The sequence below is a fragment of the Pseudomonas sp. GT1P32 genome (assembly GCF_054897805.1).
In genome coordinates this window covers 745,002-973,785 of record NZ_CM142704.1, presented here as the reverse complement: position 1 = coordinate 973,785, position 228,784 = coordinate 745,002, and the positions used below count along the sequence as shown (strand labels likewise).

At 58.8% G+C, this 228,784-nt stretch carries 210 protein-coding genes and 11 pseudogenes (2 of these 221 only partly in view); 112 read left to right on the top strand and 109 right to left on the bottom strand.

Features of this window, described 5'->3' with window-relative positions; genetic code table 11:
* Together ACYZUC_RS04600 and ACYZUC_RS04595 are read left to right on the top strand one after the other, a co-directional pair.
* Positions 1-599: the 3' portion of an ABC-F family ATPase gene (locus ACYZUC_RS04600; protein ID WP_084321611.1), read on the top strand. Its footprint begins 991 nt before the window's first position; only the last 599 of its 1,590 coding nucleotides appear in the window; its start codon lies beyond the left edge, outside the window; its stop codon occupies positions 597-599.
* Between the two features lie 291 nt (positions 600-890).
* A complete protein-coding gene (locus ACYZUC_RS04595; protein WP_461993908.1) occupies positions 891-2,078 on the top strand; it encodes an MFS transporter in 1,188 nt (395 codons plus the stop codon).
* 296 nt (positions 2,079-2,374) lie between these two features.
* Here ACYZUC_RS04595 and ACYZUC_RS04590 read toward each other — a convergent pair whose 3' ends face one another.
* Entirely contained in the window at positions 2,375-3,412 is a 1,038-nt protein-coding gene (locus ACYZUC_RS04590; protein WP_008029875.1) for an alpha/beta hydrolase family protein, read from the bottom strand.
* 257 nt (positions 3,413-3,669) lie between these two features.
* Complete coding sequence (locus ACYZUC_RS04585; protein WP_461993906.1) at positions 3,670-4,281, bottom strand: FMN-dependent NADH-azoreductase; 612 nt, start codon at positions 4,279-4,281, stop codon at positions 3,670-3,672.
* A 129-nt stretch (positions 4,282-4,410) separates the two neighbouring features.
* On the opposite strand from ACYZUC_RS04585, the gene ACYZUC_RS04580 reads away from it, so the two are divergent.
* Together ACYZUC_RS04580 and ACYZUC_RS04575 are read left to right on the top strand one after the other, a co-directional pair.
* The gene (locus tag ACYZUC_RS04580) at positions 4,411-5,319 is read left to right on the top strand and encodes a LysR substrate-binding domain-containing protein (protein ID WP_461993904.1); all 909 of its coding nucleotides are present in this window, start codon (positions 4,411-4,413) and stop codon (positions 5,317-5,319) included.
* A complete protein-coding gene (locus ACYZUC_RS04575; RefSeq protein ID WP_461993903.1) occupies positions 5,316-5,675 on the top strand; it encodes an MmcQ/YjbR family DNA-binding protein in 360 nt (119 codons plus the stop codon). Before ACYZUC_RS04580 ends, ACYZUC_RS04575 begins: the two co-directional genes overlap by 4 nt.
* On the opposite strand, the gene ACYZUC_RS04570 is transcribed toward ACYZUC_RS04575, so the two are convergent.
* Entirely contained in the window at positions 5,672-6,097 is a 426-nt protein-coding gene (locus ACYZUC_RS04570) for a DUF1294 domain-containing protein (protein WP_461993901.1), read from the bottom strand. The genes ACYZUC_RS04575 and ACYZUC_RS04570 overlap by 4 nt on opposite strands.
* The gene (locus ACYZUC_RS04565; protein WP_008043777.1) at positions 6,094-6,924 is read right to left on the bottom strand and encodes an undecaprenyl-diphosphate phosphatase; all 831 of its coding nucleotides are present in this window, start codon (positions 6,922-6,924) and stop codon (positions 6,094-6,096) included. Before ACYZUC_RS04565 ends, ACYZUC_RS04570 begins: the two co-directional genes overlap by 4 nt.
* Before the next feature lie 293 nt (positions 6,925-7,217).
* Between ACYZUC_RS04565 and ACYZUC_RS04560 the strand changes: the two genes are divergently transcribed.
* The 9 genes from ACYZUC_RS04560 to ACYZUC_RS04520 all read left to right on the top strand — a co-directional run bounded on the left by ACYZUC_RS04560 (position 7,218) and on the right by ACYZUC_RS04520 (position 16,086).
* Positions 7,218-8,852: a methyl-accepting chemotaxis protein gene (locus ACYZUC_RS04560; RefSeq protein WP_461993899.1), complete on the top strand. Its 1,635-nt coding sequence runs from the start codon at positions 7,218-7,220 to the stop codon at positions 8,850-8,852.
* 586 nt (positions 8,853-9,438) lie between these two features.
* Positions 9,439-10,002 (top strand): nicotinamide riboside transporter PnuC, encoded by a 564-nt coding sequence (pnuC, locus tag ACYZUC_RS04555; protein WP_461993898.1) that lies wholly within the window; start codon positions 9,439-9,441, stop codon positions 10,000-10,002.
* Positions 9,999-10,523: an AAA family ATPase gene (locus ACYZUC_RS04550; RefSeq protein WP_461996819.1), complete on the top strand. Its 525-nt coding sequence runs from the start codon at positions 9,999-10,001 to the stop codon at positions 10,521-10,523. Before pnuC ends, ACYZUC_RS04550 begins: the two co-directional genes overlap by 4 nt.
* Positions 10,524-10,880: 357 nt before the next feature.
* Positions 10,881-11,306: a hypothetical protein gene (locus tag ACYZUC_RS04545; protein ID WP_461993896.1), complete on the top strand. Its 426-nt coding sequence runs from the start codon at positions 10,881-10,883 to the stop codon at positions 11,304-11,306.
* A 1-nt stretch (position 11,307) separates the two neighbouring features.
* A complete protein-coding gene (locus tag ACYZUC_RS04540; protein WP_461993894.1) occupies positions 11,308-11,880 on the top strand; it encodes an adhesin in 573 nt (190 codons plus the stop codon).
* Positions 11,881-11,931: 51 nt separating this feature from the next.
* Entirely contained in the window at positions 11,932-13,242 is a 1,311-nt protein-coding gene (locus tag ACYZUC_RS04535; protein ID WP_461993893.1) for a heme utilization protein, read from the top strand.
* Positions 13,243-13,304: 62 nt separating this feature from the next.
* Complete coding sequence (locus tag ACYZUC_RS04530) at positions 13,305-13,985, top strand: C39 family peptidase (protein ID WP_461993892.1); 681 nt, start codon at positions 13,305-13,307, stop codon at positions 13,983-13,985.
* Positions 13,986-14,018: 33 nt separating this feature from the next.
* Positions 14,019-14,759 carry a hypothetical protein gene (locus tag ACYZUC_RS04525; protein ID WP_461993890.1) on the top strand — a complete coding sequence of 247 codons (741 nt, stop codon included), beginning with the start codon at positions 14,019-14,021 and terminating at the stop codon, positions 14,757-14,759.
* Positions 14,760-14,805: 46 nt separating this feature from the next.
* Complete coding sequence (locus ACYZUC_RS04520; RefSeq protein ID WP_461993888.1) at positions 14,806-16,086, top strand: coiled-coil domain-containing protein; 1,281 nt, start codon at positions 14,806-14,808, stop codon at positions 16,084-16,086.
* A 69-nt stretch (positions 16,087-16,155) separates the two neighbouring features.
* Here ACYZUC_RS04520 and ACYZUC_RS04515 read toward each other — a convergent pair whose 3' ends face one another.
* Complete coding sequence (locus tag ACYZUC_RS04515; RefSeq protein WP_461993886.1) at positions 16,156-17,481, bottom strand: sigma-54 dependent transcriptional regulator; 1,326 nt, start codon at positions 17,479-17,481, stop codon at positions 16,156-16,158.
* A 343-nt stretch (positions 17,482-17,824) separates the two neighbouring features.
* Between ACYZUC_RS04515 and ACYZUC_RS04510 the strand changes: the two genes are divergently transcribed.
* The 3 genes from ACYZUC_RS04510 (at position 17,825) to nhaB (ending at position 21,243) form a co-directional block, all read left to right on the top strand.
* Positions 17,825-18,088 carry a hypothetical protein gene (locus tag ACYZUC_RS04510; protein ID WP_008040259.1) on the top strand — a complete coding sequence of 88 codons (264 nt, stop codon included), beginning with the start codon at positions 17,825-17,827 and terminating at the stop codon, positions 18,086-18,088.
* A 284-nt stretch (positions 18,089-18,372) separates the two neighbouring features.
* Entirely contained in the window at positions 18,373-19,662 is a 1,290-nt protein-coding gene (locus ACYZUC_RS04505) for a hypothetical protein (RefSeq protein ID WP_461993884.1), read from the top strand.
* A gap of 78 nt (positions 19,663-19,740) precedes the next feature.
* On the top strand, positions 19,741-21,243 hold the full coding sequence (gene nhaB / locus ACYZUC_RS04500) for a sodium/proton antiporter NhaB (RefSeq protein WP_461993882.1): 1,503 nt from the start codon (positions 19,741-19,743) through the stop codon (positions 21,241-21,243).
* 98 nt (positions 21,244-21,341) lie between these two features.
* On the opposite strand, the gene ACYZUC_RS04495 is transcribed toward nhaB, so the two are convergent.
* The 3 genes from ACYZUC_RS04495 to gnd are packed head-to-tail and all read right to left on the bottom strand — an operon-like array spanning position 21,342 to position 24,663.
* Entirely contained in the window at positions 21,342-22,166 is an 825-nt protein-coding gene (locus ACYZUC_RS04495) for an HAD family hydrolase (RefSeq protein WP_461993880.1), read from the bottom strand.
* Positions 22,163-23,686, bottom strand: coding sequence for a glucose-6-phosphate dehydrogenase (zwf, locus tag ACYZUC_RS04490; protein WP_461993878.1), 1,524 nt, complete (start codon positions 23,684-23,686; stop codon positions 22,163-22,165). Before zwf ends, ACYZUC_RS04495 begins: the two co-directional genes overlap by 4 nt.
* Positions 23,683-24,663 (bottom strand): phosphogluconate dehydrogenase (NAD(+)-dependent, decarboxylating), encoded by a 981-nt coding sequence (gene gnd / locus ACYZUC_RS04485; RefSeq protein WP_461993876.1) that lies wholly within the window; start codon positions 24,661-24,663, stop codon positions 23,683-23,685. The genes zwf and gnd overlap by 4 nt, the downstream gene beginning before the upstream one ends.
* A 272-nt stretch (positions 24,664-24,935) precedes the next feature.
* Between gnd and ACYZUC_RS04480 the strand changes: the two genes are divergently transcribed.
* From ACYZUC_RS04480 to ACYZUC_RS04465, 4 genes are all read left to right on the top strand, one after another.
* Positions 24,936-25,118: a DUF6026 family protein gene (locus tag ACYZUC_RS04480; protein WP_008029917.1), complete on the top strand. Its 183-nt coding sequence runs from the start codon at positions 24,936-24,938 to the stop codon at positions 25,116-25,118.
* A 200-nt stretch (positions 25,119-25,318) separates the two neighbouring features.
* Positions 25,319-27,061 (top strand): phosphoethanolamine transferase CptA, encoded by a 1,743-nt coding sequence (locus ACYZUC_RS04475; protein WP_461993874.1) that lies wholly within the window; start codon positions 25,319-25,321, stop codon positions 27,059-27,061.
* 203 nt (positions 27,062-27,264) lie between these two features.
* The gene (locus ACYZUC_RS04470; protein ID WP_461993872.1) at positions 27,265-29,499 is read left to right on the top strand and encodes a TonB-dependent siderophore receptor; all 2,235 of its coding nucleotides are present in this window, start codon (positions 27,265-27,267) and stop codon (positions 29,497-29,499) included.
* A gap of 98 nt (positions 29,500-29,597) precedes the next feature.
* The gene (locus ACYZUC_RS04465; protein ID WP_461993871.1) at positions 29,598-29,798 is read left to right on the top strand and encodes a hypothetical protein; all 201 of its coding nucleotides are present in this window, start codon (positions 29,598-29,600) and stop codon (positions 29,796-29,798) included.
* Positions 29,799-29,882: 84 nt separating this feature from the next.
* On the opposite strand, the gene ACYZUC_RS04460 is transcribed toward ACYZUC_RS04465, so the two are convergent.
* The 5 genes from ACYZUC_RS04460 to ACYZUC_RS04440 form a co-directional block, all read right to left on the bottom strand.
* A complete protein-coding gene (locus tag ACYZUC_RS04460) occupies positions 29,883-30,374 on the bottom strand; it encodes a GNAT family N-acetyltransferase (RefSeq protein WP_461993869.1) in 492 nt (163 codons plus the stop codon).
* A 93-nt stretch (positions 30,375-30,467) separates the two neighbouring features.
* Entirely contained in the window at positions 30,468-31,055 is a 588-nt protein-coding gene (locus tag ACYZUC_RS04455; protein ID WP_461993867.1) for a DinB family protein, read from the bottom strand.
* Positions 31,056-31,073: 18 nt separating this feature from the next.
* Entirely contained in the window at positions 31,074-32,192 is a 1,119-nt protein-coding gene (zapE, locus tag ACYZUC_RS04450) for a cell division protein ZapE (protein ID WP_461993865.1), read from the bottom strand.
* A gap of 30 nt (positions 32,193-32,222) precedes the next feature.
* A complete protein-coding gene (locus ACYZUC_RS04445) occupies positions 32,223-32,564 on the bottom strand; it encodes a nuclear transport factor 2 family protein (protein WP_461993863.1) in 342 nt (113 codons plus the stop codon).
* Between the two features lie 52 nt (positions 32,565-32,616).
* Positions 32,617-33,333: a helix-turn-helix transcriptional regulator gene (locus ACYZUC_RS04440; protein ID WP_461993861.1), complete on the bottom strand. Its 717-nt coding sequence runs from the start codon at positions 33,331-33,333 to the stop codon at positions 32,617-32,619.
* A 191-nt stretch (positions 33,334-33,524) separates the two neighbouring features.
* Between ACYZUC_RS04440 and ACYZUC_RS04435 the strand changes: the two genes are divergently transcribed.
* Entirely contained in the window at positions 33,525-34,577 is a 1,053-nt protein-coding gene (locus ACYZUC_RS04435) for an aldo/keto reductase (RefSeq protein ID WP_461993859.1), read from the top strand.
* Positions 34,578-34,696: 119 nt separating this feature from the next.
* Here ACYZUC_RS04435 and speB read toward each other — a convergent pair whose 3' ends face one another.
* Positions 34,697-35,644, bottom strand: coding sequence for an agmatinase (gene speB, locus ACYZUC_RS04430; protein WP_461993858.1), 948 nt, complete (start codon positions 35,642-35,644; stop codon positions 34,697-34,699).
* A 21-nt stretch (positions 35,645-35,665) separates the two neighbouring features.
* Complete coding sequence (locus ACYZUC_RS04425; protein WP_461993857.1) at positions 35,666-36,757, bottom strand: polyamine ABC transporter substrate-binding protein; 1,092 nt, start codon at positions 36,755-36,757, stop codon at positions 35,666-35,668.
* Positions 36,758-36,858: 101 nt separating this feature from the next.
* Here ACYZUC_RS04425 and ACYZUC_RS04420 point away from each other — a divergent pair, with 101 nt between their 5' ends.
* From ACYZUC_RS04420 to ACYZUC_RS04410, 3 genes are all read left to right on the top strand, one after another.
* On the top strand, positions 36,859-37,752 hold the full coding sequence (locus ACYZUC_RS04420) for a LysR family transcriptional regulator (protein WP_461993856.1): 894 nt from the start codon (positions 36,859-36,861) through the stop codon (positions 37,750-37,752).
* A 192-nt stretch (positions 37,753-37,944) separates the two neighbouring features.
* On the top strand, positions 37,945-39,378 hold the full coding sequence (locus ACYZUC_RS04415; protein WP_461993854.1) for a nucleobase:cation symporter-2 family protein: 1,434 nt from the start codon (positions 37,945-37,947) through the stop codon (positions 39,376-39,378).
* A gap of 70 nt (positions 39,379-39,448) precedes the next feature.
* The gene (locus ACYZUC_RS04410; RefSeq protein WP_461993852.1) at positions 39,449-39,994 is read left to right on the top strand and encodes a GNAT family N-acetyltransferase; all 546 of its coding nucleotides are present in this window, start codon (positions 39,449-39,451) and stop codon (positions 39,992-39,994) included.
* Between the two features lie 318 nt (positions 39,995-40,312).
* Here the strand turns inward: ACYZUC_RS04410 and ACYZUC_RS04405 are convergent, their stop codons facing one another.
* Together ACYZUC_RS04405 and ACYZUC_RS04400 are read right to left on the bottom strand one after the other, a co-directional pair.
* Entirely contained in the window at positions 40,313-40,798 is a 486-nt protein-coding gene (locus ACYZUC_RS04405) for a hypothetical protein (protein ID WP_461993850.1), read from the bottom strand.
* Between the two features lie 357 nt (positions 40,799-41,155).
* Positions 41,156-42,079: a carbon-nitrogen hydrolase family protein gene (locus tag ACYZUC_RS04400; protein WP_461993848.1), complete on the bottom strand. Its 924-nt coding sequence runs from the start codon at positions 42,077-42,079 to the stop codon at positions 41,156-41,158.
* An 84-nt stretch (positions 42,080-42,163) separates the two neighbouring features.
* On the opposite strand from ACYZUC_RS04400, the gene ACYZUC_RS04395 reads away from it, so the two are divergent.
* On the top strand, positions 42,164-43,072 hold the full coding sequence (locus ACYZUC_RS04395) for a LysR family transcriptional regulator (RefSeq protein WP_461993846.1): 909 nt from the start codon (positions 42,164-42,166) through the stop codon (positions 43,070-43,072).
* A gap of 8 nt (positions 43,073-43,080) precedes the next feature.
* On the opposite strand, the gene ACYZUC_RS04390 is transcribed toward ACYZUC_RS04395, so the two are convergent.
* A complete protein-coding gene (locus ACYZUC_RS04390) occupies positions 43,081-43,332 on the bottom strand; it encodes a hypothetical protein (RefSeq protein WP_007937833.1) in 252 nt (83 codons plus the stop codon).
* Positions 43,333-43,497: 165 nt separating this feature from the next.
* On the opposite strand from ACYZUC_RS04390, the gene ACYZUC_RS04385 reads away from it, so the two are divergent.
* Positions 43,498-43,815: an ElaB/YgaM/YqjD family protein gene (locus tag ACYZUC_RS04385; protein WP_008029950.1), complete on the top strand. Its 318-nt coding sequence runs from the start codon at positions 43,498-43,500 to the stop codon at positions 43,813-43,815.
* 139 nt (positions 43,816-43,954) lie between these two features.
* On the opposite strand, the gene ACYZUC_RS04380 is transcribed toward ACYZUC_RS04385, so the two are convergent.
* Complete coding sequence (locus ACYZUC_RS04380; RefSeq protein WP_461993843.1) at positions 43,955-44,995, bottom strand: Ldh family oxidoreductase; 1,041 nt, start codon at positions 44,993-44,995, stop codon at positions 43,955-43,957.
* Between the two features lie 183 nt (positions 44,996-45,178).
* On the opposite strand from ACYZUC_RS04380, the gene ACYZUC_RS04375 reads away from it, so the two are divergent.
* Positions 45,179-50,035, top strand: a complete 4,857-nt coding sequence (locus ACYZUC_RS04375; protein WP_461993841.1) for a dermonecrotic toxin domain-containing protein — start codon at positions 45,179-45,181, stop codon at positions 50,033-50,035.
* Between the two features lie 97 nt (positions 50,036-50,132).
* Positions 50,133-51,134: a FecR family protein gene (locus ACYZUC_RS04370; protein WP_461993840.1), complete on the top strand. Its 1,002-nt coding sequence runs from the start codon at positions 50,133-50,135 to the stop codon at positions 51,132-51,134.
* A 55-nt stretch (positions 51,135-51,189) separates the two neighbouring features.
* Here the strand turns inward: ACYZUC_RS04370 and pvdQ are convergent, their stop codons facing one another.
* Positions 51,190-53,538: a bifunctional acylase PvdQ gene (gene pvdQ / locus ACYZUC_RS04365; RefSeq protein ID WP_461993838.1), complete on the bottom strand. Its 2,349-nt coding sequence runs from the start codon at positions 53,536-53,538 to the stop codon at positions 51,190-51,192.
* A 312-nt stretch (positions 53,539-53,850) separates the two neighbouring features.
* Between pvdQ and ACYZUC_RS04360 the strand changes: the two genes are divergently transcribed.
* Positions 53,851-54,222, top strand: a complete 372-nt coding sequence (locus ACYZUC_RS04360; RefSeq protein WP_461993836.1) for a fe2+ zn2+ uptake regulation protein — start codon at positions 53,851-53,853, stop codon at positions 54,220-54,222.
* A gap of 19 nt (positions 54,223-54,241) precedes the next feature.
* On the opposite strand, the gene ACYZUC_RS04355 is transcribed toward ACYZUC_RS04360, so the two are convergent.
* Positions 54,242-54,430 carry a hypothetical protein gene (locus ACYZUC_RS04355; RefSeq protein ID WP_008024801.1) on the bottom strand — a complete coding sequence of 63 codons (189 nt, stop codon included), beginning with the start codon at positions 54,428-54,430 and terminating at the stop codon, positions 54,242-54,244.
* 183 nt (positions 54,431-54,613) lie between these two features.
* Between ACYZUC_RS04355 and ACYZUC_RS04350 the strand changes: the two genes are divergently transcribed.
* Positions 54,614-54,754 carry a hypothetical protein gene (locus ACYZUC_RS04350; RefSeq protein ID WP_461993834.1) on the top strand — a complete coding sequence of 47 codons (141 nt, stop codon included), beginning with the start codon at positions 54,614-54,616 and terminating at the stop codon, positions 54,752-54,754.
* Positions 54,755-54,760: 6 nt separating this feature from the next.
* Here the strand turns inward: ACYZUC_RS04350 and ACYZUC_RS04345 are convergent, their stop codons facing one another.
* A complete protein-coding gene (locus ACYZUC_RS04345; RefSeq protein WP_461993832.1) occupies positions 54,761-55,687 on the bottom strand; it encodes a LysR family transcriptional regulator in 927 nt (308 codons plus the stop codon).
* A 118-nt stretch (positions 55,688-55,805) separates the two neighbouring features.
* Here ACYZUC_RS04345 and ACYZUC_RS04340 point away from each other — a divergent pair, with 118 nt between their 5' ends.
* From ACYZUC_RS04340 to ACYZUC_RS04315, 6 genes are all read left to right on the top strand, one after another.
* Complete coding sequence (locus tag ACYZUC_RS04340; protein WP_192227079.1) at positions 55,806-56,801, top strand: aldo/keto reductase; 996 nt, start codon at positions 55,806-55,808, stop codon at positions 56,799-56,801.
* Between the two features lie 179 nt (positions 56,802-56,980).
* Complete coding sequence (locus ACYZUC_RS04335) at positions 56,981-58,972, top strand: methyl-accepting chemotaxis protein (RefSeq protein ID WP_192416251.1); 1,992 nt, start codon at positions 56,981-56,983, stop codon at positions 58,970-58,972.
* Positions 58,973-60,520: 1,548 nt separating this feature from the next.
* Positions 60,521-60,970 carry a DUF411 domain-containing protein gene (locus ACYZUC_RS04330; protein WP_461993830.1) on the top strand — a complete coding sequence of 150 codons (450 nt, stop codon included), beginning with the start codon at positions 60,521-60,523 and terminating at the stop codon, positions 60,968-60,970.
* Positions 60,970-61,404 carry a YqaA family protein gene (locus tag ACYZUC_RS04325; protein WP_192227077.1) on the top strand — a complete coding sequence of 145 codons (435 nt, stop codon included), beginning with the start codon at positions 60,970-60,972 and terminating at the stop codon, positions 61,402-61,404. Before ACYZUC_RS04330 ends, ACYZUC_RS04325 begins: the two co-directional genes overlap by 1 nt.
* A gap of 84 nt (positions 61,405-61,488) precedes the next feature.
* Entirely contained in the window at positions 61,489-62,511 is a 1,023-nt protein-coding gene (locus ACYZUC_RS04320; RefSeq protein WP_461993828.1) for an alpha/beta fold hydrolase, read from the top strand.
* Between the two features lie 13 nt (positions 62,512-62,524).
* On the top strand, positions 62,525-63,478 hold the full coding sequence (locus ACYZUC_RS04315; protein ID WP_461993826.1) for a D-2-hydroxyacid dehydrogenase family protein: 954 nt from the start codon (positions 62,525-62,527) through the stop codon (positions 63,476-63,478).
* A gap of 100 nt (positions 63,479-63,578) precedes the next feature.
* On the opposite strand, the pseudogene ACYZUC_RS04310 reads toward ACYZUC_RS04315, so the two are convergent.
* Positions 63,579-63,734 (bottom strand): annotated as a pseudogene (locus ACYZUC_RS04310) (class I SAM-dependent methyltransferase); the annotation flags it as partial.
* Positions 63,735-63,918: 184 nt separating this feature from the next.
* On the opposite strand from ACYZUC_RS04310, the gene ACYZUC_RS04305 reads away from it, so the two are divergent.
* Genes ACYZUC_RS04305 through ACYZUC_RS04295 form a run of 3 tightly spaced genes read left to right on the top strand, consistent with a single transcriptional unit; the run spans position 63,919 to position 65,757 of the window.
* Positions 63,919-64,449, top strand: coding sequence for a tetratricopeptide repeat protein (locus ACYZUC_RS04305; protein WP_461993825.1), 531 nt, complete (start codon positions 63,919-63,921; stop codon positions 64,447-64,449).
* A gap of 46 nt (positions 64,450-64,495) precedes the next feature.
* Positions 64,496-64,993 carry an RNA polymerase sigma factor gene (locus ACYZUC_RS04300; protein WP_461996818.1) on the top strand — a complete coding sequence of 166 codons (498 nt, stop codon included), beginning with the start codon at positions 64,496-64,498 and terminating at the stop codon, positions 64,991-64,993.
* Positions 64,990-65,757, top strand: coding sequence for an anti-sigma factor family protein (locus tag ACYZUC_RS04295; RefSeq protein WP_461993823.1), 768 nt, complete (start codon positions 64,990-64,992; stop codon positions 65,755-65,757). The genes ACYZUC_RS04300 and ACYZUC_RS04295 overlap by 4 nt, the downstream gene beginning before the upstream one ends.
* A 104-nt stretch (positions 65,758-65,861) precedes the next feature.
* On the opposite strand, the gene ACYZUC_RS04290 is transcribed toward ACYZUC_RS04295, so the two are convergent.
* Entirely contained in the window at positions 65,862-67,163 is a 1,302-nt protein-coding gene (locus ACYZUC_RS04290; RefSeq protein ID WP_461993821.1) for an ATP-binding protein, read from the bottom strand.
* Between the two features lie 4 nt (positions 67,164-67,167).
* Positions 67,168-67,869, bottom strand: coding sequence for a response regulator (locus tag ACYZUC_RS04285; RefSeq protein WP_008031130.1), 702 nt, complete (start codon positions 67,867-67,869; stop codon positions 67,168-67,170).
* Positions 67,870-68,164: 295 nt separating this feature from the next.
* Here ACYZUC_RS04285 and ACYZUC_RS04280 point away from each other — a divergent pair, with 295 nt between their 5' ends.
* From ACYZUC_RS04280 to ACYZUC_RS04235, 10 genes are all read left to right on the top strand, one after another.
* A complete protein-coding gene (locus ACYZUC_RS04280; protein WP_461993819.1) occupies positions 68,165-69,322 on the top strand; it encodes an efflux RND transporter periplasmic adaptor subunit in 1,158 nt (385 codons plus the stop codon).
* A gap of 15 nt (positions 69,323-69,337) precedes the next feature.
* Complete coding sequence (locus ACYZUC_RS04275; RefSeq protein ID WP_461993818.1) at positions 69,338-72,436, top strand: multidrug efflux RND transporter permease subunit; 3,099 nt, start codon at positions 69,338-69,340, stop codon at positions 72,434-72,436.
* 176 nt (positions 72,437-72,612) lie between these two features.
* Complete coding sequence (locus tag ACYZUC_RS04270; RefSeq protein ID WP_461993816.1) at positions 72,613-73,254, top strand: DUF1345 domain-containing protein; 642 nt, start codon at positions 72,613-72,615, stop codon at positions 73,252-73,254.
* Positions 73,255-73,330: 76 nt separating this feature from the next.
* Entirely contained in the window at positions 73,331-74,170 is an 840-nt protein-coding gene (locus tag ACYZUC_RS04265; RefSeq protein WP_461993815.1) for an AraC family ligand binding domain-containing protein, read from the top strand.
* Between the two features lie 52 nt (positions 74,171-74,222).
* The gene (locus ACYZUC_RS04260) at positions 74,223-74,831 is read left to right on the top strand and encodes a LysE family translocator (protein ID WP_461993813.1); all 609 of its coding nucleotides are present in this window, start codon (positions 74,223-74,225) and stop codon (positions 74,829-74,831) included.
* A 138-nt stretch (positions 74,832-74,969) separates the two neighbouring features.
* A complete protein-coding gene (locus tag ACYZUC_RS04255) occupies positions 74,970-75,995 on the top strand; it encodes a LacI family DNA-binding transcriptional regulator (protein WP_461993811.1) in 1,026 nt (341 codons plus the stop codon).
* A 160-nt stretch (positions 75,996-76,155) separates the two neighbouring features.
* Positions 76,156-76,938, top strand: coding sequence for a sugar phosphate isomerase/epimerase family protein (locus ACYZUC_RS04250; RefSeq protein ID WP_461993810.1), 783 nt, complete (start codon positions 76,156-76,158; stop codon positions 76,936-76,938).
* Positions 76,931-77,908 carry a sugar kinase gene (locus ACYZUC_RS04245; protein ID WP_461993808.1) on the top strand — a complete coding sequence of 326 codons (978 nt, stop codon included), beginning with the start codon at positions 76,931-76,933 and terminating at the stop codon, positions 77,906-77,908. Before ACYZUC_RS04250 ends, ACYZUC_RS04245 begins: the two co-directional genes overlap by 8 nt.
* 105 nt (positions 77,909-78,013) lie before the next feature.
* On the top strand, positions 78,014-79,312 hold the full coding sequence (locus ACYZUC_RS04240) for an MFS transporter (protein WP_461993806.1): 1,299 nt from the start codon (positions 78,014-78,016) through the stop codon (positions 79,310-79,312).
* A gap of 21 nt (positions 79,313-79,333) precedes the next feature.
* The gene (locus tag ACYZUC_RS04235; RefSeq protein WP_461996817.1) at positions 79,334-80,311 is read left to right on the top strand and encodes an NAD(P)-dependent oxidoreductase; all 978 of its coding nucleotides are present in this window, start codon (positions 79,334-79,336) and stop codon (positions 80,309-80,311) included.
* A gap of 112 nt (positions 80,312-80,423) precedes the next feature.
* On the opposite strand, the gene ACYZUC_RS04230 is transcribed toward ACYZUC_RS04235, so the two are convergent.
* The 4 genes from ACYZUC_RS04230 to ACYZUC_RS04215 form a co-directional block, all read right to left on the bottom strand.
* Complete coding sequence (locus ACYZUC_RS04230; RefSeq protein ID WP_192416235.1) at positions 80,424-81,611, bottom strand: pyridoxal phosphate-dependent aminotransferase; 1,188 nt, start codon at positions 81,609-81,611, stop codon at positions 80,424-80,426.
* 41 nt (positions 81,612-81,652) lie between these two features.
* Positions 81,653-83,278 carry a methyl-accepting chemotaxis protein gene (locus ACYZUC_RS04225; protein WP_461993804.1) on the bottom strand — a complete coding sequence of 542 codons (1,626 nt, stop codon included), beginning with the start codon at positions 83,276-83,278 and terminating at the stop codon, positions 81,653-81,655.
* A gap of 265 nt (positions 83,279-83,543) precedes the next feature.
* A complete protein-coding gene (locus tag ACYZUC_RS04220) occupies positions 83,544-84,686 on the bottom strand; it encodes a glycerate kinase (protein WP_461993802.1) in 1,143 nt (380 codons plus the stop codon).
* A 241-nt stretch (positions 84,687-84,927) separates the two neighbouring features.
* Positions 84,928-86,049 (bottom strand): sugar diacid recognition domain-containing protein, encoded by a 1,122-nt coding sequence (locus ACYZUC_RS04215; RefSeq protein ID WP_008036866.1) that lies wholly within the window; start codon positions 86,047-86,049, stop codon positions 84,928-84,930.
* A 161-nt stretch (positions 86,050-86,210) separates the two neighbouring features.
* Here ACYZUC_RS04215 and ACYZUC_RS04210 point away from each other — a divergent pair, with 161 nt between their 5' ends.
* The 3 genes from ACYZUC_RS04210 (at position 86,211) to rarD (ending at position 89,774) form a co-directional block, all read left to right on the top strand.
* Positions 86,211-87,521: an MFS transporter gene (locus tag ACYZUC_RS04210; RefSeq protein ID WP_008031098.1), complete on the top strand. Its 1,311-nt coding sequence runs from the start codon at positions 86,211-86,213 to the stop codon at positions 87,519-87,521.
* Positions 87,522-87,677: 156 nt separating this feature from the next.
* Complete coding sequence (locus ACYZUC_RS04205) at positions 87,678-88,691, top strand: aldo/keto reductase (protein WP_461993801.1); 1,014 nt, start codon at positions 87,678-87,680, stop codon at positions 88,689-88,691.
* 195 nt (positions 88,692-88,886) lie between these two features.
* The gene (gene rarD / locus ACYZUC_RS04200) at positions 88,887-89,774 is read left to right on the top strand and encodes an EamA family transporter RarD (protein ID WP_461993799.1); all 888 of its coding nucleotides are present in this window, start codon (positions 88,887-88,889) and stop codon (positions 89,772-89,774) included.
* An 83-nt stretch (positions 89,775-89,857) separates the two neighbouring features.
* On the opposite strand, the gene hppD is transcribed toward rarD, so the two are convergent.
* Together hppD and ACYZUC_RS04190 are read right to left on the bottom strand one after the other, a co-directional pair.
* The gene (gene hppD, locus ACYZUC_RS04195; protein ID WP_461993798.1) at positions 89,858-90,934 is read right to left on the bottom strand and encodes a 4-hydroxyphenylpyruvate dioxygenase; all 1,077 of its coding nucleotides are present in this window, start codon (positions 90,932-90,934) and stop codon (positions 89,858-89,860) included.
* A 252-nt stretch (positions 90,935-91,186) separates the two neighbouring features.
* Positions 91,187-92,131 carry a DMT family transporter gene (locus ACYZUC_RS04190; RefSeq protein ID WP_461993796.1) on the bottom strand — a complete coding sequence of 315 codons (945 nt, stop codon included), beginning with the start codon at positions 92,129-92,131 and terminating at the stop codon, positions 91,187-91,189.
* 78 nt (positions 92,132-92,209) lie between these two features.
* Here ACYZUC_RS04190 and ACYZUC_RS04185 point away from each other — a divergent pair, with 78 nt between their 5' ends.
* The 3 genes from ACYZUC_RS04185 (at position 92,210) to ACYZUC_RS04175 (ending at position 95,332) form a co-directional block, all read left to right on the top strand.
* Complete coding sequence (locus ACYZUC_RS04185; RefSeq protein WP_223552355.1) at positions 92,210-93,082, top strand: LysR family transcriptional regulator; 873 nt, start codon at positions 92,210-92,212, stop codon at positions 93,080-93,082.
* Between the two features lie 115 nt (positions 93,083-93,197).
* Positions 93,198-94,733 (top strand): EAL domain-containing protein, encoded by a 1,536-nt coding sequence (locus ACYZUC_RS04180; protein ID WP_461993794.1) that lies wholly within the window; start codon positions 93,198-93,200, stop codon positions 94,731-94,733.
* A gap of 233 nt (positions 94,734-94,966) precedes the next feature.
* A complete protein-coding gene (locus ACYZUC_RS04175; protein WP_008031084.1) occupies positions 94,967-95,332 on the top strand; it encodes a histone-like nucleoid-structuring protein, MvaT/MvaU family in 366 nt (121 codons plus the stop codon).
* Between the two features lie 165 nt (positions 95,333-95,497).
* On the opposite strand, the gene ACYZUC_RS04170 is transcribed toward ACYZUC_RS04175, so the two are convergent.
* On the bottom strand, positions 95,498-96,022 hold the full coding sequence (locus ACYZUC_RS04170; protein WP_461993791.1) for a DUF4946 domain-containing protein: 525 nt from the start codon (positions 96,020-96,022) through the stop codon (positions 95,498-95,500).
* A 145-nt stretch (positions 96,023-96,167) separates the two neighbouring features.
* Here ACYZUC_RS04170 and gloA point away from each other — a divergent pair, with 145 nt between their 5' ends.
* On the top strand, positions 96,168-96,689 hold the full coding sequence (gene gloA / locus ACYZUC_RS04165) for a lactoylglutathione lyase (RefSeq protein ID WP_461993789.1): 522 nt from the start codon (positions 96,168-96,170) through the stop codon (positions 96,687-96,689).
* 132 nt (positions 96,690-96,821) lie between these two features.
* Here gloA and ahpF read toward each other — a convergent pair whose 3' ends face one another.
* From ahpF to ACYZUC_RS04150, 3 genes are all read right to left on the bottom strand, one after another.
* Entirely contained in the window at positions 96,822-98,387 is a 1,566-nt protein-coding gene (gene ahpF / locus ACYZUC_RS04160) for an alkyl hydroperoxide reductase subunit F (protein ID WP_008036882.1), read from the bottom strand.
* Positions 98,388-98,529: 142 nt separating this feature from the next.
* Entirely contained in the window at positions 98,530-99,093 is a 564-nt protein-coding gene (gene ahpC / locus ACYZUC_RS04155) for an alkyl hydroperoxide reductase subunit C (protein ID WP_007975937.1), read from the bottom strand.
* A gap of 138 nt (positions 99,094-99,231) precedes the next feature.
* Positions 99,232-100,170 (bottom strand): site-specific integrase, encoded by a 939-nt coding sequence (locus ACYZUC_RS04150; RefSeq protein WP_461993786.1) that lies wholly within the window; start codon positions 100,168-100,170, stop codon positions 99,232-99,234.
* Positions 100,171-100,348: 178 nt separating this feature from the next.
* Between ACYZUC_RS04150 and ACYZUC_RS04145 the strand changes: the two genes are divergently transcribed.
* Positions 100,349-101,359: a DNA-binding protein gene (locus ACYZUC_RS04145; protein WP_226299464.1), complete on the top strand. Its 1,011-nt coding sequence runs from the start codon at positions 100,349-100,351 to the stop codon at positions 101,357-101,359.
* Here ACYZUC_RS04145 and gorA read toward each other — a convergent pair.
* The gene (gorA, locus tag ACYZUC_RS04140; protein ID WP_461993784.1) at positions 101,356-102,714 is read right to left on the bottom strand and encodes a glutathione-disulfide reductase; all 1,359 of its coding nucleotides are present in this window, start codon (positions 102,712-102,714) and stop codon (positions 101,356-101,358) included. The genes ACYZUC_RS04145 and gorA overlap by 4 nt on opposite strands.
* A gap of 131 nt (positions 102,715-102,845) precedes the next feature.
* Positions 102,846-103,685, bottom strand: coding sequence for a UTP--glucose-1-phosphate uridylyltransferase GalU (galU, locus tag ACYZUC_RS04135; protein ID WP_008036893.1), 840 nt, complete (start codon positions 103,683-103,685; stop codon positions 102,846-102,848).
* A gap of 279 nt (positions 103,686-103,964) precedes the next feature.
* On the opposite strand from galU, the gene ACYZUC_RS04130 reads away from it, so the two are divergent.
* Together ACYZUC_RS04130 and ACYZUC_RS04125 are read left to right on the top strand one after the other, a co-directional pair.
* Positions 103,965-104,153, top strand: a complete 189-nt coding sequence (locus tag ACYZUC_RS04130; RefSeq protein ID WP_008031068.1) for a hypothetical protein — start codon at positions 103,965-103,967, stop codon at positions 104,151-104,153.
* A gap of 142 nt (positions 104,154-104,295) precedes the next feature.
* The gene (locus ACYZUC_RS04125) at positions 104,296-104,577 is read left to right on the top strand and encodes a hypothetical protein (protein ID WP_461993781.1); all 282 of its coding nucleotides are present in this window, start codon (positions 104,296-104,298) and stop codon (positions 104,575-104,577) included.
* A gap of 11 nt (positions 104,578-104,588) precedes the next feature.
* Here the strand turns inward: ACYZUC_RS04125 and ACYZUC_RS04120 are convergent, their stop codons facing one another.
* Positions 104,589-104,819 (bottom strand): hypothetical protein, encoded by a 231-nt coding sequence (locus ACYZUC_RS04120; protein ID WP_008031064.1) that lies wholly within the window; start codon positions 104,817-104,819, stop codon positions 104,589-104,591.
* Between the two features lie 72 nt (positions 104,820-104,891).
* On the bottom strand, positions 104,892-105,251 hold the full coding sequence (locus ACYZUC_RS04115) for a hypothetical protein (RefSeq protein ID WP_461993779.1): 360 nt from the start codon (positions 105,249-105,251) through the stop codon (positions 104,892-104,894).
* Positions 105,252-105,463: 212 nt separating this feature from the next.
* Between ACYZUC_RS04115 and ACYZUC_RS04110 the strand changes: the two genes are divergently transcribed.
* From ACYZUC_RS04110 to ada, 5 genes are all read left to right on the top strand, one after another.
* A complete protein-coding gene (locus tag ACYZUC_RS04110; protein WP_461993777.1) occupies positions 105,464-105,766 on the top strand; it encodes a DUF1883 domain-containing protein in 303 nt (100 codons plus the stop codon).
* 34 nt (positions 105,767-105,800) lie between these two features.
* A complete protein-coding gene (locus ACYZUC_RS04105) occupies positions 105,801-105,971 on the top strand; it encodes a hypothetical protein (RefSeq protein ID WP_461996830.1) in 171 nt (56 codons plus the stop codon).
* Between the two features lie 125 nt (positions 105,972-106,096).
* The gene (locus ACYZUC_RS04100) at positions 106,097-106,804 is read left to right on the top strand and encodes a 2OG-Fe(II) oxygenase (RefSeq protein WP_280161302.1); all 708 of its coding nucleotides are present in this window, start codon (positions 106,097-106,099) and stop codon (positions 106,802-106,804) included.
* Positions 106,794-107,474, top strand: a complete 681-nt coding sequence (gene alkB, locus ACYZUC_RS04095) for a DNA oxidative demethylase AlkB (protein ID WP_461993774.1) — start codon at positions 106,794-106,796, stop codon at positions 107,472-107,474. Before ACYZUC_RS04100 ends, alkB begins: the two co-directional genes overlap by 11 nt.
* 85 nt (positions 107,475-107,559) lie before the next feature.
* A complete protein-coding gene (ada, locus tag ACYZUC_RS04090; protein ID WP_461993772.1) occupies positions 107,560-108,624 on the top strand; it encodes a bifunctional DNA-binding transcriptional regulator/O6-methylguanine-DNA methyltransferase Ada in 1,065 nt (354 codons plus the stop codon).
* 48 nt (positions 108,625-108,672) lie between these two features.
* Here the strand turns inward: ada and acuI are convergent, their stop codons facing one another.
* Positions 108,673-109,656 (bottom strand): acrylyl-CoA reductase (NADPH), encoded by a 984-nt coding sequence (gene acuI / locus ACYZUC_RS04085; RefSeq protein WP_461993770.1) that lies wholly within the window; start codon positions 109,654-109,656, stop codon positions 108,673-108,675.
* Between the two features lie 187 nt (positions 109,657-109,843).
* On the opposite strand from acuI, the gene ACYZUC_RS04080 reads away from it, so the two are divergent.
* From ACYZUC_RS04080 to ACYZUC_RS04045, 8 genes are all read left to right on the top strand, one after another.
* A complete protein-coding gene (locus tag ACYZUC_RS04080; protein WP_461993768.1) occupies positions 109,844-110,908 on the top strand; it encodes an NAD(P)H-dependent flavin oxidoreductase in 1,065 nt (354 codons plus the stop codon).
* Positions 110,909-111,042: 134 nt separating this feature from the next.
* Positions 111,043-111,810 carry a molybdate ABC transporter substrate-binding protein gene (modA, locus tag ACYZUC_RS04075; protein ID WP_461993766.1) on the top strand — a complete coding sequence of 256 codons (768 nt, stop codon included), beginning with the start codon at positions 111,043-111,045 and terminating at the stop codon, positions 111,808-111,810.
* Complete coding sequence (gene modB / locus ACYZUC_RS04070; RefSeq protein ID WP_192416215.1) at positions 111,811-112,491, top strand: molybdate ABC transporter permease subunit; 681 nt, start codon at positions 111,811-111,813, stop codon at positions 112,489-112,491.
* A gap of 3 nt (positions 112,492-112,494) precedes the next feature.
* A complete protein-coding gene (modC, locus tag ACYZUC_RS04065) occupies positions 112,495-113,574 on the top strand; it encodes a molybdenum ABC transporter ATP-binding protein (RefSeq protein WP_461993764.1) in 1,080 nt (359 codons plus the stop codon).
* Positions 113,575-113,649: 75 nt separating this feature from the next.
* Positions 113,650-114,690: a DNA topoisomerase IB gene (locus ACYZUC_RS04060; protein ID WP_461993762.1), complete on the top strand. Its 1,041-nt coding sequence runs from the start codon at positions 113,650-113,652 to the stop codon at positions 114,688-114,690.
* A gap of 72 nt (positions 114,691-114,762) precedes the next feature.
* Positions 114,763-114,984 carry a hypothetical protein gene (locus tag ACYZUC_RS04055; RefSeq protein WP_461993761.1) on the top strand — a complete coding sequence of 74 codons (222 nt, stop codon included), beginning with the start codon at positions 114,763-114,765 and terminating at the stop codon, positions 114,982-114,984.
* 114 nt (positions 114,985-115,098) lie between these two features.
* On the top strand, positions 115,099-115,329 hold the full coding sequence (locus ACYZUC_RS04050) for a hypothetical protein (protein WP_008031039.1): 231 nt from the start codon (positions 115,099-115,101) through the stop codon (positions 115,327-115,329).
* A gap of 301 nt (positions 115,330-115,630) precedes the next feature.
* The gene (locus ACYZUC_RS04045; protein ID WP_461993759.1) at positions 115,631-115,915 is read left to right on the top strand and encodes a hypothetical protein; all 285 of its coding nucleotides are present in this window, start codon (positions 115,631-115,633) and stop codon (positions 115,913-115,915) included.
* On the opposite strand, the pseudogene ACYZUC_RS04040 reads toward ACYZUC_RS04045, so the two are convergent.
* A pseudogene (locus ACYZUC_RS04040) lies at positions 115,912-116,082 on the bottom strand (TetR/AcrR family transcriptional regulator); the annotation flags it as partial. The gene ACYZUC_RS04045 and the pseudogene ACYZUC_RS04040 overlap by 4 nt on opposite strands.
* A gap of 204 nt (positions 116,083-116,286) precedes the next feature.
* Between ACYZUC_RS04040 and ACYZUC_RS04035 the strand changes: the two are divergent.
* Positions 116,287-116,496, top strand: a complete 210-nt coding sequence (locus ACYZUC_RS04035) for a hypothetical protein (protein ID WP_461993757.1) — start codon at positions 116,287-116,289, stop codon at positions 116,494-116,496.
* Between the two features lie 85 nt (positions 116,497-116,581).
* Here the strand turns inward: ACYZUC_RS04035 and ACYZUC_RS04030 are convergent, their stop codons facing one another.
* The 3 genes and pseudogenes from ACYZUC_RS04030 to salA form a co-directional block, all read right to left on the bottom strand.
* Positions 116,582-116,932: a hypothetical protein gene (locus ACYZUC_RS04030; protein WP_461993755.1), complete on the bottom strand. Its 351-nt coding sequence runs from the start codon at positions 116,930-116,932 to the stop codon at positions 116,582-116,584.
* Between the two features lie 500 nt (positions 116,933-117,432).
* Positions 117,433-117,582: pseudogene (locus tag ACYZUC_RS04025) on the bottom strand (integrase core domain-containing protein); the annotation flags it as partial.
* Positions 117,583-117,730: 148 nt separating this feature from the next.
* Positions 117,731-119,020 (bottom strand): salicylate 1-monooxygenase, encoded by a 1,290-nt coding sequence (gene salA, locus ACYZUC_RS04020; protein ID WP_461993753.1) that lies wholly within the window; start codon positions 119,018-119,020, stop codon positions 117,731-117,733.
* 154 nt (positions 119,021-119,174) lie between these two features.
* Here salA and nahR point away from each other — a divergent pair, with 154 nt between their 5' ends.
* Both nahR and ACYZUC_RS04010 read left to right on the top strand, forming a co-directional pair.
* Positions 119,175-120,077, top strand: a complete 903-nt coding sequence (gene nahR, locus ACYZUC_RS04015; protein WP_461993751.1) for an HTH-type transcriptional activator NahR — start codon at positions 119,175-119,177, stop codon at positions 120,075-120,077.
* Positions 120,078-120,433: 356 nt separating this feature from the next.
* Positions 120,434-120,952 (top strand): annotated as a pseudogene (locus tag ACYZUC_RS04010) (EAL domain-containing protein); the annotation flags it as partial.
* A 146-nt stretch (positions 120,953-121,098) separates the two neighbouring features.
* Here the strand turns inward: ACYZUC_RS04010 and ACYZUC_RS04005 are convergent.
* From ACYZUC_RS04005 to urtA, 9 genes are all read right to left on the bottom strand, one after another.
* The gene (locus tag ACYZUC_RS04005; protein WP_461993749.1) at positions 121,099-122,142 is read right to left on the bottom strand and encodes an AAA family ATPase; all 1,044 of its coding nucleotides are present in this window, start codon (positions 122,140-122,142) and stop codon (positions 121,099-121,101) included.
* Between the two features lie 3 nt (positions 122,143-122,145).
* Positions 122,146-123,189 (bottom strand): aliphatic amidase, encoded by a 1,044-nt coding sequence (locus ACYZUC_RS04000; RefSeq protein ID WP_461993747.1) that lies wholly within the window; start codon positions 123,187-123,189, stop codon positions 122,146-122,148.
* 14 nt (positions 123,190-123,203) lie between these two features.
* Positions 123,204-123,551: an FmdB family zinc ribbon protein gene (locus ACYZUC_RS03995; protein ID WP_461993745.1), complete on the bottom strand. Its 348-nt coding sequence runs from the start codon at positions 123,549-123,551 to the stop codon at positions 123,204-123,206.
* A 36-nt stretch (positions 123,552-123,587) separates the two neighbouring features.
* Positions 123,588-124,817: a formamidase gene (gene fmdA, locus ACYZUC_RS03990; RefSeq protein ID WP_461993743.1), complete on the bottom strand. Its 1,230-nt coding sequence runs from the start codon at positions 124,815-124,817 to the stop codon at positions 123,588-123,590.
* Between the two features lie 246 nt (positions 124,818-125,063).
* Entirely contained in the window at positions 125,064-125,753 is a 690-nt protein-coding gene (gene urtE / locus ACYZUC_RS03985; RefSeq protein WP_461993741.1) for an urea ABC transporter ATP-binding subunit UrtE, read from the bottom strand.
* 10 nt (positions 125,754-125,763) lie between these two features.
* Entirely contained in the window at positions 125,764-126,522 is a 759-nt protein-coding gene (gene urtD, locus ACYZUC_RS03980; protein WP_003203582.1) for an urea ABC transporter ATP-binding protein UrtD, read from the bottom strand.
* Positions 126,519-127,706 (bottom strand): urea ABC transporter permease subunit UrtC, encoded by a 1,188-nt coding sequence (urtC, locus tag ACYZUC_RS03975; protein ID WP_461993739.1) that lies wholly within the window; start codon positions 127,704-127,706, stop codon positions 126,519-126,521. Before urtC ends, urtD begins: the two co-directional genes overlap by 4 nt.
* A gap of 10 nt (positions 127,707-127,716) precedes the next feature.
* Positions 127,717-128,634 (bottom strand): urea ABC transporter permease subunit UrtB, encoded by a 918-nt coding sequence (urtB, locus tag ACYZUC_RS03970; RefSeq protein ID WP_461993737.1) that lies wholly within the window; start codon positions 128,632-128,634, stop codon positions 127,717-127,719.
* Positions 128,635-128,738: 104 nt separating this feature from the next.
* Entirely contained in the window at positions 128,739-129,983 is a 1,245-nt protein-coding gene (urtA, locus tag ACYZUC_RS03965) for an urea ABC transporter substrate-binding protein (RefSeq protein WP_461993736.1), read from the bottom strand.
* Between the two features lie 318 nt (positions 129,984-130,301).
* Here urtA and ACYZUC_RS03960 point away from each other — a divergent pair, with 318 nt between their 5' ends.
* Both ACYZUC_RS03960 and ACYZUC_RS03955 read left to right on the top strand, forming a co-directional pair.
* Positions 130,302-133,697: an ATP-binding protein gene (locus ACYZUC_RS03960; protein ID WP_461993734.1), complete on the top strand. Its 3,396-nt coding sequence runs from the start codon at positions 130,302-130,304 to the stop codon at positions 133,695-133,697.
* Positions 133,672-134,364, top strand: a complete 693-nt coding sequence (locus ACYZUC_RS03955) for a response regulator (protein ID WP_461993732.1) — start codon at positions 133,672-133,674, stop codon at positions 134,362-134,364. The genes ACYZUC_RS03960 and ACYZUC_RS03955 overlap by 26 nt, the downstream gene beginning before the upstream one ends.
* Positions 134,365-134,445: 81 nt before the next feature.
* On the opposite strand, the pseudogene ACYZUC_RS03950 reads toward ACYZUC_RS03955, so the two are convergent.
* Positions 134,446-135,090: pseudogene (locus tag ACYZUC_RS03950) on the bottom strand (carbohydrate porin).
* 258 nt (positions 135,091-135,348) lie between these two features.
* On the opposite strand from ACYZUC_RS03950, the gene ACYZUC_RS03945 reads away from it, so the two are divergent.
* On the top strand, positions 135,349-135,690 hold the full coding sequence (locus ACYZUC_RS03945) for a hypothetical protein (protein WP_461993730.1): 342 nt from the start codon (positions 135,349-135,351) through the stop codon (positions 135,688-135,690).
* 222 nt (positions 135,691-135,912) lie between these two features.
* Here the strand turns inward: ACYZUC_RS03945 and ACYZUC_RS03940 are convergent, their stop codons facing one another.
* Positions 135,913-136,929, bottom strand: a complete 1,017-nt coding sequence (locus tag ACYZUC_RS03940) for an AraC family transcriptional regulator (RefSeq protein ID WP_461993729.1) — start codon at positions 136,927-136,929, stop codon at positions 135,913-135,915.
* Between the two features lie 135 nt (positions 136,930-137,064).
* Between ACYZUC_RS03940 and ACYZUC_RS03935 the strand changes: the two genes are divergently transcribed.
* Together ACYZUC_RS03935 and ACYZUC_RS03930 are read left to right on the top strand one after the other, a co-directional pair.
* Positions 137,065-138,870, top strand: coding sequence for a carboxylesterase/lipase family protein (locus ACYZUC_RS03935; RefSeq protein ID WP_461993727.1), 1,806 nt, complete (start codon positions 137,065-137,067; stop codon positions 138,868-138,870).
* 54 nt (positions 138,871-138,924) lie between these two features.
* Positions 138,925-139,599: an OmpW/AlkL family protein gene (locus ACYZUC_RS03930; RefSeq protein WP_461993725.1), complete on the top strand. Its 675-nt coding sequence runs from the start codon at positions 138,925-138,927 to the stop codon at positions 139,597-139,599.
* Positions 139,600-139,660: 61 nt separating this feature from the next.
* Here ACYZUC_RS03930 and pqqA read toward each other — a convergent pair whose 3' ends face one another.
* From pqqA to paaY, 9 genes and pseudogenes are all read right to left on the bottom strand, one after another.
* The gene (pqqA, locus tag ACYZUC_RS03925) at positions 139,661-139,732 is read right to left on the bottom strand and encodes a pyrroloquinoline quinone precursor peptide PqqA (protein ID WP_461996816.1); all 72 of its coding nucleotides are present in this window, start codon (positions 139,730-139,732) and stop codon (positions 139,661-139,663) included.
* A 92-nt stretch (positions 139,733-139,824) separates the two neighbouring features.
* The gene (locus ACYZUC_RS03920; protein ID WP_461996815.1) at positions 139,825-140,580 is read right to left on the bottom strand and encodes a methyl-accepting chemotaxis protein; all 756 of its coding nucleotides are present in this window, start codon (positions 140,578-140,580) and stop codon (positions 139,825-139,827) included.
* A gap of 99 nt (positions 140,581-140,679) precedes the next feature.
* Positions 140,680-140,937: pseudogene (locus tag ACYZUC_RS03915) on the bottom strand (HAMP domain-containing protein); the annotation flags it as partial.
* 1,067 nt (positions 140,938-142,004) lie between these two features.
* Positions 142,005-142,874: a transporter gene (locus tag ACYZUC_RS03910; protein ID WP_461993723.1), complete on the bottom strand. Its 870-nt coding sequence runs from the start codon at positions 142,872-142,874 to the stop codon at positions 142,005-142,007.
* A gap of 88 nt (positions 142,875-142,962) precedes the next feature.
* Complete coding sequence (locus tag ACYZUC_RS03905; protein WP_461993721.1) at positions 142,963-145,068, bottom strand: PQQ-dependent dehydrogenase, methanol/ethanol family; 2,106 nt, start codon at positions 145,066-145,068, stop codon at positions 142,963-142,965.
* 64 nt (positions 145,069-145,132) lie between these two features.
* Positions 145,133-146,635, bottom strand: a complete 1,503-nt coding sequence (locus tag ACYZUC_RS03900; protein WP_461993718.1) for an aldehyde dehydrogenase family protein — start codon at positions 146,633-146,635, stop codon at positions 145,133-145,135.
* Between the two features lie 247 nt (positions 146,636-146,882).
* Positions 146,883-147,797 (bottom strand): transcriptional regulator FeaR, encoded by a 915-nt coding sequence (gene feaR / locus ACYZUC_RS03895; RefSeq protein ID WP_461993717.1) that lies wholly within the window; start codon positions 147,795-147,797, stop codon positions 146,883-146,885.
* A gap of 102 nt (positions 147,798-147,899) precedes the next feature.
* Positions 147,900-148,823: a phenylacetic acid degradation operon negative regulatory protein PaaX gene (gene paaX / locus ACYZUC_RS03890; protein ID WP_461993715.1), complete on the bottom strand. Its 924-nt coding sequence runs from the start codon at positions 148,821-148,823 to the stop codon at positions 147,900-147,902.
* 79 nt (positions 148,824-148,902) lie between these two features.
* Positions 148,903-149,502 carry a phenylacetic acid degradation protein PaaY gene (paaY, locus tag ACYZUC_RS03885; RefSeq protein ID WP_461993713.1) on the bottom strand — a complete coding sequence of 200 codons (600 nt, stop codon included), beginning with the start codon at positions 149,500-149,502 and terminating at the stop codon, positions 148,903-148,905.
* 350 nt (positions 149,503-149,852) lie between these two features.
* Between paaY and paaF the strand changes: the two genes are divergently transcribed.
* The 16 genes from paaF to ACYZUC_RS03805 all read left to right on the top strand — a co-directional run bounded on the left by paaF (position 149,853) and on the right by ACYZUC_RS03805 (position 165,954).
* Complete coding sequence (gene paaF / locus ACYZUC_RS03880; RefSeq protein WP_461993712.1) at positions 149,853-150,626, top strand: 2,3-dehydroadipyl-CoA hydratase PaaF; 774 nt, start codon at positions 149,853-149,855, stop codon at positions 150,624-150,626.
* Positions 150,627-150,676: 50 nt separating this feature from the next.
* A complete protein-coding gene (gene paaG, locus ACYZUC_RS03875; RefSeq protein WP_461996814.1) occupies positions 150,677-151,468 on the top strand; it encodes a 2-(1,2-epoxy-1,2-dihydrophenyl)acetyl-CoA isomerase PaaG in 792 nt (263 codons plus the stop codon).
* 3 nt (positions 151,469-151,471) lie between these two features.
* Entirely contained in the window at positions 151,472-152,989 is a 1,518-nt protein-coding gene (paaH, locus tag ACYZUC_RS03870; protein WP_461993710.1) for a 3-hydroxyacyl-CoA dehydrogenase PaaH, read from the top strand.
* Positions 152,982-153,431 carry a hydroxyphenylacetyl-CoA thioesterase PaaI gene (gene paaI / locus ACYZUC_RS03865; protein ID WP_461993707.1) on the top strand — a complete coding sequence of 150 codons (450 nt, stop codon included), beginning with the start codon at positions 152,982-152,984 and terminating at the stop codon, positions 153,429-153,431. The genes paaH and paaI overlap by 8 nt, the downstream gene beginning before the upstream one ends.
* Entirely contained in the window at positions 153,424-154,635 is a 1,212-nt protein-coding gene (pcaF, locus tag ACYZUC_RS03860; RefSeq protein WP_461993705.1) for a 3-oxoadipyl-CoA thiolase, read from the top strand. Before paaI ends, pcaF begins: the two co-directional genes overlap by 8 nt.
* A 100-nt stretch (positions 154,636-154,735) precedes the next feature.
* Positions 154,736-156,061, top strand: a complete 1,326-nt coding sequence (gene paaK, locus ACYZUC_RS03855; RefSeq protein WP_461993703.1) for a phenylacetate--CoA ligase PaaK — start codon at positions 154,736-154,738, stop codon at positions 156,059-156,061.
* Between the two features lie 176 nt (positions 156,062-156,237).
* On the top strand, positions 156,238-157,227 hold the full coding sequence (gene paaA, locus ACYZUC_RS03850) for a 1,2-phenylacetyl-CoA epoxidase subunit PaaA (RefSeq protein ID WP_461993701.1): 990 nt from the start codon (positions 156,238-156,240) through the stop codon (positions 157,225-157,227).
* A 27-nt stretch (positions 157,228-157,254) separates the two neighbouring features.
* Complete coding sequence (paaB, locus tag ACYZUC_RS03845; RefSeq protein ID WP_003208899.1) at positions 157,255-157,536, top strand: 1,2-phenylacetyl-CoA epoxidase subunit PaaB; 282 nt, start codon at positions 157,255-157,257, stop codon at positions 157,534-157,536.
* Between the two features lie 8 nt (positions 157,537-157,544).
* Positions 157,545-158,306 (top strand): 1,2-phenylacetyl-CoA epoxidase subunit PaaC, encoded by a 762-nt coding sequence (gene paaC / locus ACYZUC_RS03840; protein ID WP_461993700.1) that lies wholly within the window; start codon positions 157,545-157,547, stop codon positions 158,304-158,306.
* Entirely contained in the window at positions 158,293-158,826 is a 534-nt protein-coding gene (gene paaD / locus ACYZUC_RS03835; RefSeq protein WP_461993698.1) for a 1,2-phenylacetyl-CoA epoxidase subunit PaaD, read from the top strand. The genes paaC and paaD overlap by 14 nt, the downstream gene beginning before the upstream one ends.
* A gap of 33 nt (positions 158,827-158,859) precedes the next feature.
* On the top strand, positions 158,860-159,936 hold the full coding sequence (gene paaE / locus ACYZUC_RS03830; RefSeq protein ID WP_461993696.1) for a 1,2-phenylacetyl-CoA epoxidase subunit PaaE: 1,077 nt from the start codon (positions 158,860-158,862) through the stop codon (positions 159,934-159,936).
* Between the two features lie 173 nt (positions 159,937-160,109).
* Positions 160,110-160,418 (top strand): DUF485 domain-containing protein, encoded by a 309-nt coding sequence (locus tag ACYZUC_RS03825; RefSeq protein ID WP_033062037.1) that lies wholly within the window; start codon positions 160,110-160,112, stop codon positions 160,416-160,418.
* Positions 160,415-162,061 carry a cation acetate symporter gene (locus ACYZUC_RS03820; protein ID WP_461993693.1) on the top strand — a complete coding sequence of 549 codons (1,647 nt, stop codon included), beginning with the start codon at positions 160,415-160,417 and terminating at the stop codon, positions 162,059-162,061. The genes ACYZUC_RS03825 and ACYZUC_RS03820 overlap by 4 nt, the downstream gene beginning before the upstream one ends.
* Positions 162,062-162,095: 34 nt before the next feature.
* On the top strand, positions 162,096-163,349 hold the full coding sequence (locus tag ACYZUC_RS03815) for an OprD family porin (RefSeq protein ID WP_461993691.1): 1,254 nt from the start codon (positions 162,096-162,098) through the stop codon (positions 163,347-163,349).
* 58 nt (positions 163,350-163,407) lie between these two features.
* Positions 163,408-165,462, top strand: coding sequence for a phenylacetic acid degradation bifunctional protein PaaZ (gene paaZ / locus ACYZUC_RS03810; protein WP_461993689.1), 2,055 nt, complete (start codon positions 163,408-163,410; stop codon positions 165,460-165,462).
* 186 nt (positions 165,463-165,648) lie between these two features.
* A complete protein-coding gene (locus ACYZUC_RS03805) occupies positions 165,649-165,954 on the top strand; it encodes a PhzF family phenazine biosynthesis protein (protein WP_461993687.1) in 306 nt (101 codons plus the stop codon).
* Between the two features lie 112 nt (positions 165,955-166,066).
* On the opposite strand, the gene ACYZUC_RS03800 is transcribed toward ACYZUC_RS03805, so the two are convergent.
* The 3 genes from ACYZUC_RS03800 to ACYZUC_RS03790 all read right to left on the bottom strand — a co-directional run bounded on the left by ACYZUC_RS03800 (position 166,067) and on the right by ACYZUC_RS03790 (position 167,796).
* A complete protein-coding gene (locus ACYZUC_RS03800; protein WP_461996813.1) occupies positions 166,067-166,831 on the bottom strand; it encodes a methyl-accepting chemotaxis protein in 765 nt (254 codons plus the stop codon).
* A gap of 162 nt (positions 166,832-166,993) precedes the next feature.
* Positions 166,994-167,485, bottom strand: a complete 492-nt coding sequence (locus ACYZUC_RS03795) for a reverse transcriptase domain-containing protein (RefSeq protein ID WP_461993685.1) — start codon at positions 167,483-167,485, stop codon at positions 166,994-166,996.
* Complete coding sequence (locus ACYZUC_RS03790) at positions 167,380-167,796, bottom strand: hypothetical protein (RefSeq protein ID WP_461993683.1); 417 nt, start codon at positions 167,794-167,796, stop codon at positions 167,380-167,382. Before ACYZUC_RS03790 ends, ACYZUC_RS03795 begins: the two co-directional genes overlap by 106 nt.
* Positions 167,797-168,222: 426 nt before the next feature.
* Here ACYZUC_RS03790 and ACYZUC_RS03785 point away from each other — a divergent pair, with 426 nt between their 5' ends.
* On the top strand, positions 168,223-168,609 hold the full coding sequence (locus ACYZUC_RS03785; protein WP_461993681.1) for a VOC family protein: 387 nt from the start codon (positions 168,223-168,225) through the stop codon (positions 168,607-168,609).
* A gap of 240 nt (positions 168,610-168,849) precedes the next feature.
* Here the strand turns inward: ACYZUC_RS03785 and ACYZUC_RS03780 are convergent, their stop codons facing one another.
* From ACYZUC_RS03780 to ACYZUC_RS03730, 11 genes and pseudogenes are all read right to left on the bottom strand, one after another.
* On the bottom strand, positions 168,850-169,287 hold the full coding sequence (locus ACYZUC_RS03780) for a hypothetical protein (RefSeq protein WP_461993679.1): 438 nt from the start codon (positions 169,285-169,287) through the stop codon (positions 168,850-168,852).
* Positions 169,288-169,336: 49 nt separating this feature from the next.
* The gene (locus ACYZUC_RS03775) at positions 169,337-170,542 is read right to left on the bottom strand and encodes an EAL domain-containing response regulator (protein WP_461993677.1); all 1,206 of its coding nucleotides are present in this window, start codon (positions 170,540-170,542) and stop codon (positions 169,337-169,339) included.
* Between the two features lie 167 nt (positions 170,543-170,709).
* Positions 170,710-171,837 carry a fimbrial protein gene (locus tag ACYZUC_RS03770; protein ID WP_461993675.1) on the bottom strand — a complete coding sequence of 376 codons (1,128 nt, stop codon included), beginning with the start codon at positions 171,835-171,837 and terminating at the stop codon, positions 170,710-170,712.
* Positions 171,834-174,359 carry a fimbria/pilus outer membrane usher protein gene (locus tag ACYZUC_RS03765; RefSeq protein WP_461993673.1) on the bottom strand — a complete coding sequence of 842 codons (2,526 nt, stop codon included), beginning with the start codon at positions 174,357-174,359 and terminating at the stop codon, positions 171,834-171,836. The genes ACYZUC_RS03770 and ACYZUC_RS03765 overlap by 4 nt, the downstream gene beginning before the upstream one ends.
* Before the next feature lie 113 nt (positions 174,360-174,472).
* On the bottom strand, positions 174,473-175,216 hold the full coding sequence (locus tag ACYZUC_RS03760; protein ID WP_461993671.1) for a fimbrial biogenesis chaperone: 744 nt from the start codon (positions 175,214-175,216) through the stop codon (positions 174,473-174,475).
* A gap of 59 nt (positions 175,217-175,275) precedes the next feature.
* On the bottom strand, positions 175,276-175,863 hold the full coding sequence (locus tag ACYZUC_RS03755) for a fimbrial protein (protein WP_461993669.1): 588 nt from the start codon (positions 175,861-175,863) through the stop codon (positions 175,276-175,278).
* Between the two features lie 224 nt (positions 175,864-176,087).
* A complete protein-coding gene (locus tag ACYZUC_RS03750) occupies positions 176,088-179,225 on the bottom strand; it encodes an ATP-binding protein (protein WP_461993667.1) in 3,138 nt (1,045 codons plus the stop codon).
* Positions 179,226-179,319: 94 nt separating this feature from the next.
* Positions 179,320-179,727: pseudogene (locus ACYZUC_RS03745) on the bottom strand (transporter substrate-binding domain-containing protein); the annotation flags it as partial.
* A complete protein-coding gene (locus tag ACYZUC_RS03740; RefSeq protein ID WP_461993665.1) occupies positions 179,728-180,354 on the bottom strand; it encodes a response regulator in 627 nt (208 codons plus the stop codon).
* A 115-nt stretch (positions 180,355-180,469) separates the two neighbouring features.
* Positions 180,470-181,669: an EAL domain-containing response regulator gene (locus tag ACYZUC_RS03735; RefSeq protein ID WP_461993663.1), complete on the bottom strand. Its 1,200-nt coding sequence runs from the start codon at positions 181,667-181,669 to the stop codon at positions 180,470-180,472.
* Positions 181,670-181,827: 158 nt separating this feature from the next.
* Positions 181,828-182,859, bottom strand: a complete 1,032-nt coding sequence (locus tag ACYZUC_RS03730; RefSeq protein ID WP_461993661.1) for an Ldh family oxidoreductase — start codon at positions 182,857-182,859, stop codon at positions 181,828-181,830.
* Positions 182,860-183,004: 145 nt separating this feature from the next.
* Here ACYZUC_RS03730 and ACYZUC_RS03725 point away from each other — a divergent pair, with 145 nt between their 5' ends.
* From ACYZUC_RS03725 to ACYZUC_RS03695, 7 genes are all read left to right on the top strand, one after another.
* Positions 183,005-183,880 carry a MurR/RpiR family transcriptional regulator gene (locus tag ACYZUC_RS03725; protein ID WP_461993659.1) on the top strand — a complete coding sequence of 292 codons (876 nt, stop codon included), beginning with the start codon at positions 183,005-183,007 and terminating at the stop codon, positions 183,878-183,880.
* A 13-nt stretch (positions 183,881-183,893) separates the two neighbouring features.
* Positions 183,894-184,649 carry a transporter substrate-binding domain-containing protein gene (locus tag ACYZUC_RS03720; RefSeq protein WP_461993657.1) on the top strand — a complete coding sequence of 252 codons (756 nt, stop codon included), beginning with the start codon at positions 183,894-183,896 and terminating at the stop codon, positions 184,647-184,649.
* Between the two features lie 109 nt (positions 184,650-184,758).
* The gene (locus ACYZUC_RS03715) at positions 184,759-185,478 is read left to right on the top strand and encodes an ABC transporter permease (RefSeq protein ID WP_166591991.1); all 720 of its coding nucleotides are present in this window, start codon (positions 184,759-184,761) and stop codon (positions 185,476-185,478) included.
* A complete protein-coding gene (locus ACYZUC_RS03710; RefSeq protein WP_461993655.1) occupies positions 185,475-186,185 on the top strand; it encodes an ABC transporter permease in 711 nt (236 codons plus the stop codon). The genes ACYZUC_RS03715 and ACYZUC_RS03710 overlap by 4 nt, the downstream gene beginning before the upstream one ends.
* A gap of 50 nt (positions 186,186-186,235) precedes the next feature.
* Positions 186,236-187,477 (top strand): NAD(P)/FAD-dependent oxidoreductase, encoded by a 1,242-nt coding sequence (locus ACYZUC_RS03705; RefSeq protein ID WP_461993653.1) that lies wholly within the window; start codon positions 186,236-186,238, stop codon positions 187,475-187,477.
* A gap of 17 nt (positions 187,478-187,494) precedes the next feature.
* A complete protein-coding gene (locus tag ACYZUC_RS03700; RefSeq protein WP_461993651.1) occupies positions 187,495-188,283 on the top strand; it encodes an amino acid ABC transporter ATP-binding protein in 789 nt (262 codons plus the stop codon).
* Positions 188,284-188,413: 130 nt separating this feature from the next.
* Positions 188,414-188,701 (top strand): hypothetical protein, encoded by a 288-nt coding sequence (locus tag ACYZUC_RS03695; RefSeq protein WP_461993649.1) that lies wholly within the window; start codon positions 188,414-188,416, stop codon positions 188,699-188,701.
* Here the strand turns inward: ACYZUC_RS03695 and ACYZUC_RS03690 are convergent.
* Positions 188,698-190,263 carry a sensor domain-containing diguanylate cyclase gene (locus ACYZUC_RS03690; RefSeq protein WP_461993647.1) on the bottom strand — a complete coding sequence of 522 codons (1,566 nt, stop codon included), beginning with the start codon at positions 190,261-190,263 and terminating at the stop codon, positions 188,698-188,700. The two genes, ACYZUC_RS03695 and ACYZUC_RS03690, sit on opposite strands and share 4 nt — an antisense overlap.
* Before the next feature lie 219 nt (positions 190,264-190,482).
* Positions 190,483-190,662 carry an Arm DNA-binding domain-containing protein gene (locus tag ACYZUC_RS03685; protein ID WP_461993645.1) on the bottom strand — a complete coding sequence of 60 codons (180 nt, stop codon included), beginning with the start codon at positions 190,660-190,662 and terminating at the stop codon, positions 190,483-190,485.
* A 112-nt stretch (positions 190,663-190,774) separates the two neighbouring features.
* Between ACYZUC_RS03685 and ACYZUC_RS03680 the strand changes: the two are divergent.
* Both ACYZUC_RS03680 and ACYZUC_RS03675 read left to right on the top strand, forming a co-directional pair.
* Positions 190,775-191,070: pseudogene (locus ACYZUC_RS03680) on the top strand (aldehyde dehydrogenase family protein); the annotation flags it as partial.
* 223 nt (positions 191,071-191,293) lie between these two features.
* Positions 191,294-192,028 (top strand): EthD domain-containing protein, encoded by a 735-nt coding sequence (locus tag ACYZUC_RS03675; protein ID WP_461993643.1) that lies wholly within the window; start codon positions 191,294-191,296, stop codon positions 192,026-192,028.
* A 246-nt stretch (positions 192,029-192,274) separates the two neighbouring features.
* Here the strand turns inward: ACYZUC_RS03675 and ACYZUC_RS03670 are convergent, their stop codons facing one another.
* The 20 genes and pseudogenes from ACYZUC_RS03670 to ACYZUC_RS03575 all read right to left on the bottom strand — a co-directional run bounded on the left by ACYZUC_RS03670 (position 192,275) and on the right by ACYZUC_RS03575 (position 214,549).
* Positions 192,275-193,408, bottom strand: coding sequence for an FAD-dependent oxidoreductase (locus ACYZUC_RS03670; RefSeq protein ID WP_461993641.1), 1,134 nt, complete (start codon positions 193,406-193,408; stop codon positions 192,275-192,277).
* A 358-nt stretch (positions 193,409-193,766) separates the two neighbouring features.
* A complete protein-coding gene (locus ACYZUC_RS03665; RefSeq protein ID WP_461993639.1) occupies positions 193,767-195,236 on the bottom strand; it encodes an NAD-dependent succinate-semialdehyde dehydrogenase in 1,470 nt (489 codons plus the stop codon).
* A gap of 16 nt (positions 195,237-195,252) precedes the next feature.
* Positions 195,253-196,269 carry a dihydrodipicolinate synthase family protein gene (locus tag ACYZUC_RS03660; RefSeq protein ID WP_461993637.1) on the bottom strand — a complete coding sequence of 339 codons (1,017 nt, stop codon included), beginning with the start codon at positions 196,267-196,269 and terminating at the stop codon, positions 195,253-195,255.
* A gap of 27 nt (positions 196,270-196,296) precedes the next feature.
* A complete protein-coding gene (locus ACYZUC_RS03655) occupies positions 196,297-197,307 on the bottom strand; it encodes an ornithine cyclodeaminase family protein (protein WP_461993635.1) in 1,011 nt (336 codons plus the stop codon).
* A 99-nt stretch (positions 197,308-197,406) separates the two neighbouring features.
* Positions 197,407-198,366 (bottom strand): LysR family transcriptional regulator, encoded by a 960-nt coding sequence (locus ACYZUC_RS03650; RefSeq protein ID WP_461993633.1) that lies wholly within the window; start codon positions 198,364-198,366, stop codon positions 197,407-197,409.
* Positions 198,363-199,094, bottom strand: coding sequence for a FadR/GntR family transcriptional regulator (locus ACYZUC_RS03645; protein WP_461993631.1), 732 nt, complete (start codon positions 199,092-199,094; stop codon positions 198,363-198,365). Before ACYZUC_RS03645 ends, ACYZUC_RS03650 begins: the two co-directional genes overlap by 4 nt.
* Positions 199,091-199,876, bottom strand: a complete 786-nt coding sequence (locus ACYZUC_RS03640; RefSeq protein ID WP_461993629.1) for a cyclase family protein — start codon at positions 199,874-199,876, stop codon at positions 199,091-199,093. The genes ACYZUC_RS03645 and ACYZUC_RS03640 overlap by 4 nt, the downstream gene beginning before the upstream one ends.
* Entirely contained in the window at positions 199,863-200,870 is a 1,008-nt protein-coding gene (locus ACYZUC_RS03635; protein ID WP_461993627.1) for an NAD-dependent epimerase/dehydratase family protein, read from the bottom strand. Before ACYZUC_RS03635 ends, ACYZUC_RS03640 begins: the two co-directional genes overlap by 14 nt.
* Positions 200,861-201,853 (bottom strand): fumarylacetoacetate hydrolase family protein, encoded by a 993-nt coding sequence (locus ACYZUC_RS03630; RefSeq protein WP_461993625.1) that lies wholly within the window; start codon positions 201,851-201,853, stop codon positions 200,861-200,863. Before ACYZUC_RS03630 ends, ACYZUC_RS03635 begins: the two co-directional genes overlap by 10 nt.
* Positions 201,850-202,422 (bottom strand): cupin domain-containing protein, encoded by a 573-nt coding sequence (locus ACYZUC_RS03625; RefSeq protein ID WP_461993623.1) that lies wholly within the window; start codon positions 202,420-202,422, stop codon positions 201,850-201,852. Before ACYZUC_RS03625 ends, ACYZUC_RS03630 begins: the two co-directional genes overlap by 4 nt.
* A 63-nt stretch (positions 202,423-202,485) precedes the next feature.
* Positions 202,486-203,439: a PDR/VanB family oxidoreductase gene (locus tag ACYZUC_RS03620; protein ID WP_461993621.1), complete on the bottom strand. Its 954-nt coding sequence runs from the start codon at positions 203,437-203,439 to the stop codon at positions 202,486-202,488.
* Positions 203,439-204,476, bottom strand: a complete 1,038-nt coding sequence (locus tag ACYZUC_RS03615) for a Rieske 2Fe-2S domain-containing protein (protein ID WP_461993619.1) — start codon at positions 204,474-204,476, stop codon at positions 203,439-203,441. The genes ACYZUC_RS03620 and ACYZUC_RS03615 overlap by 1 nt, the downstream gene beginning before the upstream one ends.
* Before the next feature lie 62 nt (positions 204,477-204,538).
* Positions 204,539-205,720, bottom strand: a complete 1,182-nt coding sequence (locus ACYZUC_RS03610; RefSeq protein WP_461993617.1) for an MFS transporter — start codon at positions 205,718-205,720, stop codon at positions 204,539-204,541.
* Between the two features lie 126 nt (positions 205,721-205,846).
* Positions 205,847-208,378, bottom strand: a complete 2,532-nt coding sequence (locus ACYZUC_RS03605) for an efflux RND transporter permease subunit (RefSeq protein WP_461993615.1) — start codon at positions 208,376-208,378, stop codon at positions 205,847-205,849.
* Between the two features lie 4 nt (positions 208,379-208,382).
* On the bottom strand, positions 208,383-209,486 hold the full coding sequence (locus tag ACYZUC_RS03600) for a YCF48-related protein (RefSeq protein ID WP_461993613.1): 1,104 nt from the start codon (positions 209,484-209,486) through the stop codon (positions 208,383-208,385).
* A 71-nt stretch (positions 209,487-209,557) separates the two neighbouring features.
* Positions 209,558-210,922, bottom strand: a complete 1,365-nt coding sequence (locus ACYZUC_RS03595) for a DUF1329 domain-containing protein (RefSeq protein ID WP_461993611.1) — start codon at positions 210,920-210,922, stop codon at positions 209,558-209,560.
* Positions 210,923-210,934: 12 nt separating this feature from the next.
* A complete protein-coding gene (locus ACYZUC_RS03590; RefSeq protein ID WP_461993609.1) occupies positions 210,935-212,614 on the bottom strand; it encodes a DUF1302 domain-containing protein in 1,680 nt (559 codons plus the stop codon).
* A gap of 207 nt (positions 212,615-212,821) precedes the next feature.
* Positions 212,822-213,055, bottom strand: a pseudogene (locus tag ACYZUC_RS03585) (2-polyprenyl-6-methoxyphenol hydroxylase); the annotation flags it as partial.
* 177 nt (positions 213,056-213,232) lie between these two features.
* Positions 213,233-213,595, bottom strand: a complete 363-nt coding sequence (locus tag ACYZUC_RS03580) for a Rieske (2Fe-2S) protein (protein WP_461993607.1) — start codon at positions 213,593-213,595, stop codon at positions 213,233-213,235.
* 15 nt (positions 213,596-213,610) lie between these two features.
* Complete coding sequence (locus tag ACYZUC_RS03575) at positions 213,611-214,549, bottom strand: VOC family protein (RefSeq protein WP_461993605.1); 939 nt, start codon at positions 214,547-214,549, stop codon at positions 213,611-213,613.
* A gap of 326 nt (positions 214,550-214,875) precedes the next feature.
* Between ACYZUC_RS03575 and ACYZUC_RS03570 the strand changes: the two genes are divergently transcribed.
* Positions 214,876-215,877: a LysR family transcriptional regulator gene (locus ACYZUC_RS03570; RefSeq protein WP_461993603.1), complete on the top strand. Its 1,002-nt coding sequence runs from the start codon at positions 214,876-214,878 to the stop codon at positions 215,875-215,877.
* Here ACYZUC_RS03570 and ACYZUC_RS03565 read toward each other — a convergent pair.
* Positions 215,812-216,612, bottom strand: coding sequence for a methyl-accepting chemotaxis protein (locus tag ACYZUC_RS03565; protein ID WP_461996812.1), 801 nt, complete (start codon positions 216,610-216,612; stop codon positions 215,812-215,814). The genes ACYZUC_RS03570 and ACYZUC_RS03565 overlap by 66 nt on opposite strands.
* A 57-nt stretch (positions 216,613-216,669) precedes the next feature.
* Positions 216,670-216,831, bottom strand: a pseudogene (locus ACYZUC_RS03560) (HAMP domain-containing protein); the annotation flags it as partial.
* A 1,342-nt stretch (positions 216,832-218,173) separates the two neighbouring features.
* Here ACYZUC_RS03560 and ACYZUC_RS03555 point away from each other — a divergent pair.
* Both ACYZUC_RS03555 and alr read left to right on the top strand, forming a co-directional pair.
* Positions 218,174-219,331 carry an alpha/beta hydrolase family protein gene (locus ACYZUC_RS03555; protein ID WP_461993601.1) on the top strand — a complete coding sequence of 386 codons (1,158 nt, stop codon included), beginning with the start codon at positions 218,174-218,176 and terminating at the stop codon, positions 219,329-219,331.
* A 519-nt stretch (positions 219,332-219,850) separates the two neighbouring features.
* Positions 219,851-221,080 carry an alanine racemase gene (alr, locus tag ACYZUC_RS03550; RefSeq protein WP_461993599.1) on the top strand — a complete coding sequence of 410 codons (1,230 nt, stop codon included), beginning with the start codon at positions 219,851-219,853 and terminating at the stop codon, positions 221,078-221,080.
* Positions 221,081-221,147: 67 nt separating this feature from the next.
* On the opposite strand, the gene ACYZUC_RS03545 is transcribed toward alr, so the two are convergent.
* Positions 221,148-221,570, bottom strand: a complete 423-nt coding sequence (locus tag ACYZUC_RS03545; protein WP_461993597.1) for a DoxX family protein — start codon at positions 221,568-221,570, stop codon at positions 221,148-221,150.
* A 110-nt stretch (positions 221,571-221,680) separates the two neighbouring features.
* Here ACYZUC_RS03545 and ACYZUC_RS03540 point away from each other — a divergent pair, with 110 nt between their 5' ends.
* The 3 genes from ACYZUC_RS03540 to ACYZUC_RS03530 all read left to right on the top strand — a co-directional run bounded on the left by ACYZUC_RS03540 (position 221,681) and on the right by ACYZUC_RS03530 (position 224,282).
* A complete protein-coding gene (locus tag ACYZUC_RS03540; protein ID WP_461993595.1) occupies positions 221,681-222,592 on the top strand; it encodes a LysR family transcriptional regulator in 912 nt (303 codons plus the stop codon).
* A gap of 178 nt (positions 222,593-222,770) precedes the next feature.
* Positions 222,771-223,406: a LysE family translocator gene (locus tag ACYZUC_RS03535; protein WP_461993593.1), complete on the top strand. Its 636-nt coding sequence runs from the start codon at positions 222,771-222,773 to the stop codon at positions 223,404-223,406.
* Between the two features lie 87 nt (positions 223,407-223,493).
* Complete coding sequence (locus ACYZUC_RS03530; protein ID WP_461993591.1) at positions 223,494-224,282, top strand: PhzF family phenazine biosynthesis protein; 789 nt, start codon at positions 223,494-223,496, stop codon at positions 224,280-224,282.
* Between the two features lie 59 nt (positions 224,283-224,341).
* Here the strand turns inward: ACYZUC_RS03530 and ACYZUC_RS03525 are convergent, their stop codons facing one another.
* The 6 genes and pseudogenes from ACYZUC_RS03525 to ACYZUC_RS03500 all read right to left on the bottom strand — a co-directional run.
* The gene (locus ACYZUC_RS03525) at positions 224,342-225,106 is read right to left on the bottom strand and encodes a methyl-accepting chemotaxis protein (protein WP_461996811.1); all 765 of its coding nucleotides are present in this window, start codon (positions 225,104-225,106) and stop codon (positions 224,342-224,344) included.
* Positions 225,107-225,199: 93 nt separating this feature from the next.
* Positions 225,200-226,231, bottom strand: a pseudogene (locus ACYZUC_RS03520) (HAMP domain-containing protein); the annotation flags it as partial.
* Positions 226,232-226,266: 35 nt separating this feature from the next.
* Positions 226,267-226,770 (bottom strand): Lrp/AsnC family transcriptional regulator, encoded by a 504-nt coding sequence (locus tag ACYZUC_RS03515; protein WP_461993589.1) that lies wholly within the window; start codon positions 226,768-226,770, stop codon positions 226,267-226,269.
* Positions 226,771-226,782: 12 nt separating this feature from the next.
* Positions 226,783-227,544 (bottom strand): ABC transporter ATP-binding protein, encoded by a 762-nt coding sequence (locus ACYZUC_RS03510; RefSeq protein WP_461993587.1) that lies wholly within the window; start codon positions 227,542-227,544, stop codon positions 226,783-226,785.
* Positions 227,545-227,596: 52 nt separating this feature from the next.
* Positions 227,597-228,307 carry an ABC transporter permease gene (locus ACYZUC_RS03505; protein WP_429379194.1) on the bottom strand — a complete coding sequence of 237 codons (711 nt, stop codon included), beginning with the start codon at positions 228,305-228,307 and terminating at the stop codon, positions 227,597-227,599.
* A protein-coding gene (locus tag ACYZUC_RS03500; protein ID WP_461996810.1) for an ABC transporter permease crosses the window boundary here: on the bottom strand, positions 228,304-228,784 show its 3' portion. It continues 248 nt past the right edge of the window; 481 of the gene's 729 nt are visible here — the last part of the coding sequence; its start codon lies off the right edge, out of view — the gene reads right to left on this strand; it ends in the stop codon at positions 228,304-228,306. The genes ACYZUC_RS03505 and ACYZUC_RS03500 overlap by 4 nt, the downstream gene beginning before the upstream one ends.

Below are 228,784 nucleotides of genomic sequence, written 5' to 3'. Positions count from 1 at the left end.
GCAAGACACTGTTCAAGGACTTCAGCTTCCAGGTTGAAGCTGGCGAGCGCGTTGCGATCATCGGCCCGAACGGTATCGGTAAAACCACCCTGCTGCGCACTCTGGTCAATGAACTGACCCCGGACGCCGGTACCGTGAAGTGGACCGACGCCGCGGAATTGGGCTACTACGCCCAGGACCACGCGCACGACTTCGAAGACGACTGCAACCTGTTCGACTGGATGGGCCAGTGGACCCAGGGCGGCGAGCAACTGGTTCGCGGCACCCTCGGCCGCATGCTGTTCTCCAACGACGAGATTCTGAAGTCGGTCAAGGTCATCTCCGGTGGTGAGCAAGGTCGCATGCTGTTCGGCAAGCTGATCCTGCAAAAGCCGAACGTGCTGATCATGGACGAACCGACCAACCACTTGGACATGGAGTCCATCGAGGCGCTGAACCTGGCGCTGGAGAACTATCCGGGCACGCTGATCTTCGTCAGCCACGACCGTGAGTTCGTATCGTCGCTGGCCACCCGCATCATCGAGTTGAGCCCTAGCGGCGTGATCGACTTCAGCGGTACTTATGATGATTACCTGCGTAGTCAGGGCGTTGTGTTCTAAGCGTTCGCTATAAATGAAAAGCCCTGTCCTGGTGACGGGGCTTTTTGCATTTCATGGCCAATGAAATCGCTGGTGCACAAGACCTCTTCGCGGGCAAGCCTCGCTCCTACAGTATCGAGTCGTACGCGAATTTCGGGATCGACAAAAAACACTGTAGGAGCGAGCGGTGCGGCGATCCGACTTGCCCGCGAAGAGGCCCTCGGGCTCAACGAACATAGTTAGCCTGCTTTCTTTTATTCCGCACCCGCGCCATGATGGACCTCTCCCACCGCCGCCCGCGAACGAGCCCTCATGTCTGCGCAGCAACTGCCACCGCAAAGCTCCATGGCGATCACCCTGCAGATCGTCTCCATCGTTTTCTATACCTTTATTGCCTTCCTCTGCATCGGCCTGCCGATTGCGGTGTTGCCGGGTTATGTCCACGAGCAACTCGGGTTCAGTGCCGTCGTCGCAGGGCTGACCATCGGTTCGCAATACCTCGCAACCCTGCTCAGCCGCCCGATGGCCGGGCGCATGTCGGACAGCATCGGCACGAAACGCTCGATTGTTTACGGGTTGTCGGGGATTGTCTTGAGCGGCGCGCTGACGTTGCTGTCGACGCTGCTGCAAAGCTTTCCGCTGACGAGCCTGTTGATCCTGATCGCCGGCCGTTTGTTGCTGGGCATCGCGCAGGGCTTGATCGGCGTCGGCACCATCAGTTGGTGCATGGGCCAGGTCGGCGCGGAACACACCGCGCGCTCGATCTCGTGGAATGGCATCGCGTCCTACGGCGCCATCGCGATCGGTGCGCCATTGGGCGTTGTGATGGTGGCCGCGTATGGTTTTGCCAGCCTGGGCATCGCGCTGTCATTGTTGGCCGCGCTGGCGCTGCTGCTGATCCGCAATAAACCTTCGGTGCCAGTGGTTCGCGGTGAACGCCTGCCGTTCTGGGCGGTGTTCGGGCGTATTGCGCCGTTCGGCGCGAGTTTGAGCCTGGCGTCGATCGGCTACGGCACGTTGACCACCTTTATTACCCTGTATTACCTCAGCCGTGGCTGGACCGGCGCTGCGTACTGCCTGTCGGTGTTCGGCGTCTGCTTCATTCTGGCGCGACTGCTGTTCATTTCCAGCATCAGTCGTTTTGGTGGGTTCACCTCGGCGATTGTCTGCATGAGCATTGAAACGGTGGGACTGGTGCTGCTGTGGCTCGCGCCGTCGACCGGTTTCGCCCTGATTGGCGCGGGTCTGGCCGGGTTTGGCCTGTCGCTGGTGTACCCGGCGCTGGGGGTGGAAGCCATTAAACAGGTGCCCAACTCCAGTCGCGGTGCGGGTTTGAGTGCTTACGCGGTGTTTTTCGATCTGGCGCTGGCGATTGCCGGACCGCTGATGGGCGCTGTGGCGTTGAACCTGGGGTATTCGTGGATTTTCTTCAGTGCGGCCATGTTGTCGATCACCGGTCTGGCCCTGACCCTGCTACTGAAACGCCGCGCCATAGCCTGATCATTTCAAACCTTGCCGGCGATGGTGATTCCGAGGACGCCATCGCCGGCAAGCCGGCTCCTACGGATTCGGGGGATGCTGGGGTTTGTGGGTGCACCGCTTGACCTGTAGGAGCCCGGCTTGCTGGCGATGGCGATTTCATGGACGCCATCGCCGGCAAGCCGGCTCCTACGGATTCGGGGGATGTTGGGGGTTGTGGGTGCACCGCTTGACCTGTAGGAGCCCGGCTTGCTGGCGATGCGATTTCATGAGCGCCATCGCCGGCAAGCCGGGCTCCTACAGGTGTGGAGTGAGACCTATTGATCCGCGGTTTGCATGCCGGCGCGGGTCGGTTTGCCCAGTGCGTGGGAGAAGAAGCGCCCCGCTTCGGAGATCATGTTGCGGTGGATGTCCTCGCGGTCAACGCCGTCGGCATCGGTGCACAGCGCCGGCATCGCCCTGATCTGTTCTTCGTTGCACGGGGCCATGAACACGAAGTGCCCTGCCCCGGCCAGCAACTTGAAGTCCGGTGCGGTCGGCAGTTTGCGCGCCAGCGCAGCGGCGTTTTTGTCGAAGGCCACCAGTTTGTCGCCGTCACCGCTATACAGCAGCACCGGCACATGCACGTCGGCCAGGGTATGGCGGCCGAATTTCAGGCTCAATGGCGCCATCAGCAGCAACGCGTGCACCCGTGGATCCGCGACCGGTTGCAGATCATCACGGTCGACGATCAGTTCACCCTGGGTGTTGCAGGCATCGTGGTCGTCCGGACGTTCCTGGCAATAGCGACGCAGACGATCCAGATCCGGCGTCGCCCCCGACAGAATCAGCGCCGTCTCCCCGCCGGCCGAATAACCGATCACCCCTACCTGATCAGCATTGACGAACGGTGCGAGCATGCGGTCGCCCAAGGTCGCGGTAATGGCTTCGGAAATCTGGATCGGCCGCCCATACAGGTTGCTCAAGGTGCCAAGGCGACTGTGGTCTTTCGAGTTGTCGCCGGGATGGATCACCGCCACCACCACAAAACCCTTGCGCGCCAGCGATGTGGCGAGGTCGTGCAGGGCCAGCGGGGTTCCGGTGTTGCCGTGGGACAGCATCAGCATCGGGAAGCGGCCAATGGCGACGCGGGTGTCTTCGCCCGCTTCGACCGTGTAGCCCTCGAGTTTGCTGGTGTGTTCGCGGTCGCTGGAGGGGTAGAACGCGATGGCGCGCATCGGTTGCAGGTCCAGTGGGTCGAGAAAACTCATCTCATGGAAGCCGACGCTCCAGTGAGGATGCGGCGCAGGCGCGGCGTGCACTGAATTCAGGCTGCTGAGCAGGCAAATCAGTAACGTTGCCCAAAGACGCACCATGGGATGCCCCACCTTTGTTACTTGACCGGGAAGCCCGTTCTCCATCGATTACCGAGGAAGCGGCCTTGTACCAGCAATTGCGGCCACCAAGGTCGTTACAGAACGGGGACGTTAAACCCTCGACTGCATAACCTGGGCCACAACATGAAAAATTACGCAATGATCAGAAACAAAAAACTCCGTATCTGACCTTGCGGGATCAGAATACAGAGTTTTTTGGGGTGTTGCCCGAGCTGATTTACAACTTTACGCAAGCCTTACGCAGCGGCGAACAGTTGCTCGCTGATTTGCGTGCGAGCATCGCTCATGGCTTTGGTGCGCACTTCGTCACCGTACGCCAGGCCTTCGGCACGGACGAATTCAATGTCGGTGATGCCGAGGAAGCCGAACAGCAACTTCAAGTACTCTTCGTGCGCAACACCGGACGCCTGGCCGGCATGCAAACCGCCGGCAGTCGACACGATCACGACTTTCTTGCCACCGCACAGGCCTTCTGGGCCGGCTTCGGTGTAGCGGAAGGTCTGGCCGGCAACGGCGATGCGGTCGATCCAGGCCTTGAGTTGGGTCGGGATGGTGAAGTTGTACATCGGAGCTGCGATGACGACGGCATCGGCAGCGAGGAATTCGGCCAGTGTCGAGGCGCTCAGTTCGGCTTCGTGCTGCTGGGCGGCGTTGCGCAGTTCAGCGGAAGTGCCGGCGGCGACCAGGGTCGTGGCGGAGAAATGGCTGATGGCATCGCTGGCCAGGTCGCGGTAGGTCACGACGGCGGTCGGCTCGGCAGCTTGCCAGGCGCTGACGACTTCACGGCTCAGCTGACGGGAAGCCGAGTTGTCACCAAGAATGCTCGAATCGATATGCAGCAGTTTCATGTGGGATCTCCAGGTGAGGACCGCCACGAGGCGATCTGATGGAGACAATCCTACAGACGAAACCAATAGCTGATTAGACCGCAACAATGCGATAGTTCGTCTCACTGATAGAACAATCGAGCTAAAACCATGCAAGACCTCAATGACCTCTATTACTTCGCCAAGGTGGTCGAAGCCGGCGGGTTCGCGGCAGCCGGGCGTTTGCTGGGGATTCCCAAATCACGGTTGTCGCGCCGCATCGCCGAACTGGAAGAACGCCTGGGGGCGCGCCTGCTGCAACGCACTACCCGGCAACTTAAGCTAACCGCTGTGGGCGAGCGCTATTTGCGCCACTGTCAGGCCATGTTGCTGGAAGCCGAGATGGCCGATGAGGCCGTGGCCAGTATGTCCAGCGAACCTCGCGGACGCTTGCGGGTGTCCGCCCCCGTCGGGCTGGCTCACGAAATGCTGCCAACGGTGATCAGCAAATTCCTCGAGAAATACCCTCATGTCCAGCTGGAGGTCATGCTGGTAAACCGCCGGGTCGATCTGGTGACCGAGGGCGTCGACGTCGCGTTGCGAGTTCGCGAACCGGGTGATGAAGACCCGCTGCTGGTGACCCGGCGCCTACGTCAGGCGCAGATGCTGATGGTGGCCAGTCCGGGTTTTCTTCATGGACGAGCAATCAATCATCCCGAAGACCTCAAGGGCTTGCCGGTGCTCGGCGCTCTGGAAGCGGACCGCATGGTGCACATCCGCCTGCTCGACCAACAGGGTAAAAGCCATGAACTCGCGCTCGAAGCGCGACTGGGCATCGATGACTTTATCGTGCGCAGGGCCTGCACCCTCGCCGGCCAGGGTTTTACCATGCTGCCGATGATGTATTGCGAGCAGGAACTGGAAAGCGGCGCGCTGGTGCAGTTACTGCCCGACTGGTCTTTGCCTGGCGGCTGGCTGCAAGCGGTCTACCCTCATCGGCGCGGGGTGATGCCGGCCGTTCGCGCCTGGCTCGACCATTTGATCGAATCATTCAATGCCTGTGGGGACCGACTGATATGAAGGCTGGGCGTATGAGCGAAGAGGATGTCGCGCAATTCTGTCTCGCGCTGCCGGGGGCGCGGGAAGATTACAAGTGGGGCGGCGTGCGGGTGTTTTCGATTGCCGGCAACAAGATGTTCGCCCTGCAGAACCTGCGGGGCGACTCTTTGGCGTTCAAGGTCGACAAGGACCTGTTTCTGGGGCATTGCGACCGCCCGGGCATTAATCCGGCGCCGTATCTGGCGCGGGCCCAGTGGATCATCATGCAAGCACCCTACCCGTTGGGCCGCGAAGAACTGCAAGGGCTGCTGCAACGTTCCCATCAACTGGTGGTGAGCAAACTGCCCAAACGCACGCAGGTCGGGTTGTTGCTTTAAAGCAGCGCCAGATTGGCGCCCAGGAACAGTTGATCGATCCAGAACACTTGATGCAGCAGCACGATCACCCAGAACAGCAACTGAAACGCCACTTTGCGGGTCTTGTGCCGAAACACCTGCTGGGCCAGCAACGCGCCCGGCCAGCCGCCGGCGAGTTCCACCGCATGCAACACGTTTTCCGGCGTGCGCCAGCGATCGGTCCGGGCCTTGCGCTTGTCGCTCCAATAAAGGAAGAACGCCAGCACGCTGACGATGCCATAGGCCGCCAGGGGAATCAGCGAAATCCCTCGCAGCCAGAACGACATCGAGCCGAACAACGGCAGCGCACACACCATCGCGAACACCAGCAGTTTCAGCCGTGGGTTCTGGATTCCGCCCCCGGACTGGCGCCCGGGATTGTTGCGTGCGCTGGCGTCATTCATGGCTTGACCGCTGTCCAGTCAACCCAGCCAAACTGCCAGGTGGCGAGAATGACCAGGCCAAATGCAATACGGTACCAGGCGAACACCGCGTAGCTGTGGCTGGCGATGAACTTGAGCAAGCCCCGGACGGCAATCATTGCGAAAATGAACGCGGTGACAAAGCCGATGGCGAACACCGGGAAATCGGCCGGGACGAACAGGTCGCGGTATTTGTAGCCCGAATACACTGCCGCAGCGACCATCGTCGGCATTGCCAGGAAGAAGGAGAACTCGGTAGCGGTCTTGCGCGACAGACCAAACAGCAACCCGCCAATGATGGTCGAGCCGGAACGCGATGTACCGGGAATCATTGCCAGGCACTGGGCGAAACCGACTTTGAGCGCATCTTGCCAGGTGATTTCATCGACCGTTTCAGCATGCACTTCATGCTGACGCTTTTCAGCCCACAACATAATGATCCCGCCCACCACCAACGCCGACGCGACCGTAATCGGGTTGAACAGGTAATGGTGAATCAAGTCGGAAAAAATCACCCCCAACACCACGGCCGGCATGAAGGCAATCAGCAGGTTGGCGGTAAAACGTCGGGCGCCGGGCTGCGTCGGCAAACCGGTCACCACATCGAGAATCTTGCGACGAAACTCCCACACCACAGCCAGAATCGCACCCAGCTGAATAATGATGTTGAAGGCAATGGCCCGTTCACCACCGAAATTGAGCAAGTCGGCCACGATGATCTGGTGTCCGGTACTGGAAATGGGCAAAAACTCCGTCAGCCCTTCTATAACGCCAAGTATCAATGCCTGAAAGGCGGTCCAAAGATCCATCAATCCCCCAAGAAGCGATGCGCCACGGCATGCCCCGTTAATATTTTTCAAAACATTGACTGCGATCAGCGTAGCTGCAGCCAGACGCGCACAGAATCCAGACGAAACCGTAAAAATTCCGTGAAAAATCAACTTGGATTCAGGTTTTTCCGTGCGGGGCCGAAATCCTATCAGACAAGCCTGAATAACGCTGCCACGTTATTGGACTTGGGTCGGATATGCCCGATCGGCAAAATGTGGTTGGATGCTGGCGGTCGTTTATTACAAGAAAAAGAAACAGGAGTGACAGCGTTATGAACAGCTTGCGCAATATGTCGATCAGCCGGCGTCTGTGGCTGATTTTGATCGTGGCCGTCATGATGCTTTTGACGTTGGGCGTGTTGATGCTCAAGCAGATTCACGAGGACCTGTATCACGCCAAGGCGCAGAAAACCCAGCACGTCGTGCAGACCGCCAGCGGCATTCTGACCTATTACCACGGGCTCGAAACCGCCGGCACGCTGACCCGCGAAGCCGCGCAGAAACAGGCGCTGACCGCCGTTCGCGGCCTGCGTTATGACCAGAACGACTACTTCTGGATCAACGACCTGACGCCGGTGATGATCATGCACCCGGCCAACCCGAAACTCGATGGCCAGAACCTCTCGGCGATCCGCGACCCGGACGGGTTTGCGGTGTTCAATGAAATGGTCGCCCTCGCCAAGGCCAAGGGCGCCGGCGCGATTGATTATCGCTGGCCGAAACCGGGCGCCAGCGAGCCGGTCGCAAAAACCTCCTACGTCAAACTCTTCGAACCGTGGGGCTGGGTGATCGGCTCGGGCGTGTATATAGATGACATGCAAGCCGAGTTCATGGGCCAGGTCTGGAAAGCGACAGTGGTCGGGCTGGTGATCGCCGCCATCATGGCGCTGCTGGTGATCCTGATTGCCCGCAGCATCGTCCGTCCGCTGCAGGACACCGTGAACGCCATGGCCAACATTGCCAGCGGCGAGAGCGATCTGACTCGCAGCCTCGACACCCACGGCAAGGACGAAGTCACGCAGTTGGCACACCACTTCAATGCGTTCACCGCCAAGCTACGACTGGTGATCAGCGAATTGCAGGTGTCCGCCAGCGCCTTGGGCCAGTCGTCCAGCGAACTGGGCAACGACGCCGTCCAGGCCCAGCAACGCAGCCAGCAGCAATCGCAACAGATGGAACTGGTGGCCACGGCCATCAATGAAGTGACCTATGGCGTGCAGGACGTGGCGAAGAACGCCGAGCACGCCGCCAGCGAGATGCGCGATGCCGAGTCTCAGGCGCAGCAGGGCCAGGTCAACATCGACAGCAGCCTGCAACAAATCGACAAGCTGTCTTCGACGATTGATCAGGCCGTGGAAGTCATTCGTACCCTCGCCGCCGAAAGCACTCAGATCGGCAGCGTGCTGGAAGTGATCCGTTCCATCGCCGAGCAAACCAACCTGCTGGCCCTCAACGCAGCCATCGAAGCCGCCCGTGCCGGTGAGCAGGGTCGCGGGTTTGCCGTCGTGGCCGATGAAGTGCGCCTGCTGGCCCAGCGCACGCAGAAGTCCACCGCCGAGATCCAGGCAATGATCGAACGCCTGCAAAGCCATTCCGAAGCGGCGGTCAAGGTCATCGGCGACAGCAGCCGCGCCTCGCAACTGACCATCGAACAGGCCGGCCTCGCCGGTGCAAGCCTGAATGCCATTGGCCAGGCACTGCGCAACCTCAACGGGTTGAACGCCTCCATTGCCAGCGCCACCCTGCAACAGGCCCATGTGGTCGAAGACATCAACCAGAACGTGACCCAGGCGGCCGGCTTGTCCCACAGCACCGCGCTGGCGGCGGAACAGTCGAGCGTGGCCAGCGTCCACCTCAAGGAATTGAGTGAGCAATTGAACGGGTTGCTCAAACAATTCCGCGTGTAGGCGCCTGGCTTGTCGGCGATGGCGCCCACGACATCGCCATCGCCGGCAAGCCGGCTCCTACAGGTTTCGGGTGAACCCACAAATCCCAACACCCCCGCGATCCGTAGGAGCCAGCTTGCTGGCGATAGCGCCCATGAAATCGCCATCGCCAGCAAGCCGGGCTCCTACAGGTTTGGGGTGAACCCAAAATCCCCAACACCCCCGATCCGTAGGAGCCGGCTTGCCGGCGATGGCGCCCGTGAAATCGCCATCGCCGGCAAGCCAGGCTCCTACAGGTTTGGGGTGAACCCAAAATCCCCAACACCCACCCCGATCCGTAGGAGGCGGCTTGCTGGCGATAGCGCCCATGAAATCGCCATCGCCAGCAAGCCGGGCTCCTACAGGTTTGGGGTGAACCCAAAATCCCCAACACCCACCCCGCGATCCGTAGGAGCCGGCTTGCCGGCGATAGCGCCCGTGAAATCGCCATCGCCAGCAAGCCGGGCTCCTACAGGTCAACGGGTGCTTTCTCCCTCGCCACCACAGCCCCATCTGCCACAATCCGGGTACAATCCGCTCCCCTCTTCGTCTGCACCAAGGAACCTCCATGTCCGGGCTTGAACTGTTTGCCGCCGCCCTCGGTGTCATTGCCGTCTGGTTGACGGTCAAACAGAATCCCTGGTGCTGGCCGATCGGTCTGGTCATGGTGTCGCTGTACAGTTGGGTCTTTTTTGAAGTGAAGCTGTATTCGGACATGCTGTTGCAGGTGATCTATGCCGCGTTGCAGCTCTATGGCTGGTGGCAGTGGACCCGCGCGGGGGATGCGCGGCAAGGGCGGCAGGTTAGCCAACTCAAGGGCAAATCGATCGCGACAGGTCTGGCCATCGGCGCCATCGGCAGTCTGTTGCTCGGCGCGGCCATGGCACACTGGACCGATGCCGCGCAGCCCTGGCTCGATGCGGCGCTGACGGGGTTCAGCCTGGTGGCGCAGGTCTGGATGGCGCAAAAGCGCGTTCAATGCTGGCCACTGTGGATCACCCTGGATGTGATTTTCGTCGGGCTCTTCGTTTACAAGGGCATGTACTTGACCGCCGGGCTCTATGCGTTATTTACCCTGATCGCCGTTCAAGGCTGGCGGGAATGGCGCACCGACCCGGCATTGCGCACATGAAAGTCCTGGTACTCACCGGTCCCGAATCCAGCGGCAAGAGCTGGCTCGCGGCCGAGTTGCAAGCGCAATTCGGCGGGGTGCTGGTCGAGGAATATGTCCGCTGGTTCATCGAACAAAACCCGCGTGATACCTGCCTGGCCGACATTCCGAACATCGCCCGCGGGCAATTGCAATGGGAAGACGAGGCCCGCGCCCGGCAGCCATCGTTGCTGATTCTCGATACCCACCTGCTGAGTAACATCCTCTGGAGCCAGACCCTGTTTGGCGATTGCCCCGCGTGGATTGAACAGGCGCTGCTGGCTCGCCAGTACGACTTGCACTTGTTGCTTTCGCCCGATCAGGTCGACTGGAAGGATGATGGCCAACGCTGCCAACCCGATTTGAGTGAGCGCCGGGCATTTTTCGACGCAACCCTGACATGGCTTGAAACCCATCAACAGCCCTTTCAAATTTTGCAGGGAAACTGGGCGGAACGTCGTTTTCAGGCACTGCAAGCCGTCAGACTGCTACTGAAACCCTGACCCGTTTTTAGGGGTTTTCACCCAGTAATTCCCCTGTTTTGGGGGCAAAAGTGTCCATCCCTGTTACACCCACCCCGCCCCAAACAGGCCGTCTCAACGGTCTGCACCCACTTCACCCATCAGCTGTTAAGCGCGTAATACACCTCGGCGCAAACCCTTGATCTAGAGCGCCGCAACCGCTTTTGTTGGGCAAAAGCTCCAGCGCCTGTCTCAGACATGAAACAGCCCCGACATTGCCCTCCCGGACAAAATTTTTAACCCGTTGAATTAAAACAAAATTCAAAAAACGGCACAGCATTCGCTCTCTCCTTCACATCGCTGACTAGGGCCAGCCCACAAAAAGAAGGAATTGCCGCTGTGGGGACTATCAATAAAGGCGTTACCTGCCTCCTCCTGATCGGATGCGCGTTGGGCTCAAGTGTCGAGGCTGACGACGGCATCATCATTATCAAACGTGATGTCCAGACACGGAACGCAGTGCAAGCGCCGGTGGCTCCCGACCCTAACCCCACGACCGCCAATGCCAACCCGAGCCAACAAATCCTCAGGCAAACGAACGAGTTGAATGACGGCGACTTTGCCAACGTCGTCAGTGGTGCAGGTATCACCCGCCTGGTCACGTTAGGCAACACAAACCTGGGCGGCAACATCACCACCCAGAATCAGCTTTCCAACCTCCCCGCCGGACGTTCGGGAGGTTCGGGCAACGGTATTTCCAACCTGGTCAATTCAAGCGTCCAGCGAGGCCTGAGCGGTCTGAACGTCATTACGGGAGGCCGTTGAGATGAATCGTAAGCTGCTGATTATTGCCATGTTTTGCAGCGCATCGAGCTTTGCTCAACCCCCCGTCATCAATAATGCCGACATCAGTAATTCGGGCGCGCAGTACCAAGGTAACTTCGCGGTCAACCAGGCTGCCGGCGATCAGCAGCAACAGGCTAATGCCCGGGCCATCGCCATGGGCCATGGTGCCAGCGCAACCACGCAGATTCGCCAACGATTGCATACCGAAGTCGACCCCAGGATGGATGCTCGAGCCAGCATTCAGGGCGACTCCTTCAGCCGCGGCAACGGCGTACTGGGCGTCAACCAGAGCGCGGGGGCCAGCACTCAGCAAGCCAATGCCCTGCGGATAAGCATCAGTAAACAGCCGCAAAGTATCGACGACAGCGTCCTCATGCAACAGAACGTGGCGCTGATCAAAAACTCCGATCCGACTGACTCTGCACCAGGCTATCGCCAGGTCTCTACCAGTGACCAGGCTTTCACCGGTAGCCGTGGGGTGATTCAGTTGAATCAGAGCGCCGGGGTGGGAAACCGAATGGCCAACACCCTGAACGTACGGGTCGCGGATTGACCCAAACAGTTAGGAACAACACTTAACCTAAAATAAGTACGGAGAATCACCATGAAACCTTCGACGGCACTCAAGCCTCTGGTTTTCGCAATTGCTGCGGTCATGGCTGTTGCTGTACAAGCAGGGCAAAACGATCGGCGTGACAATGACCACCACAATGGCCATCACAACAACCATCAACACACCCCTCCTCCAACAAAGATCCTTGTTTACGCGACTGCCAATGCCTACGACAAACAAAGTAGCACCAACAATCGCATCCGTAACGAAGGGACTATTAACAAGGCAGAGATGAGCGACTCCGCCACAGGCGCCGACGGCAACGTCGGTATCAACGTGGCGGCAGGCGACGGCAACCAACAGGACAACGCTGCCGCCATCGCGAACGCTGGCGCCACTTCCGCTCTGGATAACTCCTTCGTGTTCGGGATTGCCACTGCCACTGCCAGCGTCAAGCAGTACAGCAACCACAACAAGGTCGACAACTACAACACCACAGCCTCTGCCGTGATGAGCGGATCGGGCAATGGTGGCAACGGCAATATGGGGATCAACATTGCCGGTGGCGACCTGAACCAACAGAAAAACACCATGGCGATTGCCAACTCCAATTCGCCGCTGGGTAACGCAACAGCCACCGCCTCCGCCGAACAGAATGGTCCTGGTCTGGTAGTGAATAACAACGCCGATCGGAACCTCGCCCTGACGACGGTGACGCTAACCACAACCAAAAGCGGTAGTTCCTCTTTCAGCCATAACTCCGAGTTGAACATTGATAAGAGCGCGTCCAGCAACTGGACCAAGAAAGGTGCTAGCAGTTTTGACGTCAGCGGCACCAAGCACTTTGATGCAAACGGATCAAAAAGCACCGACAAGAGCTCTACCAGCCATGCGGCTGTGGACGCTACTTTGACCGCAGATGCGAATGTTACCAAAACCGTTACTCATAATAACGGCTATGGCGATCGCACTCGCAGCAAATCTGTGGACCTATCGGTTGACGCATCGCTTAAAGCATCTATCGATACAGAGCACTCAAAATCGACCGACTCTTCGTTCGAGAAGAAGTTCGATTCCTCGTTCGCAAAATCGTTTGACTCTTCGTTCGAGAAATCAGGCGAGAAATCGTCCGCTTCTACCAAACACGAAGAGAAGGGCTACAGCGAAAGCAATGCATGGGAATTGAGCAACACTGTTTCCTATCAAATCCTGACCCCAAATGGCTGGGCTAACCCTGTGACCAACACTGCAACCCTTAGCGGTTCGGTGAATGGCGGCAGTGGCAACCTCGGCGTCAACGTGGCTGCCGGTGTGGGTAACCAACAAAGCAACTCGTTGGCCATTTCCAACCAATCGTTCTGATGGCTGTCTCTGGAGGCCCCCTTACGGGGGCCTTTTTCAACTCGACCAGAGGGCGTCTCATCATGCGCATTATCGTCCTGGTACTTTTGCTTTGCGTGGCCAGTGTGATCGAGGCTGCACAAATGCCGCTTTCCGTCCTGCCGGGCGGCGCGGTGGTGTACAAGCCGATCCAGAGCATACGCGAGCGTAAATTTGCCGACCTGGTGCAACAGAAAACCGACTTCAGTTGCGGCGCAGCTGCGCTGGCGACCATTTTGCGCCAGGCCTATTGGCTGGACGTGAATGAAGAACAGATCATCGAAGGCATGCTGGCACACGCCGATCAAGACCTTGTCCGCGTCCAGGGCTTCTCCATGCTCGACATGAAGCGTTACGTGGAAAGTATCGGCATGCGGGCCCGTGGCTACCGGGTAGCGCCAGAAACGTTGAACGACATCAGAATTCCGGTCGTGGTCCTCATGGATATCCGTGGCTACAAACATTTTGTGGTCATGCAAAAAGTCCACAAGGGCTGGGTCTATATCGGAGATCCGGTATTGGGTCATAAACGCTTCAAAATCGACGACTTTGTCAAAGGCTGGAACGGCATCATCTTTGCCGTCATTGGCCAGGGCTATGACAAAACCAATGCGCTGCTCGACCCTCCCGTGCCACTGACCGCCAAGAACCGCCTCGACACCTTCAGCCCGGTGCAAGACGCAGAGTTGTTGGACTTCGGATTTATCCGAAGCGACTTCTTCTAATAACAAGGGAGCATGACGCTCCGGGAGCATCTAATGAAGACTCCAATCTGGCTGGCCGTGGTTTGCCTGGCCGCCAGCCTGCCAACCCAGGCACAGACTTTCAAACCCATTGAACTGAACGATCAGGAATTGGCGAGCCTGCGAGGCCGCTATGTCATGCCGGGACGCGTCATCAGTTTCGGGATCGTCATGACCAGCACCTGGCAAAATGCCAACGGTCAGGTGATCGGGGCAACGTCCTCGATGCAAATTCAACAAACGACCATCAAGCCCCAGTTCTATGTGTCGATGATCGACCAGAATGGTGATGGTTCGGCGGTTTCGCAGGGCACCGGGACCGTCAGCGGCGGTAGCGGTTTGAACACTACCCAGGGCGTAACTCAGGTTGTGCGCGCTGCCGGCGACAACAACAGCGCTTACAACAACGTTGATCTCAACGTCCGCAGAAGCAACCAGGCACCCCAGATGGACAACCAGGGGCAAGCGTTGACCGACGGTGCAACCCTGACCCACGCCAATGGTGCCGGCGCGATGAGTATTTCCGCCAACGGCACGGGCGTGCAGCTCAACATCATTGCCAACAACAACCAGGGCAGCACCGTGCAGCGCCTCGCCCAGGGTGGGCTGATGCAAAACGCGACCCTGCTCGGCGGTGGCAACCAGGTTAGCAACATGATGTCGATCAACGTTGTGCTGCGCGACAACCTGCCATCAACCGGTTCACTGAACGGCAACCTGGACCAACTCAAAGGAATTCGCACTCTAGGATTCTGATCTACGCTCAGTCTCATCAGATGCAGTCAGAAGGGACGGCTAACCCATGCACCGATCTATAACGCTCAGAGCTATCGTTTGTTTGAGTAGCCTGGCTCCGGCCACATTGCTGTACGCAGCACCGGACCCCCAGGTCGAAGCACTAAAACAAGAACTCATGGAGTTGAAACAGCGTTACGAAGCACAACAGAACGCGCTGATGGTACTTGAACAGCGCGTTCGCCAAGTAGAAGAAACACCTGCAACACCGGCTCCCAAACGCCTGACCAAATCCCCTGCCGAGCCGGCCAGGGGTGGTCAGGCGGTGGCCACCGGTGCGCCGGGAACCACGGGCAGTTCATACGGCCAATCGCTCAAAGAAGATTCCGAGCCTGCGCAAAGCGTATCCAACCTGTATGACGAAGCCAGCGGGTTCTTCGGCGGCGGCAAGTTCAGTGTCGAAACCGGCCTCACCTACACGCACTTCGATACACGCGCGCTGACGCTCAATGGTTTTCTGGCACTGGACTCGATTTTCCTCGGCAACATCAACCTTGACCGGATCAAGGCCGACAACTGGACACTGGACCTGACCGCCCGTTACAACGTGGCGCAACGCTGGCAGTTCGACATTAACGTTCCCGTGGTTTATCGCGAATCGACGTATTCCTCCGGTGGCGCCGGTGGCGCAGGCCCGGTGACGTCGGACGCAACCGTCACCCGCGACCCGACCATCGGCGATGTGAACGTTGGCGTTGCTTACAAGTTTCTGGATGAGTCGGCCAGCCTGCCCGACGCGGTCTTTACACTGCGCGTCAAGGCACCGACCGGCAAGGACCCTTACGGCATCAAACTGGTCGAAGACCCGAACAACGACAACCTCGCGGTACCCGAAGACTTGCCTACCGGCAATGGTGTCTGGTCGATCACCCCGGGTGTATCGCTGGTCAAGACCTTCGACCCAGCCGTGCTGTTCGGCACCTTGGCCTACACCTACAACATCGAGGACTCTTTCAGCGACATCAGCCCTCAGGTCGGCTCCAAGGTGAAAGGGGACGTGAAACTGGGCGATTCCTGGCAAGTCGGCGCCGGCATTGCATTCGCCCTGAACGAGAAGATGAGTATGTCGTTCTCGTTCACCGACCAGTTCGCCCGCAAGAGCAAGATCAAACCCGACGGCGGCGATTGGCAATCAATTTCCAACAGCGATTACAACGCGGCCAACTTCAACATCGGCATGACCCTGGCAGCCACCGACAACTTGACGATCGTCCCCAACCTGGCCATCGGCCTGACCGACGACGCGCCAGACTTTTCCTTCAGCCTGAAATTCCCGTACTACTTCTAACCGCTACACCAGAATGGAAAAGGCCCGCTGCGACGTTCATCGCAGCGGGCCTTTTCGTTTCGCCCCGCCCTAACGTATCTGGTGCTTGTGCAGCAGTCGGTAGAAGGTTGGCCGCGACACGCCCAGCACTCGGGCGGCGACACTCAGGTTGTCGCTGTGGCGGTTCAATACATCGCACAACGCCTGGCGTTCGGCGCGGGTCTTGTAGTCTTCGAGGGTGCCCATCGGTGCGGCGATTGTGTGCTGACTGATCAGCCCGAGGTCTCGCGCCTCGATCTGCCGCCCTTCCGCCAGAACCAGCCCGCGACGTACACGGTTGGCCAGCTCCCGCACGTTGCCCGGCCAGTCATGCTTGCCCATGGCAATCAGCGCGTCCTCGCTGAAACTGCGCGGACGGCGGCCGGTTTCATGGCTGTAGAAATGGGAGAAGTGGTTGGCCAGCATCGACAGGTCGCCATGCCGTTCACGCAGCGGTGCGGTGACCACTTGCAGCACGTTGAGGCGGTAATACAAATCCTCGCGGAAGCGTTTCTTCTCGATGGCCGCTTCAAGGTCGACGTGGGTCGCCGCCAACACCCGCACATCGACCGGAATCGGCTGGCTGCCGCCCACGCGTTCGATGTGTTTTTCCTGGAGAAAACGCAGCAGGTTGGCTTGCAGCTCCAGCGGCAGGTCACCGATCTCGTCGAGAAACAGAGTGCCGCCATTGGCCGCTTCGATCCGTCCAACCTTGCGCTGATGGGCGCCGGTAAAGGCTCCTTTCTCGTGACCGAACAATTCGGACTGGATCAGGTGTTCGGGAATTGCGCCGCAATTGATCGCGACAAAGGGTTTGCTGTGGCGCTGGGATTGCCGATGGAGGGTGCGGGCCACCAGTTCTTTGCCGGTCCCGCTCTCACCGCGAATCAACACCGGGGATTCGGTAGGCGCCAGTTTGCTCAGCAGTTTGCGCAGTTCGCGAATCGGCTTGCTGTCACCAAGCAGCTCGTGTTCAGGCTGATCGATGTGAACCGTGCCTTGACCACGCAAGCGCGCCATACCGAACGCCCGACCCAGCGTCACCTGAACCCGGGATACATCGAACGGCAAGGTGTGGAAATCGAAAAACCATTCGCAGACGAAGTCCCCGACGTTTTGCAGCCGCAGGACTTCCTGGTTGAGCACGGCGATCCACTCGGTGCCGCTGCGGCTGATCAATTCCTTGACGGCATCGGGGTGTTCCAGATGAAAAGGCTGGAGCCGCAACAGGCCGACGTCGCAGGTTCGTTCACCGGCATTTTCCAGCGTACAGCTATCAACGTCCCAACCTACAGAACGCAGACCTGGCAGCAGGCGATGACAGTCGTCGCAAGGGTCTACTACTAACAGACGTCGTAACGCAGGCGCTTCGATCATGACTATTCCTTGACGCCAAATTTTATGAAATATTATTAAAAACAATCATTTGGCGGATCTGGCTGTAACATTAGCAAGAATTTGACGCTGTCTTGTATCGATTGACTATAGGGAGTGCGCGCAAGCAGTTATAAGAAGCAACTTTATTAGTTGCCTAACGAGTCGAACCTTTCATCCAGCTTTCAAAAGCCGTCAAAACCTTGAACCGATGAAAGAAAGTTGGAAATTCTTTTAATTGTATGTGACCCACCCACCGGTTGCGGGCATCAGTACAAGTAACCAGCCGAACGGTAAGCCCAACCGACGGCACATCACTTGATTGGGCATACAGAGAGAAGACCCCATGACCGCCCCGCTCCGTATCAACGAAGCTCTTTTGATTGCCGACCGCGCGTTCAAGCCATTTCAATGCGTGGCCTGGGCCCCACAAGACGGCAACGGCGAACTCAGCCTGACCGTCATCGACCGCACCAACACCTGCATTCGCAAGCAGATTCCAAGCAGTGCCTATACCGATCCGGCACAACTGGAACATGTTCTGGAAGAAGCCCGTAAAGAGCTGAGCCAGGAAGGTTACACGCTGCAATCGTGGTCGATGCCGCACTAATCTTTTTGCGGATTACTTATCGGTAATCCGCACCCTCCTCCATGATCGTTAGTTTGCCGGCCTCGCCAGCAGACAACACACGCGACATTTATTTATTTGTACCTGAACGCGGCCAAATACTTGGCAGGCTTGTCAGTGGGTCGAAAAGACACTGTTCTGGCACAAAGCGACCCTCCGTCTGTTAGTTATTACAGTTGTGCAACCAATCATTCAGGGATTGAATGTTTCTACTATAAGTCGCCCCCCAACTCCTGGACCAAGACGACTCGCAAGGAGATGCGTGCATGTCAACCCAGACCGCTGTGGCCCTACCTGCGACGCTGAGCGGCGCCGGGGAACTCGACAAAAACTTTGCCAGCGGCGGCAAAACCCAAGTGTATTTCGCCGGCAGCATGTCGAGCATGGCCACCGGCGTCGCGATTGATTCGCAAGGCAGGCTGCTCGTCGCGGCCAAGGTCGGAACCCCGGGCGGCAGCCGCTTCGGTCTAGCCCGCCTGCTTGAGGACGGCTCGGCGGATCTGGCGTTCGGCAAACAAGGCAGTGTCATCAGCCAGTTCGAACCCGGCTTCGAGGCCATGGGTGGCAAAGTGCTGATCCTGCCCGACGGGAACATTCTGTTGGCCGGCCTGCACTATGAAAATGCGCACCAGACGCTGCCCGCCCTCGCCTTGTTCGATCAGCAAGGCAAACCGGTCCCAGACTTTGGCGACAACGGACGCCGTGTCGTGCGCCTGCCGGGCAATCTTTCCCGGGGCGTGCGCGATACCTGGCTTCCTCCCGGCGTACCGGGCGCCGAAGCCTGCAATGTGTGCATGCAGGAAGACGGTCGGATGCTCCTGCTGGCCAATCATCATTTCGAACTGGCCGATCACGTCGGCCTGCTGGTGCGACTCAACCCCGACGGCACGCTGGACGACACCTTCAACGGTCGCGGTTTCGTCCTGGTCAGGCACCTGCTGATGAACACCTGGCTCAGCAGCCTGCTGGTGCAACGCGACGGCCGGATTCTGGTGGGCGGCTCGATCAACTTCCCTGAAGAAGGCCTGCTTGCGCGTTATCAAAGCGACGGCAGCCTCGACGACCGTTTCGCCGTGGATGGCTTCATGAGTTTCTTGGCACAAGGGCGTCACGCTCAGGTCAGCCAAGTCGTCCAGCAGGCCAACGGCGACCTGCACTGTTTTGGCAGCAGCCGCGACCCGATGCATTGCATGGCTCTGAAAGTACACAGCAACGGTCGCCCGGACATCCATTGCAACGGTGGCCAGCCGCATTTGCTGGGGATCGGCCACAGTGGCTGCCAGTGGACCGCCGCCCACGCCCTTGCAGACGGGCGTGTGCTGACCGTTGGCGCGACCATTGGTGGTGTCGAAGCCGACTTCATCCTGGCCCGGCATCGTCCTGACGGACAACTCGACGAGCTGTTCGGCAAAGGTATCGGCTGGGTCCGTACCCGCCTGGGTCGCAGCCTGGATACGGCAACATCGCTGGCCGTGCAGGACGATGGCAATATTGTCGTAGGCGGCTATTCGCTGGATGGCAACTACCGGGCAATCGTCGCACGCTACTTGGGATAGACCTGCCGAGATGTCCTGCGCTTGATCTTCCGTATCGCTTGCGGCAAGTTGCGCGCTTCTTAATACAAGGAGCAGCCGATGTCCGGCTCAATGGCCCAGGCGTTCGCGCATAATTTTCTCGGGCACTCACCTCGCTGGTACAAGGCCAGTATTGTCGGTTTCCTGATTCTCAATGCCCTGGTGCTGTGGACCGTGGGTCCGGTAGCGGCCGGTTGGCTGCTGGTGCTGGAATTCATCTTCACCCTGGCCATGGCGCTCAAGTGCTATCCGCTGATGCCGGGCGGCTTGCTGCTGGTCGAAGCGCTGTTGCTGAAGATGACCACGCCTCAGGCGCTGTATGACGAACTGCTGCACAACTTCCCGGTGATTCTGCTGCTGATGTTCATGGTCGCCGGCATCTACTTCATGAAAGACCTGCTGCTGTTTCTGTTTTCGCGCCTGCTGCTCGGCGTTCGCTCCAAAGCCATGCTGGCGTTGATGTTCTGCTTTCTTTCGGCGTTCCTCTCGGCGTTTCTCGATGCCTTGACCGTGACCGCCGTGATCATCAGTGCCGCCGTGGGGTTTTACTCGGTGTATCACCGTGTCGCTTCGGGCAACGATCCGCGCCAGGACAGCGAATTCAACGATGACCAGTATCTGCCAACGCTGCATCACGGGGACCTCGAACAGTTCCGCGCCTTCCTGCGCAGCTTGCTGATGCACGGCGCCGTGGGCACTGCACTGGGTGGCGTTTGCACGCTGGTCGGCGAACCGCAGAACCTGCTGATCGGCCACGAAATGGGTTGGCACTTCTCTGAGTTCTTCCTGAAAATCGCCCCGGTTTCCATGCCGGTGCTGGTGGCGGGCCTGGTGACCTGCGTGTTGCTGGAGAAACTGCGCTGGTTCGGTTACGGCACGCTCCTGCCGGACAACGTGCGCGCGGTGCTGGCCAATTACGCCGCCGAAGACAACGCCCAACGCACCTCACACCAACGCGCCGCGCTGATCGTTCAGGGGCTGGCGGCGCTGATACTGATTGCCGCCCTGGCGTTCCATATTGCCGAAGTCGGTTTGATCGGCTTGATGGTGATCGTGCTGATTACCGCATTCACGGGCATCACTGACGAGCACCGCATCGGCAACGCCTTCAAGGACGCCATGCCGTTCACAGCGCTGCTGGTGGTGTTTTTCGCGGTAGTGGCGGTGATTCACGACCAGCAGTTGTTCACGCCGCTGATCCAGTGGGTGCTGGCGCTGCCGGCGAATCAGCAACCGGGCATGCTGTTTATTGCCAACGGTTTGCTCTCGGCGATCAGCGACAACGTGTTCGTCGCGACCATTTACATCACCGAAGTGAAACAGGCGTTCATCTCCGGACACATGAGCCGTGAGCATTTCGAGACACTGGCGATTGCGATCAACACCGGCACCAACCTGCCGAGCGTGGCGACGCCGAATGGCCAGGCAGCGTTTCTGTTTCTGCTGACGTCGGCGATTGCCCCGCTGATTCGCCTGTCGTATGGGCGAATGGTGTGGATGGCGTTGCCGTATACGGTGGTGATGGGTGTGCTGGGCTGGTATGCCGTGAGTTTCTGGCTTTGAGTCGGCAGGTTTGACGCCTTCGCGGGCAAGCCTCGCTCCTACAGATTCACCGCTAACTTGTAGGAGCGAGGCTTGCCCGCGAAGAACGATAACGCGGTCTAACCTGCGTTGAGGATATAACGCTCGATCGCCTGCGCCGCGCCATCTTCGGTATTGGCCCCGGTCACGACGTCGGCCTGACGTTTCACCGCCTCCTCCGCCTGCCCCATGGCAATCGACAATCCGGCGCGATGAAACATCGCCGGGTCATTGCCGCCATCGCCCATGGCGGCGGTCTGCCCGAGCGGTACACCGAGGAACTCCGCCAGTGTCGCCAGCGCGTCCCCCTTGTTTGCCTGCATCGCGGTCACGTCGAGGTACACCGGCTGTGAGCGTGACACCTGCGCCTGGCCCTCGACCCTGGGCAGCAACTGCGCCTCCAGCTCAATCAACAACTGCGTGTTGTTGCTCGCCGCGACGATCTTGTCGATGTGTTCCAGATAGGGCTCGAAACTCTCCACCACCACGGGCGGATACCCCAGGCCGTGCTGTTCCCGTGGCACCATGGGGCCATTCGAGTCTTTCACCAGCCAGTCGCCGCCGCTGAACACCCACACCTCGATGTCCGGCAGATCGGCAAACTGCGTCAACGTGGTCAGCGCGGCCGTTGCCGGCAAATAATGCGCGACCAGCAAACTGCCGTCGGGGTTTACGATGGTGCCGCCATTGAACGCCGCCGTCGGCAGATCGACGCCCAAGGCTTCGATCTGCTGCAGCATGGCTTTCGGCGGCCGACCGGTGGCGAGGCTGAACAACACGCCCGACTCACGCAACGAACGGACCGCTTCGATGGTGCGCTGACTGAGGCTGTGATCGGGCAGCAACAATGTGCCGTCCATGTCACTGAGCAAAAAGCGGATGGATTGTTGCGTTTCGTCACTCATCCGAGGCTATGCCAGACGCGGCCATCGCGGGTCAGCAGGTCTTCTGCCGCCGCCGGCCCGTCTTCACCCGCCGCGTAAGTCTGCACGCTCGCATCCTGCTGCCAGGCATCGAGGAACGGTTGCACGGCACGCCAGCCGTTCTCGATGTTGTCGGCGCGCTGGAACAGCGTCTGATCGCCGGTCAGGCAATCGTAGATCAGGGTTTCGTAGCCGGTGGACGGCTGCATTTCGAAGAAATCCTTGTAGGCAAAACCCAGCTCGATATTGGCCATTTTCAACGCCGGGCCGGGGCGCTTGGCCAACAGGTCGAACCACATGCCTTCGTTGGGTTGAATCTGGATCCGCAGGTAGGTCGGTTGCAGCTCATCAACCTCGGTATCGCGGAACTGCGCGTAAGGCGCCGGTTTGAAGCAAATGACAATCTCGGTGTCGCGCACGCTCATGCGTTTGCCGGTGCGCAGGTAGAACGGCACGCCGACCCAGCGCCAGTTGTCGATCATGACTTTGAGCGCGACATAGGTTTCGGTCGTGCTGTCGGGCGCTACGTTGTTTTCCTGGCGATAACCCGCCAACGGCTTGCCGTCGATTTCGCCGGCGGCGTATTGGCCGCGCACCGAGTTGGCCCGCGCCTCTTCGGTGGACCATGGACGGATCGCCCCCACCACTTTGGCCTTCTCGCCGCGAACCGCATCGGCGCCAAAGGCAGCCGGCGGTTCCATCGCCACCATCGCCAATAGCTGGAACAGGTGATTGGGCACCATGTCCCGCAGGGTGCCGGTGTGTTCATAAAAACTGCCACGGGTTTCCACGCCGACGGTTTCCGCGGCGGTGATCTGTACGTGGTCGATGTAATGGTTGTTCCAGAACGCTTCGAACAGGCTGTTGGAGAACCGGCTGATCAGAATGTTCTGCACGGTTTCCTTGCCCAGATAGTGATCGATCCGGTAGATCTGGTTTTCCGTCATAACCTTGAGCAGACAGGCGTTCAAGGCTTCGGCGGTATGCAGGTCAGAGCCGAACGGCTTTTCGATGACTACCCTTCTGAATGCTTCCGGCGTCTCTTGCAGCAAACCGGCAGCGCCGAGACGACGCACCACTTCGCTGAAGAAACGTGGCGCGGTGGCCAGATAGAACACCGCGTTGCCGGTGCCGCTGGCGGCGATTTTCGCCGCCAGCGCCTGATAGGTGCTGTCGTCCAGGAAGTCGCCCTGGACGTAGCTGATGCCTTTGGCCAGTTTGGCCCACAACGCCGGGTCAAGGGCTTGATCGCCCTTGCCGACCTTGCTTGCCACTTCAGCCCGAATGAAGTCTTCGAGCTTCTGGGCAAACGCTTCGTCGGTGATGGCGTTGTGGTCGACACCGATGATCCGCAGTCCATCGCCAAGCAGACCGTCGCGACTCAGGTTGTACAGCGCCGGCATCAGCAAGCGCTTGACCAGGTCACCGTGGGCACCGAACAGGAACAGCGTGGTCGGTGGTGCGGGTTCTGCCTTGGATTTATTGCGGATCAAACGGGTCATTTTTTCGCAGTCTCCACGTGGCCGCCGAAGCCAAAGCGCTGGGCTGAGAGAATCTTGTCGCCGAAGGTGCCCTGCCCACGCGAGCGATAGCGGGCGAACAGCGAGTTCGACAGCACCGGCACCGGTACCGCTTGTTCCATGGCCGCTTCAATGGTCCATTGACCTTCCCCGCTGTCCGCTACGGAACCGGAGAAATTATCGAGCTGCGGATCGGCAGCCAGGGCATCGGCGGTCAGGTCGAGCAGCCACGACGAGACCACGCTGCCACGACGCCAGACTTCGGCGATGTCGCCGACGTTCAGGTTGAAGCGCTGGTCTTCCGGCAGGTTGGTGCTGGCCTTGGTCTTGAGGATGTCGAAGCCTTCGGCGAAGGCCTGCATCATTCCGTACTCGATGCCGTTGTGGATCATCTTCACGAAATGGCCGGAGCCTGCAGGACCGGCGTGGATGTAACCGCGTTCGGCGCGATCGTCGTCCGACTTGCGGTCCTTGGTGCGCGGGATGTCACCCATGCCAGGCGCCAGGCTGTCGAACAGCGGATCGAGGCGTTTAACCACTTCGGCTTCGCCACCGATCATCATGCAGTAACCGCGCTCCAGGCCCCAGACGCCGCCGGAGGTACCGACGTCGATGTAGTGCAGGCCTTTTTCCGAGAGGGTTTTTGCCCGGCGAATGTCGTCCTTATAGAAGGTGTTGCCGCCGTCGATGATGGTGTCGCCGGCTTCGAGCAAGTTGCTCAGGGTGTCGATGGTGTCTTCGGTCGGTGCGCCCGCCGGCAGCATGACCCAGACCGCTCGTGGTTTGGCCAGGCCGGCGACCAGGGCCGGCAGGTCGATGGCACCCTTGGCGCCTTCGGCGGCCAAGGTGTCGACGAAGGCGGTATTGCGGTCGTAAACAACGGTGGTATGCCCGTTGAGCATCAGGCGCCGCGCAATATTGCCGCCCATGCGGCCCAGTCCAATAATCCCGAGTTGCATGTGCTGATGCTCCCTACTACAAATAAATGTGTGTCAAATGTTATAGCCCAACGCGACTAATGAGGGTTAGTCCAGAGCGTTGGCGTGAAGTTTCCGGGCATTGTGCCCGATCCTGATTGATAACGTCGGGAATCGTGCCGAAGACACAACGACCACGAAAAATAAAAAAGTTCCCTTCCGGGACAAAAGAAATCAAAATCAGCGCCGATAGTAAATCAGCACCGATGTCGGGGCGGATTTACAGTTGAGGCAAGCCATTTGCGAGGTGAGCAATGGGCACAGTACAAGCAGCACGGCCAGCACAAACCCTTTACGTCACGATCCGTCGTGATGAATTGCGCCAGTTGAAAGACGAACGCGACCAGCTCAAACAGGAAGTCGAGCAATTGCGCCTGCTGACGCAAGGTATCCAGGCTCAGCCGATGCCTGTCACTCTGCGTGCTCCCCACGCCTGATCCCCTCGCCTGAATCGGAAGCAGCCAGTCGCTGTTTCCGATACGCCATCACGATTTACCCGCCCTGCGCAGCTCACAAAACTTTCACATACCCTTGTTGATACTCCGCCGCTTTATGGCCGCCCGGTATCTGCGCGGCGCCTGTTCGTCGGCGACTTTCCCGTCCCGGCGGTGGAAGTGATTTCTGGCTGGAGCAAGCAATGGCTTTGTATGAACGCAGCAATTCGACTGCGGGCAGGTTTGATTGGGCAGGGTTTCTCTGGCTGTTTCTGTTCTTCTGGTATTTTTCCGGCATTACCCAACTGTTGATCCAATTGACAGGCACCTCCGGGTTCACCGGCTTCCGCCAGGCCTTCATCATGAGCGCCATCTGGCTGGCGCCGATGCTGCTGTTTCCCCGCAAGACGCGTGTATTGGCGGCGCTGATCGGCGTGGTGCTGTGGGCCTGTTCCATGGCCAGTCTCGGTTACTTCTTCATCTATCAGCAGGAATTTTCCCAAAGCGTCATCTTCATCATGTTCGAGTCGAACATTTCTGAAGCCGGCGAGTACATGACCCAGTATTTTGCCTGGTGGATGGTGGCGGCGTTCGTCGCTCACACGCTGTTCGCCTATTTCCTGTGGACCCGCTTGCGCCCGGTGCACATGCCCCGTGGTCGCGCATTGATCGCCGCGACCGCCATTCTGGTGGCCGTGGTGGGTTATCCGCTGGCCAAGCAGACCGCTCACACCGGCAGTTTCGCCAGTGGTTTCGAGAAGTTCGAAACCCGCATCGAACCGGCAGTGCCGTGGCAGATGGCCGTGGCCTATCACCGCTACCTCGACACCCTGGCCGACATGCAGGGCATGCTCGACAGCGCGAGCAAGATTCCACCGCTGCACAATTTCAAGGACTCGATGGCCAATCAGCCCGCCACCCTGGTGCTGGTGATCGGCGAATCCACCAACCGTCAGCGCATGAGTCTCTACGGTTACCCGCGTGAAACCACGCCGGAACTGGACAAGCTCAAGGACCAACTGGCGGTCTTCGACAACGTCATCACCCCGCGCCCTTACACCATCGAGGCATTGCAGCAGGTCCTGACGTTCGCCGACGAAGAAAACCCGGACCTGTACCTGTCGACGCCGTCGCTGGTCAGCATGATGAAACAGGCGGGCTACAAGACCTTCTGGATCACCAACCAGCAAACCATGACCAAGCGCAACACCATGCTCACGACCTTCTCCGAGCAGGCCGACGAGCAGGTGTACCTGAACAACAACCGCAACCAGAACGCCGCCCAGTACGATGGCGACGTGATCGAGCCGTTCAACAAGGCCCTGGCCGACGCGGCGCCACGCAAGTTAATCGTCGTGCATTTGCTCGGCACACACATGAGCTATCAGTACCGCTACCCATCGACCTTCGACAAGTTCAAGGACCGCAACGGCGTTCCGGCTGGCGTGCGGGACGATCAGTTGCCGACCTACAACAGCTATGACAACGCGGTGCTGTACAACGACTTCGTGGTTTCGAGCCTGATCAAGGACTACGCCAAGACCGATCCTAACGGCTTCCTGCTGTACCTCTCCGACCACGGCGAAGACGTTTTCGACTCTGCCGGTCACAACACGCTGGGTCGCAACGAGGCCAAGCCGACGGCGCCGATGTACACCATTCCATTCATGGCCTGGGCCTCGCCGAAATGGCGCGAAAGCCATGACTGGAGCTTTGCCGGTGATCTGGGGCGGCCTTACAGCAGTTCGCACCTGATCCATACCTGGGCCGATCTGGCGGGCCTGAGCTTCGATGAACTGGATCGCAGCAAGAGCGTGGTCAGCGACAGTTACAAGCCGCGCCCACTGCTGATCGGCAATCCTTATGAGCGCGAGCAGAAAGCGCTGATCGACTTCAGCCTGATCAAACCCAAGGTGAAGCCGACCCCGGCAGTCGCTCAGCAATAAACCTGTAGGAGCGATGCTTGCTCGCGAAGAGGTCGGCAGATTCAACATCTATGCTGGCTGGGCCAATGTCTTCGCGAGCAAGCTTCGCTCCTACAATTGCACTGCAAGATAATAATAATTCTCGTTTAGTGCTAAATACCCCCGCCCTCCTTCGTCTTTGAACAAACGGATTTTTTTCCATCGACGACAAGGAGTCGGCCGCGATGTTCGCGCCTATCACCCGTTCCATGACCTTTACCCTTGGCCTTTGCAGTGCCGCGCTGAGCCCGGACCTTCTGGCTGAAACCGACCCGGACAAACAACCCTCCGCCCTGGAACTCGGTGCCACCAGCGTCACGGCCCAAGGCTTGGGCAGCACCACCGAAAACACCGGGTCGTACACCACCGGCGCCATGAGCACCGCCACCCGCCTGAACCTGTCGATCAAGGAGACGCCACAATCGGTGTCCGTGATCACGCGCCAGCAAATGGACGACTTCAAACTCGATACCCTCTCCGACGCCATGCGCCAGACCACGGGCGTGGTGGTTCAACACAACGACTCGGACCGGGTCGTCTATTCCTCCCGCGGCTACACGATCAACAACTTCCAGATCGACGGGATGCTCAACACCTTCAACTACATGAAGTCCGATTCCGACACCATCATCTATGACCGTATCGAAGTCGTCCGCGGGGCAACCGGCCTGACCACGGGCGCAGGCGACCCTTCGGCCACCATCAACATGGTGCGCAAGCGTCCGACGGCGCAGTGGGAAGCCAAAACCGGTGTCAGCGGCGGCAGTTATGACGATTACTACAGTTACGTCGATGTCGGCGGGCCGCTGGCGTTCGACGGACGCTTGCGCGGGCGCAGCGTGCTGGCCTATCGCGACAGTCATTCGGTACGCGACAAGTATCAGCTGCAACGGGAAGTCGGCTACGGGATTCTCGAAGCCGATCTGACCGACGATACGCTGCTGGCCGTGGGTTATGACTATCAGGACAAACAGGTGCAGGGCACCTCATGGGGGACCGTGCCCTACTGGAACGCGGATGGCAGCAAAGCCAACCTCGGCCGCTCCACCAACATGGCCACACCCTGGAGTTCCTGGCCGCTGAAAGACAAGACCGCGTTCGCCACGCTGGACCAGCAATTGGGGATGGGCTGGCACCTCAAGGCGGCGTACACCCATCGAGAAAGCGACACCGACGGCAAGATTTACTACGGCGGAGGCGGCTTCCCCGAGGCGGATCGCAGCGGCATGATCGCCAACGTCAGCCACATGATCGGCACGCAAAAAATGAAGGCTTACGACTTCAACGTGTCCGGACCCTATTCATTGTTCGGGCGTGAGCACGAAATGATGCTCGGGTATGGCGAAGCCGAACGCAGCGACGAAAGCCCACACACCGTCGATGGCGCTCGCGCGAAGGACTACGAAAACGTACCCGACTGGAAGTACATGGGTGGCATCCCCAAATTCCCCGACACCGTCACCAGCCTGCCTGGCTCCAGCGACAACACCCGCCAAAAGGCCGGTTACCTGGCCACTCGCCTGACGTTGACCGACGATCTGCACGCCGTCCTCGGCAGCCGCTATGGCAGCTGGAAAGCGTCGAAAACGGCTAACAGTTACACCGACAATCTGCAGTTGAGCGAGTCCGAAGTTACCCGCCAGCAACACAACGACCAATGGACGCCATACGCCGGACTGCTGTACGACCTGACGCCCGAATACACGGCTTACATCAGCTACACCGATATCTTCAAGCCACAAACCAACCGCGACAGCAGCCGCAAGTACCTCGAACCGGTGGTGGGCAGCAACTATGAACTGGGCCTCAAGGGCAGCCTGCTGGAGGAGCGACTGAACCTCGCCACCGCCGTGTTCTGGAGCAAACAGGACAATGTCGCCGAACGCGACGATTCGGTGCCGCCGGACCCGGTTACCGGCGAGGAGTTCTACACCTCCAGCGGTAAGGGCAACAAGGTTCAGGGTTTCGAAGCCGAGCTCTCCGGCGAGGTCATGCCGCACTGGAACATGACCGCCGGTTACACCTACACCCACTCGGTCAATGGCGAAGAAAAACGCACCAATACCAGTCAGCCACTGAACCTGCTTCGGGTGTCCACTTCGTATCGCCTGCCTGGCGACTGGCAGGCCCTGACTGTGGGCGGTGCAGTGAACTGGCAAAGTGACGTTTACCGCGCCGCCAATCGCCCGGTCGGACGCAACGCCGCTGGCCGTGTGATAACTGAACGCACAAACATCCGGCAAGGGGCGTACACCGTGGTCAACCTGATGTCACGTTACGAGTTCGACCCACACCTGTCCGCCTCGCTCAACGTCGAGAACCTGTTCGACAAGAAGTATTACGACAACGTCGGTTTCTACAACGGCGTGTATTGGGGTGATCCGCGTACGGTGACACTGAGCCTGGACTGGAAGCTCTAGGCACAGTTAATTCCCAATCGACGAAATCGGCAGATAATGTTCTCGCGACATTGCTTCATGGATGAAAAGCACCCGATATCCGTTTTGGGAGGCGAACCATGAAACGTACACCCTTGATCGTTGCCGGCCTGATGACGTTCGTTTCGGTCAGCGCATTTGCCGAAGGTGGCGCAGAACGCATGCGCTATTACTACGAAAGCCTGCGGCTCAGCCAACAGGAGAATCAAAGTCAGCAAACCGCTGAGGTCCGGGTTCCGGACGATCAAACGGCGCAAGTGACCGAGCATTACAAACTCTGACTGTAGGAGCCAGCTTGCTGGCGATGGCGTCTTTGAAATCGCCATCGCCAGCAAGCTGGCTCCTACAAAAAGCAGAGCGCGTTGTTAAAGGGGTTTGGTCCAGAACAGCATCCGGCCGTGCTCCGGATCGAACATGCCGGCGCTGAAGCCGAATTTAGCGTAGGACGACTGCGCCACGGCATTGCCTTCCAGCACCTCCAGCGTGATTTTGCAGCAGCCGCGCTGACGGGCGATTTCCTCGACCTTTTGCAGCATTTTCTGGCTCAGGCCCAATCCGCGAAACTGTTTCACCACAATCACGTCATGCACGTTGACCAATGGCCGACAGGCAAACGTCGAAAAACCTTCAAAGCAATTGACCAGCCCTGCCGGTTCGCCCCCGACGAAAGCCAGCACGCTGAACGCATGGGGACGTTTGGCCAGTTCCCCCGGAAGGTGCTCCAGCACCTCGGCCGGCAAAGAATGACCGATACCCATCGGGTCCTCGGCGTAATGATTCAACACCTGACCTACCGCTTCGGCATGCACCGGATTGGTGTAACTGGCCTGAAGCACAAGTATTTCTGCGGATTCCATTTCCACCTCGATTACACATGAAATTGCCCCGGCGCGTAGATCGCGCCGCAGGGCACAGCGACCCTATCGCGAGTCCCGTTCATCGCGCAATCTTTAAACCGAGGTGCCCCAGATCAATGCTTCGGTCCACCCCAGTTCGGCGAAATCCGCCGCCCTCAGGCCCGACTCCCCGGCGCAGAAAAACTCGTCCAGTTGTGGTGGCGCGACCGACGTGCCGCTGAGCATGGCGTGTACCTGCCCGCGATGATGGATCTGATGCTCAAGCAGATGAGACAGCAGGCGCAATCGACTGTCGTATTGCGGCGTGTCTCGGGCGATTGTCACGATTTTGCCGAGGTCGGCGTCGCGCATCTGCTCGCAGTAGGCGATCAAGCGGCGGTCAACCTGGGCCTGTTCGCGCTGCAGGTCTGCGGCAGCGGTGAACGGTTCGTCTTTGTTGAAGAACACCGTGCATTCAGGATGCGGAACATCACCACGCAACTCCCGCTCCAGCGCATCCATGTAAAACCAGTCGCAGGTCAGGATGTGGTTGAGGGTCGCACGCAGGCTGGGGAAGTAACTGACGCGCGGCGCCGCCAGTTCCTCTGCGCTCAACTGGCTCCAGGCCTTGGCCAGTCGATGATTGGCCCAGGCGTTCTGATAAGCCATGCTCAGCAAATGGTGGGACAAGGGCTGATTCATGTTCGCGGCTCCTTGGGTTCAAGCGTCGGCGAAACGTTGCAGCTGCATTTCCTGTAGGCGACTGAGTGTGCGGCGGAACGGGAATTCCAGATAGCCTTCGGTGTAGAGCGACTCCATCGGCACCTGGGCTTCGAGGTACAACGGCACTTTGCGGTCATAGCATTCGTCCACCAACGCGATGAAGCGCCGCACACCGTCGTCGTGCACCGACAATTGCGGCAACTCGCGATCACCCGCCACCACCCGCTCGACTCCGTCTTCGGTGCCACGGGCGATGCGGCCGGCGCGTTTTTGCGCGCTGAGGTTGGGCACGTCACTCAACAGAATAGCCCTGAAGGTGTCGCACAGGGCCATGAAATCCATGGCGGCAAAGGGTTGCTCACAGAGGTCGGCGTAACGGCTCCAGAGCACGGTTTCACTGGCCCGCACCACATTCAGCGAACGGTAACCGACCTTGATCGGTTCACTGGAGACTGACTGGCCGACGGTCAGCGCCTTGAACACCTCCCCCAACGCGCCGGGTTGCCCTGGCGCGGCGACCCAATAGCGTTGCAAACCAGCGCCGGGATGCAGGCGATGATCTTCGCCGCCATCCACCGCGATCACCTGCATGTGCTGCTTGATCGCCTCGATAGCGGGCACGAAGCGGTCGCGGTTGAAGCCATCGGCGTACAGCATGTCCGGCGGCTGATTGGACGTGCAGACCACCACCACGCCTTCCTCGAACATCACCTGAAACAAGCGCCCGAGAATGATTGCGTCGCCAATGTCGTTGACGAACAGCTCATCGAAACACAGCACGCGGACTTCTTCGCTCAGCTCGCGGGCCAGGGCTTTGAGCGGATCGGCGGTGCCGGTCAGCTGAAACGAGCGTTGATGCACCCACCCCATAAAATGGTGAAAGTGCTGGCGCCGGGCCGGGACCTGCAGGCTTTGGTAAAACTGATCCATCAGCCAGGTCTTGCCACGCCCGACGGGGCCCCACAGGTACACGCCCGTGACCGGCGTTTGACCTTCATGCAACGCTTCATAGCATTTTTGCAGCGCCCAGACGGCATGTTCCTGGGCTTCGTCCTGGACGAAGCCCTTCTGTTCGATGGCGTGTTGCCAGGCGCTTAACGGGGAGTCGGCATTCATGCGCGGCAGTATGCCATCGTGACGCGACGTCTACAGTGAAATGTCCAGCCGGGCGATCTTGCCCTGCTCGTTCAGGCGAAACATGTAGCGTAATTCCAAGGGGCTGCCGGGAAACGTCCCGGAGATCAGGTTGTGCACCAGCACCTTGCCGGTGCGCTGTTGCACGTCGAGCACTTCGACCTTTGGCTGGTAACGCCGGGCAGTGTCTTGCATCCATTGGGCGATGGCCTGGGTGCCAATCCGGTGTTGACCTTCATCGAACACATTGGCGTCCTCAGCGAAAAAACTGGCGACCCTCGAAGTGTCGCGGGCATTGGCGGCAGCAATGTAAGCGGCGATGGCGGGCGCCAGTACAGAGGCAGGATGGGACATGGTGACAGCTCCTTGTTGGTTGATTCTGACGCCATGCTAGAACACGCCTGTGTCAGTTCTTGTCAGGAGTGAAACGCCCGGCTTCATCCAGTTGCATCTGCTTGCGCCAGGTACGCAGCAGATCACTGCGCCGCCCCGGATAACGCTCGCCCTGCTCGCTCGCCGCCGAAATCCGGTCGGTACGGAAGGTCCGATAGGCGCCGCGCAACTCACACCAGGCCACGATGATCCGCACTTCATTGAGAAACCCCAGCGCCAGCGGCCAGATCAGCCGCTGACTTGGCACTTGCTGTGCGTCTGCATAGTCGATGTGCAGCTTGGCCTGATCGCGAATCGCCTGGCGAAACGCATTCAGCGGCACGGCATTTGGCGCGAAGCCATAACCGGGCGGGCCCGGCATTACCGTCGGGTTGCGCAGAGCGTCCAGCGCTTCGGGGGCGAGTACCGCAGCAATCTTGGCCAGCGCATCGGCCGCCGCTTTGCTCAACACCTCATCGCCACGCTGATCCACATAACGCAGCCCCAGCACGATGGCTTCGGTTTCATCGGCATTGAGCATCAACGGCGGCAGGAACAAACCGCTGCGCAACACGTAACCGATCCCCGCCTCGCCGTAGATCGGCGCGCCCAATGCGGTGAGTTCGGCGATGTCGCGGTAGAGCGTACGCTCGGAAATCTCAAGCTCGGTGGCGAGTGTCGCCGCCGTGACCGGACGACTTTTACCGCGCAGCACTTGCAACAAAGTCAGTAAACGCGTTGTACGAGACACAATCGGCAGGCTCTGTGCGGGAATGATGTCGCAGATTAGCAGAGCCCCCTGTCAGAAAGTGGCAGTAGCCACGGGCCCGTTTTGCCACACATGAAAAAGCGTCTTGACTGAATACATGACTGGCATCATCTTTAATACATGTCTTGCGACATCTATATTAATCCGCAGCGTCTTCCTCCAGGAGTCATCCCATGCATTACAAGGTGTTCGGCCGAAAAACCGGCTTGCGTGTCGCGGAACTGGCGCTGGGAGCCGGTAACTTTGGTACGGGTTGGGGTCATGGCGCCGAGCGCGATGAAGCCAAGCGCATCTTTGATGGCTACCTGGAGGCCGGTGGTAATTTCATCGACACCGCAAATGGCTATCAAGGTGGCCAGTCGGAAGCCATGCTCAGCGAGTTTATCGCCGCAGAGCGCGATCGCCTGGTCATCGCCACCAAATACACGTTGGGGACTACACCGGCCGCAGGCATTTCCCACACCGGCAACAACCGCAAGAACATGGTCCGCGCCGTGGAAGAAAGCCTGACACGGCTCAAGACCGACCACATCGACCTGTTCTGGGCGCACATGAGCGACGGTGTCACGCCCACGGAAGAAATCCTCCGTGGTTTTGATGATCTGGTGCGCGCGGGCAAGATTCATTATGCCGGGCTGTCGAACTTCCCAGCCTGGCGCATCGCCCGCGCCGATCTGCTGGCTGAAGTTCGCGGTTTTGCGCCGATTGCCGCCATTCAGGTCGAGTACAGCCTCGCCGAGCGCACAGCTGAACGTGAACAACTGCCGATGGCCGAAGCGTTGGGGCTGGCCGCAACCTTATGGTCGCCGCTGGGTGGCGGGTTCCTGACCGGCAAATACCGCTCCAACGACGAGAACAACCGTGCCGCCAAACTGGGCATGCTGGTACACGCCGAGAAAAGCTCCCGCGAAACCGCCCTGCTCGACACCTTGCTCGCGGTCGCGGCGGAGCTAGACGCCAGCCCGACGCACGTGGCCATTGCCTGGCTGCGGGAAAAAGCCAAACGCTCGACCACGGCGCTGATTCCGATTCTGGGTTCGCGTACGCGTGAGCAGCTGGATGCGACGTTGGGGGCTTTGGATGTGCAGTTGAGTGCCGATCAGTTGTCGCGGCTGGATGGGATCAGTGAAGTGGCGAAAGGTGTGCCGCATGAGTCCATTGCAGGATCTGTTGCGCGGTTTAGCGGAGGCGAAACCCTGGATCTGCCGATAATCCCGGTCGCCTGAAATAGCATCGCCGGCAAGCCGGCTCCTACAAGTTTTGCGGGGCGTACACCTGTTGTGTTCGGCGCAATCCTGTAGGAGCCGGCTTGCCGGCGATGGCGTCAGCACATTTATTGATCCACCTAATGCTTCGCCGCATACAGACACAGCATCTCCATCGCCAATGTCGCCGCCGCCAGTGAGGTAATGTCCGCACTGTCGTAGGCCGGCGCCACTTCCACCACGTCCATCCCCACCAGATTGATCCCGCGCAAGCCGCCGAGGATTTCCAGCGCCTGGACCGTGCTCAAACCGCCACACACCGGTGTGCCGGTGCCGGGTGCGAAGGCCGGGTCGAGGCAATCGATGTCGAACGTCAGGTACACCGGGTTGTCGCCGACCCGTGCGCGAATCGCTTCGACAATCGCATCCACCCCACGCCGATGCACTTGCCGCGCATCCAGCACCTGAAAGCCCTGAGGATCGTCATTGGTAGTGCGCAAACCGATTTGCACCGAGCGCGACGGGTCCACCAGACCTTCCTTGGCCGCGTGCCAGAACATCGTGCCGTGATCGACGCGCTTGCCCTCTTCATCCGGCCAGGTGTCGCTGTGCGCGTCGAAGTGAATCAACGACAGCGCCCCATGTTTACGGGCATGCGCCTTGAGCAGCGGGTAACTGATGAAGTGATCGCCGCCGAACGTCAACATGGCGCAACCGGCATTCAGAATGTGCTCGGCGTGGGCTTCAATGCTTTCCGGCACCGAATGCGGCGAGCCGTAATCGAAGTCGCAATCACCGTAGTCGATCACCGCCAGATGATCGAACGGGTCGAACGTCCAAGGCCAATGGCGCTCCCAGGCGATCCCGGTGGACGCCGCACGAATGCCGCGCGGTCCGAAACGTGCGCCGGGACGGTTACTGGTGGCGGTGTCGAACGGCACGCCGCTGACGGCCACGTCGACACCACGCAAGTCGCGGCTGTACCGACGACGCATGAAGCTGGTGATACCGGCGTAGGTACTTTCGGCGGCAGTCCCGTAGAGACTGTCGCGGGTCATGGCCTGATCGTTTTGCATTGGGACGTCCATCAGGTGCTCCTTCTTGTTTATTTATTGGCGGCTACGGAAAGTGGTCCACAAACGGGTGCGCTGACGCATGTCCTTGAGGCTCATGCTGCGGTCGGCGTACAGCCGTTCGCGCACATCGGCCAGTGGGTAAATGTCGGGATCGCTGCGTACCGCCTCATCCACCAGCGGTGTGGCGGCCTGGTTGGCGGTGGCAAAGAACAGCGTGTTGGTCAGCGCCGCGACGGATTCGGGACGCAACATGAACTCGATGAAGGCCCGCGCAGCTTCGGGGTGCGGCGCGTCCTTGGGGATGGCCAGGTTGTCCTGCCAGACCAGCGTGCCTTCCTTGGGAATCCGGTACGCCACTTCATACGGTTTGTTGGCCTTGCGCGCCTGATCAGCAGCCATGCTTGCGTCACCGTTGTAGGTCAAGGCCAGGCAGACGCTGCCGTTAGCCAGGTCGTTGATCTGCCGGCCACTGGCTACGTACAGCACATTCGGCTGCAACTGATGCAACAACGCCTCGGCGGCTGACAGATCAGCCTTGTCGGTTCTGTAGGGATCTTTACCGAGGTAGTGCAGCGCCAGGCCGATCACTTCCTGCGGCGAATCGATGATCGCCACGCCGCAGTCTTTCAGCTTGCTGGCGTATTCGGGTTTGAACAGCAAGTCGAGACTGTTGAGCGGCACATCCGGCAAGCGCTTTTTCACCGCCTCCACATTCATCCCGAGTCCGAGCGTGCCCCAGGTATATGGAACGCCATAGCGGTTGCCGGGATCGACCGCGGCGAGTTTTTCCAGCAAGTCCGGATCGAGGTTGGCGTAGCCCTTGAGGCCTTCATGGGGAATCGCCTTCAACGCTCCGGCTGCCAACCCCCGCGCCAGCACGCTGGACGACGGCACCACCACGTCATAGCCGCTGCCGCCGGTGAGCAACTTGGTTTCGAGGACTTCCGAGGAATCGAACGTGTCGTAGCGCACGTGAATGCCGGTTTCCTGCTCGAAACGTTGCAAGGTTTCCGGGGTCACGTAATCGGCCCAACTGTAAAGATTGACGACCTTCTCCTCGGCATGGGCCGACACGGAGGCGGCAAGGAACAGCGCGGGTAAACACAGCTTGAATAGAGGAGCCATGACGAACACCTGACCAGAGGAAGTGGCCCCAGCATGCGTCGTCGGATACATTGGAAAAATACCAAGTCAGTTACCCTGACTTTATTGCGGAGTAATGTTTGATGCTCGGCCAGCTTCACGATGTGGATCTGCAATTGCTGCGTCTGTTCGTCAGCGTGGTGGAGTGCGGCGGTTTCAGCGCGGCCCAGGGTGAACTGGGCCTGAGCCAGTCGAGCATCAGCCAGCAAATGGCCAGGCTTGAAACCCGGCTTGGCTATCGGCTGTGCAGTCGCGGCAAGGGCGGATTCAGGATCACCCCCAAAGGCGAACAACTGTTGACCGCGACACGCGGACTGTTTGAATCCATTGAAGCGTTCCGTCATCAATCCAATGGCGTGGCCGGTCGGCTGATCGGCGAGGTGCGCCTGGGGCTGTCCGAAGCCGTGGATCAATCGGTGCTGCAACGGGTAGCCGAGGCGATCCGGCGCTTTCGCGAACGCGATGAGTCGGTGCGCATCGAATTGATCAGCGCCATGCCCGGCGAAATGGAGCGCTTGCTGCTGCAACAACGGCTGGACCTGGCGATCGGCTATTTCTCACAGGTACAAAGCGCGTTTGACTACCGCGAACTGTTCAGCGAAACCCAGCACTTGTATTGCGCCGCCGGCCATCCGCTGTTCACCGACGAGGCGCCGGACGATCAAGCGTTGCAGGCGTGCGATCGGGTGGATCACCCTTACCGCTTTCTGCGCAGCGACGAGCCCTTTCAGGGTAAACGGTGCTCGGCGCGCTCGGAACAGGTCGAAGGCACCCTCGCCTTCATTCTGTCCGGCAAGCATGTCGGTTACCTGCCCAGCCACTTTGCCCGCAGTTGGGAGGACAAAGGATTGCTCAGGGCCGTGCGCCGCAGCGACATGAGTTTCGACGTGGCGTTCCACCTCGCCCGCCACCGTGCGCAGGTGCCGGGGGATGCGCAGAAAGCCTTTGAAGAAGATCTGCTGGCAGCGTTCGCCTGAACCACACCGCAAATCCCCTGTAGGAGTGAGCTTGCTCGCGAAGGCGGTGTGTCAGTCAACATTTGTATCGACTGACACACCGCCTTCGCGAGCGGGCTCACTCCTACAAGGGTTTTGTGTAAGTCGATGAATTTTCTGGCATCCTGCGCCTCCATTTTCTGACCCGGCCCGCCTTTCGGCACGCAAACCACCATGACCGCCTCTGAAAAAGCCCCTGCCCCGCGCCACAACGACCTGATCTACGGCCTCGACGACCGCCCTCATTTGACCGCCACCGTCTTCGCCGCCCTGCAACACGTACTCGCCAGTTTCGTCGGCATTATCACCCCGACCCTGATCATGGGCAGCGCCCTCGGCCTGCAAAGCGAAATCCCCTATCTGATCAGCATGGCGCTGTTTGTTTCGGGGCTGGGCACCTTCGTCCAGGCGCGGAAGTTCGGCCCGATCGGTTCCGGTTTGCTGTGTCTGCAAGGCACCAGTTTCTCGTTTATCAGCGTGATCCTCAGCGCCGGTTTCATGGTCAAGGCTCGCGGTGGTGGCACTGATGAGATCCTTTCGACAATCTTTGGCGTGTGCTTTTTCGCTGCGTTCATCGAAGTGGTGTTGAGCCAGTTCATCGGCAAACTGCGGATGCTGATCACGCCGGTGGTAACCGGCACGATCATCACGCTGATGGGGTTGTCGCTGATCAAAGTCGCCATGACCGACATCGCCGGCGGCTTCGGCGCGACGGATCTCGGCGCCGCCAGTCACCTCGCGTTGGCTGCGTTGGTGCTGGGCACCATCGTGGTGTTGAACCGTGTTGATGTGCCGTTCCTGCGCCTCGGCGCCATCGTGATCGGCCTGACCCTCGGTTATTTCGTGGCGTGGCTTATGGGCCAAGTGGATTTCGGCAGCATGCCCGACGTACCACTGATGAGCGTGCCGGTGCCGTTCAAGTACGGTTTCAACTTCGACTGGGTGGCGTTCGTGCCGGTGGCGGTGATTTTCCTCGTGTCGCCGCTGGAGGCCGCCGGTGACCTGACGGCCAACTCGATGATTTCCCGGCAGCCGGTCAAAGGCCCGATCTACATTCGCCGGATCAAATCCGGCCTGCTCGCCGACGGTCTCAACTCGGCCATGGCGGCGGTGTTCAACAGCATGCCGATGGTGACCTTCGCGCAGAACAACGGCGTGATTCAACTGACCGGCGTGGCCAGCCGTTACGTGGCGTTTTTCATTGCCGGCCTGCTGGTGGTGCTAGGGCTGTTCCCGATGATCGGCGCGGTGCTGCAACTGATGCCGAAACCGGTGCTCGGCGGCGCTGAGTTGGTAATGTTCGGCACCGTTGCGGTGGCCGGGATCAAGATCCTCGCCGAAGCCGGCCTGCATCGGCGCAACATGCTGATCGTCGCGATTTCCCTTGGCATGGGCCTGGGTGTGGCGGCCGTGCCGGAGGTGTTGCGAGAGCTGCCCAAGGCGCTGCATAACATCTTTGAATCGCCGATTACCGTCGGCGCGTTGTGCGCTATCGTGCTGAACATCTTCCTGCCCGAGGAATTCATCGAGCTGGAAGAAGACGATTTCGATCCGGAAGCCTCGATCCTCCAGGTCATGGAAAACCCGGATGTCCCGCTTCACCGATAGTGGCAAACTCAACCTGCCGGGCTCGATAGCCGAAACCTGGTAAATCCGCATCAAGGATGCCGAACAAAACATGGAAGTCACCCCTACGCTGTACACCGAACGCCTGATCCTGCGCCCGCTGGAATTGGCCGATGCCGACGATATTCAGCAACAGTTTCCACACTGGGAAGTGGTGCAGTATCTGAACGCGCTTGTGCCCTGGCCTTATCCCTCGGACGGTGCCCTGACCTACTTGCGTGATATTGCGTTGCCCGCGATGGCTGCGGGCAAAGAGTGGCACTGGTCGATACGGTTAAAGTCCGCGCCGGAACAGCTGATCGGCAATGTCAGCCTGATGGATGAACAGGACAACCACCGCGGATTCTGGCTAGGCCCGCAATGGCAAGGCCAGGGATTGATGAGTGAAGCCAGTGCGGCCGTGACCGAGTACTGGTTCGAAGCACTTGGCCGAACAGTTCTGCGCGTGCCGAAAGCGGCGCCGAATATCGGCTCGCGCAAACTGTCGGAGCGGACCGGCATGCGCTTGATCCGCACTGATGAGGGTGATTTTGTCGGTGGACGATTCCCCAGGGAATTCTGGGAGATCACGCGTGAAGAGTGGCACCAGCAACACTGAAGTTCCAATGCGGGTGCAAGTCTGCGTGGTAGGACTTGAAGGGGTCTCTTGCAAAACAACGCTACTTACAAAAAAGAACACTCAAGCTCACCCAGAAAACCAACCTGACTTTCTGGGTGATGCCCCCTGCTCCGCTATATCTTGTGGATTGGCTCAGAAAAAATTACCACCTCAGGCAGGCTTCTACTCAATACTAAAAAACGACAATCACAAACCAAGACTAACGCTTCACCAACACAAACTTCTTCATCAACACCTACACGGCTGGGATATTCCGTGATGGGCGACATAGAACTATTGACCAGCAAGGCGTGCCTCTCAAAGAATTATGGAACCAAAAGGCCCCCACTTTTCGTTCGATCCGACATCATTATTGGTTCCATCGTATTGAACTCCAAAAACAAATCCCGCCCCACCCGCCGCCCAATTATATTTTACTGCAGCGACCAGTTCTTCAGAGTGCCACTGATGGTCCATAATCAACGTATCCGGGCTTTCCACCTTCGTAGTATTATTTGAACCACTCGAAACATTAAGATATATATTTGCCCGACGCCAAACTTTATTAGTCGGCCGACTAGTCAACATGTACTTCGACATATGAACATACAAATACCCATTCTGATAAAAATATTGATATTCTATTTTGCCTTTCAATTCCGGCACACGAACATGTTGATGATCGTAAACATGAGCTGACACCGCCCCCCAGTCACCAGTGAACGCTGGAACCTCATTTTTGTTCTGCTTTTTGCGCTCACTCCCAGCCAGGTGAATTGTTGTTTCGGTATTTTTTTTGTTCATTCCAGTAACCCCTGCTAAAGAAGTAAAAAACACGCATGAAATTACCCGTTATATCAACGACACACCACTGTCAGAAATGACAGTCCTTTAGAATAAAATGGAGTAGTTCAAAACCATCTGATTTCGAAATCTGAAGAATTTTCAACGTTAAGGTGAATTAATTGGATGCGAGCCGAACTTCATCAGCAATCAGGCGCCCATGAAAAGTCCCAGTGCTGTGTGCGTGGCTTGAGAGAATTGGGCTCGAAAAACGTGACGCAGAACTTGAGTGGAAGCGTAATGGAAGTGTTTGATTTGGCCCATTGGAACCTATCGTCTGAAGCCATGCCTTCGCAAGCAGGCTCGCTCCATTGAGGGTTATGTGTTGAACCGGACACCGGGTTTGGCCCGTTCATCCACGGTCAACTCAAACACATCCGGGCGCGCGTAGTGGCCGACGACGTCGTAGTCGTAACGCGCACGGATCAGGTCGTCGGTGTCAATTTCGGCGGTGAGCAGTCCGCGCTCGCCGCGTAGCGGCCCGGCCAGAATGTCGCCCATCGGGCCAACGATTACGCTGCCACCGGCAATCAACGGCCGGTCCGCCGGCCAATTGGCGATCTCGACGCCCAGGGCTTGCGGCGAATCCTGAACCTGACAGGCACTGACCACAAAGCAGCGCCCTTCATGGGCGATGTGGCGCATGCTCACCTGCCACATCTCCCGCTCGTCCACCGTGGGTGCGCACCACACCTCCACACCTTTGGCGTACATCGCCGTGCGCAGCAGCGGCATCATATTTTCCCAGCACACCACCGCACCGATCCGCCCGACCTGGCTGTCGATCACTGGCAAAGTGGAGCCATCACCCTTGCCCCAGATCAGCCGTTCGGTGCCCGTGGGCATCAGTTTTCGGTGTTTGGCGACCAGTCCAGCCTGCGGGTCGAAATACAACGCGGTGCAATACAAGGTGCTGCCAGCGCGTTCGATGACGCCAATCACCAGATTGGCCCCGGTGCGCGCCGACAACCCGGCCAGCGCTTCGGTTTCTACACCTGGGACGTCGATGGCGTTGGCGAAATACCGGGCAAATGCTTCTCGACCTTCCGGCAGTCGATAACCCAGTTGCGTGCCGAACCCCTCGCCTTTCGGGTAACCACCGAGCAACGCTTCGGGCATGACCACCAGCGCCGCGCCGGTTTCAAGGATGGCGTTTTCGTACGAGAGGATTTGCTCCAGGGTCTCGGCCTTGCCGCCGGGCAGTGCGCCGATTTGCAGTGCAGCAACGATTGACTTGGGCATTGCAGTAACTCCATTCGAATCGGGTGTTGCTCATTCTCAGGCGCTACCGGATCATGAATAAAGCCCCGTTCGCTGCTGAATGATATGAACACCATGAATATCGCCTCCGTCGATCTCAACCTGCTCAAAGTCTTCGAAGCCTTGCATGAAGAATCCAGCGCCAGCCGCGCAGCGTTGCGTCTGGGCGTCACGCAGTCGGCGGTCAGCGCGGCGTTGCGCCGACTGCGCGAGGTATATGGCGATCAGTTGTTTGTGCGCACCGGCCGAGGCCTGGCGCCGACGCTCAAGGCCAATCAGCTGAAACCGGTGGTCAGCGACGCGCTGAACAAATGTCGACAAAGCCTGGCAATGGTCGATCCGGCCGCCCATCACTACGAAGGCCGTTCAGTCACGGTGGGCATGTCGGATGATTTCGAAATTGCCTACGGCCGCCGCTTGATCGAAGAGATCGCCCGTTGCGCGCCGAAGTTACGGCTGATCTTCCGCCAGACCCACAGCCAGATCGTCGCCCACGCGTTGATGGAGCGCAGCATCGACCTGGCGATCACGGCCGGCGGGTTTGCCGAACGGTTGCTGAGTCGTCAGGTATTGGGGGAAGGCGATTATCTGTGTCTGGTTGACCCGACGAGTCTGGCCGCGGGACAGCAAACCATCGACCTTGAGGAGTTCGTCACCCGTGAACATATTCTGGTGTCATCGGGTGGCTTTATCGGGATCACCGACGAAGGATTGGCCGCGTTGGGCCTGAGCCGGCGGGTATGCGCTTCGACCACGCATTTCGCAGCGTTACCGCATCTGCTCAAGGGCAGTCAGGCGGTGGCGACCATCCCGGCGCATGCCGCCCGAAGCATCGCCGCGCTCAGCGGTTTGACGCTGCTGCCCTGCCCGTTGGCATTGCCGCGTTACCCGATCGAGCTGGGCTGGCGTACCAGCACGCAGCTCGATCCGGTGGTGTTGAAAGTGCGTGAGGCGATTGTCGCGATTTTTGCGTGAAGCCGGCCTTATTTGGCCGCCATCAACCGATTGACTTCACTGCGCACCATGTTGGCGAATTCCGGAGGCGACATGCCGTCGAGTTCGGAACGCACCCACTCGGCCCATTTGCCTTTGCGCTTGGCGCGTTCGCCGAACAAGCGTGCGGCCTCGCCTTTGGCTTTGCCCAGGTTGTTCTGCCAGAGTTCGAACAGACGGGATTTCTCGTCTTCAAGCGCTGCGCGTTCGGCAAGGGGTTTGTCGGCCAGATTGAAGCTCATGGGGAGTTACCTGCTGCGTAAATAGGCGACATCTTACACTGTAGGAAGAAATGTCCTGCGCAGGATTTTTCTACGAGAGGGCCTGCGCAGGTAAAATCGCTGCAACTTTTTCAATCGCCGCAGACTCCATTGTTCACTGCCCACTCACCTGCAAGGAGTATCCCAATGGCTCGGAAAACCGCCGCACAAGCCGCCGAAGACCAAATCAAGGATCAAGCGTTCAGCGAGCTTCAGGCGCTGATCGAAGAGTCGGAAAAACTGCTGAAAAGCAGTGCCTCGCTGGTCGGTGAGGAAGCGGATACGCTCCGTGGGCAAATCGCCCAGAAACTCCAGCAGGCGCGGGACTCGGTTACCCGCGTTCGTGACCGGACATTGCCCGCGGTCGAAGCCACAGAAACCTATATCGGTGGTCATCCGTGGCAAACCGTGGCGATTTCCGCCGGTTTCGGTTTGGTTGTCGGGTTGTTACTGGGCCGACGCTAAGCCCGCGATAACACAAATTGAAATACGGTCACTGTAGGAGCCGGCTTGCTGGCGATAGCGGTCGATCAGCCAACATCTATATCGGCTGATCCGCCGCCATCGCCAGCAAGCCGGCTCCTACAGGGTCCGTGTTTTGACGCTAGATCCCGGCCAATTCCCGCAGATTAGCCAGCGTATCGGCATCCAGCTGAATACCATCAGCGCTGGACTTGGCGCGCTGATGATGGCGGCGATCACCCGGCAACCGTTTGAGCCCCACACCGTGCATCTGCCGCACCAGTTCCTGGCTGCGCTCGGCAAAACTCTGCCCGGAGGCCTTGCTCGGATCGATCACGATCAACAGTTGGCCGGTCCATGGCGTCTTGGCACCAGGGTGGTTTTTCCAGTCGAATTCGAAGGAGAAATTGCCGCCGGTCAACGCCGCCGCCAACAGCTCCACCATCATCGACAACGCCGAACCTTTGTGCCCGCCAAACGGCAGCAACGCCCCACCCTCCAGAATCGCTTTCGGGTCCTGGGTCGGCTGACCGAGGCCGTCCACGCCCATGCCCGCGGGCAAGCGCTCGCCCTTGCGTGCGGCGATCTGCACATCGCCATGGGCGATGGCGCTGGTGGCCAGGTCGAAGACAATCGGATCACCGTCCGCGCGCGGGGCGGCGAAGGCAATCGGGTTGGTGCCAAACAGCGGACGATCGGCACCGTGCGGCACCACGCAGGTCATGCTGTTGACCACGCTCAACGCCACCAGCCCTTCATAGGCGAACGGCTCGACGTCCGGCCACAACGCTGCGAAGTGATGGGAATTGCGAATCGCCAACACCGCGATCCCGGCGCTGCGGGCCTTTTCTACCAGCAAGGCGCGTGCGGCGGCGAGCGCCGGTTGGGCGAAGCCATTGCCGGCGTCGACCCGGACAAAACCCGAGGCCACGTCTTCAACCACCGGCACGGCCTGGCCATTGACCCAGCCGCTTTTCAGCGTCGACACGTAACCGGGAATGCGGAACACGCCATGGCTGTGGGCGCCATCACGTTCGGCACCGGCGCAGTTGAGGGCCAGTGTCCTGGCGACCTCGGCGGAGGTGCCGTGACGAACGAAAATGCGTTCGAGCAAAAGGACGAGAGAATCAAAATCCAGGGTCGAGTTGGCCGAACTGACTGCCATTTCAGGCGAAGCGGTCATCTGAAGCTCCAGTGTTATTTTTAGAGGCGGGCGACAGGTCGATTAAGCGCTTTTTTACCGGCTTCCTGTCAAGTCTCTCGCGCAAGCAATATGTACCGCACCCCGCCTTTTCCCGCCCCCTATTGTTGCCCCTCGACCCAACGAGCTGCGCTGAACACCGCCGCAGTCCATCGAGGAAACATCATGACGACACCTGCACTGCCGTATTTTTTTGACGAAGCCTTGTCTGCATCCACTGCCGGGCTACTCGGCGAACGGGAAACCGCGCTGGGCTTTACCCTGGACGATCTGAACTGGTTGAATACGGTTTACAAGCCGACCCAGGCAGCCCGCAAAACCCATGAAAAACCGATGCAGGCCTTCCAGTTGCTGCTGTCTTTGCCCGGCAAGGCCGGCATTCCTTTGGCCGGTGCCTTTGCCATGAGCCGGCCCAATAATGGCGCGGTCACGCTCTTCACACCGTGCAAAGGCTTGATCAAATTCGCGGGCATGGCCGACCTCAAAAGCAAACTCAAAGAATGGTTGGCACAGGCCACTGAAAAAAGTGAACTGTTGCGCTTCCACTCCATCGAACAACGCCTGCCCTTGGCCGCCGCCGCTGCACTCGATATCTCCACTCAAGAAATCGAAGGCGCGGTATTCGAAGATCAGGAACTCACGCTCAAGCAACAGCAGGAGCAAAACATCAAGGCGATGGCGGACGAGTTGGTCAAGATGCCCACCTTGCAGTCAATGCTGGACGACCTCCTCAAGCACACGTTGTCCAAGCCATTCCCCAAGCTGGACCAGCGTCTGACGCGGCTGAAAAGTTTTGTCAGTACGGATTCTGCGTTTGATCACCGTGGAACGCCCCATGGGATTGCAACGCTGCCACTGAGCGAGGCCCTCCTGCATTTTTACCTGACGAATCAGTGGCCGGCGGGCGCCTCCAGGGTGTTTACCCATCCCGAGCACGCCACCAGCAGTAATGCCGATAACCAGACCTGGGAAAGCGCCGTAAAAAAAATCGCGCAAGGTTTTACGCCTCACCTGCAGGGCCTGCTCGAGACGTTCTGGGACTCGCTCATGAGCAATGGCTTGTCGCGCCGGGCTTTTTTCACCGAGGGCCTGCAAGACACTTTTCACGCGAGGCTGTTAAACCAGCACCAGCAGGGCACTTTGACGACAGAGCAATACCTGCGACTGATGAGTGTCAGCCTCGCACCGGCCGCGAACGATCCCCTTCGCATCGAAAAAGTGCGGTTCACCGCCCCCTTCAAACAATTCGCAGAGCTTGCCTCGACCTTGATGATCGGCGGCGCGAACACACTGGGTTTCCTGTACAGCCCCTCCCGCGGCATCGAGGCCACAAGCAACCTGCCAGCAGTGAAAAAAATCGCCCTGCAAATGCTCAACAGCGAAGGGCATGAAGACACGCTGCTCAAGTTCATGTCATTGAACGAACGCAGCACGTTTCTTGGACTGACGCTGAACGATCGGGTGATCGTCGGTGACCCCATCGTCGGCCCGGTGTTTGCACGCGTGATGACTGACATCATTGATAAACAACGGCAAAACCTCAGCCATGCCTTGAGCCGTTACCGTGAAAGCGAAGGCACGCTGGACCCTCACGCCTTGCTCGACAATGCCCTGGACGTCCGGGCATTGATCGATCCCCGCTTGCTGCTGCCTGAAGCCGTGGGACGCTGGAGCACTCGACCGGACCATGGCGTGAATGCGCGGCCGGCCACCGTGCGCGCCGAGTCGGCCAAACAGGAGCTGTCGCTGCTGAGCTCGGTCGAACAGGCGCTTGATCAAGTCCTTGAAAAACACCCGGTCATTCCCGCAACAACCCGCACGTTCGCCGCGGCGCAAAGCCTCGTCAGTTCATCATTGGCAGGTTTGAAATCGAGTGTTACCCACACACTGTCAACGGCACTGCGAAGTGAATTGAAGCTTCGCTCCGTCTCACGCACCCTGGGTGCGGCGGAACAGGCGATCATCAAAACCGTTCTCGATACGCCTACACGCGCGGACCGAGCGGCATTGAACGGTTTTTTACCGGAGGTCTTTTCCTTGGCGTTGAAGGCCGGCACCGCCGCAACCCCACTGAAACTGGCCAGCTGTTTTGTCCTGACTGAGCGGGGCGGCCTGGATCCGCTGCACTCAGGCAAGGCCATTCTGTGGACGCCGGCACTGGGCTTTGAAGCCTTCAAGGCACTGATGCCGCTAAAGGAAGAGCTCGAGCGACGCCTTAAAGACGAAAATCATCGTTCCATGCTTCTGGAAAACCTCGGTCGTAGCGAGCGATCGCCAGGCAGGGCCTACACACTGGCGCCCCTGCAACAGGTCCATGGGCATTTTCTCGACAATGTGCAAAGGCCCTTTGTTGATCTGGACCAGACCTTCGTCACCCGCGCGCTGACCACCCCGCTCTCCCCCGTGCCGCTGGCCAGTCTGCTGAATCTGGTGGCCCTGCGTGAGCCGATGACCGGGCTGAATCGTGCGACCGACATTGCCCAGTCCCTGATCACCCAGCAAAAACTGCCGGCCTGGCTGGCCAAGGCGCCAATCAAAGAGCTGATCCTGCATGGCGAATTGCTTCAGCAATATCTGCACAACGTCAAAGACGACCGGGACTACCTCACCGGCATCCGCTCATTGCAGTGCACCGCCCACGATGAACTGGAAAAACAACTCAAGGCCGACGACTTCAACATTGATCCGGACAAGGTCCAGGTCGAGATCAGCGCCAGCCCCTGGTCTGCGTCCAGCAAACAAACCCTGACCGATTTTGCGTTGGTTCACCTCAAGGACCTGGACACTGTCTTGCTCAAACTGACGTCGCTGGACACCACGGTCATTCCAGAGGGCATGGACGAACGCTACATCAAAGACCTGATACGCAATCTGAAACCGGGTGAGCATCAGCAAAAAATACTCAGCGCGGCCCTTGCCGACACCGTGGCAAACGCGGATCGCAGGCAGCGTTTTTACACGCAACTGCCCTGGCAACTGATGCACCACGCTCACGTGGAAAAACTGCAGGAACGCCTGAGCGAAACCGGGTTCGATCTGATCCGCCAGGTCATGGACATGCCAGACGCCGTCGCCCGTGCAGCCGTCGACGGTGCCCACGCGATCATCCGGCCCCTGGAGTTTCTCGGTGTCAGGAGCGGACAAACCGTCAAAGTGCCGGGCGTCTATCTGATCGGTTCATCGGCCGACAGCACAGGGCCGCAGGTGCTTGTCGCCCCTCACAGTCCACGGCACGGGATCAAGGAATATCAAAGCGAAACCCAGCTGCTGACAGAACTGAAGACGCGCGGCGCACTGCTCGATTGGGTGCTCATGAACCTGCCGCAACCCGAGCGGATCTTGCTCGAAACCCGAATGGGAACGCGCAGCAACCGGGCTGCAAGAGCCGCACCTGTGGCCACGGGCAATACCGATGCCGACGTCACGCTGGCGTCCAACCCGATCAAGGGGCACCTGTTCGGGCACTTGTTCCATGACAATGCCGCGTTGCTGGGCCGGTTGCTCGGTTGCCAGTCCGATAACCAAAAGCAGAGTGCATGGGCAACCATCAAGCACGTTCTGGGCGAAGACCTGCACGAGGCATATTCGTTTTTCATGGGCAAACTCGCCTACCCCGTCACGGTGTACCACAGCTACCTTGACATCAAACAATCCGCCGAAGACCTGCAAACGCACAAATGGGGCGCGGCCCTCAGGGAATTCATCAGCGGCATTGCTCAACTCGCTACGTTGCGCCAATCGCTGGACACTCACGCGCCGCCGACTTCCACGCCAGCCGCACCGACACCGGAAAAACCCGAAGCCACCTGCAAATGGCAAGACATCAAGGTCACCTCCCCCGAGCGCACAGGCTTGAAGCGTCATGAAAGCCTCCACGTCGACCTGGGTTCACTGAAGCCTGATTCAACGCCCGGGCTCTACGCGCACCCGACGACCAAACAACTTTACGGGCCGGTGGAAGGCAAAGTGTTTCCGGTGACCAAACGCGGCACCCGCTGGCGCATCGCCGACACACAGACGCTCGGCCCTTATCTGCGGCAAAACGAATCGAAACAATGGGTGCTCGACCGGGAAACACCGAAGCCACAGTTCGGCCTTATCCGTCGGCTGGATGCTCTGGCAGCAGCTTGGGAAGGCATGAACATCGACGCCCATGGAATGCCGCAAATACGACGGGTTTTCCCGCAAAAGGCTCGTCAGATCGACGAAGCGCTGGACCAGGCAACGACCTATGCCTGGAACAGCTTTCGAAACCTGCAATTGCTGAAGACATCCGACGACAAAACCACCCCCGTGCATCAACTCATCAAGCGTTTCATTGATGTGCCTGAAGTGTTGCCCGCGCATGTCGAGAAGCTGGAAAAGGTCGTGGGCGACATGTTTGCCGCGCTGCTGGACCCTACACTAAGAAACACCAAGTCCGATCGTTTTGTCGTCGGCCGGGTAATTGAAGGCGTAAACAGTACATTCGGTTTTATCGTTCCCATCGACGCACAGAAGAAAATCTATCTGGCAGAAAGATTCTTCGATCCGGGTTTCGACATTTACCGCTCACATCTTTCCGACACTGCTTTCCCGATTAACACGCATGCCCGGGCGATAACGCTCCTGCATGAGCTTTCCCATATTGCCTGTAAAACCGAGGACATTTCCTACCTGGACCCTGGCAGGCCCTTCGCCGAGCTGATCGGCACAGCTAGCGTGACCGCTACTGATCTCAAGAATGCACTGACCACCCTTCAGGACACCGCACTGTCGCTCAAGACACCTTACACACAACTGTTCATGACCCAGGATCCCGACACCGGCGAGTGGGAAGACCCGGGAAGTTCAACTTTTGAAAATACCGATCGGGTAAAAACGCATATCCTTTCGTTGACCGGTGCAGACAACCTGAGTGGTGCTCGCGAGACCTTCAAAAGAGACTCACTGAGTCGGCTGGCGGTACAACTTGGAAATGCCGACAGCGTGGCCTGGTTAATCAGTCATCTCGGACGCGAACTGCACGTCAATACACCTTGACTCCAGAAAATAAACAGCCGTTTGATGGGTAAATGCCATGACGGCTGTTCTCGCAGACTGCCCTCAAGGTTAGAATGCAGGAAATCAGGATGAGTCAATGACCGACACCCCTCTCTCGCAAGCCCAATATGACGCCATCACCGATGCCGCTGCGCACTGGTGCATGCGTTTGCATGCCACCGACTGCACGGCCGAGGAACGGCAAGCATTCGAACAGTGGCATGACGCTGATCCACTGCATGCGTTCGAGTACGAGGCCATGCTGGAAATTTGGGATGTCGCGGGAGATTTGCCTCGTCCAGAAGCCGTCATGCCCGTCGCTCGCCTCCAACCCACAACGCCCTGGCGCACGTTCGGCATCGCTGCCGCCGTGTGTGCCCTGGCGCTGCCACTGGCGGCTTTTAGCGGGTGGAGCCTGGGCTGGATTCCCAACTCGTACCAGCATTTCGAAGCCAGCAATACGGTCCGTCAGGTCACATTGAGCGATGGTAGCCAGGTCGAATTGAACCTTGGCACCGAGCTGACCTACAGCAATTACAAGGATCAGCGTCGCGTCAGCCTGGAAAAAGGCGAAGCTTTCTTCAGAGTCAGCCACGACGCGAACCACCCTTTTATCGTTCGGGCAGCGGAAGGCAGAATCCGGGTCACCGGCACCCAGTTCAATGTCTGGATGTACGAGGATCAGGTACGCGTCAACCTGATCGAAGGTTCGGTTCTGGTCAGTAGCAACAATGACCTGCCGGGTGATGGCCTGCGGCTTGAGCCATCGATGCAGGCGCGCTACAAACACGGTGACTTCACGCCGCAAATCAGCCAGACCTACGCCAATGACAGCTCACTGGCCTGGCGTCGCGGCAAACTGGTGCTCGATAACCTGGCGCTGTCCGAAGCCCTGCCATTGATCAATCGCTACCTGAACACCCCGGTAATGGTCGCCGACAGCAGCACCGGCGCAATCCGCCTCGGTGGCATCTACAACATCAAGGAACTCAACAGCCTTGTGGCGACGCTGCCCAAGGTGTTGCCGGTCTACCTGACCCGCAACAAGGACGGTAATCCGGTCCTCAACTCCATGCCGCAGCAACCGCCTAAAAGCTGAAGGCCGCAACCCTTGCGGGGTGCGGCCTTCTTTCTGAACTCAAACTCTGTTCGATTTACTGTTTGGCCACCTTCGCGGCTTTTTCATCCTGCTCGCGAATTGTCTGTGCCTGGTACTGCGGGTCCGAAGTGATCTGCTGTTCGGTGAACGGCAACACACTCAACTGTTTCTTCGAGAAGGCCAGCGTCTGATCGTTGGCGTGTTTCGAGGCCGGGTCACTGGACAACGAGAACGCCAGCAGCCCTTTGGCCTGCGGTCCCTTGTCGTCGAACGTCACTACTTGCAAATAGCTGGTGCCACTGACCACTTCGCGTTTGCCGTCGGTTCTCGGCACGCTCTGAATTGCGTTATACACGCCCAGGGTGCCCGGTCCGCCGTGAATCGGCGTCTGCTGGCCACCGCTGCTGACCACCTGGATATCGCCCCAGCGGCTGTCCGTCTTGAGCCCCGACGTGTTGACGGATTCCACCGACGCCAGCATCGCCTCGCGCACAGCCTTGGCAACTTCCGGCCGATCGACCGCCAGGCCGCGAGGCGTGTGTTGCGGGTCTTTCGGATCAAACACCACACGCCAGACATCAGGCGCTTCCTGCAGCGCTTCCATGACGTTCTGGAAATGTACAAACCCCACGCCGCTGTCCAGATTCGCGCTGCGGTCCCAGGCCTTCAGACTGGCACACAGCGGTGTGAGCGTCGGCGCATCGGCGCCCAGGTCTTCAGCGCAGAATTTCAACAAATCCGGCATGACTTGAGTCGCCTGGAACACCTGATCGTCCATCACCATCTGTTGCAGATCGGCCGCAGCAATCGGGCCAGCCTTGTTCAGTGTGCCCAGGCGATCCAGGGCAAAACGTGAGCGCAGGCCCAACGGCTGGCTGTCCTGGCTGATCAGTGGCGAGAAACCGGTGAGCGGTTGTGCCGGGTTGGCCATCCACGCCGAATCGTTGGAGTGCTGCACAAAGTCCTTGCGCAACAGCTGCGGTAATTTGTCCGACGCATAAATGCCTTTTTGCGCCGCTGTCGGGTCGATGTCCCAGGCACAGGCGCTGTTCGAACCGTCGAGCACGATCATCTGCAACCCGACTCGTGGATCGCTGCACGCGGCCAGTTTGTCGGCACTGACGTTCGGTACCACCGACAGGTTCATGTACAGCGTCTGCCCCTGATCGTCCGCCGCCAGGGTGTTGACCCACGGGATGCCCTGGATCTTGTGAACCGATGCCTGCAATTCCTTGAGGCTGACCGCACGATTCATCGCGTACCACTGCTGCAACACCCGGTCGTTATCGAGGTTGGCATCGCGCAGGCTGTAGGCGAACTGGTTATCCCAGTCCAGTTTTCCCGGCCATTGCACGATCGGGCCGAATTGCGAGCTGTAGACCACGCGAGAGACCGACCGGGTCTGCCCGTCAGGCTGTTTCACCTTCACGGTCACGGTCTGCTGCTTCATCGGCAGCGACTTGCCGTCGAGCAGATAGCGGGTCGGGTCCTTCGGATCGAGTTGCAGGCGGTACAGGGTGAAATGCTTGGACGAGTCCACGGTGTGGGTCCAGGCCAGGTGTTGGTTGAAGCCGATGTTGATCATCGGCAAACCGGGCAGCGCGGCGCCCATCACATCGAGTTTACCGGGGATGGTCAGGTGCATCTGATAGAAGCGCATCCCGCCGACCCACGGAAAATGCGGGTTGGCCAACAACATGCCACGGCCGTTGAAGGAACGCTCACTGCCCACCGCGACTGCGTTGCTGCCGCGATCCAGCGCGAAGCGTTGAATGCGCGCAGCGGCTACCTGGAATTGCGCCGAGGCCTGCGTATTCTGCGCAACCACTTTGGGTGGCGTGGCACCGGCCAGCGCTTCGGCAAACTGGCCGACGCCGCCTTCGACCAGCAGGCGCCGCGTCAACTTGACCAGGTCCTGCGCGGCAATGTCCCGCACCCATTCGCCCTGGCATTGCTGCGGCAAACCTTGCGTGCGACGTTCCGCCAGCGAGCGGTTGTAACCCGCCACATACCCTTCAATGAGGTCGCGGACTTCCGGCGTTTGTGCCTTCCAGAACGCAGCGACAGCTTGCGGCGTATTCAACCAGTTGAAAAACACGTCGCTGACCTGGTTTTCGCGCTCTTCGACCGTGAACTGCTCCGGGCCGAAATAGCGTGAACGCTCGCCGTTCACCGTGGTGATCTCATTGGCCAGCAGGCACAGATTGTCCTGCGCGTACGCGTAGCCAATGCCGTAGCCGAGGCCACGCTCGTTGTCGGCACGAATATGCGGCACGCCGAAGCTGGTCCGGCGGATATCGGCCGTCGCCGAAGCATCCGGCTGGCTGCGCGCGTGTGCCGCAAGACTCAAGCCCACCAACACGGCGGCAAGGCTCAATCGGGTTAACTGCCTGGTAATAATCACACTCGCTCCTGATCCAAATGCACGCAAATAGCCCTTGTAGGAGCGAGGCTTGCCCGCGAAGAGGGGGTATCAGTCACACTTATGTTGGCCAAGACTCCTTCTTCGCGGGCAAGCCTCGCTCCTACAGGAACGAAATTCATGACAAAAATTTAGGCCGTTGGAGGGCGTTTCTGCGGGGGTTTACAAGCTTCTGACGTGATGGCGACAAAATTTCTACATCTGAGCCTTCATGATTTGAATGGCTCATACGTCTTATTGAGTAAGAGCACCCAACACATCTTTCCGGTTCAGGCTCTGAAAAGGAGATTTTGCATGTACAACTCGCAACTGCCAACGGACGGTAGCACTGCGCCAATGGGCACTTCCATGGGCTCAGGCCTGTTCACCCCGCGTACCGAACGTCACGGCAACGAACGGATCCGGGTGCTGCTCAAGAGCTTCGGCCTGCGCACCAGCCTGATCCGCCTGAAAGTCATCGATGCCTTGCTGACCGCCGCCGAAAGCGATCGCAGCCTGGGTGTGCGCGGCGTCCACAGTCACCTGCTGGACCTGGATATTCCGCTGTCCTTTCTCAGTGTGCGCGAAGTGTTGAAACGCTTGTGCAGCGAAGGCGTGATCACCCTGAACCCGGACAAAAGCTACAGCTTGCACCCGCAGGCGTTCGCCGCATTGCACGGCGAATAACCTGCCCGTGGTGCGTCGCTCAGGGCTTGACCTTGCGACGCATCACGCCATTGATCACCACCACGATCACCGCCACGCCAATGGCGATGTACTGGAACAGTTTTTCGCTGATGACCCCGGCATTCTGCAAATACGAAAGGCCAAACATGATCCCCAGCACCACCAGGGAGATCAGAATCGAGTATTTCAAACGTTGCGACTGGGTCATTGCCCTTTTCCTTAAACAAAAAGCTTAAACGTAAGGTGAACCTGAAAAATGTATCGGGTTTGTATCCGAATGCATGCCAAGCCACTACCGTTTTCCGGGGATGGGGCGCTGCAAACGGGGTCTCATGTTACAGCCGATGAAGCCTTTTGGCTTCATAGCGGCGATAACCATGAGGATTTTGAAATGTTCCGTCGAATCACACTGCTGATTCCCCTGCTGGCCATACTTTCCCTGAGCGGCTGCATTATTTTCCCCCACGGCGGATGGCACGGCGGCCACCATTACGACGACCGTGGCGGACCGGGCTACTACCAACACCGTTAGGGTTTTTCAGCGGCCTGAATGTTCTTTGACAAAGCCATTTCCTGGCTGCGCGCAAAGCTCAACCATCCAGTCGACAAACACCCGTACCCGCCGCGACAGCTGACGGTGAGGAGGATAGAGCGCCGCCAACGGCATCCCCGGTGGCGGCACTTCCCTCAGCACCTCGACCAGATTGCCCTCCTTCAATTGCCTGGCCACGTGATAGTACGGGGTCTGGACCAAACCATACCCCGCCTCACACGCTGCCAGATAACCGTCGGCGCTGTTGACCGCCACGTGCTTGGCCAGATTGATCGGTTGTATCTGGCCATCGACCACAAACTCCAGTCCAAAACGTTTGCCGCTGTGGCTGGAAACGTACTCCACCATTTCATGCCCCTCCAGATCGGCCAGGCACTGCGGCGTCCCGTGGCGTTGCAGATAACCGGGACTGGCGCAGGTGACCTGATCCAGCATGACCAGCGGCCGCGCCACCAGAGAATCGTCCAGTGACGATCCGCCCCGAAGCACGCAATCGACGCCCTCGCGAATCAGGTCCACCGGCCGGTCATTCAAACCGATTTCCAGCTCGATCAAGGGATAACGGGCCGTGAACTGCGGCAAGGCCGGGATCACGATCAGGCGCCCCACCCCCGCCGGCATGTCCACGCGCAACAAACCCTTGGGGTTGTGGCGCGCCGCGGAGAACACCGCTTCGGTTTCCTCCAGGTCCGCCAGCAAACGCACGCAACGCGGGTAATACGCAGCCCCATCGAGCGTCAGGCTGATCTGCCGAGTAGTGCGTTGCAGCAACTGCACGCCCAGATGTGCCTCCAGTTGTTTGATCAGAATGGTCACCGAGGCGCGAGGCAATTGCAGGCTGTCTGCCGCTTTGGCAAAGCCTCCCAGCTCGACGATCCGGGTGAATACGCGCATGGCGTTGAATCGATCCATTGTGCTGTCGTACCGGCTGATTGTTTAGAAATTACTAATAGTGATAGCAGTTTTAGCCGGTTTATCTGGATTCTGTCGAGGTTAACAATGGGCTTCACATTCACAGGGAGCTGATTTCATGCAAACACGTCAATTGGGAAAAAACGGTCCGCAGGTCAGCGCGATCGGTCTGGGCTGCATGGGCATGACCGATTTCTACACCACCGGCACGGACACCCGCGAAGCCACGGCCACCCTGCATCGCGCGCTGGAGCTGGGCATCAACCTGCTCGACACCGCCGACATGTACGGCCCGCACACCAACGAAGAACTGATCGGCAAAGCCATCGCCGGCAAGCGTGATCAAGTGTTTCTGGCGAGCAAGTTCGGCATCGTCCGCGATCCGGCGAACCCGACCGCCCGAGGGGTCGACGGACGCCCGGAATACATCCGCGCCTCTATCGACGGCACCCTCAAACGGCTCGGCGTCGAAACCCTCGACTTGTACTACCAGCACCGCATCGACCCGCAAGTGGCCATCGAGGAAACCGTCGGCGCCATGGCCGAACTGGTCAAGGCCGGCAAGGTGCGTTACCTGGGCCTGAGCGAAGCCTCGGCTGCGACGCTGGAGCGGGCGCACCAGGTTCATCCGATCAGCGCGCTGCAAAGCGAATATTCGTTGTGGAGCCGGGATCAGGAAGACAATGGCTGCCTGGCCGCGTGCCAGCGACTGGGCATTGCCTTTGTTCCTTACAGCCCGTTGGGTCGGGGCTTTCTGACGGGCGCACTGAAAAGCCCGGACGATTTTGCAGCGGACGACTACCGTCGGTTCAGCCCGCGTTTTCAGGGTGACAACTTCGCGAAAAACCTGTTGCTGGTGCGGCAAGTACAGGACCTGGCGGCGGAAAAAGGCGTGACGGCGGGTCAACTCGCGTTGGCGTGGGTGCTGGCCCAGGGTGATTACGTGATCCCGATCCCCGGGACCAAACAGCGTAAATACCTGGAAGAAAACGTGGCAGCGCTGGAAATCAAACTTGGCCGCGAAGAGTTGCACGCGCTGGAAGCGATCTTCCCGGCGAATGCCACCGCCGGCTTGCGTTACCCGGAAGAAATCCTGAAGTTGCTCGACCGTTAACCTGCGTCTGGCCCGTTCAATTGCCTGAACGGGCCAGGGCAATCCAGCCGTCCGTCACCTCCCTCCGTTCTAGCACGATCGTACCTAAAGCTCGACTTGAGCCAGCCGATAGCCCTTTGAAGCGTCCAGTTTCATACCGATACTCACAATAAGATCGCTGCTCAAAAGGACCCGGCCCCATGCCCGCATTCCGCACTATTCAGGCTCGCTACACGCTGTTTCTGGTCCTGTTCATTCTGCTGCTGTCCATTCTCACCGTGGTTGGCATCAGTCAACTGGTCGCGCCGAAGCTGCGCCACACCGAAGAACAAGTCGCGCTCAATCGCATCGCCGAAGTGGCCGAACAAATCCAGGGCGAACTGAACAAGGTTCAGGCGCAGCAGCGCAGCATCACCCAGACCATCCCCCTGCTCGACAGCGCCGCCATCGACACGGTCCTGCCGGGCCTGGTCGATCAGTACGGCGAACTGAAAGTCTTCGGTGGCGGCATCTGGCCCCTGCCCGGCCAGCGTGAAGCCGGGCGCAACAAGTTCAGCACGTTCTGGCATCGTGATGCCTCGGGCAAACTGGCGGTCAATACCTTCTGGAACAGCGACGCCGCGCCTAACTATTACGACCAGAGCTGGTACAAGGGCGGCATGCAAACCCCGCGCGGGCAATGCGCCTGGGCAGCGGCCTATAAAGATGACGCCAGCGCCGAGCCACGCACCAACTGCGCCATGGCGATCCAGAAAAACGGCGCAGCCTACGGCGTGTCGACCATCGACGTGACCCTGGGCTTCTTCAACGACCTGGTGGCGCGCAAGGAAAAAGACCTCGGTGCCGAAATGCTCATCGTCGAGGCCGACGGCAAGATCATCAGCAACAGCTCGCGCATCAGCGGACCGATCGTGCTGAAGAACATCAGCGAACTGGCCGGCAACTCACCTTTCGCCAGCCAAGTGAAGGCCGGCCTGCAAAACCGTGATCAGGCGCAGCGGGTCGAGTTCGACAACAAAGGCGAAGCCAGCACCTTCTTCATGCGCCCTATCGAAGGCACGCCTTGGTTCCTCGCCACTGCCCTGCCGACCAAGCTGATCACCGCCCAGCGCGACGATGTGCTCAGCACACTGAGCCTGCTGCAAATCCCGATGGTGATCCTGCTGGTGCTGTTGCAAATCTATGCGATCCGCCAACTGATCCAGCGCATGAAAGCCCTGAAGGCCAATATCGACGCGCTGTCCGCCGGTGACGCCGACCTGACCAAACGCATCACCATTCGTGCCGAAGACGAGCTGGGCGCCATTGGCCACTCGGTCAACGCGTTCATCGCTTACCTGCAAAACATGATCGGCGAAGTCACCCAGGCCACAGGCGCCATGGCGTCCAGCCTCGACAACCTGCAACGCACCTCTGCGCATACCAGCCAGATTCTGGTGCGCCACGCTTCGGAAACCGATCAGACCGTCACCGCCATTACCGAAATGAGTTCGACCGCCGAAAGCGTGGCGCAGAACGCAGCCGAAACCGCCGCTTTCACTCAACGCGCCAACGAAAACGCCGACCGTTCGCGGGTCGTGGTGGGTGAAGCGTCCAGCAGTGTGATTGCGTTGATCGACGAAGTGGCCAGCGCCACCCATAAAGTCGAAAGCATGCAGCAGGATGCCCAGCGCATCACCGAAATCCTCGGGGTGATCGGCGCCATCGCCGGCCAGACCAACTTGCTGGCCCTTAACGCGGCAATTGAAGCGGCGCGTGCCGGTGAGCAAGGTCGCGGCTTTGCGGTGGTGGCCGACGAAGTCCGCGCCCTCGCCGCCCGCACCCAGGCCAGCACCTCGGAAATCAACGAGATGCTCACGCGCCTGACCCAAGGTGTCAGTTCGTCGGTCAGCGCCATGGAAAACACCCAGGCCAGCTGCCAGTCAGCGGCCGATGCCACGGCGCGGGTCAACACCGGGCTGGACGAAATGGCCGGTTCCGTCAGCCACATCAATAGCCTCAGCACCCAGATCGCCACCGCCGCCGAACAGCAAAGCGCGGTGACGGAGGAGATCAACCGCAGCATGGTGCAGATCCGCCACATGGTGGATGAACTGGTGAAGAGCGGTCAGGCCAGTGAGCTCAATACCCGGCAGTTGCTGGAAGCCAATAGTCGCGTGAGTGCGATTATGGGGCGGTTCAAAGTCCGCTGATTAGCTGAAGGCTTTTGTGTACATATCCATTGTTTTGGTGATGGCTGATATGGGTTTCGCCCTTACGGCGAGTCACTTGGAAGAGCCCCAAGTAACCAAGGGCTCTTGCCCCTTTCGTTCGGTGCCTCGCTGTGGCTCGGCATGCCCTCGCTCCGGTCCTGCTCCGTGGGCCCGCCGCCATCGGCCATCCCTGGCCGGGGGCGGCTAACCCGGCATCCATGCCGGGTTGCCCACTGCGCAGAACCTCCACTCGGCCTCTCGAGGGGGCGCTCAGATCAAAAGCGGAAGGCGAGCTAACGCTCGGCCTGATGAGTGGTGAAAAGCGAAAGCGTATGGGATTCCCTGTAGGAGCGAGCCTGCTCGCGAAAAGCGTGTAGGCACCGCATTCATTCAGACAACCCGCGTTATCGTTGGCGTCCATCGCCAGCAAGCCGGCTCCTACAAGGGAAATGCACATGCGTTTGGATAAATACGATCAACTGTAGGAGCCGGCTTGCCGGCGATGGCATCCGTCCAGCCAATACATACGTTGACTGATCCACCGCCATCGCCAGCAAGCTGGCTCCTACAAGGGAAATGCATAGGTGTTTGGATAAATACGATCAACTGTAGGAGCCGGCTTGCTGGCGATGGCATCCGTTCAGCCAATAGATACGTTGACTGATCCACCGCCATCGCCAGCAAGCTGGCTCCTACAAGGGAAATGCATAGGTGTTTGGATAAATACGATCAACTGTAGGAGCCGGCTTACCGGCGATGGCATCCGTTCAGACAATAGATACGTTGACTGATCCACCGCCATCGCCAGCAAGCTGGCTCCTACAAGGGAAATGCATAGGTGTTTGGATAAATACGATCAACTGTAGGAGCCGGCTTACCGGCGATGGCATCCGTTCAGCCAATAGATACGTTGACTGATCCACCGCCATCGCCAGCAAGCTGGCTCCTACAAGGGAAATGCATAGGTGTTTGGATAAATACGATCAACTGTAGGAGCCGGCTTGCTGGCGATGGCATCCGTCCAGTCAACAAATATGTTGGATGACCCACCGCTATCGCCAGCAAGCCGGCTCCTACAGGGAATCCCATACGCTTTTGATTTTCACCACTCATCAGGCCGAGCGTTAGCTCGCCTTCAGCTTTTGATCTGGCTTTTGAGGTGCACGCCCCCTCGAGAGGCCGAGCGCAGGTTCTGCGCAGTGGGCAACCCGGCATGGATGCCGGGTTAGCCGCCCCCGGCCATGGATGGCCGATGGCGGCGGGCCCACGGAGCAGGACCGGAGCGAGGGCATGGCGAGCCTTAGCGAGCCACCGAACGAAAGGGGCAAAAGCGCTTGGTTACTTGGCGCTTCTCCAAGTGACTCGCCGTAAGGGCGAAACCAATAGCCGCCGTTACCGCAGAAACGGATATGTACACCAACCAAAGCCCGTGCAACCCAGAATCCCCCACAACCCCAGCATTAATTCGAAACAATCTCGCCGCTCTTTACCGGCTAAAGTAGTCAAAATGCCTCTTTTTTTGACCGCCATCCGAGTCGAGATCCCTCCATGCGAACCCATCTGCGTCTGGTCGCCCTGAGCGCCCTGTTCATTTCTTCCCTGGCCCAGGCCGCCGACCTCATCCCCATCGAAGTCCACCGCGACGCCAACTGCGGCTGCTGCAAAAAGTGGATCAGCCACCTGGAGGCCAATGGCTTCAAGGTCGAGGATCACGTCGAAGCCAACATGAGCGAATTCAAGCAACAGCACGACGTGCCGCCACGCCTGGCGTCCTGCCACACCGGTTTGATCAATGGCAAATTCGTCGAAGGCCATGTCCCGGCCGATCAGGTGCTGGCCTTGAGCAAGCGTGACGATCTATTGGGCGTGGCCGCGCCCGGCATGCCGATGGGTTCGCCCGGCATGGAAATGGACGGCATGAGCGACGCCTATCAGGTGATCGGCCTGAAAAAGGACGGCGCTGACGTGGTGGTGGCGGACTACCCTGCCGCCCATTGATGTCTGCGGCGTACATCGGGCTGTTTTTCGCCGCATTCGGTGCGGCGACCCTGCTGCCGTTGCAGTCCGAAGCGGTCCTGGTGGGGCTGTTGCTCAGCGAGCAGTACTGGCTCTGGTCGCTGCTGGCGGTCGCTACTTTGGGCAACGTGCTCGGCTCGCTGCTGAACTGGTGGCTGGGTCGCGGTATCGAGCGGTTTCGCGACCGGCGCTGGTTTCCGGTCAGCCCACGCCATCTGGACAAGGCCCGTATTCATTATCAGCGCTACGGTCATTGGTCGTTGCTGTTGAGTTGGGTGCCTGTCATCGGTGACCCACTGACGCTGGTGGCCGGCGTCATGCGCGAACCGCTGGGGCGCTTCCTGCTGATCGTGACGCTCGCCAAAGGCGCCCGTTACGGCGTGCTGGCCCTGGCGACTTTGGGCTGGATCGGTTGAACCATCACCCGCCGCGATTGCCTGTGCTTAATGCCACCCTAATCAGGCCGATCCAGCATCGCCGATTTCCTCTGGAGTCCATCCATGCCCCTCGCACGCTCCCGCTGGCTGCCCAGCCTGCTGCTGACCGCCGCACTGCCGGCCATCGCGGCCGAAGGTCCGGAATATGGCCCTGAACTGCAAGGCTTCGAGTACCCCTATACGGTCAAGCATTTCGCCTTTGAATCCCAGGGCCAGTCCCTGCAAATGGGCTACATGGACGTCGCCGCGCACGGCAAGGCCAATGGGCGCAGCATCGTGCTGATGCATGGCAAGAACTTCTGCGGCGCAACCTGGGACACGTCGATCAAGACCTTGAGCGACGCCGGTTACCGGGTCATCGCGCCGGACCAGATCGGTTTCTGTACCTCCAGCAAACCGGACAACTATCAGTACAGCTTCCAGCAACTGGCGGCCAACACCCAACAACTGCTCAAAGCCCTCGGCATCCAGAAAGCCAGCCTGCTCGGGCATTCCACGGGCGGCATGCTCGCCACCCGCTATGCGCTGCAATATCCCGAGCAGGTCGAACAACTGGCGCTGGTCAACCCAATCGGTCTTGAAGACTGGAAAGCCCTCGGCGTGCCATATCGCACGGTGGATCAATGGTACGAGCGTGAACTCAAGGTGACGGCGCAAGGCATTCACGACTATCAGCGCAGCACCTATTACGACGGCCGCTGGAAACCCGAATTTGACCGCTGGGTAGACATGTACGCGGGCATGGCCAAAGGCCCGGGCAAAACCCGGGTGGCGTGGAACTCGGCGCTGATTTACGACATGATCTTCACCCAGCCGGTGTACTACGAGTTCAAGGACCTGAAGGTGCCGACGCTGTTGCTGATCGGCACTGCCGACTCCACGGCGATCAACAAGGACATCGCCTCACCCGAGGTCAAAGCGAAAATCGGGCACTACGACGTACTCGGCAAACAGGTGGCGAAACTGATTCCTCACTCGACGCTGGTCGAATTCCCCGGCATGGGCCACGCGCCGCAAATGGAAGAACCGGCAAAATTCCACCAGGCCCTGCTCGCCTGGCTGAACAATTCCAACCCCGTTCATTGATGAGGTAAGGCGGATGGCTGTGCAGATTGCGGTACTCGATGACTGGCAGGATGTGGCGCGGCAGGTAGTGGACTGGTCGGCGCTGGACGCCATCGGCCAGGTGAGTTTCATCCATGACTACCCGGCGGATAACGAAACGCTGGCAGCACGACTGGCCGGGTTTGAAGTGATCTGCGTAATGCGCGAGCGCACCCGATTCGATGAAGACCTGCTGCGTCGACTACCGACCCTCAAACTGCTGGTCACCGGCGGCATGCGCAATGCTGCCCTCGACCTGAAAGCCGCTGCCGCGCTTGGCATTCAGGTCAGCGGCACCGACAGTTACAAACACGCCGCGCCGGAACTGACCTGGGCGCTGATCATGGCCGCCACCCGCAACCTGGTCGTGGAAGCCAACGCCCTGCGTGCAGGTAAATGGCAACAAGGGCTGGGTGGCGACCTGCACGGCAAGACCCTGGCGATTCTCGGTTTGGGCAGTATTGGCCAGCGAGTCGCCCAGTTTGGCCAGGTGTTCGGCATGCGGGTAATCGCCTGGAGCGAAAACCTCACGGCCGAACGCGCCGCCGAAGTCGGTGTGACCTACGTCAGCAAGCAAGAGTTGTTCGAACAGGCCGACGTGTTGTCGGTGCATCTGGTGCTCAGCGACCGCAGCCGCGGCTTGGTCGATGCACAGGCGCTGGACTGGATGAAACCCACCGCGCTGCTGGTCAACACGGCTCGCGGGCCGATTGTCGATGAGGCGGCGCTGATCAAGGCGTTGCAAAAACGTCGGCTGGCCGGTGCGGCGCTGGACGTGTTCGAGCAGGAACCCTTGCCGGCTCATCACCCGTTCAGGACGCTGGAGAATGTGCTGGCGACGCCGCATGTCGGGTACGTCAGCCAGCAGAATTACCATCAGTTCTTTTCGCAGATGATCGAAGACATTCAGGCCTGGTCAGCCGCAGAGCCGATCCGGTTGCTTAGCTGATACCGAGTCATCGTTCATCGCCGGCAAGCCGGTCTCGCTCCCACAGTTGATCCCATTCCCCTGTGGGAGCGAGCCCGCTCGCGATGGCCGCACTACAGATCTAACTGGCCTTCCCCGCGACAAACGCCGCCGTCACATAAGGCACCGTCACCACGTCTTTACCCGGCAGTTCGGGCTCGGTAGCGATCAGCGCGCGTATCTGCTCATCCACCTTCGCCCGTTCCACCGCCGATAAGGCCGCCACAAAACGATCGCTGACGAGCATAGCGCCTCCATTTGCGCGTTCCTTGAAAAGACCGCCATAAAGAAATGAATAATTGTTCACCCTGCGGTGTTCATGGCAGCGAAGACTCATCATTTCGGCCTGCGCGATAACACCTTGCGTTGCATGTTGCCGGGGCGTGGTTGAACTGAAACGAATAAACCAGTGGAGATCATCCATGAATACCCGTCTTGCTGTTTTTACCGTTCAGCTACTGCTCGCCTTTGCGTTGTCCGCTACCCTTGCATTGGCCCATGGTGAAGATGACGCACCGGCCAGGCCCAACTGCCCGAAAGGCCAGGTCTTAGACACCAGGTCGCAGAAATGCGTGAAGCAGACCAGCGGCGAGGTATCCGATGCCGACCGCACCGTTTACGCCTATCGGTTGGCAAAGGACGGACGCTACGAGGAAGCCCTGGCACTGCTCGACACGCTGAAAGAGCCCGACACCGCCAAGGCGCTCAACTATCGCGGCTACGCTACGCGTAAACTGGGGCGCACCGACGAGGGCATCGGTTACTACCTGCAATCGGTCAAACTCGATCCGCAGTACGCGCAAGTCCGCGAGTACCTCGGCGAGGCTTATGTGATCAAGGGACGGCTGGATCTCGCCCAGGAGCAGTTGCAGCAGATAAAATCGATCTGCGGCAGCACCTGCGAGGAGTACCAGGACCTGGCTGAAGCCATTAACGATTCATCGAAAACCTGACAGGACGGAGGTCGCCATCGCCAGCGATCAGGCAATACGGGCAGAGCTGGGCCAGCATCTGGCGCGTTTATGGCGCTATGGCCTGCTGCTGTCCCGGCAGCGGCATGTCGCTGAAGACCTGGTGCAGGCCACCTGCGTGCGGGCGCTGGAGCGTGCCGGGCAATTTGTCCCCGGTAGCCGCATGGACCGCTGGCTGCTGAGCATTCTGCATTCGATCTGGCTCAACGAAGTGCGCTCGCGCCGGGTGCGTCAGGGCCAGGGGCTGGTGGATGCCGACAATGCCTTGTCGTTCGACGGTGAACACGCCGCGCAAACTCACGTGCTCGCCACGCAGGTGATTCGGCGCGTCGATGCGCTACCTGAAGCACAACGCGAAACGGTATTTCTGGCCTACGTGGAGGGCCTGTCCTATCGCGAAGTCGCCGAAGTCCTGGACGTGCCCATCGGCACAGTCATGAGCCGCCTGGCCGCGGCGCGGGCGAAACTGGCCGAGTACCCGCCCTTGCACGCGGTGTCGAACCCTTCCACTGGAGAACGTCGATGAACGATCACACGATGCCTACGGACGAGCAACTGGTGGCCTACCTCGACGACCAACTCGATAGCGATCAGCGCTCCCGCATCGACGCAGTCATCGCCGAAGACTCGATGCTCAACCTGCGCCTTCAATGGCTGGCCCGCAGCAACCTGCCATTCAGGGCCGCCTACAACGAACTGGCGCAACAGGCGCCCGTGGACCGCCTGCAAGCGATGCTCGACACCTTGCCCTCGCCTGCCCGGCCCGCGATAAATCGGCGCAGGTTCCTCGCGGCGGCGGCCGGCCTGGTGGTGAGCGGCGTGCTCGCGGACCGGTTGTTCCTTGGCTGGCAGGCGAGCCAGCACAAATCCAGCTGGCGAGGGCTGGTGGCGGACTACATGTCGCTCTACGTGCCGCAAACCCTGGAACACTTGCCCAGCGACGAAGCCACTCAGCGCGCGCAACTGAGCACCATCGACGCACGCCTGGGGCTGCGCCTTTTGCCGGGGCAACTGAGCCTGCCACGCGTAGAGCTCAAACGCGCACAAATCCTCGAATACGACGGCATGCCCATCGCCCAGATTACGTATCTGGACCCCTCGCACGGCCCCATGGCGTTGTGCGTCACCCGCTCAAACAGCGGCAGTCGGCACTTCGCCCACGAGCGTAGGCACGGAATGAACGTGGTGTATTGGGCGGACATGGAACATGCGTGGATGCTGATCGGGCACAACCCGGCGTCGGAGCTGGAGGAAATGGCGAAGTTGGTTAAAAGCCGGCTCAGCGCGTGACCTGTAGGAGTCGGCTTGCTGGCGATGGGGCCATCAGACATTGCGTTGAATTCAAGAACGCCATCGCCGGCAAGCCGGCTCCTACACAGGTTTTGCGGCGGTCATCAGGTCGGGGTTGGCAGCCATAGACGGAACCGTGCGCCGCCCAGCGGAGACGGTTCGACGGTGAGCGTGCCGCCCTGTGCCTCCAGCGCCCGGCGGCTGATCGCCAATCCCAGACCAAAGCCGCCCGTCGCCCGATCGCGACTGCGATCCAGTCGATAAAACGGCTCGAAAATCCGCTCGCGCTCGTCATCTGGAATGCCGATTCCATCGTCATCGACCCAGATTTCACAGCCCTTGGCACAGACCTGAACCCCGATCTGAATACGCTTCTCGCAGTAGCGCATCGCGTTGCGCAGCAGGTTCTGAATCGCCCGTGCAGTCAGCCGGGGGTCGAGTGTGAAGCGATCGAGCTGACCGTGAAGCAGCACGTCGATCACGATTTCAGGGGATTCGAGCTCCTCGTCGACACTGCCCAGAATGCTGTCGATGAACTCATCCAGCGACACTTCTACCTGTTCCGGTAACCGGGCCGGGTTTTGCAGGCGGCTATAAGACAGCAGCTCCAGCACCAACTCATCCAGTTCACGAATGTGCGCGACCAGTCCTTGCAGGCGCTCCCGACTGGCAGCCGGCAAATCGTCGGACAGTGCCAGCGCGAGGCCAAAATCCAGGCGGGTCAGCGGTGTGCGCAGTTCGTGAGAAACGGCGTTGAGCAAATCCCGCTGCTGGTTCAGCAGGTTTTCGATATCGCCGGCCATGGTGTCGAAAACGTTGGCCAGGCTGCCGATGTTGGAGTGGGTGGGGATCTGTGTGCGCTCGCTCAAATGCCCCTTGCCGAAGCGTTCAGCCGTGCCTTTGAGCCGCTCCAGGTCGCGCCAGTGTGGGCGCAGCCACAGCAACAGGCACGCGAGCATGGTCGCGCCGATCAGCACGTTGATGCTCCAGTACAGCAAATTCACGTCCAGCGGGTCCGGCGGCACGACCATTTGCACGACGGTTTGCGAGTTCAACGGTGCCACCGCCAGCGTGCGCCAGCCCCAGTCGCCGATGCGCACGACGTTCTCGCCACGCTGCAAACGTTTCTGTTCCGACAGGGTCAGGCCGTCATCGTCATTGCGGCTCAGGACGATGTGCAGCGGGTTGAATTCCTTGTCCATCTCGGCCGCCAATGCCGGCCACTGCGCTTCGGGCACGGCGTGAAACTGCTTGACGATCAGCGACTGCAACCCGCGCGAGTAATCGAGGTTGTAGGTGACAAAGCGCTCCTGGAAGACCTTGATCACCACGTCCGGCACCAGATAGATCGCCGCGCTGTACGAAATGATCGTCACCAGGTACAGGCGAAAGAGGATTCTGAACATCGCCTCAGCATTCCCACTCGGAGCGGCTGAACAGGTAACCCTTGCCCCAAACAGTCTTGATCTTGCGCGCCTCGCCGGCGTGGTCGTCGAATTTGCGCCGCAGCTTGGAAATCGCCACGTCCACCGAGCGGTCGGTGCCGTTGAATTCGATGCCGCGCAGGCGTTGCAGAATCTGGTCGCGGCTCAACACTTCGCCGGCATGCCGGGCCAGCACCACCAGCAAGTTGTATTCGCCGCTGGACAGCTCGACCAGTTGCTCGCGCCAGGTCACGGTGCGCTCGGACAGGTCGATGCACAAATTGCCCATGAGGATGCGGTCGTTGGCAGTCTGCGGTTCGCTGAGGCTGCTGCGGCGCAACAGCGTACGTACGCGGGCCAGCAACACGCGGGGTTCGCAGGGTTTGGTGACGTAGTCATCGGCGCCCATTTCCAGCCCCAGCACCTGATCGTGGCTGTCGTCGCGGGCGGTGAGCATCAGGATCGGCAGCGTGGCCGAATCCGCGCGCAACAAGCGACAGACTTGCAGGCCGTCGAGCCCCGGCAACATCAGGTCGAGGATCACCAGGTCCGGCGGATTGACCCGCGCGCGCTCGCGCACGTGGTCACCGCGGCTGATCACGCTGACGGAGTAGCCGTTGCGTTCCAGGTAGCTGGAAATCAACTCGGAGAGCGCGGTGTCGTCTTCGACCAGGAGGATGTTGGGCATGGGTGTTTCCAGAAAGTGCAGTGGCGTCTGTTATGACGCCTTCGCGAGCAGGCTCGCTCCCACAAGGGATCTCATGTGGACACAAGTTTTGTGAACACCACCTAAACCCTGTGGGAGCGAGCCTGCTCGCGAAAGCGGTTTGCCAGGCGCAATAAATTTCAAGGGGTGAAGGATATACGCCCTCACCCACACCTGAGTAAAACCCTTACACAATTTCACACAGCACCAACAAAGCTTCACCGCTACCCTCGTCGCCTCCCCGTAGGATGCGGGAGTTCATTATTGGGGTATTTACATGTCAAAGAACCTGCTTGCCAAGCTCAGCCTGCTTGCCCTGGCGTTGACGCTGAGCGCGTGTGACAAATCCACGAACGCTGAAGAGCAGGCGCCGTTGGCCACCGTGCGCATCGAGACCATCAAACCCCGGCCCCTGTCGATCACCAGTGAATTGAGCGGGAGGATTGCCGCGCCACGTATTGCCGAAGTGCGCGCCCGTGTCGCCGGCGTGGTGTTGCAACGTGCCTTCCACGAAGGCAGCGACGTGAAAAAAGGCGACGTGCTGTTCCGCATCGACCCGGCACCGTTCAAGGCCGACCTGGACAGCGCCGAAGCCTCGCTGCGCAAGGCCGAGGCCAACGCCTTCCAGGCCAGGCTGCAAGAACAGCGCTACGCCCAGCTGATCGAAGGCAATGCCATCAGCGGCCAGGATTACGACAACGCCCGGGCCGCCGTACGGCAAACCGCCGCTGAAGTCGCGGCCAATAAAGCCGCCGTGGATCGAGCGAAATTGAATCTCGGGTACGCCACCGTCACCGCACCGATTTCCGGGCGCATCGGCCGTGCATTGGTCACCGAAGGCGCGTTGGTCGGGCAGAACGAAACCACGCCGCTGGCATTGATCCAGCAGTTGAACCCGATTCATGCCGACCTCACCCAGTCGACCCGCGAACTCAACGACCTGCGTCGCGCCTTCCGTTCCGGCCAGTTGCAGGAAGTGGGTCAGGGTCAGGCCAAAGCCACGCTGATTCAGGATGACGGCAGCCTCTACCCGCTGCCGGGCAAACTGTTGTTCACCGACATCACCGTCGACCCGGGCACCGGCCAGATCATCCTGCGCAGCGAGTTTCCCAACCCGGACCTCGACTTGCTGCCGGGCAGCTTCGTGCGGGTGCGCCTGGAACAAGCGGTGAACCAGCAAGGCATCAGCGTGCCGCAACGCGCCATTCAACGCGACAGCGCGGGTGTTGCGCAGGTGCTGGTGCTCGATGCGGACCTGCGTGTCGGCCAGCAAACGATAGAACTGGGCGCCGTGCAAAACGATCGCTGGATCGTCACTGCAGGCCTCAAGTCCGGCGACCGCATCGTCATCGAAGGCCTGCAACACGCCAAGCCCGGCGAGAAAGTGCAGATCGACGACTCCCCTCTTCCACTTGCCCAGGTTTCTGGTCAGTAAGCAGGACGCTTTTCTATGCCGCAGTTCTTTATCGACCGCCCGGTGTTCGCCTGGGTGGTTGCCCTGTTCATCCTGCTGGCCGGTGCCCTGTCCATTCCGCAATTGCCGGTGGCGCAGTACCCCGATGTCGCGCCACCGCAGGTCGAAATCTATGCCGTGTACCCGGGCGCCTCGGCGCAAACCGTGGACGAAAGCGTGGTCAGCCTGATCGAGGAAGAGCTCAACGGCGCCGATCATCTGTTGTATTTCGAATCGCAAAGCAGCCTCGGCAGCGCCACGATCAAGGCGACTTTCCAGCCGGGCACCAACCCGGAGATGGCCCAGGTGGATGTGCAAAACCGCCTGAAAGTCATCGAGTCGCGCCTGCCGCAAGCGGTCAACCAGCAAGGTTTGCAGGTGGAGAAAGTCTCTGCCGGTTTCCTGCTGCTGATCACCCTGACCTCCAATGACGGCAAACTCGACGACGTAGCGCTCAGCGATTACCTGGCGCGCAACGTGATGAACGAGATCAAGCGTCTGGACGGTGTCGGCAAGGCCCAGCTGTATGGCGCCGAGCGGGCGATGCGGATCTGGATCGACCCGCAGAAACTGATCGGTTTCAACCTGACGCCGGCCGACGTCAACGCGGCCATCGTTGCGCAGAACGCCCAGGTTTCGGCCGGCAGCATCGGCGACCTTCCGACCCGCACCACCCAGGAAATCACCGCAACCGTTCTGGTCAAAGGCCAGCTGTCGACCCCGGAAGAGTTTGCCGACATCGTGCTCAAGGCCAATCCGGACGGTTCCACCGTGCGCATCGGTGATGTGGCGCGGGTCGAGATTGGCAGTCAGGAATATCAGTTCGGCACGCGCCTGAACGGCAAGCCGTCCACCGCCGTCGGCGTGCAATTGTCCCCCGGCGCCAACGCCCTCAGCACCGCGACACTGGTGCGGGCGAAGATGGATGAACTGGCGCGCTACTTCCCGGCCAATGTGGAATACAAGATTCCCTACGACACCTCGCCCTTCGTCAAAGTCTCGATCACCAAAGTGGTTTACACCCTGATCGAAGCGATGGTGCTGGTGTTCGCGGTGATGTTCCTGTTCCTGCAAAACATCCGCTACACGCTGATTCCGACGTTGGTGGTGCCGGTGGCGCTGATGGGCACTTTTGCGACCATGCTTGCGCTGGGGTTCTCGATCAACGTGCTGACCATGTTCGGCATGGTGCTGGCCATCGGCATTCTGGTGGACGACGCCATCGTGGTGGTGGAAAACGTCGAACGGATCATGGTCACCGAAGGCCTGTCGCCCAAAGAGGCGACGCGCAAAGCGATGAAGCAGATCACCGGGGCGATCATCGGCATCACTCTGGTGCTGGTGGCCGTGTTTATTCCGATGGCGTTCATGCAGGGTTCGGTCGGGGTGATTTACCGGCAGTTCTCGCTGTCGATGGCCACCTCGATTCTGTTTTCAGCGTTCCTCGCCCTGACCTTGACCCCGGCGCTCTGCGCAACGCTGCTCAAGCCGATTGCCAAGGGTGAGCATCACGCCAAGGGCGGTTTCTTCGGCTGGTTCAACCGACGCTTCGAGCAACTGACCGAGCGCTATCAGGGCTGGGTCGCTTATGCGCTGAAGCGCAGCGGTCGTTACCTGCTGATCTACGGCGTGCTGCTGATCGGTCTGGGGCTGTGCTTCAGTCGTCTGCCCTCTTCGTTTCTGCCGGTCGAGGATCAGGGTTACACCATCACTGACATTCAACTGCCACCCGGCGCGAGCAAAAATCGCACGGTGCAAGTGGTCGAGCAGATCGAAGCGCACAACGCCACCGAACCGGGCGTCGGCGACAGCACGGTGATTCTTGGTTTCAGCTTCTCCGGCAGCGGGCAGAACGCGGCGTTGGCGTTTACCACGTTGAAAGACTGGTCGGATCGCGGCAGCGACGACTCGGCGAGTTCGATTGCCGACCGCGCCAACATCGCGCTGAGCCAGATCAAGGACGCCATGGCGTTCTCGGTCCTGCCGCCGCCGGTGGACGGCCTGGGCACCTCCAGCGGTTTCGAGTTCCGCTTGCAGGACCGTGGCGGCCTCGGCCATGCCACGCTGATGCAGGCACGTACCGCGTTGCTGGCAGCCGCCGAGAAAAGTCCGATCCTGATGAACGTGCGCGAAAGCGCGCTGGCCGAAGCGCCGCAGGTGCAACTGATCGTCGACCGTAAACAGGCGAATGCGCTGGGGGTTTCGTTTGCCGACATCGGCAGCGTGCTGTCCACCGCTGTCGGTTCGGCTTACATCAACGACTTCCCCAATCAGGGGCGGATGCAGCGGGTGGTGGTCCAGGCTGAAGGCGATCAACGCAGTCAGGTCGCCGATCTGCTGAAGATCCACGTGCGCAACAGCAGCGGGAAAATGGTGCCGCTGTCCGCCTTCGTCCAGGCCAAATGGACTCAGGGCCCGGCCCAATTGACCCGTTATAACGGCTATCCGGCGATCAGTATTTCCGGTGAGCCAACGCCAGGCCACAGCACCGGTGAAGCCATGGCGGAAATCGAGCGACTGGTCGCGCAAGGGCCTGCGGGCCTGGGCCAGGAATGGACCGGGTTATCGCTGCAGGAACGGTTGTCCGGCAGCCAGGCGCCGATCCTGCTCGGGTTGTCGCTGTTGATCGTGTTCCTGTGCCTGGCGGCGTTGTATGAAAGCTGGTCGATTCCGACTTCGGTGCTGCTGGTGGTGCCGCTCGGCGTGCTCGGCGCCGTGTTGGCCGTGACCTTGCGCGGGATGCCCAACGACGTGTTCTTCAAGGTCGGCCTGATCACCATCATCGGCCTGTCGGCGAAGAACGCGATCCTGATCATCGAGTTCGCCAAGAGCCTGTACGACGAAGGCCACGACCTGATCGACGCCACCCTGCAAGCCGCGCGCCTGCGCCTGCGGCCAATCGTCATGACGTCCCTGGCGTTCATCCTCGGCGTCGTGCCGCTGGCGATTGCCACTGGCGCGAGCTCGGCAAGCCAGCAAGCCATCGGCACCGGGGTGATTGGCGGGATGATCACCGCGACACTGGCGGTGGTGTTTGTGCCGGTGTTTTTTGTGGTGGTGATGAAACTGGTGCGCAAACGCCACAAAACCAACTGACCGCACACATCCCCCTGTAGGAGCGAGGCTTGCCCGCGAAGGCGTTGTAACAGTCAATAATTAACTCGACTGACACACCGCCTTCGCGGGCAAGCCTCGCTCCTACAGGGAATTGTGTGGGCCCGACGGGGCTCGCTGGGCTAAGGTGTTTGCATACCCCGGCCCATCGAGCTCATATGCCCTTCCTCGCCCGCACCCACCCTCGCCTGTCCGCTGCTGCGACCCTCGGTGTCGCGGTGGGCATTCTGGCTCCGGCCGATTCGATCATCAGCAAAATCCTCTTCGGCTGGAACGCCGGAGTCTGGTCGTATCTGGTGCTGATGCTCTGGCTCGCCGCCTGCGCCAAAGCGCCGGATGTGAAACGCATTGCCGAAGTCGAAGACGAGAACGCCGGGTTGGTGCTGTTCGTGGTGTGCATCGCCGCCATCGCCAGCCTGGCAACCATCACCTTCGAGCTGGCCGGCAGCAAGGACCTGGAAACCACCCGCAAACTGTTGCATTACGGGTTTACCGCGCTGACCGTTATCGGTTCATGGTTGTTGATCGGGGTGATTTTCAGCGTGCACTACGCCCGCCTGTTCTACACCTGGGCCGGCAAAGACCCGGCTTTGCGCTTCGCTGAAGGGCTGACCACCCCCAATTATTGGGACTTCCTGTATTTCTCGTTCACCATCAGCGCGGCCGTGCAGACCTCCGATGTCGGCGTGGCCACTCGGGATTTGCGCAAGATTGTGCTCGCGCAGTCGCTGATCGGTTTTCTGTTCAACACCGCGATTCTCGGGTTCTCGATCAACATCGCTGCGGGCCTGTTCAACTGAGCCGTGCACAAACGTTCTAGGCATCGCCCTCGCCACGGGCGTTAAATAAGCCGGCAATCCGTCTCACAGGTGCAGCATGACCACTCACAACTGGATCGACCTGGCCCAGGACGCCGACACCGGCATCGAGACGCTGCGCGCGCATTTCGAGGGCCACGCCTACGATCCGCACTGGCATGACAGCTATCTGGTAGGCGTCACCGAGCAAGGGGTGCAGCAATTCAACTGTCGGCGGGCCAGGCACCAGAGCACGCCGGGAAAGGTGTTTTTGCTCGAACCGGGTGACATCCATGATGGCGAAGCACCGACGGTCGACGGTTTCACCTACCGCATGCTGTACCTCGACCCGCAGTGGTTGAAGCGCGAGCTCAGTGCCGTGTTCGACAACGCGCCGGACAACAGTCAACTGAGCTTCGCCAATACCCTGGCCACCGACGCGCGCCTGGCCCACGCCACCAGCCTGGCGTTTCAGGCGCTGCACAACGGCGAGCTGAAAATCGTCCGCCAGACTGCCCTCGACGGTTTGCTCGAACGCCTCACCACTCACCTGCACTGGCGCGCCCGTTATGGCGAAGACCCGAAATTGCCGTTGGTGGCGCAAAAGGCCCGTGAGTTTCTGCACGCCCATGCCCACGAGGACATCGGCCTCGACCAACTCGCCGCCGCAACGGGCGTCGATCGCTTTCGCCTGACCCGCGCGTTCAAGGCTGCTTACGGCATCGCCCCTCACGCCTATCTGGTGCAATTGCGCCTGGCCACGGCCCGCAGAATGCTGGCCCGAGGCGAACAACCGGCCACGGTGGCCATGACGTTGGGGTTCGCCGACCAGAGCCATCTGGGCCGCTGGTTCGTGCGGACCTACGGCCTGACGCCCGCGCTGTATCGCAAGCGCTGCTCAAATCTTCCAGACAGTTGACCGTGGGATTGTGAAGATCGACTTCAAAGATCTTCACCGGAGTTTGCCCGCGATGCTGTCCACTTTCCCGACGTTACTGCCCTTCCTGTTGTTTGCGTTCGTGGCGTCGATCACGCCCGGCCCGACCAACATTCTGGTGTTGAGCAACAGTGCCCGATACGGCTTGGTGGCCGCCGTGCCGATCATCTTCGGCGCCTGTGCCAGCGCCGCGACAATTGTGTTGTTGGTCGGCAGCGGTGCCGGGGCGTCGTTGACCGCTTGGCCCTTCGTGCAAACCGCCATGCAGTGGATCGGCGTCGCCTGGCTGAGTTACCTCGCCTGGCAGATTTTCAACGCCCCGGCAGAGGCCGTCACCAACCAAAATGCCGACGCCCGACTCGGTCTTTTGGGCGCGGCCGGCCTGCAACTGATCAACCCGAAAACCTGGATGATGGCGCTGGCGGTTGTCAGTGTATTTGCCGGGGGCGGCGAACAGCGCCTGTCCCATGTGATGGTTTTGTCGCTGGCGTTCTTTCTGATTTCCCTGCCCTGCCTTGGGGTCTGGGCATTGCTCGGCGCGGGCTCCACGCGCTGGTTGCGCTCACCTCGCTCAATGCAACGCTTCAATCGCTGCATGGCCCTGTTGCTGTTGGGATCGGCCTGGTTGAGTCTTTGGGCCTGAATCCCATTCGTCGGCCATTGTCGGACAATCGACGATGCGGGGCTTGACGGCGTATTTGCTTTTGGTGTCTTCTGAAACCGGTTTCAGTGCGATCTCAAACGCACGGACCTTATAACTCCAATAAGAAGGTTTCAGACCGTGAACGATTTCTCCGCCGCCCAGCGCAGCCGCGTGACCATGCTTGATGTCGCCGAACATGCCAAAGTCTCCAAGGCCAGCGTGTCGCGGTTCATCGGCGAGGATCGCGCCTTGCTGTCCGATGCGATTGCGTTGCGCATCGAACAGTCGATTGCCGAACTGGGCTATCGCCCAAACCAGATGGCTCGCGGCCTGAAACGTGGACGAACCCGCCTGATCGGCATGCTGGTCGCCGACATCCGCAACCCTTATTCGATTGCCGTGATGCACGGGGTGGAAACCGCCTGCCGTCAACACGGCTACAGCCTGGTGGTGTGCAACACCGACCGCGATGACGAGCAGGAATGCCAGCACCTGGCCCTGCTGCGCTCGTACAACATCGAAGGGCTGATCGTGAACACCCTCGGCCACCACCGCGACGAATTGCAGGAACTGCATCGAGAAATGCCGCTGGTGCTGGTGGACCGCAAGGTCGAGCACCTCGAAAGTGACATGGTCGGGCTGGACAACCCGGCAGCGGTCGAGATCGCCATCGCCCACCTTGAAGAACTCGGTTACCGCGATGTGTTGCTGGTCACCGAACCCTTTGACGGCACCAGTTCGCGGATCGAACGGGTCAGCAGTTTCAAGGCGCAGATCGCCCGGCGTTTGGCGCTGCGCGGAACGATGATCGAAACCGGCAGTGACCTCACGGCAAACCTCAAAACCTTTCTCGATACACCCGGCCCCGGCCCGAAGGCGCTGTTCTGCGCGAACGGGATTGCGGCGCTGGCCGCGACCCATGCGTTGCGCGATTTGCAGTGCAAGCTGTTCGAGGATGTCGGCTTGATCGCCCTCGATGATCTGGATTGGTACCCGCTGGTGGGCAGCGGTATCACCGCCCTCGCTCAACCGACGACCGAGATGGGTGCAAGTGCGTTTGAATGCTTGCTCAAGCGCTTGCGCGGGGATGACGGGCCGGTGCGGACGATGGATTTTTCGGCGCGGTTGATTGTGCGCGGGTCGACCAGAGGGAATCTTCGGTGAATGTGAAGGCCTCATCGCTAGCAGGCTAGCTCCCACATTGGATTTGCGAACATAGCACCATTGTGGGAGTGAGCCTGCTCGCGATGAGGCCCGAAAGACCACCACAAAATTTCATCTTTTTTTTGAACAAAAATGAAACCGGTTTCAGAGGTCCATGACAATGCATAAACCACCCGTTTCCATCAGCCTCTCCAGCTACGGCGCCGACCTCGTCCGCCAGCGCGGCCAAGGCCATTTCATCGATATCCTCGCTGCTGCGGGCGCCACCCACATCGAATGGCGCGAAGAACTGCTGACCGTCGAAGACCCCGCCCAACTGGCCGATGCCACCCAGGCGCAAGGTCTCGAAAGCGTGTACTCCTCGCCGATGGAATTGTGGCTGGCCGGCCAGTCGAAACCCAATCCGCAACTGATCACCGCCCTGCAACGCGCCCAGGCCTTTGGCGCCAAATGGCTGAAGGTGTCCCTCGGTTACTTCACCGACACCAGCGACCTGCAAACCCTCACCCGGATCCTGAGCAAAAGCGCCGTGCAACTGCTGGTGGAAAACGATCAGACCCTGCACGGCGGTCGCATCGAACCGTTCCAGCGTTTTTTCGCCGCAGTCGAGCAACACAATCTGCCGATCAAAATGACCTTCGACATCGGCAACTGGCACTGGCAGGACCAGTCCGCCAGCAGCGCCGCGCGCCTGCTCGGGCGCCACGTCGGCTACGTGCACTGCAAAGCCGTGTCACGCCGGGCCGACGGCAAACTGGTCGCCGTGCCGCCTGCCGCCAACGACCTGCATTCATGGGAACAACTGCTGCGGCACATGGCCCAAGGCGTGATGCGGGCCGCGGAATATCCACTGCAAGCCGATGACCTGGTGCAGCTCACCACCGAGCATGTCGCCGCCCTCGCCCACTTGGGGCAAGCACGCCTGGAGAGCGCTCATGTCTGAGATCGATATCCTGTCGTTCGGCGAAACCATGGCGATGTTTGTCGCCGATCAAAATGGCGACCTCGCCAACGTCGACCACTTCCACAAACGCATTGCCGGGGCCGACAGCAATGTCGCCATCGGCTTGTCGCGACTGGGGTTCAACGTAGCGTGGCTGAGCCGGGTCGGCGACGATTCCCTGGGGCGGTTCGTGATCGACACGCTGCAAAAGGAAGGCATCGATTGCAGCAACGTTGCCCACGATGCCGCACACCCGACCGGGTTTCAGCTCAAGTCACGCACCGACGATGGCGACGATCCCATGGTCGAGTATTTCCGGCGTGGTTCGGCGGCGAGTCATTTGTCGCCGCAGTCGATCATCCCCGAGCTGCTCAAGGCGCGGCACTTGCACGCCACCGGCATTCCTCCAGCGCTGTCGGAAACGGCGCGGCAGATGTCTTTCGAACTGATGACGCGCATGCGCGAAGCCGGGCGCAGTGTGTCCTTCGACCCGAACCTGCGCCCGAGCCTGTGGGCCAGCACGCAACAGATGATCAGCGAAATCAACCGCCTCGCCGCCCTCGCCGACTGGGTGCTGCCGGGTTTGAGTGAAGGTCGTTTGCTGACCGGCTATGAAGACCCGGCTGACATCGCCGCGTTTTACCTCGACCAGGGTGCCGAAGCCGTGGCGATCAAGCTCGGCCCGCACGGCGCTTATTACCGCTCTCATCTGGATGAAGGTTTCGTGGCGGGCGTGCCCGTGGAAACGGTGGTCGACACGGTCGGTGCCGGCGACGGTTTTGCCGTCGGCATGATCAGCGCGCTGCTGGAAAACTACAGCTTTGCCGACGCCGTAAAACGCGCCAACTGGATTGGCAGCCGTGCGGTGCAGAGTCGCGGGGATATGGAGGGGTTGCCGACCCGCTCCGAAATGTCTGTCGAATTCGAAGACGCTTTCGCGGGCAAGCCTCGCTCCTACGGGATTGCGTAGATCCTGTAGGAGCGAGGCTTGCCCGCGAAGAGGCCAGATCAGGCAATGAAATTCTTGAACCCGTTACCTGCTGCGACAAAAACAACAAGCTCAGGAGCACCACTCATGAAAACCGCAACGCTCGCCACCCGCCGCTGGTGGTACATCATGCCCATCGTGTTCATCACCTACAGCCTGGCGTACCTGGACCGCGCCAACTACGGATTCGCCGCCGCCTCCGGGATGGCCGCAGACCTGATGATCACGCCCGGCCTGTCGTCGATGCTCGGCGCACTGTTCTTCCTCGGCTACTTTTTCTTCCAGGTGCCCGGCGCGATCTACGCGCAAAAACACAGTGTGAAGAAGCTGATTTTCGTCAGTCTGATCCTCTGGGGCAGCCTGGCGACGCTCACAGGGATCGTCTCCAACGCCTACTGGCTGATCGTCATTCGCTTCATGCTCGGCGTGGTCGAAGCAGCGGTGATGCCGGCGATGCTGATCTACCTGTGCCACTGGTTCACCCGTGCCGAACGCTCCCGGGCCAACACCTTCCTGATCCTCGGCAACCCGGTGACCATGCTCTGGATGTCGGTGGTGTCGGGCTATCTGGTGCAGCATTACAGCTGGCGCTGGATGTTTATCATCGAAGGGTTGCCGGCAGTGCTCTGGGCGTTTATCTGGTGGCGTCTGGTGGATGATCGTCCGGCCCAGGCCAAGTGGCTCAGCGACGCCGAAAAGCACGATCTGGAAAGCGCCCTCGCCGCCGAACAGGTGGGCATCAAGGCAGTGAAGAACTACGCCGAAGCCTTCCGCTCGCCGAAAGTGATCATCCTGGCCCTGCAATTTTTCTGCTGGAGCATTGGCGTCTACGGCTTCGTGCTGTGGCTGCCGTCGATCCTCAAGGCCGGCGCGCAAATGGACATGGTCGAAGCCGGCTGGCTGTCGGCGCTGCCGTATCTGGCGGCGGTGATCGGGATGCTGCTGGTGTCCTGGGGCTCGGACAAACTGCAAAAGCGCAAACGCTTTGTCTGGCCACCGCTGCTGATCGCCTCGATTGCGTTCTACGGATCGTACGCGCTGGGCGCCGAACATTTCTGGTGGTCATACACCCTGCTGGTGATTGCCGGGGCCTGCATGTACGCGCCTTACGGACCGTTCTTCGCGATCATCCCGGAAATCCTCCCGGCCAACGTCGCCGGTGGCGCCATGGCGTTGATCAACAGCATGGGCGCGCTCGGCTCGTTTGGCGGTTCCTGGCTGGTCGGTTACCTGAACAGCTCCACCGGTTCGCCGGGCGCGTCCTACCTGCTGATGAGCGGCGCGCTGATGTTTTCGGTGGTGCTGACAATTCTCCTCAAGCCCGGCGCCAGCGACCGGGAACGTCCTGCGGTTGCGCAAACACGCCCGACCGCCGCCCATCCTTGAATTGATGCAGAGATGAATACGATGAAAAAGCAGGTCGTGCTGTACAAGAAACTCTCACCGTTGCTGATGGCTCGCCTGCATGAGCAGACCGAGGTGACGCTGATCGACAACCTCGACGCCGATGGCCTGGCGCAACTGCGCGAGGCCCTGCCCCGCGCTCACGGGTTGCTCGGTGCCAGTCTGAAACTGGACGCGGGCCTGCTGGACCTGGCGCCGAATCTACGCGCCATCGCCAGCGTTTCGGTGGGCGTCGACAACTACGACATCGACTACCTGACCGAGCGGCGAATCCTGCTTAGCAATACTCCGGACGTGCTCACCGAAACCACCGCCGACACCGGTTTTGCGCTGATCCTCGCGTCTGCCCGGCGCGTGGTGGAACTGGCGAACATGGTTCGCGCCGGCCAGTGGAACCGCAACATCGGTCCCGTGCATTTCGGCAGCGATGTGCACGGTAAAACCCTGGGCATCATTGGCATGGGGCGAATCGGCGAAGCGTTGGCCCAACGCGGGCATTTCGGTTTCGGCATGCCGGTGATCTATCACAGCCACTCGCCGAAACCGGCGGTGGAACAGCGCTTCAATGCGCAATACCGCAGCCTGCCGGAGCTGTTGCAGCAGGCCGATTTCGTTTGCCTGACATTGCCGCTGACGGCGCAAACCGAGGGGCTGATCGGTGCTGAACAGTTTGCGCTGATGCGTCCAGAGACGATCTTCATCAATATTTCACGGGGCAAAGTGGTGGACGAAACGGCGCTGATCGAAGCGTTGCGCTCCGGGCAGATACGCGCTGCGGGGCTGGATGTGTTCGAACGCGAACCGCTGAACCCTGACTCGCCGCTGTTGCAACTGAACAACGTGGTGGCGACGCCGCACATTGGCTCGGCGACCCATGAGACGCGCGAAGCGATGGCGACGTGTGCGGTGGACAATCTGTTGGCTGCGTTGGCGGGTGAGCGGCCGAAGAATCTGGTGAATACCCGGGCGTGGAAGGATTGAGGCGTCCGGCGTTTGGAGATAGCCATCGCCGGCAAGCCGGCTCCTACAAGGTTTGCGCAATGTTCGTAATTAACGCACCCCTGTAGGAGCTGGCTTGCCAGCGATGGGGCCCTCAGGCCCGGCGCGCCTCCAGAAGATCCGCCGCACACAACGCAATCCGCCGACACGCATCCGCCAGTTTCCGTTGATCCACCACCAACCCGATCCGGATGTGCCCCGCCGCGCTCGGCCCGAACGCTTCGCCGGCCAGCACCGAAACGCCATAGCCCTCCAGCAGCCGCTCGGCGAAGTGCTGGGCAGACAACCCGGTCTGGCGCACATCGACCATCACAAACATCCCGCCATCCGGCCGTACCGCACGCACCCCCGGGCACGCATTGAGGCTTGCGCACACCAGGTCGCGACGCTGACGGTATTCCTCGCGCATCATCGCCACTTCCGGCAGATCACCCTCCAACGCAACCTGCGCCGCCTTCTGCACAAAGTCCGGAATGCCGAACAGCATGCACAACGACAGATGTTCCAGATGGTCAATCAAGGGTTTGGGGCCGATCACCCAACCGACCCGCCAGCCGCTCATGGCGTGGGATTTCGACAGGCTGTTGAGCGTCGCGGTACGCTCGGCCATGCCGGGCAGGCTGGCCGGGCTGATGTGCTCGCCCTCATACAACAGATCGCTGTAAACCTCGTCACTGATCAGCCACAGGTTGTGCCGAATACACAGCGATGCCAGTTCCTGCCAGATCTTCAGCGACAGACTGGCACCGGAAGGATTGTTCGGACTGTTGAGCAAAAGCGCGCGGGTTTTCGGCGTGATCAGCGCCGCGACATCCGCCGGATCAACGCGAAAGCCGTTCTCCGGACGCACCGCCACCGGCACCGCTTTCGCCCCGCAAGCGCCGAACACGCCTTCATAAGTCACGTACATCGGTTCGGCGACGATCACTTCATCACCCGGATCGAGCAGGCATTGCACGACCGAATACACCCCGCATTGCGCGCCGGGCATCACAATCACTTCATCGACATCCACCGTCTGCCCACTGCGTCGCCGATGACGGCTGACGATGCTGTCGCGAAGCCCGCGACTGCCGCGCACTTCTGCGTAATGGGTATCGCCGGCCAACAGGCTGTCGATGCACGCCTGAACGATGGGGCGCGGCGTATCGAAGTCCGGATCGCCCACCGACAACAGCAACACATCGACGCCCTGCTCTCGTAATTCCAATGCTCGGTAATGAATCTGCCAGGCCGCAGCGCCGTCTCCGGCAATTCGTTGGGTCAAGGCTGAATAGCGCATGTATTTCTCCAATCGCGCGTGTTCCTAGTCTCAACCCTATCTCAAATCACGAAACGCGCCACCATCGCATTCAAATCAACGGCCAGGCGCGACAGTTCGTGGGTGGCAGCGCTGGTCTGATTGGCTCCTGCAGCAGACTGGGTCGCCAGGTCACGGATGTTCACCAGGTTGCGGTCAACTTCGCGGGACACCTGCGCCTGCTCTTCGGACGCGCTGGCGATTACCAGGTTGCGTTCGTTGATCAGATGGATCGACTGGGTGATCTGCTCCAGCGCGACACCGGCGGCTCGGGCCATTTCCAGGGTGCTGTGGGTGCGCTGATTGCTTTGCTGCATCGACGACACCGCCTCCCCCGTACCGTTTTGGATGCCGGCGACCATCTTCTCGATTTCCTGAGTCGATTGCGCCGTGCGATGCGCCAACGCCCGCACCTCGTCCGCCACCACCGCAAAACCACGCCCGGCTTCACCGGCACGGGCCGCTTCAATCGCGGCGTTCAGTGCCAGCAGGTTGGTCTGTTCGGCAATGGCGCGAATCACGTCCAGCACCTTGCCGATGTCCCGGCCCTGAGCGGCCAGGCCTTCGATCATCAGCGAGGTGTTCTGCACGTCGTGGGTCATGGTCTGGATCGCATCGACGGTTTCCACCACGCGGTCGCGCCCTTCACGAGCAGCCTGGGTCGACTGGTTCGAGGCTTCGGAAGTCGACACGGCGTTGCGCGCCACTTCTTCCACGGCGGCGGTCATTTCGTTGACGGCGGTGGCGGCTTGTTCGATTTCATTGTTTTGCTGTTGCAGACCACGGGACGCTTCTTGCGTGACCGTGCTCAGCTCTTCGGCGGCGGCGCCCAACTGCGTGGCGGAACCGGCGATCTGCTCGATGGTTTTGCGCAAGTTGGCCTGCATGGTGGACAAGGCGCCGAGCAAACGGGCCGGTTCATCCTTGCCGTCGATTTCAATGGCTTTGGTCAGGTTGCCGCCGGCGATGGTTTCCGCTGCCTGCACCGCACGATTCAACGGCGTGATAATGCTGCGGGTCAGCAGCCAGGCCAGCAACACAGTCATCAGCGCCGCCACCACTGACACCGCAATGATTCCGTTCACGGCGGTGTTGTAGTTGTCTTCGGCGAGAACCCCGGCCGCTTTGGCGCCCTCGGTGTTGTACGTCACCAGTCGATTGAGCTGTTCGCCCATCTGGTCGGTGCCGTCCTTGATCTTCGTGTTGATCAGCGTGCGCATCTCGTCAATTTTATTCTGACGCGACAGGTCCATCATTTCGCGCTGGGCTTGCATGTAATTGTCCAGGGTCGCGCTGAACACCTTATACAGCGCCGCTTCGTCCGGACCCGCCGGCAATGCGGCGTAGCTGGCCTGGGCCTTGCGCGCCTTGTCGGTCAGCGCGCCGATACGGGTTTCAGCTTCCTGCAAACTGGCCGGCTCGCGGTTGACCAGAATGCGGAACGACAGAATCCGCATGCGCAGGATATTTTCGGTGACATTACCCAGGAAGCCGACGCTGGGCAGCTGGGTGCTGCCCATGTCGATCGAGGACTGGCGGATGATCGACATTCGGTTCACGGCAAACACGCCCAGTACGATGACCAGCAAGGCGATGAAGGCGAAACCCAGGAAAGCTCGAGGCGCGATGTTCAGATTACGCAGGGACATAGGACGATACTCGGTGATAGAGGCTTCGAGCGTCCTTGCCGTGATCACTGGCGGGCGGGCGTTGAGGCGCACCGTTCAGTCTGGCGCCACTGTTGTAATAGGTTTGTGTGCGCCTGATATCTGTATCGGCTGGGGTTGAGGATTTTTGCGGGGATTTGCGAAATATATTTCAAGGGATTACGAGTGTTTCATCCGTGAAACACTCAAGAACCACACAAACCCTGTAGGAGCCAGCTTGCTGGCTCCTACAAGGTGTGGGGAGAATTCAGGATTGGCGTTTGGCGATACGCCATACTCGGGCGATGTCGCTCGCACGCTCACGCAACAACCGTGGCGCCTCGGCGCATGCCTGCTCCAGGGTCATCGGCCCGCTCGCCAAGGCAAACGCGGCGTCGATGCCGTGCTCGTACAGGGCTTGATAACCCTCGCCCAAGGTGCCGGCGATGACGATGACCGGCACGCCGTGTTGCCCGGCGATGCGTGCGACACCAAACGGTGTCTTGCCGCGCAGGGTTTGCGCATCGAAGCGGCCTTCGCCGGTGATCACCAGGTCGGCGCCCTTGACCGCATCGGCCAGGCCGACCAACTCCGCGACCACTTCAACCCCGGCCTTGAACTGCGCACCCAGGAAGGCCTTGGCGGCGAACCCCAGGCCACCCGCCGCGCCGCTGCCCGGCTCGTCACGCACGTCATTGCCGAGGACCTGGGCGCAAAGCCCGGCGAAGTGCCCGAGGGCGCGATCCAGTTGCTCGACCTGCGCAGGCGTTGCGCCTTTTTGCGGACCGAAAATCGCAGAGGCGCCGTGGGGACCGCACAGGGGATTGTTGACGTCGGCGGCGATATCGAAGCGTACGTCGGTCAGGCGCGGATCGATGTCACTGAGATCGATCCGCGCCAGTTGCGCCAGTGCCAATCCACCGGGCGCCAGGGTTTGGCCTTGTGCATCGAGCAGTTTCACGCCCAGCGCTTGCATCGCCCCCGCGCCGCCGTCGTTGGTGGCGCTGCCGCCAATCGCCAGGATCACCCGTTGCGCCCCGGCGTCGAGTGCCGCGCGGATCAACTCACCGGTGCCGAAGGTGCTGCTGATGCACGCATCGCGCTGCCCCGGCGGAACGAGTTGCAGGCCGCTGGCCTCGGCCATTTCGATGATGGCGGTGAGGCTCTGGGGCAACCAGCCCCACGCGGCGTCGACCGTTGTGCCCAGCGGCCCTTTGACGCGGGTGCGACGCAGTTGACCTTCGCAGGCGGCCAGAATCGACTCGACCGTGCCTTCGCCACCATCGGCCATCGGGCATTTGACCAGTTGCGCATCGGGCCAGACTTCAACCAGACCAAGGGCAATGGCATCGGCCACGCCTTGTGCGCTGAGGCTGTCCTTGAACGAATCGGGGGCGATGACGATTTTCATGCGAATTCTCCAGTTCCAATGCCCCCATGCTGCCAGCCGGCCTGAACAATAACGCCGGTCCGCTGCACAAGTGGCATGGAGGATTATTGTTCATTTTCACAAAACCTTGTGGGAGCAAGCCTGCTCGCGATAGCAATCTCAAGTACGCCGAAAAACCTGTAGGAGCCCGGCTTGCCGGCGATGGCGATTTCGAGGACGCCATCGCCGGCAAGCCGGCTCCTACAAGGACGTGTTCACAACGTCATGGATTTGCGTCGGTTTGTGGGAGCAATTGCACGCCGAGGTACAGCGCCAGCATGCCATCGAGGCGCAACGGGTCGACGCCGCTGAGCTCGGCAATCCGCTCCATCCGGTAACGCAGGCTGTTGCGGTGAATGCCCAGCGCATCGGCGCAGGCCTGGCTCTGGCCGTCGTGATCGCACCAACTGCGCAACGTCGCCAGCAATTGGCCGTTGCCGTCCTTGGCGATGACTTTGCGCAAGGGCTTGAGCAATTCGTCCAGCGCATCATCGTTGCGATGGCGCCAGAGCATCACCGGCAATCGATAGCGGGTTAGCGTCAACAGACGAGAATGCGGCAGTACATCACGCCCATAAGCCAGCAAGTCGCCGACCCGCCGATAGCAACGGCGCAAGCCCGACAAGCCATCGGCCTGCCCGCCCACGGCGATGCGCAAGATATTCCAGCCGAGGCCGTCGAGCTTTTCCAGCAAGCGGTCGTTCTCGATCGCCTGGTTTGCCGGCCGGCACCACAGCAACGACGACTTGGCCGAACTCACGCACCAACTGTCCGGGTAGCGCGAGGTCAGCCAGGCGCTGAGTGCGTCGACGGTTTGCCCCGGACCGTGCTCCATTCCCAGCTCGAACAAATACGGCACCCGCGTCAATTGCGGTTTGAGCCCAAGCTGTTGCGCCTCATCGATCAAGCGCGGCGAATCCCCTGCCTCGCTGAGCAGCAACGCCAGCAAATCATCGCAACGCTGGCGCCGCCATTGCTGCTCGGCCTGCTGATTGCGCTGGCCCACCAGCATCTCGGCGGTCATGCGCACCAGTTCGGCGTAGGTGCGCAATTGTTCGGGTTCGCCGGTGATGCCGAGCACGCCAATCAGCCGTTGATCGAGCAACAGCGGCAGGTTGATACCCGGTTGTACGCCCTTGAGGTGGATAGCGGTTTGCGCATCGATTTCCACCACCCGCCCGTTGGCCAGCACCAGTTGCGCGCCTTCGTGCCGGGTGTTGACCCGCTCCGGTTCACCACTGCCCAGAATCAACCCCTGGCTGTCCATGACGTTGACGTTGTAAGGCAGGATGGCCATCGCCCGGTCGACGATGTCCTGGGCCAGGTCGTGATCGAGTTCGAACATTGTGGTGGTCCTTCAAAGCGCGGTTGTTCACCCGCACAGGGCTTGGTTGCAAACCCTGTGCTCAGGCACAAAGACAGCAGCCCTGAGGGTGGTCGAGACTCTCAGGGCGATCAACGTTACCCTTTGCATCGCAAAAAATCATAATAAAGAGAGAGCCCGCCATGTCACAGAGCGCCGCCGCAACCCAGGCCATCGTTGACGAAAAAAACGCCGTCTACAAACGCATTACCCTGCGTTTGATCCCCTTCATCTTCATCTGCTACCTGTTCAACTACCTCGACCGGGTGAACGTTGGATTTGCCAAGCTGCAGATGCTCGACGCGCTGAAATTCAGTGAAACCGTGTACGGCCTCGGCGCCGGGATCTTCTTTATCGGCTACGTGCTGTGCGGCGTACCGAGCAACCTGGCGCTGACCAAATTCGGCCCGCGCCGCTGGATCGCGCTGATGATGATCACCTGGGGCACGCTGTCGACCTGCCTGTTGTTCGTCACCACCCCGACCGAGTTCTACACCTTGCGCCTGTTCACCGGCGCGGCCGAAGCCGGGTTCTTCCCGGGCGTGGTGTTGTACCTCTCCCAGTGGTTCCCGACCTTCCGCCGTGGCCGCATCATGGCGCTGTTCATGTCGGCGATCCCGGTGTCCGGCCTGCTCGGCAGCCCGTTTTCCGGCTGGATTCTCAATCACTTCGCTGCGGGCCAGGGTGGCCTGGCCGGCTGGCAGTGGATGTTCCTGCTGCAAGGCATCCCGACCGTGATCCTCGGCGCCCTCGCCTACTTCCTGCTGAGCGACAGTTACGCCAATGCCAAATGGCTCACGCCGTTCGAGCGCTCGGTGCTGGAAGCCGACCACGCTGAAGACCTGGCCAACAAACCGAAAACCACCACCGACTCGCTGCTGGCGGTGTTCAAGAACCCGGCGATCTGGGCGTTCGGTTTGATTTACTTCTGCATCCAGAGCGGGGTCTACGCGATCAACTTCTGGCTGCCGTCGATCATCAAGAACCTGGGCTTCAACGATAACCTGGTGATCGGCTGGCTGAGTGCGATCCCGTACCTGCTGGCGGCCGTGTTCATGTTGATGGTCGGCCGCTCGGCGGACTTGCGCAAAGAACGTCGCTGGCATTTGGTGGTACCCATGTTGATGGGCGCAGTGGGCCTACTGATCGCCGTGAACTTCGCCACCACGCCAGCCATCGCCATCCTTGGCCTGACGATCGCCACCATGGGCGCCCTCACCGGCCTGCCGATGTTCTGGCCGGTGCCGACCGCACTGCTGAGCGCCGGCGCGGCTGCCGGTGGTCTGGCGTTGATCAACTCGATGGGCCAGATGGCCGGCTTCCTCAGCCCGTACCTGGTCGGTTGGGTCAAGGACACTACTGGCTCGACCGATGCCGCGTTGTACTTGCTGGCGGGCGTGATTGTCTGCGGCAGCCTGCTGGCGTTGCGCATGACCCGCACCCTGCGCGTCTGACACCCACCCTGTAGGAGCCCGGCTTGCCGGCGATAGCGATCTCAAGGACGCCATCGCCGGCAAGCCGGGCTCCTACAAAGTCAAAAATTTACGTTTGCCCCCGACAGTTGTTCTGGTATTTGATTGAGCCTTTCCCACTGGTAAAAGGATTTCGTCATGAGCTACCGCACGCTGGGTCACTCGGGATTGCAGGTGTCCACCCTGACCCTGGGGACCATGATGTTCGGCGAACAGACCAGCACCGAAGATTCCCTGCGGATCATCGACAAGGCCTGGGACCAGGGCATCAACTTCATCGACACCGCCGACGTCTACACCAACGGTCGCTCTGAAGAGATCGTCGGCGAAGCGATCGCCGGCAACCGCCACGAATGGGTGCTCGCCACCAAAGTCGGTTTCGGCCCGGTGGACGGTGTGCCGAACCGCAGCGGCCTGAGCCGCAAGCACATTTTCAATGGCATCGATGCCAGCCTCACGCGCCTGGGCACCGACTACGTCGACCTTTATTACCTGCACCGCGAAGACCACAACACGCCGCTGGAAGTGACGGTGTCGGCCATCGGCGACCTGATTCGCCAGGGCAAAATCCGCAACTGGGGGTTGTCGAACTACCGTGGCTGGCGCATCGCCGAGGTCATTCGTGTGGCCGACAAACTGGGTGTCGACCGCCCTGTCATCAGCCAGCCGCTGTACAACATCGTCAATCGTCAGGCCGAAACCGAACAGATCACCGCCGCGCAGAACTACGGCTTGGGCGTTGTGCCTTACAGCCCTCTGGCGCGCGGCGTACTCAGCGGCAAATATGTGCCGGATGTAAAACCGGATGCCAACAGCCGCGCCGGGCGCGCCGACAAACGTATTCTGGAAACTGAATGGCGCGTCGAATCCCTGCGCATCGCCCAGCAGATCCAGCAATACACGCAAGATCGCGGTGTCGGCATCGTCGAGTTCGCGATTGCCTGGGTGCTTAACAACAGCGCCGTCACCTCGGCCATTGTCGGGCCGCGTACCGAAGAGCAATGGGATGCCTACACTAAGGCGCAGGCGGTGAAGATCACGGCGCAGGATGAAGCGTTTATCGACTCGCTGGTGACACCGGGGCATGCGTCCACGCCGGGGTTCAATGATGTGAGCCATTTCGTGTCGGGCCGTAAACCGCGCAACGCCTGAATCAACACAATCCAATGTGGGAGCGGGCTTGCTCGCGAAGGTAGTTTCACATTCAACATTGATGTTGGCTGATAAACCGTCTTCGCGAGCACGCCCGCTCCCACAATGGGTCGGTGTTGATCGGTTGGTCAATATTCATCGCGAAAACCACGTATCCTCCGCACCCCGTTTCACGTTCAACTTCGCGAGGACAGTTTGTCTAAAGGTATCGCTCTATCGGTTTCGGCCTCTGTGCTGTTTGCCGTCATGTATTACTACACCTCACTGCTCAGCCCATTGAGCGGTGTGGAAATTTTTGGCTGGCGCATGCTGCTGACAGTGCCGTGCATGACCGTGTTCATGGTGGTGTCCAGCGAATGGAAGCGCGTGGTCGAGCTCTTTCGCCGAGCCATCGCCCAGCCGAAACTGATTGCCGCCCTGATCGCCTCTTCGGCCCTGCTGGGCGTGCAACTCTGGCTGTTCATGTGGGCGCCGCTCAACGGCTACAGCCTTGATGTGTCGCTGGGCTATTTCCTGTTGCCACTGACCATGGTCCTGACAGGACGGCTCGCCTACGGTGAGCGTCTCTCCTATCTACAGAAAGTTGCCGTGTTCTTTGCCTGCCTCGGTGTGATCAACGAGCTGTATCAGGTCGGTGGTTTTTCCTGGGCTACGTTGCTGGTATGCATCGGCTATCCAACGTATTTCATCCTGCGCAAGCGTCTGGCGACGGACAACCTCGGTGGCTTGTGGCTGGACATGGCGTTGATGCTGCCGGTGGCCTTCTGGTTCGTACAGACCGGCGAGCAAGGTTTCAATGTGTTTGATCAGCATCCGTGGCTGTCACTGTTGATCCCGCTTCTCGGCGTGATCAGTGCGTCGGCGCTGGTGATCTACATCATCGCCAGCCGGCTGTTGCCCTTCAGCCTGTTCGGGCTGTTGAGCTACGTCGAGCCGGTGCTGTTGCTTGGCGTTGCGTTGCTGCTCGGGGAAAGCATCAAGACCGGGGAATGGCTGACCTACATTCCGATCTGGATGGCGGTGCTGGTGCTGATGTTCGAAGGGTTCAAGCACATGATGCGACAGAGACGCGGTTCCATGTAGGAGCGAAGCTTGCTCGCGAAGGCGTCTTCGAAAACGCCAGAAACTTCGCGGGCAAGCCTCGCTCCTACAAGGATCTAAAGCGCTTAGTCGGTGGAGAGCACACCACGACGAACCTGGTCACGCTCGATCGATTCGAACAGCGCCTTGAAGTTGCCCTCGCCGAACCCGTCATCGCCTTTACGCTGGATGAATTCGAAGAACACCGGGCCCATCAGGGTTTCCGAGAAGATCTGCAACAGCAGACGCTTGTCGCCCGACTCGGACGAACCGTCCAGCAAAATGCCCCGCGCTTGCAGTTGATCAACCGGTTCGCCGTGGTTCGGCAGACGCCCTTCGAGCATTTCGTAGTAGGTTTCCGGTGGCGCGGTCATGAAGCGCATGCCGATGCTTTTCAGGTGATCCCAGGTCTTGATCAGATCATCGCTGAGGAACGCCACGTGCTGGATACCCTCGCCGTTGAACTGCATCAGGAACTCTTCGATCTGCCCGGCGCCCTTGGAGGACTCTTCGTTCAACGGGATGCGGATCATGCCATCCGGTGCGGTCATCGCCTTGGAAGTCAGGCCGGTGTATTCGCCCTTGATGTCGAAGTAGCGGATTTCACGGAAGTTGAACAGCTTCTCGTAGAAGTTCGCCCAGTACGCCATGCGGCCGCGATACACGTTGTGAGTCAGGTGGTCGATGATCTTCAGGCCGGCACCGACCGGGTTGCGGTCAACGCCTTCGATGAACACGAAGTCGATGTCGTAGATCGAGCTGCCTTCACCGAAACGGTCGATCAGGTACAGCGGCGCGCCGCCGATGCCTTTGATCGCCGGCAGGTGCAGTTCCATCGGGCCGGTTTCGATGTGGATCGGCTGCGCGCCGAGTTCCAGTGCGCGCTTGTAGGCCTTTTGCGAATCCTTGACGCGGAACGCCATGCCGCACACCGACGGGCCGTGCTCGGCCGCGAAGTACGAAGCGACGCTGTTAGGTTCGTTGTTGAGGATCAGGTTGATCGCGCCCTGGCGATACAGGTGCACGTCTTTGGAACGGTGGGTCGCGACTTTGGTGAAGCCCATGATCTTGAAGATCGGCTCCAGCGTGTTCGGGGTTGGCGATGCGAATTCAATGAATTCAAAGCCCATCAGGCCCATCGGGTTTTCGTATAAATCTGCCATGGTCGGCGCCTCATCATTTTCTGGTCAATTAACGAATCGTTAGTTGCTGGCAATGCTGAGACCGGCGGGTGGCGCGCAGGAGATGCCCCGCACGCTGCGTGCGAGGAAGTCACCGTAGATCAATTGAAACCCAAAACTCTTCATTGTCGACCCAAGGCTATTACGGGCGAGGCTTCTGCTGCCAGAAGCCATTTATTCTTATATGCGTAACCGGATTCTACACAGCGTAAATAGGTTTGTCCGCCTTCTGTATCAAATCCCCTTTTTCCCTGCTCGCGCAAGGGGTTTGTTGCAGAGGAAAATCCCCGCCAGAATCAGCCCTCCGCCCAGACACATCGTCAGGGTCAATTGCTCGCCGAGCAGCAACGCACCCAGGATGACAGCAGTCAGCGGATTCAAGGCGATGAACACCCCGGAACGGGTCGCGCCGATTTTGCGCAGGCCGTCGTAATAGCCAATATACGCCAGCGCCGAGCCCAACACGCCCAGATACATCAGGCTCAACCATTGCGGCGGGCCAAGGCTGAGCAGCGCCGCGACACTCACCTCGCCCCTGACGGCACTGGTCACCCAGAGCATCACCGTGCCCAGCAAAATCGAATACGTCACCGTTTGCACCGGCCCCAGGGTTTGATTCAGATCCTTGGAGAACAGTGAATAAATGCCCCAACCGAGCACGCAGCCGAAAATCAACAGATCACCGAACCAGGCATCCGCCTGACCGGCCAGCAACTGCGGATGACGACTGACAATCACCAGGCTTGCCCCGGCAATGCAGATCGCGATGCCGATGACTTTCGCTCGACTCAAACGCTCTTTGAACAGCAGCCACGAAGCCAGTCCGATCACGGCCGGGTTCAGCGCCACGATCAATGACGCCCGCGAGGCATTGATGTAGTGCAGGCCATAGAAGAAGCACAGGTTGTAGAAAAAAATCCCGAAAAAGCCCAACAGTGTCAGTTGCAACCATTGCCGAAGACTCGGCCGGGCCAGTGGAATGCGCGCGAGCAGCAAAAACAGCAGCAGCGCCGCGCTGGCCAGCAAGAAACGCAGGCTGGCGGCGAACAACGGGCTGAGGCTGTCCGCCAGAAACCGCCCCGCGACGAAGGTGCCGCCCCAAATCATGGTGACCGCCGCGAGTTTGAAATAAACCGCGACATCGGACGGCTCCGACAGCCTTTGCTCATATGCAGTCATAAGTCTCCAGAACGACAAATCGATTCGATGGCGTATCATTTATCTAATATCTGATCATCGTAAAATGAGTAAAAGCTCATGACCCTCACTCAGCTTGAGATCTTCTCGCTCGTTGCCGAACTTCACGGCTTTACGGCAGCGGCCAATCGTCTGGGCATTTCTCAATCCGCGGTGTCTCACGCCCTCAAGTCGCTGGAACAGGAACTGGGCGTCGAGCTGCTGCGGCGGCATCAGTCTCAGGTCGAACTCAGTGACATCGGCCAACAGCTGCTGTTGCGCGCCCGGGCAATGCTCGGGCTGGCCAACACCTTGCGCCAGGAAGCGGCGGATGCCCGCGGCATGAAACGCGGCACATTGCGCATCGGCTCGTTCGGCCCGACCTCGTCGATCAAGTTGTTGCCGACGATCCTGCAGCACTACCGCGCCGCTCACCCTGGCATCGAGGTGCACATTGATGAAGGCCCGGACCGCCAGGTGATTCAGTGGCTGGAAGAGCGACGCATCGACATCGGCTTCGTGGTGTTGCCCGAAGAGCGCTTCGACACCTTTGCGTTGTTCGAGGACCAGATGGTCGCGTTGCTGCCCGCCCATCATCCGCTGGCGGCTCATGCCAGCCTGACCTTGGGCGATTTGTGTCACGACCCGTTCGTACTGACCGAGGCCGGCTCTTCGGAGCTGGTGTCCCGTTTGTTCAGTGCCGCGCGGTTGACGCCTAACATCCGTTATCGCTGCTCGCAGCTGCTCAGCACGCTGGATACCGTTGGCCGGGGCGATGCCCTGACCGTGGTCGCCGAAGGCTCGCTGCCCACGCATCACGACGACCGCTACCTGAAAAAACCGCTATCGCCAGCGATCGCACGCCAGGTCGGCCTGGCCGTGCTCGACCAACGCCAGAGTTCACCGGCGGCACTGGCCTTTATCAAACTGGCCACAAGTCTGGCCTACCGTTGAGCGGCATAAGCCGCAAAGGCCAACTATCATGGCCTCTGACCGAACTCTTTTGGGGAGGCGTGCCGTTGTCCTGCCTGCATTTGAGAGCCCTATTTCATCGCTACAGGTTTCGCAAATGCCATTGACTGTAAAAACCCGCCGCCAACGCGGCAGACGGATTATTGTCAACGTATTGAGTGGTTTGCTCCCGATGTTGCTCGGGTTCGCCATTCTTTACCTGCAAGCTGAGCGCGCGCTTGAGCAAAGCACCCGACTGACCGCCGAAGAAGCCATCCGCCAATTCGAACTGATGCTCGACAACACCGCGCAGGCTGCACGCGAATTGCTGCCGCTGGCCGGGAAAAGTTGTATTGACGTCAATCTGGCCTTACGCGAGCAAGTTACCCGCCGTCCGTTTGTGCGTTCGACCAATCTGGTGTGGGACGACATCAATTACTGCAGTTCTTTGTTCGGCGACTTCCGCGAAAAAATCGAGGCGGGCGACTACAGCAACGGCACGTTGCAACTGATGAAAGGCAATCTGGTCACGCCCGATACCGCGGTGTTGGTGTACCGCATCGGCGAAGGAAAAAAGGGCGCGCTGAGCACGCTTGACGGTTATCACTTGAGCAACGTACTGCGCATGATCGGCCGCTCGACAATACTGATGCTGCAAGTCGGCCCCCATTGGCTGACCGCCGATGGCCAGTTCCATCAAGACCCCCTCCCCACCTTGCCCGTGGCGCAAACCATTCTCGGTTCCTCGCGCTACGCGTTCTCTGTAACAGCCGGATTTCCCGAAGGCGAAACGTGGCGCTACATGAGTAGCGAATATCCGCCGCTGTTCAGCTTGTTGATCTTTTTCGGCGTGGTGTCAGGTTCCATCGGGCACTTTGTGCAGAAGCGCTCTTCGTCGCCGAGCCATGAACTACAGCGAGCACTGGAAGCCGCGGAGTTCGTTCCGTACTTTCAGCCGGTGGTTCATGGCGACAGCAAGAAATGGTCAGGCGCCGAAGTGCTGATGCGCTGGAAGCACCCGAAGGAAGGCCTGGTGCGTCCCGATCTGTTTATTCCGTTCGCCGAACACTCCGGGCTTATCGTGCCCATGACTCGCTCTTTAATGCAGCAAACCGCCGCGTTGCTGGCGCCCTTGTCGACCTCATTCGAAAGCCCGTTTCACGTGGGCATCAACATCACTGCCAGCCACTGCAAGAACCTGGAACTGGTCGAGGATTGCCGGGCATTTCTGGGCAACTTTGCGCCGGGCTCCATTCACCTGGTGTTGGAGCTGACCGAGCGTGAACTGATCGAACCCACCGCCATCACGCTGCAATTGTTCGAGCAACTTCACGCGTTGGGCGTGATGATCGCCATCGATGACTTCGGCACCGGTCATTCAAGCCTGGGTTATCTGCGCCAGTTCAATGTCGACTTCCTGAAAATCGACCAGAGTTTTGTTGCCATGATTGGCGTTGACGCCCTCTCCCGACACATTCTGGACACCATCATCGAACTCTCGGCCAAGCTCGATCTGGGCATCGTCGCCGAAGGTGTGGAAACCGAAGAGCAAAGTGATTACCTCACCGCCCATGGCGTGAACTTTCTGCAAGGTTATCTGTTCGGCCGACCGATGCCCGGTGAAGACTTCATTAATGCATTAAGTCACCATTAACTAACGGCATTAAGCGACGGGACAACGGCTTTGCGCACCAATTTGAATCAAAATACTACTCTCGTTACATGAAGAAAAAGTCAGGATTTACTCTTTGCCCATTAACTACTACAATTTTTCATGCCTGCTATAAATTGGCAGGTGAGCCACTATCACCGAGTCGCTACAAGGCTCTTGGCTTATAGCTTTGTTTGCGGTTGGTCTCAGCCAAACACACTATTGGAGTAAAGATATTGTCCAGACTCGCTGAATTTCGTGCAGCTGAAAAAGCCCTTCAAGAGCAGCTCAAGCAGCTGGAATCCCTGAAGAACGATGCCGGGCTCAAGAAAGAAATCGAATTCGAAGAAAAGCTCCAGGGGCTGATGAAAACCTACGGCAAGAGCTTGCGCGACATCATCGCCATTCTCGATCCGAACCCGGCAAAATCCGGTCTGCAGCAGGCCGCCGCGCCGAAAACCCGCCGCGCTCGCGTGGTCAAGGTTTATCAGAATCCGCACACCGGTGAACTGATTGAAACCAAGGGCGGCAACCACCGCGGCCTGAAAGCCTGGAAGGAACAATACGGTGCCTCCACCGTTGACTCCTGGCTTCGCGGCTAAGCACTCGCGGTGACAAAAAAGCCCTGCATCAAGCAGGGCTTTTTTATGGATACCTGTTAAATGCAACGATTGAAATCGATCAATTCGCTACTTATCGACTAACTTCGTGCTTAATCCCTTTGGGTATCTAAACATTGCGAAATGCACGACCGCGCAAACCGTTATCTAAAGTTTCAAGCTGTTACGAGCAGCCTCTATTTCACCCAGGCTTGCCTTGTAAGCCTCTGCCTGCCCTGCGTACGAAAGAACATAAGCCTTATCGGCATCCACCGCCGCGACCAATGTTTGCGAGAGCACATGGCGTCCGTTCTGCGTAATGGTGCAGGTAGTTTCCAGTGCCGCCAGGCGGCTCAACGTTGCCGGATGGATTTTGTTGCACACGCTTTGATAGCCGCCCTGAAAGAAGTCCTTCTGCACGGACTTGCGCATCTCCAGCAGCACGCCTTGCAGATTGACCTGATGACCGCTTTCCACTGGCGTCATGGTCAACTCCATCACCATCAACGGCGTACCGCCCTGATCGTTTTTCACCGCGCGCTGCCGGGAAACCTGAGGCGTGGCCTGATCTGGCGGGGTCGCTTCGACTTCCCAGCCATCTGGCCAGGTCACGATCGGCGCATCCGCATGAGCACAGGTAACGCCTGACAACAGGAAAATCAGAACGAACAGCGATTTACAGGATCGGATCATTGCAATGAACACTCACGGATTGAGCGATAAAGTCTGAGCCTCGTCCGCCTGTCAGGCAATAGCGGGTGGTTTGGGTTTGGTGATGCCTGCGCCCTTGCGTATCATTGGCGTCATTCGTTAGCCCCACTTATTTTCCGGAGGGCCCATGAGCCTGCACGAATTGAACACCTTCCCAGGCGTCACCGCCCAACCTGACACCGCGACGCAGAACTTCGTGTTCAACCACACAATGCTGCGGGTCAAAGACATCACCAAGTCCCTGGATTTCTACACGCGGATCCTCGGTTTCTCGCTGGTGGAAAAGCGCGACTTCCCGGAAGCCGAGTTCAGCCTGTATTTCCTGGCGCTGGTCGACAAGAACCAGATCCCGTCCGATGCCGCTGCGCGCACCCAATGGATGAAATCGATCCCTGGCATCCTTGAGTTGACCCACAACCACGGCACCGAAAACGATGCTGATTTCGCCTATCACAACGGCAACACCGACCCGCGCGGTTTCGGCCATATCTGCATCTCGGTGCCGGACATCGTTGCAGCATGCGAACGCTTCGAAGCGCTGGGCTGCGATTTCCAGAAGCGCCTGAACGACGGCCGCATGAAGAGCCTGGCATTCATCAAAGACCCGGATGCTTACTGGGTCGAGATCATCCAGCCAGCGCCACTGTAAACATCACCACGTCCCTGTAGGAGCAGAGCTTGCTCGCGAAGGCGGTGTGTCAGTCTGCATATCTATTGACTGACACACCGCCTTCGCGAGCAAGCTCTGCTCCTACAGGGTTTTGTGTTTTCAGCGTCCGGTTTATGCCGGGGCCGATGTCCGGATCAAGTGATCGAATGCGCTCAGGGAAGCCTTGGCGCCCTCGCCTACCGCAATCACGATCTGCTTGTACGGCACGGTCGTCACGTCACCGGCGGCGAACACGCCCGGCATCGAGGTTTCACCACGGGCATCGACGATGATCTCGCCGCGAGGCGACAACTCGATGGTGCCTTTGAGCCAGTCGGTGTTGGGCAGCAGACCGATCTGCACGAAGATACCTTCAAGGTTCACCGTGTTGAACTCACCCGAATCGCGATCCTTGTAGACCAGGCCGGTCACCTTCTGGCCGTCACCCTTCACTTCACTGGTCAGTGCGCTGGTGATGACATCGACGTTGGGCAGGCTGAACAACTTGCGTTGCAACACCGCATCGGCGCGCAGCTTGCTGTCGAATTCCAGCAGCGTGACGTGGCTGACAATACCGGCCAGATCGATCGCCGCTTCAACGCCGGAGTTACCGCCGCCGATCACCGCTACGCGCTTGCCTTTGAACAGCGGGCCGTCGCAGTGCGGGCAGAAGCACACGCCTTTGGCTTTGTATTCCTGCTCGCCCGGCACGCCCATTTCACGCCAGCGGGCGCCGGTGGCGAGGATCAGTGCCTTGGTCTTGAGGGTCGCGCCACTTTCGAAGCGAACCTCGTGCAACTCGCCGGGGTTCTTCGCCGGGATCAGCGCGGTGGCCCGTTGCAGGTTCATGATATCGACGTCGTATTGCTTGACGTGCTCTTCGAGCGCGCTGGCCAGTTTCGGCCCTTCGGTCTCCTGCACGGAGATGAAGTTCTCGATGGCCATGGTGTCCAGCACCTGCCCACCAAAACGCTCAGCCGCCACACCGGTGCGAATGCCTTTACGGGCCGCGTAGATCGCTGCCGAAGCACCGGCCGGGCCACCGCCGACCACCAGCACGTCAAAGGCTTCTTTGGCGCTGATTTTCTCGGCCTGACGCTCGGCGCCGCTGGTGTCGATCTTGGCGAGGATTTCTTCCAGGCCCATACGGCCCTGGCCGAAAATCTCGCCGTTCAGGTAAATGCTTGGCACGGCCATGATCTTGCGATCATCGACTTCGGCCTGGAACAACGCGCCGTCGATAGCGACGTGTCGGATGTTCGGGTTGAGCACAGCCATCAGGTTCAGCGCTTGAACGACGTCCGGGCAGTTCTGGCAGGACAGCGAGAAGTAAGTCTCGAAGCTGAACTGGCCTTTGAGCGAGCGGATCTGTTCGATCACTTCCGCACTGGCTTTCGAAGGGTGGCCACCGACTTGCAGCAGGGCCAGCACCAGCGAGGTAAATTCATGGCCCATCGGGATGCCGGCGAAACGCAGGTTGATGTCGGCACCGGGGCGGTTGATCGAGAACGATGGTTTACGCGTGTCGTCACCGTTGTCGAGCAAAGTAATTTGGCTGGAAAGACTGGCAACATCTTTCAGCAGTTCGAGCATTTCCCGGGATTTCGCACCGTCGTCGAGGGATGCAACGATCTCGATCGGTTGGGTGACCCGTTCCAGGTACGATTTCAACTGGGCTTTAAGATTGGCGTCCAACATACGGGCGATTTCCTTTGTTTTCTTGAGACGAAGGCTTTCTTGAGGCGAAAAAAAGCCCGAGCGACCTTCGCCCGGGCTTTTCTATTGGGCGGTTGCAGCTTACTTAGGTGCGGAACCCCGCCCTGATGATGCTTTCACAGACTTAGATCTTGCCGACCAGGTCCAGGGACGGAGCCAGAGTGGCCTCGCCTTCTTTCCACTTGGCTGGGCAAACCTGACCTGGGTGAGCAGCAACGTACTGGGCAGCCTTGATTTTGCGCAGCAGCTCGGAAGCGTCACGGCCAACGCCGCCATCGTTCAGTTCAACGATTTTGATCTGGCCTTCTGGGTTGATCACGAAGGTGCCACGGTCAGCCAGACCAGCTTCTTCGATCAGTACGTCGAAGTTGCGGGAGATGGCGTGGGTCGGGTCGCCGATCATGGTGTACTGGATTTTGCCGATGGCTGGCGAAGTGTTGTGCCAGGCAGCGTGGGCAAAATGGGTGTCAGTGGAAACGCTGTAGATCTCGACGCCCAGTTTCTGGAACGCGTCGTAGTTGTCAGCCAGGTCTTCCAGTTCGGTCGGGCAAACGAAGGTGAAGTCTGCTGGGTAGAAGAACACAACCGACCACTTGCCTTTCAGGTCAGCGTCCGAGACTTTTACGAAGTCGCCGTTTTTGAATGCGTCAGCTTTGAATGGTTTAACTTGGCTGTTGATGATAGGCATCGTTGACTCTCCGTCAGGGGTTAAGAAGTTGATGGAGTGAACTCTACCCACTCGACGGACGGATGGCTCATTGGCAAACCTCATGCTGCTGATTGGTTTTCGCTATTAGCAGACAGTATTAATAGAAGGAAAAGGTATCTAGGGCGCCAACGGCTTTTCCGAAATCCGCGTCATCCCCAGAAACGGACTGGCTTCTACGTAACGCATGGCCGATTTCATATCCTTCCAGCCGACGTAACTCATCAGCGATTTCAAATCCCAACCGCTTTGATGGGCCCACGTGGCAAAACCCCGTCGCAACGAATGGCTGGTGTAGTGCTCGGACGCAATGCCGGCGCGCTCCAGTGCCTGGCGCAATAACGGGATGATGCTGTTGGCGTGCAAGCCCTCTTCGCTCAAATGGCCCCAGCGGTCGATGCCACGGAACACCGGCCCGCGCACCAATGCGGCCTCGGTCATCCAGTCGATGTAGGCCTGCACCGGACACAATCGCTGCAACGCCGGCGTCTGGTAAGTCTTGCCAAGGTTTTCGCGGTCGCTCTTGCTGCGTGGCAGATACAGGGTGATGCCTGAACCGGCACTGGCCTGTACGTGTTCAATTTGCAGGCGGCATAACTCGTCGCTACGGAAACCGCGCCAGAATCCCAGCAAGATCAGCGCCCTATCGCGCCGGGCTCTTAACAGCGCCGGTCGGTCGTCTTTTGATTTCGCGGTTTGTGCCTCCTGTTCAAGCCAGGCAACCACTTGCTCCAGATGCTGAAGCTGCAATGGCTCAGCCTGCTTCTCTTGTGCCGGATGCAGAGCGCGAATGCCTTTGAAGACTTTGCGCACGACGGGCGCCTTGGTCGGATCGGCAAATCCCTGACTGTTGTGCCACTGTGCCAGCGCCGACAACCGCAGTTTCAACGTATTGATCGATAACTCACCCGCATACGCCACCAGATAGCGCGCAACGCTGTCGGCCGTGGCCGGCAGAAACCCGCCCCAACCGACTTCGAAATGTTCGATGGCCGCCCGGTAGCTTCGGCGAGTGTTATCGCGCGTGGCGGCTTGCAGGTAACGATCCAGATCGCTCATGGGCTTACTTCTCGAAGGCGTACTGATTTCTTGGCTGAAAAGCCGCGCCAAAGCGCATCACATTGGGTAATACCAGTATATCCCGCGTGAGTACTTCGCGTATTTAATGTTGTTTGTTGGCATGGTACATTGTGTACTTTGGTGGTATGTACCACAGTACGAAATCGTAGGAGAGTTCATGGCACGCGGCGGTGTAAACAAAGCAGTGGTGCAAGCGGCACGCTTGGCAATTCTGGCTCGCGGTGAAAACCCCAGCATCGACGCTGTACGCATCGAAATGGGCAATACCGGCTCGAAAACCACTATTCACCGGTACTTGAAGGAGCTGGATGACGGCGCCGAGCCGGTAGCGCCCTCCTCCGAACCCATCGATGACGAGCTGGCAGGACTGGTCTCGCGCCTTGCGCAACGGCTCAAAGAGCAGGCGCAGGAACCCATCGATCAGGCACGCGCGCAGTTCGAACAGCAACGAAAAGACCTGGAAAGCCAGCTGACAGACGCCCAGGAAGCCAACAGCGAATTGCAGCAGCAGTACGAGATTCAAACCCTGGCGCTGACGCAGGAGTCCGACACCCTGCAAAACACCCTGTCGATGCTGCAGACCGAGCAAACCCGTAACGCCGGAATGAACCAGGCGCTTGCCGATTTTGAGTTGCGCTTGCAGGACAAGGACGAGCAGATCCGTTCCCTTGAGGAAAAGCACCTGCACGCCCGTGATGCACTTGAGCACTATCGCAACGCCGTCAAAGAGCAGCGCGAGCAGGAACAAAGCCGCCATGAAGGCCAGGTGCAGCAGATTCAGATGGAGTTGCGCCAGGCCCAGCAAAGCGCCCTGGTGCGTCAGGATGAAATTACCCAACTGCATCGCGACAACGAGCGCCTGCTGACCGAAAACCGTGGCACATTGCGCGAGTTGAGCCTGTTGCAGGAACAACTCAAGCACACCCATACCCGCCAGGATCAACTGCTGGAACAGGTCAACCGGATCGACAGCGAACGCACCCTCCTCCAGGAACGCCTGCGCGCAGCACTGCTGGAGAGCCAGTCGCTGAAGCAGAACGTCGAGGAGCAGTCGCAGATAAACAAAGCGCTGGAAATTGAATTACTGAAGACTCAGGCGAGTCTCGATGAAAGCGTGCGCCTGGCAGCGGTCATTGCGACAGCGCCAGACGCAGCCAAGGCCGATTAACCCGCGACCGGTGTACGCATGGTGACGAACTCTTCGGCGGCCGTCGGGTGCACGCCGATGGTTTCGTCGAAGTCGCGCTTGGTAGCACCCGCCTTCAAGGCAATCGCCAGACCTTGCACGATCTCGCCGGCATCCGGCCCGACCATGTGGCAACCCAACACCTTGTCGGTTTTGCCGTCCACCACGAGCTTCATCAGCGTGCGTTCCTGACATTCGGTCAGGGTCAGCTTCATCGGGCGGAAACGGCTTTCGAAGATCACCACGTCATGGCCGGCCTCGCGAGCCTCTTCTTCCGTGAGGCCGACTGTGCCGATGTTCGGCAAGCTGAACACGGCCGTCGGGATCATCTTGTAATCCACCGGGCGATACTGCTCAGGCTTGAACAAGCGACGCGCAACGGCCATGCCTTCAGCCAGCGCAACCGGCGTGAGCTGAACCCGGCCGATCACATCGCCCAGCGCGAGAATCGACGGTTCGGCGGTCTGGTATTGCTCATCGACCTCAACGAAGCCTTTCTTGTCGAGCTTGACCCCAGTGTTTTCCAGCCCCAGGTTGTCCAGCATCGGACGCCGCCCTGTGGCGTAGAACACGCAATCCGCCTCCAGTTCGCGACCGTCCTTGAGCGTAGCCTTCAGGCTACCGTCGGCGAGCTTTTCAATGCGCTCGATGTCGGCATTGAATTGCAGGTCCATGCCACGTTTGGTCAGCTCTTCCTGCAAATGCTTGCGCACCGCGCCGTCGAAACCGCGCAGGAACAGGTCACCGCGATAAAGCAAGGTGGTTTCGGCGCCCAGACCGTGGAAAATACCGGCGAACTCAACGGCGATGTAACCGCCACCGACAACCAGCACACGTTTTGGCAGCTCTTTGAGGAAGAATGCCTGGTTGGAGCTGATCGCGTGTTCATGCCCCGGAATCTCCGGAATCTGCGGCCAGCCGCCCGTGGCGATCAGGATGTTCTTCGCAGTGAAACGCTCGCCATTAATCTCGACCGTATTAGGATCGACGATCTTCGCGTGACCTTCATGCAAGGTCACACCGCTGTTGACCAGCAGATTGCGATAGATGCCGTTCAGGCGATTGATCTCGCGATCCTTGTTGGCAATCAGCGTCGCCCAATCAAACTTCGCCTCACCCGGCGTCCAGCCAAATCCCGAAGATTGCTCGAAGTCTTCGGCGAAGTGCGCACCGTAGACCAGCAACTTCTTCGGCACGCAGCCGACGTTCACGCACGTACCACCCAGGTAGCGGCTCTCGGCCACGGCCACTTTCGCACCAAAACCAGCCGCAAAACGCGCCGCTCGCACACCGCCGGAACCGGCGCCAATCACATAAAGGTCAAAATCGTAGGCCATTTTCAATCTCCTCGGCAGGCAAACAGCATACCCGCAGACGTCCGTTGGGCAAGCGCTGCAAACGATATGGGGCCGGAAAATGAAAAAGCCACCCGAAGGTGGCTTTTAAGAAACAAGCAAATCAAACGCTATCAGTAAGCCTTGCCAGTCTTGTAGAAGTTCTCGAAGCAGAAGTTGGTTGCTTCGATGTAGCCTTCAGCGCCACCGCAGTCGAAACGCTTGCCTTTGAACTTGTAGGCAATGACGCAACCGTTTTGCGCCTGTTTCATCAGGGCGTCGGTGATCTGGATCTCGCCGCCTTTGCCTGGCTCGGTTTGCTTGATCAGGTCGAAGATGTCCGGGGTCAGGATGTAACGACCGATGATCGCCAGGTTCGACGGTGCGTCTTCCGGGGCTGGTTTCTCGACCATGTTGCGAACGCGGTAGAGATCATCACCGATCAGGTCACCGGCAATTACGCCGTACTTGTTGGTTTCCTGCGGATCGACTTCCTGGATCGCAATGATCGAGCAGCGGTACTGTTTGTACAGCTTGACCATCTGCGTCAGCACGCCGTCACCGTCGAGGTTGACGCACAAGTCATCCGCCAATACCACGGCGAAAGGTTCGTCGCCGATCAGCGGACGACCGGTCAGGATGGCATGACCCAGGCCTTTCATTTCGGTCTGGCGAGTGTAGGAGAAAGAGCACTCGTCGAGCAGTTTGCGGATACCGACCAGGTATTTCTCTTTGTCGGTGCCCTTGATCTGGTTTTCCAGCTCGTAGCTGATGTCGAAGTGGTCTTCCAGGGCGCGCTTGCCACGACCGGTAACGATGGAGATTTCGGTCAAACCGGCATCCAGAGCTTCTTCGACGCCGTACTGGATCAGTGGCTTGTTTACCACCGGCAGCATTTCTTTGGGCATGGCTTTAGTCGCTGGCAGGAAGCGAGTACCGTAACCGGCTGCTGGGAACAAGCATTTCTTGATCATAAAAGTCCTTGAAAGGGCTGTGTGTACGAGTTTCGGCGCAGTCTAATCAGGCGGCGTGCACCTTACAATGCCCCGCACTGGCTAACCGATGCCAACATAGAGAAATATTCTTGCGGATAGTTCCGCAGAACGTCGCGCTGCCTCTTATAGATAGCAGATTTTCGGGTCTGCGCAGGCGACAACCGAGCATGCAATCGCACTCACCCTACACCCATCAACACCGGTTGCGTGCGTTTGGCGTTATCATTGCGCAATTGAACCAGCCAACGAGGCAGATAGATGTCGGTAGCAAAAAGTGTCAACGGGTTCCTGATCAATCAGGCGAAAGACGGCCAATGGTGGGTAGCCAGCGTCGGCGGCGAGAATATCGCCGGGCCATTCCCGACTGAAGCGTTGGCGATTGAAGTGGCGTCTGTATTGGAACTCGAACACCCGGAGCCGAAGCGTCGCGGCAAGGACAAGTCCTGATCCGAAGCCGATTTGCATGACCAAGCCCTGCCTCGCGCAGGGCTTTTTTGTGATCGGATGAAACGAAGTGGCCTTTCGCTATAACCTTTTGATGCCGGCGCTGTCACAGGCTTAGCCCCATCACCCTGACGACGACCACGACATGAATAGATTTTTGCCTTTGATTGCGATATTGGCCCTGAGCGGCTGTGCCACCTCTGAAAAGACTTATCTGGGCAATGGCGAAACAGGCCTGTCCATCGACTGCTCCGGCGAAGCCAATTCCTGGGCCGCCTGCTATGAAAAAGCCGACGCCTCTTGCGCCGGCACCGGCTATCGAATCGTCGGCACCGACGGAACCCCTTCGACCAAGGAAAGCGACAAGACCCTGGGCGTCGACGTAGGCAACTACAAAAACCGCAGCGTTGTGGTGGTCTGCAAGTAAGGCGCCCTGCCCTACATGTGAATTTCGGCGAACTTGATCCCGAGACCGCGCACGGTCTCGATCAGATCGTCGAGACGACTGAAGGATTCGACTTCATCGTTATCGTCCACCAGAAAATAGCTGCGCCCGGCGCTTTTCTTGAAAAACACGATCCATTCCCCCGGATCAGCCGGATTTTGAATCACATGGGTAGCAGAGATGTGACCCTCTGCGTGCCGCTCCCGTACCTGCTCTCGCTTCATGCTCGACTCCAGAAATGACAATGCCGCCAAAGCGTTGCTTTGACGGCATCGATGCTGACTGTCGCTATTCTATCAGCCGGAAATGCACGCAGTAGCGGCATCGCGCACATCCATGGGGCGTAACGGCACATTGGAAATGCGCTCATGCAGCTTGATGCTGCTGCCACTGGAGCGTTCTTCGATATCGAATACGGCGGCCGGACCTGAAGAGAACTTCTGCGGCACGATGACCCGCACGCCGTCTTTGCCCTGCGGTTCGACCTGCAGGGCACCGCGGCTGCTGGCCAGTTTCTCGGTCAGGCATTGCGCGTACTCATGGGGCTTCTTGCCTGAAATCACGTTCATGGTGGGCAGCGTCTCGTTGATTTCCGAGACACTCGCACAACCACTCATCGCCAACGCCAATGGCACGAACCACGCCCCCCACTTCATAAAAAACCTCCGATAAAGACCCTCCGACAGCACAAATGCTGGTTTTCTCCGAGGCACACTGCATTTATCGCTCATAGAATTCCGAATAACTGTTTTTAATTGTCAAAGCGGAGCTCGACGACCGGATAATAACCCGTTCGGGCTGATAAACTGCGCCAATCGCCCATGCTATCGTTTTGATTTTGTAGAAAAAGCCCTTCTGGAGGCGCCTCATGAAATTTATCCACCAGCGCGAGCACCTCAACGAAGACGACATCGTCGTCATCCAGTGCTCGCAAATGTGCAACATCCGCTTGATGAACGACGCCAATTTCCGCAGCTTCAAGAATGGCGGCCGTCACACTTACCATGGTGGTGCATTTGACACCTTCCCGGCCCGAATTACTGCACCAAGCACCGGTTTCTGGAACATCACCATCGACACCGTCAACCGTCGGGCGATCAGCGTGACCCGCAAACCGACCCTGACCCACTCGATCAAGATCATTCGCCGCTCCACCACGAAACTGAGCTGAGCACCGCCCGACTCAAACACAGGCAGATATGACCGTGACCCAAACAACCAAGTACGTCATCAAATACAAACTCAACGGTGAACGCCGCTTCGAATTTGCCCAGCTTGAAAACGGCACCGAAGCAGAAGCCAGAGCCGCGCTGGACGCCATTCATGGCCAGGGCGAAGATGTCATCAGTGACATCAGCGTCAGCAAAGCGCTGTAACGGGATTCGGAGCGACAACCGGGATGTCTGCTCCGTCCGTTGAATTCGACCGCAAGCGCCGGAGTGTTCACGACGGCAGCGCTCCCTAGACTGGCCACCTCAACCCTGGGTTAAGGAGTCAGCACATGTTTAACGAGCGTACGCTCGATGCACTCGACTGGGACAGCCTGTACCAGCAACTCGATCAGGATGGCTGCGCCATCATCCGGTCATTGCTGAGCGCCGAAGAGTGTGACGACATCAGCGCGCTCTATGCGAAACCTGAGCCTTTCCGCTCACAGGTCATGATGGCCCGCCACGGCTTTGGCCGCGGCGAGTACAAATACTTCCGCTATCCGCTACCGGATCTCGTCTGCCGAATGCGCAATGCGCTTTACCCGCGACTGGTGCCGATTGCCAATCGCTGGTACGAGCAGATGGACTTGCCGATCCGTTTCCCTCCAAGGCACGAGGCGTTCCTTGAGCGCTGTCATGCCGCCGGTCAGGAGCGCCCAACGCCGTTGTTGCTGCAATATGGGCCACAGGACTACAACTGCCTGCATCAGGATCTGTACGGTGAACATGTCTTCCCGCTGCAAGTGGCGATTCTTCTGTCAGAGCCAGGCGAAGATTTCACCGGCGGCGAGTTTGTACTGACCGAGCAACGGCCACGGATGCAGTCTCGTCCCCAAGTGATTGGCCTGAAGAAAGGTGACGGGCTGATCTTTGCCGTCAACCAACGGCCGGTCAAAGGCGTTCGCGGCTTCTACCGGGTCACCTTGCGCCATGGGGTCAGTCGCCTGCACAGCGGAAAACGGCATACCCTTGGAATCATCTTTCACGATGCGACATGACCCCATGACCCCGAGCACATTCGACCTGTTTGCCGACGCCGAGCCGGAGCAGCTACCTCGGCGCGAGCAGATCGGCGAACAGTCCTGCGTACTGAGAGGCTTTGCCCTGCCCTGGCTGGATCGATTGCTGCCGGCACTGGAAGCGGTTCTGGCCGCCGCACCGTTTCGGCAGATGGTCACGCCCGGCGGCTTCATCATGTCGGCAGCCATGAGCAGTTGCGGCACCTGGGGCTGGACCACCGACCGCAGCGGTTATCGCTACACCCACAATGATCCGCAAACCGACGCGCCCTGGCCGGCTATGCCCGAAGTGTTTTTGGCGCTCGCACAAGCGGCGGCGCGCGAAGCCGGCTTTGCTGATTTCGTGCCCGATTCCTGCCTGATCAACTGTTATGTCCCCGGCGCCAAAATGTCATTGCATCAAGACAAGGATGAAGCGTCCTACGCAGCGCCGATCGTTTCGGTCTCCCTGGGCTTGCCGGCGATGTTCCTGTTCGGCGGGTTTGAACGCAGCGATAAAAGCCAGCGAGTACCGCTGTTGCATGGCGATATCGTGGTCTGGGGCGGCGTTGATCGCTTGCGTTATCACGGTGTCTTGCCGATCAAGGACGGTCAGCACCCGCGCATGGGCGAGCAACGGATCAACTTCACGTTTCGTACCGCAAAATGAATCTCGAATTTGACCGCAAGCCCCGGAGTGCGACGACTGCGCCACCTGATTAATCTGAATCAAACAGGTCAACGGACAAGAAGCCATGACACGCCAATCGACAAGAATCGCCACCGAAAACGATCCGCGCTGGGCCGCAGTCGTCGCACGCGATCCCCGCGCAGACGGGCAGTTTGTGTATGCGGTGAAAACCACCGGCATCTATTGCAGCCCCAGCAGTCTGGCGCGCTTACCCAAGCCGCAGAACGTCGAATTCTTCGACACCGCCGAGCAAGCCCAGGCGGCCGGTTACCGCCCGAGCAAACGCGCGGCGAAGGATCAAAGTGACGTCGCCGCGCAACATGCCGCAACAGTGGCTGCCGCGTGCCGTCAGATCGAGAGCGCAGAGCATCTGCCGGCACTGAGTGAGTTGGCGGACGTGGCGGGCCTGAGCAGCTTCCACTTTCACCGAGTGTTTAAAGCCGTGACCGGGCTGACGCCCAAGGGCTACGCCACGGCCCACCGTTCACGCAAGGTTCGCCAACGCTTGATCGATGGAGGCTCGGTGACCGATGCCTTGTATGACGCCGGTTTCAACTCCAACAGCCGATTTTATGAGGCGGCGGATCAATTGTTGGGGATGAAACCTGGCGACTACCGCGCCGAAGGCCAGAACAACGACATTCGGTTTGCCGTGGGCCAGTGTTCTTTAGGGGCGATTCTGGTGGCGCAAAGCGAACGCGGCGTGTGCGCGATTCTGCTGGGTGATGATCCGCACCAATTGGTGTGCGACCTGCAGGACAAGTTTCGGCGGGCCAATCTGATCGGCGCCGACCACGGGTTCGAGCAGTTGATCGCCCAGGTTGTCGGGTTTATCGAAGCGCCGGCCATCGGCCTGGACTTGCCTCTGGATGTGCGCGGTACGGCGTTTCAGGAGCGCGTCTGGCAAGCCCTGCGGGAGATTCCTGTCGGCAGCACCGCCAGCTACGCCGATATCGCGCAGCGCATCGGCTCGCCGAAAGCGGTGCGCGCCGTGGCCCAGGCCTGCGGCGCGAACAGCCTGGCGGTGGCGATCCCGTGCCATCGCGTGGTGCGCAGCGACGGCAACTTGTCGGGGTATCGTTGGGGCGTGGAGCGCAAGCGGCAGTTGTTGGAGCGCGAAAGCCAATAAATTAAAAAATCGCAGCCTGCGGCAGTCGCAGGCTGCGATTTTTGCTTTTTAGCGATTCACATCCACCACCACACGGCCACGCAGCTGACCGGCGAGCAATCGCGGTGCCGCATCGATCGCCTCACTCAAACCGATTTCGTGGCTGATCAGCGGCAGCAAGGCAAAATCCAGATCCGTGGCCAGACGGTTCCAGGCCAGTACCCGTTTGGCTTTGGGCTGGGTCACGCTGTTGATTCCGGCCAGGGTCACGCCGCGCAAAATGAACGGGGCGACAGAGGCCGGGAAGTCCATGCCTTGCGCCAGACCGCACGCGGCGACAGTGCCGTTGGCTTTCGTGCTGGCACAGGCGTTGGCCAGGGTGTGACTGCCAACCGAGTCGATCACGGCCGCCCAACGCTCTTTGGCCAGTGGTTTTCCCGGCTCGGACAATGTCGCGCGGTCGATGATTTCGCTGGCACCCAATTGCTTGAGGTAGTCGTGTTCGGAGGTGCGGCCAGTGGACGCGACCACCCGGTAGCCGAGCTTATTCAACAGCGCGATAGCGAAACTGCCGACACCGCCGTTGGCGCCGGTGACCAGAACATCACCCTGCTCAGGCGTCACACCGTTATGTTCCAAGGCCAGGATGCTCAGCATCGCCGTGTAACCGGCCGTGCCGATCGCCATTGCCTGGGCGGCGGTGAACTCCCGAGGCAGCGGAATCAGCCAGTCACCATTCAGGCGCGCCTTCTGCGCCAATCCACCCCAATGCCCTTCACCTACTCCCCAGCCATTGAGTACGACTTGATCACCGACCTTGTAGTCCGGATGCCCACTGACTTCGACAGTCCCCGCCAGATCAATGCCCGGCACCATCGGGAATTTTCGCACCACCGGGCTACTGCCGGTGATCGCCAGACCGTCCTTGAAGTTCAGCGTGCTGTACGCCACACGCACTGTCACATCGCCCTCGGGCAGTTGATCGTCATTGATCTCTTGCAGTGTGGCCCGGTAACCGCTGTCGTCTTTGTCGATCAAAATGCCTTGGAACATTGTCGTCTCCTGTCAGATCATTCAGTTGTCGTGCTACTGGAATATCACACTGCAACCTTTTGCCGTACCCGACTTTAAGCCAATCCAGGAATGCCACATCCAAAAACCCGATTGGTCTTGCGCCTGTCTTTGCTGATACAAGTCCCGTTCTACAGCCCTTCCCCGTCATGACCCGGAGAACCTTGAAATGAGCCAATGGCCAGACACCCGAATTATCGATTTGCTGGGGATCGAACTGCCGATCATCCAGGCTCCGATGGCTGGCGCAACCGGTTCGGCCATGGTCATCGCCGCGAGCAATGCCGGCGGCCTGGGCTCGATGCCCGCGGCCATGCTGACCACCGAGCAGTTGCGCGAAGAACTGAAGACCATTCGCCAACACACTCAGCGCCCGATCAACGTCAACTTCTTCTGCCATCAGCCGCCCGCTGCCGACGAGCAACGTGCCCGGGACTGGAAGAATCTGCTGGAGCCCTACTACCGCGAACTCGGCGTGGATTTCGACGCGCCGACACCCGTGTCCAATCGCGCGCCGTTCGATAACGCGACCTGTGAAGTGATCGAAGAATGTCGCCCCGAAGTGGTGAGCTTTCACTTCGGCCTGCCGGAAAAATCCCTGCTGGACCGCGTCAAGGCGACCGGGGCGAAAGTGCTGTCTTCGGCAACGACTGTCGAAGAAGCCATCTGGCTTGAGCAGCATGGCTGCGACGCGATCATCGCCATGGGTTACGAAGCCGGTGGCCATCGGGGCATGTTTCTCAGCGACGACTTGAGCAGCCAGGTGGGCCTTTTCGCGCTGCTGCCGCAAATTGTCGACGCGGTGAAAGTTCCGGTGATTGCCGCTGGCGGTATTGCCGATGCACGGGGCGTGGCGGCGGCGTTTCTGTTGGGCGCGTCCGCGGTGCAGGTGGGCACGGCGTATTTGTTTACGCCGGAAGCCAAGGTCAGCGCCTCTCATCACAAGGCGTTGCGCACGGCCAAAGAAAGCGAGACTGCCGTCACCAACATTTTCACCGGCCGCCCGGCACGCGGGATTCTCAATCGCGTGATGCGCGAGCTCGGACCGATCTGCGATAAAGCACCGGCCTTCCCGTTGGCAGGTGGGGCGTTGATGCCGTTGCGGGCAAAGGGCGAAGCGGATTTCAGCAACCTTTGGGCCGGGCAGGCGTTTACGTTGGGGGTCGAGATGACGACAGCAGAATTGACGCAACGTTTGGCCCAAGACGGCTTGGCGAAACTGTTGCACCGCTAGGCACAAGATTGTGGCGAGACGCTTCGCCGCAGTGCAATCGAGATCAACACATTCCGTTTGCAGGCAATTCGCTATATATTCCGCTATATAGCGTTTTAACCCCTCGCTGTCCCTGCCTACAACGGAGCCGTTTCATGACCATTCGTGCCTCACGTTTTGCCCCTACTTGCCTGGCAAGCCTGCTCGCTGTGTTCGCCATTGGCGCGGTCCAGGCGGACGATGTCCAGGTCGCCGTCGCGGCCAACTTCACCGCGCCGATCCAGGCTATCGCTGCCGATTTCGAGAAAGACACCGGGCACAAACTGGTCACCTCCTTTGGTGCAACCGGCCAGTTCTATACGCAGATCAAGAATGGCGCACCGTTCGAAGTGTTCCTTTCGGCGGACGACACCACCCCGCAAAAACTCGAAGCCGAAGGCGACACCGTCAAGGGCTCGCGCTTCACCTACGCCGTTGGCACCCTGGCGCTGTGGTCGGCCAAGGAAGGTTACGTCGATGCCAAAGGGGATGTGCTGAAAAAGAACGAATATCAGCATCTCTCCATCGCCAACCCGAAAGCCGCCCCTTATGGCCTGGCTGCCACCCAGGTTCTGGCCAAGCAGGGCCTGACCGACAAGGTCAAAGACAAGATCGTTGAAGGCCAGAACATCACCCAGGCTTATCAGTTTGTCTCAACCGGTAACGCAGAACTGGGCTTTGTCGCCTTGTCGCAGATCTACAAAGACGGCAAAGTCACCAGCGGTTCGGCGTGGATCGTTCCAGCCAGCCTGCACGACCCGATCAAACAAGACGCGGTGATCCTCAACAAAGGCAAGGACAACCCGGCCGCCAAGGCGCTGGTTGACTACCTCAAAGGTCCGAAAGCCGCTGCTGTCATCAAATCCTACGGTTACCAACTCTAAATGACGCTGACGAGTGCCGATTTTTCCGCCATCTGGTTGACCCTGAAACTCGCGTCCCTGACGACGGTTATCCTGCTGGTGATCGGCACTCCGATTGCGTTATGGCTCTCGCGCACTCAATCCTGGCTGCGCGGCCCGGTCGGGGCGATTGTCGCCCTGCCCCTGGTGCTGCCGCCCACGGTGATCGGTTTTTATCTGTTGCTGGCGCTTGGCCCTAACGGCTTTATCGGCCACTTCACTCAATCGCTGGGGCTCGGCACCCTGACGTTCAGTTTTGCCGGATTGGTGATCGGCTCGGTGCTCTACTCGATGCCGTTCGTGGTCCAGCCGTTGCAAAACGCTTTTTCTGCCATCGGCACCCGCCCACTGGAAGTGGCTGCGACCTTGCGCGCCAACCCCTGGGACACTTTTTTCAGCGTGATCCTGCCGCTGGCCCGACCGGGGTTCATCACCGCCGCGATTCTCGGTTTCGCCCACACCGTCGGTGAGTTTGGCGTGGTGCTGATGATCGGCGGCAACATTCCCGACAAGACCCGCGTGGTCTCGGTGCAGATCTACGATCACGTCGAAGCCATGGAATACGCCCAGGCCCACTGGCTGGCCGGGGCGATGCTGGTGTTCTCGTTTGCCGTGTTGCTGGCGCTGTACTCCAGCCGTAAAACCAAAGCGGGCTGGAGCTGATCGATGATTCGAACGCGCCTGAAACTGAAATATTCGGGGTTCGCCCTGAATGTGGACCTGCAACTGCCCGGCCGTGGCGTCACCGCGCTTTACGGCCATTCCGGCTCGGGCAAGACCACTTGCTTGCGCTGTATCGCAGGCTTGGAACGGGCCGAGCAAGGCTTTATCCAGGTCAACGATGAAGTCTGGCAGGACAGCGACAAGAATATTTTCGTAGCGCCGCACAAACGCGCGATCGGCTATGTCTTCCAGGAAGCCAGTCTGTTTACGCATCTGTCGGTGTTGGCGAACCTGCAGTTCGGCCTCAAGCGAATCCCCAAACACCAACGCCGCGTCGACATGGCGCACGCGACGGAACTGTTGGGCATCGGTCACCTGTTGGACCGCCATCCGCAGCACTTGTCGGGTGGCGAACGACAGCGTGTCGGTATCGCCCGCGCGCTGCTCACCAGCCCAAAACTGTTGCTGATGGACGAACCGCTGGCGGCGCTGGATTCGCAACGTAAAAGCGAAATCCTGCCCTACCTGCAAAGGCTGCACGATGAGCTGGACATCCCGGTGCTGTACGTCAGCCATTCCCAGGATGAAGTGGCGCGACTGGCCGACCACATCGTCCTCCTCAGCAACGGCAAAGCCCTGGCCAGCGGCCCTATCGGCGAAACGCTGGCCCGGCTCGATTTGCCTTTGGCGCTGGGCGATGACGCCGGCGTGGTGATCGAGGGCCACGTCAGTGCCTATGACGCCGACTATCAGTTGCTGACCTTGCAACTGCCAGGCACCGCTCTGAACATCCGCGTGACGCATACGCCGATGGACGCCGGCCAGGCGCTGCGTTGCAAGGTTCAGGCGCGCGATGTCAGCCTGAGCCTGCACAGCGTCGAGCAAAGCAGCATCCTCAACCGTCTGCCGGTGACCGTGATCAGTGAAATGGGCGCGGACAACGCCGCCCACGTGCTGATTCGCCTGGACGCAGCCGGTACGCCGCTGCTGGCGCGAATCACCCGCTACTCCCGGGATCAATTGCACGTGCATCCCGGCCAACAGCTCTGGGCGCAAATCAAAGCGGTGGCGGTGCTGGCGTAAATCCACTGGCACGACTGCACTGGCACGCGGTCAATGGCTGTAACGGCCCCTGATTCGTCGCCAAGGACTACCGCCATGCCCGATTCCGCGCTGACTGATGTGCTGCCACCGGACCTGCATTATGTCGATGACACCCAGCCCGGCATCGCCCGCAAGAAACTGCGCGGCAAGTTCTGCTACTTCGAGCCGGACGGAAAACGCATCACCGACCCGGACCAAATCAAACGCATCAACGCCCTCGCCGTACCCCCGGCCTACACCGACGTGTGGATTTGCGCCGACCCGCGTGGGCATCTGCAAGCCACTGGCCGTGATGCCCGGGGGCGCAAGCAATACCGTTATCACCCGCGCTGGCGCGAAGTGCGCGATGCCGACAAATACTCGCGCCTACGGGATTTCGGGCTCGCCCTGCCGAAACTGCGCAAACAGCTTGAAACGCTGTTGGCTGCGCCGGGCTTCAGCCGCGACAAGGTCATGGCCACGGTCATTACCTTGCTCGACGCGACACTGATTCGGATCGGCAACACACAGTACGCCCGGGACAACCGCTCGTATGGGCTGACCACCCTGCGCAACCGCCACGTCGAGGTCAACGGCAGTGCGATCCGATTCCAGTTCCGGGGCAAGAGCGGCGTCGAACACCAGATCACCGTGAAAGACCGGCGCCTGGCACGAATCATCAAGCGCTGCCAGGAGATTCCCGGGCAGAACCTGTTTCAGTACCTGGATGAAAGTGGTGAGCGGCACACCGTCAGTTCCTCCGACGTCAACGCCTACCTGCAAACCCTTACCGGCGCCGACTTCACCGCCAAGGATTACCGCACCTGGGCAGGTAGCGCGCTAGCGTTGTCGGTGTTGCGCGGTTTGCAGTGGGAACCGGAGTCAGACGCCAGGCGGCATGTGGTGGAGATGGTCAAGAACGTCGCCAGGCAACTTGGCAACACCCCGGCAGTTTGTCGCAAGTGCTACATCCACCCGGCGGTGCTCGAGGGTTTTCTGTTGGGGGCATTGGCCGAGTTGCCGCGCCCGAGAACACGTAAAGGCCTGAGGGCCGAGGAAGTCGGGCTGGCGATGTATTTGGAGAAGATGATCGAGACGACTCAACCGACGAACTGACCTGTCCATTTTTTGCGCGATCGCAAATGACTTCTATAGTTGATGTGACACGAATTAGCTTCGAGTGACGCCATGGAAGACATTTACGTTGTTAAATGTTGCAACAAGATCATCGTTCATGGTCGCCGAGCCGGGGAAGTCCAACATCAGCCACCTGACGCTGCCGTCTGGTTTCGCATCGTCGATACCCGGACTAAAGGGTTCATCGGTGACGGCTACGATCTTGAGGAAAAAGCCCAACGCAAGTGCGATTGCCTCAATGCCAGATCGCAAGTGACGGCCCGACAAGGCTGAAGTCCGGGTCTATACTGAAAATGGCTGAGGGAACAGCGACCCCATCGGCAGAAAGCTCGCTCCTAGCGGGCTTTTTGCTGCCACTGCCAGGTTTCTTGAACGGAGGTGTTTGCCATGTCCGAAAAAGAGTCCATCACCACCCTGCTCACCCTGCTCGACTCGCGCCAGGTTCGCTTGGCCGCGGCGTGCAAGGAAATCGCCGACTGGGTCGATCATCAAGGCGGGCACCCGACTGCCCTGAGGATTCGTGATCGCCTGAACGACATCGAGAAGGACACACCGCTGATTCGTAACACGTTGTCTTCGCTCAAACCTGTCGAGCCGCCGCTGCCGCGGTTCAGATGATTCGATCTGGACTCCGGACACGAGCGCACGGCCAGGACGCATGAACGGCGACGATGATCGTCACCGGGTGCGTCCTTGCCTGATCACCTGCCGCTGAACCCCAAACCCGGCCCGGTACCGGGATTTTTTTTGCCCGATCATTTCACACAGCCTTCACAACTCACGTCTTACTGTGGCCCTACTCCTTTTGAAATATCCCTTGGCCCGCCCGCATGCGGGCCTTCTTTTTGCTCGCCTGCGCTCAACGAACGTCATCACTCGCGAGAGGTCAAACGGTCACACGTCACGAAGGAGGCGTCTGATGGTTACTCACTTCAAAGTTGCCGGACATCTGGCTTGCGGCCACAAGGGCAGCAAGCTCACCTCAACCACTGAACTGAACCGAGTGAAATGCAGAAGTTGCCGAAACACCGATGCATACAAGGATGCACGCAAAGACCAACGCAACGCGGCACGCCGCGCCGCACGCAAGGCCAAAGTCACTCACGCTGCCAATGACTGGCGCACAGCATGGGTCGAACGGCTCACCGCCATGGCCGGACTGCAACGGTTGCCCCGTGGTTTTAGCGGTCAACCATTCGTTTAACGGACAGGTTCGGCGGCTGAAGCGCGTTCGCTCGGCCCGGCCGCCGGCCCCATGATTTCACACAAAGACATCCGCTTGAACGCTTCGACCAGCGCGCGCCCCTCCTCGGGGGCGCATGAGATGGCCAGGCGCATGGTCGCCTCGCCCAGACTCCAGATCAGAAACGCACATTTCGGCGATTTCACTCTGTTCGCCGCACGGCGGCTACGGGTGTCTGGGGTTGAGATTCGCCGAATAGATTATTCGACGATCAGTTCAATAGCGCTGTATGCCATTTCATTTTTGGCGATAAGCGTTTTCCTCAGCTAGGGTTTCTATCGCATCGATACTGCGCCGACGATGTGGGTAGGCGCCTGATCAAGGAGGAACGAATGACACCGATCCGTGAGGCGGAAAAAACCTACCGCCGCTGGTCCAGCCCGATCCTGCTGGAACTCAAGGAAAGAGAACATCAGCTCGACCCGGTAGATCGTGAGGCTCTGCAGAATGTTTTGGTAGAGAGAAGGCTCGTTGACACCGGCAACCCTTCCGGCACTGATCGACGCAAGGCGAATCAGCCTGCTGACAAAAGCGGCAAGTGAAAATAGTTGACCGGAAACAAACAAGGGTTTGCATCAGCTTTCGCTCGCAAACCCTTGATTTTATAAATTACGGTAAGAGACCCACTCAAGCCGGTTCGCAGGTCAGTCTCCACGACTGCTCAAACATCTCCCAGGCCTTTCGGCTTTCAAACTCTTCCTCCAGTAAAACTCTGTTATCGCGAGGAAGTGCGATGAACCTTGAAAAACCGACCATTCCCCCGAAGCTGTTTCTACTGTTCACCTCGCCGCAAAATACCGCGTGATGGGGATCAATATTCCTGAACACCGCGGATTGAGGGTCTTTCAGATAGTCTCTGACAAGGTTTTTAGCCTGGTACTCCATGTAGTAATTGAAGTAGGCATACCTTGACGCGTAGGCCGCACTCGCCAGAACGATGCCCGATACCATCAGGTACTTAAGTGTCTTCCATGCCATCCTGGGCCTCGCAAGAAGATGAAGTCGGCAAAGTGATCGTTCGCAGAACACATCAAAAAATAGCCGAGAAAAAATGAAAAAGGCCTGCGTGAGGTATCTCACGCAAGCCTTTGATATTCATGGTGCCGAAGCCGGAATCGAACCCTGCTCTTTGTCGCTGAAAATAAAGGAAAATTTTAAGTTCGAAAACTTCTCTACCTCTATGTGTACCCTCATTGGGCTTTTCCAATGGTACGACTGGAACGCAGTTGGGCACCGCGCAGACAAAAAATCGGATGTTTTTCGTTCTTTTTGGAATTCAGTAGAACACTGCAGCGCAATATTTTGAACGCGAAACGAGACTCGCATCTGGCGTCCGGCCCATTGGAATCTAAGGGGTTTCTTTTCTTTCCGAAACAGAAAAATGCTCAACTCTGGACTTGTCTTTGGGATGTATCAAGAGCAAAAAAGGAGTGATTCTAGATGGACTTGCCCCTACAAAACCAGACACCAACTCCCTGTTAAATTGATGCGACTACCAAGCGCCTGAACTCCCTCGGTGAGCGATAGTTCAAAGCGCTGTGCGGATGCTGCTCGTTGTAGTGTTCGAAGGCAATTGCCAGGTTGCGCAGCACCGTTTCTCGATCCGGCTTGGGCATGTGCGCCACGTAGCCGTCGAAGATGATGATCTGCACGCACCAAAACAGCAGGCGCCCTTGAAAGGCATTGAAACTGGCGCTGTCGAGCAGCGCCTGTATATCGATCGTTTTTCTTGTATTGTTATCAAGCCGGGGGCACCGCCGCCTCCGGTATCGAGCATCAGACACAGGTGCTCAGAGACTCCCAACCGAGAAGCGCTCGTGCCTCGGCCACGTCAGCGTCCAGATCGTGGTTCCACAGCCAGTCAAAGCGGCTCTCCAGCTTCGAAGAAAGGGCCAGCTCATTGTCGCCCAGGGCGGGATCGCGCAGCTCATACAACTCTCCGGCCTCCCAGGAGGTGCGTTGCACGCGGCATGCTCGGGGACGGCGCAAGGCATCGTAGGCGGCCAACAGAGGAGAGAGGTTGTCGATGTTCACCTGCGGATCGCCGAGCATTCGTGCCAGGAAGTAGGCATCTTCCAGGCCTTGTCCGGCGCCGGCACCTTGGTGCGGCAACATGGCGTGGGCGGCATCACCGATCAGGGCAACGCGACCATGCACGTACCCCGGCAGCTCAGCCAGGTCATGCAGAGCCCAGTGGGTGGGGGTGGGGATGCATTCCAGCAGGACGCGAGCTGCGTCGCCCCAGCCTGCGAAAGCATCGAGCATCTCGTGCTGGCTGGTCTCGCGCACCCAGGCAGCGCCCTGCGGCCAGAGCGGGTCCGGCCGGCTGCGGTCGGAGGTGAAGGCGACCACGTTGATGATGCGGCCCTGCTTCACTGGGAAGGTCAGGATGTGACCGTCGAGCCCCAGATACATCTGCGGCACGTTCACCAGATGCTCGTCGATGCCATGGGCGCGGTAGGCTTCCCGTAGTTGGCGGCTGTCAATCATCCCGCGATAGGCGCAAGTGCCGGTAAAGCGCGGTGCAACGGGGCGCTCTCCCAGCCCTTCCAGCACATGGTTGCGGATTGCTGACTTGATACCATCGGCGGCTATCAGCAGGTCGCAACGGTAATCGGTGCCATCAGAAAAAATCACACGGGCGTCATTGCCCTGCTGCTCGATCTGAGCAGCGCGCTTGTTGAAGCGTGCGACGCCCTTGGGGAGTTGGCTGGCCAGGGCATCGAGGAAATCCGCGCGGTGCACCGATGACTGGCCGACTCCCGGCGCCACGCTGGCGCCCAGGTACCCGGCATCGCTGGCTCGACGCCACTCGAACCACACATCCTGCCAGGGCTCGGCCGTGCGATCAGCGATCTTCAAGTAAAGCTCGCCAATGCCGAGCCCGGCGATGGCACGCACCGCGTTGGCTCCGAAGGACACTCCTGCGCCAACTTCGCCAAAAGCTGCTGCGGCTTCGAACAGCTGAACGTCAAGGTGAGATTGCCGGCACAGGTCCAAGGCCAAGGCAACCCCTGAGATGCCGCCACCGACAATGCCTATACGCAAGGCAGGTTTGTTGTTCATGTTCGTACCCATGATGTTGTTGGAGTGGGACCGATCATGGCGAACGCAGTAATATTGATAAATACACCAATCCATATACAGAGTATTACGGATGTGAATGTTACTGTCGTCCCGACTGGCGATTTCCCGGTATGCCGCAACCGCGCGAGGGCTTATGGAACTACGTGATCTCGACTTGAATTTACTGCTGGTCTTTCACCAATTGCTGGTGGACCGGCGCGTGTCCACCGCTGCAGAAAACCTCGGCTTGACCCAGCCAGCCGTCAGCAACGCCCTGAAACGTCTGCGTACCGCGCTACAGAACGACCTCTTCGTGCGTACCTACCAAGGCATGGAGCCGACGCCCTATGCTGCGCAACTAGCCGAGCCTGTCGCCCTCGCCATCCAGACGCTGCGCGACGCACTGCAACGTGAGGACAGCTTCGACCCGCAGACCAGCGAACGCACCTTCACCATAGCGATGACCGACATCGGCGAAATTTACTTCATGCCCAGGTTGATGGACGCGCTTGTCCGCCTGGCGCCAAAATGCGTAGTCAGCACCGTGCGCAACAGTTCTGTGAGCCTGGTAGAAGCCCTGCAGAACGGCACCGTCGACCTGGCAGTGGGCCTGCTGCCCTACCTGCAAGCGGGCTTTTACCAGCGTCGACTGTTCCACCACAGCTACGTCTGTCTGTTCCGCAAGGACCACCCGGTCACCCGCGAACCACTAACCCTGGAACGCTTCTGCTCGTACGGCCATGTGCGGGTAATCTCCGCCAATACCGGCCACGGAGAAGTGGACAGCCATATGGCCCGCATCGGTATCCAGCGCGATATCAGGCTGGAAGTGCCTCACTTCGTTGCCGTCGGCCACATCCTACAGCGCACCGATCTATTGGCTACCGTCCCCGAACGCTTTTCCGCATGCTGCGTGGAGCCCTTCGGCCTCACCGCGCGGCCCCATCCGGTCGAGTTGCCGGAAATTGCCATCAATCTGTTCTGGCACGCCAAGTACCACAAGGAGCCAGCTAATCGCTGGCTGAGGCAGTTGATGTTCGAGTTGTTCTCCGATTGATGTCCGGTTCTGCCGGCAGCGGAGCGAATCGCGTCTGGGGCTAGTGTCACGACAAGAATAAGGTCGCCGAACTTGAGATGACTAAGGCTGCACTGATGGTCGGTCTTTGCCAAGCGAGTGCAATAGGTGGTCGATGTGCAGATTTACATAATGGGACACAGCGTAGGAATTGGCGCGTCGGAATACACAACTGCTTTCACTCAGCAGACAAATGCTCAATTTTGAATTTGCGAAAACCATCACCAATATCACTACTGGCGCTTAATCCCTATTGAAAGAGTGCCGACTACGAGGCAGAACGAAGCCGGATCCTTTCGCCGGCTGAGCTGTTGGAACTGCACAACCGCTTCCAGCAAATGACCGCCGATTTGTCCACGGTTCAACTGGGGCATGCCAGCCTGGTCAGTGTTTTACGTTCGGCTTTGGAGCGTCATTCGCTGGATGCCCGTCATCTGGTCCTTGAAGTCACCGAGTCCACTGCCATGCGCGATGCCGAGGCCAGTCTGGTAATCCTGGAGCAACTGGTGGAACTGGGGCTGAGCATCTCCATCGATGACTTCGGAACGGGCTACTCCAGCCTGCTCTACCTTAAACGCCTACCCGCCAATGAACTGAAAATCGACCGGGGTTTTGTCACCGAATTGGCTCAGGGCAATGACGATGCGGCAATTGTTTCGGCAATCATCTCGCTGGGTCAAACCCTGGGGCTCAAAATTGTGGCCGAAGGCGTGGAGACTGCAGAACAGCAAGAATTGCTCACTCGATTAGGCTGTCATACTTTGCAGGGCTTTTTACTGGGTAGCCCCTTGCCAGCAGAGTTGTTGGTCAAAAGTCTGAGTGCAACAGCGATTCCCGAGGCTATAGCGTCAGCTTGATGCGTTGTAGAACTACCGGAAGAAAACGGCCAAAAGTTTGCACCGACTGAATCCTCGACTGCTGAACTCGACAAGGAGACGCTGAATGCTGGTCAGGATCGCCGGTAAGCGGGATATCACGGCGGACCGCGGTCCGGTGTCGTCTATTACGACAATGGAACAACCGTTAGCCTGTTTGATTCGACCGTCGCAGTCATCTGCATAGCCTGCGGATAAGCCAGCAAACACTCAGCGATGGCAGGCTCCAGCTCAACCCGCACTCGCCTTGTCAGGGCCCGAGCACCGAAGCGTGGGTCATGCTTTCGGCACAGCCAGGCGCTTGCCGCAACGTCCAGGACCAGCGTACGGCGATGCTGATCGAGACGTTGGTTGAGCTTGTTCAGTTCGATCTGCAACAACGCTTCCAGCCATTGGGTTTCGATACGTTGGAAAACCAGGATGCGATCGATACGGTTTAGAAATTCCGGTTCGAACCAGGCGTGCAACGCTAACTCCAACACAGCCTGCTCACCTTGTGGGGCGATGCCGAGCCAGCGCCGCCAACCGCGTGAAAAATGTTCCCGGTAGGTGGTCGCTTGCCGGGCTCCAATGTTGCTGGTCATGAAGATCAGGCTATTGCGAAAATCCAGCGTTCGGCTACCGCCAGCCAAGGTCAGTTGGCCGTTCTCAAGAATGCCCAACAAGCTGCGCACCACTTCCTTGCTGGCCTTTTCCAGTTCATCGAACAGCACGATGCCTGGGCGACTGTAGGTGCCTTGAATCAATTCGCTGTTGAACAGACTGACGCCCTCTTTACTCCCCACATAACCAGGTGGCGCGCCGGTGAGCGCCGCCGAGTAATGCTCCTGGGCCAAAGTGTGCATGTCGATGCGACAAAAAGCATCGGCGCGACCGTGTATGGCCAGTGCCAGCAGACGGACGATTTCAGTCTTGCCGACACCGGTCGGCCCCATGAACAGGTTCACCGTCAACGGCCTCTCACGTTCACCAATATCGACCTTAACCACGTTTAGCAACGCCTCGACCGCGCTCAAGGCTTGTTCTTGGCCGACAATTCGACTGCGCAACAACGCCATAACTTGGACGGGACTGAAGACGAAGCGTGAGGTCAACAAATCTGCTGCCGGTGATGCGCTGGTCAGGCTCGGCTGTGGGTGGTTTGGGTCGATGCGATCATTCACGAAAGTCATGGTTTAGCCGGCGTGTTTTTCTTTACCGTCGTGGGGAAGTTCTCCCACCGGGCAATGAGCCACGCCGACGGTGCTACGGGTAAGTTTTTCGACGTTTTCCTGGGCTTTCTGCGCATCCAGTACCCAGGTGCGGTAAAAGTCGAACGGGCAGTCAGCCACTCCCTTGTCGCCGTCCCCGGAGTTATAGACCCCGGTGTAACCGCGATGCAGCAACTTGAACAAATGATTCTGTGATTGGTCGTTCGCTCGCGCATCGCGGATTTGCGAAACGGACAATTGTGCGTACTGAATGCCCATTTCCTCTTCACCGCATTCGCCCAGAGTGCGACCGTCGAAGCCAATAATCGCAGAGTGACCAAAGTAGGAATAAACCCCATCGAAGCCGGCAGCGTTGGCCACTGCCACATAGCAATTATTGGCCCAGGCCATGCTCTTGGACATCATCACCTGCTGCTCTTTAGCCGGGTACATATAGCCTTGGCACCGGACGATCAACTCCGCACCTTTCATTGCACAGTCGCGCCAGATCTCCGGGTAGTTGCCGTCATCACAAATGATCAAGCTGATCTGCAGGCCCTTGGGACCCTCGCAGACATAGGTCCGATCGCCCGGATACCAGCCTTCAATGGGGCACCAGGGAATGCACTTGCGGTACTTCTGGACGATTTCGCCCTGGTTATTGATCAACACCAACGTGTTGTAAGGGGCTTTGTGGGGATGCTCTTCATGGCGTTCACCAGTCAGCGAAAACACCCCCCACGTGTCGGCCGCACGGCACGCGGCGGAAAAGATCGCGGTTTCTTCGCCTGGAATGCTGGCGGCAGTCGCCATCATCTCATCGTGGTCGTACATGATGCCCATGGTGCTGTATTCAGGAAACACCACCAGGTCCATGCCAGGGAGACCGCTTTTCATACCGGTGATGATGTCGGCAATCTTGCGGGCGTTTTCAATGACCTCGGCCTTCGAATGCAGACGCGGCATTTTGTAATTGACGACCGCGACACCCACGGTGTCCGGGCTGCTGAAAATATCACCATGACGCATAAAATTTACCTCTGTTAATGGCTGATCATCCAAGGTCTGGAGCCGGTTTTACTCTTGAGCCCCTGTGGATTGGTTTTGGTCGGGGCCAGCGGTTTGTTCGGTGCGCAACAACTGCACCCACTGGGGTGACGACGGCTCTGCTGGTACTCGCCAAGGGTCTTCGGCGCGTGGGAGCTGCGCTCGTTGGTCGAAATAGCCTGACGCTGACTGCTCGACAACGTCGACAGCGCGGGAGCAGACAACATCAATCGCCCCCCAGGGCCCGCGCAGGACGGGCACTGGCATGGCTCGTGCCGCTGGGCCATAGGCCGCAACATCGTGAAAGAGCCACAGGTTTGGCATTCGTACTCATAGGTCGGCATGGCGCTCTCCAGGCATTGATCGGGCTCAGTCGTGTCTTAAAGATCCGGGGCGATCGGCAGATCGATACTGCCGTCGAGGTGTTTGATGGGGCCGTTGGCGTTGGGGTTGATGTCGAACTCGAAGATTTCGGTGGGCAACCAGAGGGTTGCGCAGGCGTTGGGAATGTCGACCACGCCGCTGATATGCCCTTGCACCGGCGCAGAGCCCAACAGTGCATAACCTTGGGCGGGCGAATAGCCAAACTTGGTCAGGTAGTTGATGGCATTCAGGCACGCCTGGCGGTACGCGACATTGACGTCCAGGTAGTGCTGCTTGCCGGCTTCATCCACCGAGATACCTTCAAAGATCAGGTAGTTTTGATAGGTCGGGATAATAGGACTGGGTTTGAACACCGGGTTCTTGATCCCGTACTTGGCCATGCCGCCCTTGATCAGCTCGACTTTCATATGCACCCAGCCGGCCATCTCGATTGCGCCGCAAAAAGTGATCTCGCCGTCGCCCTGACTGAAGTGCAGGTCCCCCACCGACAACCCGGCGCCTTTGACATAGACCGGGAAGAAAATCTTCGAGCCCCTGGACAAGTCCTTGATATCGCAGTTACCGCCATGTTCGCGCGGTGGCACGGTGCGTGCGCCGGTGGCCGCGGCATCATCCCGGGCCTGGTCCTTGAGCTTGCCCATGTGCGCGGTGGCGGCCAGCGGGGCGTTGGCCAGGGGCGGCACGCGGGTCGGGTTGGTGTCGATCAACTCCTGCTCGCGGCGGTTCCAGTCGCCGAGCATTACCGGGTCGGGCAGGCAACCGATCAATCCGGGGTGGATCAGGCCGGCGAAGTTGACCCCAGGAATGTGCCGTGAGCTGGTGAACATGCCTTTGAAATCCCAGATGGCTTTCTGTGCGCTGGGAAAGTGGTCCGTGAGGAATCCGCCGCCGTTCTGCCGCGAGAAGAAACCGTTGAAGCCCCACATGGATTCGGCCTTGGCGCCAATATCCAGCAGGTCAACCACCAGCAAATCCCCCGGCTCGGCGCCATGCACGCCCACCGGGCCGGACAGGTAGTGCACGGTGGACAGGTCGACGTCACGCACATCCGAGGCGTCGTCGTTGTTCTTGATCGCGCCGGCGGTCCAGTCATAGGTCTCGAGAATGAAGTCATCCCCCGGTTTGACCCAGCAGGCCATGGGAATGTCCGGATGCCAGCGGTTATGGATCTGTTCGTTCTCGGTGGCGGGCTGGTTGAGGTCGACTTTGATCAAGGTATCGGTCATGGCGAAGCTCCTGAACATTAGGGATATACCGCGTTGGAACCAGTCTCGGATGGCGGCACGAATCGGCCAATACGTTGGATGACGTACCCCTCACAGCGCTGGTAACCGAACCCCAATCGACGCCACGCAACAACGGGTACTGTGGGAGCCGGCTTGCTGGCGATGACGATCTCAACGCCGCCATCGCTGGCAAGCCAGCGCCTGCAAAGGGGGGTCAGACAAAACCATCGCACCGCCCGGCCGCGCCTACACGGAGAGGTAGCGACTGATGATGGCTTCGTCGACCTTGTCCCGGGTCTCTTCAATCACGAAGCGGCCCTTCTCGATCACCAGGAAGCGGTCGGCGATTTCCAGGGTGAATGACAGCACCTGCTCGGAGACCACAATGGTCAGGTCGCGCAGGTTGCGGATCTCTTTCAAAGTGCGGGCGATATCCTTGATGATCGACGGCTGGATGCCCTCGGTGGGTTCATCGAGCAACAACACCTTGGGATTGGTCGCCAGCGCCCGGGCAATGGCCAGTTGCTGCTGTTGCCCGCCCGAAAGGTTGCCACCCTTGCGCGAGCGCATGTCGTGGAGTACCGGAAACAACGCATAAAGATCTTCGGGTACATGGCCCCGGGCCGATGCCGGCAGGCCGGTCTGAATATTTTCCAACACCGTCATGCTGGGGAAAATCATCCGCCCCTGGGGCACATAGGCGATGCCGTGCTCCACCCGCTCGTGGGTCTCCAGGTTCGAGACTTCCTGGCCATCGACGCTGACCTGACCCCGCCACTGCGGAAGGATGCCCATCAGACTCTTGAACAGCGTGGTCTTGCCCATGCCGTTGCGTCCCATCACGGCGACGATTTCCCGCTTGGCCACGGCCAGGTCGAGGTCGTGGAGGATCTGACTCTGGCCGTAACCACAGGACAGCTTGTTTACGTTGAACATGCCTGCTTCCTCAATGGCCTAAATAGACTTCGATGACTTTCGGGTTGTTCTGCACCGACTCCATGCTGCCCTCGGCCAGGACCTTGCCCTGGTGGAGCACCGTGACCTTATGGGCGATGCTCTTGACGAACTCCATGTCGTGTTCGATCACCAGCACCGAGCGTCCCTGGCTGATGCGCTTGAGCAGTTCCGCAGTCTGTACGCGCTCGTTGACGCTCATCCCTGCGACCGGTTCATCGAGCATCAACAGGTCAGGGTTCTGCATCAGCAGCATGCCGATCTCCAACCACTGCTTCTGGCCGTGGGACAGCAGGTCGGCCTGCTGCTGCAGCAGTTCGCCGAGAAAGATCTCCCGCGCCACTTCTTCAACCCGAGCAATCACTGCGGCACTGCGTTTGAAGAACAACGCGCCAAACACCTTGCGCCCCGCCGGGTAGGACATCTCCAGGTTCTCGAACACCGTGAGGTTTTCGTAGATCGACGGATTCTGGAATTTGCGCCCGACGCCGGCACGGACGATGTTGTACTCGCGCATCTTGGTCAGTTCCTTTCCATCGAACTGGATGCTGCCGCTGGTGGCGCGGGTCTTGCCGCAGATCAGGTCGAGCACCGTGGTCTTGCCTGCGCCGTTCGGCCCGATCACCACCCGCACTTCATTGCGGTCGATGTACAGGTTGAGGTTGTCCACGGCCTTAAAACCGTCGAAGGACACCGTCAGCCCCTCGATAACCAGCACCGGCTTGTTCATTTGAAAACCCACGGCGGTCATGGCTGCGTCTCCAGCGAAGGACGTTCAGGAGCCGGGGTCGGCGGCGCAGTGCGCGGCGTTTCCGGCAGGGGCGCGGCAACGGCAGCTTGCTGCGGGGTACGCCGCAATAATCGGCCAAGGGTCTGGCGGCCATGGCTGTCCCAGAGTCCGGCCAAGCCATTGGGAAAGTACATGACCACCGCAATGAACAGCCCGCCCATCAGGTACAGCCACAGCTCGGGGAAGGACTCGGAGAAATAGGTCTTGCCATAGTTCACCAGCAAGGCCCCATACACCGCGCCGAGCAGCGACATGCGCCCGCCGACAGCGGCAAAGATCACCATCTCGATGGACGGCACGATGCCGACGAACGAAGGCGACATGAAGCCCACCTGCAAGGCGAACATGGCGCCGCCAATGGCCGAGAAGGCAGCGGCGATGCAGAACACAAAAATCTTGAAACTGGCCACGTCATAACCGGAGAAGCGCACCCGCTCCTCTTTGTCGCGCATCGCCATCAGCAGCCGCCCGAGCTTCGACGCGAGGACGAAGCGGCCGATGAAGATGCAGCCGAACAGCAAAGCCGCGTTAATGAAGTACAGAAGCAACTTGGCGCTGTCGCTGCGCAGGTCCCAGCCGAGTAGAGTCTTGAGATCGGTGATGCCGTTGACCCCGCCGGTCAGGCCCTGCTGGCCGACGATCAGCACCGTGAGAATCAGCGCGATGGCCTGGCTGACGATGGAGAAATACACATCCCCCACCCGCCGCTTGAACAGCGCCATGCCGATGATGAAGGCCAGCACTACCGGCACCAGGATCACCGCCAACAGGGTGAAGCTGAAACTGTGGAACGGTACCCAGAGCCAGGGCAGTTCGGTGATCTGGTTCCAATCCATGAAATCCGGAATGCCCGGCGTCGACTGGATTTTGGTGCTCTGCGGGTCGGAGGCTTCGAGCTTGAGAAACATCGCCATGCAGTAGCCGCCGACGCCGAAAAACACCCCTTGCCCGAGGCTGAGAATGCCGCCATAACCCCAACACAACACCAGGCCGACAGCGACGAAGGCATAGGTCAGGTACTTGCCCACCATGTTCAGGCGAAAGGCATCCAGGGTCAGCGGGAAGACCACGAAAATCAGCAGCGCCAACAGGGCCACGCCCAACAGGTTCTGCTTACCCCACAGCATCTTGTCTAAAAGCTTCATCGGCTCGCCTCTACTTGCGCACTTTGATGGAGAACAACCCTTGAGGGCGCAACATCAGGATTAGGATCACCCCGGACAGGGTCAGCACCTTGGCCATCGAGCCACTGAGGAAAAACTCCGAGATCGATTGGGTCTGGGCAATGACGAACGCCGAAGCAATGGTGCCGAACAGGCTTTGTGCGCCGCCGAAGACCACCACCAGGAAGGTGTCGACGATGTACTGCGAACCGGCGGTGGGCCCGGTGGAGCCGATGGTGGTAAAGGCCGCGCCGGCCACTCCCGCGACACCGCAACCGAGGGCAAAGGTCATGCGGTCGACCTTGCGCGTATTAATCCCCACGGCGCGGCTCATCAACCGGTTCTGCACCGTGGCTCGCACTTGCAGGCCCCAGCGCGAGCGGTAAAGCAGGACAAAAATGGCCCCGGTGAGCAGCAGAGTCAGGGCCATCATGAACAGGCCATTGCGCGGGATCTCAATGGACTCGGTGAAGCTGAACGAGCCCATCAGCCACTCCGGCGGCGTAGCGCTGACTTCACGGGCGCCGAACACCGAGCGGAAGGTCTGCTGCATCACCAGGGACAGACCCCAGGTCGCCAGCAGCGTGTCCAGCGGCCGCTTATAGAGCCGACTGATCATCGCCCACTCCACCAACCAGCCAATGGCTCCGGCCACCAGAAACGACAGAGCGATGGCTATGAAAAAATAATAGGGTTGAAACCACGGGGCGAAATGGCTCGTCAGGCTTGAACAGACATAGGTGGTATAGGCGCCGATCGTGAGGAACTCGCCGTGGGCCATGTTAATGACCCCCATCTGGCCGAAAATGATCGCCAGCCCCAATGCCATCAACAGCAGCACGCAGAACACGGACAAGCCGTTGAACCCCTGCATCGCCGCGATGGCACCAAATTCCGATAGCCATTCCATGATGATGGACTCCTGCTTGGAGGGAGGATGTGGAAAACCGCTGCGGACCCATCGTCAGCAAGCCGGCTCCTACAGGGGGCGGCTTGCCGGGGCTGGGCCGAGGGTTACTGGTAACCCTTGGGGAACGGATTCGGCTCGATCAGATCAGACTCGTAGACCACTTTGAACTGGCCATCGGGCAGCACTTCACCGATGCGGGTCTTGCTCCACAGGTGATGGTTTTCATGCACTTTTACGTAGCCTTCAGGTGCGGTTTTCAGCTCGATGCCCGGCGAGGCTGCAACCACTTTGTCGACATCGAAGCTGCCGGCTTTTTCCACCGCAGCCTTCCACAGCCATGGGCCCAGATAGGCGGCCTGGGTCACGTCGCCGATCACCGAATCCTTGCCGTACTTGGCCTTAAAGGCGTCGACGAAGGCTTTGTTGTTGGGGTTATTCAGGCTCTGGAAGTACTTCATCGAGGCGTAGAAGCCGGCCATGTTCTCGCCGCCGATGCCCAGCAGTTCGTCTTCGGTCACCGACAGGGTGAGCAACGTCTGCTTGGCCGAATTGACTCCCGCCGCATTGAGTTGCTTGTAGAAGGCCACGTTGGAGCCACCCACCACTGCGGCAAACACCACGTCAGGTTTCTTCAGCTTGACCTTGTTGATCAGCGAACCGAACTGGGTGTTGCCCAAGGGGTAGTAGTCTTCGCCGACCACGGTGCCGTGCAGCACGTTTTCAATGTGCTTGCGCGCGATCTTCATCGAGGTGCGTGGCCAGATGTAATCCGAACCCACCAGGTAGAAGGTCTTGGCGCCCTTGGTCTTGGCGATCCAGTCGAGGCTGGCGAGAATTTGCTGGGTGGCTTCCTGGCCGGTGTAGATCACGTTCTTCGACTGCTCCAGCCCTTCATAGAAAGTCGGGTAGTAGAGCAGGCCATTTTCCTTCTCGAAAATCGGTAGCACGGCCTTGCGCGAGGCCGAGGTCCAGCAGCCAAACACCGTGGCCACCTTGTCGTTGACCAGGAGCTTCTTGGCCTTCTCGGCGAAGGTCGGCCAGTCGGAGGCGCCGTCTTCCTGAATGACCTTGATCTGCCGCCCGAGGATGCCGCCTGAAGCGTTGATCTGCTCGATGGCCAGGCGTTCAGCCTGGATCGAGCCGGTCTCGGAAATCGCCATGGTGCCGGTGGCAGAGTGCAACTGGCCGACCGTGACTTCAGTGGCGGTCACCGCCAGGCCGGTGCTATTGGCCTCGTCCGCCCATACACCCTGGCTGAACACACTGGCAGCCAGTAACGACAGGGCCGCCGCCCCCAGCGCCAGGCGGCGCGGCAACAGGCCTTTAGTCCGGATCAATCGTGGTTCCATGCTGCTACTCCTCTGCGGTGACGCTGGCGGTACGCCTTGGGGCGGCCGGCAACGGTGGTGGCATCAGCATGGCGGCGCGTATCCACGAGGGGTATACGCAGCCTGACGTAAGCCCATACGTCATTTGACGTAGGGAAAAATGCACCAAGGCGGCGCAGGCTGTCGCTCCAGGCCCCGCCTGACTGGCACTGTGCGAGCGCGCGCAGGCAACAGCTAGCGCAGTAAGGCGGCGCGGCGCGGGGCATGAAAATTGCTCGGTTATCCGCCACTGGTACACCCGCCAGGCATGGAGCGCCTTGACCCCAGGAGTCTTTCATCGTGCTTCCACCCGGCACCCAGCGCATCGCCAAGATCCGTCGCGACTACAACAGCTGGGTCGCCGACGAGACCATGGAGGACTACGCCCTGCGCTTTACCCCGAAGTCCTTTCGCAAGTGGTCGGAACTGCGCATCGCCAACACCGCCCTGGGCGCGGTGTCGTTCCTGGCCCTGGAGGCGATTGGCGGGGTGCTGGCCCTGAGCTACGGCTTCACCAACACCTTCTGGGCGATCCTCGCCGTGAGCCTGGTCATCTTCCTCACCGGCCTGCCCGTCAGCTACTACGCAGCCCGCTACGGCGTCGATATGGACCTGTTGACCCGCGGTGCCGGCTTCGGCTACATCGGCTCGACCATCACCTCGCTGATCTACGCCAGCTTCACCTTTCTGTTCTTCGCCCTGGAAGCAGCGATCATGGCCTTGGCCCTGGAGCTGTACTTCCATATCCCATTGGCCTTTGCCTATGTGATCTGCTCTCTGCTGGTGATCCCCCTGGTGGCCTATGGGGTGACCCTGATCAGCCGCCTGCAACTCTGGACCCAGCCGTTGTGGCTGGTGCTGCTGGTGCTGCCCTATCTGTTTGTGCTGCTGAAAAACCCCGAGGCCTTCAGCGACTGGACCAGCTTCCAGGGCCGTGATGCCGGCGGCGGCGACTTCAATCTGCTGGCGTTTTGCGCGGCCTGTACCGTGGCCCTGTCCCTGGTGACGCAGATCGGCGAACAGGTCGACTACCTGCGCTTCCTGCCGGAAAAAACCGCGGCCAACCGCAAGCGCTGGTGGGCCGCCCTGCTCTGCGCCGGCCCCGGTTGGATCCTGCCCGGCGCCCTGAAAATGTTCGCTGGCGCTTTCCTGGCGTTTCTCGCCCTGCAACACGAGATCCCCATCGAGCGCGCTACGGAACCGACCCAGATGTACCTGGTGGCCTTCGGTTATGTGTTCGCCTCGCCGGAATGGGCCCTGGCGGCCATGGTGCTGTTCGTCTTCGTCTCGCAGATGAAGATCAACCTGACCAACGCCTACGCCGGCTCCCTGGCTTGGTCGAACTTTTTCGCCCGGGTCACCCACAGTCACCCCGGCCGCGTGGTTTGGCTGGTGTTCAATGTGGCCATTGCCCTGATGCTGATGGAGCTGGGGGTATTCGACGTCATCGACCAGGTGCTCGGTCTCTACGCCAACATCGCCATCGCCTGGATCGGCTCGGTGGTCGCCGACCTGGTGATCAACAAACCCCTGGGGTTGTCACCGAAACACATCGAGTTCAAGCGCGCTCACCTCTACGACATCAACCCGGTGGGCGTCGGCTCCATGCTGATTGCCTCGCTGCTGTCGGTCCTCGCCCACTTCGGTCTATTTGGTGCGCTGGCCCAGGCCGCTCCGCCCTTCGTCGCCCTCGGCACCTCGCTGGTCATGACCCCGCTGCTGGCCTGGGCCACCCGCAGCCGCTATTACATCGCCCGCACCAGCGATCCGCTACTGCTGCAACCGGTGGCGCCGAGCACGCAGATCACCTGCGGCCTGTGCAGCAACCCGTTCGAAACCGCCGACATGGCTTTCTGTCCGGCCTACAGCACGCCCATCTGCTCACTTTGCTGTTCGCTGGACGCGCGTTGCGGCGATCGCTGCAAACCCCACGGGCGTCTGTCGGCGCAGTTCGAAGCGCTGTTGCACTGGTTGCTGCCCAATGCCACGGTGCCACGCCTGCACACCCGGTTAGTGCATTACCTGGGCCTGCTGCTCGTGCTGATCCTGATGCTCAGCGGCGCTCTGGCGCTGATCTACGGCCAGGCCTCTCAGGGGCTTCCCCACTCGCCGCAAGCCCAGGCGACGCTGTACCAGGCGTTTTTCAAAGCCTTCCTGACGCTTTCGGTACTGGCCGCCATCCTCGCATGGTGGGTGGTCCTGACGCGGGAAAGCCGCCGCGTGGCCCAGGAAGAATCGGACCGCCAGACCCTGCTGCTGATGCAGGAAATCGAAGCCCACCGCTTGACCGACCAGGCCCTGCAAGATGCCAAGGAGGCTTCCGAGGCGGCCAACGCGGCCAAGAGTCGCTACGTCACCGGACTGTCCCACGAACTGCGTACGCCGTTGAACAGCATCCTCGGTTTTACCCAAATCCTGCAGCGCGACGCGGCCATGCCGGAGCAGCATCAGGATGCCTTGGCGACCATCCTGCGCAGCGGCTCGCACCTGCTGTCGCTGATCGACGGCCTGCTCGACGTGGCCAAGATCGAGGCCGGCAAACTGCGCCTGGAGCCGACGGAAATCCCCTTCCCGGAACTGATCCACGATCTGGAGCTGATGTTCACCCCACAAGCTCGCGACAAAGGACTGCGCTTTCGCCTGGAGTTGGTCGGCAAGATGCCGGCGGTGGTGCGCGGCGACGAAAAGCGCGTCCGGCAGATCCTAATCAACCTGTTGGGCAATGCGGTCAACTTCACCGACAGCGGCGAGGTCTGCCTGCAGGTCAGTTACATGCGCGAGACGGCAACCTTCGACATCATCGACACGGGTATCGGCATCGACCCCGAGCACATCGAGCGAATCTTCCAGCCTTTCGAACGCGGTGATCTGATGCGCCAGGACAAGGGCGTTGGCCTGGGCCTGACCATTACCCGCATGCTCACCTCGCTGATGGGCGGCGAGTTGCAGGTCAAGAGTCAGCAGGACAAGGGCACCTGTTTTCAGGTGCGGCTGTTTCTCTCGCAAGTACGGGTGCCGCAAGCGGTGATCCATGTCGAACACGACATCATCGGTTACCAGGGGCCGCGGCGTCTGGTGCTGGTGGTGGATGACCATGTGGACCATCGCAAGGTCATCAGCGGCATGCTCAAGCCCCTGGGCTTTGAAGTGGTCCAGGCCAGCAACGGCCAGGAAGCGATTCGCCAGGTCGCCCTGCTGGGGCCGGACCTGATCCTCATGGACCTGTCGATGCCGACCATGGATGGCTGGGAAACCAGCCGGCTAATCCGCCGCAATGCGTTGTCCACGGCACCGATCATCGTGATCTCGGCCAATGCCTTCAACGACGAGCGCGAGCGCAGCCTGGCAAGTGCTTGCAACGACTACCTGGCCAAGCCGGTACGCACCCCGGAGCTGCTGGAAAGGATCCAGAAGCAGCTCGACCTGCAATGGTTACGCCGCGAAAAACCGGTCCCTGCGACACTCCCCGAACCAGGGATATTGCCCTCACGCCCTGATCTCATCGCCCTCGGCGAACTCAGCGCCATCGGCTATGTACGTGGCCTGCACGAAAAACTCGACGCCATTCAGGCCGAGACGCCAGCCACCGCCCCGTTCATCAGTTCGCTACGCAAGCAGCTGAAAAATTTTCGCTTGGACGAAATCAATCGCGCCCTCAAGGAGGCAGAAGATGAATGCACTGACCACAGTCGCTGAACCCGGTGTCGTGCTGATTGTGGACGACGCCCCGGACAACCTCGCCATGCTTTCCGACGCCCTCAACGATGCCGGCTACATGGTGCTGGTGGCCCTCGACGGGCTCAGCGCCCTGAACCGCATAGAACGCAGGCGTCCGGACCTGATCCTGCTAGATGCGATGATGCCAGGCCTGGACGGCTTCGAGACCTGCCGGCGGATCAAGACGCAACCGGCCACCGCCGATATTCCGGTGCTGTTCATGACCGCGCTGACGGAAAGCAGGCATGTGGTCCAGGGCTTTGAAGTGGGTGGCAGCGACTACGTGACCAAGCCGATCCAGACCGACGAAGTGCTGGCCCGGGTCGCCGCGCACCTGCGCACCTCGCGCATCCTGCTGTCGGCCCGCGCTGCGTCACAACCAACCGCTCCGAGCCTGGACGACGAGCCAGCGCACAAGGTACTGTCGGCACGCTTCCAGCTCACTGGTCGTGAAGTCGAAGTGCTGCGCTGGGTGGCCTGCGGCAAGACCAACCGCGACATCGGCACCATTCTTGATCTGAGTCCGCGCACTGTGAACAAACATCTGGAACATGTGTATGTGAAGTTAGGTGTAGAAACGCGCACAGCAGCGACCTCCGTGGCCTTGTCGGCCATGACCGATTCTCGCAACAGTGCTTCAAGGTAAGCCACGATAACCAGATGTATTGTTGGATGAGCACTAGGGCCGTTTCGTCCATGACAGAACCTGGTGGATGAAGCAGGAACGTTAGAAACTGCTCTGGATTTTCACCCCAGCCACCCAGGCATTGTCGACGTCGCTGACACCACCCGGATTGCGCACGTACTGGATGTTAGGTCGGATGACCAACCATTTGGTTACGTGCATGCCTTAATACAACTCAGCGTCAAACTCGTAGCCCTGCACAGGCTGATAGGCGGGATTGTCATAGTCCGTTTGGCCGTTGGCCTGGTTGACCGCTTTCTGATTGTTGCGATAACGCGAGTTGGTACTGACGCGCGCCACGCCAAACCCGACGTCGTCTTGGGGACGGGCATCGAACAAGCCTTTATAGGTGAGCCCGGCCTGAATAAAGTGCCCGGCCTGGCTGGTTTCCTTGTCCTGCACCGTTACGTTTGCGAACAGCGACAAACCGCGCAGGGGATCACCATCATGAGCGGTGACCTGCTGTTGGGCAACCAACTAGTAACCGTATTTGCTATCGCGTGAAACCGGTTCGATGCCGATATCACCGGGCTCTTCTCGGTTTTCTACTTCGTTGGCATCGGCCTTACTGAAATAGGCGCCGACCCGATATTCGCCTGGGAGCGAGTTCAAGGTCGGGGCCCAAAGCAACTCCACCGGCATGATCAGACCTTTACCACTCATGTTCAGTTTGAAGCCGTGGGCGATCCTTGCAATTAACTCTTCAGAGAAATGATAGTCAGGGTTCGCGGAGGCGTTTTTTCACACACTGGGCCGAAAGCCGCCACCCAAGCTAGTGTATCCCGGCAGCTTATCCGTCCGGCCAAGTCATCTACCCAGCCCCGCAAAGCCGAGACATGGGGCCCACTTCAAAATTGAGGTGGACACCATCGCCTTTCGCACCGGGGTCAGGAAGGTGTGTTGGCCGGATGGATACCAGCATTCCTCTTGTGCGGTACCTTGTCAGTGCCCGCTCTCTATGCTTTTTTGCTGATACCGCAGGTTTCTCAGGCCGCAGACCATCCCGACAGTTTCGCCAGGACGGTGACCGGTGGGGACGACGCTGGTGTTGTGCATCCAGCCACGCTGGATGAACTGAAAAAAGCACTATGTGCGGCGTATGACAAAAAGGGTAATTGCACGGATGACACGCCGCGTGCCATTGCTCTGGACCATACCTTCGGCTTTCGTGGCTCGATTGTTTCAAATGGCAACGCCCAAATCACGGAAGCCGGTTGCATGGCCAATGCCTGCCCACACGGCGGTGGGCAATGGGCGATGAACGGCGCTAACGGCTTCTGCCAATAGAAACCGACTGCCACGGTGACCTATGACAAGGCCGGGTTGCAACAACACAGTGTTCGAAGTCAGTATTCCCGCTACCGCTTTGCATCCGAGCACTCACTGGAGATCGAGGTTGCATCCGGTAAAGCGGGCATAGTCTTTCTAAGCCCCGACTTTGGGTTTGATAGCGTGCAGTGGGTGCAAAAATAATCCCCCCTATTCGAACAGGAGCGCGACACGCCTCGCTCAGTCCGAGGCTTGCCTGCGCCGCGTTTCGCTGGGGCTCTCGCCGAACATCTTGCGATAGCCGCTGGAAAATTCACCCAGGTGATTAAATTGAAACCGGAAGGCCAGGTCCGTGACTTTTTCTTCCGGACGCACCCCTCCAAGCAAGGCTTCACGTATCGCAAAGAAACGCTGCTCTCTGAGCCATTGCATCGGTCCCATGCCCAGTTCTTTCTGGAACCAAGATTGAATGGTGCGCGCCGGTACGCCAACGGCGACGCAGAGTTGCGCAATATTGAGCGGTTCCTCGATATGGGCGGATAGGATGGCCTGGACTTTCTTCAGGTCGCGAGAGTTGCCTGCTCTACCTCGATGGACGGATTGAACGATGTGAGAGTGAGGCTGGTTGATCAGCAATGCCAACATCAGCATTTCACACAAACGCTGCGGCATATTCGGTGTTGTCCGTAAGTCATAGCCACCGTTGACGCACTGCACCACCGACGCAAGCACTGGAGCCAGGGCACGCCACGCCTGACTGCCAGCAGGAATCAGCCCGGCGAAGACCAGGGATTGGTCCGAATGCTCGCCAGTCAGCGAGCCCCAGTTGCTCTCAAGCATGCCTCGTTGAAATTGAAGCACCACCTGATCGTAGCCCGCTGTAGTGGAGAAGTGGAACCGCTGTGCCCCTCCCACTACGCCAATATCACCCGGTTTGAGAGAAATAAGTGCATCACCATGGCGAAACTCGGCGCTGCCATGAGTCGGTATGCACAGTAAATAATAGTCGTCGAGATAACCCGGATCCACTTGAACAGGCGCCTGCCAATTCAGTCGGCTGAGCGTCAGATGGCCGATACTGACCTGCTCCAGAATAGCCCGCAAATGTGCACTTTTGTCGAGCACCCTTAACTCGTGCGGACTGAAAGCTTGCCCTGTTAGGTAACGCGCCTGTTCGTAGTCACTCGTATCGAAAAGACGTCCGCTGGCGAAATCAACGCCAGCGAAAAGACTGCTCGCCCATCGGGTTACAGACATCACGTGGTCTCCACAAAGTGAATCATTGCACGCCGTTCATAGCCCTCAAGATATTCCCTCTTACAAGGTTGCGTATAACCGTAGGCGCTTGCGCCATTCCGATTGAGCGCGCCGGTTTTGCATCGGAAACTCCTCATGCAACCGCAATCCCAAAAAATAACAAAGGCTTGCAGCATGATACCCAGAACCGCTGATCCACGCTCCTTGAGACTTCCTTGCGCAGGGCCTGTTGTCGGCTCAATGCTGGGCCCCGCTGTGCATGCCTGGAAGGGCATCCGTTATGCACAACCGCCTGTGGGGCCCCTTCGCTGGCGCGCTCCCCAGCCGCTGCAGCCTTGGAGCGAAACACTCGAAGCGCTGCAGTATGGCAAACTCGCCCCGCAATATGCCGGACTGCTCGCACCCGTCAATAAAAAACACTACGGTCAGGTTATCGGTGATGAAGATTGCCTGACCCTGAATATCTTCGCCCCCGCCTGGAGTATCGATCAGGTTCCCCAAACGGCCCATCAACGGCCGGTAATGGTGTGGCTTCACGGCGGCGGTAATGCAGTGGGCACTCCATCCTCCTACGACGTGTTAAAAAATTACGCCGAGCACGACGACCTGATTGTGGTTTCTATAAGTCATCGTTTAGGGGTTCTAGGCTGGTTTTGTCATCCTGCGTTGCATGAAGCAGACAGTGCCACTGACGAAGAACGCTCGGGCAATTTCGCCACGCTCGACCTGATCGCGGCGCTGAGGTGGATACGCTCCAATATTGGTGCCTTTGGAGGAAACCCAGAAAACGTGACGATTTTTGGCGAGTCCGCCGGCGCACAGAACGTCTTGGCATTGCTGGCCAGTCCGCTGGCCGCTGGGCTCTTCCACAAGGCGATCGCACAATCGCCGGTTACTGAAACCGTATCTGTCGAAGAGGCCGTGAGTACCCATCTATCGCCTTATACCCCCACGGGACATTCGGCGATGGCGGTCACGCGCAAACTGCTGGAGAAATTCGGTGAAGCATCTACTACAAATGACGCGCCGACCACGACCGTAGAGTTTCTTCGCTCGCTAACCCCCCGCGAATTACTGTCGGTATTCACGCCAGGCACCGCCGGAATCTATATGGCGCCGCGCCATATCAGGGATGGGGTCGTCTTGCCCAAGCAGCCATTGTGCGAGGTCTTTTCCAGCGGCGACTGGAACAAAGTGCCGTTGATCATCGGCAGCAACCGTGACGAATACCGAACCTTCCTGGCTGACAAACCTGAACACAGCCGATTACTGTTTGGCCAAATACCGATCCTGCGAGATCGAAAGGCGTATCTTGAAACAACGAACTACTTTTCGCGGGCATGGCGCGCAGCGCATGTGGATGCCGTAGTTGATGCAATGGTCGCGGGTGGCCACCGTGACATATGGAGCTATCGATTCGATTGGGATGACGCCCCGGCCATCGCCTTCATCCGCCCGGACCTGCTTTTAGGTGCGGCCCATGCCATGGAGATGGCATTTGCTTTCCGGGATTTTTCCGGCGAATTTGATATTTTCGGCGTCAACTCTTTCAGAAATAAAAAAGGTCGATACGAGCTTTATCAGGCGATGGGCGATGCTTGGACGTCTTTCGCCGCGCAAGGCACGCCTGTTATCAGCAATGGCCCAGTCTGGCGTCAGCACGACAATCAGGAGCCAGTCCCAGCCTCGATGGTATTCGACACGACCAAAGGCGGTGGTATTCGGATGATAACGGTCCGAGAGAGCATGGACACGTTGAAAAAACAACTTTTGGACACTGCCTCGATTAAGTCCTACCTTCGTTGTGCGATTTATGCGCGCCTCTTTCTTTGGTCGCCACTCTTTAGACACTGGGGTAGCCAAATCGAATTTGATGAACTTTGCCAACAATGGAAATGCCACGCTACTGCCGCTGACTTCCGGCCTCATCTGGAAATATAAGCCTCTCGTTCCTCCCGCAAACAACACCCAACAATAAAAAACAGTGGATTGCTTATGAACTTTGAAAAGTGCTTCTCGCTATCATCGGCGTACCGGGCTTGTATGCTGGCTTGCTCCCTTGTTGCAAATAGTCAGGCGAATGCCGATGAAACGAAGTGGTGGATGCATATGGGGCCGGGTTTTGTCTCGTTCGACGAGTCGCTGACATTAAAGATGGCCGGCCATGAAATCCCAGGTGCTGAAGTGAATATTTCAGGCGCCACCGCAGCGATATTCGAACTAGGCTATCGATTCGCACCGTCCTGGTCTGCCTCGTTTACTTTCGGCACACCACCGACGAGCAATATCAACGCCCAAGGCGCCGTCAAACCAGCGGGAGAGTTGGGTAAAGTACAATACGCCCCTGCAGTTTTTGCCGTTCAACGCTGGTTCGATGGGCCAGGTACAATAAGGCCCTATATTGGCGCTGGAGCAGTCTACTTCAAGATACTCAGCAGCAAAGACGGTGCCATAGATAACCTGGAAATTAAGGATGGATGGGGGTCGGCCTTACAAGCCGGGTTCGAAGTGCCCATCCAAGACAGCTTTTCTTTTTTCTTTGATGTGAAAAAAACCTTTATCCGCACCAGCACTCAGGGAACATTGACTGCGGCAGGCAATGCTCCGATTACTGCGAATGTTAGAATGGACCCGCTGGTTATCCACACAGGGATTTCACTGGCATTTTAAACCAGCAAAAAATACCAGTCAGGCGACTGACTGGTATTTAGCTGCAAACTCTACATGTAAATTAACGACTAGCAAAGTACATCGTAACTTCAAAGCCAATACGCAAATCAATATAACTAGGCTTGACCCACATAGCTTTCACCCTCTGATTTAAAAAATTATTAGGACTGGGCACTTCTAAGATCGTTATCGATTTATTACACCTCCTTAACGGACAAGGCACACTCAGGTTTTAAACTGCCCAACCAAGCTCTCTTGGTGATGAGCAAATGCTGCCAGATCACGACTTTCGGCAAAAGATCGCTCAGCTTCTGCAGCCACTTCTGAACACACCCGAGCTATTTGAGTAAGCCTATGACTGAGTTCCTCGGCAACAGCACCCTGCTCCTCCGAAGCACCCGCCACTTGAGTGTTCATAGCACGGATGATCGAAACCTCTTGGGAAATTGAGAGCAGGGTGTCCCGTGATTGCTCCGCCCGCGCCACACTTGCCAATCCCTTGGACTGACTACGACTCATGCCCTGCGTAATCGCTTGGGTCCCTTGCCGTAAACGCTCGGTCACCTGGTTGACCTGCTCGGTGGCCACCTGAGATTTTTGTGCCAATTGCCTGACCTCATCGGCGACCACCGCGAATCCTCGCCCCTGTTCACCGGCCCGCGCCGCCTCGATGGCTGCATTCAGCGCGAGCAGGTTAGTTTGCTGCGAAATCGCACGGATCAAACTCAGCATCGTATCGATGTCCCGGCTGTAGCCTGACAACAGTTCGACGGACGCTTGGGCCTCGGTCAGTTCGTCGGCCAACTGACGGGCCGATTCGACACTGGCTTGCGCCACGCTGATACCCGACTGGATAGCCGAGTCCGCAGTTGTTGCAGCATCCGAGGCACGCTGAGTGTTGAGAGCCATCTCTTGTGATGAAGACGACATTTCGGTGATGGCCGTGGCAACTTGCTCGATTTCCCGCAATTGTTGACGCATTCCATCTCGGGTTCGATCAGCTGCCGTCAGGACACGCGCGGAGGCGAAATTAATCTGATCACTGCAATCGACGATCCCGTTCACCAGCTCCCGTAGCTTGCCCAAGAACACATTAAAGCCCCGAGCGATCGCTCCCAGCTCATCATGGCGCTCCTCGCCCAAACGGAGGGTCAAGTCACCTTGCCCCAAACCAAGGTCCCTGAGGACCTTCACCATCGATCTCATTGGCCTGGCGATACCGTGCCCCACCCTGCCGATCAGCAACAGGCCAATAAATGAAACCAGTGCAGCGATCAACAATGCTTGAAGAAGCGTCGTCTGGTTATCGGCATTAAATTCGCTCGAAAGTGCCCTCATATCGGCGAACACGATGTCAGCCGGTATCCGGATCATCATCGTCCATTGATTGCCTTGCGAACCGGGTGAGAACGGCAGAAACAGTTCAACCCGATTTTCATGTTCATCAACCGCAAACGTGAAAGGTTGGTCCGGGCGTGACAGGCGATCCTGCTCTGAGTTATCAAGCAGCGCGTCGCTGGTCTTATTCAACTGCCCAGGATCACGGCTATATGCGATCACGCGGCCATTGCCGCCGAACAAGGCCACCTCCGCTTTGCCATCGTAAAGATTGGCTGCCGTTTTACGGGCCAATTCCTGAATGAATCCAATGTCCGGATCTGCTCCAACCACTCCGCGAAACTGCCCATCCACGATGATCGGTGCGGATACCGAAACTAGCAGGACCGTCTTGTCCTTCACAGGGTAAGCAATGGGGTCCAGCACACACAGTTGACCGCGCTCCTTCGGGCATAAGTAAAAGTCGCCCTTACGTACTCCCTCGGGCGCCAGCTCAAGGCTCTCCATCCCGGCCAAATGAGTCAACTCAGGCTGTCCCGCTGAGTTGCGTATCCAGACCGGCAAGAAGCGCTCCGATGTGCCATCCAGGCCCTTAGGCTCCCAACCGATAAACGTAGCGATGAGGCCGGGATTATGGACGAGCAGAAGGCGTAATAACTCGGTGAGTGCCGACCGCACGGTCGACTCATCAGAGCCGAACGCAGTATTAACCTCAATCAATTGCTGGGTGACGTTAACCGCAACCCCCAGCTCATGACGGATCAATGCCACCTGCTCCCCGGCCTGAGCCAATAACTGAATACGCAATTTTTCGCGGAGTACCTGCCCTACACGGTCATCGATGGCCTGTTGGCTGCGATGATTGGCATAGAGCAGATAGGCCAGCAACGATGCGATCGAAGCGATGATGACCAGGCCCGCCAGCCATAAAATCGTACGCTGAATGGAACTTGATTTCATGATACTTACGCCAGTAAGGCGGACGATCCAGACTGGATCCCTGACATCGTCCATGCTCTAAAAACCGTCATAAAGACAGATAAATGCTGTGGTGCCGGTTCCGATGCTCAGTAAATGTAGGCAACGCGAAACTGCACCGAGTTATCGGTCATCGGTCCAGAGCGCACGGTGACATCACGCCAGTACTGCCCCATCACCTGCCACTGCTTGCCGAGCATAGTCGTAGCCGAAAAGCCGAGCGTGCCGTTGTCATGGCTGGTCTGCAGCGTCTGACCGTCGAGCGTTTCTCTTGAGCCCCAGTTGTGGCGATAAGATAACGCCACGGATGTTTGCGGGGTGAAGTTGTACCGCAGATGATTATGTAACTGGATCAATGGATCGCGATGAGCCCCCGTGTCGCGCTGTTCTTGATAAAACTCGGTTTCACCGATGACATCCCAGGTCCAATGTTCATCGAAACCGTGCACATAACCCACCTGGAAATCCGCGGCCCAGCGGTTGTTGCTCAAGGCAAAACCCTCGTTTTTGTCGGCGCCTGTGGGGGCGGTGATAAACATGGACCAGCCCAGGTGCCGATTGCGCACCATGTCCGCCAGGGTCCAGAGCGTGGCGCCGAAGGTAACGTCACCAATACCGCTGTTTTTCTGTCCTGTAGCGCCCAGATCCTGATGCCCATAGGGAATGATGAGTTGCGGGTCCCAGATATAACCCGTGTCAAAAAACTCCGTAAAGTGCACCAGACGCAGCACCTCCACGGTCAGGTCCAAGTCGAGATTGTTCGCCACGCGCTGGCCACCGCTATAGGCCTTGTCTATGCGCGGATTTTGTTGATAAAGCAGAGCAAGGTCGGTGCCTGCCGGCAAGGCTGCGTAATCCCCTGAGTCGGGCTTGATGTCAGCGAAGGCATGCGTGGCTGTGATTACCAAGGTTACCGCGCACAGCCATACACCGCGCTTGTTCGATAGAAGCGATTTCATGAGTCCACCTGATTATTGTTGTTGGAACGGATTCAGACACGACAGTCGTCACCGCGCCCGTGAAACGCCCGGGCGCAGTGAGTGTTTGTCAGTGCGCGGTGGCCGCCTCAGTGACGGCTCGCAGGTCCAGGCTGCGCTTGATGATGTACTGGTGAATCAGCTCCATTTGCTGCATATCCAATACACCGGCGAAGCTGGGCATTCCCTTGTTCATGAAGGCACCGCTGACGATACCGACAAAGGCCAGGTGCTTTTCAGGCGTGAGGTAGCGCAAGTCCGGAATCACACCGCCGCTGGCCGCGTTCAGACCATGGCAGGCACCGCACATGCCGTTGAACAGCGTCCGGCCCTGCTTGACCTCGTCAGCCGATGCCGTCAGTTTGGCGGCCTCGGGCGGCATCACCGGCGCCAGGCGTGGAGGCGGTAATGAGGCGCTGGCGCCCAGTTTGAAGACCAGGACGCGTGACTCAGGCCGCACCTTGCCCTTATCCGTCAGCGGACCGGCAATCAACGGCATGACACCTCCCCACCCAGCCATAAAGGCGACGTATTGCTCGCCTTTGACTTCATAGGTGATAGGCCCACCCAGCACACCCGAGTTGGCGCGATGCTCCCATAGCAACTGCCCTTTATCGGCGCTATAGGCCACCACTCGCCCGTCGGAAGTGCCTTGGAATACCAGATTGCCCGCCGTACTTAAGGTGCCACCGTTACCCGACTCCACATAATCCTGGGTCCAGGCAGCCTTTTGCTTGACCGGGTCCCAGGCGATCAAGTGCCCGCGCCAGGCACTGCGGATCTGATTCAGAATTTTCGGATCTTCCGGCAAGTCGGGCACATCGAGACCAAAATTGACCACCGACCGGGTGGGGAGAAACAGCGGTTCAGCGGCGGCCTTCAGCTCAGCCATCGTGTCCTGGGCCGGTATATAGACGTAGCCCGTTGCCGGGTTGAACGACATGGGATGCCAGCTGTGGCCCCCCAGAAAACTCGGCTGCACCACTTTGGGTTCTTTGGAGTAGTCCGCCTGGGCAGTGAGGATCGGGCGACCCGATTTCGGGTCCAGGCCACTGGCCCAATTGACCTGAACGAAATTATTGCCCGAGATGAACTGCCCATTGGTACGGTCAATCACGTAGAAAAAACCGTTCTTCGGTGCCTGCATCAATACTTTGCGCAGTTTCCCGTCGATCTTGATGTCAGCCAGGATGATCTGTTGAGTGGCAGTGAAATCCCAGCGGTCGCCGGGCGTGACCTGGAAGTGCCAGACATACTCACCTGTTTCCGGCCGCAACGCGACAATGGAGGACAGGTAGAGATTGTCGCCCTCGCCCTCGCTTCGGAACTGGTAGTTCCATGGGGAACCATTACCCGTGCCCACGTAAAGCAGATCGAGGTCTGCATCGTAGGACATTGAGTCCCATACGGTGCCTCCACCGCCCCACTTGACCCAGCCATTACCCTTCCAGGTTTTCATGGCCCTGGCCATCGCGTCATTCTCCGGTGGCAAGGCCGGATCACCTGGCACGGTGTAGAAGCGCCAGATCTGCTTTCCGGTCTCTGCGTCATACGCCGAGATGTAACCGCGCACACCAAATTCGGCTCCGCCATTGCCAATTAGTACCTTGCCTTTGACGATGCGGGGCGCACCAGTAATGGTGTAGCTCTTGCTCGGATCGGCGATGGTATCCACGCTCCACACCGGTTTTCCCGTGGCCGCATCCAGAGCAATCAGGCGTCCGTCGAAGCTGCCCACATAGACCTTACCCTTCCACACGGCTACCCCGCGGTTAACCACGTCGCAACATCCCTGGCTCAGTTTTTCCATTGGGATCTTCGGATCGTATTTCCAAAGCGGTTGGCCGGTCGCGGCGTCAAAGGCGTAGACAATGCTGAACGCCCCGGTGGTATACATCACGCCGTCAACAACGATGGGCGTGGCTTCCGTTCCACGGTCGATGTCGAGTTTCTGCGTCCAGGCAAGACCTAGACTGGAGACATTTTTATCGTTCACCTGGATCAACGGACTGAAGCGCTGCTCATCGTAAGTGCGTCCGTGAGCCATCCAGTTCTGCTTATCCTGGCCGGCGTTGAGCATTCGGTGTTCGTCGACATCGGCTGGCATCGAAGCACCAAAGGCGAGCGACGTCAGACTTAAAACGGCAAGCGGCATCAGCAATATCAAGCGTTTCATTATTTTTGTAATCCCAGTGAGGCTGGTCAGACAGCGGGCGTCGATTCAGAAGGACAATGCAGGCTCAATGTCGAATGCAGACAGACTTGGATTCGGTGTAGGCGTCGAGCCAGTCAACGCCAAAATCCCGACCGGTGCCCGACTGTTTGAAACCGCCGAATGGCAGGTTGGCATCAATCAACGTGTGGCTATTGACCCACACCGTTCCAGCTTCGATACGCGGTACAAGGTCCATGGCTGACTTGAGGTTGGTGGTCCACAGGCTCGCAGTGAGCCCGTAGTCACTATCGTTGGCTTGGATAATGGCCTCCTGCGCGTTTGCGACCCGGGTCAGGGTCACGACCGGGCCGAACACTTCATTGCGAGTCAACAACAAGCCGGGATCCGGATTGATGACTAACGAAGGACTCACGTAATAGCCGTCTCCAGCCGGTACCGACTTGCCGCTGATAATTTCGGCGTGCTTATCCTGGGCGTCGACCAGATAAGCCTGTACGGATTGTTGATGCGCCCTGGAAGCAACAGGATTGATCTGAGCCGTCATGTCCATGCCCGGCCCGAGGCTCAAGCCTTTAACAGCCTGTTCGAAGTCTGCCGCCAAGCGATCGAACAACGGCGCTTCAATGTAGATCCGCGAACTGGCAGCGCACACCTGCCCCTGATTCAGGAAACTGCCCATCATTAGCCCTTCGATGACCTGTTGCGGGTCGGCGTCCGCCAACACAATCGATGGGTTTTTCCCACCCAGTTCCAGTGACAGGCGAGTCAAACGATCCGCCGCAGAGCGGGCGATGTGCTTGCCTGTCACAGTCGAGCCCGTGAAGCTGATTTTGGAAACCAACGGGTGCGTCGTTAGCGTGCCGCCACACACAGCCCCTCTGCCAGTCACCAGGTTGAACACGCCGTCCGGCACGCCGGCTTCGGTCGCCAGTTCAGCCATTCTCATCAGCGTCAGCGGTGTCAGCTCCGAAGGTTTGACCACGATTGAGCAACCCGCCGCCAATGCCGGCATCACTTTCCACATGCCAATCATCAGCGGAAAGTTCCAAGGCACGATGCCAGCAACGACACCGATGGGCTCTTTGCGGGTATAAGCGGTGTAGCGCGCACCTTCTGGAATTGGAATCGACACATCCAGCGTACGACCACAAATCTTGGTACTCAGGCCTGCGGTATAGCGCATCCAGTTCAAGGTGCTTCCGACTTCAAAGGCCCGGGCAATATTGATCGATTTGCCCTGTTCCAGCGTTTCCAGTTGCGCCAGTTCTTCGGCATGTTGTTCGAGCAGGTCGGCATAGCGCAGCAATACACGCTCGCGTTCAGCTGGTAGGCGACGCGACCAGACTCCCGAGAGGAATGCTTTATGCGCCGAGAGTACTGCACGCTCCACATCCTGCTGATTGGCATCGACTGTTGAAGCGATCTGAAGACCGGTTGCGGGGTCGTATATCGGCAAGGTATCGCGGGACTGGGCATCGACCCAGCCACCATTGATATACAAGCCGTGGGTTCGCTTAAGGAAAGCGATGACACTGTCGAGTGTCACGACTTTGTTGCTGCGATTCATGATCCTGGCCTCACACTGATGATTTGAGTAACTGCGCGACGCTAACCTGATCACGACAAGCCAGAGGCCGCGACGCTTACAGCAGAGCCTAAATCAGCCATCACCGAGGGGATTTTTTCTTTGTGCCAGACTCATTTCTATCCCTGCCAATCTGGCTCGCATCCGCGTAATCGATAACGCATAAACACAAAAAAGGAGACCTGTAGAAGGCCTCCTTTTTTACTGCTGCGCGATTCAGCTCTTTGCTTCATCCGACGTGTCTCTTGCGATATTCCCCGGGCGAAATCCCGAAACGCGACTTGAACGCCGTGCAGAAGTGGCTGGAATCTGAAAACCCCCAGGAATAACCCAGCGCCGAGAGTTTTTGTTCCGTTTTCGATTGGCGCAGGGATTCAGCACACAAATCCAGGCGGCGACTCTTGATGTATCGGGCCACCACCAAGCCTCGCTTGGCAAACATCCGGTAAAGACCGCGCATCGACACACCGACCTCGCTCGCCAGCCATTCAGGGCATAGCTCTTGTGATCGGATATGGTCGTCAATAAAAACAAGCGCCTTACGAAAGAGGCGCTCATGCAGATCTGTTTCATCACAGGCTTGGCTGATTACCGGACGTAGCAGACTGACAATGGCGTCCAGGGTCGCGTCGCTCTCCTGCGCACTCAATTTCTGGCGAGTGGCATCCAGTATCAAGTGGTGAGAAAGCATCGCGATGGGTGATGTCGCGGCAATCCGGTGACCGCACTTGACCTGGTTGAAGCGCAGGGTCCGCTCAACCAGCGGATACGGCAGAATCAACGACAACTGCCGGGAGCTCTCACTGTAGGTGAAGTCGCTGGGGCGTGAAGCGTCAATCAACGTGATGTCACCGGCTGACAATAAAACCCGATTGGCGCCTTGGGCCATACCGGCAGTGCCGTCGAGCTGGAATACCGCAAAGTATTTACCCCCTTCGCCAGCGGCGACTTCCAACGGCGTCCGATACAGCCGAGCTTGGCAGGCATCGACAAAACTGAGTTTCAGCGCTCCGCTTTGGTATTCCCGGATCTGGCCGGAAAACTCAGCGCCCAAGGTTTGTGCGTTGAAGGCGCCGCAGATCTGATTGATCTGATGGATCCACTGATCAAACCCATCACGGCGACGTGCAGTTGTAGAAATCATGTCAGGCCTCACGCAGGCTTATTTTTATTATTTACGCCAATCCACGATAAATCGGGATGCTTCGGATCTCCTGAACAGCAACTCTCCCTGAACGATGGCGGGCTATTTAAGTCCGCCAAAACGCCGATAAAAACTTTCGCCGACATCCGGTAACGGGCCATCGGCAGTTTCCAGTGCTCTGTTTAGCCATTCCTCAGCCTTGGCGAAGATCAACCGGTAAATGTTGCGGCACAACTGTCGTGCGGCGCGGCCTTCCCAGTCGCCGGGCAACAACTCGTCCGGTAACTGCGGGTCGCGCAACAGCAATTTGCGATATTCATGAATAAGCAGAACCCGCGCCAGGAAGCAGTCGGACGGCTGCAGGTTCTCTTGCTCGCGAAGTGCTTGCCAGAGCGGCCGGAACAACTGAATGAACTCGCTGTAATGGGTCGCCAGTTCTTCAATACTCCAACTTTCCCGCACCTGCATTCGCAGCGCCTTGGACGCCAGCACGTCCTGGGCGGTGGTTTCGAAGACGATGGTCTCTTCCTGGGCGCCGAGATCCAGCAACGTGGCATTAACGTCGGCACGGTCGCTGCGGGGGCAGGCCAGCACCACCGGCGAGATCGCACCAAAACCTTGCCACTCAAGCTCTTCGCGCACTTGTTTGCGCTTGTCCTGAGTCAACTGCGAGAGCATCACCAGGCACCAGGAACCGTCCCAGGCCGGCACTGTGGAGCTGTAGACCCGTTTGAAGGCCTTGTCGAAACGACGTCGACCGGCACCGGTCAGACTGTAGTAGCTACGGCGACCGACTTTTTCGGCGGTGAGCCAGCCTTCTTTGGTCAGGCGAAAAATCGAGGTACGGATCAGCCGTTCGTTGATACCGATCGGCTCGAGCAACTGGATCAGACTGCCGAGCCAGACTGTCCCGCCGTGGGGTTCGATTGCATCCCCGTAAAGGGTGATGATCAGCGAGCTGGCGCGGATCGGCGTCTGCTCCTGAAAGCGCGTGATAAGAGAATTCAACGGAGCAAGGGACGACATGGGCGTACCGGACAGGAAAAAAGGCTGAAATATACCCGGCGACCGGGCCTCATGACCATCGTGCTGTTGCACAGCATGCTCATAGTGCCGCCGCCCCCTTGGGCCGCAAACCGCTATCGCTGATTCGCGGGCGATCGGGTTCCGGTTCGCTCAGCGGCTCGCAGACTTGCATCTGCTCAAGGCAACGCTTGGCCAATTGCTGATACTCACGGGTGCCCGCCTGTTTCCACGACACTTCTTCATCGCTGAGGGTGCGTTTGACGCTGGCCGGTGCGCCCATCACCAGGGACTGCTCGGGGCATTCGAAGCCGGCCTTGACGAAGGCCGCCGCCGAGACGAATGAGCGAGGACCAATCCGCGCGTTGTCCATCACCACGGCATTCATGCCCACCAGCGCATCGGCGCCAATCCGGCAACCGTGCAACACCGCACCATGACCAATATGGCCGTTGCGTTCGACCACCGTGTCACTGTCCGGGAAGCCGTGCATCACGCAGGTGTCCTGCAGATTGGCGCCATCCTCCAGCACGATCCGGCCAAAGTCCCCACGCAGACTGGCCAGCGGCCCAACGTAACAATGCGGGCCGACAATCACGTCGCCGATCAGCACGGCTGAAGGATGAACGTAAGCACTGGGGTCAACCACCGGGGTCAGGCCATCGAGGCTATAGCAAGTCATAGAACATTCCTTAAAGCGCAAAGCGATGCCAATGTAGCCTCATTTTGTATCACATCACTTTGCAAGCACAAAGAACAAAAAACCGTATCACTTATAAAACCCAGCTCAACGCCACCATCCACCACTCATAAATCAGCCATCTAAGCCAATATATACGCTTACCAAGCCTCGTTTAACGACCTTTACGGACATGAATAAAAAATAGAAATCACACCATTAAGACACAGCAATTCAATTTTGCGCTTGATTTTGTGTATCGTATTGTAGGTATACTCGGGCAAAACCGGCCAACCGAGCCGATCCAACAATGAGCCGGCATCGCAGCCGTGCGTGCACCGAGGGCATCCGCCATGCCTCACACCCTTGCTGTCGAGTTTTTCGAACCGGGCGTCCGCCTGATTACCCTGCAGCGCCCACAAGCGCTAAATGCCCTCAACACCCTGTTGCTGGGTGAATTGGCCGCCGAACTGAGCACCGCACAAACCGATCCCGATACCCGCGTCGTAGTCCTCACCGGCAGTCGCAAAGCCTTCGCTGCCGGTGCCGACATCAAGGAAATGGCCGAGCGCGATCTGGTTGGCATTCTCGATGATCCACGACAGGCCTCCTGGCAGAGCATCACCCGCTTCACCAAACCACTGATCGCTGCAGTCAACGGCTTCGCCCTCGGCGGTGGCTGTGAACTGGCCATGCACGCCGACATCATCATTGCCGGTGAAGACGCTCGTTTCGGCCAGCCGGAAATCAATCTCGGAATCATGCCCGGCGCCGGTGGCACCCAACGTCTGCTGCGCGCCGTCGGCAAGTCCATGGCCATGCAGATGGTCCTGACCGGCGAGCCGATCGACGCTCACCAGGCCCAACGCGCCGGCCTGATCAGCGAAGTCACCCAACCGGAATTCACCGTCGAACGCGCTTTGCAGATTGCCCGCAACATCGCCGGAAAAGCACCGCTGGCCGTGCGTCTAGCCAAGGAAGCGCTGCTCAAGGCGATGGACACCGACCTGGCCAGCGGCCTGCGCTTTGAACGCCACGCCTTCACCGTCCTGGCGGGCACCCGCGACCGCGACGAGGGCATTCAGGCTTTTCAGGAAAAACGCACGCCGACCTTCACCGGGCAATAACCCGGTCATCAGCCACTGATTTGAACGACCTCTTAGAGAGCGCCATGACCATGAACTTCGAATACATCCTGTTTTCCATCGAGGCCGGCGTCGCCCTGCTCAGCCTCAATCGACCGGACCAGCTCAACAGCTTCAATTCGCAGATGCATGGCGAAGTGAAAGAAGCGCTGAAACAAGTCCGACAGAATCCGGATGTGCGTGTCTTGCTGCTGACCGGTGAAGGTCGCGGCTTTTGTGCCGGGCAGGACCTGAGCGACCGCAATGTCGCGCCGGGCGATGCCGCGCCGGATCTGGGTGAGTCCATTGAGAAGTTCTACAACCCGCTGATCCGTCAGTTACGCGATCTTCCAATACCAGTGATCTGCGCGGTCAATGGCGTGGCGGCCGGTGCCGGGGCGAATATCCCGCTGGCCTGTGATCTGGTGCTGGCGGCGCGCTCGGCCAGCTTCATTCAAGCCTTCTGCAAAATCGGCCTGATCCCCGACTCTGGTGGCACCTGGACCTTGCCGCGCCTGGTCGGCATGGCGCGGACCAAGGCACTGACCTTGCTGGGCAATCGTTTGAGTGCCGAGCAAGCCGAGCAATGGGGGCTCATCTATCGCTGCGTTGAAGACGCCGAACTGCGCGATGAAGCCTTGACGCTCGCCCGCCACCTGGCCACTCAACCGACTTACGGTCTGGCGCTGATCAAGCGCAGCCTGAACGCCAGCATGAGCAACAGTTTTGACGAGCAGCTAGAGCTGGAAAAAGACCTGCAACGTCTGGCCGGGCGCAGCGAAGATTACCGTGAGGGCGTCAGCGCCTTCATGGAAAAACGCAGCCCAAGCTTCAAGGGGCGCTGAGCCATGACCGCACTGAACACCAACGCTCTCATCGCTGTAATCGGCGCCGGCGCCATGGGTGCTGGCATTGCCCAGGTCGCCGCACAGGCCGGGCATCCGGCTCTGTTACTGGATAATCGCCCCGGCGCCGCCGCCCAGGCCATTGATGGCATTGACCGACAGCTGGGCAAACGGGTCGAAAAAGGCAAACTGACGGCCGAGGCGCGGACTGCAACCATCGCTCGCCTGCAAGCGGTGGAAACCATCGAAGCCCTGGTCGATTGCGACCTGATCATCGAAGCCATCGTCGAGAACCTGGAGGTCAAACGCGCCCTGTTCCGGCAGCTGGAAAGCCTCTGCAGTGAGCGCTGCATTCTGGCCAGCAACACCTCCTCGCTGTCGATTACCAGTATCGCGGCGCAGCTGAGCCGTCCGGAACGCCTGCTCGGCCTGCACTTTTTCAACCCGGCGCCGATCATGGCGCTGGTTGAGATCGTCTCGGGTCTGGCCAGCGATCCAGCGCTGGCTGAATGTCTTTACGACACCGCCAAGGCCTGGGGCAAGAAACCTGTGCATTCCCGCTCCACTCCGGGCTTTATCGTCAACCGCGTGGCCCGACCGTTCTACGCCGAGAGTTTGCGCCTGCTCCAGGAAGGCGCCGCCGATTGCCCGACCCTGGATGCGCTGATGCGTGATGCCGGTGGTTTTGCCATGGGCGCTTTCGAGCTGACCGACCTGATCGGCCATGACGTCAACTATGCGGTGACCTGCTCGGTGTTCGATGCCTATTACGGCGATACCCGCTTCCAGCCCTCACTGATTCAAAAAGAGCTGGTGGACGCCGGGCGCCTGGGACGCAAGAGCGGCCATGGCTTTTACAACTACGGCGAAGCTGCCGAACGCCCCACTCCCGCGTCGATCATTAGCGAGCGGCAAGTTGAAACCTGTATCGCGGAAGGCAACCTGGGCATTGCCCAATCTTTGATTCCACGCTTGCGCGAGCATGGCGTCGAAGTTATCGAGCGCGATGGGCGCGGATTGCTGCGGGTCGGTGATGCCGTACTGGCGCTGAGCGACGGGCGCATGGCCTGTCAGCGCGCCAGGGAAGAGGGCCTGCGCAACCTGATCTTGCTGGATCTGGTGTTCGACTACGCGCAGTCCCGTCGAATCGCCATCAGCTATTGCGAGAACATTGATGACATCGCTCTTCAACAGGGTGTCGCTCTGCTGCAGCGGGCCGGCCTGACCGTCAGCCAACTCAGCGACAGCCCTGCACTTGCCGTACTTCGCACCGTGGTCATGCTCGCCAACGAAGCCGCCGACGCCTTGTTGCAAGGCGTCGCCTCAGCCAGCGACATCGACCTGGCGATGCGCGCCGGCGTCAACTATCCCCAAGGCCCGCTGGCCTGGGCCGATGCCATCGGGCTTTCGCATGTCCTCAAGGTATTGGAAAACCTGCAAGCCAGTTACGGCGAAGAGCGTTATCGGCCGTCATTGCTGCTGCGTCGGCGGGTCGCCGAAGGGAGGACTCTGCATGACTGATCATGAAGCCTTGTGCCTGGCCAGCACCTGCGCGCAAACGATGTTCAAGCGCGACGTTGCCAGCCAGGCGATGGGCATGCGCCTGCTCTCGGTCGCCCCCGGCTGCGCACGACTGGGCATGAGCGTTCGCGCCGACATGATCCAGGGCCACGGTACTTGCCACGGCGGTTATCTGTTCGCCCTGGCCGACTCGGCGTTTGCCTTTGCCTGCAACAGTTACAACGAAGCCACGGTCGCCATCGGCTGCAGCATTGACTACATCGCCCCGGCACGCTTGGGCGACACCTTGAGCGCCGACTGCATCGAGCAGAGCCGTTCCGGTCGCACTGGCAACTACGACGTGCGCATTGAAAACCAGCAGGGCCAGTTGATCGCCCTGTTCCATGGCAAATCCTACAAAGTGCGCGGCACTGTGCTGGCGCAGGAGAACCCGAATGAATGATGCCTTGATCATCGATGCGGTGCGGACCCCGATCGGACGCTACGCCGGAGCCCTGAGCGGCGTGCGCGCCGACGACCTCGGCGCGGTGCCGCTGCGCGAACTGATGCAACGCCACCCGCAAGTCGACTGGAACGCGGTCGACGATGTGATCTACGGCTGCGCCAACCAGGCCGGTGAAGACAACCGCAACGTCGCACGCATGTCGGCCTTGCTGGCCGGGTTACCGGTCAGCGTGCCCGGCACCACCCTCAACCGCCTGTGCGGTTCCGGGCTGGATGCGATAGGCACGGCCGCCCGGGCAATTCGCTGTGGCGAGGCCGGGCTGATGCTGGTGGGCGGCGTGGAATCGATGTCCCGCGCACCACTGGTGATGGGCAAGGCCGAGCAGGCATTTTCCCGTCAGGCAGAAATCTACGACACCACCATCGGCTGGCGTTTCGTCAATCCGCTGATGAAAAAAGCCTTCGGCATCGACTCCATGCCGGAAACCGCGGAAAACGTCGCCGCGCAGTTCAATATTTCCCGCGCCGATCAGGACGCCTTTGCCCTGCGCAGCCAGCAACGCGCCGCCGCAGCCCAGGCCAGCGGGCGTTTTGCCAAGGAAATCGTTGCGGTTGAAATTCCCCAGCGCAAAGGCCCGGCCAAAGTCGTCGAGCATGACGAGCATCCCCGTGGCGACACCACTTTTGAGCAGTTGCAGAAGCTCGGCACGCCATTCCGCGAAGGCGGCAGCATCACCGCCGGCAATGCCTCCGGGGTCAATGACGGTGCGTGCGCGCTGTTGTTGGCCAGCCCGGAAATTGCCAAATGCCACGGGCTGAAAGCTCGCGGCCGGGTGGTCGCCATGGCCACCGCCGGGGTCGAACCGCGGATCATGGGCATCGGCCCCGTCCCGGCGACCCGCAAGGTACTGGAACTGGCCAACCTGAGCCTGGCCGACATGGACGTGATCGAACTCAACGAAGCCTTTGCCGCCCAGGGCCTGGCGGTGTTGCGTGAACTCGGCCTGAGCGACACCGATCCGCGGGTCAATCCCAACGGCGGCGCCATCGCTCTCGGTCATCCACTGGGCATGAGCGGCGCGCGGCTTGTGACCACCGCCCTGCATGAACTGGAAGAGCTTCAGGGCCGCTATGCCTTGTGCACCATGTGCATCGGTGTCGGTCAGGGCATCGCCCTGATCATCGAGCGTATACCCCACTAAAAGAATCGCGATTCCCGGGGAGCCGAGAGGTATCCTTGGGGCATGCACTCAATGCCCTTCTTCGGGAGGGCTGAAACACAAAAACAATTCGAGTGAAGTCATGAACATGCCAATTGCCAAAGCCGTGCTTGATTCACAGTTGGACCCGATGGAAACCGCCAGCCTCGACGAACTGCGTCAGCACCAGCTCGAACGCCTGCGCTGGAGCCTGAACCACGCGTACCAGAACGTGCCGCTGTACCGTCAACGCTTCGATGCGCTGGGTGTGCACCCGGACGACATCAAATCCCTGGACGATCTGGCGAAATTCCCGTTCACCACCAAATCCGACCTGCGGGACAACTACCCCTACGGCATGTTCGCTGTGCCGATGCATGACGTGGTACGCCTGCATGCCTCCAGCGGCACCACCGGCAAGCCAACGGTGGTGGGTTACACCCAAAATGACATTGATACCTGGGCCAATATCGTTGCGCGCTCGATCCGCGCAGGTGGCGGCCGACGCGGCGACAAGGTGCATATTTCCTATGGCTACGGCCTGTTCACCGGTGGCCTCGGCGCCCACTACGGCGCCGAGCGCCTGGGTTGCACGGTAATTCCGATGTCCGGCGGCCAGACCGAAAAGCAAGTGCAATTGATCAAGGATTTCCAGCCGGACATCATCATGGTCACGCCGTCCTACATGCTCAATATCGCCGATGAAATCGAGCGCCAGGGCATCGACCCGCACAAACTGGCCTTGCGCCTGGGCATCTTCGGCGCCGAACCCTGGACCGCCGAACTGCGCAGCGCCATCGAAGCGCGCCTGGGCATTACCGCTTTGGACATCTACGGCCTTTCGGAAATCATGGGACCAGGCGTCGCCATGGAATGCGCGGAAACCAAGGATGGGCCGACCATCTGGGAAGACCACTTCTACCCGGAAATCATCGACCCGGTGACCGGTGAAGTGCTCCCGGACGGTCAGATGGGCGAGCTGGTGTTCACCTCATTGAGTAAAGAAGCCTTGCCGATGATCCGCTACCGCACCCGCGACCTGACGCGCCTGCTGCCGGGCACCGCGCGGCCGATGCGGCGCATCGACAAGATCACCGGGCGCAGCGACGACATGCTGATCATCCGCGGGGTCAACGTATTCCCGACCCAGATCGAAGAGCAGGTGCTGAAAATCAAACAGCTTGCAGAGTGTTATGAGATTCATCTGTATCGTAATGGCAATCTCGACAGCGTCGATGTACACGTGGAGCTCAAGGCTGAACATCAACACCTGAACGATGAACAGCAGAAAGCCGTGTCCGCCGAGTTGAGCCGCCACATCAAAACCTACATCGGTATCAGTACTCGTATCATTTTGCAGCCTATGCACTCGATCAAGCGCTCTGAAGGCAAGGCCTGCCACGTCATGGACAAACGTCCGAAAGCATGACTGCTGCACCTTATGGCCCCGCTTAGGCGGGGCTTTTTTTTGCCCGCAGAAAAGACCGCTCAGCGCAAAGCGATACAAAAATACACATGACACTACATTTTGTGTTTGATATTAGTTTCTGTATCGCTTATAAAGTTATCCATGCCTTTGAACAGATTCATGGCGGGAGACAGCACATGTACGCACAGCTTGTAGAAACCGGAGTGAAGCGCATCAAGGACCTGTCGGAGATGTCCGAACAGGAACGCGCCTTCCAGGAAAAAATCGATTCAGAAATCAAGATCGAAGCAAAAAACTGGATGCCCGATGCCTATCGCCAAACCCTCATCCGGCAGATTTCCCAGCACGCCCACTCGGAAATCGTCGGCATGCTGCCCGAAGGCAACTGGGTCACCCGCGCGCCATCGCTCAAACGCAAACTGCAACTGATGGCGAAGATTCAGGACGAAGCCGGCCACGGCTTGTACCTCTACAGCGCCATGGAAACCCTCGGTGCAGACCGCGATGAAGAAATCGCCAAGCTGCACAGCGGCAAAGCCAAGTACTCGAGCATCTTCAATTACCCGACGCTGAACTGGGCCGACATGGGCGCGGTGGGCTGGTTGGTGGACGGCGCCGCAATCGTCAATCAGGTGGTCCTGCAGCGCACCTCTTACGGCCCCTACTCCCGGGCCATGGTGCGGATCTGCAAAGAAGAGAGTTTCCACCAGCGCCAGGGCTACGAAATCCTTCTGACCATGATGCGCCACGGCAATCAGGCGCAAAAAGATATGGTCCAGGACGCGATCAACCGCCTGTGGTGGCCGTCGCTGATGATGTTCGGCCCAAGCGACGAACACTCGCCAAACAGCGCCCAGTCCATGGCCTGGAAAATCAAACGCCAGAGCAACGACGAACTGCGTCAGCGCTTCATCGACCAAACCATCCCGCAGCTGGAACTACTGGGCTGCACCTGCCCCGACCCGAACCTGAAGTGGAACGCCGAGCGCGGCCATTACGACTTCGGCGAAATCCAGTGGAACGAGTTCTACGAAGTGCTCAAGGGCAACGGCCCGTGCAACCAGGAACGCGTTGCCACCCGCCGCAAGGCCATTGAAGACGGTGCCTGGGTCCGCGAAGCCGCGGTCGCCCACGCTCGCAAAAAACAGAACAAGAACGCCGCCTGATCGGTCACCTGATGTGGAGTCACTGATATGTCTGAATGGACCCTTTTTGAAGTTTTCGTGCGCAGCAAGCACGGCCTCAACCACAAGCATGTCGGCAGCGTGCATGCCGCCGACACCACCATGGCCATCGAGAACGCGCGCGAGTTGTACACCCGCCGCAGCGAAGGCGTGAGCCTGTGGGTCGTGCCGTCGGCGCTGATCACCGCCTCGTCGCCGGATGAAAAAGACCCGCTGTTCGACCCTGCGGACGACAAAGTTTATCGCCACGCCAGCTTCTACGAGTTGCCGGCCGAAGTCGGGCACATGTGAGGTCGACCATGAATACCAAGACTGATCTGATCGAATACTTGCTGCGTCTGGGCGACAGCGCCCTGATCCAGGGCCAACGCCTGTGCCAATGGTGCGGCCATGCCCCGGCGCTGGAAGAAGAACTGGCGCTGATGAACGTTGGCCTCGACCTTGTAGGCCAGGCGCGCAATTGGCTGGAGTACGCAGCCGAACTGCTGGATGACGGCCGTGATGCCGACCACCTGGCATTCCGCCGTGATGAGCGGTCCTATCGCAATCTGCTGCTGGTGGAACAACCCAACGGCGATTATGCGGTGACCATTCTCAAACAATTCCTCTACGACGCCTGGCACTTGCAGGTGCTCAGCGGTCTGAGCCAGTCCAGCGATGAACGTATCGCCGGCATCGCCGCCAAAGCGGTGAAAGAAGTGACCTATCACCTGCGCCGCTCCGGCGAATGGGTCGAGCGCTTGGGCGACGGCACCGAGGAAAGCCACAAACGCATGCTCGCAGCCATCCCCAAGGTCTGGCGCTTCACCCTCGAACTGGTAACCGCTGATGACAATGAACAACGCCTGTGCGCCGCCGGCATCACCCCGGACGCCGCGCACATAGCCGCTGCCTGGCAAGCCAAAGTCAGCGAAATCTTTGCCAGCGCCACCCTTCCAGTGCCAGCCGCGCCTAGCTACTTCTACCTCAATGCCCGCCGCGGTTTGCACAGCGAACACCTGGGCATTCTGCTGGCCGAGATGCAATCACTGCCACGAGCGTACCCCGATGCGACCTGGTGAGCTGATCGCCAGCGACCAAGGCGCACGCGCGGTTCAACCGACCGATCTGGAAGCGGCCTGGGCGACCCTGGCACAGGTCATGGACCCGGAAGTACCGGTGGTCAGCGTGGTCGATCTGGGCATCGTTCGCGATCTCGATTGGCAGGCCGGGCATCTGCATGTGGTGGTCACGCCGACCTACTCCGGTTGCCCCGCCACTGAAGTGATCGAAAGCGATATCCGCGAGGCGCTGGAACTCGCCGGCTTCAGGGCACCGCAACTGGAGCGCAAATTGACCCCGGCCTGGACCACCGACTGGATCAGCGACAGCGGTCGCGCGCGCCTGCGCGCCTACGGCATTGCTCCGCCCAACGGCAGTAGCAGCAAACGCAGCCTGCTCGGTGAAAGCCCGCAGATCGTCTGCCCGCAATGCGGCAGCGCGCACACCGAAGTGCTCAGCGAGTTTGGCTCCACCGCATGCAAGGCACTGTACCGCTGCGTCAACTGCCGGGAACCGTTCGACTATTTCAAGTGCATCTGAGCGGCGTTCGGCCGTCCCAGCTGGAGAATAAAAATGAGTAAATTTCACAGCCTGACCATCAAGGACGTGCGCAACGAGACCCGTGACGCGGTGTCCATTGCCTTCGAGATTCCGCAACATCTGCAAGACAGCTTCCATTTCACCCAGGGCCAACACCTGGTCATGCGCACCCAGCTGGACGGTGAAGAAGTCCGTCGTTCCTACTCGATCTGCACCGGGGTCAACGACGGTGAACTGCGCGTCGCCATCAAGCGTGTGGCGGGCGGGCGCTTTTCCGCGTTTGCCAACGAGCAATTGAAGGCCGGACACAGCCTTGAAGTGATGCCGCCGGCCGGGCACTTTCATGTCGAACTCGACCCGGTTCGCCATGGCAATTACCTGGCGGTCGCCGCCGGTAGCGGCATTACGCCGATTCTGTCGATCATCAAGACCACCCTGGAAACCGAGCCCCACAGCCGCGTTACGCTGATTTATGGCAACCGTTCAAGTTCTGGCGCGCTGTTTCGTGAACAACTCGAAGACCTGAAAAACCGTTACCTGCAGCGCCTGAACCTGATCTTCGTCTTCAGCCGCGAACAGCAGGATGTCGACCTGTACAACGGGCGGATCAACGCCGAGAAATGCGAGCAACTGCTCACCCGCTGGCTCGACGTCAAAGCCCTCGATGCAGTGTTCATCTGCGGCCCGCAGGAAATGACCGAAACCGTGCGCGACAGCCTGAAAGCCAATGGCATGGCGCCCGAGCGCATTCACTTCGAACTGTTTGCCGCCGCCGGCAGCCAGCAAAAACGCGAAGCGCGGGAGGCTGCTCGCCAGGTGGATGCCGCCGTCAGCCAGATCACCGTCATCAGCGACGGCCGCGCCCTCGCCTTCGACCTGCCACGCAACAGCCAGAGCATCCTCGACGCCGGCAACGCCCAGGGCGCCGAACTGCCTTACTCGTGCAAGGTCGGCGTGTGCTCGACCTGCAAATGCAAGGTCATCGAAGGCGAAGTGGAAATGGACAGCAACCATGCCCTGGAAGATTACGAAGTGGCCGCCGGATATGTGCTGTCGTGCCAGGCGTTTCCGGTGAGCGACAAGGTCATTCTGGATTTCGACCAACTCTAAAGATCCACACCGCCCCCTGTGGGAGCGAGCCTGCTCGCGAAGACTGAGTAACAGGCGACATCAACGTTGAATCTGATGGCCTCTTCTCGAGCAGGCTCGCTCCCACGGGATCTCCACCGTAACCCGATACACGCTTCACCCCACAACAAAAACAACAACACAGAGAGCGCGCCATGACCCCGACAGACGTAGAACTCATCCGCCAGAACCCCGATTTCATCCAGTTGGTACGACGCAAACAGAACCTGTATTGGTCGCTGTCGCTGATCATGCTGGTGATCTATTTCGGCTTCGTCTTACTGGTAGCTTTCTCCCCCGCCACCCTCGGCCAATCCCTCAGTGGCGGGGTGACCACCGTGGGCATGTTGGTGGGTGTGGTGATCGTGGTACTGGCGTTCGCACTGACCGGTTTCTACGTCTATCGCGCCAACAACGTGATCGATCCGCTCAACGAAAAGCTGAAACAGGAGTGCGCCCGATGAGCCAGTTCCTGGCGTTATTCCTGCTGCCTCTGGCGTTCGTCGCTGACTTTGCGGCAGCGGCCGACGGCGCGTCCCGCCCACTCAACTGGAACGCCATCGGCATGTTCCTGGTGTTCGTGATGTTCACCCTCGGCGTTACGCGCTGGGCCGCGCTGCGTACCCGCTCCGCCAGCGATTTCTACACCGCTGGCGGTGGCATGACCGGTTTCCAGAACGGCCTGGCGATTGCCGGCGACATGATCTCCGCGGCGTCCTTTCTGGGCATCTCGGCGATGATGTTTCTCAATGGCTACGACGGCTTGCTCTACGCGCTGGGCGTGTTGGCTGGCTGGCCGATCATTCTGTTCCTGATCGCCGAACGCCTGCGCAACCTCGGCAAATACACCTTTGCCGACGTGGTCTCCTATCGCCTGGAACAAACCCCGGTGCGCCTGACCTCGGCCTTTGGCACCCTGACCGTCGCGTTGATGTACCTGGTGGCGCAGATGGTCGGCGCCGGCAAACTGATCGAGTTGCTGTTCGGCATCGACTACCTCTACGCGGTCATGCTGGTCGGCGTGTTGATGGTGTTCTACGTGACCTTCGGCGGCATGCTCGCCACCACGTGGGTGCAAATTATCAAGGCGGTGATGCTGCTGTTCGGCACCACGTTCATGGCGTTCATGGTGCTCAAGCATTTCGGTTTCAGCACCGAAGCGATGTTCGCCGGGGCCACTGCCGTGCATGCCAAGGGCAACGCGATCATGGCGCCCGGCGGTTTGCTGTCGAACCCGATCGACGCGATTTCCCTGGGGCTGGGCATGATGTTCGGCACCGCCGGCCTGCCGCATATCCTGATGCGTTTCTTCACCGTCAGCGATGCCAAGGAAGCGCGCAAAAGCGTGTTCTACGCCACCGGTTTTATCGGCTACTTCTACTTGTTGCTGATCATCGTCGGTTTCGGCGCGATCGTGATGGTAGGCACCGATCCAGCATTCCGTGATGCCAACGGCGCAATCATCGGCGGCGGCAACATGATCGCCGTGCACCTGGCCCAGGCCGTGGGCGGCAACCTGTTCCTTGGGTTCATCTCGGCGGTCGCCTTCGCCACCATTCTCGCGGTGGTTGCCGGGTTGGCGTTGTCGGGTGCCTCGGCGGTGTCCCACGATTTGTATGCCTGTGTGATGCGCAAGGGCCAGGCTAGCGAACAGCAGGAAATTCGTGTGTCGCGGATCGCCACGCTGTGCATCGGTGTCCTGGCGATCATCCTCGGCCTGTTATTTGAATCGCAGAACATTGCCTTCCTCTCTGGTCTGGTGCTGGCCATCGCCGCTTCGGTGAATTTCCCGGTGCTGTTCCTCTCGATGTACTGGAAAGGCCTGACCACTCGCGGTGCAGTGACCGGCAGTCTGGCAGGGCTGACCTCAGCGATTGTCCTGCTGGTGCTGAGCCCGGCGGTGTGGGTCAACGTGCTGCATCACGACAAGGCGCTGTTCCCCTACTCCAACCCGGCGTTGTTCTCCATGAGCCTGGCCTTTTTAAGCGCCTGGGTATTTTCCGTCACCGACACCTCGCCCCGTGCAGCCCTTGAGCGTGGCCGTTATCTGGCGCAGTTCATCCGTTCGATGACCGGCATCGGTGCCTCCGGCGCCAGCAAGCACTAAACAACGACCGATCCGATGCAAGGGAATAAAAACAATGAAGCCCGCTCGTACCGCACCTTACGAATCACTGTTTTCGTTAGCCGCCGCATTGAGTCTGCCCATGGTCGCACCCTGCGCCATGGCCGACTTCATCGACGACAGCAAGGCCCGTATTGAAATGCGCAACCACTACATCAATCGCGATTTCCGTCAGGACAACGCCCCGCAATCCAAGGCCGAGGAATGGGCTCAGGGCTTCACCGCGCGCGTCGAGTCCGGGTTCACCGACGGCACATTCGGCTTCGGTCTCGACGCGCTTGGGGAGTTGGGGCTGAAACTCGACTCCAGCCAGGATCGCCGTGGCACCGGGCTGCTGCCCTTTGGCCAGAACAGCCATGAGCCGGCTGACGAGTTCAGCCAACTGGGGTTGACCGGCAAGCTGCGGGTATCCAAAAGCGTGTTCAAGCTCGGCACCCTGCAACCCTTGCTGCCGGTGGCGACCTACAACGACACCCGTCTACTGGGCTCGACCTTTGAGGGCGGCTTGCTGACCAGCCAGGAAATCAATGGCCTGACGGTCAATGCCGGGCGCCTGACCAAGGCCAACCTGCGGGACTCTTCCAGCAACGATGACATCGGCTACGGCGCCGCCAAAAGCAATCATTTCGACTTTGCCGGCGGCAGCTACGCCTTCAGCCCGCAGCTGAACCTGAGCTATTACTACGGCAAGCTCGAGCAGATTTATCGTCAGCAGTTCGTCGGGCTGGTGCATACCCAGCCGCTGGGCAACGGTTTCAACCTGCGCAGCGACGTGCGCTATTTCGATAGCCGAGGGGATGGCGTCGAGCGCGCCGGGCGTATCGACAACCGCAATTTCAACAGCATGTTCACCGTGTCCCACGGAGCCCACAAGGTCAGTGCCACGTACCAGCAATTGTCCGGCGACAGCGCCTTTCCGTTCCTCAATGGCGGCGATCCGTACGTGGTCAACCTGGTGACCTTCAACACCTACACCCGTGCCGACGAAGACTCCTGGCAGCTGCGTTACGACTATGACTTTGCAGCGCAAGGCATCCCCGGCCTGACCTTCATGACCCGCTACACCGACGGTCGCCACGTCAAGGCTGGCAGCGTCGACAACGGCCGCGAACAGGAACGCGACACCGACATCAGTTATGTCATCCAGAGCGGCGTGTTCAAGGACGTCAGCCTGCGCTGGCGCAACGTGACCTTCCGTTCCGGCAATGGCTTGACCACCGACCTCGACGAGAACCGGCTTATTGTCGGTTACACCCTGGCACTTTGGTAATCCCTGAATGGCGCGGTCACGGTCGCGCCAACACTTTTCATAACCTGGAGGAATCGTGATGCCTCACGCCCCTACCCTGCAAAGTTTCATCGCCGGTCGCTGGATCGGCCAACACGGTGCCCAGGTGCTGCGCAGCGCCATCGATGGCCACGAGATTGCGCGCACTCACGAAGAGCGCCCGGACTTCGCCGAAGCCGTCGAGCACGGCCGTCGCCAAGGCGTCAGCGGACTGATGGCGCTGGACTTCCAGCAACGGGCCCAGCGGCTCAAGGCCCTGGCCTTGTACCTGAGCGAACGCAAGGAACAGCTCTACGCGATCTCCCACCACAGCGGCGCCACCCGTGCCGACAGCTGGATCGATATCGAAGGCGGCAACAGCACGCTGTTCACCTATGCCAGCCTCGGCTCCCGCGAACTGCCGTCGGGCAACATCGTCCACGAAGGTCCGGCGATGTCCCTGAGCAAGCTTGGCAGTTTTGCCGGCACGCACATTCTGGTGCCCCGTGGCGGCCTGGCGGTGCACATCAACGCCTTCAACTTCCCGATCTGGGGCATGCTGGAAAAATTCGCTCCGAGCTTCCTCGCCGGCATGCCGTGCATCGTCAAACCAGCCAGCGCCACCAGCTACCTGACCGAAGCCGTGGTACGCCTGATGGACGAGTCCGGTCTGCTCCCGGCCGGCAGCCTGCAACTGATCATCGGCAGTACCGGTGACCTGCTGGATCGCCTGCAAGGCCAGGACGTGGTGACCTTCACCGGTTCGGCCGACACTGCGGCCAAACTGCGGGTCAATCCGAACCTGATCCGCAACTCGGTGCCATTCAACGCCGAAGCCGACTCGCTGAACTGCGCAATCCTCGCCCCGGACGTCACTCCGGACGACGAAGAGTTCGAGCTGTTCATCAAGGAAGTCGCCCGCGAGATGATCACCAAGGCCGGTCAGAAATGCACGGCCATCCGCCGCGCCATTGTCCCGGCTAAACACATTGACGCAGTGGCCAGCCGTCTGCGGGATCGCCTGGCGAAAGTCGTGGTTGGCGACCCGTCGGTGGAAGGTGTGCGCATGGGGGCGCTGGCCTCTCACGATCAACAGAAAGACGTCGCTGAGCGTCTGGAAAGTCTGTTGCAGAGCAGCGATCAGCTGTTCGGTGCCAGTGACGGTTTCGCGCCTCGCGGCGAAAATGTCAGCCAGGGCGCGTTCTTTGCGCCGACCCTGCTGCTGGCCCGCGATCCGCACGCCGAAGGTGGCGCTCACGATATCGAAGCGTTCGGCCCGGTCAGCACCTTGATGGCCTACAACGACCTGGACGAAGCACTGGTGCTGGCCGCTCGCGGCAAAGGCAGCCTGGTGGCCAGTTTGATCACCAAGGACCCACAGATCGCCGCCAAGGCCATCCCGGTCGCCGCGGCCTGGCACGGCCGCTTGCTGGTGCTGGATCGCGATTCCGCCGCCGAATCCACCGGCCACGGCTCGCCGCTGCCACAGCTCAAACACGGTGGTCCGGGTCGTGCCGGCGGTGGTGAGGAACTCGGCGGTCTGCGCGCGGTGAAGCACTACCTGCAACGTGCCGCAGTGCAAGGCTCGCCGACCATGCTCGCCGCCGTCACCGGTGAATACGTGCGTGGCGCCAAAGTCATCGAAACCGAGGTGCATCCATTCCGCCGGTTCTTCCAGGATTTGCAGATTGGCGAGTCGCTGCTGACTCACCGCCGCACCGTGACCGAAGCCGATCTGGTGAACTTCGGTTGCCTGTCCGGCGATCATTTCTACATGCACTTCGACGAGATCGCGGCCAAGGAATCGCAATTCGGCAAACGCATCGCCCACGGTTACTTCGTGCTGTCGGCGGCAGCCGGTTTGTTCGTCTCACCGGCACCGGGTCCGGTACTGGCCAACTACGGCCTGGATACCCTGCGTTTCATCAACCCGGTGGGCATTGGAGATACCATCCAAGCTCGCCTGACCTGTAAACGCAAGATCGATCAAGGCAAGAAAAGCCCCCAAGGTATTGCTCAAGGAGTGGTGGCGTGGGACGTAGAAGTGACGAACCAACTGGGCGAGTTGGTTGCCAGCTATGACATCCTGACCTTGGTGGTGAAACGCGAGGATTAGTTCTGGACGCATGAGCAGAAGCCCTAAGTTTGTTCCAGACCATCAAACCGCGCCCTCAACGTGGCGACACAATGTGGGCAGGTCTCGCTGGATTGTTGCAGATCTATCTGGAATTTGAATCATCCATATGTTCACTTAGGGCGGTCACTCCGCTCAGGGTTCCTCGCGTTAGGGCTGTCCGCTTCCATGATTGCCGCAAACTCATGCCGGGATTGTCACCCCACCAAGGTGATCCTGGCCAAGGAAGTCAACACGCTTGCGCAACTGGGGCAGGTCGGTGTGGTGATCACGGCTGCCGGCGACACGTACGACTTCATCTCGCGCTACTTCGCCCCCGGTGCCGGAATCCCCGAAGACCCTGTGACCGGCTCAATCCATGCCACGTTGGTGCCCTACTGGGCCGAACGACTTGGGAAGACTCACCTGTCGGCATTCCAGGCGTCGTCCAGAGGGGGATTTTGCAGTGTGAACTACAAGAGCACAGGGTTTTGATCAAAGGTAAGGCCGCCACCTTCATGAAAGCAGAGATTTATCTGCCTGATTGAGTGGGTAGCCCCCAGCTCAGTCGCAACGACGTTGTATATCCGATAACTTCTGTAGTTGATCAAATACGGAAGTTATCTACCAACTGCTTGAGTTGGCTGGCTTGCCGTTCCAGGTCATCACAGGCACGCAACGTAGCCTGCAGATTATCGGCCCCTTGGTGGTTGAGCGAGTTGATTTCGGTGATGTCGATATTCAACGATTCAATCACCGATGTCTGTTCTTCAGTCGCCGTTGCCACCGAATGGTTGATGCCGTCTATCTCACTGATGCGCTGTACGACGCTGCCCTGTCGGTCTCCCGCCTGGTTGGCAATGATCACGCCCTCGTTACTATAGCGCTCACTCTCGCTCATGATGGACACCGCCTCATCGGCTCCACGCTGCAACGCGTCGATCATCGTATGAGTCTCTTGAGCGGACGTCTGGGTACGATACGCAAGGCTGCGTACTTCATCAGCCACAACGGCGAATCCACGACCAGCCTCACCCGCCCTCGCCGCCTCGATCGCTGCATTGAGCGCAAGCAGGTTAGTCTGTTCGGAGATCCCCTGTATGACCTCAAGTATCCGACCGATATCGACTGTCTTGTCATTCAAATTTTCAATGTTGCCGCACGACGCTCGAATTTTTCCTGACAAACCGCTCATGGCTTCAATGGTCTGCGCGACCACTTTTAGGCCGCTCTCGGTCTGCCGACGCGCTTCAGTCGCCTGGGCTGATGCGCCTCCTGCATTACGCGCAATTTCCTGCGAGGCGGCGCCCAGCTCATGGATCGCAGCAGCAATACTATTGGTGCGCTGGTTCTGCTCGTCAGAGAACGCCATCGATGACTTGGAAGAAGCCATCACGCGCTCGGCCACCTCATTGACCTGGGCAGTAGCCAAAACACACTGATCAGTAGGCCCAGCAGTAAAAGCGTGACGACTATCGCTATAAACGCGGCCAACAAAGCCGAGATACGAAAATCCGTCAGTGCTGCGTAGGCTTTATTTTTGTCGATCGATAAAGCGATGTACCAGTTCACCGAGGCTGTACCTACCCTTACTTCGTGCACGCCCCCCCACCGCAGGCCCCCCCTTGCCCATGTTCCTGCGGGACAGTACTTTATGGCTCCCAGTGCCTGCCTTCGTGGCAGTGGATTGTCCCCGGTCAATAACACCGGCTTTCAGCCACTTGCACAGTACCGTCCTATCCATCGGGATATTCCGGTATAGCCAGTCATGACTGATGTGATCGAAAAAACCTTTGATGTCCCCTTCCAGAATCCAGACATGGGCTACTTGAGGAGCCAGCAGATGGAAAAGTTCGACCATTGCGTCGGCCGTGGAGCAATCAGGTCGGAAGCCGTAACTTCTTGGATCACTCCTGCTCTCTACAACAGGCTCAACTGCTCGCAGTAGAGCGCTTGCATGGCCCGGTACAGCATCGTAGGAATGCCCAATGGGCGTTTCTCCTGCTTGGCGGGTTTCGGTATCCAAACCGCAACATTTCCGTTTGAGCCTTGCATCACGCCTGGCCATTCGCCCGTTTGCCCTGGCTGCAGGGTGCGTAATTGCCTCAGTTGCTCAAAGGGCGATCCTTGCTCATCCTTCAGCGGCAGGCTGCTCAGATTCATTCGTACCAGAACGTCGCCGCAGCCATCGAGTACATGATTGACCCCGCGCCGATTGGCAAAACCTCGATCCGCTATGAACACATCACCTTGTTGCACCGTAAATTGCGCCAGCGATTCGCCTGTTTTGGTCGAGGTCACTTGCACTTCGCAGCAACGCAATATGCTGATATCCATCGTGTAATGCAGTCGCCGTGCCGATGTGATCGCGCCGGGCTCTGCAACGACGCTGCCGTCAGCAGCAAGGCCCCAGCTCTTTGGCCTTGGCTTCCCATACCGACGGCAATAGAGCCAATAGCTGTGGCGAGTCAGTCTCTACTATATCTTTTGAGGTTTGGTTAGCGCATATGGGGTGTTGCCAGAGGTAGCTGAGCGCTGCCTTAATCACACTGAAGATAACAAAATGAAACGAATCTATCAGCGACACAGCTACGCTACCGAAATGGCCACGGCTTGGGCTCTACTTGGTGAGAGCCTGGAAACACTTACAAACTCTGAAGTTGATAATCCACCAGAGCAAATTTCGATCACCGCTGGAATGCAGAGTTAATGTGTGTGTTTCGCTTATAATGGGCGTCCACTTGAAGCAAGGATCGCTGCCCCATGAAATTCGCCTACACCATCGTCTACGTCCCGGACGTATCCGCTTCACTGGAGTTTTTCGAAAGAGCCTTCGGTTTCAGTCGTCGTTTCCTGCACGAATCAGGGACGTATGGCGAGTTGGACACAGGCGGTACCACCCTGTCTTTCGCAGCCCATGAACTGGGAGAAATGAATTTCAAGGGCGGGCATGTAGAAGCTCATGCCTCGAAACAACCGCTGGGCATGGAGCTGGGCTTTGTCACTGAGGAGGTGTCGGCGGCCCATGCCAAAGCACTGGCGGCAGGCGCGACCGAACTGAAGGCGCCGACGTCCAAGCCCTGGGGCCAGGTGGTGTCTTACGTGCGCTGCCCGGATGGAACACTCGTGGAGTTGTGTACCGCGATTTAACACTCAAACCCCGCCCATCGGGCAGGGTTCAATGATCAAGGCTTGAGCGGGCGCTCTTCATCCCGCTCGGAAAGCTCCTTGCCATCATCTGGATGCTTCCAGGTCTGGGGCTTAAGCAGCATAGAAAAGCACTCGACTCGGTGTATCTGGCGGAAATGGCCACACCGGGGTGTAAGGGTTTCTATTCAAGGCAACGAGAACACAGCTTAAGTAGCTACTATTTTTTCACTGACACATCTCTTACAAGACAGATGCTGCCTTTGAAAAAGAGATCACAGTTGAGTCTCTCGTGGGCGAATCGACCAACTCCATAAGGGTTTTTATAGCCCTGTGGTCAGGCACGCTTGATAGTCTGCAGAGCAACTTGAAACTATAGTCGCCGGCCAGCACCATCATTGGAAAGGACGCAGGCTGCTCGCCATATATCAGCACATTGCGGATGCTCGGGGAACGTCGACAGAAGTTTTCAATATTGAGGCTCTCGTCGCAATACATCGCACTATTAAGAACAACCAGATCAAAGGGCTCGATGGCGTTCTCTATTATCATAAAAAACTCCTTCAAGGACTCCAAAGGCGCTATCCGATAATACCCATACACATTGAACATTTTTTCGATGCTCAACCGCCGCGAATGTTGAGCATCTACAACCAATATGCGTAATGAAGGTGTTGTCATAACTCATCCTTGATACGAGTGCTGAGGTCGCAATGGCCGACTCTGACCATTAGAGTCGCTCCACGGCGTAGCCCCTTGCCTCCAGCCAGCCCAAGAGATTTTTCTGCGTCATGGGACGCGCAAACAGGTAGCCCTGCCCTTCGGTACAACCCAGTTCAACCAACTGCTGACATTGCTCCGGCGTCTCGACTCCTTCGGCGACGACAGTCATTCCCAACGCCTCACCCAAGGCCAGAGTGCTACTGACCACTACGCGATAGCGCGGCTCATCATCGAGTGCTCGAACGAACTCGCCATCCAGTTTGATTTCGTTGAACGGCAGTTGACACAGACGCTGCAAAGACGAATATCCCACGCCAAAATCATCGATGGACAACCGACATCCCATCATTCGCAGGTGCACCAGATTCTCCAGACATACTGGCGAGGCATCCACCAAACCGTTTTCGGTGAGCTCAAAAGTGATCCCCGACCCCGCTAAACCGTGACGGGCCAGGATCGCTTTAACCCGCGCCACCAAAGTCGTATCGGTGAGTTGAACCGGTTGTAGATTGAAGGCGATATTCAGGAGGTTCCCACGCTTCAATACTTGCCGCTGCAACGCCATCCCGTGCTCAAACTGTGAAAAAAACAGCTCATTCAACAAGTTACAACTCTCAATAGCGGGCATGAATACGGCCGGAGACACTACGCCCCTGAACGGGTGGTTCCAGCGTGTCAGCGCCTCGACGCCGACCACTTTGCCAGTGAGCAAGTTGATCTTGGGCTGAAAGTAGATTTCCATCTGCCGCTGAGTCATGTCCGAACGTACTTCCTCCGGGTCCACTGTGGCGCCGACACGTACGGGCGTGATCTGTTTGCCCGGATCATTCAGGTATTTTTTGAGGAACCCAAGGACCGCGTCGCTGTGAAGTGGCTTGCCCAGATCACCCAGCATCACCAATCCCAGCAAAGGGATGAGCTGCCGAGCTGCACGGCGTACATCCTCGGCAATCGCGCTATTGATAATCACCGAACGTATCAGCCCGGCCTGGGCCGCACGCTGCAAAAACTCGAGGCCGTCCATGTCTTCCATGTGCAGGTCACACAGCGCGACATCCACTGGCCCGACCTGGTGCAGTATATCGAGGGCCTGGGCGCCGCTACCGGCAGCGAACACAGCCTCGCAGCCGAGCTTTTTCAACAGGCTGACCGCGATGGAACGCTGAAACAGATGATCCTCCAAGACCAGTACACGTAAGGCTGACGCTTGCATCAATGGCTCCAAAAAGTCTATTAGCAAATCATTGCTTCTCCCTTTCATCTGCGGCCCTTTCAGGGCTGCTCCTCTGGATCAATCCGTCACTGGAACCGGTCGAAACTTGTTAACCACAGCGAAACAACGCCAATCGCTGGAGGCGCGAGAACCGCCGCCCGTCCGATCTACTGATAACTGATGGTGAAGTGCACAGTCGCATTGGCCTGGCCCGCGCCCACCGGCCCTGTGGTTTTGAGGTACCGGGCTTTTAGCGGGATGGTGTAGCTCGCACCCTCACGGCTCTGAGTAGCAACACCACTCGGTATCCACGTATTGGGGCCTATCTGAACCGGCACGCCGTTAGCGTCTGCGACCTGTATACCGACACCCGTCGCCGCCCACCCCGAACCCGCTTCTGCCGAGTTAAGGGCCAAAATGCCCAGACTGGTATCGACGGCTGGAACAGTGCCTGTCAGGTTCACCTGCAGCGAATTGCTCTTGCTTGGAGTTGCGCGGGTCTCTGGAATATTGCTTGTGTTGAACTGCACAGCCCAGTTGCCATTAATCCTTGGGTTCGTGCCATAAAAGGTCGGGCAGTTGTTCAGGGTGATGAAAAAATCCTTCCAGGGCGTGGCACTATTGGCTTGGCTGAATGCGCTGACTTTATGCACGCCCATATCCACCTCGACATTCGGGGTTTGGCAGGTGCGCGATACCACATTGATGCTGCCACTGAAACTTGATCGAAGGTAGGGATAGCTGGCTCCATCCTGATAAATAAAGTGCTCGTAGGCCGGGAACGAATTACCCGAAATTACACCGCTGCCAACAACATCACTAATCTTGACCAGTTCAAGGACGCTAACGCTGAGCCCGTCCAATGACACGCTGCACGGGTTGTTGGTCCCACAGTTCGTGTATTGAATATTGCTGGCCCCAGGCATCCATGCCCCCCCTGCAAAAAATGCCACGCCGATGCCCGGCACCCCGCTTTCATATACCTTGCCGGCCAACGGCCCTGTGTTCCAACTCGCTAAACGCATCGGCCCTACCACCCACCGCGAACGGTCTTCGAAGGTGACGCCTCCACTGGCCGAGGTGCAAAGCATGGAATTGGGGAGGTTGGCTGAAAATTCCTGACGGTAAAACCGAGAACCCAGCGGTACATCCCGCCCCACGGTAAGATTGGCGACCTGCAACGAAATGACTCTGTCCGCAACAGCTCCAGAATTAACGCAGGTGGCCATTACCGACTGCGACAGGCCGAGCAAACCACCCAGCGCGAGGATTGAAGTAATCACTGATCGTTTCACGAACGTTTCTCCGGCAAAGCTGAATCACTGCGTACCACTGCCGAACTGCCCGCGCAGAGCGCTTCCAGTTGTAGCAGTTGACGCTCACTGTCTTTAAATACCGGCAACGTCAATACACACTGCTGGTCGAGCTGATTACCCCAGCGCACTTGCAACTGGCGCGTGGTTTCTTTGACCCGTGCATACAGCTGGCCGCCCTGCCCAACTACTCCTACGGCCCCCCCCTGGTCGTCGATCACACTGGCGCCGAACGGCAGCGGTTCGCCGCCCTTGAGGCGTACGTTCAACAACAGCGCCTGCCCGATGCTGGTGCCGTACTTCACCGAGACGATGGCCCCGGCCCGTGGTGCCACTTGCTGGCTGGTTTCACTCAACTCCACATTCATCGACGAGCCTTTGGGGTCAATGGCCAGCTCGTTGAGTTGATACGGCTGCAGATACGGCACGACGGCGTTGCCCTGCCCGTCCAGGCTCACCCCGGGGTAGCCAACCACCGCAGCGCCCTCGGCACCCGGCGCACTGATCACCGCCATGGTTTCGCCACGGTAGGGCGACAGCGTCACACCCGCAGGGTGCGCCACAACCGAACCACTGAGGGTCACCCCCAGGTTGTTGTAACCCGGGCCATTGCTCAGGTTGGCACCCGCCGTGACCTTGGACCCGATGTAATTGCCGTTGAGCGAGGTGGTGGTGGCATTGCTTACCTCGGCATGGCCAACGGTCGCGCCATAGCTGAACTGACGGCTGGCGCCTGTGCTACCGCTGAGGGTGACCTGTTGATCAAGGTTGCCATCACTGTCACGTCCCAGGTGGGTCATCAATTGCGAGTAATTTCGGCCGGAGCCGAACTCCAGTGGCATGCTGACGGTGAGCTGCAGGCTGGTATCCATCTCACCGCCCCATACCGAACGACTGCGGACCGCCGACAGGCCGACACTGACCTGCCGGATCTGCTTGCTGTAACTGAGTTGGTACTGCAAGTCACTGCCCGTGCGGTTCCAGTAATTCTGGGTAAAACCGCTGATAGCAACTTGACCCCAGTCGCCGAGTGACTGGTCGGCAGAGAGCGACAAGCGGCTGCGCGCACGGTCGAATTGGCTCAGGTCCAGTCGCCGGTCTTCGGCGTCAAGCAATTGCATGGCAGTACCGAAATCCAGATAGCCGTCGGTGGAGAAGCGCAAGGCCGCCACCGAGAAGTTACTGCCGGTGCTAAGGAAGTTACGGCTATAAGACAGCCGCAGGCTTTGCCCCCTCTGCGTGCCACTGTCCAGAGCTGTCTGTGCATGAGTGACGTCGACCGCCATAGCCCCGATCGGCGTGCTGAACGCCAGGCCGTTGAGGACGGACAAATACTTTTCACTGCCCTGGACTCCGCCCATCGCGGTGAACATATTACTCAGGCCGTACTGGAATGTGCCTTGCAACAGACCAGCCTGACTATCGAGAAAGTCGGTGCGCGTTTGCCCGCCCGTGACGCTGTAGCGTGACGTGCCGGGACGCAGAAGCTGGACCGTCTGCGCGTACGGTACCGTGATGATCTGTTGACTGCCATCGGCCTCATAGACGGTGACGATCAGGTCGCCGCCGTATCCGGTGGGGTACATGTCATCGATGACGAAAGCCCCGGGAGCCACCGTGGTTTCATGCAGCAGATTACCGTTCTGGCGGATCTCGACCCGGGCATTGGTGCGGGCAATTCCGCGAATGACCGGAGCATAGCCGCGCATCGACTCGGGCAACATGCGATCGTCAGAAGCCAATTGCACACCACGGTAGTTCAGGGTGTCGAACAGTTCGCCACTGGTGCTGGATTCACCCAGGGTCAGCTGGCTTTTCAGCGCGGTGATGTCGCGCTGGGCGAAAGTGTTGAGGGTCTGGTAATTCTTCCCGCTGATCTGATCCCAGCGCAGTGAACCGTTATGACGTAACCGCCAGTCCCCCATATTGAAGCCACCATTGAGGCCCATGTAGAAGTTATCCGAGGTGCCTGTGCGGGTCTTGTTGGTGTTGGCGTTGATGTTGTAGCCAAGCATCGCGGCAGTCACGCCTCGGTCCCACAACTCGGGGCTGACATAGCCACGGGCGTTCCGGCGCAAGGCTATTTGCGGAATCGACAGCGACAGCAATTGCTCTGCCGGGGAGAACTCGGCGCTCGCGCCCGGGATCAGGCGTGCCAATGAAGCACAGGTGCCTGTGTCACCGAGGCTCAGGGTGGCTTCGGGCGATAACTTATTGATGTCGACGCCAAACAACTCCAGCATCCCGACGGTCATGCACACCAGGGGATTACCGCCGTCGGCCTCAGACTGGACACGAATGGTCTGACGATTGATCAACCGACTATTGAGCGAGACATCCGCACGATATTCACCCGACAGTACCGGGTTACCCTTCTGGTACACGGTCAAGTCAAGAGAGCGTGAATCCGCGGGCAAAAAAGCATCGTTGAACTGAACATCTTCAGCCACCACGGACGTTACCCAGGCACCGGACAAAGTTGTCAGCGACTTCAAGATCAACATACTCAGCGATTTCAAGGCGAACCTTGAGCGTGCCCGCTGACTGGATGCAGTGCAGGTTGAAAAAAACATACAGTAATCGCCCGTGAAAGTTACGTGCGCAAGCGCGCCCTACGTTATGGCTGAAGTTGTTTCTTTATAGGGACCAGTGCGCCGTAATCATTGATGGCATTAAATTCAATAGCAGCGGAGGCCGGGAAAGCCTTAAGCCCTGGCACAGCAAACAACTTCGTCTCGCCGGGGCCGATCATTCCATCCTCACTAGGTTCACGGCGGCTGCCGTCAACCACCACCAACTCGACCAGCGAAACATGAAAGGCTGATGGGTTGCGCGCCTGTAAGGCGAAAGTACCTGCACCCGGCGCGGGCACTAACTTCCATTGAACTTGCTCGATCGCCTGAATTGGCGTACCCGCCAGATTTTCAGGACGATAAAAAATCTTGATCCGTGAACGAAACGCCATTTGCAGGATGTTCGTGTCCGCACTGACCTGGCCTTTAGGCGGAATTTCCAGCACATTGAGCCAGAACACCGATTCACGCTCCGGTGGCAACACCGCACCACGGAACATCAGGCGCATGCTTTGGCCTTTGCTCGGGTCGAGCCGGAACACCGGCGGCGACAACACAAATGGCGCCGTTGACTGGGTCGGGCTGGAGGCTACGTCACCCGAGTCCACCCAGGCCTGAACCAGGGAAGGAGTAGTGCCGTTGTTATCCAGCTTCACCGTGATTTCCCGCTCATTGGCGGGGTAAATCAAACGAGTGCCGGTAATCACCACCCCGGCACTCGCCTGAGCGCAACACAGCACCATCACCAGGCTAAGCAGCCTCCAGCGTTTGATAGGTTGATAGCTCATGACAATCCTCACAGCGCAGCCACTCACCCCCACAACGAGGGTGAGCGTCTGCTGAACATTTACTGATAGTCGATGGCGTAAGTGACCGTACTGACAACGGTACCTGCCGTGGTTGGGCCACTGGCGATGTAACGTACGGCATAAGGCATGTTGGCAGAGCCGTCGGAACCTGGATTTGCGCCCACACCCGGGGTTGCATAGGTAATCTTGTTACGGAACGCGGTGGTGCGCTGCTCGGTGTTACCGGCGCGAATGACGGCGTTGTTGCCGAGGTCGACCAACTGCAGGCGTACGTTTGAGGCAGAAACACCAGCAGCAGCTGAGTTAACCAACTGGCCGGAGGCCTGGTCCACGCCTGGGCCGGATTCGAAGAATGCCGAGGCCGTTTGAGCGGTACCCGAGCAATTAGCCAGGGTGATGTTGAAACCCGTTTGGCCAGTGGTTTGCCCGCTGGTTTGGAGAGTGCTGGTGGAAACGGTTGGCAGGGTCACTACAGCAGCCGTCGAGCTGGAAACGCCATCAACAGCAACGGTGCAGGTCGTTGCAGTCAGTTGACCGTTGAAATTGATAGTGCCGTCTGCAGCGTTGGCAAACTGGGCACCCGTGGCGGCTACCAATACAGCGAGAACAAGGGCTTTACGATTCATGGACAGCTCCAAAAACAGGAAAAAGATTCATGCGAACCGTGCAGATGACTGAGTCGACTCAAGCTGAATCTCTTTCGTCATCTGCTACGACTACGGCAGCATGATTGCTGTTTTTCAAACATTCAGAATCGGGAAGGTTCACCGCGCAGATAGGGAAATTTCACCAAAGAGCAAAAGTCCATCACAAGTACTACGGTGCTGTACCTACGTTTCCAAACGTGACGCTATTCGTTTTCCACTTTTCCAACATACGTCGTCATCATCTGCGCCAATGCCTCCATTGCCTGATGCAATGCATCTACAGACTGCGTCGATTTGACGGAATTGCGATCATTGCAATCCTGCTGTACTTGCTCACAGCACTGAATCAGTCTCTGGGCCTTGATGATACGTGCGCCGCCCTTGATCCGGTGGGTAAGGTCGACGATTGCGGAAAAATCACCGTCGCTGAACAACTTGACCAGACGCGACATATCTTCTTCATTGCTTTTAGCCAAGTCGGCCAGCAAATGCACAATTGATTCACGATCACCATAGGTCAGTTGCTCGAGGCTGGTCAGATCGATGCCGTCGAGTACCGGCAGCACTCCCTCTTCGCGGGTAGCCTGTACAAAAATCGGTTCTGCGCTTGAAAGGCATACAGCCAATGCCTTCATGCTGATGGGCTTGAAGAGGCAATCATCCATACCCGCCGCCAGGCAGCGTGCGACCTCGTCGACTTGCGCATTGGCAGTAAACCCCAGCACGAGACAGGGGGGCGCGCCGTAGCGCTCCTCTTCTGCCCGAATGTGCCTGACCAGTTCATAGCCACTCATGACCGGCATGTTGCAATCGGTGATCACTACATCAAAACGCCCGTTGCGCCAGGCTTTCAGACCGTGAGCACCGTCCGGTTCGTCGCTGACGTTGTGACCGAGATACGCTAACTGTTGCTGCAAGAGCAAGCGGTTGGCTGGATAGTCGTCCACCACCAACACATTCAGCACTTTACCGCACCGATCGACCGCTGCCTCGGTATCAACCGGGAGCAGCGGTTCCAAGACCGGCACCTCCAGCACAACATCGACCTGTGTGCCAATGCCTTGGACACTGTGCAAGTTCAGTTCGCCCTGCATCATCGTGCACAAGGTGCGGCTGATCATCAGCCCCAGGCCAGACCCGTTCCTCTGGTCCTGATCCGCATCGCCGACCTGGCTGAACGGTACGAACAAGCGCTCCTGATCCTCCCTGGAAATGCCAATCCCGGTATCACGTACGTGAATCTGAATCTTCAACGTAGAAGCGTCGCCAGTGAGTGCGGCCTGCACACTGACCACGACTTTCCCTTCTTGGGTAAACTTGATGGCATTGCTGATAAGGTTGGACAACACCTGCTTGACCCGCAGGGGATCGACGCATAGATCACGATCAGCCTGTGCATCGAACTCCAGTACCAGGTCCAGGTATTTTTGCCGAGCCAACCCCTCAAACATCCGCATGACGCTTTCAACCAGTTGCTTGAAGGCCGTCCTCTGGGGCGTCAGTGCAAGGTGCCCGGACTCGATGCGCACGACATCCAAGACATCTCCGATCAAACCCAGCAGCCCTTGCGCGGCGCCGAAAGCGACCTCAATAGCAAAGCGATCGAGCTCGCCACGATCAGCCTTTTTCATGGCAAGTTCGAGCATGCCCACAATCGCATTCATCGGCGTGCGGATTTCATGACTCATGGTTGCCAAAAAAGTGGTCTTCGCCCGATTCGCATTTTCAGCTTCCAGCTGGGTATTCTTCAGGTCGTTAAGCAAACGCTCGCGTTCACTGATGTCAATCCATCCCGCAATGACGCCCTGAACTTCTGCGTCACTGTCACGAAACGGCAGAATCCAGTGGTAGACCGTCGTAGTCTTGCCATCTTCCTGGAGGTAATACTGATCTTCGATCCGAGATTCACCGCTCCACATGACATCAAAGTAGTTCTGTTCGAGTTTGAGCGCGTGTTGAAAACTGATTCCCTCATAGTCGACCAATCGGTTGCCTATTACTTGTTCATAGGTTGCCCCTCCGAGCGCTTGCAAATATTGGTTATTGCACAGCAACAGACGACCCTCTCGATCACGTGCAAGAATCGGATGGGGCAAACTGTCGATCAGAACCCGCATGAAAGCTACTTGCTCGTTGAGCTTGCTTTCTGCGGCATTACGCTTATCGATCAGCCGTCGTAAACTGACCACCCAGTAGAACGCCACCGCCAGCAGCAACAGCGCGCCTGCGAGCGCTTGAATAATCGCCCATCGGTGGCTTTGCCAATAATCACGCTCCACCACGTCATTGCCAAACCAGCGATTAGTCACCTCGTCGATTTTATCGGGCGGCAGACTCAAAAGTACCTTGCCGAGAATCGAATACAGCTCCGGCTCGCCGCGACTGACTCCCAAGCTCATCTGCACCGACTGATCACCGACTGAATCAATGATGCGCAGCCGATCCCTGTAGTAGTTCGAGATCCAAAACTGCGCGCCCAGTAAAGTGGTGATGGCGACATCAGCCTTACCCGCCGCAACCTTTCCAAACACCTCATTGGGACTGTCGAGCAATTCCAGGCTGGTATTCGGATGGTACTTGCGGATGTACTCGACTATTTGGCTCTCCCGGAACAAGGCCAGCCTTTTACCATCCAGCTCAGCAAGGCTGCCCGATACACTGGCGTCACGAGGCCCGACCAACACATAAGGGCTCGACCAATAGGGCCGTGTAAATCTCAGCCTCGGATGTCTCGCATCAGTCGACACCACTACATCGGCTTCGCCTCGCAACACCATGCTGTACAGTTCTTCTTTTGAGTGACCGAACACGAGATCAAACTTCAGCGGAACAAGGCCGCTGATGACGTCGAGCACATCAGCACTGACGCCCCGAATTTTTTTGTTCTGGTCAAGAAAACTCACCGGAGGCAAGCCTTTCAGTACGGCTACTTTCAAGGAGGGGTTATTGGCGAGCCAGAGCTGCTCATCCGGGCTCAGGGCGATTTTATCACGACCGTGTACGGTCACTGGAGTGGCTTTCCACCGTTGAACAATGGCCACTCGCTCCTGAAGCGGAACAGCGTCCAGCGCACGATTGACAACCCTCAGTAACTGCGTGTTTTTATGGTTCAGGACAAAACCAAGTCCACCCTGTTTTGTCCCAACAAACGCCGCCAGGTGCAAATCATTGAAGCGTCTTTTATGGATCAGATAATTGGCGCCGATACCGCCCCCCACGTACACATCGGCTTGGCCGAATTGAACCGCACTTATTGCCTCGTCGGTCGTCGCGTAAGACGTGAGTGCCGCGTCGGGATACAGTTCGGCCACCTCGGAAGGTGTCAGGTAGTGATTGACCATGGCCAGACGTATTTTTTTTTAGCTTTTCCGGCAACTGGTCAATATCTCGCGGGGTCACCAGCACAGGTTTGTCATCAGCATAGATGTGTGACAAGACCATCTGCGGGTCACTTGACTCTACGGCGCCCCCGACGCCCAACAGATCGACCTCACCTCGCTTGAGCGCCGCAACAGCCTCGGCTCGGTCATGGTAGCGTCGCACGTCAATTTTGACCTGCAACAAATCAGCAAGCAGTGCCGCGTAATCCGCTGTCAGCCCCTCGTAACCGCCCTTACTCGACGACAGCTCAAAGGGTGGGAAGTCTGGCCCGGACGTCCCCAGAATCAGTGCCCCTTTGGCGTACAGCCATTGCCGGTCTGACGCACTCAGATCCAACGCTACTTCAGACGCGTGAGCGCGCCCCAACAACGTCAGCGCTTCGACAGCCTGTTCAGAGTGCTGCGCATAAACGGCGGAGCTGAATGCCAGCACCAGTGCCAACCCATGCTGAAATGCCTTCATCTAAACCAGCTTATTGCGTTTGGCAAAGTCGGCCAGGTAGATCAATGACTTTACGTTCAGCTTTTCAATCAACCGGTTCTTGTAGTTGCTGACGGTCTTGTTACTCAGCAGCATGGCTTCGCCGATTTCCTTGTTGCTGAAGCCTCGCGCCAGTTGCTGAAGTACCGCCAACTCGCGGTTCGATAGTTTTTGCACCAGTTCCTGCTCGGAGGTGTTGACGTCGGTGCCACGTACCGAACTACTGGTCAATATCGGGAAATGCGTGTAGCCATCCATGATCACCTTGATCGCCCTGCTCAACTCTTTCAAATCGTCGGATTTGGATAGGTATCCATGCGCCCCCGCGTTCATGCAGCGTTTTGCATAAAAGGTTGGTTCAAGTCCCGTCAGTACCAGAATCTTGCTGTGCAAACGAAGCTCCGTTACACGGCCGATGACGTCCAGGCCATCAAGCAGCGGCATGGAGATGTCCAAAAGAATCAGTTCGGGTTTATGTTCACGCGCTAACTGCAAGGCGTCAACGCCGTTACCCGCTTCAGACACCACATCAAACCCTGCGGCTGCCAAAACCATTTTTACGGAGGCCCTGATAAAGGGGTGATCATCCACTACCAACGCGTTAAGCATAAAACCTCTATTTAAACTATGATTCGGCAATATGCAGCGTGAACCAGTTGTGGTGCTTTAAAAAAACAGCTCAACTTAGCAAGTTTATTTTCCGACGCCATTACTTTTACGCATGTCAAATGTGTTTTTTCTCCTCCTGAGCAACCTCGAGCCACGCACAAAAGTCTTCCGAGTCCATAGGTAGCGCCAGATGGAAACCCTGACCGTAGGTACACCCGAGGCGGACAAGCTCATCATGTATGAATCGACTGCTGACCCCTTCGATGATCACATCCATCCCAAGCGCCTGCGCAAGCGCCAGGCTGCTTGTGACAACCGCCCGATTACGTGCAGAAGAAAGGTCCTGCACGAACATACCGTCCAGCTTGAGCTGAGAGAACGGCAGTCGCGCCAGCAACCTCATTGAAGAGAAGCCCACTCCAAAGTCATCAATCGACAGGCCGCAGCCGAGACGATGGAGAATATGAACGTTATCCTGGGCCGATACAGGCAACTCAAGCAGACCACTTTCTGATACTTCAAACATCACTGCAGAGCCTGGAAGCTCATATTGGCGTAGCAATTGCGCAAGACTCTCGACCCACTCATCACTGTTCAGTTGCGAAGCCGCGAGGTTAAACGCCAATTGCAACTTGAGGCCGCGGGCTTTCAACTTGAGGAGCAACTCCATGCCCTGCTCCAGTAATTGCTTGAGCATCTCATCGATCAAACCATGACCCAGTACGGCGGCCAGTAAGTCATTGGGCAGCAGTAACCCTTGAGTGGGATGCTCCCACCGCACCAGGACCTCTGCCCCGAACAATGAGCCATCAAGCAAATTGAACTTGGGCTGGTACCACGCACGAAATTCGGCCAGTGCCAACCCACGCAATACTTCTTCCCGGGAGAGCAGGTTCGGTTCCAGGGGCAGACGGGGCGTGGGCACATGTTGTACTTGATTAAAACGCGTCAGCATCTTGCGCAGGGCATCCATCTGCAAGGGTTTTTCCAGGACGCCTAACAAGAGTGTGTCCGACAACATACTCATGTGATCCATCGCACGAGAAATGTCAGGTTGCAGGTCGCCGTACAAAATCAATGCCCGAATACGCTTGAGCTCAGCACTAGCTTCCCAAAGATCGAGGATCTCCAACGGGTTGTCATTGAGGTCGAAAAAAACAATATCAACGCTCCCTTTACCGCGCATCAGCACGGTGGCTTGCTTGGCATTGTCAGCCAACAAGATACTTGAGACGCCCTGGGACTGGAGCGCCTTGACCAGTACTCCGCGCTGAAAACCATGATTCTCTATCACGAGAACACACTGCGGCTTCATCACCTGCCCCCCCGCCTGATTTAGGGACAGAATCCTAGCGTTTCATCGCCTCAGCGAAGTGAGGAAAACACCCCGTGACTTGTGGGAAATTTCACCAAAACGCGCACCCAAAACCAAGCGGGGGAACAGAAACCGCAGAGTGGCCTAAACCGACTGCCTTAGCCCGCCAGCTCGCGCAACTTCGTAAGCTCGGACGTTGGTAATGCAATGCCTGCGGCCAGGGACGTGGCCCGCTCCCGATAGCGCCGGTCACCCGGCATGCGCTGCAAGCCCACTGCACGCATCTGCCGTATCAGTTCTTCGCTGCGGCTGGCGAAGTGGACGCCTGCAGCCTTGCTGGGGTCGATGACAATGATCAACTGACCAGTCCACGGCGTTTGTGCACCGGGATGCTTCGACCAGTTGAATTCGAACGAGAAGTTGCCGCCGGTCAACGCAGCCGCTAATAGTTCGACCATCATCGACAGGGCCGAGCCCTTGTGCCCGCCAAAGGGCAACAAGGCGCCGCCTGCGAGTATCGCTTCAGGGGCCCGGGTCGGCTGACCCAGCCTATCTACGCCTACGCCTTCGGGCAATAACTGCCCTTCACGCGCGGCAATCTGTACATCGCCGTGGGCCATGGCGCTGGTAGCCAGGTCAAAGACGATCGGGTCACCACCGGCCCGAGGTGCGGCAAAGGCAATCGGGTTGGTGCCAAACAGTGGTTGTTGCGCGCCATGGGGCACGACACAGGTCATGCTGTTGACCACGCTCAAGGCCACCAGGCCTTCATCGGCAAAGGGTTCGACGTCCGGCCAGAGCGCGGCGAAATGATGTGAGTTGCGGATCGCCAAGACCGCGATGCCTGCACTGCGCGCCTTTTCAACCAGCAAGTCACGGGCGGCGGCCAAGGCCGACTGGGCGAAGCCATTGCCGGCATCGACCCGCACAAAGCCCGACGCCACGTCCTCCACCACCGGGACAGCCTGGCCATCCACCCAGCCACTGGCAAGGGAGGACAAGTAACCGGGAATGCGGAACACCCCATGGCTATGGGAACCGTCACGCTGGGCGCTGGCGCAGTTATGGGCCAGGACCCGAGCCACGTCGGACGAGGTGCCGTGGCGTTCGAAGATCTGTTGCAGCAACTGGCTCAGATCGGCGAGCGAGAGATGCTCCACCTCAGGCAGGGCGGCGTTGACCAGGGACATTCTGAAGCTCCAATCGAGTTGTTGTTATGGCTGCGCATCAGCGAAGCCAACTATCCGACCATGACAGCTATCTGTCAATTGTTGACTTTATGACAGAAAACCTCCATTTTCTTTCAAAAGCGCTGAACAACAACAGGAAACAGCCTTGAGCCAGCCGATCAAACAACGCCTCGAAAGCAGCCTGTCAACTGCCGCCGCCTCCGGCCGGGCGATTGCCAATTACATGCTGGCCAACCTCTACGAACTGCCGTTCCAGACCGCTGCCGATATCGCCAGCAAGTTGAACGTCAGCGAGTCCAGCGTCGGACGCTTTTGTCGCTCCATCGGCTATAGCCATTTCAAAGACCTGAAAAACGACCTCAAGGCCGACCTGGGCGATGGCCCGTGGCTGGTGGGCGATCGTTTGCAGGAATTCCGCCAGCAGGCCAGCCAGGGTCCGCAAGGCCTGCCCCGCAGCTTCGAGCTGGAAGTGGCGGCGCTGGTCAAGGTCTACGAATACAGCCTGACCCCCACCTGGCACACCGTCAGCCAGCGCCTGGCCAGTCGGCGCAAGGTGTTCGTCGCCGGGTTCCAGACCGAACGGGGTATCGCCGCGTCCATGGTGCATCTGCTGCAGTACTTGCGCGATGACGTGCAGTGGGTCGATGGCGCTGCCGGGCATTACGCCGACGTGCTGCTCAGCGTGCCCGCCGACAGCGCCCTGGTGGTGTTCGAAGCCCGCCGCTATTCGCGCCACGCACTGACCCTGTGCCGCAAGGCCCGTGAGGCGGGCATCCCGGTGACGCTGGTCACCGACACCTTTTGCGACTGGGCCGAGCAGAACGCCGACGAAGTGTTCCGCGTGCCCACCGAGTTCAACCTGTTCTGGGAATCGACCGCCGCGATGCTGTCGTTGGTGCACCTGCTGGTCAATGACGTCTGCAAACAGCTGGGCCCGGAAGTCGAAAAACGTCTTGCCGCCGTTGCGCTCCTGCACAACGAGTTCGTTGGATACACATCATCACCAAACTCAAAACAATAAATCGAGGTGCTAGATGAAACACGTCATTCGCTTTGCCAGTGCATGTGCAATGGTCCTGGCCGGGGCCACCGGGGCGCAGGCTGAAGTCCTGAAGATCGCCACCGAAGGCGCTTACCCGCCGTTCAACTATGTCGACTCGGACAACAAGCTGCACGGCTTCGATGTGGACATTGCCAACGCGCTGTGTGAACGCATGAAAGTGCAATGCAGCATCGTCGCCCAGGACTGGGAAGGGATTATCCCGGCGCTGATGGCCAAGAAATACGATGCCGTGGTGGCCTCGATGATCGCCACCGACGAACGCAAGCAGAAGATTGATTTCACCCGTCACTACTACCGCACACCGCTGTCCGTGGCCGTTCCCAAGGACTCGGACATCACCGACGCCCAGACCGACTTCAAGGGCCGCACCGTGGGTGCCCAGGCCTCCTCGACCCAGGCCATCTACGCCGAAGACCATTACGGCCCGGCCGGCGCCGACGTCAAGTTCTACCCGACCCTGGATGAAGCCAACAGCGACCTGGCCGCCGGTCGCGTCGACGGGGTGATTGCCGACAAGTTCCCGCTGCTGGCCTGGATCGACAGCGCCGGCAAGGACTGCTGCAAGATCATCGGCGATGTCAACGGCACCACCGCCGATGCCTCCATCGCGGTGCGCAAGGGTGACGATGCGCTGCGCGAGCGTTTCAACAAGGCGCTGGATGAAATCGTGGCCGACGGCACCTACAAGAAGATCTCCAGCCGCTACTTCGCCTTCGACATCTACTGATCCCCTGCCCCTCAGGCCAGCCTGTGGGGCGTTCCTTGCCGACCTGCTGCACCGTGCCCACCGGCGGCGGTGAGCGCGTGCGGGCTTAATTTACCGAGAGGGTTCGAGCATGTTCGAACATCTGTCACTGCTTTCCTTCGCCAGCGGCGGCTGGGGTTCAGCCTTGCTGGCCGGCGCTCTGGTGACCATCGTCCTGGCCTTGAGCTGCCTGCCGATCGGCTTGCCGCTGGGCCTGGGCCTGGCCTTGGCCGCCCGCTCCCGGCGCCGCTGGCCGCGCGCCATGAGCACGGTGTTTGCCACCGTGTTTCGTGGCCTGCCCGAATTGCTGACCCTGCTGATCATTTACTACGGCTGCCAGATCGGCGCGCAGAAACTGTTGTCGGCGATGGGCTACGAGACTGAAGTGGCGATCAACCCCTTCGTCGCCGCCATGATCGCGTTCAGCCTGGTATTCGCCGCGTTTTCCAGCCAGATCTGGCTGGGTGCCTTCAAGACCGTACCCAAGGGCCAGTTCGAAGCCGCTGCCGCCCTGGGCCTGTCCCGGCGTACCACCTTTACCAAAGTGGTGCTGCCGCAACTGGTGCGCATCGCCCTGCCGGGCCTGTCGAACAACTGGTTGTCGCTGCTCAAGGACACCTCGCTGGTGTCGACCATCTCCCTGGTCGACCTGATGCGCCAGACCAACCTGGCGGTCAGCGTGACCAAGGAACCGATGTTGTTCTACACCGTGGCCTGCTTTGGCTACCTGTTCTTCTCGGCGATTTCCGGCCGCCTGTTCCAGTACCTGGAGCAGCATTTCAGCCGCCATCAACGGAGCGTGCGCCCATGAGCCTGGTTGAATTGCAGAGCCTGTTCCTCAGCCCTGACCTGTTGGAGCGTTATGGCCCACGCTTCATCGACGGCCTGTTGGTGACCGCCAAGCTGGTGGCCATTTCCTTCACCCTGGGTGCCCTGCTCGGCCTGCTGATTGCCCTGGCGCGGTTGTCGGGCAACCGCTTTCTCAGCCGTTTTGCCGGCGTCTATGTGTACTTCTTCCGTGGCTCGCCGCTGCTGGCCCAACTGTTCATGCTCTATTACGGCCTGGGTTCGTTCAAAGGCTTCTGGCAGGACGTCGGCCTGTGGTGGTTCTTCCGTGACGCCTGGTTCTGCACCCTGCTGGCGTTCACCCTGAACACGGCGGCCTATCAGGCGGAGATCCTGCGGGGCAGCATCCTGGCCGTGGCCCAGGGTCAACGCGAAGCCTGCAACGCCCTGAGCCTGTCGCGCTGGACCACCTTTTGCAAAGTCATCCTGCCGCAGTCGTTGCTGGTCGCTATCGGCCCGCTGGGCAACGAACTGATCCTGATGATCAAGGCCAGCGCCATTGCCTCGCTGGTGACCATTTACGACCTGATGGGGGTGACCAAGCTGGCCTTCTCGCGCAGCTTCGACTTCCAGATCTACCTCTGGGCTGCCGTGCTCTACCTACTGATAGTTGAAGTGGTGAGACGTAGCCTGAAAGCAATCGAGGGCCGCCTCGGCCGTCATTTGCAATAAGCCGATTTTTCTCGGGCCGCCGTGGGCGCCCCTGTATCAAGGATCTACTCATGCATTGCGAAACCCTCGTTCTGGGCGCCGGGATTGTCGGCGTCAGTAGCGCGCTCCAGTTGCAGGCCCGTGGCCGCAAAGTCGTCCTGCTCGACCGCCAGCAGCCGGGCAACGGCACCAGCCATGGCAACGCGGGGCTGATCGAGCGCGCCAGCGTGATTCCCTATTCGTTCCCGCGCGAACTTTCGAGCCTGTTGCGCTATGCCTGCAACCAGCAGTCAGACGTGCGCTACAGCCTCAAGCACCTGCCCAAGGCCGGCCCGTGGCTGCTGCAGTACTGGCGGCATTCCGGGCCCAAGGGGCTGGCCGCCGCGACCCGGGCCATGCTGCCGTTGGTGGAACGCTGTGTCAGCGAACATGACCGGTTTGCGGAACCGGCCGGCATGGGCGAACTGATCCAGGACAGCGGCTGGGTCGAAGCCTACAGCTCTCAGCCGGCTTTCCAAAAGGCCCAGCGCGATGCAGCGGCGCTCAAGGTGTATGGCCTGAAGTATGCAGTGCTCGATCAGCAACAGATGCATGTGCGCGAGCCGGGTTTGCATGCCAGCGTGGTCGGCGGGATTCACTGGCTGGACCCCAAAACAGTCAGCGACCCGGGCGCCCTGACCCGAGGCTACGCGGACCTGTTCGTCAAGCGCGGTGGCCGGTTTTTACTCGGCGACGCCCTCTCCCTGCGCCAACGTGTCGGCAAGTGGGAAGTGCAGAGTGAACAGGGCCTGGTCATCGCCAATGAAGCCGTGGTCGCCCTTGGCCCACAAGCCCGGGGCATCTTCGAACCTCTGGGGTATGACATTCCGCTGGCAATCAAGCGCGGCTACCACATGCACTACGCGCCCTTGCCTGACACCCGCTTGCAACAGCCCCTGCTCGACCCTGTCGGCGGCTATGTCCTGGCACCGATGGTGCGAGGCATTCGCCTGACCACCGGGATCGAGTTCGCCGACAGCGAAGACCCGATCAATGAAATCCAGCTGCGCCGCTGCGAAGAACAGGCGCGCTCGTTCTACCCGCTGGGCGAACGCCTGGATGCCGAACCCTGGCTGGGCCGCCGTCCGTGTCTACCGGACATGTGCCCGGTGATCGGCCCGGCACCCCGCCACAAGGGTTTATGGTTCAACTTCGGGCATGCCCACCACGGCCTGACTCTGGGCCCGGTCTGCGGTCGTCTGCTGGCCGATCTGATGACCGGTGCGCCGCCCTTTACCGACCCTGCCCCCTATAGCGCCGAGCGCTTCCACTGATCGCTGGAGACCCGACCATGCAAACCCTGAAAGCTCTTGCACAAACTCCAGCCGCCGCGCTACCCGACAGCCGTAAAGTCGTGATCGATATCGCCGGCCTGGAAAAGTTCTATGGTGCCTTCCATGTGCTGCACAACATCGACCTGAAGGTCCGTGAAGGCGAACGCATAGTGTTGTGCGGACCTTCCGGCTCTGGAAAATCGACACTGATCCGCTGCATCAACCGGCTGGAAGTCGCCGAAAAAGGCCGCATCCTGGTCAACGCCACCGACTTGTCGCGGACCACCCGTGAGGCCGCCAGGGTTCGTAGCGAAATTGGCATGGTGTTTCAGCATTTCAATCTGTTCCCGCACATGAGCGTGCTCGACAACTGCACCCTGGCTCCGATTTCGGTGCGCGGTCTGAACCGCAAGAAGGCCCGGGAACTGGCCCAACATTTCCTGCAAAAAGTCGGCATCGCCAACCAGGCCGACAAATACCCCAGCCAGCTCTCCGGCGGGCAGCAACAGCGGGTGGCCATCGCCCGAGCGTTATGCATGGAACCGAAAATTATGCTGTTCGACGAACCCACCTCTGCGCTCGACCCGGAGATGGTCAGTGAGGTGCTGGATGTGATGGTGAAGCTGGCAGGCAGCGGCATGACCATGCTTTGCGTCACCCACGAGATGGGCTTTGCCCGGCAAGTGGCCGAGCGCGTACTGTTTCTCGACGGTGGCCAGATAATCGAGGACGCCCCGCCCCAAGACTTCTTCAGCGCCCCGAAAAGCGCTCGGGCCAAGACCTTTCTTGCGCAAATCGTTCATTGAGGCGACATAGGCGCACAGCTTGCAAAGCGGCTATTGGCAATGTGTCAATTTCCGCTTGCTGATACACGGATTTGAAGGGTGACTTTGAAACCGTACTTAACTGAATCGCGAGCTTCTACGGGGAGTTTGCATGCTCAGATTTTTCGCCACTTTTCTGATGGCCGCCCGGGTTCAAATGTTTGCGTTACCAGCGAAGGTGAGGATCAAGCCAACTCGTTCGCTAACATTTACGCATCACCGTCATCGCGGGCAAGCCCATTTCTACAACTCAAATATTCTGTGCGAACAATCGAATGTAGTCGTGGTACTCCAAGGCGACCAGCCCACCATTGATCCGGCAGCAGTTCGTGCAACGTTATTGCCCTTAATCCAGATAAAGAATGTGATATTGCAACGCTTGCAACAGTTTGACGTCTAAGCGCTGACGACCCGGTTGCGCCCATTCTGTTTGGCGCTGTAACTGGCCAGGTCGGCACGGCGCAGCAATTCTTTGGTGCTGAGGTCTGCAGTCCAGGTGGCGACACCGAAACTGGCGGTGACGCGGCCTGCGACTGCGATCTCGTGATTGGCCAGGGACTGGCACAACACGATGGCCAATTGTTCGGCGCTTTCCTGTGACGTGAACGGGCAAAGGATAGCCAATTCTTCACCACCGATCCGGCAAAACACGTCGCTGGCGCGCAAGCGTTGGCGGATCAGTGTGCAGGTTTGCTTGAGTACCGTATCACCCACCTCATGGCCGAATCGGTCATTGATGGATTTGAAGTGATCGAGGTCGAGCATGATCAACGAGAACCCGGCGGCGTAACGTTTGCCGGTGTCCACCAGATGCTCCAGCGAACTCATGAAGTGACGACGGTTATAAATGCCGGTCAACTCATCGGTGATGGCCTGGGTTCGCAGTTTTTCTTCGCGATCCTTGAGCTCGGTGATGTCACTGAACGAGCCATACCAGACGAATGTCTGGTCCGGCTGACGCTCGGCGTAGGACTGTCCGCGCAACCAGCGCAGACCTTTGACCGGCAGCAACACGCGAAAATCGCAGGTCCAGCCCTCGCCGGTTTCTACCGATTGAGCCGTGACCGCCCTGATCAAAGGCAGGTCCTCGGGGTGCAGGCGCTGGAACAGTGGACTGCCGGCGAAATTGACACCGATGACCGCTTCGGCCTTGAGCTCGAAAACGTATTCGACGCTGGGGCTGCAAAATGAAAAGTAACCGTCGCCCGGTGGCAGCAAGTGGTACTGGTAGAGCACGTTGGGGATGCGTTGGGTCAGCAGCGTCAACAGTGCTTTGCTTTCCTTGATCCGGTTGAGCAACTCGATACGCTCGCTGACGTCGATGATCACGCTGATGTGTTCGACCTCGCCGCTACTGGCGTCATTAAATCGGGCGTGGCGCAGTTCGCCGGTGAACCGGCTACCGTCCTTGCGCTGATAATGCCACTCCATGGCTTTGCTGGATCCCGTGTCATCGAGGGCGAGTTGGCCGATCAGTTGTTTGTCGGTCAGGGCCTGAAACGTCGGAGCGGCGCAGGCACGACGGGTATCGATGTCTTCCTGAACGTGGAGCAGTTCGACGTTATTGCGCCCCAGCACCTCTTCACGGCTGAAGCCGAACAAGGCCTGGGCACCGTCGCTGAACAGCTTTATCCGGCCTTCGGGGTCGGTGGTGACGACCGCCACCTGGGTCGCGGCATTGATCAGGTTGGTGATACGTGCGTTCAAGAATCTGATCTGGTTTTTCCGTGCAATCAATTCGTTGAACTGCGCCTCCGACTGCTTCTGGCGGTGGAGTGTGGAGACGCAAAGACTACCCAGAAAAAGCGTTTGAACGATCAGAGCCAGTTCGGCATAACTGTGGGTCAGGGTCTGGTCAGGAAGCCAGATCAACACCAGCGTGGTACTCAGACTCAGCACCAGACCAAACGACAGGCCAAGAAAAAAAAAGTTACTTTTGGGGGGCTTGATCGGGGGAATCATAAACACCTGCAAGATGATCTGTAAGGCTGTTAGCGCACTTGCCCTGCTGACGCTGCGAAAGATTATCTCCAAGGCTGCGGACGGATAGCTAGTAAATAAAGCGTTTCAGCCCATCCGTTTAGAACCCAGTGGCCGCACTGAGCGCCAGCAAATTGGTTTGCCCGGCAACCACTTTCATTACATCAAGCACAGCACCAAAACGCGCAACTCGATCAAATGCTAGCGAGAAATCTCGGCGCCCTTTGCGACGACGCAAAGGGCATTGTCGCGAGCCGAGCGAGCCTCCTTGAGACTTAATTCCGGATACATTCCCGAGGAAATTCGAGCCGGCGTGCTCAGCCAAGAGAATGGAAGATGCCAGCTCTTGGCACGAAAGAGGCTGGCGAACACACCTTGCATTTGGGCAGATTCAACCCGGCGATCTGCTGGTCATCGATAGCCGCAACGATGCGGCTACCGCCTCGGCTGGCAACATTCCGGTGACCCGGCTGTTCGTTTGTGGTACCCGCTGCAATTCGTCGAAGCAACCCGCGAGTTGGCCGTCAGCGATCTATAGGCCACAGAGACCTACATGGATCCTATGCTCGCTTCGATCTTCGTGATGAGCTGGATCGTCATGTCAGTAGACACTGGAAGAAGACGCAACATTGATAATGGGCAGCAAGAAGGCTGAACACCCTGGCAACTTTATATCAGCCCAAGGTATTCGCAGATGTCACTGACCGGATGACCTCGTTCAAACAGGAGTTGTTTGGGCCGGTGGCGTTGATCATCACCGTGCTCGATGCTCATGCGCTAGAACTTTCCTACTCGTGCTCACGGGTTAGCACATAAAAATCAGGTGAAGACTCGTCAAGCATGTTTTTACGTGATACCTGCTAGCAGAAACACTGATTGGTTTGGAGGGCAATTTTGATCTTATCTTTTACTGCTAAAAAATATTACGGTGAATATAGCCTTAAAAAATCGTACTCGATGTTTAGATAGATTAAATAAATTTAATTAAACCCTACCAGACGCGAGCGTCCTCATGATTAAAATTCTAGCCGCTGTACGCCGAAAGCCCGGAATGACTCATGCTGAGTTTTTGGAATATATAGAGCACCAGCATGGAAAAATCGCTCAGGCTAAACCATTAGGTGTAAAACGATACGTGCAAAATCATGTCATCGACTCTGCTTTCGGAGTTGACTCCGATACTTCCTACACACAAACCTTTCACCGAGACTCCATCACGGAATTATTTTTTGACGATATGTCAGGTTTAATTCACACCTTCAGCAATCCCTACACCCAACAAACCACCGGACCTGATGCAAGAAATTTCGCTGACCTCTCCAAACAAGCAGCTCAGTTGATGGATGACGCAGAGATATTCAATGCAGGCGCAGCTCCCCTGAAATGGAAGGCAATGATTTTCCTGAAAAAGAACCCAACGTTGAACCTGGATACCTTTTTCACTGCTTGGGATTTGGCGCACGATGCCATCGCCAGTCAATACCCACACTTCCAAAATGCGCTACGCAGGTATGTTCGTTCCAGGTATCTCCCCGAAGGAGACAGGGTGACATCCTATTTCGGAGCAAACATAGCAGTATACGAAGGCGCATCGAGCATGTGGTTTGAATATGAAGCCGATCTTTTTAGTTTTCGTGAGTATCAAAGATCACTGTTCCAACAGCTTTCTGACGATGGGATCGCGCTATCGTCAGAATCCTTCTTCGTGTATGTCAAAGAAGTTGTAATTCTCAATCTGCGCCAGTAAACCTTAATCAATGAAGCGGCTATCCTACATCACTGAAATGGTAGTTTTCCCCAATTGAGTTCGCACTCAAATGCTGGGTACAGCGCACCGGATGCAGGATAGCTACTCATTAAAACTCAAGGGCATTTATTGATGCAGGCGTGAACTTCTTCGACCTGGATGCTCAAGCAATTCAAGGTCGCTTTTACACCGTTCTTTTTCAGGCTACATACTAGCCTCCCCCTCCAGCCGAAGGGTCTCGACAACTCAGATAGGCTCAGCCAACGTAGCAGTGGACTCTCGCATGATCTGAGCATGCTCTTCCTTGTCACCCGCACTTTTTTCTATCTCGCACAGCCGTGCAGAGTTCTCGACCACCAGTTGGCAACGCTCCCAACGCCGCGCTTCGAACCGGTTCAGGGCAGCCTGTAGATCGCTATCGGCAAACAATTCTTCGGCAAGCACGATGGCGCTCTCGATACCAATTCCAGCTCCGGAAGCCAGATGTGGCGTGGTGGCATGCACCGTGTCCCCAATCATCACTATGCGGCCTTTATGCCATGGCAACGGTACCAAAAGATTGGCCAGCGGGCGATAGTCGATATTGGCGCCCGGCTCGTACAGTTGCGGCACAAGCGTTTGCAGGATCGGGGCTGGGAACTCACCCAGAAGACGCGCCATTTCGCTTGGCCAATTGATCGGTTCAATCCACTCGGAAAACTCGCGATTTTCCATGAGGAACATATACATATGCGTCTCGGAAATCGGATTGACGCCGACCTTGGTGCGTCCCAGCCAATGACTGGGGCGGACGATTTCCTGCGGACGCTTCAGCACCGCGCGCCAGACACTCTGGTGAATGGGTTTTGGCGAGGGTGCTTCTGGAAACAACTCCTTTCGCAACCGCGAATGCACGCCATCGGCGGCGATGACCAGGTCATAGCGCCCGGCGGTTCCATCAGTGAAAGACACTTCAACGCCGTCCGCATGCTCGACGATGCTGTCGAACGTGATGCCCAGGCGCACATTAGTGCCCACTTCCCGCGTCTTGTCGGCAAAAATCCGAGCCAGCACCGGGCGCAGGATGCCACCGCCACAGGGAATCGGTTTATCGCTGACCGGGGGTCGAAGCGCCAACTGCACGATCAGGTCGCCCGCCGGTGAAAACACATCGAAATTGGTCGACAGATACCCTTCCGCGGCCACCCTTTCCAGAATCCCGACCATATCAAGCGCTCGCAACGTGGGCCCGCTGAGCGTAATACCGGCCCCCAGGGGGCACCACAAAGGATCTATTTCGACCAGGTCTACTTCAACTCCCTGACGGGCAAGCTGGATAGCCGCGGTCATACCGGAAAACCCTCCTCCGATAACCAGGACCTTATTGACTGCTGCAATCATCACGCTCTCCTAATTATTCTTATTTCAATCGGGCCGACATTGCATTGCGCACCGACGAGCTCTGCAGCGCTATCGACTCAATGCCGCAGACTCATGAAGTTCCGACTGAAAATGCCGGATCAACGACGAGACTATCGAAATGGATATCAGCGCTGAAATCGCTTTCCACAATCCGAGGTATCGCCGCAGGTGATGGGTGTCGGAGGGTAGGCCTGTCCGATTGCCCGGGTGCCTGCCTTTGCGGCAGAACCAGGTTTTGTCAGCCTGCGCGAGGACGCTTGCCTCGCGTGTAAATACAGGAGGCCGACGAAATGCGGCTCATATGAACTGCAATCCACCGGCCTTTAACTACGTTAGTTCACACGCTTTCCAAGCCATCCCAGCAGAGGTATTTCACCTCAAGGAATTCGTCGATCCCAAGGTGAGATCCCTCTCGCCCAAGGCCGCTCTGCTTCACGCCACCGAAGGGAGCGACCTCATTTGAAATCAAGCCACAGTTGATGCCCACCATGCCCGATTCGATGCGAGCGGCGTTGCGCCAGATACGGGCCGCGTCACGGCTGAACAGATACGCCGCCAAGCCAAACTCGCTGTCGTTGGCCATGGCAATGGCTTCATCATCACTGTCGAAACGCACCAGTGGCATGACAGGGCCGAATATCTCTTCGCGAGCAACCCGCATCCCATGAGTCACATCAGCCAACAATGTGGGCTGGAAGAAACACCCGCCAAGCGAATGGGGCTTGCCGCCGGACAGCAGTCGAGCACCTTGCGCCAGCGCATCATCAACAAGGGCCTGGGATTTTCGTACCGCCGCGTCATCGATCAACGGCCCGACCTGTACACCAGGCTCCAGGCCATTGCCCACCTTCAGGCGCGCCATGCGCTCGATGATGCGCTCGGCCAGTGCGTCATAAATCCCTGACTGCACCAATACCCGGTTCGCGCCGATACATGACTGCCCGCCATTGCGAAACTTGGCCAACATCACACCGTCAGCTGCCGCATCAAGATCGGCATCGTCGAAGACAATGAACGGGGCGTTGCCGCCCAGTTCCATGGAGCATTTCTTGACCGTCTGCGCCGCTTGCGCCAACAGCAGCCGCCCCACTTCGGTGGACCCTGTGAAGGTGAGCTTGCGCACCAACGGGTTAGCCGTGAGTTCACCGGCAATGTCTCGGGTGTCATTACCCGTGATCACACTGAAAACACCGGCCGGTACACCCGCGCGTTGCGCGAGTTCGGCGAGTGCCAGCGCGGTCATGGGCGTCTGGCTTGCCGGTTTCACGACCATTGTGCAACCCGCCGCAAGCGCCGGAGCGGCCTTGCGCGTGATCATGGCAGCCGGGAAGTTCCATGGCGTTATCGCGGCGCAGACCCCGATGGGTTCGCGCAGTACCACAATGCGCTGAGTGTCCTTTACGCCCGGAATCAGATCACCACGCACTCGTGTGGCTTCTTCGGAAAACCATCGTACAAAAGACGCAGCGTAATCGACTTCACCCCGCGCCTCTTCCAGAGGCTTACCCTCCTCCAGAGTAATCAGCGTGGCTATATCCTCACGATGTTCAACCATCAACTCGTACCAACGACGTAACACCTCACCGCGGTGTTTAGCCGTCAGGCGACGCCACGGCCCGAATGCATCATGCGCTGCGTCGATTGCACGCCGTACTTCAACTTCGCGACAGCGTGGCAGCTCGGTCAGCACCGTTTGATCCACTGGATTACGCAGTGTGTACTGACCGTGTAGTGTCTCGTTCAGCCACTCTCCAGCGATGTAGGCACCCGTACGCCACAGCGTGGGATCTTTAAGTAAATGCTTCACTTTGCAATCCTCCTAATCAGCAAGGGTGACGCCCGATCATGAAGGCGCTGTCAGGATCCGAAGTCACCGGCAGGCCCGCAGCAACCAACCCTTGACGCAGGGATTTCATGAGGCGATCCGGAACGCGCATCGCCGGGGCACGCAGTGGGCCGCCGTTGAAGCCGGCGAGCCAGTCCTGGTATTTCCACATTGTGCGATTGAGCACCCCCGTACCGCCGGCATAGCTTTGAGCGGCGGCGCCGTTGGCGCTGCGTGCCGGATTGACCTTCCAATACAGTTCCATCGCCTCCTCGAACCGGCCCGTGCGCGCCAGTTCGAAAGCTTTCGGGTAGTAGTCGCTCATCCAGGCGGTGTTGCTGGTGCCGGAAAACTGCAGTTTCATCAGGCTCATCAAGGGAATTGCGTCACCTTCGATCGGGCAACTGATCACGACCTGATCACGGAAGTGGTAGTACATCTCGCAAATGCCAGCCGGCAGCGGAAACCCTTGCTCCGATTTGATCGCCGCGATATTCGGACAATCGGCCAACAGGCGACGGACCAGCTCCAGCGACATACCCGCCGGATGCACGCGCTCAAAGCCCCATAGCGGAATCGGGAACAGCATGACGGCAAGGTCCGTCGCGTCGCAAACTGACTTGGTGTAGTCGTAGATTTCCTGCTCGCTGGTCGGCCAGAACTGCGGTGGGTAGGAGAGCAGGACGATGTCTACACCGGATTTCTCGGCGAGCTTTACCGCCTCGATATTCTCTGCAAGCGTGCCAAACGCCGCGTGGAAGAACAGGATCAGGTCTTTCCCCGACTCACGCGCCCAGGCGGTGAATTGAGCGTTTTCCTGGGGCGAGATCGCCAGCTCGCTGCAGAGCAATGTGCTGCTATAACCCAGCCCAACCGTATGCTCGATGTCGTGGCGTATGCCACGTTCATTGAGCTGCTTCAGGTCTGCACTGAAGCTTGGGATGGTGACAGCCGAGCAGCCCACCAGGTTTTCACGGGCCCAGGCGCGGGCATCAGCTTTCTTGTAAGTAGCCATGATGACTTCCTTTGAACAGTGGAGGGTTTATTTCGAGACAGGGACAATGCTGGCAGGCAGCTCGATACCGAGGCCTTGTTGCCTGGCGCGCTCGTACAGCGCTTGTGCAATGACAACATCCTGCAGCGCCGAGCCAACTGACTTGTAGAGAACGATGTCGCTTTCGTTTTGGCGCGCATTAACGCGACCTGCTACCAGATCCGACAGCGCTACTAATTTGTCGGCGACATAAACGCCGGCACTGATCGCTGCAATGGCGTCACCCGTATCGTGAAGCACCTCCTGCGGCATATCAGCGACAATGCAGACGGCTCGATCCATCGTGACCGGGTCAACCTCCCGTTGCTCAGGCAAGGTGGAACCCAATGAAACGACCGTAACGCCCGCGGGCAGCCACTCCCCCAGCAATACGGGAGATTCGTCACGGCTGCGTGCGGCACAAATCACGACATCGCAGTCCTGCACGGCTTCTTGCGCGGTGTTCACCGCTTGAATATCCAGCCCCGGTCTGAAGCTTTCGGCAAACCGCTCACGGCTCGCAGGCGTTGGACTGAACACCCTGACACGGGCCACATCCCGCACCGACTTAAGGCAGTCAAGCGCGCCACGCGCTTCAAACCCCGCACCAATCACGCCAACCCGTAGTGCCCGTTTAGGTGCCAGGAGATCGACCGCCAGCGCAGCCGTTGCAGCAGTACGCAACCCCGTCACCCGATTGCCATCGATCAGAGCACTGAGCGCCATGGTTTGCTGGTTGAACAATGCGATCAGATAGCTCGCGCAGCGCGCCCGCATGGAGGCCGCAATCAACTTGCATCCCATATGGCCGCCAGCGGGGGGTACGGCAGTCAAACTGCGCAGCCAGATACCGTCGCCCCGCGCCATGGAACGAGGCGGCACCATGGCATCGGATGTGGGGCAGGCATACGCCTCGGCGAGCGCGGCAACGGCTGCGCTCCAGTCGACGAGCGAGGCTACATCGGCGTCGCTGAGAAAAAGCGTCGGGGCAATTACTTGGGGCTCTTGGGAGTGATGCATGTCGCTAACCTCGCAATCGGGTATCAGCCATTGATTGACTGACACCCTACGAGGCGCGCACCACACCGGATACTGCTTGGAGTCGAAAGCAGCTATCGCTCAAATCGATGGCATGGCCAAATTGCAGATCAACCGGCGCACTTCACGGGAGGCACGTGTCACAGGACGGCGGGGGGACTCGACAAGCACGACGAAGCGCTCAAGAACCGGATCGACGATGCGCGATGACATCAGCCGTTGATCCAGTGATCCCGGTAGCACAGAGGCAATGGCATAGCCGCCACCCGCCGCCACGACTTCGTACTGGAGCTGGACGGAGTCTGCTTCCACGGCAACGCACAACTCCACGCAATGCTCGGCGGCCAGATGATCGAGCCTGGCTCTCAACAGATGGGGACGCCCAGGTACGACCAATGGCAACCCCGATAATTGTTTTAATGCGATATCTCGATTGGCGAGGCGCGGATCGACGGCAGGCCCCACCAGATGCAGGGGAAGCCTGGCCAGTAGATGGGCTTCTGCGATACTTGCCTCACTCTCGCGCAGCACCAACGCCATATCCAGACGGCCATCATGCAACTGCTCTTCGAGTTGAGCGCTCGCGCCCTCGATCAGATGCAATCTCACGCCTGGCATCTGGGCGCGCACCGCAGAAAAAAGTGTCCCCGCATATCGACGCACCGCGGAGGGCAACATGCCCACGACCACCTCCCCCACCGGTTTTCCACGCAGGTTACGAATGTCATCGGCAAGGCCTTCAGCGTCCGCGAGAAGACCCGATATACAAGGCAACAACTGCTCTCCAAACTCGGTCAGGAGCACCCCGCGCCCGGTTCGATGAAACAGGCGCTCGCCACATTGCGACTCGAGCTGGGCAATGTTTCGACTCACCATGGACTGCGGCATATCCAGCAATACTGCCGCTTTGCTGAGGCTTCCAGCCGCCACGACACGTACAAACAAGGTCCATCGAGGATCGATGATCGTTAGAGCAGTGGCAGGATACTGCGACGCCGTGTCAGGCCCATGGGCACTCTGAATGTTTTTATTATTTGTCATGTCATCAGCTCGTTGCGGGCCTGATGCAGATACTCGCGACTGTCCTGAAGATGCAGGCGCATGGCAGCGCGCGCGTATTCAGCGTCCTGATTAAAGATTGCCTGATAAATCTGTTCGTGCTCGCTTTGCATGCGTTGTTCGTAGTGCGAAGGCTCATCGTGAAACAGACCCGCAGAATCCAGTCGGCTGCGCGGGATGATGACCACGCCCAGGTTGAGCAGTGTGTTGGCGATGTAGTGATTACCTGTCGCCTGCGCAACGCTCAAATGGAACTGAAAATCCAACGCTGCCCGGTCATTCACACTGACTTCAGGCTGTTCAAGCTGATCGAGAACCGCCCGCAACTCACTCAAATGCTCGGGGGTACGTCGTTGAGCGGCGAGCCCGGCTGCTTCTACCTCAAGACCGATCCGAAACTCCATGATCGCCAGCGAATCAATGACGATGCCGATCGTAGCCGGGTCGATGAATGTCTCCAGCGACAGTGCGCTGCCCCGCACAAAAGTCCCGATACCATGGCGTGTCTCAACCATTCCAGCGGCTTGTAGGCGAGACATTGCCTCGCGCACTACCGTTCTGCTGACCCCATGCTCAAGCATGATGGCCGCTTCGGTGGGTAACTTTTCACCGCCACGCAGTCGCCCCTCAAGAATGTGCGTTGAGAGCAGAGCCTCAAGCCTCTGAGAAAGGCTACCGCGTTTTTTTCCACCGTCCGCAGGCATGCTCATTCCTCGAAAATCGCCACGGCGCGGACGAAACCGGCCGAGGCGTGCCGGATCTTATAGGGGAAACAGGACACCTGAAAACCATGGGACGGCAGGCATTCCAGGTTGGCCAGTTTCTCCATCTGGCCGTAGCCAATGTCACGGCCGGCCTTGTGGCCTTCCCAGATGATCGAGGCGTCGCCCGTGGCGGCAAAGCGTTCGCGTGTGTATTTGAATGGCGCATCCCAGCTCCAGGCATCGGTGCCGACCACACGCACGCCGCGCTCCAGCAAATACAACGTGGCCTCGCGGCCGATGCCGACCCCGGCATCCAGATACCCTGGCTGGCCAAACAGGGTACCGGCGCGGGTGTTGACCAGGACAATATCCAGCGGCCGTAGCGCGTGATTGATGCGCTCCAACTCAGCTTGCACTTCGGCAGCGCTGACCACATGGCCATCCGGTAAATGACGAAAATCCAGCTTCACGCCGGGTTGCAGGCACCAGTCCAACGGCAGCTCGTCGATACCGAAAGCCGGCTTGCCACCATCCGTGGTCGAGGCGTAGTGCCAAGGGGCGTCCATATGCGTACCGCTGTGAGTCGTAATCTGCAGGCGCTCAGCCGCCCAGGATTCATCGCCGGGCAGTTGCTCCTTGGACAGGCCGGGAAACATCGCGGCCATCTCCGGCCAGCCTTGCTGATGGTCCATGTAGTCGATTTTCGGCAGCAATGGCGGTGGATCAGTGTAGGGGTTGTTGTCCAGGGTAACGGACAGGTCCACCAGACGGCGTTTAGTTGATTGCATTTTCGGCCACTCCAAGCGCCACCCGTCCACGCGCACGGCGCGTTGGGGTAGCAGCGTTCAAACTGTTACGTATCAAGGCGCCGGCAGAGCCGTCATGACGAAAGCCAAGGGCACGGGATTGGGGGGTTTTCATCGCAGGGAAATTGCCGAACAACGCTTCCAGTCCAGCATCCGGTGCGAAGCTGATCAACGCGCGACGTTCCTGGCCGTAGGCAGCGGCCAGGGCATCGATGACCTGGGCAATCGACAGGTGCAGCAGCGGTAATTGCCAGACGCGTGACTCGCCAAGCCCGGCGGCCGGCAGTTCGGCGGCCCGTAGCAGGTTATCCACGCAACACTTCACGGACATCCACCAGGCCTGCGCCTGCGGCGAAACCGGACAACAATACGACTGGCCTTCGGCGAAGGCGTGCAGCAGATCGCTCATGAAAGCCGAACGCAGTCCATTGGGTTCACGTGGACGGGCAACAATGCCGGGCAGACGCACGGCACGACCGTCCACTTCGCCTCGTCGGGCAAGGTCGTTGAGCGCGATTTCTACCATCACCTTGTGCGCACCGTAACTCAACTGCGGGCGCGGCGCGGCGCGCTCATCGATGCGCGCCGGCAGGTCGCCACCGTACACCGCCACGCTGCTGGCATACACCAGCACCGGCGTACCAGGCTGTTCGCGCAACTGGTCAAGCAACTCCAGGCTTGCCAGCAGGTTGACTTGATAGCCCAGTGAATAGTGCTGCTCGGCGGCCCCACCAGGGATGCTTACCAAGTGAAAAACCACATCGATGCCATCGGCCAGCGCACGACGCAACAAGGCGGCGTCGGTAACGCTGCCGCAATGCCGGCGCAGGCGCTTATCTTCAGCAAACCCCGCCAACTCTTTATCCAGCAGTATCAACGCGCTGATCGGCCGGCCTTGTAATTCATTTGTTTCGAGCAATCGTTCCACCAGTGCTCGCCCGATAAAACCATTGGCCCCGGTAATCATCACGCGCATGGGATACCTCCGCACACGACACGCTGGTCTATCGCCCCGAATACCGACTGCCCTTGCTGATCGAAGACTTCCATGCGCACGCGGTCACCGAAGCGCATGAAGGGCGTCTGTGGCGCACCTTGCTCAATCATCTCAACCGCACGACGTTCGGCGATGCAGGCAGCGCCAACACTGGGATCGGCATTGGAAACGGTGCCGGAACCTATCAGGCAGCCCGCCCTGAGTCGCCTGGTCAGCGACGCGTGAGCAATCAACTGATGAAAGCCGAAATGCATGGCGCCACCATGGGCGTGGCCAAACCATTGACCGTTCCATTCCACCCGCAGCGGCAGATGCACACGCCCATCACGCCAGGCTTCACCCAGCTCGTCAGGGGTAATCGCCACCGGTGCAAAAGTTGATGAGGATTTGGCCTGGATAAAACCAAAGCCTGTCTTCATTTCACGTGGCCCGAGCGCTCGCAGGCTGACATCGTTGACTTGCAGAATGAGTCGAATATGGCTTGCGGCCTCCTCTGCCGAGCAGCCCATGGGCACGTCATCGACCATCACCGCGTACTCACCTTCAAAGTCGATGCCATGGGCTTCACTCGGTAGAACGATGTCGTCGTGGGGGCCCAGGAAATCATCGCCGCAGCCCTGATACATCAGCGGCGTGTGTTCAGCGCCTTCGATCGGATCAAGCGCAAAAGCCTTCTGCATCCGCTCCCCGTGACTGAGGAAAGACGAGGCATCCAACCACTGCCAGGCACGCGGCAACGGTGCAGCGGCCAGCTGCGGATCGAAGGCAAAGGCACCGGCCTGCGATCCCTCATTCAAGGCGTCATACCGCGCGCGCAAAGCGCTCTCGATGCTGGACCAATGATCGACGGCATCCTGCAGCGTCGCGGCAATATCGCTGGCATCCACCGCCCAGGCCAGGTCGCGTGACACCACCAGCAGGCGACCATCGCGACTGTGAGTCTTGAGGGTACTCAGCTTCATGCCTGTTCTCCTTGCAGCTCGGGCGCGAAGCGGCCATCGAGCAGGACGAACAACATGCGTGCCATCTGCTCGGTGCGATTGCTCCAGGCGTGGTTGGTGCCTCGCTGCACGACGATGTCACCGCGCTTGAGATGCACCTCCTCGCCATCCAGCACCAGCCAGACCTCGCCTTCCGTGACCACGCCGTAATCGAGCGTTTCGGTGCGGTGCATCAGCTTGTGTTTGGAATCAGCCTGTCCCGTACCGGCATGGGCCTGGCCAATTTCGGCAAAGGTCGCCGCTGCATCCTCGGCACTGACCTGGTTCTGCACGCTGTCAGGCGGAATATCCACCACGCGGATAACACTGCCCAGCGGTGCAGGACTCAATTGAAGCGGTTTGCTGGTCGGGTCGTCGCCGTTATCCAGCACGGCCGGGCTGGCGCCACTGTTCCAGATCTCATGGAAGACCGTGCCAGGTACTGCCTTGAGCGGGAAGCTGTTCGGCGTCGGCCCGCTGAGCGCGACCACCGCTTGGCCCTGGGCATCGTGCCCGGTAACTACACGTTTGAAACCAGGAAGTTGTTGCATGTTCGACTCCTCAATCAGTTGGCGAAACGCAGCATCGGGTAGAGATGAATTCATAAAAAAACCTTAAAGATCGAGAACCAGCCGCGCGCTCCTGGCACGCGAGCAACACGGCGTGAACTGGTCGTTGCGGGCTCGCTCGGCATCGGTGAAGAACATGTCACGATGCTCCGGCTCCCCCTCCAGCACACGCGTGATGCAAGTGCCACAGATACCCTGCTCGCAGGACAAGGGAATATCGATACCGGCCTCCAGCAGCACCTGCGCCACACTGCGATGGGCAGGCACCTGGAGACACCGCCCCGAACTCGCCAACTGCACCTCAAAATCGCCCGCCTCACTGGCCGGGACAGCTGCGCCGACAAAGTACTCACGGTGCAATTGCGCCTCGGCCCAGCCAAGCGCGCGCGCCGTACCGAGCACGTGTTCCATGAAGCCGTTAGGGCCACAGACATACAGGTGGCGGTCAGTGGCCGGCATGGATAGAACCCGAACGGCGTCGAGACGCTGAGCGTCCTCGCCATCGTCCACATGGACATGCACACGATCGGCAAAAGTCGAATGGCGGAGGTACTCGATAAACGCCATGCGATCAGTTGAGCGGGCGCAGTAGTGAAGCTCGAAAGCAGCGCCGATCTGGGCCAGGCGCTCGGCCATGCAGAGGATCGGGGTGATACCGATACCGCCAGCAAACAGCACGCTACCCCCCGCTGCTGGTTGCAGCGGGAACAGGTTGCGCGGCTCGCTGATACGCAGCCGGCTACCCTCCTGCACCTGCTCGTGCATGGCCTTGGACCCGCCACGGGAGGCGGGGTCGAGCAAGACACCCAACAGATAACGATGGTTCTCTGCGGGGTGATTGCACAGTGAGTATTGGCGTACCAAGCCGTTGGGCAGGTGCACGTCGATATGCGAACCGGCACTGAAAGCAGGCAGAGGACGGCGGTCAACCGCGGCCAGTTCAAGGCTGAAAATACCTTCGGCTTCGCGACGCTTGCGGGTAACAACGACCTCGATCATCACTGGGTACCCACTGACTGCTCGGCAGCGATCAATCGACGCAGAACACGTCGGCAGCGCACAGCACCCGCATCAACTGAGAGCAGAACCGGGTTAAGGCCTAGCAGATCAACCTCACCAATCTGACGCTGTTGGGCCTCAACCATGGGTTTGTCTTCACCGGCGAAAATACCGATCAACATGTTCTGGACGAAGGCATTCAACGGCTCATTGTGCTGCTCAAAACTGCGCGTGTTGGCATAGAAATAATGGGTATTCGTCGTGTCTTGCGGCGTCATCAAATGCAGGTTCCAGGTAACCGGCCCCTCCTCTCTCGGGCGCCCTGGCGCAGTCGCGCCACTGCCCAGCAGCATCAGGCCAGGGGCATGCCATATGACCTCGGCCCAGACGTCCGCTCGGGTCGGGTCTTCGAGTTGAGCACTGAAAGCAGGCGGAGGGACGTCACCAGGTGCCCACCAACTGATGCGCACGCGGTCGTTGGAAAGCTCCTCGATAGTGGCGCGTGAGCCTGACAGCGCTCCGCCCCCCAGCGTATCCGGGTGCAGGAAGTCAACATGACTCAGATCCATGATGTTGTCGGACAGCAGTTCGTAGTGAGCGCGAGTGGGCAAATACCCATGCCCCTTGGCATGGGGTGGAGCCTGCTCAAAAAAAGAAAAATCAGGGATCAGCGCGTCGCTGGCCAGTGCCGGATCGCCAAGCCAGACCCAGATCGCCGCATGGCGCTCAACGACAGGGAACGAGCGAACACAGGCGGCCTTGGGGATATTCCCCTCGCCATGGGGATTGTGCGTACATTGGCCGCTGCCATCGAAACGCAAGCCGTGGTAGGGGCATTGAACGCTGTCGCCGACAATCTTGCCCATGTGCAGCGGGGCAAAACGATGCGGGCAGCGATCAGCGAGAGCCTGGACGGTGCCCTGGCTATCACGAAAGAACACAAGGGGTTGCTCGACAATTGTTCTCCCAAGCAGCGCCCCTGGGGCAAGCTCATCTACCCATCCGCCGATGTACCAAGTGTTGAGTAAATAACTCATGATTTTTCCCTCGTGTTCTTATTCTGATAAAACGCGGTTTTAAACCTGAGGCAGGGTTCCGGTTAAACGGCAGGCAATGCAGCCCCACGGCCACGCAAGCGAATGCAAGCCAAAGCCACCAGTAACTGAAGGCCCGCAATGATCCCCAGCGCAGCAGGCAAAGCGCTGCTCACCCCACCGGTGATCGCCAGCACCACCAGCGGGCTGACGAACTCACCGGCAAAGAACATTGATGTGAAGCCGCCAGCCGCGCGGCCGCGCTGCTGGAAGTCGACCTGGGCCATGATCCAGGTGAGCAGGGTCGGCATCATCAGGCCGATGCCCAGGCCGTTGATCAGCACAGCGATCACCACCAACCCATGACTGTCGGCCACCGCCAGCAACCCGCCACCGACACCGGTCGCGACGAAGGCCAGGAGCATCTGCCGATACGCGGGTACACCACTGAACAGGCGAAAATTCAGGGCGCCGACAAGTACGCCAAGCTGACTGGCGCCCATGGTCATGCCGATCTGCTGCGACCCTTCGACATGCAGCAGGTTGAGCAGATAACCGACTTGTACCGGCACGATAAACAGGCTCAAGCCAGCCAGGAATGACAAGAAATACAACGGTGCCAAGGCGCGCCAGGGAAATGCCCGGCTTACTGCTGTTGTCGCAGTGACGACATGCGCACGCGGCTCCCACAGCAACCAGGCCATCAGCGGCAGAAACACCAGCCCCAGCCCATACAAGGCAAACGGTGTGCGCCAGCCGTGTTCACCGAGCACACCACCGACCGCAATGAAAATGGCCGCCGACAACGAGGTAGCAACCATTTGCAGGGCGAACATGCGTTCACGCCGCGCACCGCTGTAGTAGTCCCCCATCATTGTGGTGCAGCAGGTCATGATCGCTGCCTCGGCCACCCCGATGCCGGCGCGGCTGATCACGATGACCTGCAGCGACTCCAGCCACAGCGGCAGCACGCCACAGACGGTGTAGAGAAACATCGCACTGATCAGCAGCGGCTTGCGCCCGAGCCGGTCGGCGATGATCCCGGCGAACGGGGCCAACAGGGCAATCATTAACGCCGGCAGCGTCAGGGCAATGGGCACCATCACGGCCACACCCGGTGTGTCGGCGAAGTGTTCCTGCATACGCGGCAGGACAGGGGCCAGCAGCACTGCGCCAAGTACCGGCAAGCAACTGCCGAGCAACAGCAACAAGGATTGCGGCAGCCGCGCCTGGCGTTCAACGCTCATCGCGCACCCCCAAAGGTTGGGTCGCGCAGAACGCTGTGCCGAAGGCGCTCAGGCCGGCTAGCAGGTCAAGCCATAAAGACTGCTGGAACGGGTACATACGAGGCATGGGAAAGTCCTTTCTTGTTGTTATGACGCGACGGGGTGAGCAACTGCTGGTGTCGTTTGATCGTGGCCCGCAGTCCGGGGGAGTGAGTGCTTCACGCAGGCACCCTCCTCGACTACGGCAGGCATCAGCGGCAGGCTCGTCGGGTGGCTGGGTTTAACCTCGGCCTGCCCCGCGCCTACACGCTTGCTCGGCAACAGGAAGTGAGCCAGGGCTGGCAACAGAACCAGCGCACCGACCATGTTCCAGACAAACATGAAGGCCAGCAGCACGCCCATGTCAGCCTGGAACTTGATCGGCGAAAACATCCAGGTGGCTACGCCGATAGCCAGGGTTACACCGGTCAGCATCACCACCTTGCCGGTGGACAGCAGTGCCCGGTAATACGACTCCGACAGGCTTGTGCCCTGGCGCATATGACCGAGCAGGATGCTCATCACGTACAGCGCATAGTCGACGCCGATGCCCACGCCGAGGGCAATCACCGGCAGGGTGGCGACCTTGACGCCGATGTTCAGCCAGACCATCAGCGCTTCACAGAGGATCGATGTGAGCATCAGCGGAATCACCGCACAAATCGTGGCCCGCCAGGAACGGAAGGTGATCAGGCACAGCAGGATCACGGCGCCGTAGACCCAGAACAGCATTTCGCGATTGGCCTGCTTGACGACAATGTTGGTTGCCGCCTCGATCCCGGCATTGCCAGCAGCCAGGAGGAACTGGACCTCGTCGGTATTGTTCGCCGCGGCGAACTGTTCGACGTGATCCACCAGGCGGTTCAGGGTTTGTGCCTTGTGGTCGGAGAGGTAGACGTACAGTGTCAGCAGGCTGCAGTCTTCGTTGTACAGCCCACGTGGCGCCCCGGCGGTGACCATGTTGAGCATCGCCTGGTTGTTCTGCAGCTCATACCACTTCGGGCTGCCTTCGCTGAGGCCGACCAGCATCCGGCGGTTAAGCAGCGCCAGCGAATTGGTCGAATCAACCCCTGGCAAGGTGCGCAACTGCCAGTCGAGTGCATCGACCTTGCGTAGGATGTCGTAACGCGAACAGGCGCTGGCTGGCGTCTTGATCATGACCGCGAACAGATCGCTGCTGGCGCCGTAGTGATGGGTCACAAACGCGTCATCCTGGTTATAGCGCGAGTCGGCCCGCAGCTCGGGTGCGCCTGCATCCAGATCACCAACTTTCAATTGCAGGCTGACCACGAAACCGGCCGCCGCCAGTGCCAGGCTCAAGGCAATGCACAACGCCGCCCAGCGACGCTGGGTGAACAGGTCGAGGAAGCGCCAGAACCCGTGGCGATTCTGGCCGGCTTGTTCAGCGTGCTCGCTTTTCAAGCTCAGTTGCGCGGCGCGGCGGCTGACGCCAACATAGGAGAGCAGGACCGGCAGCAGGATCAAATTGGTGAAGATCAGCACGGCCACGCCGATACTGGCGATCATCGCCAAGTCCTGGATCACCTGGATCTTGATGATCATCAGCACTGCAAAACCGACCGCGTCACAGAGCAGCGCGGTGAGACCGGCGAGAAACAGGCGGCGGAAGGTGAAGCGTGCGGCGACCACACGATGCATGCCGCGACCGATGTCCTGCATGATGCCGTTCATCTTCTGCGCGCCATGGCTCATGCCAATGGCAAACACCAGGAACGGCACCAGCACCGAATAGGGATCCAGCTGATAGCCCAGCAGCGGCAGCAGGCCGAGCTGCCAGACCACCGCCACCAGCGAGCAGAACACCACCAGCAAGGTGCTGCGTATGCAGCGGGTGTACCAGTAGAGCACCACGGCGGTGATCAGAATGGCCACGGCAAAGAACATCAGGATCTGTTGCAGACCGGCGATCAGGTCACCGACTTTCTTGGCGAAACCGGTGATACGAATGTCGATGCTGTCGCTCTGGTATTGGCTGCGCAGCGACTCCAGTTGTTGCGACAGCTGGGTGTAGTCCAACGGTTGGCCGTCGGGGGTCCGTTGCAGCAGTGGCACATGGATGATGCTCGATGCCTGGTCGAAAGCCACCAACTGGCCGATTTCGTTGGACAGTTGCACATTGCGCCGCAATGCCGCGAGGCTGGCGGAGCCGCCATCGTAGTTATCCGGAATGACCGGCCCACCGTCCAGACCCGCCTCGGTCACCGCTACCCAGCGCGTGGCCGGCGTCCATAACGACTTCATGTACGCACGGTCGACACCGGGCAGCAGATAGATCTTGTCGCTCAACGCCTGCAGGGTCTTGAGGTAGGCACTGTCGTAGATGTCGCCCCGCTTGTTGACCACCGCAATGCGCACCGCATTACCCAGCCCGCTCAGCTCCTTCTGGTGCTCAAGGTAGTTGGCGATATAGGGATGATGGGTGGGGATCATTTTTTCGAAACTGGCATTGAGTTCGACACGACTGGACTGCCAACCCAATACCAGCGTGGTCGCCAGGCACAGCAGCAGCACCCACAGGCGATGGTTGAACAGTGCTCGCTCGAGCACCGAGCCGGAACGCGGATCAAAGTCATCGAACGTATTCGCAGGGGACTGGGGGGAATTACCAGGGGACGTCATAACCTCACTCCGAAGCGGCAGTGGACGGCTGCGCAATACGCTGCAGCCCGGTGAAACCGGCAACGATCAGGCTGCCATCGGCGGCCTCGACCAGACTTGAAACGGGCTTGCCCAAGGGTTTGCCCAGTGGCTGCAGCGCCTCCCCGGTCTGCTCACCATTAAGAAACAGCGCACCGCCCTGGTTGACCAGCAGCACTTGGCCGCCGGCCAGGCGGGTGGCGTCGTTGAAGGAAATCGGCACGGGGACTGACAGGCGCTGGAAGCTTTCGCCACCGTCGTTGGATATAAAGGCATTGCCCCTCAGGCCGCCGACCAACAAGGCGCCATCGGCGCGGCTCTGCAAGGTGAAGAAACTGCCTTCATAGGGACTTTCCAACTGACTGAACGAAACCGCATCGTTATCGGAGCGCGCCAGGTAACCCTGCTCGCCCGCCAGGAACCAGCGTGTCCCTTGATGACTGATGGCGTACAAGTGCATCCCGTTCGGGTTGGCGATGTGTCCCATCAGCGACTGCCAGGTGGCACCGCCATCCGTGGTCCACAGCGCGAGGCCGTAGGCACCGACGATCAGCCCGTGTTGTGCATCGATGAATTCGAGCGCCAGGAAAGGTTTGTCCGCCCCATCGGCGACGAGACGCTCGGCACTTTGTACACGTGCCAATGCATCATCCGGATTGGCAGCCGCAGCCTGGTCGGCCTTGGCTGCGTCCAGTTCAAGCTGGGCCGCACGTGCGCCGTCGAGTAGCAGTGTCCAGTGCTCGCCACCATCACGGGTGGCCAATACCACGCCAGCGTGACCCACTGCCCAGCCATTGTGCGCATCGACAAACTGCACCGCCGTCAGACTGACCGAAACCGGTACCGAGGCCTGACGCCAGCTTTGCCCATTGTCGTCGGAGAGCAGCACCAGGCCGCGCTCGCCCACGGCCACCAGACGTGCGCCGGCCCGCGCCAGGTCGATCAATACGCTCTTCTGCGCAGCCGGCACCAGCATGGCCGGGGTGTTCAACGGCGCGCCCACGGCAGTCGGCCCGGCCAGGCAATCGCTCACGGCGAAGGGCAAATACAAGGCCAAGAGCAACGTACCCGCCTGACTGATTCTATTCATAACCCACCTCGAAAAAGCACTCGCACCCCAAGGGCAGGCCAACAGCCCTGCCCTTCACTTTCAGCTCAGACTCAACGCACGCCGCGTCCAGCCATCGCCGCTGGCGAGAACTCCGAGGCCTTGTAACGATCAACCGCGTGATACTGTTCCGGTAATCCGGCGTAGAGGTTCTGGACAAACCAGGCGCCGGAAGTCAGGTCATAAAAACCGGCGGACAGCTGCACCAGGCCTGGCAGGTCGGGCAATACGGAAGGCAGCGACCAGAGGGTCTTGGCCAACTGGCCGCTGGCATCCCAACGGTCGCCGAGCAGGGCTTGCCAGGTGTCCTCGTCGAGGTAGTAACGGCCCTTGGGCAACTGGTGACGCTTGCCGGCGGCCAACGTCGACTCGACCACCCAGACGCGGTGCAACTCCCAGCGCACGTAATCCGGGTTCAGGTGGTGTTTGCCTAACAGGGCTTGCGGCTGGGCAGCGTTCTGCGCCTTGTTGGTGTTGTAGGGGACGTACATTTCCTGCTTGCCCACGAGTTTCCAGTCGAATCGGTCCGTGCGCCCTCCCCACACGCTCAGCTCATCGAATGACATGACCCCGGCGGTGGACGGCGTCGGTGTATCGCAGCAGGCGTTAGGCAGCGTGCGCACCCGACGCTGGCCACTCAGATAGACATGGGCCTGGGATTTGTCGCCGTTGATGTTCTCACGCCCCAGGATCTGTTCGCCGGCACGAATCGCCGGGCCGAGAGTGACAAGGTGCACCTGCCAGTAATCGCCCGAATAGTTTTCAGGACCGCCCTCCTTGAAGTAATAGGGCATTTCCTGGGTCAACAGGCCGTCGCTCGTCATCACCAGGTTGCCGTCGGCAGTCATCAGATATTGGCGAATATGCGCCGCCACCGACGTGCCGCGCCAGTTCAGCAAGTGGTTCCAGATGGCTTCGGTACCATTCTGTGGAATCGGAAACGGGATCCCGCCATAGGCACCGTCGGGGATCAGGCCGGCACTGCTGTCGACCAGTTTGGCGCGGGTCGCATTCTTGAACGTGTTGTCATAGACCCACTGCGGCGCGGCGGCCGTGCGCCGGGTCGGATAGACATCGATGCGATAGGTGTCCGGGAAACGCTTGAACAGTTCCTTGGTGCCATCGCTGAGCTTGTCGGCATACTTGGGCAGGTTCTGGGCGGTGATGCTGAACAAGGGTTTGTCCGCAGCAAACGGATCGCTGCGCTTGCCACCCGGGACGTAGGTCGGATCGACCTTGGTGTAGCCACCGTCCCAGGCTGGAATGCTGCCGTCGGCATTGCCCGCTTTCTCGGCACCAAGGGGCGTCAGGGTCTTGCCCAGCGCAGCCGCTTGTTCAGCACTGGCGGCCAGGGTCATCGGCGCGGCAGCAGCCAGCAGGGTTAAGCACAAGGCCTTAAGAGTGAACTGAATGGTCATGCGCGAATCCTCTTAGAACGTGGTCTTGACGGAGAAAGCCAGGTAATCCCGGTCCTTCAACGACTGCTTGTAATTGAACTGGTTGGCGGCGTTGAGGCTGGTGTCCTCGGGACCGTAGAAGTGGGTGTAGGTCAGCCCCACGGTCACTTGGTCCAGGTAAGTGGCGGAGACGCCAATGTTCATGTCCCCTCCTCTATCGGGGCCAAACCCGCTGATCACCGCCGACTTGCCCATGGGGAAATAGCTGATGCCCAGCGGCACGCTGATATCGATGCCTGGGAAGAACTGGCGATAGGTGGGCGTGTACACCAACTTCAAGCCCAGGCCGTCATCAGTGGCGTTGGGGTCGAGGGCTGCGCGATTCCTGGTCACGGCCAGCAGGCGGTTCCAGGCGATCTCCCCTGTCAGGCTGGCCTCATTGGAGACAAAGGAAGGGCCCAGCGACGCCAGGACGTTGAGGTTGACATGAGCAGTCCGGCCAACCGCGTACAAGGCGTTATCGTTGTTGTCCGCCTCAACGCCAGGCAGAACGGTTTGGGCGTTGGACACCAGCGGCATGTTCCAGCGCATCGAGGCCTCGCCGGCAAAGCTGTACTCGGCCACGGAGGTCGCGAAACTGGCCCCCAGGACACGGATATCTTCCGGATAGACCCAGGAATACTCGCCGACTTGCCCGGTACTGAAGTTCGGCCCCGTGGCATTCGGCTTCAAGTACAACGTTGGGGTTTTCTCGTGATATTGGAGCGCGTAAAGACCGTAATCCGTCGTCCCGGTGTTGTACTTGAGCTGCAGGCCGCCCTGGCCGGAGCTCCTGGCTTTCTTGTCCTTGCCATGGAAAAACGCAGCCGGGCTATTGGCATTACCGCCAAGGAAATCCGGGAACGGCCCGCCAGTGATCAGCCGTTCATTGCCGTCGCCGATGGTATCGCTGGTGGAGAAATAGCTGCCGGCGCCCGGCAAGCGGGTGGGCTCCCACTCCAGTTGATAGAAGGCGCCCAATGACACATCGTCGGTCAGTTGGTAGGCGGTAGAGAGTTGGTTGACCGGCCGGGTGATTTCCTTGAATTGGGTGTTGGGTACCGATTGCGCCTTGACCACGTCCACTGGCGCCATGGCACCGGCAATGCCGTTGCCGCCGAAGAACAGGCTCTCACCCCAGATCAGGCCGTGACGCCCCGCGCGAACCGATAAGGTACGGTCGGCCAGCTCACCGTTCCAGTAGACAAAGGCATCCAACAGTTCACCGTCACCACCGTGCAGCTGACGCGTGTCGCTGGTGAACTCGTCAAAGCCCACCGACCGTTGGTTGGCGCTGGCCGCGTCGTTATTGTCGTTACGGTCCTGGTAAACGGTGTCGTACCAGGCCGCACCGCTCAGACGGGCGCCGAAGTTGTGAAAGCCGATGTCCAGTTCGGAAAGAATATCCAGGCGATTAGAGATCAGCCCCTTTCCAAAGTTGTGATCGCCGTCATTCTGGTTCAACGCCGTCTGCCCCTCGCTGAGTTTGCTGCTGGGGTCTTTCAGGCGCCAGGCCGCGCTGTACTTCAGCGTGTTGTCCCAGCGCAAGCTGAGATCGGGATTGCCGGTGTCGATCTGAAAGGCCTGGGCAGCCGAAGCGCCAAGCCCCAGGCTGGCCGCAAGGGTCAGGGTGAAGGGAACACGCCGCGACGCAGCGATCTTGCGAGTAGCCATCGAAGTAACCCTCTTTATTGTTGTTGTATGTCAGCTCTTCTGGTGAAACCGCGCCCGCAGTCGAGCCGGGCCAAGCCTGCACAGGCATGAAACATTCATGGGAAAGCGAATTCAGTCCTGCCGGCGTCTCAGGCAGGCGCTGCCGTGACCTCGAGCATCCGCTTGACGCTGCGACCGGCGACCGGCGACCAACGCTTCGCCAAGCACGACGCTCAGGCCCAGACGAACTGAGGCACCCAGGGCAATGGTGGTTTTACTGAGGACTTGATGCAGGGCCAGACGGGAGATGCCGACGTTGGCTGGATATTCGGCGCCGTAGACTGTCCACTGCGTCTTGAGCTCGACAAGATCGACTTCGATGTTGTTGCGACGCAAAGCGATTACGGCGCATGGACCACCGCTAACACCACCGACGATGAGCATTTTTTTCACTGCGTTCATGCTGTCTCACTCTTATTCTTGTTATTCACGCTAGCGTTCTGCCGGAGCGATCTCAGGCTTCACGACCGGCTGTTTCTGCACGCATTCGCTACCGCGTTGTGCTCACTTTCTCGGCAAAGCAGGCGTTTGACTAATCGCATGTAGGGATACGATGTATCAGCAACCGCGATACATTAACTAAGGTGCACACGCCTCCAGTTGATCCGCTTCGAGCACCAGCCAGTCGGCCTCGGCATGCCATTTCAAAGCACTCAGGTGCTCCCCCAGACACGGCCCGTAGACGCACAGGCCACTGTCCGGAAGGAACCGGGCACCGTGGGCGTAACAGACGATCTGGCTGCCATCGACGCTTAGAAAACGATCCTTGCGGTACTCCAGGCGCACCTCCAGATGCGGGCAACTGTTGCGATAGACCCGCACCTCGCCGTCATGGCGCAGGGCAAACACGCTGTCCTTCCCAGTGCCCAGAGGATCGAACCCACGGGCCTGGCCTTCGACCAATTCATCCAGGCGACATAGCGCAACGACGTCGTGACTCATGGACGAAATCCGCATTCAGGCCTGCTTGGGCGGCGGACCGCTCGGGAACCATTTTTCCCGGGAAGTGAACAGGAACAATTGCGAGTTATCCGCCGACAACGGCGCCTGGCGCGCTTGCCAGGCGTCATCGTGCTTGTCCATGTCTGCGTCGTATTCGATGTGGCAGCCCAACGGGCTGTTGAAGTACCAGAACCAGTTGGAGCCGAAGAGATGACGGCCTGGGCCCCAGAAGCTGGTCCAGCCTTGCTGTTCGAAACGTCGACCGGCCAACAGCACTTCCGTGCCGCTGCCCATGTGAAAGGTGAAGTGCTCGCAGCCCTTCATATGCGGTGGCGTCTGGATCATGAATAGACAGTGATGGTCATCGGAACCGGCTGGACGCATGAACGGACCGGCGCCAACAAAGGTGTCGGTGGTCGCGAAGCCCAGGCGTTTGTAAAAGGCCTCAGCCTTCGCCGCATCCGGCACGAAATACACCACGTGGGACAGGGTCCGCGGCAAGGCCTGCATATCGGGGCTGATGCCCGGTTGGTTGACCGGGCGCTGGGGGGCATGGCCCGGTGCATTGGTCAGGTCGGCCGGCGCGTTGTACGGACGCCGCACACTGATCTGGAAACCAATGGCAAACCCCATATCGTCCACACTGTGCACGGAACCATCAGCACTGCGGGTCACCAGGCGATCACGTCCTAACTCATCGGCGATGGCCTCAAGATCAGCTGCGCCGGCCACTCCGTAAACGGTTTCACGAATCGACGGGGCAGGCCCGATAGCCGCCGGCAGAAGGGCATCGTCAGCACGGCGGATAATCACGGCAGTGCCGTCAAGGGCTTCAAAGCGACCGCCCTGGCTGTCGACATCGACAGGTTGCAGGCCGTAGTCACGCAGGCAATGGGTACAGGCTTGAATGTCGTCGACGCCAAAAATCAAGGCATCAAGGCCAATGATGTTCATTGAGTTACCACTCCATTGTAATTATTCAGCGCAGGCCAGCACCCCGCTTACGGGAGCCGTGCCAGGCGGAGCGCTGCCGAGGCTGGTCTTGGAGTCGATAAAGCGTCACGGCCAACCGACTGTGGGCAGATACTGAAGGGGTACAAACTCACTGACTAATCGCTTGTCGGGATGCGACCTATCGGCAAACGCGATACCTGTCTGCACCGAGCCAACGACAGGGGAGTTCGAATACTCGTCGGTCAATTCGCCCCCTCGAGGGGCTTGACGCCGCGATAGGAACGCCGGAAGGTATTTACAAAATAAATACAAAAATCGAGACCGCCATGCGTTTTAACCACTTGGATCTCAACCTCCTGGTGGCGCTTGATGTGTTACTGGAAGAGCAGAACATCACCCGCGCCGCCGAACGCCTGCACATGACCCAATCCGCCACCAGCGGTGTACTGGGCAGGCTGCGCCTCTACTTCGAAGATGAACTGCTGGCGCAGGTCGGACGCAAGATGCAACCCACGCCCTATGCCCGCGAACTGGCGGCGCCCGTGCGCCAGGTGCTGCTGACGATCCAGTCCTCGATCACCGCCAAACCGGTGTTCGATCCGGCCACCAGCAAGCGCCATTTTCGCTTGATCACCTCTGACTATCTGATCAGCGTGCTGTTTGCCCGCGTCATCCAGAAGATCTCCCTGGAAGCCCCATATATCACCTTCGAACTGCTCGGCCCCGGCGACACGTCCACCGAAATGCTGATGCGCGGTGAGGCCGACATGATGATCGTGCCTGAGCACTACCTCATCGAAGGCCACCCATCGCAGCTACTGTTTGAAGAAGAGCACGTTTGCGTTGTGTGGGACGGCAACACCCTAGTGGGCGACAGCATCAGCCTCGATCAGTACATCGATATGGGCCATGTCTCTGTGATCTTTGGCCGCAACCGACAACTGAGCGTCGAAGAATGGCTGATGAGCCAGTACGGTTTCACCCGTCGAATGGAAGTGGTGACTCACGACTTCAATACCTTGCCGCAGTTGATCGTCGGCACTCAACGCGTCGCCACCATGCTCCAGCGCATGGCCAGGCTCTACGCCAATTACCTGCCGCTGCGCATCCTGCAACCACCGGTGAAAATCCCCGTCATGCGTGAGTTCATGCTCTGGCACCGGACCATGGAGGGGGATCCGATGCACCGTTGGCTGCGGGCGAAAATCAGTCAGATCATCAACGAGCTGGAGCAGCAGTTGCTGCCGCAGCCTGGAGGCGAGTCAGGTACGGAAGTGCCCGACGGCCGCTTTGAGCTCGCCGCCAATCTGCTGCAAGTCGGCCGTTGAGACCTGCAGCTGCAGGCTTTCCCTTGCACTGTCCTCAGCCACTTCGCGCACCCGCGTCATACTCTGGCTGACTTGCTCGGCCACCACGCACTGCTGTTCGGCCGCTGCGGCGATCTGCTGGTTCATCTGCTCAATACTGGACACCGCCCGGGTGATCCGCGCCAGCGCCTGGGAGGCTTGCGCGGCAAGCACCACCGTTTCATCGCTCAGCGCATGGCTGCCTTGCAAACGCTCGGCGGCCTGTTGGGCCACACCGCTCAGACGAGCGATCAACCCTTCGATTTCCGTGGTCGAACGCTGTGTGCGCCGTGCCAGGCCACGCACCTCATCGGCGACCACGGCGAAGCCACGACCCTGCTCGCCCGCGCGCGCCGCCTCGATGGCGGCGTTGAGCGCCAACAGGTTGGTCTGCTCGGCCACCGCTTTGATGACATCGAGCACGCCACCAATCGCCGCGCTCTCCACCAGCAGCGACCGCATGGCTTCGGCGCAACCACTCATTTCCACAGCCAAATGGTCAATCTTGTCACTCGCCTGGCGCACCAACTCATCGCCCTCACGCGCTTGTTGATCAGCATGCGCCACCGCTTCGCTGGCCTCACCCGCGTTGCGGGCGACCTCCTGCGCCGTGGCGACCATCTGTTGCATGGCGCTGGCGGCCAGCTCGGTTTCCTGGCGTTGATGTTCGACACCACGGCTGTTGCTCAAGGTCACTTCAGCCAGGCTGCCGGCCATGCCGTTGAGCGAGCCGACACCACGGTCGATGCGCCCGACCAATCCCCGCAGGCTGCCCAACATGCTGTCCACGGTGCCCAACAGTTGGCCCAACTCATCACGACGATCACTGGCTGACGGTGGATCACTCAAATCCCCCGCTGCCACACGCTGGACCAGCTGCACGGCCTGGCGCAACGGCTGCACAATCAATTGGCGGATCAGCAGACTGGCACCCATGCCCAAGGCCAGCGCCAAAACAGTGATCAAGCCCAATTGGCGATCGGCATCGCGGTTATCGTCCAGCACCGCCTGCCTTTGCTGTTCATCGGCCTCGGCCAGCAGCTTGCTCACCTGCTCGGTTTGCCCGTTCATTGCCACGCTGCTTTGCGCGCTTTGCTGACGGCTGTCGACAAACTCGAGGAAGGACTTGCGATAGTCGCCCAAAGCACTATTCGCCTCCTGCAGCGACTCGCCTTGCTGCTCACCAAGGGCGAGCGCCTGCATGGCGGCCAGCAGATCACTCATGCTCATTTCCCAATCGCTGCGGTAACGCTCTTCGCCATCGAGCGAATAGTACAGCTCGCTGTCACGCAGCTTGGCGAGCTTGTCCCGCAACGCGGCCGTCTGCTCGAGCAACACCATCTGATCGCTGCTCGGTGGCGTCCCCTGCCCTAACCGAGTGTTAAGCGCATCCAGTTGATCGAGAAACAGCAAGGTAAAACTGTCGCCAGCCGTCTGCGCCAGTGCCTGCATGCGCAGGCGCGCTTCGCGAGCCCGACGCAACGAATCGGCATAGCCGAGAAACTGCTCCAGATACGTGCTGGCGGCCGTGCGTACGCTGGCGCGCGCTGCGCTATTGGCTGGCTCATCATCGAGTTGTTGGCTCAGTTTTCCGATCATCTCGCGGACCTGGTCCAGGCGCTGCGGAGCGAGATCCAGGGCGAATGCTTTCTCGGCGATACGCGCACGCAGGATCAGTGCCTGGATCGACGACTCCTGACGGGATTGTTCACCGCGCATCTGCAACACACCCAGGGAACGAAAAGCAGTGACTGCCACCGCCAACGTCACCAGCAGCACCAGGCCGAAACCCAGCGACAGCTTGGCCCCCACCGACAGATTGCCAAACACACGGCTCAGTACGGGCATGTCCAACTCCTCGCACAGTAGTGGAAAAAAACTATGCCCCTGGCGCCCGAGTTTATCGCTGTACCGGCGTTGGAATCACTCATCTGCGGATACCTTTTTCTTGTTGTTGTGCGCGCCTGGGACTCCAGCCAACGGCGCGGTGCAGCGCCAACTCTAGTGAGTCCTACCTCATCGACACCAATCGCATCCTGCGTTATGAGCAATCGCAAAGTACGATGATAGGTATCCGGGTTTGCTGCTTGAACGGTGAGTAGAAACCCTTAGGTCAACGGCGCACATACGCTCTATCTCGGTTCGCAATACCTCCCATCCCGACTCGCGATTGGCCAAACAATGGGCCTCCCCTTAGCCTGCTTCGAACCGCCAGGTCTGGCGATCCCCGCTCAGGACCTGGCCGCCTGCCTTTGCTTGCACAAGGACAATAACAATCATGTTCCGCTACTTCCCGACTAACTACGTGTGGAATCTTTCCGTTGACCTCGCCATTGAAATGGGAGCCCGCATCGGCGAAATCGAAGCAATGTGCGCGCCGCTGCAGGAGGCGGCCAAACAGCCGGACGCCGCCGGCAGCCAGGCCTTCCGTGAAACCTGGGCGAAAATGGCCGACAAGCTTTGCGGCTTGGCCGAGGAAGACGAAGCCAAAGGCCGAATGTTGTCAGCCGGCGAAAAATACAACCGCGCCGCGACCTACTACCTGAGCTGCGAACGCCTGCAGGCCCATGGTGCCCCTGGCCGTACGGAGCTGTACCAGCGCTTTTTACACACCTTCCAACGTGGTATCGAACTGGCGCAAGAAAACTGCGAGCGCGTAGAAATCCCTTACGAAGGCAAACACATTTCCGGTCTGCTGGTACGTGCCGAAGGTGTTACCGGCCCTGCGCCGATTCTGGTGCAGGTCAATGGACTGGATTCCACCAAAGAAATGAAATACCGCGTCGGCCTGCCCGCCTGGCTGGCGAAACGTGGCGTGTCGTCACTGATCATCGACCAGCCTGGTACCGGCGAAGCACTGCGCCTGCATAACCTGACTGCGCGTTTTGACAGCGAGCATTGGGCCAGTCGTGTGGTGGACTGGCTGGAAACCCGCAGTGATATCGACGCCAAACGCATCGGCCTCGAAGGTGTTTCGCTCGGCGGCTATTACTGCCCCCGCGCTGTAGCCTTCGAGCCGCGCTTCGCTTGCGGGGTGGTCTGGGGTGCCAACCATGACTGGCGTGATGTGCAGAAGCGCCGGATGGAAAAAGAAGGCAGCTTCCCGGTTCCGCATTATTGGTCGCACGTGGCCTGGGTATGGGGTGCCAAAGACACCGATGAGTTCATGGCCATCGCCGAGGATGTGCACCTGGACGGCATACTGGATCGCATCAAGGTGCCGTTCCTCGTCACCCACGGTGAAAAGGATTCGCAGATTCCATTGAAGTGGGCGCACCGGACCTACGAGCAGTTGGTCAACAGCCCTAAACGCGAGCTAAAAATATTCACTGACCGTGAAGGTGGCGTTCAGCATTCAAGCTTTGATAACAGTATCAATGCAGGTCAGTACATTGCTGACTGGGTCGCTGAAGTTCTCGGCGGTCATACTGCATGATGGATGTGAAAGCGTATTAGGCTCGGGGCTGGTGTTGGCTCGAGCCTGATACGCGCGAATGTAATGCAATCCCTCCCCCGCGAGCTGGGGTGCCTTCTGCATGTTGTTCGTGGCGCTCGCCAGTCACAGCCCCGCCAGATGTTGGCTATGCGGCAGGCACGAGAAAAAATTTCAGTTTTCTGATCTGGAACAGTGGGGCAGCTTCCATCACTTCCACAAGGTCATAAGGGAAAGGGCAGACTTGCCAATTGCATCTAACAAGCCTCGCACAGTGGAGGACATCATTACTTCCTCCCCCTCCTCACGAATTGCCCCATCCCGCTCCGCCGCCCATCAGGCGGAAACAGTAAAGGCACTAACCTCAGAACAACCCGCACGAGCAATTAGCTTGCTATAACGAGCAAAATGCTCTACGCAACAAGCATTTGCCAACTGGCACGAGTGTGTTAGCGGTGTAGCATTGAATGAATAATACAACCACAGCTGCCTCTGCAAAAAAAACACTCAAGGGATGAAATAATGAAAATAAAATATCCTCACTTTGTCGCTGTAGGTTTCATGGCACTTGGTACTCAGGCTGTCGCTGCACCGCTGCTACAAGAATACAACTTCAAGCAGGATATAAATGCAACTATAGCCCAAACAAATGCTTGGCTAGAGATCAGTAAGTCTGCGTTCCAGAAAAATATCGAATTCGTAAAAAGCACTTTATCGAAAGGCAGTAGTTTGTGCGCTGTGATGAAAGCAGATGCTTATGGTCACGGTATTGCATTATTGATTCCGACGATCATGGAAGCGGGCATTAATTGCATCGGCATTGCGAGCAATGAAGAAGCGCGAATTGCCAGAAAAGAGGGTTACACCGGAAAAATAATCCGCGTTCGGCAAGCTACGGAGGGAGAAATCGTCAGTGCATTGCCCTATGAGATTGAAGAGCTTATCGGCAATGCGCAGGTAGCCCGAGCCATCAGCGCACTGGCAGAACACAATGGAAAGCCCATCAAAATTCATCTGGTTACCAATGCGGGTGCCATGAGCAGGAATGGCTTGGAGCTTGCCACCGAGCAGGGAAAAAAAGACGTACTGGAAATCACCTCAATGAAGGGATTGAAGGTCACCGGGATCATGACGCACTTCGCCGTCGAGGATAAGGCCTTCGTCTTGGAGGCCTATGACAAGTTCATGTCGGAGCAGGACTGGATCATCAAGACAGCCCACTTGAACCGTGACGAAATCACCGTTCATTGTGCCAACTCGTTCGCAACGCTTGACGTCCCCGCAACACACTTGGACATGGTGCGCGTAGGTGGAGCGCTTTACGGCGATTTGATCGGCCGTGCCGACCTGAAACGCGTCATGTCACTCAAAAGCAAGGTTGCTGCCGTCAACACTTATCCTGCCGGAAACACAGTGGGTTATGACCGCACCCTCACACTGACTCGCGACTCCAGACTCGCCAACATCCCAGTAGGTTACTCAGATGGCTACCGCCGAGTGTTTACCAACAAGTCGTTTGTCGTCATCGATGGTGTGAAAGTGCCCACGGTCGGAAAAATTTCGATGAACACCGTTATGGTAGATGTAACCGACATAAAAAATGTCAAGCCCGGCGACACCGTAACTCTCTATGGCAAACAAGGCGATGCCGAGATCACACAAGGTGAACTGGAAGACATCAACAACGGTGCACTGCTTGCTGATGTTTACACCATGTGGGGCACATCAAACATTCGAATACTGGTCGACTGAAGCGAGCGGCCTCATCGCGCGTGATGAAAAACCACCTCATCAAGGTGGCTTTTCATTACCGAGTTGCTCAGTTGGCGGCATTTTTATCCGATGCACAGTGCCGCGTTACGGCATAAGCACCATCGCCACACAGCGCGATAGCAATCAGCACGACCGTCCAGAATGCCGGGTACTCCCAGCCCCCGCCGGTACTGCTGAACAGCCAGCCATTGCCCGAGTGCGCCCAGGTTGCACCCAGCAAAACAGGAATGGCCGCCAAAGCCGCATAGCGAGTTTTAAAACCCAGCACCAGCATTGCACCCGTGGTGACCTCAACGCCTAGAACCAGCCAAGCCAACATACCCGGCAAGCCAATCGACTCAAAAAAACTTGAAGTACCAGACATTGTAAAAACGAAAACCTTTAAATACAGAGAGTGCGCCAGCAACGCAATGCCCGCTGTCAGGCGAAGGAGTAAAACACCATAGGAAGTACTTCTATATTCGTCCATACAATTTCCAAAATAATACTGACAGCGCACGATGCGCTGCCTTACGAGTATATTGTTGCGAGTACTCAGCAACCCTACAATCTGCAATTAAGCTATTACGGACTGCATATATGCACACTTGGGACTGGGACGATCTTCGCCTGATACTTGCCGTTGCCGAACACAAGTCTTTTGCCGCTGCCGGACGCGCGCTTCATCTTAATCACACCACGGTGCTGCGGCGTATCAATGCGTTCGAAAAACTTCATGCATTTCGACTGTTTGAACGTCTCTCGACCGGCTACACAATGACTGACGCCGGAGAAGAATTACTGCAGACCGCACAGACCATGAATATCGCCGTCAGCGACCTGTCCCGCAAACTAGAAGGCAAGGATCTGCGATTGGAGGGCATACTCCGTATTACCACCTGCGACACTTTAATGGCATCCATTTTACCGGAAGCACTTGGAGGATTCAGTGCGCTCCATCCCGAGATATCACTGGAAGTCACCACCGGGAATTTCATCAGCGACCTGGCCCAACGGCATGCAGATGTAGCAATACGAACCAGTGACAGTCCTCCCGACACATTGATCGGCAGGCGAATCGCCGATGTCGGGTTTGCCATTTACGCTGCCCAGGGATTTTCTGATCGTCATGGGAGCGTTGATCCAGTGCACTTCAATCGATGGCTGGCCCCGGATCTCGCGCTCGGTCAAATGGATATCGCAAAATGGCTGCGTGCCAACGTTCCTGCAACGTCCATTGTTTTCAAGGCCGACTCTTTGGTCACCCTTAGGCAAGCTGCGCTGGGCGGCTTGGGAATAGCCGCACTTCCCTGCTATTTGGGAGATTCAACCCCCGGGCTTGAGCGGGTCCCGTGCGTAGGACTCAACGCCCTTAAAACGGGACTTTGGGTCCTCACCCATCAGGACCTGAGGCATACCGCGCGGGTGCGGGCCTTCACCCGCTTTGTGAGTGAAGCACTTCAACATGCCTGGCCTGGACCGGCGCACACGTCAGCACCTTCGGAACAATGAGCAGGACTCAAATGAGAAAGCTGTCGCCCCCTCGTCGAACTGTCGGCAGTTGGCTAAGTGCTGCGCGGCATATCAGTGTTTGAACCACTCGGTCGGTGGATTCAAATGAAAAACGAAATGACGGGCATGTTGCAAAGACTTAAGCTGCTGACCGGCATGTATGTTTTAGGGGCTACCAATGTCATTTGATCTCCACCACCTTCTGCTCGTATTCACCGCCTATATTGTGGGAGCGGCAAGCCCAGGCCCCAGCAACATGCGAATCATGGGCATCGCCATGCATCAAGGCAGAAAGCCTGCACTCCTGTTGGCAGCAGGTGTAATAAGCGGTTCGTTTTTCTGGGGATCGATGGCGGCCACCGGCGTTTCAGCCATTCTGGCGCAGTTTGCACAGGCGCTTATTGCCCTGAAAATAGTCGGCGGGATCTACCTGATTTACCTCGCCATCAAAGCCGGCCGCTCCGCCCTTGCCTCGGACAAGCGAATCGAACAAATGATGGCTGCTGCGCCAACGGTTTCGGGCTTCAGTCTCTACCGACGAGGCCTGCTCATGCACCTCACAAACCCAAAGGCGTTGCTGGGCTGGATCGCAACTATGACCCTCGGCCTGGGCCCTGAAGCCACCCCAACGACGGTCGCAATTATCTTGGCCGGTTGCGCCGTATTGAGCATCACAATCTTCTGTGGCTACGCGATTGTCTTCTCCACTGCACCGATGATTCGGGGCTACCGCAAGGCTCGGCGCTGGATTGAAGGAACCCTTGCACTTGTGTTCGGTGCAGCAGGGATAAAGCTACTGCTCTCACGCAGTTGAACAACGAGCAGAAAACAAAATAGCATTCCCCCGGCCCACACACAGTCGGTATATTGACCTTTTAAGTCATTATAAAAAGAGATGCGCATGATGCTCAAAATGTTCCAGGTAGATGCTTTTTCTGAGACCGTATTCGGTGGTAATCCAGCGGCGGTCCTGCTGCTGGAGGACTGGCTCCCGGATCAACTGATGCAATCGATCGCCAATGAAAACAACCTGGCAGAGACCGCGTTTGTAAAGCCATTCGGAGACCACTGGGCGCTACGCTGGTTTACCCCCACCGTTGAAGTGAATTTCTGTGGCCACGCAACGCTGGCCACCGCCCATATATTGATAACCGAATACGATGTGCCCAGCCCGTTATGCTTCTCCACCCGGGTGGGTGATCTGAAAGTGCAGGCATTGGAAAACGAATACCTGCTGGACCTACCTTGCATTGAGCCGGAATACCTCACTCAACTGCCCGATAGCATTGCTCCGCTGTTTCGCGACAATGCCGTCAGTCACTTCAAGAACTTTGAGAACGTGTTTATTCAGCTTGCCACCGAGCGGGATGTTCGCGCCTATCAGCCGGACCTTAACACTCTTGCGCAATTGGGGCAGGTCGGTGTGGTGATCACGGCTGCCGGCGAAACGTACGACTTCGTCTCACGCTACTTCGCCCCCGGTGCCGGAATCCCCGAAGACCCTGTGACCGGCTCAATCCATGCCACGTTGGTGCCCTACTGGGCCGAACGACTTGGGAAGACTCGCCTGTCGGCATTCCAAGCGTCGCCCAGAGGTGGGATTTTGCAGTGTGAGCTGCAAGAGCACAGGGTTTTGATCAAAGGTAAGGCTGCCACCTTCATGAAAGCAGAGATTTATCTACCCGATTGAGTGGGTAGCCCCCAGCTTAGTCGCAACAGCGTTGTATATCCGATAACTTCTGTAGTTGATCAAATACGGAAGTTGTCCACCAGCTGCTTGAGTTGGCTGGCTTGCCGTTCCAGGTCATCACAGGCACGCAACGTAGCCTGCAGATTATCGGCCCCTTGGTGGTTGAGCGAGTTGATTTCGGTGATGTCGATATTCAACGATTCAATCACCGATGTCTGTTCTTCAGTCGCCGTTGCCACCGAATGGTTGATGCCGTCTATCTCACTGATGCGCTGTGCGACGCTGCCCAGTCGGTCTCCCGCCTGGTTGGCAATGATCACGCCCTCGTTACTATAGCGCTCACTCTCGCTCATGGTGGACACTGCCTCATCGGCTCCACGCTGTAACGCGTCGATCATCGTATGAATCTCTTGAGCGGACGTCTGGGTACGATACGCAAGGCTGCGTACTTCATCAGCCACAACGGCGAATCCACGACCAGCCTCACCTGCCCTCGCCGCCTCGATGGCTGCATTAAGCGCGAGCAGGTTGGTCTGTTCGGAGATCCCTTGTATGACCTCCAATATCCGACCGATATCGACTGTTTTTTCATTCAAACTTTCAATGTTGCCGCACGACGCTCGAATTTTTCCTGACAAACCGCTCATGGCTTCAATGGTCTGCGCGACCACTTTTAGGCCGCTCTCGGTCTGCCGACGCGCTTCAGTCGCCTGGGATGATGCGTCTCCTGCATTACGCGCAATTTCATGCGAGGCGGCGCCCAGCTCATGGATCGCAGCAGCGATACTATTGGTGCGCTGGTTTTGCTCGTCAGAGAACGACATCGATGACTTGGAAGAAGCCATCACGCGCTCGGCCACCTCATTGACCTGGGCAGTAGCCAAAGATACATCGCGGATTGAACGATGAATTTTTTCCACGAAAAGATTGAAGTCCCCTGCCAGGATTCCAAACTCATCGCGTGAGTGAATCCCTAACCGTCGGGTAAGATCACCCTCTCCCTGAGCGATATCGCGCATGACGTTACCCATCACCTTAATCGGCCGCATTAACACACTGATCAGTAGGCCCAGCAGTAAAAGCGTGACGACTACCGCTATAAACGCGGCCAACAAAGCCGAGATACGAAAATCCGTCAGTGCTGCGTAGGCTTTATTTTTGTCGATCGATAAAGCGATGTACCAGTTCACCGAGGGCAGCCCCTTGATCGGGGAGAACATCAAAATCCGAGGTTCCCCTTCCTGCTCAGTCTCACTGATGTGGGTACTGAGAGTCGGTGGGTTTTGCGGGTAGATCTCGCTCAGCTTTTTCATCACCCTATCTTTGTCCGGATGGACCAGTACCTTGCCATCAGCACTGACCAAAAAGGCATATCCGATTCCGCCCAGGTCGAGTGAGCTGACGATCTTTGCCAATGTATCCAGTGTCAGGTCCCCTCCCACCACCCCAAGCGTCTGGCCGTCATGGCTTACCGGCGTCGCAATCGTCATCATCAACTGGCCGGTAGTAACGTCAAGGTAGGGCTCAGTCAGTGTGGTTCCCCCAGCAGTCATCGCGTCCGCGTACCAGGGCCGGGTTCGCGGATCGTAGTCAGCGGGTAAATCGTCCTTTGGCCGTATGGCGAAACTACCGTCACGACCGCCTAGATAGGTGAAGGTAAACGTCGATAGCAATGACCTCTGCTCCAGCAGCCGCGTAACACTGTTCGCCGCCGGGTCGTTGGCAACCGTCTGAGCAATATGGTCAACCAACAATATTCGTCCAGAGAGCCAGGCCTGGACGCTGCTCGCCGTGATTTTGCTCATTTCTTCAAGGTGGTTTTCAAGGTTCGTGCGGATGGTTTTGCGCTGGATCGAATCGTTGTACAGCGTAAAGAGGGAAAACGCTGCGATGACGACGAGCGATGCAGCAAGCAGTACCTTATGACTGAACTTCAGGTTGGCAATCATCATGATTTATCCGAAGACCGGGAGTGTTGTAGTTGTTATTCGATGCCAAGGTGTGTCGATGAGTGCTTGATGACGGCCAACTCTGGATAGGCCGCCAGTTTCTCGATATGCAGTTCAGTACTCTCCAACCAACGTTCAGTGAGCGAGCGGAAATGCTCCATATCCCGGCAACGCATCCGCAGACAGTAATCAAGCGCACCACTGATGAGTTGGCACTCAATGACCTGCGGGCAAGCATCGACTACGGACTCAAACGCCTTTTGCGCGCCGAGCCCCTTGCCATCAGCCAATCCAACCAGCACCAGCAGAGATAAACCAGGTGAGAGCTTGTGCTCGTCGATGAAGGCACCATAACCACGAATGACCCCTAGCCTTTCCAACTTACGTACCCGTTGCTGGCAAGGGCTCTGACTCAAGTGCACAAGTGAGGCAAGTTTTTTATAAGTGATGCGCCCGTTGTGGCGCAGCACATCAATGATTGCCTCGTCGATACGCCCCAACGTTTCAAAAGTCCTCAGGGCTTTACTTCCAGTATTCATACGGAAGGTTTTTCACTTCAGTCCATTGGACAGAAATTGTTGCAGACGCTCGCTGCGCGGGTTATCCAGAATTTCTGGCCCGCCCTGCTCTTCGACAAGACCCTGATGAAGAAACAGCAGTTGGTTCGAGACCTTGCGGGCAAAACCCATTTCATGGGTCACCATGATCATGGTCCGTCCTTCTTCTGCGAGCCCTTGGATGACTTTCAGCACTTCGCCCACCACTTCAGGATCCAGCGCCGATGTAGGCTCGTCGAACAGCATGACTTCAGGCTCCATCGCGAGTGCGCGAGCGATGGCTACCCGTTGCTGTTGACCACCGGAGAGAAACGCAGGGAATTGATCGGCAACACGGGCCGGCAGCCCCACCTTTTCCAAGTATCGCCGGGCACGATCTTCCGCATCTTTTTTGCTGACACCCAGCACCCGCCGCGGTGCAATGGTGATGTTGTCCAACACGGTCATGTGGCCCCACAGGTTGAAGTGCTGGAACACCATGGCCAGGCGGGTGCGCAATCGTTGCAATTCACGGTCATCCGCCACGCGCAGCCCCATATGGTTTTTAACCATGCAGATCGGTTTGCCATCCAGACTCATGGCACCGTCGTTGGGTGTTTCGAGAAAATTAATGCAGCGCAGGAAAGTGCTCTTTCCAGAGCCGCTGGCGCCGATCAGGCTGATCACGTCGCCTGTTTTGGCTTGCAGGGAAACGCCCTTGAGTACTTCATGGCTACCGTAACTTTTGTGTAGCCCTTCAACAGTCAATTTGTACATGTTTGCAATCATCCTCTAACGCGGATTGGAGCAGCAGTGTCAGATACTGGGCTCAGTGAGTCGGACCAAGAAAAGCCAGCCAGTGACGCTCGGCGATTCGAAACAGGCCGACCAGGGCAAAAGTCACCGCCAGGTAAATCAGTGCCGCAATCCCAAACGATTGAAAGGTCAAAAAGGTCGCGGAGTTCGCGTCGCGGGCGACTTTAAGAATGTCCGGCACCGTTGCGGTGAACGCCACCGTGGTCGAGTGCAGCATCAGGATGACTTCGTTGCTGTAATACGGCAGCGAGCGACGCAACGCTGATGGCATGATCACAAACGCATAGAGCTTCCAACCTGAGAGGCCGTAAGCTTTCGCAGCCTCAACCTCGCCATGGGCAATGTTGCGAATAGCGCCCGCAAATATCTCCGTGGTGTAGGCGCAAGTATTCAGTGCGAAGGCAAGAATGGTGCAATTCATCGCATCGCGAAAAAACGCATCAAGCACAGGCTGTGCTCGTATGGCAGCCAGGCTATAGATCCCGGTGTAGCAGATCAGCAACTGGATGTAGAGCGGCGTCCCCCTGAACAGATAGGTGTAAAACTGCACCGGCCAGCGCACATAAAACCTGGGGGATACTCGAGCGATGGACAGCGGAATCGACACAATAAAGCCGATGAACAGTGAGGCACTGAGCAGCCACAACGTCATGGCCAGCCCGGTTATCTGCTGACCATCGCTGTAGAAGAAAGGCCTCCAGTACTCCTGTAGAAGTTCGATCATCGCACCGCCTCCCGCGAACCCGCTGCGTAGTGCCGTTCCAGGCAGCGCAGGACGAAATTGGAGAGGCTGGTGATGACCAGATACGTCAAAGCAGCCAGCACCAGGAAAAAGAACAACTGGTAGGTGCTTTTTCCCGCATCCTGGGCGGCTTTTACCAAGTCAGCCAGGCCTATGATCGAGACCAGTGCCGTGGCTTTGAGAATCACCATCCAGTTGTTGCCAAGACCCGGCAAGGCGAATCGCATCATTTGCGGGAACATCACAAAGCGAAAACGCTGAGTGCGACTTAACCCATAAGCCGTGGCCGCTTCGACCTGGCCGCGGGGCACTGCTAGCATGGCGCCGCGGAAGGTTTCGGTGAAATAAGCACCGTAGATGAATCCAAGGGTGATAATCCCCGCGACAAAGGGGTTGATCTCTATGTATTCCCACCCCAGAGCCACTGTAATCAGGGTCAGCCAGGTTTGCAGGCTGTAG

Excerpts from the sequence above, each read along its gene's own strand:
- ACYZUC_RS04595 (WP_461993908.1), top strand. The coding sequence starts at position 891 with ATGTCTGCGCAGCAACTGCCACCGCAAAGCTCCATGGCGATCACCCTG.
- ACYZUC_RS04590 (WP_008029875.1), bottom strand. The coding sequence starts at position 3,412 with ATGGTGCGTCTTTGGGCAACGTTACTGATTTGCCTGCTCAGCAGCCTG.
- ACYZUC_RS04585 (WP_461993906.1), bottom strand. The coding sequence starts at position 4,281 with ATGAAACTGCTGCATATCGATTCGAGCATTCTTGGTGACAACTCGGCT.
- ACYZUC_RS04580 (WP_461993904.1), top strand. The coding sequence starts at position 4,411 with ATGCAAGACCTCAATGACCTCTATTACTTCGCCAAGGTGGTCGAAGCC.
- ACYZUC_RS04575 (WP_461993903.1), top strand. The coding sequence starts at position 5,316 with ATGAAGGCTGGGCGTATGAGCGAAGAGGATGTCGCGCAATTCTGTCTC.
- ACYZUC_RS04570 (WP_461993901.1), bottom strand. The coding sequence starts at position 6,097 with ATGAATGACGCCAGCGCACGCAACAATCCCGGGCGCCAGTCCGGGGGC.
- ACYZUC_RS04565 (WP_008043777.1), bottom strand. The coding sequence starts at position 6,924 with ATGGATCTTTGGACCGCCTTTCAGGCATTGATACTTGGCGTTATAGAA.
- ACYZUC_RS04560 (WP_461993899.1), top strand. The coding sequence starts at position 7,218 with ATGAACAGCTTGCGCAATATGTCGATCAGCCGGCGTCTGTGGCTGATT.
- pnuC (WP_461993898.1), top strand. The coding sequence starts at position 9,439 with ATGTCCGGGCTTGAACTGTTTGCCGCCGCCCTCGGTGTCATTGCCGTC.
- ACYZUC_RS04550 (WP_461996819.1), top strand. The coding sequence starts at position 9,999 with ATGAAAGTCCTGGTACTCACCGGTCCCGAATCCAGCGGCAAGAGCTGG.
- ACYZUC_RS04540 (WP_461993894.1), top strand. The coding sequence starts at position 11,308 with ATGAATCGTAAGCTGCTGATTATTGCCATGTTTTGCAGCGCATCGAGC.
- ACYZUC_RS04535 (WP_461993893.1), top strand. The coding sequence starts at position 11,932 with ATGAAACCTTCGACGGCACTCAAGCCTCTGGTTTTCGCAATTGCTGCG.
- ACYZUC_RS04530 (WP_461993892.1), top strand. The coding sequence starts at position 13,305 with ATGCGCATTATCGTCCTGGTACTTTTGCTTTGCGTGGCCAGTGTGATC.
- ACYZUC_RS04525 (WP_461993890.1), top strand. The coding sequence starts at position 14,019 with ATGAAGACTCCAATCTGGCTGGCCGTGGTTTGCCTGGCCGCCAGCCTG.
- ACYZUC_RS04520 (WP_461993888.1), top strand. The coding sequence starts at position 14,806 with ATGCACCGATCTATAACGCTCAGAGCTATCGTTTGTTTGAGTAGCCTG.
- ACYZUC_RS04515 (WP_461993886.1), bottom strand. The coding sequence starts at position 17,481 with ATGATCGAAGCGCCTGCGTTACGACGTCTGTTAGTAGTAGACCCTTGC.
- ACYZUC_RS04510 (WP_008040259.1), top strand. The coding sequence starts at position 17,825 with ATGACCGCCCCGCTCCGTATCAACGAAGCTCTTTTGATTGCCGACCGC.
- ACYZUC_RS04505 (WP_461993884.1), top strand. The coding sequence starts at position 18,373 with ATGTCAACCCAGACCGCTGTGGCCCTACCTGCGACGCTGAGCGGCGCC.
- nhaB (WP_461993882.1), top strand. The coding sequence starts at position 19,741 with ATGTCCGGCTCAATGGCCCAGGCGTTCGCGCATAATTTTCTCGGGCAC.
- ACYZUC_RS04495 (WP_461993880.1), bottom strand. The coding sequence starts at position 22,166 with ATGAGTGACGAAACGCAACAATCCATCCGCTTTTTGCTCAGTGACATG.
- zwf (WP_461993878.1), bottom strand. The coding sequence starts at position 23,686 with ATGACCCGTTTGATCCGCAATAAATCCAAGGCAGAACCCGCACCACCG.
- gnd (WP_461993876.1), bottom strand. The coding sequence starts at position 24,663 with ATGCAACTCGGGATTATTGGACTGGGCCGCATGGGCGGCAATATTGCG.
- ACYZUC_RS04480 (WP_008029917.1), top strand. The coding sequence starts at position 24,936 with ATGGGCACAGTACAAGCAGCACGGCCAGCACAAACCCTTTACGTCACG.
- ACYZUC_RS04475 (WP_461993874.1), top strand. The coding sequence starts at position 25,319 with ATGGCTTTGTATGAACGCAGCAATTCGACTGCGGGCAGGTTTGATTGG.
- ACYZUC_RS04470 (WP_461993872.1), top strand. The coding sequence starts at position 27,265 with ATGTTCGCGCCTATCACCCGTTCCATGACCTTTACCCTTGGCCTTTGC.
- ACYZUC_RS04465 (WP_461993871.1), top strand. The coding sequence starts at position 29,598 with ATGAAACGTACACCCTTGATCGTTGCCGGCCTGATGACGTTCGTTTCG.
- ACYZUC_RS04460 (WP_461993869.1), bottom strand. The coding sequence starts at position 30,374 with ATGGAATCCGCAGAAATACTTGTGCTTCAGGCCAGTTACACCAATCCG.
- ACYZUC_RS04455 (WP_461993867.1), bottom strand. The coding sequence starts at position 31,055 with ATGAATCAGCCCTTGTCCCACCATTTGCTGAGCATGGCTTATCAGAAC.
- zapE (WP_461993865.1), bottom strand. The coding sequence starts at position 32,192 with ATGAATGCCGACTCCCCGTTAAGCGCCTGGCAACACGCCATCGAACAG.
- ACYZUC_RS04445 (WP_461993863.1), bottom strand. The coding sequence starts at position 32,564 with ATGTCCCATCCTGCCTCTGTACTGGCGCCCGCCATCGCCGCTTACATT.
- ACYZUC_RS04435 (WP_461993859.1), top strand. The coding sequence starts at position 33,525 with ATGCATTACAAGGTGTTCGGCCGAAAAACCGGCTTGCGTGTCGCGGAA.
- speB (WP_461993858.1), bottom strand. The coding sequence starts at position 35,644 with ATGGACGTCCCAATGCAAAACGATCAGGCCATGACCCGCGACAGTCTC.
- ACYZUC_RS04425 (WP_461993857.1), bottom strand. The coding sequence starts at position 36,757 with ATGGCTCCTCTATTCAAGCTGTGTTTACCCGCGCTGTTCCTTGCCGCC.
- ACYZUC_RS04420 (WP_461993856.1), top strand. The coding sequence starts at position 36,859 with ATGCTCGGCCAGCTTCACGATGTGGATCTGCAATTGCTGCGTCTGTTC.
- ACYZUC_RS04415 (WP_461993854.1), top strand. The coding sequence starts at position 37,945 with ATGACCGCCTCTGAAAAAGCCCCTGCCCCGCGCCACAACGACCTGATC.
- ACYZUC_RS04410 (WP_461993852.1), top strand. The coding sequence starts at position 39,449 with ATGGAAGTCACCCCTACGCTGTACACCGAACGCCTGATCCTGCGCCCG.
- ACYZUC_RS04405 (WP_461993850.1), bottom strand. The coding sequence starts at position 40,798 with ATGAACAAAAAAAATACCGAAACAACAATTCACCTGGCTGGGAGTGAG.
- ACYZUC_RS04400 (WP_461993848.1), bottom strand. The coding sequence starts at position 42,079 with ATGCCCAAGTCAATCGTTGCTGCACTGCAAATCGGCGCACTGCCCGGC.
- ACYZUC_RS04395 (WP_461993846.1), top strand. The coding sequence starts at position 42,164 with ATGAACACCATGAATATCGCCTCCGTCGATCTCAACCTGCTCAAAGTC.
- ACYZUC_RS04390 (WP_007937833.1), bottom strand. The coding sequence starts at position 43,332 with ATGAGCTTCAATCTGGCCGACAAACCCCTTGCCGAACGCGCAGCGCTT.
- ACYZUC_RS04385 (WP_008029950.1), top strand. The coding sequence starts at position 43,498 with ATGGCTCGGAAAACCGCCGCACAAGCCGCCGAAGACCAAATCAAGGAT.
- ACYZUC_RS04380 (WP_461993843.1), bottom strand. The coding sequence starts at position 44,995 with ATGACCGCTTCGCCTGAAATGGCAGTCAGTTCGGCCAACTCGACCCTG.
- ACYZUC_RS04375 (WP_461993841.1), top strand. The coding sequence starts at position 45,179 with ATGACGACACCTGCACTGCCGTATTTTTTTGACGAAGCCTTGTCTGCA.
- ACYZUC_RS04370 (WP_461993840.1), top strand. The coding sequence starts at position 50,133 with ATGACCGACACCCCTCTCTCGCAAGCCCAATATGACGCCATCACCGAT.
- ACYZUC_RS04360 (WP_461993836.1), top strand. The coding sequence starts at position 53,851 with ATGTACAACTCGCAACTGCCAACGGACGGTAGCACTGCGCCAATGGGC.
- ACYZUC_RS04355 (WP_008024801.1), bottom strand. The coding sequence starts at position 54,430 with ATGACCCAGTCGCAACGTTTGAAATACTCGATTCTGATCTCCCTGGTG.
- ACYZUC_RS04350 (WP_461993834.1), top strand. The coding sequence starts at position 54,614 with ATGTTCCGTCGAATCACACTGCTGATTCCCCTGCTGGCCATACTTTCC.
- ACYZUC_RS04345 (WP_461993832.1), bottom strand. The coding sequence starts at position 55,687 with ATGGATCGATTCAACGCCATGCGCGTATTCACCCGGATCGTCGAGCTG.
- ACYZUC_RS04340 (WP_192227079.1), top strand. The coding sequence starts at position 55,806 with ATGCAAACACGTCAATTGGGAAAAAACGGTCCGCAGGTCAGCGCGATC.
- ACYZUC_RS04335 (WP_192416251.1), top strand. The coding sequence starts at position 56,981 with ATGCCCGCATTCCGCACTATTCAGGCTCGCTACACGCTGTTTCTGGTC.
- ACYZUC_RS04330 (WP_461993830.1), top strand. The coding sequence starts at position 60,521 with ATGCGAACCCATCTGCGTCTGGTCGCCCTGAGCGCCCTGTTCATTTCT.
- ACYZUC_RS04325 (WP_192227077.1), top strand. The coding sequence starts at position 60,970 with ATGTCTGCGGCGTACATCGGGCTGTTTTTCGCCGCATTCGGTGCGGCG.
- ACYZUC_RS04320 (WP_461993828.1), top strand. The coding sequence starts at position 61,489 with ATGCCCCTCGCACGCTCCCGCTGGCTGCCCAGCCTGCTGCTGACCGCC.
- ACYZUC_RS04315 (WP_461993826.1), top strand. The coding sequence starts at position 62,525 with ATGGCTGTGCAGATTGCGGTACTCGATGACTGGCAGGATGTGGCGCGG.
- ACYZUC_RS04305 (WP_461993825.1), top strand. The coding sequence starts at position 63,919 with ATGAATACCCGTCTTGCTGTTTTTACCGTTCAGCTACTGCTCGCCTTT.
- ACYZUC_RS04295 (WP_461993823.1), top strand. The coding sequence starts at position 64,990 with ATGAACGATCACACGATGCCTACGGACGAGCAACTGGTGGCCTACCTC.
- ACYZUC_RS04290 (WP_461993821.1), bottom strand. The coding sequence starts at position 67,163 with ATGTTCAGAATCCTCTTTCGCCTGTACCTGGTGACGATCATTTCGTAC.
- ACYZUC_RS04285 (WP_008031130.1), bottom strand. The coding sequence starts at position 67,869 with ATGCCCAACATCCTCCTGGTCGAAGACGACACCGCGCTCTCCGAGTTG.
- ACYZUC_RS04280 (WP_461993819.1), top strand. The coding sequence starts at position 68,165 with ATGTCAAAGAACCTGCTTGCCAAGCTCAGCCTGCTTGCCCTGGCGTTG.
- ACYZUC_RS04275 (WP_461993818.1), top strand. The coding sequence starts at position 69,338 with ATGCCGCAGTTCTTTATCGACCGCCCGGTGTTCGCCTGGGTGGTTGCC.
- ACYZUC_RS04270 (WP_461993816.1), top strand. The coding sequence starts at position 72,613 with ATGCCCTTCCTCGCCCGCACCCACCCTCGCCTGTCCGCTGCTGCGACC.
- ACYZUC_RS04265 (WP_461993815.1), top strand. The coding sequence starts at position 73,331 with ATGACCACTCACAACTGGATCGACCTGGCCCAGGACGCCGACACCGGC.
- ACYZUC_RS04260 (WP_461993813.1), top strand. The coding sequence starts at position 74,223 with ATGCTGTCCACTTTCCCGACGTTACTGCCCTTCCTGTTGTTTGCGTTC.
- ACYZUC_RS04250 (WP_461993810.1), top strand. The coding sequence starts at position 76,156 with ATGCATAAACCACCCGTTTCCATCAGCCTCTCCAGCTACGGCGCCGAC.
- ACYZUC_RS04245 (WP_461993808.1), top strand. The coding sequence starts at position 76,931 with ATGTCTGAGATCGATATCCTGTCGTTCGGCGAAACCATGGCGATGTTT.
- ACYZUC_RS04240 (WP_461993806.1), top strand. The coding sequence starts at position 78,014 with ATGAAAACCGCAACGCTCGCCACCCGCCGCTGGTGGTACATCATGCCC.
- ACYZUC_RS04235 (WP_461996817.1), top strand. The coding sequence starts at position 79,334 with ATGAAAAAGCAGGTCGTGCTGTACAAGAAACTCTCACCGTTGCTGATG.
- ACYZUC_RS04230 (WP_192416235.1), bottom strand. The coding sequence starts at position 81,611 with ATGCGCTATTCAGCCTTGACCCAACGAATTGCCGGAGACGGCGCTGCG.
- ACYZUC_RS04225 (WP_461993804.1), bottom strand. The coding sequence starts at position 83,278 with ATGTCCCTGCGTAATCTGAACATCGCGCCTCGAGCTTTCCTGGGTTTC.
- ACYZUC_RS04220 (WP_461993802.1), bottom strand. The coding sequence starts at position 84,686 with ATGAAAATCGTCATCGCCCCCGATTCGTTCAAGGACAGCCTCAGCGCA.
- ACYZUC_RS04215 (WP_008036866.1), bottom strand. The coding sequence starts at position 86,049 with ATGTTCGAACTCGATCACGACCTGGCCCAGGACATCGTCGACCGGGCG.
- ACYZUC_RS04210 (WP_008031098.1), top strand. The coding sequence starts at position 86,211 with ATGTCACAGAGCGCCGCCGCAACCCAGGCCATCGTTGACGAAAAAAAC.
- ACYZUC_RS04205 (WP_461993801.1), top strand. The coding sequence starts at position 87,678 with ATGAGCTACCGCACGCTGGGTCACTCGGGATTGCAGGTGTCCACCCTG.
- hppD (WP_461993798.1), bottom strand. The coding sequence starts at position 90,934 with ATGGCAGATTTATACGAAAACCCGATGGGCCTGATGGGCTTTGAATTC.
- ACYZUC_RS04190 (WP_461993796.1), bottom strand. The coding sequence starts at position 92,131 with ATGACTGCATATGAGCAAAGGCTGTCGGAGCCGTCCGATGTCGCGGTT.
- ACYZUC_RS04185 (WP_223552355.1), top strand. The coding sequence starts at position 92,210 with ATGACCCTCACTCAGCTTGAGATCTTCTCGCTCGTTGCCGAACTTCAC.
- ACYZUC_RS04180 (WP_461993794.1), top strand. The coding sequence starts at position 93,198 with ATGCCATTGACTGTAAAAACCCGCCGCCAACGCGGCAGACGGATTATT.
- ACYZUC_RS04170 (WP_461993791.1), bottom strand. The coding sequence starts at position 96,022 with ATGATCCGATCCTGTAAATCGCTGTTCGTTCTGATTTTCCTGTTGTCA.
- gloA (WP_461993789.1), top strand. The coding sequence starts at position 96,168 with ATGAGCCTGCACGAATTGAACACCTTCCCAGGCGTCACCGCCCAACCT.
- ahpF (WP_008036882.1), bottom strand. The coding sequence starts at position 98,387 with ATGTTGGACGCCAATCTTAAAGCCCAGTTGAAATCGTACCTGGAACGG.
- ahpC (WP_007975937.1), bottom strand. The coding sequence starts at position 99,093 with ATGCCTATCATCAACAGCCAAGTTAAACCATTCAAAGCTGACGCATTC.
- ACYZUC_RS04150 (WP_461993786.1), bottom strand. The coding sequence starts at position 100,170 with ATGAGCGATCTGGATCGTTACCTGCAAGCCGCCACGCGCGATAACACT.
- ACYZUC_RS04145 (WP_226299464.1), top strand. The coding sequence starts at position 100,349 with ATGGCACGCGGCGGTGTAAACAAAGCAGTGGTGCAAGCGGCACGCTTG.
- gorA (WP_461993784.1), bottom strand. The coding sequence starts at position 102,714 with ATGGCCTACGATTTTGACCTTTATGTGATTGGCGCCGGTTCCGGCGGT.
- galU (WP_008036893.1), bottom strand. The coding sequence starts at position 103,685 with ATGATCAAGAAATGCTTGTTCCCAGCAGCCGGTTACGGTACTCGCTTC.
- ACYZUC_RS04130 (WP_008031068.1), top strand. The coding sequence starts at position 103,965 with ATGTCGGTAGCAAAAAGTGTCAACGGGTTCCTGATCAATCAGGCGAAA.
- ACYZUC_RS04125 (WP_461993781.1), top strand. The coding sequence starts at position 104,296 with ATGAATAGATTTTTGCCTTTGATTGCGATATTGGCCCTGAGCGGCTGT.
- ACYZUC_RS04120 (WP_008031064.1), bottom strand. The coding sequence starts at position 104,819 with ATGAAGCGAGAGCAGGTACGGGAGCGGCACGCAGAGGGTCACATCTCT.
- ACYZUC_RS04115 (WP_461993779.1), bottom strand. The coding sequence starts at position 105,251 with ATGAAGTGGGGGGCGTGGTTCGTGCCATTGGCGTTGGCGATGAGTGGT.
- ACYZUC_RS04110 (WP_461993777.1), top strand. The coding sequence starts at position 105,464 with ATGAAATTTATCCACCAGCGCGAGCACCTCAACGAAGACGACATCGTC.
- ACYZUC_RS04100 (WP_280161302.1), top strand. The coding sequence starts at position 106,097 with ATGTTTAACGAGCGTACGCTCGATGCACTCGACTGGGACAGCCTGTAC.
- alkB (WP_461993774.1), top strand. The coding sequence starts at position 106,794 with ATGCGACATGACCCCATGACCCCGAGCACATTCGACCTGTTTGCCGAC.
- ada (WP_461993772.1), top strand. The coding sequence starts at position 107,560 with ATGACACGCCAATCGACAAGAATCGCCACCGAAAACGATCCGCGCTGG.
- acuI (WP_461993770.1), bottom strand. The coding sequence starts at position 109,656 with ATGTTCCAAGGCATTTTGATCGACAAAGACGACAGCGGTTACCGGGCC.
- ACYZUC_RS04080 (WP_461993768.1), top strand. The coding sequence starts at position 109,844 with ATGAGCCAATGGCCAGACACCCGAATTATCGATTTGCTGGGGATCGAA.
- modA (WP_461993766.1), top strand. The coding sequence starts at position 111,043 with ATGACCATTCGTGCCTCACGTTTTGCCCCTACTTGCCTGGCAAGCCTG.
- modB (WP_192416215.1), top strand. The coding sequence starts at position 111,811 with ATGACGCTGACGAGTGCCGATTTTTCCGCCATCTGGTTGACCCTGAAA.
- modC (WP_461993764.1), top strand. The coding sequence starts at position 112,495 with ATGATTCGAACGCGCCTGAAACTGAAATATTCGGGGTTCGCCCTGAAT.
- ACYZUC_RS04060 (WP_461993762.1), top strand. The coding sequence starts at position 113,650 with ATGCCCGATTCCGCGCTGACTGATGTGCTGCCACCGGACCTGCATTAT.
- ACYZUC_RS04055 (WP_461993761.1), top strand. The coding sequence starts at position 114,763 with ATGGAAGACATTTACGTTGTTAAATGTTGCAACAAGATCATCGTTCAT.
- ACYZUC_RS04050 (WP_008031039.1), top strand. The coding sequence starts at position 115,099 with ATGTCCGAAAAAGAGTCCATCACCACCCTGCTCACCCTGCTCGACTCG.
- ACYZUC_RS04045 (WP_461993759.1), top strand. The coding sequence starts at position 115,631 with ATGGTTACTCACTTCAAAGTTGCCGGACATCTGGCTTGCGGCCACAAG.
- ACYZUC_RS04035 (WP_461993757.1), top strand. The coding sequence starts at position 116,287 with ATGACACCGATCCGTGAGGCGGAAAAAACCTACCGCCGCTGGTCCAGC.
- ACYZUC_RS04030 (WP_461993755.1), bottom strand. The coding sequence starts at position 116,932 with ATGGCATGGAAGACACTTAAGTACCTGATGGTATCGGGCATCGTTCTG.
- salA (WP_461993753.1), bottom strand. The coding sequence starts at position 119,020 with ATGAACAACAAACCTGCCTTGCGTATAGGCATTGTCGGTGGCGGCATC.
- nahR (WP_461993751.1), top strand. The coding sequence starts at position 119,175 with ATGGAACTACGTGATCTCGACTTGAATTTACTGCTGGTCTTTCACCAA.
- ACYZUC_RS04005 (WP_461993749.1), bottom strand. The coding sequence starts at position 122,142 with ATGACTTTCGTGAATGATCGCATCGACCCAAACCACCCACAGCCGAGC.
- ACYZUC_RS04000 (WP_461993747.1), bottom strand. The coding sequence starts at position 123,189 with ATGCGTCATGGTGATATTTTCAGCAGCCCGGACACCGTGGGTGTCGCG.
- ACYZUC_RS03995 (WP_461993745.1), bottom strand. The coding sequence starts at position 123,551 with ATGCCGACCTATGAGTACGAATGCCAAACCTGTGGCTCTTTCACGATG.
- fmdA (WP_461993743.1), bottom strand. The coding sequence starts at position 124,817 with ATGACCGATACCTTGATCAAAGTCGACCTCAACCAGCCCGCCACCGAG.
- urtE (WP_461993741.1), bottom strand. The coding sequence starts at position 125,753 with ATGTTCAACGTAAACAAGCTGTCCTGTGGTTACGGCCAGAGTCAGATC.
- urtD (WP_003203582.1), bottom strand. The coding sequence starts at position 126,522 with ATGACCGCCGTGGGTTTTCAAATGAACAAGCCGGTGCTGGTTATCGAG.
- urtC (WP_461993739.1), bottom strand. The coding sequence starts at position 127,706 with ATGAAGCTTTTAGACAAGATGCTGTGGGGTAAGCAGAACCTGTTGGGC.
- urtB (WP_461993737.1), bottom strand. The coding sequence starts at position 128,634 with ATGGAATGGCTATCGGAATTTGGTGCCATCGCGGCGATGCAGGGGTTC.
- urtA (WP_461993736.1), bottom strand. The coding sequence starts at position 129,983 with ATGGAACCACGATTGATCCGGACTAAAGGCCTGTTGCCGCGCCGCCTG.
- ACYZUC_RS03955 (WP_461993732.1), top strand. The coding sequence starts at position 133,672 with ATGAATGCACTGACCACAGTCGCTGAACCCGGTGTCGTGCTGATTGTG.
- ACYZUC_RS03940 (WP_461993729.1), bottom strand. The coding sequence starts at position 136,929 with ATGTCTGTAACCCGATGGGCGAGCAGTCTTTTCGCTGGCGTTGATTTC.
- ACYZUC_RS03935 (WP_461993727.1), top strand. The coding sequence starts at position 137,065 with ATGCAACCGCAATCCCAAAAAATAACAAAGGCTTGCAGCATGATACCC.
- ACYZUC_RS03930 (WP_461993725.1), top strand. The coding sequence starts at position 138,925 with ATGAACTTTGAAAAGTGCTTCTCGCTATCATCGGCGTACCGGGCTTGT.
- ACYZUC_RS03920 (WP_461996815.1), bottom strand. The coding sequence starts at position 140,580 with ATGCGTCAACAATTGCGGGAAATCGAGCAAGTTGCCACGGCCATCACC.
- ACYZUC_RS03910 (WP_461993723.1), bottom strand. The coding sequence starts at position 142,874 with ATGAAATCGCTTCTATCGAACAAGCGCGGTGTATGGCTGTGCGCGGTA.
- ACYZUC_RS03905 (WP_461993721.1), bottom strand. The coding sequence starts at position 145,068 with ATGAAACGCTTGATATTGCTGATGCCGCTTGCCGTTTTAAGTCTGACG.
- ACYZUC_RS03900 (WP_461993718.1), bottom strand. The coding sequence starts at position 146,635 with ATGAATCGCAGCAACAAAGTCGTGACACTCGACAGTGTCATCGCTTTC.
- feaR (WP_461993717.1), bottom strand. The coding sequence starts at position 147,797 with ATGATTTCTACAACTGCACGTCGCCGTGATGGGTTTGATCAGTGGATC.
- paaX (WP_461993715.1), bottom strand. The coding sequence starts at position 148,823 with ATGTCGTCCCTTGCTCCGTTGAATTCTCTTATCACGCGCTTTCAGGAG.
- paaY (WP_461993713.1), bottom strand. The coding sequence starts at position 149,502 with ATGACTTGCTATAGCCTCGATGGCCTGACCCCGGTGGTTGACCCCAGT.
- paaF (WP_461993712.1), top strand. The coding sequence starts at position 149,853 with ATGCCTCACACCCTTGCTGTCGAGTTTTTCGAACCGGGCGTCCGCCTG.
- paaG (WP_461996814.1), top strand. The coding sequence starts at position 150,677 with ATGAACTTCGAATACATCCTGTTTTCCATCGAGGCCGGCGTCGCCCTG.
- paaH (WP_461993710.1), top strand. The coding sequence starts at position 151,472 with ATGACCGCACTGAACACCAACGCTCTCATCGCTGTAATCGGCGCCGGC.
- paaI (WP_461993707.1), top strand. The coding sequence starts at position 152,982 with ATGACTGATCATGAAGCCTTGTGCCTGGCCAGCACCTGCGCGCAAACG.
- pcaF (WP_461993705.1), top strand. The coding sequence starts at position 153,424 with ATGAATGATGCCTTGATCATCGATGCGGTGCGGACCCCGATCGGACGC.
- paaK (WP_461993703.1), top strand. The coding sequence starts at position 154,736 with ATGAACATGCCAATTGCCAAAGCCGTGCTTGATTCACAGTTGGACCCG.
- paaA (WP_461993701.1), top strand. The coding sequence starts at position 156,238 with ATGTACGCACAGCTTGTAGAAACCGGAGTGAAGCGCATCAAGGACCTG.
- paaB (WP_003208899.1), top strand. The coding sequence starts at position 157,255 with ATGTCTGAATGGACCCTTTTTGAAGTTTTCGTGCGCAGCAAGCACGGC.
- paaC (WP_461993700.1), top strand. The coding sequence starts at position 157,545 with ATGAATACCAAGACTGATCTGATCGAATACTTGCTGCGTCTGGGCGAC.
- paaD (WP_461993698.1), top strand. The coding sequence starts at position 158,293 with ATGCGACCTGGTGAGCTGATCGCCAGCGACCAAGGCGCACGCGCGGTT.
- paaE (WP_461993696.1), top strand. The coding sequence starts at position 158,860 with ATGAGTAAATTTCACAGCCTGACCATCAAGGACGTGCGCAACGAGACC.
- ACYZUC_RS03825 (WP_033062037.1), top strand. The coding sequence starts at position 160,110 with ATGACCCCGACAGACGTAGAACTCATCCGCCAGAACCCCGATTTCATC.
- ACYZUC_RS03820 (WP_461993693.1), top strand. The coding sequence starts at position 160,415 with ATGAGCCAGTTCCTGGCGTTATTCCTGCTGCCTCTGGCGTTCGTCGCT.
- ACYZUC_RS03815 (WP_461993691.1), top strand. The coding sequence starts at position 162,096 with ATGAAGCCCGCTCGTACCGCACCTTACGAATCACTGTTTTCGTTAGCC.
- paaZ (WP_461993689.1), top strand. The coding sequence starts at position 163,408 with ATGCCTCACGCCCCTACCCTGCAAAGTTTCATCGCCGGTCGCTGGATC.
- ACYZUC_RS03805 (WP_461993687.1), top strand. The coding sequence starts at position 165,649 with ATGATTGCCGCAAACTCATGCCGGGATTGTCACCCCACCAAGGTGATC.
- ACYZUC_RS03800 (WP_461996813.1), bottom strand. The coding sequence starts at position 166,831 with ATGGCGTTCTCTGACGAGCAGAACCAGCGCACCAATAGTATTGCTGCT.
- ACYZUC_RS03790 (WP_461993683.1), bottom strand. The coding sequence starts at position 167,796 with ATGGATATCAGCATATTGCGTTGCTGCGAAGTGCAAGTGACCTCGACC.
- ACYZUC_RS03785 (WP_461993681.1), top strand. The coding sequence starts at position 168,223 with ATGAAATTCGCCTACACCATCGTCTACGTCCCGGACGTATCCGCTTCA.
- ACYZUC_RS03780 (WP_461993679.1), bottom strand. The coding sequence starts at position 169,287 with ATGACAACACCTTCATTACGCATATTGGTTGTAGATGCTCAACATTCG.
- ACYZUC_RS03775 (WP_461993677.1), bottom strand. The coding sequence starts at position 170,542 with ATGCAAGCGTCAGCCTTACGTGTACTGGTCTTGGAGGATCATCTGTTT.
- ACYZUC_RS03765 (WP_461993673.1), bottom strand. The coding sequence starts at position 174,359 with ATGTTGATCTTGAAGTCGCTGACAACTTTGTCCGGTGCCTGGGTAACG.
- ACYZUC_RS03760 (WP_461993671.1), bottom strand. The coding sequence starts at position 175,216 with ATGAGCTATCAACCTATCAAACGCTGGAGGCTGCTTAGCCTGGTGATG.
- ACYZUC_RS03755 (WP_461993669.1), bottom strand. The coding sequence starts at position 175,863 with ATGAATCGTAAAGCCCTTGTTCTCGCTGTATTGGTAGCCGCCACGGGT.
- ACYZUC_RS03750 (WP_461993667.1), bottom strand. The coding sequence starts at position 179,225 with ATGGTCAATCACTACCTGACACCTTCCGAGGTGGCCGAACTGTATCCC.
- ACYZUC_RS03740 (WP_461993665.1), bottom strand. The coding sequence starts at position 180,354 with ATGCTTAACGCGTTGGTAGTGGATGATCACCCCTTTATCAGGGCCTCC.
- ACYZUC_RS03735 (WP_461993663.1), bottom strand. The coding sequence starts at position 181,669 with ATGAAGCCGCAGTGTGTTCTCGTGATAGAGAATCATGGTTTTCAGCGC.
- ACYZUC_RS03730 (WP_461993661.1), bottom strand. The coding sequence starts at position 182,859 with ATGTCCCTGGTCAACGCCGCCCTGCCTGAGGTGGAGCATCTCTCGCTC.
- ACYZUC_RS03720 (WP_461993657.1), top strand. The coding sequence starts at position 183,894 with ATGAAACACGTCATTCGCTTTGCCAGTGCATGTGCAATGGTCCTGGCC.
- ACYZUC_RS03715 (WP_166591991.1), top strand. The coding sequence starts at position 184,759 with ATGTTCGAACATCTGTCACTGCTTTCCTTCGCCAGCGGCGGCTGGGGT.
- ACYZUC_RS03710 (WP_461993655.1), top strand. The coding sequence starts at position 185,475 with ATGAGCCTGGTTGAATTGCAGAGCCTGTTCCTCAGCCCTGACCTGTTG.
- ACYZUC_RS03705 (WP_461993653.1), top strand. The coding sequence starts at position 186,236 with ATGCATTGCGAAACCCTCGTTCTGGGCGCCGGGATTGTCGGCGTCAGT.
- ACYZUC_RS03700 (WP_461993651.1), top strand. The coding sequence starts at position 187,495 with ATGCAAACCCTGAAAGCTCTTGCACAAACTCCAGCCGCCGCGCTACCC.
- ACYZUC_RS03695 (WP_461993649.1), top strand. The coding sequence starts at position 188,414 with ATGCTCAGATTTTTCGCCACTTTTCTGATGGCCGCCCGGGTTCAAATG.
- ACYZUC_RS03690 (WP_461993647.1), bottom strand. The coding sequence starts at position 190,263 with ATGATTCCCCCGATCAAGCCCCCCAAAAGTAACTTTTTTTTTCTTGGC.
- ACYZUC_RS03685 (WP_461993645.1), bottom strand. The coding sequence starts at position 190,662 with ATGCAAGGTGTGTTCGCCAGCCTCTTTCGTGCCAAGAGCTGGCATCTT.
- ACYZUC_RS03675 (WP_461993643.1), top strand. The coding sequence starts at position 191,294 with ATGATTAAAATTCTAGCCGCTGTACGCCGAAAGCCCGGAATGACTCAT.
- ACYZUC_RS03670 (WP_461993641.1), bottom strand. The coding sequence starts at position 193,408 with ATGATTGCAGCAGTCAATAAGGTCCTGGTTATCGGAGGAGGGTTTTCC.
- ACYZUC_RS03660 (WP_461993637.1), bottom strand. The coding sequence starts at position 196,269 with ATGGCTACTTACAAGAAAGCTGATGCCCGCGCCTGGGCCCGTGAAAAC.
- ACYZUC_RS03655 (WP_461993635.1), bottom strand. The coding sequence starts at position 197,307 with ATGCATCACTCCCAAGAGCCCCAAGTAATTGCCCCGACGCTTTTTCTC.
- ACYZUC_RS03650 (WP_461993633.1), bottom strand. The coding sequence starts at position 198,366 with ATGACAAATAATAAAAACATTCAGAGTGCCCATGGGCCTGACACGGCG.
- ACYZUC_RS03645 (WP_461993631.1), bottom strand. The coding sequence starts at position 199,094 with ATGAGCATGCCTGCGGACGGTGGAAAAAAACGCGGTAGCCTTTCTCAG.
- ACYZUC_RS03640 (WP_461993629.1), bottom strand. The coding sequence starts at position 199,876 with ATGCAATCAACTAAACGCCGTCTGGTGGACCTGTCCGTTACCCTGGAC.
- ACYZUC_RS03635 (WP_461993627.1), bottom strand. The coding sequence starts at position 200,870 with ATGCGCGTGATGATTACCGGGGCCAATGGTTTTATCGGGCGAGCACTG.
- ACYZUC_RS03630 (WP_461993625.1), bottom strand. The coding sequence starts at position 201,853 with ATGAAGCTGAGTACCCTCAAGACTCACAGTCGCGATGGTCGCCTGCTG.
- ACYZUC_RS03625 (WP_461993623.1), bottom strand. The coding sequence starts at position 202,422 with ATGCAACAACTTCCTGGTTTCAAACGTGTAGTTACCGGGCACGATGCC.
- ACYZUC_RS03620 (WP_461993621.1), bottom strand. The coding sequence starts at position 203,439 with ATGATCGAGGTCGTTGTTACCCGCAAGCGTCGCGAAGCCGAAGGTATT.
- ACYZUC_RS03615 (WP_461993619.1), bottom strand. The coding sequence starts at position 204,476 with ATGAGTTATTTACTCAACACTTGGTACATCGGCGGATGGGTAGATGAG.
- ACYZUC_RS03610 (WP_461993617.1), bottom strand. The coding sequence starts at position 205,720 with ATGAGCGTTGAACGCCAGGCGCGGCTGCCGCAATCCTTGTTGCTGTTG.
- ACYZUC_RS03605 (WP_461993615.1), bottom strand. The coding sequence starts at position 208,378 with ATGACGTCCCCTGGTAATTCCCCCCAGTCCCCTGCGAATACGTTCGAT.
- ACYZUC_RS03600 (WP_461993613.1), bottom strand. The coding sequence starts at position 209,486 with ATGAATAGAATCAGTCAGGCGGGTACGTTGCTCTTGGCCTTGTATTTG.
- ACYZUC_RS03595 (WP_461993611.1), bottom strand. The coding sequence starts at position 210,922 with ATGACCATTCAGTTCACTCTTAAGGCCTTGTGCTTAACCCTGCTGGCT.
- ACYZUC_RS03590 (WP_461993609.1), bottom strand. The coding sequence starts at position 212,614 with ATGGCTACTCGCAAGATCGCTGCGTCGCGGCGTGTTCCCTTCACCCTG.
- ACYZUC_RS03580 (WP_461993607.1), bottom strand. The coding sequence starts at position 213,595 with ATGAGTCACGACGTCGTTGCGCTATGTCGCCTGGATGAATTGGTCGAA.
- ACYZUC_RS03575 (WP_461993605.1), bottom strand. The coding sequence starts at position 214,549 with ATGAACATCATTGGCCTTGATGCCTTGATTTTTGGCGTCGACGACATT.
- ACYZUC_RS03570 (WP_461993603.1), top strand. The coding sequence starts at position 214,876 with ATGCGTTTTAACCACTTGGATCTCAACCTCCTGGTGGCGCTTGATGTG.
- ACYZUC_RS03565 (WP_461996812.1), bottom strand. The coding sequence starts at position 216,612 with ATGGCCGGCAGCCTGGCTGAAGTGACCTTGAGCAACAGCCGTGGTGTC.
- ACYZUC_RS03555 (WP_461993601.1), top strand. The coding sequence starts at position 218,174 with ATGTTCCGCTACTTCCCGACTAACTACGTGTGGAATCTTTCCGTTGAC.
- alr (WP_461993599.1), top strand. The coding sequence starts at position 219,851 with ATGAAAATAAAATATCCTCACTTTGTCGCTGTAGGTTTCATGGCACTT.
- ACYZUC_RS03545 (WP_461993597.1), bottom strand. The coding sequence starts at position 221,570 with ATGGACGAATATAGAAGTACTTCCTATGGTGTTTTACTCCTTCGCCTG.
- ACYZUC_RS03540 (WP_461993595.1), top strand. The coding sequence starts at position 221,681 with ATGCACACTTGGGACTGGGACGATCTTCGCCTGATACTTGCCGTTGCC.
- ACYZUC_RS03535 (WP_461993593.1), top strand. The coding sequence starts at position 222,771 with ATGTCATTTGATCTCCACCACCTTCTGCTCGTATTCACCGCCTATATT.
- ACYZUC_RS03530 (WP_461993591.1), top strand. The coding sequence starts at position 223,494 with ATGATGCTCAAAATGTTCCAGGTAGATGCTTTTTCTGAGACCGTATTC.
- ACYZUC_RS03525 (WP_461996811.1), bottom strand. The coding sequence starts at position 225,106 with ATGTCGTTCTCTGACGAGCAAAACCAGCGCACCAATAGTATCGCTGCT.
- ACYZUC_RS03515 (WP_461993589.1), bottom strand. The coding sequence starts at position 226,770 with ATGAATACTGGAAGTAAAGCCCTGAGGACTTTTGAAACGTTGGGGCGT.
- ACYZUC_RS03510 (WP_461993587.1), bottom strand. The coding sequence starts at position 227,544 with ATGTACAAATTGACTGTTGAAGGGCTACACAAAAGTTACGGTAGCCAT.
- ACYZUC_RS03505 (WP_429379194.1), bottom strand. The coding sequence starts at position 228,307 with ATGATCGAACTTCTACAGGAGTACTGGAGGCCTTTCTTCTACAGCGAT.